At 65.5% G+C, this 224,391-nt stretch carries 217 protein-coding genes, 4 tRNA genes and 2 riboswitches (2 of these 223 running past the window's edge); of the genes, 106 read left to right on the top strand and 115 right to left on the bottom strand.

Annotation, left to right across the window (positions count from 1 at the left end; translation table 11 throughout):
* The 3 genes from IY145_RS19230 to IY145_RS19220 form a co-directional block, all read right to left on the bottom strand.
* Positions 1-1,056: the 5' portion of a glycosyltransferase family 1 protein gene (locus IY145_RS19230; RefSeq protein ID WP_196409678.1), read on the bottom strand. It extends 315 nt beyond the left edge of the window; only the first 1,056 of its 1,371 coding nucleotides appear in the window; it begins with the start codon at positions 1,054-1,056; its stop codon lies off the left edge, out of view.
* 411 nt (positions 1,057-1,467) lie between these two features.
* Positions 1,468-2,091: a copper chaperone PCu(A)C gene (locus IY145_RS19225; protein ID WP_196409677.1), complete on the bottom strand. Its 624-nt coding sequence runs from the start codon at positions 2,089-2,091 to the stop codon at positions 1,468-1,470.
* Positions 2,092-2,174: 83 nt separating this feature from the next.
* Positions 2,175-2,744, bottom strand: a complete 570-nt coding sequence (locus tag IY145_RS19220) for a hypothetical protein (RefSeq protein ID WP_196409676.1) — start codon at positions 2,742-2,744, stop codon at positions 2,175-2,177.
* A 236-nt stretch (positions 2,745-2,980) separates the two neighbouring features.
* On the opposite strand from IY145_RS19220, the gene IY145_RS19215 reads away from it, so the two are divergent.
* Positions 2,981-3,472 (top strand): MarR family winged helix-turn-helix transcriptional regulator, encoded by a 492-nt coding sequence (locus tag IY145_RS19215; RefSeq protein ID WP_196409675.1) that lies wholly within the window; start codon positions 2,981-2,983, stop codon positions 3,470-3,472.
* Positions 3,473-3,589: 117 nt separating this feature from the next.
* Here IY145_RS19215 and IY145_RS19210 read toward each other — a convergent pair whose 3' ends face one another.
* On the bottom strand, positions 3,590-4,294 hold the full coding sequence (locus IY145_RS19210) for a hypothetical protein (protein ID WP_196409674.1): 705 nt from the start codon (positions 4,292-4,294) through the stop codon (positions 3,590-3,592).
* Between the two features lie 218 nt (positions 4,295-4,512).
* Between IY145_RS19210 and IY145_RS19205 the strand changes: the two genes are divergently transcribed.
* Complete coding sequence (locus IY145_RS19205) at positions 4,513-4,959, top strand: hypothetical protein (protein ID WP_246722106.1); 447 nt, start codon at positions 4,513-4,515, stop codon at positions 4,957-4,959.
* Positions 4,960-5,020: 61 nt separating this feature from the next.
* Here the strand turns inward: IY145_RS19205 and IY145_RS19200 are convergent, their stop codons facing one another.
* Positions 5,021-6,040 (bottom strand): polysaccharide deacetylase family protein, encoded by a 1,020-nt coding sequence (locus tag IY145_RS19200; protein WP_196410621.1) that lies wholly within the window; start codon positions 6,038-6,040, stop codon positions 5,021-5,023.
* Between the two features lie 188 nt (positions 6,041-6,228).
* Here IY145_RS19200 and IY145_RS19195 point away from each other — a divergent pair, with 188 nt between their 5' ends.
* The gene (locus IY145_RS19195) at positions 6,229-7,353 is read left to right on the top strand and encodes a GNAT family N-acetyltransferase (RefSeq protein ID WP_196409672.1); all 1,125 of its coding nucleotides are present in this window, start codon (positions 6,229-6,231) and stop codon (positions 7,351-7,353) included.
* A 1-nt stretch (position 7,354) separates the two neighbouring features.
* Here the strand turns inward: IY145_RS19195 and IY145_RS19190 are convergent, their stop codons facing one another.
* Entirely contained in the window at positions 7,355-9,526 is a 2,172-nt protein-coding gene (locus IY145_RS19190) for a GumC family protein (RefSeq protein WP_196409671.1), read from the bottom strand.
* Between the two features lie 192 nt (positions 9,527-9,718).
* Here IY145_RS19190 and IY145_RS19185 point away from each other — a divergent pair, with 192 nt between their 5' ends.
* From IY145_RS19185 to IY145_RS19160, 6 genes are all read left to right on the top strand, one after another.
* Positions 9,719-10,285 carry a polysaccharide biosynthesis/export family protein gene (locus tag IY145_RS19185; protein WP_196409670.1) on the top strand — a complete coding sequence of 189 codons (567 nt, stop codon included), beginning with the start codon at positions 9,719-9,721 and terminating at the stop codon, positions 10,283-10,285.
* A gap of 6 nt (positions 10,286-10,291) precedes the next feature.
* A complete protein-coding gene (locus IY145_RS19180) occupies positions 10,292-11,521 on the top strand; it encodes a glycosyltransferase family 4 protein (RefSeq protein WP_196409669.1) in 1,230 nt (409 codons plus the stop codon).
* Positions 11,522-11,537: 16 nt separating this feature from the next.
* Entirely contained in the window at positions 11,538-13,055 is a 1,518-nt protein-coding gene (locus IY145_RS19175) for an undecaprenyl-phosphate glucose phosphotransferase (RefSeq protein WP_196409668.1), read from the top strand.
* 258 nt (positions 13,056-13,313) lie between these two features.
* On the top strand, positions 13,314-13,688 hold the full coding sequence (locus tag IY145_RS19170) for a DUF423 domain-containing protein (RefSeq protein WP_196409667.1): 375 nt from the start codon (positions 13,314-13,316) through the stop codon (positions 13,686-13,688).
* Between the two features lie 90 nt (positions 13,689-13,778).
* Entirely contained in the window at positions 13,779-14,180 is a 402-nt protein-coding gene (locus tag IY145_RS19165) for a response regulator (protein ID WP_246722104.1), read from the top strand.
* Positions 14,181-14,249: 69 nt separating this feature from the next.
* A complete protein-coding gene (locus IY145_RS19160) occupies positions 14,250-15,158 on the top strand; it encodes a DUF2865 domain-containing protein (RefSeq protein ID WP_196409666.1) in 909 nt (302 codons plus the stop codon).
* 10 nt (positions 15,159-15,168) lie between these two features.
* On the opposite strand, the gene IY145_RS19155 is transcribed toward IY145_RS19160, so the two are convergent.
* From IY145_RS19155 to IY145_RS19145, 3 genes are all read right to left on the bottom strand, one after another.
* Positions 15,169-17,412, bottom strand: a complete 2,244-nt coding sequence (locus IY145_RS19155; protein WP_196409665.1) for a ComEC/Rec2 family competence protein — start codon at positions 17,410-17,412, stop codon at positions 15,169-15,171.
* 79 nt (positions 17,413-17,491) lie between these two features.
* Positions 17,492-18,220: a cytochrome c biogenesis CcdA family protein gene (locus IY145_RS19150; protein WP_196409664.1), complete on the bottom strand. Its 729-nt coding sequence runs from the start codon at positions 18,218-18,220 to the stop codon at positions 17,492-17,494.
* Positions 18,220-18,603, bottom strand: coding sequence for a thioredoxin family protein (locus IY145_RS19145; RefSeq protein WP_196409663.1), 384 nt, complete (start codon positions 18,601-18,603; stop codon positions 18,220-18,222). The genes IY145_RS19150 and IY145_RS19145 overlap by 1 nt, the downstream gene beginning before the upstream one ends.
* An 839-nt stretch (positions 18,604-19,442) precedes the next feature.
* On the opposite strand from IY145_RS19145, the gene IY145_RS19140 reads away from it, so the two are divergent.
* The 5 genes from IY145_RS19140 to IY145_RS19120 all read left to right on the top strand — a co-directional run bounded on the left by IY145_RS19140 (position 19,443) and on the right by IY145_RS19120 (position 27,596).
* Positions 19,443-21,512 (top strand): toll/interleukin-1 receptor domain-containing protein, encoded by a 2,070-nt coding sequence (locus IY145_RS19140; protein WP_196409662.1) that lies wholly within the window; start codon positions 19,443-19,445, stop codon positions 21,510-21,512.
* Positions 21,513-21,783: 271 nt separating this feature from the next.
* The gene (gene gltX / locus IY145_RS19135; protein WP_196409661.1) at positions 21,784-23,211 is read left to right on the top strand and encodes a glutamate--tRNA ligase; all 1,428 of its coding nucleotides are present in this window, start codon (positions 21,784-21,786) and stop codon (positions 23,209-23,211) included.
* Positions 23,212-23,553: 342 nt separating this feature from the next.
* A complete protein-coding gene (gene gltA, locus IY145_RS19130) occupies positions 23,554-24,840 on the top strand; it encodes a citrate synthase (RefSeq protein WP_108917962.1) in 1,287 nt (428 codons plus the stop codon).
* A 130-nt stretch (positions 24,841-24,970) separates the two neighbouring features.
* Positions 24,971-25,618 carry a hypothetical protein gene (locus IY145_RS19125; RefSeq protein WP_196409660.1) on the top strand — a complete coding sequence of 216 codons (648 nt, stop codon included), beginning with the start codon at positions 24,971-24,973 and terminating at the stop codon, positions 25,616-25,618.
* A 451-nt stretch (positions 25,619-26,069) separates the two neighbouring features.
* On the top strand, positions 26,070-27,596 hold the full coding sequence (locus tag IY145_RS19120) for a PAN domain-containing protein (RefSeq protein ID WP_196409659.1): 1,527 nt from the start codon (positions 26,070-26,072) through the stop codon (positions 27,594-27,596).
* Positions 27,597-27,858: 262 nt separating this feature from the next.
* Here the strand turns inward: IY145_RS19120 and lpxB are convergent, their stop codons facing one another.
* From lpxB to fixJ, 17 genes are all read right to left on the bottom strand, one after another.
* Positions 27,859-29,022, bottom strand: coding sequence for a lipid-A-disaccharide synthase (lpxB, locus tag IY145_RS19115; protein ID WP_312030612.1), 1,164 nt, complete (start codon positions 29,020-29,022; stop codon positions 27,859-27,861).
* A 1-nt stretch (position 29,023) separates the two neighbouring features.
* Complete coding sequence (gene lpxA, locus IY145_RS19110; RefSeq protein WP_196409657.1) at positions 29,024-29,839, bottom strand: acyl-ACP--UDP-N-acetylglucosamine O-acyltransferase; 816 nt, start codon at positions 29,837-29,839, stop codon at positions 29,024-29,026.
* A gap of 27 nt (positions 29,840-29,866) precedes the next feature.
* Entirely contained in the window at positions 29,867-30,328 is a 462-nt protein-coding gene (gene fabZ, locus IY145_RS19105) for a 3-hydroxyacyl-ACP dehydratase FabZ (RefSeq protein ID WP_196409656.1), read from the bottom strand.
* A 77-nt stretch (positions 30,329-30,405) separates the two neighbouring features.
* Positions 30,406-31,452 carry a UDP-3-O-(3-hydroxymyristoyl)glucosamine N-acyltransferase gene (gene lpxD / locus IY145_RS19100; protein ID WP_196409655.1) on the bottom strand — a complete coding sequence of 349 codons (1,047 nt, stop codon included), beginning with the start codon at positions 31,450-31,452 and terminating at the stop codon, positions 30,406-30,408.
* 181 nt (positions 31,453-31,633) lie between these two features.
* Positions 31,634-34,120: an outer membrane protein assembly factor BamA gene (bamA, locus tag IY145_RS19095; RefSeq protein WP_196409654.1), complete on the bottom strand. Its 2,487-nt coding sequence runs from the start codon at positions 34,118-34,120 to the stop codon at positions 31,634-31,636.
* Between the two features lie 354 nt (positions 34,121-34,474).
* The gene (gene rseP, locus IY145_RS19090) at positions 34,475-35,638 is read right to left on the bottom strand and encodes an RIP metalloprotease RseP (protein ID WP_246722103.1); all 1,164 of its coding nucleotides are present in this window, start codon (positions 35,636-35,638) and stop codon (positions 34,475-34,477) included.
* A 54-nt stretch (positions 35,639-35,692) separates the two neighbouring features.
* Positions 35,693-36,937, bottom strand: coding sequence for a 1-deoxy-D-xylulose-5-phosphate reductoisomerase (gene dxr / locus IY145_RS19085; protein ID WP_196409653.1), 1,245 nt, complete (start codon positions 36,935-36,937; stop codon positions 35,693-35,695).
* A gap of 7 nt (positions 36,938-36,944) precedes the next feature.
* Positions 36,945-37,811 (bottom strand): CDP-archaeol synthase, encoded by an 867-nt coding sequence (locus tag IY145_RS19080; protein ID WP_196409652.1) that lies wholly within the window; start codon positions 37,809-37,811, stop codon positions 36,945-36,947.
* Entirely contained in the window at positions 37,808-38,587 is a 780-nt protein-coding gene (locus IY145_RS19075; protein WP_196409651.1) for an isoprenyl transferase, read from the bottom strand. Before IY145_RS19075 ends, IY145_RS19080 begins: the two co-directional genes overlap by 4 nt.
* 73 nt (positions 38,588-38,660) lie before the next feature.
* Positions 38,661-39,221 carry a ribosome recycling factor gene (gene frr, locus IY145_RS19070; RefSeq protein WP_196409650.1) on the bottom strand — a complete coding sequence of 187 codons (561 nt, stop codon included), beginning with the start codon at positions 39,219-39,221 and terminating at the stop codon, positions 38,661-38,663.
* A gap of 152 nt (positions 39,222-39,373) precedes the next feature.
* Positions 39,374-40,102, bottom strand: coding sequence for a UMP kinase (gene pyrH / locus IY145_RS19065; RefSeq protein WP_196409649.1), 729 nt, complete (start codon positions 40,100-40,102; stop codon positions 39,374-39,376).
* A 98-nt stretch (positions 40,103-40,200) separates the two neighbouring features.
* Positions 40,201-41,502 (bottom strand): glycosyltransferase family 1 protein, encoded by a 1,302-nt coding sequence (locus IY145_RS19060; protein WP_246722102.1) that lies wholly within the window; start codon positions 41,500-41,502, stop codon positions 40,201-40,203.
* On the bottom strand, positions 41,499-41,837 hold the full coding sequence (locus IY145_RS19055) for a hypothetical protein (protein ID WP_196409648.1): 339 nt from the start codon (positions 41,835-41,837) through the stop codon (positions 41,499-41,501). Before IY145_RS19055 ends, IY145_RS19060 begins: the two co-directional genes overlap by 4 nt.
* Positions 41,838-41,847: 10 nt before the next feature.
* Positions 41,848-42,957 carry a hopanoid-associated sugar epimerase gene (gene hpnA / locus IY145_RS19050; protein WP_196410617.1) on the bottom strand — a complete coding sequence of 370 codons (1,110 nt, stop codon included), beginning with the start codon at positions 42,955-42,957 and terminating at the stop codon, positions 41,848-41,850.
* A gap of 198 nt (positions 42,958-43,155) precedes the next feature.
* The gene (locus IY145_RS19045) at positions 43,156-43,920 is read right to left on the bottom strand and encodes a CDP-alcohol phosphatidyltransferase family protein (protein ID WP_246722101.1); all 765 of its coding nucleotides are present in this window, start codon (positions 43,918-43,920) and stop codon (positions 43,156-43,158) included.
* A gap of 208 nt (positions 43,921-44,128) precedes the next feature.
* The gene (locus tag IY145_RS19040; protein ID WP_246722100.1) at positions 44,129-45,202 is read right to left on the bottom strand and encodes a polysaccharide biosynthesis/export family protein; all 1,074 of its coding nucleotides are present in this window, start codon (positions 45,200-45,202) and stop codon (positions 44,129-44,131) included.
* A gap of 311 nt (positions 45,203-45,513) precedes the next feature.
* Positions 45,514-46,215, bottom strand: a complete 702-nt coding sequence (gene fixJ / locus IY145_RS19035; protein ID WP_210332692.1) for a response regulator FixJ — start codon at positions 46,213-46,215, stop codon at positions 45,514-45,516.
* A gap of 374 nt (positions 46,216-46,589) precedes the next feature.
* Here fixJ and IY145_RS19030 point away from each other — a divergent pair, with 374 nt between their 5' ends.
* The 4 genes from IY145_RS19030 to IY145_RS19015 all read left to right on the top strand — a co-directional run bounded on the left by IY145_RS19030 (position 46,590) and on the right by IY145_RS19015 (position 48,883).
* Positions 46,590-46,949, top strand: a complete 360-nt coding sequence (locus IY145_RS19030; protein WP_196409646.1) for a hypothetical protein — start codon at positions 46,590-46,592, stop codon at positions 46,947-46,949.
* 125 nt (positions 46,950-47,074) lie between these two features.
* Entirely contained in the window at positions 47,075-47,626 is a 552-nt protein-coding gene (locus IY145_RS19025; RefSeq protein WP_196409645.1) for a NifU family protein, read from the top strand.
* A 46-nt stretch (positions 47,627-47,672) separates the two neighbouring features.
* On the top strand, positions 47,673-48,380 hold the full coding sequence (tsaB, locus tag IY145_RS19020) for a tRNA (adenosine(37)-N6)-threonylcarbamoyltransferase complex dimerization subunit type 1 TsaB (protein WP_196409644.1): 708 nt from the start codon (positions 47,673-47,675) through the stop codon (positions 48,378-48,380).
* 11 nt (positions 48,381-48,391) lie between these two features.
* Complete coding sequence (locus IY145_RS19015; RefSeq protein WP_196409643.1) at positions 48,392-48,883, top strand: GNAT family N-acetyltransferase; 492 nt, start codon at positions 48,392-48,394, stop codon at positions 48,881-48,883.
* A 7-nt stretch (positions 48,884-48,890) separates the two neighbouring features.
* On the opposite strand, the gene IY145_RS19010 is transcribed toward IY145_RS19015, so the two are convergent.
* Positions 48,891-51,338 carry a TonB-dependent receptor gene (locus IY145_RS19010; RefSeq protein WP_196409642.1) on the bottom strand — a complete coding sequence of 816 codons (2,448 nt, stop codon included), beginning with the start codon at positions 51,336-51,338 and terminating at the stop codon, positions 48,891-48,893.
* Positions 51,339-51,491: 153 nt separating this feature from the next.
* Here IY145_RS19010 and IY145_RS19005 point away from each other — a divergent pair, with 153 nt between their 5' ends.
* From IY145_RS19005 to IY145_RS18985, 5 genes are all read left to right on the top strand, one after another.
* Positions 51,492-52,352, top strand: coding sequence for a lysophospholipid acyltransferase family protein (locus IY145_RS19005; RefSeq protein ID WP_196409641.1), 861 nt, complete (start codon positions 51,492-51,494; stop codon positions 52,350-52,352).
* Positions 52,353-52,457: 105 nt separating this feature from the next.
* Positions 52,458-53,798: a tRNA (N6-isopentenyl adenosine(37)-C2)-methylthiotransferase MiaB gene (gene miaB, locus IY145_RS19000; protein ID WP_210332852.1), complete on the top strand. Its 1,341-nt coding sequence runs from the start codon at positions 52,458-52,460 to the stop codon at positions 53,796-53,798.
* Entirely contained in the window at positions 53,795-54,841 is a 1,047-nt protein-coding gene (locus IY145_RS18995) for a PhoH family protein (protein ID WP_196409640.1), read from the top strand. The genes miaB and IY145_RS18995 overlap by 4 nt, the downstream gene beginning before the upstream one ends.
* Complete coding sequence (ybeY, locus tag IY145_RS18990; RefSeq protein ID WP_196409639.1) at positions 54,838-55,356, top strand: rRNA maturation RNase YbeY; 519 nt, start codon at positions 54,838-54,840, stop codon at positions 55,354-55,356. The genes IY145_RS18995 and ybeY overlap by 4 nt, the downstream gene beginning before the upstream one ends.
* The gene (locus IY145_RS18985) at positions 55,349-56,308 is read left to right on the top strand and encodes a hemolysin family protein (protein WP_196409638.1); all 960 of its coding nucleotides are present in this window, start codon (positions 55,349-55,351) and stop codon (positions 56,306-56,308) included. The genes ybeY and IY145_RS18985 overlap by 8 nt, the downstream gene beginning before the upstream one ends.
* Positions 56,309-56,398: 90 nt before the next feature.
* Here the strand turns inward: IY145_RS18985 and IY145_RS18980 are convergent, their stop codons facing one another.
* From IY145_RS18980 to IY145_RS18970, 3 genes are all read right to left on the bottom strand, one after another.
* Positions 56,399-56,947 (bottom strand): hypothetical protein, encoded by a 549-nt coding sequence (locus IY145_RS18980; RefSeq protein WP_196409637.1) that lies wholly within the window; start codon positions 56,945-56,947, stop codon positions 56,399-56,401.
* 168 nt (positions 56,948-57,115) lie between these two features.
* Entirely contained in the window at positions 57,116-57,679 is a 564-nt protein-coding gene (locus IY145_RS18975) for a hypothetical protein (RefSeq protein WP_196409636.1), read from the bottom strand.
* 25 nt (positions 57,680-57,704) lie between these two features.
* Positions 57,705-59,735, bottom strand: a complete 2,031-nt coding sequence (locus IY145_RS18970; RefSeq protein ID WP_196409635.1) for a TonB-dependent siderophore receptor — start codon at positions 59,733-59,735, stop codon at positions 57,705-57,707.
* A 116-nt stretch (positions 59,736-59,851) separates the two neighbouring features.
* A riboswitch (cobalamin riboswitch) is annotated at positions 59,852-60,055 on the bottom strand.
* Positions 60,056-60,186: 131 nt separating this feature from the next.
* On the opposite strand from IY145_RS18970, the gene IY145_RS18965 reads away from it, so the two are divergent.
* The gene (locus tag IY145_RS18965; protein ID WP_196409634.1) at positions 60,187-60,618 is read left to right on the top strand and encodes a cupin domain-containing protein; all 432 of its coding nucleotides are present in this window, start codon (positions 60,187-60,189) and stop codon (positions 60,616-60,618) included.
* A 5-nt stretch (positions 60,619-60,623) separates the two neighbouring features.
* Here IY145_RS18965 and IY145_RS18960 read toward each other — a convergent pair whose 3' ends face one another.
* Positions 60,624-62,075 (bottom strand): NAD-dependent succinate-semialdehyde dehydrogenase, encoded by a 1,452-nt coding sequence (locus tag IY145_RS18960; RefSeq protein ID WP_196409633.1) that lies wholly within the window; start codon positions 62,073-62,075, stop codon positions 60,624-60,626.
* 309 nt (positions 62,076-62,384) lie between these two features.
* On the opposite strand from IY145_RS18960, the gene IY145_RS18955 reads away from it, so the two are divergent.
* From IY145_RS18955 to IY145_RS18920, 8 genes are all read left to right on the top strand, one after another.
* The gene (locus IY145_RS18955; protein WP_210332691.1) at positions 62,385-64,274 is read left to right on the top strand and encodes an extracellular solute-binding protein; all 1,890 of its coding nucleotides are present in this window, start codon (positions 62,385-62,387) and stop codon (positions 64,272-64,274) included.
* Between the two features lie 6 nt (positions 64,275-64,280).
* Positions 64,281-65,390, top strand: coding sequence for a microcin C ABC transporter permease YejB (locus IY145_RS18950; RefSeq protein ID WP_196409632.1), 1,110 nt, complete (start codon positions 64,281-64,283; stop codon positions 65,388-65,390).
* A gap of 3 nt (positions 65,391-65,393) precedes the next feature.
* A complete protein-coding gene (locus IY145_RS18945) occupies positions 65,394-66,566 on the top strand; it encodes an ABC transporter permease (RefSeq protein ID WP_196409631.1) in 1,173 nt (390 codons plus the stop codon).
* Positions 66,567-66,690: 124 nt separating this feature from the next.
* Positions 66,691-66,939, top strand: a complete 249-nt coding sequence (locus tag IY145_RS18940; protein WP_196409630.1) for a hypothetical protein — start codon at positions 66,691-66,693, stop codon at positions 66,937-66,939.
* Positions 66,940-66,943: 4 nt separating this feature from the next.
* Entirely contained in the window at positions 66,944-67,408 is a 465-nt protein-coding gene (locus tag IY145_RS18935) for a type II toxin-antitoxin system VapC family toxin (protein ID WP_196409629.1), read from the top strand.
* Between the two features lie 22 nt (positions 67,409-67,430).
* Entirely contained in the window at positions 67,431-69,062 is a 1,632-nt protein-coding gene (locus tag IY145_RS18930) for an ABC transporter ATP-binding protein (protein WP_196409628.1), read from the top strand.
* A 180-nt stretch (positions 69,063-69,242) separates the two neighbouring features.
* The gene (locus IY145_RS18925) at positions 69,243-70,025 is read left to right on the top strand and encodes a purine-nucleoside phosphorylase (RefSeq protein WP_196409627.1); all 783 of its coding nucleotides are present in this window, start codon (positions 69,243-69,245) and stop codon (positions 70,023-70,025) included.
* A 23-nt stretch (positions 70,026-70,048) separates the two neighbouring features.
* Entirely contained in the window at positions 70,049-70,486 is a 438-nt protein-coding gene (locus IY145_RS18920) for an adenylyl-sulfate kinase (protein ID WP_312030610.1), read from the top strand.
* Positions 70,487-70,489: 3 nt separating this feature from the next.
* Here IY145_RS18920 and IY145_RS18915 read toward each other — a convergent pair whose 3' ends face one another.
* The 3 genes from IY145_RS18915 to IY145_RS18905 are packed head-to-tail and all read right to left on the bottom strand — an operon-like array spanning position 70,490 to position 73,187.
* On the bottom strand, positions 70,490-70,942 hold the full coding sequence (locus IY145_RS18915) for a MaoC family dehydratase (RefSeq protein WP_196410611.1): 453 nt from the start codon (positions 70,940-70,942) through the stop codon (positions 70,490-70,492).
* 5 nt (positions 70,943-70,947) lie between these two features.
* A complete protein-coding gene (locus IY145_RS18910; protein ID WP_196409626.1) occupies positions 70,948-71,796 on the bottom strand; it encodes an NlpC/P60 family protein in 849 nt (282 codons plus the stop codon).
* A complete protein-coding gene (locus tag IY145_RS18905; protein WP_196409625.1) occupies positions 71,793-73,187 on the bottom strand; it encodes a M17 family metallopeptidase in 1,395 nt (464 codons plus the stop codon). The genes IY145_RS18910 and IY145_RS18905 overlap by 4 nt, the downstream gene beginning before the upstream one ends.
* Before the next feature lie 85 nt (positions 73,188-73,272).
* Here IY145_RS18905 and IY145_RS18900 point away from each other — a divergent pair, with 85 nt between their 5' ends.
* Both IY145_RS18900 and IY145_RS18895 read left to right on the top strand, forming a co-directional pair.
* Entirely contained in the window at positions 73,273-74,340 is a 1,068-nt protein-coding gene (locus IY145_RS18900) for an FUSC family protein (RefSeq protein ID WP_196409624.1), read from the top strand.
* A 67-nt stretch (positions 74,341-74,407) separates the two neighbouring features.
* Positions 74,408-75,289 (top strand): tetratricopeptide repeat protein, encoded by an 882-nt coding sequence (locus IY145_RS18895; RefSeq protein ID WP_196409623.1) that lies wholly within the window; start codon positions 74,408-74,410, stop codon positions 75,287-75,289.
* On the opposite strand, the gene IY145_RS18890 is transcribed toward IY145_RS18895, so the two are convergent.
* The 10 genes from IY145_RS18890 to IY145_RS18845 form a co-directional block, all read right to left on the bottom strand.
* Complete coding sequence (locus tag IY145_RS18890) at positions 75,261-76,232, bottom strand: type II secretion system F family protein (protein WP_196409622.1); 972 nt, start codon at positions 76,230-76,232, stop codon at positions 75,261-75,263. The genes IY145_RS18895 and IY145_RS18890 overlap by 29 nt on opposite strands.
* 35 nt (positions 76,233-76,267) lie before the next feature.
* Entirely contained in the window at positions 76,268-77,239 is a 972-nt protein-coding gene (locus IY145_RS18885; protein WP_196409621.1) for a type II secretion system F family protein, read from the bottom strand.
* A 14-nt stretch (positions 77,240-77,253) separates the two neighbouring features.
* Complete coding sequence (locus tag IY145_RS18880; protein WP_196409620.1) at positions 77,254-78,696, bottom strand: CpaF family protein; 1,443 nt, start codon at positions 78,694-78,696, stop codon at positions 77,254-77,256.
* A gap of 32 nt (positions 78,697-78,728) precedes the next feature.
* Positions 78,729-79,982 (bottom strand): AAA family ATPase, encoded by a 1,254-nt coding sequence (locus IY145_RS18875; RefSeq protein ID WP_196409619.1) that lies wholly within the window; start codon positions 79,980-79,982, stop codon positions 78,729-78,731.
* Positions 79,982-80,707, bottom strand: coding sequence for a CpaD family pilus assembly protein (locus IY145_RS18870; RefSeq protein ID WP_246722099.1), 726 nt, complete (start codon positions 80,705-80,707; stop codon positions 79,982-79,984). The genes IY145_RS18875 and IY145_RS18870 overlap by 1 nt, the downstream gene beginning before the upstream one ends.
* A 23-nt stretch (positions 80,708-80,730) precedes the next feature.
* Positions 80,731-82,197 (bottom strand): type II and III secretion system protein family protein, encoded by a 1,467-nt coding sequence (locus IY145_RS18865; protein WP_196409618.1) that lies wholly within the window; start codon positions 82,195-82,197, stop codon positions 80,731-80,733.
* A 61-nt stretch (positions 82,198-82,258) separates the two neighbouring features.
* On the bottom strand, positions 82,259-83,044 hold the full coding sequence (gene cpaB / locus IY145_RS18860; protein ID WP_196409617.1) for a Flp pilus assembly protein CpaB: 786 nt from the start codon (positions 83,042-83,044) through the stop codon (positions 82,259-82,261).
* A gap of 137 nt (positions 83,045-83,181) precedes the next feature.
* Positions 83,182-83,688 (bottom strand): prepilin peptidase, encoded by a 507-nt coding sequence (locus tag IY145_RS18855; protein WP_246722098.1) that lies wholly within the window; start codon positions 83,686-83,688, stop codon positions 83,182-83,184.
* A 138-nt stretch (positions 83,689-83,826) separates the two neighbouring features.
* A complete protein-coding gene (locus tag IY145_RS18850; RefSeq protein WP_196409616.1) occupies positions 83,827-83,991 on the bottom strand; it encodes a Flp family type IVb pilin in 165 nt (54 codons plus the stop codon).
* Positions 83,992-84,128: 137 nt separating this feature from the next.
* A complete protein-coding gene (locus IY145_RS18845; RefSeq protein ID WP_196409615.1) occupies positions 84,129-84,293 on the bottom strand; it encodes a Flp family type IVb pilin in 165 nt (54 codons plus the stop codon).
* A gap of 234 nt (positions 84,294-84,527) precedes the next feature.
* Here IY145_RS18845 and IY145_RS18840 point away from each other — a divergent pair, with 234 nt between their 5' ends.
* From IY145_RS18840 to IY145_RS18830, 3 genes are all read left to right on the top strand, one after another.
* Positions 84,528-84,992, top strand: a complete 465-nt coding sequence (locus IY145_RS18840; RefSeq protein WP_196409614.1) for a pilus assembly protein N-terminal domain-containing protein — start codon at positions 84,528-84,530, stop codon at positions 84,990-84,992.
* A gap of 92 nt (positions 84,993-85,084) precedes the next feature.
* A complete protein-coding gene (locus IY145_RS18835; RefSeq protein ID WP_196409613.1) occupies positions 85,085-85,714 on the top strand; it encodes a TadE/TadG family type IV pilus assembly protein in 630 nt (209 codons plus the stop codon).
* Positions 85,711-86,466, top strand: coding sequence for a TadE/TadG family type IV pilus assembly protein (locus IY145_RS18830; RefSeq protein WP_196409612.1), 756 nt, complete (start codon positions 85,711-85,713; stop codon positions 86,464-86,466). The genes IY145_RS18835 and IY145_RS18830 overlap by 4 nt, the downstream gene beginning before the upstream one ends.
* A 4-nt stretch (positions 86,467-86,470) precedes the next feature.
* On the opposite strand, the gene IY145_RS18825 is transcribed toward IY145_RS18830, so the two are convergent.
* Complete coding sequence (locus tag IY145_RS18825; RefSeq protein ID WP_196409611.1) at positions 86,471-87,970, bottom strand: phosphomannomutase/phosphoglucomutase; 1,500 nt, start codon at positions 87,968-87,970, stop codon at positions 86,471-86,473.
* 358 nt (positions 87,971-88,328) lie between these two features.
* Here IY145_RS18825 and IY145_RS18820 point away from each other — a divergent pair, with 358 nt between their 5' ends.
* Positions 88,329-88,520, top strand: coding sequence for a hypothetical protein (locus tag IY145_RS18820; protein ID WP_196409610.1), 192 nt, complete (start codon positions 88,329-88,331; stop codon positions 88,518-88,520).
* A gap of 94 nt (positions 88,521-88,614) precedes the next feature.
* Here the strand turns inward: IY145_RS18820 and IY145_RS18815 are convergent, their stop codons facing one another.
* Positions 88,615-88,857 carry a hypothetical protein gene (locus tag IY145_RS18815; RefSeq protein WP_196409609.1) on the bottom strand — a complete coding sequence of 81 codons (243 nt, stop codon included), beginning with the start codon at positions 88,855-88,857 and terminating at the stop codon, positions 88,615-88,617.
* A gap of 186 nt (positions 88,858-89,043) precedes the next feature.
* Here IY145_RS18815 and IY145_RS18810 point away from each other — a divergent pair, with 186 nt between their 5' ends.
* Entirely contained in the window at positions 89,044-89,583 is a 540-nt protein-coding gene (locus IY145_RS18810) for a cytochrome b (protein WP_196409608.1), read from the top strand.
* 46 nt (positions 89,584-89,629) lie between these two features.
* On the opposite strand, the gene IY145_RS18805 is transcribed toward IY145_RS18810, so the two are convergent.
* From IY145_RS18805 to IY145_RS18785, 5 genes are all read right to left on the bottom strand, one after another.
* Entirely contained in the window at positions 89,630-90,403 is a 774-nt protein-coding gene (locus IY145_RS18805) for a DUF4261 domain-containing protein (protein ID WP_196409607.1), read from the bottom strand.
* A gap of 267 nt (positions 90,404-90,670) precedes the next feature.
* Positions 90,671-91,513: an SAM-dependent methyltransferase gene (locus IY145_RS18800; protein ID WP_196409606.1), complete on the bottom strand. Its 843-nt coding sequence runs from the start codon at positions 91,511-91,513 to the stop codon at positions 90,671-90,673.
* Complete coding sequence (locus tag IY145_RS18795; protein WP_196409605.1) at positions 91,510-92,556, bottom strand: glycosyltransferase family 4 protein; 1,047 nt, start codon at positions 92,554-92,556, stop codon at positions 91,510-91,512. The genes IY145_RS18800 and IY145_RS18795 overlap by 4 nt, the downstream gene beginning before the upstream one ends.
* Complete coding sequence (locus IY145_RS18790; protein ID WP_196409604.1) at positions 92,553-92,951, bottom strand: 6-pyruvoyl trahydropterin synthase family protein; 399 nt, start codon at positions 92,949-92,951, stop codon at positions 92,553-92,555. The genes IY145_RS18795 and IY145_RS18790 overlap by 4 nt, the downstream gene beginning before the upstream one ends.
* Positions 92,952-92,966: 15 nt before the next feature.
* Positions 92,967-93,938, bottom strand: a complete 972-nt coding sequence (locus tag IY145_RS18785) for a zinc-binding alcohol dehydrogenase (protein WP_196410608.1) — start codon at positions 93,936-93,938, stop codon at positions 92,967-92,969.
* Between the two features lie 125 nt (positions 93,939-94,063).
* On the opposite strand from IY145_RS18785, the gene mdoH reads away from it, so the two are divergent.
* Positions 94,064-95,878 carry a glucans biosynthesis glucosyltransferase MdoH gene (mdoH, locus tag IY145_RS18780; RefSeq protein WP_196409603.1) on the top strand — a complete coding sequence of 605 codons (1,815 nt, stop codon included), beginning with the start codon at positions 94,064-94,066 and terminating at the stop codon, positions 95,876-95,878.
* A gap of 26 nt (positions 95,879-95,904) precedes the next feature.
* A complete protein-coding gene (locus IY145_RS18775; RefSeq protein WP_196409602.1) occupies positions 95,905-96,237 on the top strand; it encodes a hypothetical protein in 333 nt (110 codons plus the stop codon).
* Here the strand turns inward: IY145_RS18775 and IY145_RS18770 are convergent.
* Positions 96,216-96,704: a cupin domain-containing protein gene (locus IY145_RS18770; RefSeq protein ID WP_196409601.1), complete on the bottom strand. Its 489-nt coding sequence runs from the start codon at positions 96,702-96,704 to the stop codon at positions 96,216-96,218. The genes IY145_RS18775 and IY145_RS18770 overlap by 22 nt on opposite strands.
* A gap of 350 nt (positions 96,705-97,054) precedes the next feature.
* On the opposite strand from IY145_RS18770, the gene IY145_RS18765 reads away from it, so the two are divergent.
* Both IY145_RS18765 and aat read left to right on the top strand, forming a co-directional pair.
* On the top strand, positions 97,055-99,004 hold the full coding sequence (locus tag IY145_RS18765; protein WP_196409600.1) for an acyl CoA:acetate/3-ketoacid CoA transferase: 1,950 nt from the start codon (positions 97,055-97,057) through the stop codon (positions 99,002-99,004).
* Positions 99,005-99,480: 476 nt separating this feature from the next.
* Positions 99,481-100,188: a leucyl/phenylalanyl-tRNA--protein transferase gene (gene aat / locus IY145_RS18760; protein ID WP_196409599.1), complete on the top strand. Its 708-nt coding sequence runs from the start codon at positions 99,481-99,483 to the stop codon at positions 100,186-100,188.
* Here aat and IY145_RS18755 read toward each other — a convergent pair.
* Positions 100,160-100,837, bottom strand: coding sequence for a DUF2155 domain-containing protein (locus IY145_RS18755; protein ID WP_196409598.1), 678 nt, complete (start codon positions 100,835-100,837; stop codon positions 100,160-100,162). The genes aat and IY145_RS18755 overlap by 29 nt on opposite strands.
* A 115-nt stretch (positions 100,838-100,952) precedes the next feature.
* Positions 100,953-101,360 carry an NADH:ubiquinone oxidoreductase subunit NDUFA12 gene (locus tag IY145_RS18750; RefSeq protein ID WP_196409597.1) on the bottom strand — a complete coding sequence of 136 codons (408 nt, stop codon included), beginning with the start codon at positions 101,358-101,360 and terminating at the stop codon, positions 100,953-100,955.
* 256 nt (positions 101,361-101,616) lie between these two features.
* Between IY145_RS18750 and pstS the strand changes: the two genes are divergently transcribed.
* Both pstS and IY145_RS18740 read left to right on the top strand, forming a co-directional pair.
* Entirely contained in the window at positions 101,617-102,663 is a 1,047-nt protein-coding gene (pstS, locus tag IY145_RS18745) for a phosphate ABC transporter substrate-binding protein PstS (protein ID WP_196409596.1), read from the top strand.
* Positions 102,664-102,714: 51 nt separating this feature from the next.
* Positions 102,715-103,932: an FAD-dependent oxidoreductase gene (locus IY145_RS18740; RefSeq protein WP_196409595.1), complete on the top strand. Its 1,218-nt coding sequence runs from the start codon at positions 102,715-102,717 to the stop codon at positions 103,930-103,932.
* Here IY145_RS18740 and IY145_RS18735 read toward each other — a convergent pair.
* Both IY145_RS18735 and IY145_RS18730 read right to left on the bottom strand, forming a co-directional pair.
* A complete protein-coding gene (locus tag IY145_RS18735; protein ID WP_312030609.1) occupies positions 103,913-104,869 on the bottom strand; it encodes a YncE family protein in 957 nt (318 codons plus the stop codon). The genes IY145_RS18740 and IY145_RS18735 overlap by 20 nt on opposite strands.
* The gene (locus IY145_RS18730) at positions 104,866-105,411 is read right to left on the bottom strand and encodes an SRPBCC family protein (RefSeq protein ID WP_196409594.1); all 546 of its coding nucleotides are present in this window, start codon (positions 105,409-105,411) and stop codon (positions 104,866-104,868) included. Before IY145_RS18730 ends, IY145_RS18735 begins: the two co-directional genes overlap by 4 nt.
* 527 nt (positions 105,412-105,938) lie before the next feature.
* On the opposite strand from IY145_RS18730, the gene IY145_RS18725 reads away from it, so the two are divergent.
* Positions 105,939-109,568 (top strand): vitamin B12-dependent ribonucleotide reductase, encoded by a 3,630-nt coding sequence (locus IY145_RS18725; protein WP_196409593.1) that lies wholly within the window; start codon positions 105,939-105,941, stop codon positions 109,566-109,568.
* 156 nt (positions 109,569-109,724) lie between these two features.
* On the opposite strand, the gene IY145_RS18720 is transcribed toward IY145_RS18725, so the two are convergent.
* Both IY145_RS18720 and IY145_RS18715 read right to left on the bottom strand, forming a co-directional pair.
* Complete coding sequence (locus tag IY145_RS18720; protein WP_196409592.1) at positions 109,725-110,294, bottom strand: hypothetical protein; 570 nt, start codon at positions 110,292-110,294, stop codon at positions 109,725-109,727.
* 31 nt (positions 110,295-110,325) lie between these two features.
* Entirely contained in the window at positions 110,326-111,531 is a 1,206-nt protein-coding gene (locus tag IY145_RS18715; RefSeq protein WP_196409591.1) for an SAM-dependent methyltransferase, read from the bottom strand.
* A 204-nt stretch (positions 111,532-111,735) separates the two neighbouring features.
* Between IY145_RS18715 and IY145_RS18710 the strand changes: the two genes are divergently transcribed.
* Positions 111,736-112,008: a hypothetical protein gene (locus IY145_RS18710; RefSeq protein ID WP_196409590.1), complete on the top strand. Its 273-nt coding sequence runs from the start codon at positions 111,736-111,738 to the stop codon at positions 112,006-112,008.
* Between the two features lie 191 nt (positions 112,009-112,199).
* Here the strand turns inward: IY145_RS18710 and IY145_RS18705 are convergent, their stop codons facing one another.
* Positions 112,200-113,588, bottom strand: coding sequence for an exopolysaccharide biosynthesis polyprenyl glycosylphosphotransferase (locus tag IY145_RS18705; RefSeq protein WP_246722096.1), 1,389 nt, complete (start codon positions 113,586-113,588; stop codon positions 112,200-112,202).
* A gap of 313 nt (positions 113,589-113,901) precedes the next feature.
* On the opposite strand from IY145_RS18705, the gene ilvD reads away from it, so the two are divergent.
* Positions 113,902-115,746, top strand: coding sequence for a dihydroxy-acid dehydratase (gene ilvD, locus IY145_RS18700; protein ID WP_196409588.1), 1,845 nt, complete (start codon positions 113,902-113,904; stop codon positions 115,744-115,746).
* A gap of 217 nt (positions 115,747-115,963) precedes the next feature.
* Here ilvD and IY145_RS18695 read toward each other — a convergent pair whose 3' ends face one another.
* A complete protein-coding gene (locus tag IY145_RS18695; RefSeq protein WP_196409587.1) occupies positions 115,964-116,815 on the bottom strand; it encodes a 23S rRNA (adenine(2030)-N(6))-methyltransferase RlmJ in 852 nt (283 codons plus the stop codon).
* Between the two features lie 3 nt (positions 116,816-116,818).
* Positions 116,819-117,490 (bottom strand): ribonuclease T2 family protein, encoded by a 672-nt coding sequence (locus IY145_RS18690; protein WP_196409586.1) that lies wholly within the window; start codon positions 117,488-117,490, stop codon positions 116,819-116,821.
* Positions 117,491-117,645: 155 nt separating this feature from the next.
* Between IY145_RS18690 and IY145_RS18685 the strand changes: the two genes are divergently transcribed.
* The 4 genes from IY145_RS18685 to IY145_RS18670 all read left to right on the top strand — a co-directional run bounded on the left by IY145_RS18685 (position 117,646) and on the right by IY145_RS18670 (position 120,827).
* The gene (locus IY145_RS18685; RefSeq protein WP_196409585.1) at positions 117,646-118,155 is read left to right on the top strand and encodes a hypothetical protein; all 510 of its coding nucleotides are present in this window, start codon (positions 117,646-117,648) and stop codon (positions 118,153-118,155) included.
* A 34-nt stretch (positions 118,156-118,189) separates the two neighbouring features.
* The gene (locus tag IY145_RS18680) at positions 118,190-118,615 is read left to right on the top strand and encodes a hypothetical protein (RefSeq protein ID WP_196409584.1); all 426 of its coding nucleotides are present in this window, start codon (positions 118,190-118,192) and stop codon (positions 118,613-118,615) included.
* A gap of 96 nt (positions 118,616-118,711) precedes the next feature.
* Entirely contained in the window at positions 118,712-120,052 is a 1,341-nt protein-coding gene (locus tag IY145_RS18675; RefSeq protein WP_196409583.1) for an SGNH family hydrolase, read from the top strand.
* Positions 120,053-120,215: 163 nt separating this feature from the next.
* Positions 120,216-120,827, top strand: coding sequence for a L,D-transpeptidase (locus tag IY145_RS18670; protein ID WP_196409582.1), 612 nt, complete (start codon positions 120,216-120,218; stop codon positions 120,825-120,827).
* Between the two features lie 56 nt (positions 120,828-120,883).
* Here the strand turns inward: IY145_RS18670 and IY145_RS18665 are convergent, their stop codons facing one another.
* The 3 genes from IY145_RS18665 to IY145_RS18655 form a co-directional block, all read right to left on the bottom strand.
* A complete protein-coding gene (locus IY145_RS18665; RefSeq protein WP_196409581.1) occupies positions 120,884-121,075 on the bottom strand; it encodes a hypothetical protein in 192 nt (63 codons plus the stop codon).
* Positions 121,076-121,083: 8 nt separating this feature from the next.
* Entirely contained in the window at positions 121,084-122,502 is a 1,419-nt protein-coding gene (locus tag IY145_RS18660; protein WP_196409580.1) for a glutamate synthase subunit beta, read from the bottom strand.
* Positions 122,503-122,675: 173 nt separating this feature from the next.
* Positions 122,676-123,563, bottom strand: coding sequence for a branched-chain amino acid aminotransferase (locus IY145_RS18655; RefSeq protein WP_196409579.1), 888 nt, complete (start codon positions 123,561-123,563; stop codon positions 122,676-122,678).
* A 480-nt stretch (positions 123,564-124,043) separates the two neighbouring features.
* Here IY145_RS18655 and IY145_RS18650 point away from each other — a divergent pair, with 480 nt between their 5' ends.
* From IY145_RS18650 to IY145_RS18640, 3 genes are read left to right on the top strand one after another with little or no spacing between them, the layout of a single operon-like run.
* A complete protein-coding gene (locus tag IY145_RS18650; protein ID WP_196409578.1) occupies positions 124,044-124,610 on the top strand; it encodes a MarR family transcriptional regulator in 567 nt (188 codons plus the stop codon).
* The gene (locus IY145_RS18645) at positions 124,607-125,386 is read left to right on the top strand and encodes a response regulator (protein ID WP_196409577.1); all 780 of its coding nucleotides are present in this window, start codon (positions 124,607-124,609) and stop codon (positions 125,384-125,386) included. The genes IY145_RS18650 and IY145_RS18645 overlap by 4 nt, the downstream gene beginning before the upstream one ends.
* The gene (locus tag IY145_RS18640; protein WP_196409576.1) at positions 125,383-126,750 is read left to right on the top strand and encodes an ATP-binding protein; all 1,368 of its coding nucleotides are present in this window, start codon (positions 125,383-125,385) and stop codon (positions 126,748-126,750) included. Before IY145_RS18645 ends, IY145_RS18640 begins: the two co-directional genes overlap by 4 nt.
* 4 nt (positions 126,751-126,754) lie before the next feature.
* On the opposite strand, the gene IY145_RS18635 is transcribed toward IY145_RS18640, so the two are convergent.
* Together IY145_RS18635 and IY145_RS18630 are read right to left on the bottom strand one after the other, a co-directional pair.
* Positions 126,755-126,967 (bottom strand): hypothetical protein, encoded by a 213-nt coding sequence (locus tag IY145_RS18635; RefSeq protein ID WP_196409575.1) that lies wholly within the window; start codon positions 126,965-126,967, stop codon positions 126,755-126,757.
* A 57-nt stretch (positions 126,968-127,024) separates the two neighbouring features.
* Positions 127,025-127,720 carry an alpha/beta hydrolase gene (locus IY145_RS18630; RefSeq protein ID WP_196409574.1) on the bottom strand — a complete coding sequence of 232 codons (696 nt, stop codon included), beginning with the start codon at positions 127,718-127,720 and terminating at the stop codon, positions 127,025-127,027.
* A 156-nt stretch (positions 127,721-127,876) separates the two neighbouring features.
* On the opposite strand from IY145_RS18630, the gene IY145_RS18625 reads away from it, so the two are divergent.
* The 3 genes from IY145_RS18625 (at position 127,877) to IY145_RS18615 (ending at position 131,145) form a co-directional block, all read left to right on the top strand.
* A complete protein-coding gene (locus IY145_RS18625) occupies positions 127,877-128,068 on the top strand; it encodes a hypothetical protein (protein WP_024879734.1) in 192 nt (63 codons plus the stop codon).
* A gap of 109 nt (positions 128,069-128,177) precedes the next feature.
* On the top strand, positions 128,178-128,492 hold the full coding sequence (locus IY145_RS18620; protein ID WP_196409573.1) for a hypothetical protein: 315 nt from the start codon (positions 128,178-128,180) through the stop codon (positions 128,490-128,492).
* 157 nt (positions 128,493-128,649) lie between these two features.
* The gene (locus IY145_RS18615; RefSeq protein ID WP_196409572.1) at positions 128,650-131,145 is read left to right on the top strand and encodes an esterase-like activity of phytase family protein; all 2,496 of its coding nucleotides are present in this window, start codon (positions 128,650-128,652) and stop codon (positions 131,143-131,145) included.
* A gap of 18 nt (positions 131,146-131,163) precedes the next feature.
* On the opposite strand, the gene IY145_RS18610 is transcribed toward IY145_RS18615, so the two are convergent.
* The 4 genes from IY145_RS18610 to IY145_RS18595 all read right to left on the bottom strand — a co-directional run bounded on the left by IY145_RS18610 (position 131,164) and on the right by IY145_RS18595 (position 134,289).
* Positions 131,164-131,952 (bottom strand): TetR/AcrR family transcriptional regulator, encoded by a 789-nt coding sequence (locus IY145_RS18610; protein ID WP_196409571.1) that lies wholly within the window; start codon positions 131,950-131,952, stop codon positions 131,164-131,166.
* Positions 131,953-132,036: 84 nt separating this feature from the next.
* Positions 132,037-132,861, bottom strand: coding sequence for a pyrroline-5-carboxylate reductase (proC, locus tag IY145_RS18605; RefSeq protein ID WP_196409570.1), 825 nt, complete (start codon positions 132,859-132,861; stop codon positions 132,037-132,039).
* A gap of 5 nt (positions 132,862-132,866) precedes the next feature.
* Positions 132,867-133,370 (bottom strand): YbjN domain-containing protein, encoded by a 504-nt coding sequence (locus tag IY145_RS18600; RefSeq protein WP_196409569.1) that lies wholly within the window; start codon positions 133,368-133,370, stop codon positions 132,867-132,869.
* A gap of 382 nt (positions 133,371-133,752) precedes the next feature.
* A complete protein-coding gene (locus IY145_RS18595) occupies positions 133,753-134,289 on the bottom strand; it encodes a L,D-transpeptidase (protein WP_196409568.1) in 537 nt (178 codons plus the stop codon).
* 213 nt (positions 134,290-134,502) lie between these two features.
* On the opposite strand from IY145_RS18595, the gene IY145_RS18590 reads away from it, so the two are divergent.
* The gene (locus IY145_RS18590) at positions 134,503-135,384 is read left to right on the top strand and encodes a methyltransferase domain-containing protein (protein ID WP_196409567.1); all 882 of its coding nucleotides are present in this window, start codon (positions 134,503-134,505) and stop codon (positions 135,382-135,384) included.
* 10 nt (positions 135,385-135,394) lie between these two features.
* On the opposite strand, the gene IY145_RS18585 is transcribed toward IY145_RS18590, so the two are convergent.
* Together IY145_RS18585 and IY145_RS18580 are read right to left on the bottom strand one after the other, a co-directional pair.
* Positions 135,395-135,766 carry a protease inhibitor I42 family protein gene (locus IY145_RS18585; protein ID WP_196409566.1) on the bottom strand — a complete coding sequence of 124 codons (372 nt, stop codon included), beginning with the start codon at positions 135,764-135,766 and terminating at the stop codon, positions 135,395-135,397.
* 3 nt (positions 135,767-135,769) lie between these two features.
* A complete protein-coding gene (locus IY145_RS18580; RefSeq protein WP_196409565.1) occupies positions 135,770-137,086 on the bottom strand; it encodes a glycosyltransferase in 1,317 nt (438 codons plus the stop codon).
* A 75-nt stretch (positions 137,087-137,161) separates the two neighbouring features.
* On the opposite strand from IY145_RS18580, the gene rlmN reads away from it, so the two are divergent.
* Positions 137,162-138,328 carry a 23S rRNA (adenine(2503)-C(2))-methyltransferase RlmN gene (gene rlmN, locus IY145_RS18575; protein WP_196409564.1) on the top strand — a complete coding sequence of 389 codons (1,167 nt, stop codon included), beginning with the start codon at positions 137,162-137,164 and terminating at the stop codon, positions 138,326-138,328.
* Between the two features lie 39 nt (positions 138,329-138,367).
* Positions 138,368-138,802 (top strand): hypothetical protein, encoded by a 435-nt coding sequence (locus tag IY145_RS18570; protein ID WP_196409563.1) that lies wholly within the window; start codon positions 138,368-138,370, stop codon positions 138,800-138,802.
* Between the two features lie 28 nt (positions 138,803-138,830).
* Here the strand turns inward: IY145_RS18570 and IY145_RS18565 are convergent, their stop codons facing one another.
* The 3 genes from IY145_RS18565 to IY145_RS18555 all read right to left on the bottom strand — a co-directional run bounded on the left by IY145_RS18565 (position 138,831) and on the right by IY145_RS18555 (position 140,288).
* The gene (locus IY145_RS18565; RefSeq protein ID WP_196409562.1) at positions 138,831-139,082 is read right to left on the bottom strand and encodes a hypothetical protein; all 252 of its coding nucleotides are present in this window, start codon (positions 139,080-139,082) and stop codon (positions 138,831-138,833) included.
* A 124-nt stretch (positions 139,083-139,206) separates the two neighbouring features.
* Positions 139,207-139,710: a disulfide bond formation protein B gene (locus IY145_RS18560; RefSeq protein ID WP_196409561.1), complete on the bottom strand. Its 504-nt coding sequence runs from the start codon at positions 139,708-139,710 to the stop codon at positions 139,207-139,209.
* On the bottom strand, positions 139,707-140,288 hold the full coding sequence (locus IY145_RS18555) for a YqaA family protein (RefSeq protein ID WP_196409560.1): 582 nt from the start codon (positions 140,286-140,288) through the stop codon (positions 139,707-139,709). Before IY145_RS18555 ends, IY145_RS18560 begins: the two co-directional genes overlap by 4 nt.
* A gap of 161 nt (positions 140,289-140,449) precedes the next feature.
* Here IY145_RS18555 and IY145_RS18550 point away from each other — a divergent pair.
* Positions 140,450-140,534, top strand: a tRNA-Leu gene (locus IY145_RS18550).
* A 48-nt stretch (positions 140,535-140,582) separates the two neighbouring features.
* On the opposite strand, the gene IY145_RS18545 is transcribed toward IY145_RS18550, so the two are convergent.
* From IY145_RS18545 to IY145_RS18530, 4 genes are all read right to left on the bottom strand, one after another.
* Positions 140,583-140,798 (bottom strand): SlyX family protein, encoded by a 216-nt coding sequence (locus IY145_RS18545; RefSeq protein ID WP_196409559.1) that lies wholly within the window; start codon positions 140,796-140,798, stop codon positions 140,583-140,585.
* 113 nt (positions 140,799-140,911) lie between these two features.
* Positions 140,912-141,829, bottom strand: a complete 918-nt coding sequence (locus IY145_RS18540; RefSeq protein WP_196409558.1) for a response regulator — start codon at positions 141,827-141,829, stop codon at positions 140,912-140,914.
* Complete coding sequence (locus tag IY145_RS18535; RefSeq protein ID WP_196409557.1) at positions 141,819-145,190, bottom strand: ATP-binding protein; 3,372 nt, start codon at positions 145,188-145,190, stop codon at positions 141,819-141,821. The genes IY145_RS18540 and IY145_RS18535 overlap by 11 nt, the downstream gene beginning before the upstream one ends.
* A gap of 29 nt (positions 145,191-145,219) precedes the next feature.
* Positions 145,220-145,558, bottom strand: coding sequence for a hypothetical protein (locus IY145_RS18530; RefSeq protein WP_196409556.1), 339 nt, complete (start codon positions 145,556-145,558; stop codon positions 145,220-145,222).
* Between the two features lie 176 nt (positions 145,559-145,734).
* Here IY145_RS18530 and IY145_RS18525 point away from each other — a divergent pair, with 176 nt between their 5' ends.
* From IY145_RS18525 to ureG, 13 genes are all read left to right on the top strand, one after another.
* Positions 145,735-146,928, top strand: coding sequence for a hypothetical protein (locus tag IY145_RS18525; protein ID WP_196409555.1), 1,194 nt, complete (start codon positions 145,735-145,737; stop codon positions 146,926-146,928).
* 36 nt (positions 146,929-146,964) lie between these two features.
* Positions 146,965-148,239 (top strand): urea ABC transporter substrate-binding protein, encoded by a 1,275-nt coding sequence (urtA, locus tag IY145_RS18520; RefSeq protein ID WP_196409554.1) that lies wholly within the window; start codon positions 146,965-146,967, stop codon positions 148,237-148,239.
* Between the two features lie 70 nt (positions 148,240-148,309).
* Positions 148,310-149,881, top strand: coding sequence for an urea ABC transporter permease subunit UrtB (gene urtB / locus IY145_RS18515; protein ID WP_196410606.1), 1,572 nt, complete (start codon positions 148,310-148,312; stop codon positions 149,879-149,881).
* A gap of 10 nt (positions 149,882-149,891) precedes the next feature.
* Positions 149,892-151,013: an urea ABC transporter permease subunit UrtC gene (gene urtC / locus IY145_RS18510; protein ID WP_196409553.1), complete on the top strand. Its 1,122-nt coding sequence runs from the start codon at positions 149,892-149,894 to the stop codon at positions 151,011-151,013.
* The gene (gene urtD / locus IY145_RS18505) at positions 151,010-151,771 is read left to right on the top strand and encodes an urea ABC transporter ATP-binding protein UrtD (protein WP_196409552.1); all 762 of its coding nucleotides are present in this window, start codon (positions 151,010-151,012) and stop codon (positions 151,769-151,771) included. Before urtC ends, urtD begins: the two co-directional genes overlap by 4 nt.
* 4 nt (positions 151,772-151,775) lie before the next feature.
* Positions 151,776-152,474 carry an urea ABC transporter ATP-binding subunit UrtE gene (urtE, locus tag IY145_RS18500; RefSeq protein WP_196409551.1) on the top strand — a complete coding sequence of 233 codons (699 nt, stop codon included), beginning with the start codon at positions 151,776-151,778 and terminating at the stop codon, positions 152,472-152,474.
* A gap of 65 nt (positions 152,475-152,539) precedes the next feature.
* A complete protein-coding gene (locus IY145_RS18495; RefSeq protein WP_196409550.1) occupies positions 152,540-153,283 on the top strand; it encodes an urease accessory protein UreD in 744 nt (247 codons plus the stop codon).
* A gap of 107 nt (positions 153,284-153,390) precedes the next feature.
* On the top strand, positions 153,391-153,693 hold the full coding sequence (locus IY145_RS18490; RefSeq protein WP_026598472.1) for an urease subunit gamma: 303 nt from the start codon (positions 153,391-153,393) through the stop codon (positions 153,691-153,693).
* On the top strand, positions 153,690-154,013 hold the full coding sequence (locus IY145_RS18485) for an urease subunit beta (RefSeq protein WP_196409549.1): 324 nt from the start codon (positions 153,690-153,692) through the stop codon (positions 154,011-154,013). Before IY145_RS18490 ends, IY145_RS18485 begins: the two co-directional genes overlap by 4 nt.
* Entirely contained in the window at positions 154,003-155,715 is a 1,713-nt protein-coding gene (gene ureC / locus IY145_RS18480; protein WP_196409548.1) for an urease subunit alpha, read from the top strand. Before IY145_RS18485 ends, ureC begins: the two co-directional genes overlap by 11 nt.
* Before the next feature lie 10 nt (positions 155,716-155,725).
* Complete coding sequence (locus tag IY145_RS18475) at positions 155,726-156,241, top strand: urease accessory protein UreE (RefSeq protein WP_196409547.1); 516 nt, start codon at positions 155,726-155,728, stop codon at positions 156,239-156,241.
* Positions 156,234-156,914, top strand: coding sequence for an urease accessory protein UreF (locus IY145_RS18470; protein ID WP_246722095.1), 681 nt, complete (start codon positions 156,234-156,236; stop codon positions 156,912-156,914). The genes IY145_RS18475 and IY145_RS18470 overlap by 8 nt, the downstream gene beginning before the upstream one ends.
* On the top strand, positions 156,911-157,534 hold the full coding sequence (ureG, locus tag IY145_RS18465; RefSeq protein WP_196409546.1) for an urease accessory protein UreG: 624 nt from the start codon (positions 156,911-156,913) through the stop codon (positions 157,532-157,534). The genes IY145_RS18470 and ureG overlap by 4 nt, the downstream gene beginning before the upstream one ends.
* Positions 157,535-157,553: 19 nt before the next feature.
* On the opposite strand, the gene IY145_RS18460 is transcribed toward ureG, so the two are convergent.
* The 10 genes from IY145_RS18460 to IY145_RS18415 form a co-directional block, all read right to left on the bottom strand.
* The gene (locus tag IY145_RS18460; RefSeq protein ID WP_196409545.1) at positions 157,554-158,681 is read right to left on the bottom strand and encodes a diguanylate cyclase; all 1,128 of its coding nucleotides are present in this window, start codon (positions 158,679-158,681) and stop codon (positions 157,554-157,556) included.
* Between the two features lie 109 nt (positions 158,682-158,790).
* Positions 158,791-158,865: transfer RNA gene (locus IY145_RS18455), tRNA-Gly, on the bottom strand.
* 23 nt (positions 158,866-158,888) lie between these two features.
* Positions 158,889-159,419: a hydrogenase maturation protease gene (locus IY145_RS18450; RefSeq protein ID WP_196409544.1), complete on the bottom strand. Its 531-nt coding sequence runs from the start codon at positions 159,417-159,419 to the stop codon at positions 158,889-158,891.
* A 1-nt stretch (position 159,420) separates the two neighbouring features.
* On the bottom strand, positions 159,421-160,713 hold the full coding sequence (locus IY145_RS18445; protein ID WP_196409543.1) for a Ni/Fe hydrogenase subunit alpha: 1,293 nt from the start codon (positions 160,711-160,713) through the stop codon (positions 159,421-159,423).
* Positions 160,703-161,485 carry an oxidoreductase gene (locus IY145_RS18440; protein WP_196409542.1) on the bottom strand — a complete coding sequence of 261 codons (783 nt, stop codon included), beginning with the start codon at positions 161,483-161,485 and terminating at the stop codon, positions 160,703-160,705. The genes IY145_RS18445 and IY145_RS18440 overlap by 11 nt, the downstream gene beginning before the upstream one ends.
* 1 nt (position 161,486) lies before the next feature.
* Positions 161,487-162,341 (bottom strand): FAD/NAD(P)-binding protein, encoded by an 855-nt coding sequence (locus tag IY145_RS18435; RefSeq protein ID WP_312030608.1) that lies wholly within the window; start codon positions 162,339-162,341, stop codon positions 161,487-161,489.
* Positions 162,334-162,798 carry a cyclic nucleotide-binding domain-containing protein gene (locus IY145_RS18430; RefSeq protein WP_196409540.1) on the bottom strand — a complete coding sequence of 155 codons (465 nt, stop codon included), beginning with the start codon at positions 162,796-162,798 and terminating at the stop codon, positions 162,334-162,336. Before IY145_RS18430 ends, IY145_RS18435 begins: the two co-directional genes overlap by 8 nt.
* Positions 162,795-163,931, bottom strand: a complete 1,137-nt coding sequence (locus IY145_RS18425; protein WP_196409539.1) for a 4Fe-4S dicluster domain-containing protein — start codon at positions 163,929-163,931, stop codon at positions 162,795-162,797. The genes IY145_RS18430 and IY145_RS18425 overlap by 4 nt, the downstream gene beginning before the upstream one ends.
* Positions 163,932-164,084: 153 nt before the next feature.
* Positions 164,085-164,441, bottom strand: coding sequence for a hypothetical protein (locus IY145_RS18420; protein ID WP_196409538.1), 357 nt, complete (start codon positions 164,439-164,441; stop codon positions 164,085-164,087).
* Positions 164,442-164,475: 34 nt separating this feature from the next.
* The gene (locus IY145_RS18415; protein WP_196409537.1) at positions 164,476-165,591 is read right to left on the bottom strand and encodes a 2'-deoxycytidine 5'-triphosphate deaminase; all 1,116 of its coding nucleotides are present in this window, start codon (positions 165,589-165,591) and stop codon (positions 164,476-164,478) included.
* Between the two features lie 161 nt (positions 165,592-165,752).
* A riboswitch (SAM riboswitch) is annotated at positions 165,753-165,832 on the top strand.
* A 56-nt stretch (positions 165,833-165,888) separates the two neighbouring features.
* Here IY145_RS18415 and IY145_RS18410 point away from each other — a divergent pair.
* On the top strand, positions 165,889-167,082 hold the full coding sequence (locus IY145_RS18410; protein ID WP_196409536.1) for an O-succinylhomoserine sulfhydrylase: 1,194 nt from the start codon (positions 165,889-165,891) through the stop codon (positions 167,080-167,082).
* A gap of 4 nt (positions 167,083-167,086) precedes the next feature.
* On the opposite strand, the gene IY145_RS18405 is transcribed toward IY145_RS18410, so the two are convergent.
* From IY145_RS18405 to IY145_RS18390, 4 genes are all read right to left on the bottom strand, one after another.
* Positions 167,087-167,329, bottom strand: a complete 243-nt coding sequence (locus IY145_RS18405; protein ID WP_196409535.1) for a hypothetical protein — start codon at positions 167,327-167,329, stop codon at positions 167,087-167,089.
* Positions 167,330-167,429: 100 nt separating this feature from the next.
* Positions 167,430-167,792: a hypothetical protein gene (locus IY145_RS18400; RefSeq protein ID WP_196409534.1), complete on the bottom strand. Its 363-nt coding sequence runs from the start codon at positions 167,790-167,792 to the stop codon at positions 167,430-167,432.
* A gap of 161 nt (positions 167,793-167,953) precedes the next feature.
* Positions 167,954-170,413 carry a TonB-dependent receptor gene (locus IY145_RS18395; protein ID WP_246722094.1) on the bottom strand — a complete coding sequence of 820 codons (2,460 nt, stop codon included), beginning with the start codon at positions 170,411-170,413 and terminating at the stop codon, positions 167,954-167,956.
* Positions 170,414-170,593: 180 nt separating this feature from the next.
* On the bottom strand, positions 170,594-170,962 hold the full coding sequence (locus IY145_RS18390) for a hypothetical protein (RefSeq protein ID WP_196409532.1): 369 nt from the start codon (positions 170,960-170,962) through the stop codon (positions 170,594-170,596).
* 220 nt (positions 170,963-171,182) lie between these two features.
* Here IY145_RS18390 and apaG point away from each other — a divergent pair, with 220 nt between their 5' ends.
* Positions 171,183-171,575, top strand: coding sequence for a Co2+/Mg2+ efflux protein ApaG (gene apaG / locus IY145_RS18385; protein ID WP_196409531.1), 393 nt, complete (start codon positions 171,183-171,185; stop codon positions 171,573-171,575).
* Between the two features lie 9 nt (positions 171,576-171,584).
* The gene (argE, locus tag IY145_RS18380) at positions 171,585-172,760 is read left to right on the top strand and encodes an acetylornithine deacetylase (protein ID WP_196409530.1); all 1,176 of its coding nucleotides are present in this window, start codon (positions 171,585-171,587) and stop codon (positions 172,758-172,760) included.
* Positions 172,761-172,785: 25 nt separating this feature from the next.
* On the opposite strand, the gene IY145_RS18375 is transcribed toward argE, so the two are convergent.
* Positions 172,786-173,184: a hypothetical protein gene (locus IY145_RS18375; RefSeq protein ID WP_196409529.1), complete on the bottom strand. Its 399-nt coding sequence runs from the start codon at positions 173,182-173,184 to the stop codon at positions 172,786-172,788.
* Positions 173,185-173,442: 258 nt separating this feature from the next.
* Here IY145_RS18375 and yajC point away from each other — a divergent pair, with 258 nt between their 5' ends.
* From yajC to IY145_RS18340, 7 genes are all read left to right on the top strand, one after another.
* Positions 173,443-173,913: a preprotein translocase subunit YajC gene (yajC, locus tag IY145_RS18370; protein ID WP_196409528.1), complete on the top strand. Its 471-nt coding sequence runs from the start codon at positions 173,443-173,445 to the stop codon at positions 173,911-173,913.
* Between the two features lie 85 nt (positions 173,914-173,998).
* Positions 173,999-175,591 (top strand): protein translocase subunit SecD, encoded by a 1,593-nt coding sequence (secD, locus tag IY145_RS18365; protein WP_196409527.1) that lies wholly within the window; start codon positions 173,999-174,001, stop codon positions 175,589-175,591.
* 13 nt (positions 175,592-175,604) lie between these two features.
* Positions 175,605-176,579 (top strand): protein translocase subunit SecF, encoded by a 975-nt coding sequence (gene secF, locus IY145_RS18360; protein ID WP_196409526.1) that lies wholly within the window; start codon positions 175,605-175,607, stop codon positions 176,577-176,579.
* A gap of 15 nt (positions 176,580-176,594) precedes the next feature.
* Complete coding sequence (locus tag IY145_RS18355; protein WP_196409525.1) at positions 176,595-176,975, top strand: Mth938-like domain-containing protein; 381 nt, start codon at positions 176,595-176,597, stop codon at positions 176,973-176,975.
* 21 nt (positions 176,976-176,996) lie between these two features.
* Complete coding sequence (locus IY145_RS18350; protein WP_196409524.1) at positions 176,997-177,872, top strand: squalene/phytoene synthase family protein; 876 nt, start codon at positions 176,997-176,999, stop codon at positions 177,870-177,872.
* Between the two features lie 97 nt (positions 177,873-177,969).
* A complete protein-coding gene (locus IY145_RS18345) occupies positions 177,970-179,349 on the top strand; it encodes an ActS/PrrB/RegB family redox-sensitive histidine kinase (RefSeq protein ID WP_196409523.1) in 1,380 nt (459 codons plus the stop codon).
* Positions 179,350-179,386: 37 nt separating this feature from the next.
* Positions 179,387-179,986 (top strand): ActR/PrrA/RegA family redox response regulator transcription factor, encoded by a 600-nt coding sequence (locus IY145_RS18340; protein WP_246722093.1) that lies wholly within the window; start codon positions 179,387-179,389, stop codon positions 179,984-179,986.
* A gap of 30 nt (positions 179,987-180,016) precedes the next feature.
* On the opposite strand, the gene IY145_RS18335 is transcribed toward IY145_RS18340, so the two are convergent.
* Positions 180,017-180,472, bottom strand: a complete 456-nt coding sequence (locus IY145_RS18335) for an MmcB family DNA repair protein (protein WP_196409522.1) — start codon at positions 180,470-180,472, stop codon at positions 180,017-180,019.
* Positions 180,473-180,584: 112 nt separating this feature from the next.
* On the opposite strand from IY145_RS18335, the gene IY145_RS18330 reads away from it, so the two are divergent.
* Positions 180,585-181,667 carry a polyamine ABC transporter substrate-binding protein gene (locus IY145_RS18330; RefSeq protein WP_196409521.1) on the top strand — a complete coding sequence of 361 codons (1,083 nt, stop codon included), beginning with the start codon at positions 180,585-180,587 and terminating at the stop codon, positions 181,665-181,667.
* A 79-nt stretch (positions 181,668-181,746) separates the two neighbouring features.
* The gene (locus IY145_RS18325; protein WP_196409520.1) at positions 181,747-182,877 is read left to right on the top strand and encodes a glycosyltransferase; all 1,131 of its coding nucleotides are present in this window, start codon (positions 181,747-181,749) and stop codon (positions 182,875-182,877) included.
* Positions 182,878-182,915: 38 nt separating this feature from the next.
* On the opposite strand, the gene IY145_RS18320 is transcribed toward IY145_RS18325, so the two are convergent.
* Entirely contained in the window at positions 182,916-185,075 is a 2,160-nt protein-coding gene (locus tag IY145_RS18320) for a GumC family protein (protein WP_196409519.1), read from the bottom strand.
* A gap of 401 nt (positions 185,076-185,476) precedes the next feature.
* On the opposite strand from IY145_RS18320, the gene IY145_RS18315 reads away from it, so the two are divergent.
* Genes IY145_RS18315 through IY145_RS18295 form a run of 5 tightly spaced genes read left to right on the top strand, consistent with a single transcriptional unit; the run spans position 185,477 to position 191,224 of the window.
* Positions 185,477-185,725, top strand: a complete 249-nt coding sequence (locus IY145_RS18315) for an acyl carrier protein (protein WP_196409518.1) — start codon at positions 185,477-185,479, stop codon at positions 185,723-185,725.
* Complete coding sequence (locus tag IY145_RS18310; RefSeq protein WP_196409517.1) at positions 185,725-186,882, top strand: acyl-CoA dehydrogenase family protein; 1,158 nt, start codon at positions 185,725-185,727, stop codon at positions 186,880-186,882. The genes IY145_RS18315 and IY145_RS18310 overlap by 1 nt, the downstream gene beginning before the upstream one ends.
* A gap of 2 nt (positions 186,883-186,884) precedes the next feature.
* A complete protein-coding gene (locus IY145_RS18305; protein ID WP_196409516.1) occupies positions 186,885-187,796 on the top strand; it encodes an amino acid--[acyl-carrier-protein] ligase in 912 nt (303 codons plus the stop codon).
* Positions 187,756-188,763 carry a DUF1839 family protein gene (locus IY145_RS18300; protein WP_196409515.1) on the top strand — a complete coding sequence of 336 codons (1,008 nt, stop codon included), beginning with the start codon at positions 187,756-187,758 and terminating at the stop codon, positions 188,761-188,763. The genes IY145_RS18305 and IY145_RS18300 overlap by 41 nt, the downstream gene beginning before the upstream one ends.
* A 10-nt stretch (positions 188,764-188,773) precedes the next feature.
* Positions 188,774-191,224, top strand: a complete 2,451-nt coding sequence (locus tag IY145_RS18295) for a glycoside hydrolase family 2 protein (protein WP_196409514.1) — start codon at positions 188,774-188,776, stop codon at positions 191,222-191,224.
* Between the two features lie 154 nt (positions 191,225-191,378).
* Here IY145_RS18295 and IY145_RS18290 read toward each other — a convergent pair whose 3' ends face one another.
* The 9 genes from IY145_RS18290 to IY145_RS18250 form a co-directional block, all read right to left on the bottom strand.
* A complete protein-coding gene (locus tag IY145_RS18290) occupies positions 191,379-192,059 on the bottom strand; it encodes a sensor histidine kinase (RefSeq protein WP_196409513.1) in 681 nt (226 codons plus the stop codon).
* An 88-nt stretch (positions 192,060-192,147) separates the two neighbouring features.
* Positions 192,148-193,575 (bottom strand): amino acid permease, encoded by a 1,428-nt coding sequence (locus IY145_RS18285; RefSeq protein ID WP_196409512.1) that lies wholly within the window; start codon positions 193,573-193,575, stop codon positions 192,148-192,150.
* Positions 193,576-193,642: 67 nt separating this feature from the next.
* On the bottom strand, positions 193,643-194,434 hold the full coding sequence (locus tag IY145_RS18280) for an energy transducer TonB (protein WP_196409511.1): 792 nt from the start codon (positions 194,432-194,434) through the stop codon (positions 193,643-193,645).
* A complete protein-coding gene (exbD, locus tag IY145_RS18275; RefSeq protein ID WP_196409510.1) occupies positions 194,431-194,877 on the bottom strand; it encodes a TonB system transport protein ExbD in 447 nt (148 codons plus the stop codon). The genes IY145_RS18280 and exbD overlap by 4 nt, the downstream gene beginning before the upstream one ends.
* A gap of 5 nt (positions 194,878-194,882) precedes the next feature.
* Positions 194,883-195,677: a tonB-system energizer ExbB gene (exbB, locus tag IY145_RS18270; protein WP_196409509.1), complete on the bottom strand. Its 795-nt coding sequence runs from the start codon at positions 195,675-195,677 to the stop codon at positions 194,883-194,885.
* Entirely contained in the window at positions 195,674-196,357 is a 684-nt protein-coding gene (locus IY145_RS18265; RefSeq protein WP_196409508.1) for a Fe2+-dependent dioxygenase, read from the bottom strand. The genes exbB and IY145_RS18265 overlap by 4 nt, the downstream gene beginning before the upstream one ends.
* 10 nt (positions 196,358-196,367) lie before the next feature.
* Complete coding sequence (locus tag IY145_RS18260; protein WP_196409507.1) at positions 196,368-197,051, bottom strand: Fe2+-dependent dioxygenase; 684 nt, start codon at positions 197,049-197,051, stop codon at positions 196,368-196,370.
* Positions 197,052-197,163: 112 nt separating this feature from the next.
* Positions 197,164-199,668, bottom strand: coding sequence for a TonB-dependent siderophore receptor (locus IY145_RS18255; protein ID WP_196409506.1), 2,505 nt, complete (start codon positions 199,666-199,668; stop codon positions 197,164-197,166).
* A gap of 323 nt (positions 199,669-199,991) precedes the next feature.
* Positions 199,992-201,491 (bottom strand): S10 family peptidase, encoded by a 1,500-nt coding sequence (locus tag IY145_RS18250; RefSeq protein ID WP_196409505.1) that lies wholly within the window; start codon positions 201,489-201,491, stop codon positions 199,992-199,994.
* A gap of 149 nt (positions 201,492-201,640) precedes the next feature.
* On the opposite strand from IY145_RS18250, the gene IY145_RS18245 reads away from it, so the two are divergent.
* Entirely contained in the window at positions 201,641-201,841 is a 201-nt protein-coding gene (locus IY145_RS18245; RefSeq protein ID WP_108918391.1) for a CsbD family protein, read from the top strand.
* Positions 201,842-201,913: 72 nt separating this feature from the next.
* On the opposite strand, the gene IY145_RS18240 is transcribed toward IY145_RS18245, so the two are convergent.
* The 3 genes from IY145_RS18240 to IY145_RS18230 are packed head-to-tail and all read right to left on the bottom strand — an operon-like array spanning position 201,914 to position 203,597.
* The gene (locus IY145_RS18240; RefSeq protein WP_196409504.1) at positions 201,914-202,966 is read right to left on the bottom strand and encodes a MaoC family dehydratase; all 1,053 of its coding nucleotides are present in this window, start codon (positions 202,964-202,966) and stop codon (positions 201,914-201,916) included.
* Between the two features lie 3 nt (positions 202,967-202,969).
* On the bottom strand, positions 202,970-203,305 hold the full coding sequence (locus IY145_RS18235; protein WP_196409503.1) for a DUF167 family protein: 336 nt from the start codon (positions 203,303-203,305) through the stop codon (positions 202,970-202,972).
* Position 203,306: 1 nt separating this feature from the next.
* Complete coding sequence (locus tag IY145_RS18230; RefSeq protein WP_196409502.1) at positions 203,307-203,597, bottom strand: YggT family protein; 291 nt, start codon at positions 203,595-203,597, stop codon at positions 203,307-203,309.
* A gap of 195 nt (positions 203,598-203,792) precedes the next feature.
* Here IY145_RS18230 and IY145_RS18225 point away from each other — a divergent pair.
* Positions 203,793-203,868: transfer RNA gene (locus IY145_RS18225), tRNA-Ala, on the top strand.
* A gap of 54 nt (positions 203,869-203,922) precedes the next feature.
* Here the strand turns inward: IY145_RS18225 and IY145_RS18220 are convergent.
* Positions 203,923-204,162, bottom strand: a complete 240-nt coding sequence (locus IY145_RS18220) for a hypothetical protein (RefSeq protein ID WP_196409501.1) — start codon at positions 204,160-204,162, stop codon at positions 203,923-203,925.
* 346 nt (positions 204,163-204,508) lie between these two features.
* Between IY145_RS18220 and IY145_RS18215 the strand changes: the two genes are divergently transcribed.
* Positions 204,509-205,141, top strand: coding sequence for a hypothetical protein (locus tag IY145_RS18215; protein ID WP_196409500.1), 633 nt, complete (start codon positions 204,509-204,511; stop codon positions 205,139-205,141).
* A gap of 117 nt (positions 205,142-205,258) precedes the next feature.
* On the top strand, positions 205,259-205,537 hold the full coding sequence (locus IY145_RS18210) for a hypothetical protein (RefSeq protein ID WP_196409499.1): 279 nt from the start codon (positions 205,259-205,261) through the stop codon (positions 205,535-205,537).
* A gap of 9 nt (positions 205,538-205,546) precedes the next feature.
* Here IY145_RS18210 and IY145_RS18205 read toward each other — a convergent pair whose 3' ends face one another.
* Both IY145_RS18205 and IY145_RS18200 read right to left on the bottom strand, forming a co-directional pair.
* The gene (locus IY145_RS18205) at positions 205,547-206,425 is read right to left on the bottom strand and encodes a polyphosphate kinase 2 family protein (protein WP_196409498.1); all 879 of its coding nucleotides are present in this window, start codon (positions 206,423-206,425) and stop codon (positions 205,547-205,549) included.
* Positions 206,426-206,451: 26 nt separating this feature from the next.
* Complete coding sequence (locus IY145_RS18200) at positions 206,452-209,067, bottom strand: plasma-membrane proton-efflux P-type ATPase (RefSeq protein WP_196409497.1); 2,616 nt, start codon at positions 209,065-209,067, stop codon at positions 206,452-206,454.
* Positions 209,068-209,273: 206 nt separating this feature from the next.
* On the opposite strand from IY145_RS18200, the gene IY145_RS18195 reads away from it, so the two are divergent.
* Positions 209,274-211,184, top strand: coding sequence for a glycosyltransferase (locus IY145_RS18195; protein WP_196409496.1), 1,911 nt, complete (start codon positions 209,274-209,276; stop codon positions 211,182-211,184).
* Between the two features lie 27 nt (positions 211,185-211,211).
* Entirely contained in the window at positions 211,212-212,474 is a 1,263-nt protein-coding gene (locus tag IY145_RS18190) for a glycosyltransferase family 1 protein (protein WP_196409495.1), read from the top strand.
* A gap of 256 nt (positions 212,475-212,730) precedes the next feature.
* Here the strand turns inward: IY145_RS18190 and IY145_RS18185 are convergent, their stop codons facing one another.
* Positions 212,731-213,576: an outer membrane protein gene (locus IY145_RS18185; RefSeq protein WP_196410603.1), complete on the bottom strand. Its 846-nt coding sequence runs from the start codon at positions 213,574-213,576 to the stop codon at positions 212,731-212,733.
* Positions 213,577-213,915: 339 nt separating this feature from the next.
* Here IY145_RS18185 and IY145_RS18180 point away from each other — a divergent pair.
* From IY145_RS18180 to IY145_RS18155, 6 genes are all read left to right on the top strand, one after another.
* Positions 213,916-214,009 (top strand) — tRNA-Ser (locus tag IY145_RS18180).
* Between the two features lie 152 nt (positions 214,010-214,161).
* Positions 214,162-214,884: a FecR domain-containing protein gene (locus IY145_RS18175; protein ID WP_196409494.1), complete on the top strand. Its 723-nt coding sequence runs from the start codon at positions 214,162-214,164 to the stop codon at positions 214,882-214,884.
* Positions 214,885-215,026: 142 nt separating this feature from the next.
* A complete protein-coding gene (gene hflK / locus IY145_RS18170; RefSeq protein WP_196409493.1) occupies positions 215,027-216,145 on the top strand; it encodes an FtsH protease activity modulator HflK in 1,119 nt (372 codons plus the stop codon).
* On the top strand, positions 216,142-217,053 hold the full coding sequence (gene hflC, locus IY145_RS18165) for a protease modulator HflC (RefSeq protein WP_196409492.1): 912 nt from the start codon (positions 216,142-216,144) through the stop codon (positions 217,051-217,053). The genes hflK and hflC overlap by 4 nt, the downstream gene beginning before the upstream one ends.
* 187 nt (positions 217,054-217,240) lie before the next feature.
* On the top strand, positions 217,241-218,743 hold the full coding sequence (locus IY145_RS18160) for a Do family serine endopeptidase (protein ID WP_196409491.1): 1,503 nt from the start codon (positions 217,241-217,243) through the stop codon (positions 218,741-218,743).
* Between the two features lie 138 nt (positions 218,744-218,881).
* A complete protein-coding gene (locus tag IY145_RS18155) occupies positions 218,882-220,042 on the top strand; it encodes a DUF3611 family protein (protein WP_196409490.1) in 1,161 nt (386 codons plus the stop codon).
* A 1-nt stretch (position 220,043) separates the two neighbouring features.
* Here the strand turns inward: IY145_RS18155 and serB are convergent, their stop codons facing one another.
* On the bottom strand, positions 220,044-220,946 hold the full coding sequence (gene serB, locus IY145_RS18150) for a phosphoserine phosphatase SerB (protein ID WP_196409489.1): 903 nt from the start codon (positions 220,944-220,946) through the stop codon (positions 220,044-220,046).
* A 28-nt stretch (positions 220,947-220,974) separates the two neighbouring features.
* Here serB and miaA point away from each other — a divergent pair, with 28 nt between their 5' ends.
* Positions 220,975-221,898, top strand: coding sequence for a tRNA (adenosine(37)-N6)-dimethylallyltransferase MiaA (gene miaA, locus IY145_RS18145; RefSeq protein ID WP_196409488.1), 924 nt, complete (start codon positions 220,975-220,977; stop codon positions 221,896-221,898).
* Positions 221,899-221,913: 15 nt separating this feature from the next.
* Here miaA and IY145_RS18140 read toward each other — a convergent pair whose 3' ends face one another.
* Positions 221,914-223,086 carry an MFS transporter gene (locus IY145_RS18140; protein WP_196409487.1) on the bottom strand — a complete coding sequence of 391 codons (1,173 nt, stop codon included), beginning with the start codon at positions 223,084-223,086 and terminating at the stop codon, positions 221,914-221,916.
* Between the two features lie 25 nt (positions 223,087-223,111).
* Positions 223,112-223,945 (bottom strand): RMD1 family protein, encoded by an 834-nt coding sequence (locus tag IY145_RS18135; protein ID WP_196409486.1) that lies wholly within the window; start codon positions 223,943-223,945, stop codon positions 223,112-223,114.
* Between the two features lie 113 nt (positions 223,946-224,058).
* Between IY145_RS18135 and fdxA the strand changes: the two genes are divergently transcribed.
* Positions 224,059-224,391 carry the 5' portion of a ferredoxin FdxA gene (gene fdxA / locus IY145_RS18130; RefSeq protein ID WP_196409485.1) on the top strand. The gene runs 6 nt beyond the window's last position, so the window shows 333 of its 339 coding nt (coding positions 1-333); it begins with the start codon at positions 224,059-224,061; its stop codon lies beyond the right edge, outside the window.

The following is a 224,391-nucleotide window of genomic DNA, read 5'->3' as shown; positions in this document are numbered from 1 at the left end:
GAGATAGCGCAGATCGGCGTCGCTCGCGCCCTGCAGCCAGAACAGGCGCCGCCCGAATTCCGCATGTCCGACGATGCGCCGCTCGAGCGAACGCACATTCCAGCCCTTGGAGCCGACAATGACATAGCGGACGTCGGCGCCTTCCTTCCACCAGCGATCGAAGGCGCGCAGCGCGACCGCATGGCCTTTTCTCGGCTCGAGCGTGCCGACGCTGAGGAAGAGCGGCTGAACGCCCGCGGCCGCCTCGACCGCGCGCGGCGACGGCGTCTCGCCGCGAAGCGCCGAGAAATCTGCGCCGAGCGGCCACCAGCCGAGCCGCAATCCAGGCTTGCACGGCAGCCGCCGCCCCCGCGCATAGGCCGCGAAATCGTCGACGACGGCCTTCGAGATGCCGATGATCGCATCGCTCTTTCGGACGAGCAGATCGAACCATTCCACAAAGGCGAGATGCGCCGATTGCGTCACGACAGAAGGGTAGAGGATCGGAATGAGATCATACAGGCAACCGATGGTCTCGCCGCCCGCCTGCGCCACCCGATCGATCATCCGCGAATATTCCGCGGTGAGATGCCAGCCCGCGTCGAGCAGCAGAAGCTTGTCGCCGGCCCCAGGCGTCACCTCATCGGGTAGATTTTCATGCGTGAAATGGGAAAAAAGACGCCCATCCTCCATGAAAACGGGAATTCCAGCGCCGCTCTCGACCATCGCGCGCGCGATCTCGCGCACGACGCGCTGAATGCCGGTGCGGCCGATGGTGCGATGCGTCGCCGTCATGTCGACGAGCAACCGGCCGCTGGTCGCTGGAGGGGGAATATCGCCCGCCAGAGCGGTGCGCCACGTCGTCGCCTTGTCGGCGCTCGGCTTGCGCCACACTCCGTCGTGTAGCCGGCCGAGACCGAGCAGGCGCGTCGCCGTCCAATAGAACTCCCGCGCGCGGGCGTAGACGAATTTCGTGTAGTCGTCGACCTCGCTATGGGCGAGCTCGTCGATCTCCGCCTTCATCTCGTCCAGAAGAAAGGCCTCGATCTGGCGTTCGCCGGTCTTTCTGTCGACCATAAGTTCGCGACCTCACTATCGTCGCGCGGACAATAACGTCATGGTCGAGCAACGCCAAACGCGCGTCTCGGCGAAGGCGACGCCGAATGCGAAAACGCCGGCCATGATCGCTGGATCGCGGCCGGCGTAGCGCGAGCGAGAGCGTCTCGCTCAGAACGCCCCGTGCGAAATGATGGGAGCGTAGTGGATCAAGGTCAGGATCAGCGCGATCGCGCCGATGAACCAAGCCAGAGACTTGACGATGTCCTTCCCGGAAGTCTGCAGAGCCATTTTCTTCTCCATTAGACGCCGCCGCTCGTTTTTTCGATTTGGCTGCGTGCAGAGGCGTCGAGACGTCGCAGCTTGATCTATCGAATGGCGACATATTTCGTCGCGCGCAAGTTAATTTTTCGAGCAGGTCCGGAAAATGGCTCACTGCGCCTGCTGCGGCTCGCCGACGTCCGGCCGAGCCTCGCCCTGCCCCTTCATCTCCTCGTGGCCCGAGCGATGATCCTCTCTATGCGCGTCGCCCTCTCGAGGCGCTTCTGCGGCTCCGCGCCCATGCGCCTTCTCCCAACGCTCCATCGCCTCCGCATCATGCGCATGCGTGGCGTCGGGCGCGTCGATCGCAGCGTCGATCTGCAATTCGCCGGCCTTTTCGAACAGGAGAGTGAGCTCGAAGCCCCAGCCGACCGGATTGATCTTCTCGACGCCCGAGAGATGAATGTAGGAGCCCCCGGGCGCGAGAGTCACTTTCGAGCCGACAGGAAGGAAGATCGCATCTGTCGCAACGGCGAAATGCGGAGCGACATGCAGATCGAAGCCGCCGATCTCGGAAGATTTTACCCCGATCAGACGATCGGGCGCGTCGCCGCGATTGTAAACCACCATGAAGAGATTGGCGTCGCTCTCGCCGTCGCGCGGCGCGCGCAGCCAGGGATGCTCGACCTTGAGCCTGCCCTTTTCATATTCATGCGCGTTCGCGAGGCCGAAACCGCCGGCCGCGAGCGCGGCGCCTCCGGTCAGGAACAGAACGCGCCGTCGATCGATGGACATGGCCGCCTCCTTTTCGGCGAGCCGCGGGGTCGCGGCGTCGCTCGTGACGACGAAAGCGCTACGACAAAAGCGCTCCTCCGCGATCAGGCTCGCGGCGGCTTCGCCTTGAAGGAATTCTTGTACCAGAGTCCGAATCCGACCAGTCCCAACGTCGCAAAAAATGTCGCGATAGTGAGGTCACGCGTCTCGGTCTCGCCGACCGAGAAGGGAAAGCGCGAGACATAGTCTTTCGATCCGTCCTCGTTCCGCGCCTTCACCAATCCGATGAACTTGCCTTTTTGCTTGAAGTCGTATTCGAAGTTGAGCGTGCCGGTGCGATATTTCTTCGGCGGCACATAGGTCTCCGTGTTCTGCTCGAGATTTTCGTCGTCGCTGGACTGACCGACGTCACGCAGGATGCGAATCTCCAGATTCATGTCGCGCAGCTCGTCCTGCACCGCGTCGAGGACGATGATTGTCGGACCGACATCGGGAATGTCGTCGCAGAATTGCTCGCGCGACTTCAGCGGCTGATAGCCGGTGAAGTTCATTTGATCGGGCCCGATCTTCATCTTGCATTGGCCTTCGTCGATGCTGACGCCGCCATGCGCTTGCGCCTGCGTCGCCCAGCCGATGCTCGCGAAAATCACGGCGGCAAAAAATCGGACGATCATCGTATTCCTCCCGGTCTCGCACGTCATTCGCGCGCGCGTTTCGTTCGAGCGACGCCGCCACTCGGACACACATCGTTATACGATGGATATATGTGTCGTGTCACGATATAAATGCAAGACGCGTTGCGCGCGCAAGGAGCGGGCGGCCAGGCGGACGCCTTGACCAGACGCAGGGCGAAGGTCATCATGCGCGCTTGGCCGAAGATCGCGGCAGCGAATCCGAGGGAGCGAGGAAAATGTCGACGGCGCTCGAGAGCCGCCCTCAGGAAGCCGACGAAGACAGCCGCCCCTCGGAGGAGGAGCTTCGCGCGCTCGCCAATTTCCGCTACGCGCTGCGGCAGTTCCTCGCCTTCAGCGAGCAGGCGGCTTCGGATGTCGGCCTCACCATGCAACGCTATCAGGCGTTGCTCGCTATAAAGACCTTTCGCGCCGGGGCCCATATCAGCGTCGGCGAGCTCGCCGAGCAATTGCTGATCCGCGATCATAGCGCCGCGGAGCTGGTCTCGCGCCTCGAGCAAGCAAAGCTCGTCAAGCGCAAGAACGACCCTCTCGACCGAAGGCGCTCACTCGTCGTATTGACCACGCTCGGCGACCGCCGACTGGCGCAGCTCGCTTTCGTGCATCTGCGCAAGCTGCATGCGGAAAAGAGCGCCTTTCTTCGTCTCTTCGAGACAGAGCACAAAAGCGACGACGCGCCGCGCGTCGATGCGTCCAGCGGTACAGCGTAGCGCCGACGCGGTCTCTCTCCCAGTCGAATGTCCCGCATCTGATGACCGTCACGATAGCGCGACGACCCCCGGAGCCGTCTGCGTCGACGGCTCCGAGAGACGAGCGGCAAAGTCGGATCAGGACTGCGACGACGACCAGGGGCGCATGAAGCTCAGCACCGTCGCGCTCAGCGTGCTGCCGGTGAGCACGACGGTCGCGCCGAGCGCCAGCAGAGCGACGAGATTGAGCACGAGATCATTGCTGCTTCCCGCCACCGCGAGAACGCCGAGCACGATAGCGCCCAATCCGGCCAGCGCCTGAATTCCCGCAGAGCCAGAGGCCATCTCGCTCGCCAGAAATTCGCCGCCGACATTCTGCGATTGCGAGGCGGAGGCGTCGTTCCTCGCCTGCGCATGACGTAACGTATAGAGGTGCCAGACCGCATTGCTGCTGAGCACGAGCGCGGTTCCGAACGCGATCGTCGCGATCGGCGTCAGCACGCCGGAATTAATGCCGAGCAGCGAGAGCACGCCGAGCACAATTCCCGCCGCTCCGACGAGGAAGACAGCCGAGAGGCTGCCGCCTCCGAAGTGTTCGAAATTCGCGGTTTTCGCGCCCGCGGGAAAGATGATCTGCGCATATTCGGACAGCATCGTGCCGCCTTGAATGAGCAGTGCGACGCCGAACACGATCGTCGCGATGCCGGCCATCAGCGGCGGATTGACGCCGGCGAGCCCACAGACGGCGAGGACTATTGTTGCGATGCCTCCCACCGCATCGACGAGGCCGCCATAAACTGCGGCGTTTTCTTGCGCTGTCGCCTCTCGGAAGGTCATGGACATGAGGACACTCCATTCCAGCAGCCCGTCCTGCAACCCCGCGCAGCATCTAGTTGCGCTGTCCGAGCCGGCAAGAGCGACGATCGCGCCGTCGACGAAAGCGTCGCCGTCCGCGCTCCGACATCGAAATGACCGCAGGAACCAATCCCAGCCGAACGTGTTCAGTGGAGTCGGGGATTTGTTTTGTCGGGCGGCCGGCCCCATTGGCGACGGAGGGCGTGATGAAATACAGAACTCTCGAAGAAATCACTAAACTTGCAGGAGTCGAACCCGTCGAAGCGCGGCGCGAAGAAGCCTCGCTGCGTCGCGCGCGGCTCGAGCGGCTCGCCTCGTTGATCGAAGCGCATGTCGGACGCATTCGCCTGTTCTCGATGATGGAATATGTCCCCGTCAAGGAGCGTGTGAAATTGCGCCAGGACGAGTCGCCCTTGTCGATCGCCTTTCGTGACGCCCTCTTCCGCGAGCAGGGTTTGAAGGGCGACAGGCTCGGCGACGCGATCGATTTCTTCCAGCTGTCCATGCGCGAGGCGCATCACATTTTCTGCGATTGCAATTATTCGGGCGCGATCACACCCGCCGCCGTCTCCGCCCGCGCGCGCGCGGTCGCCGAAAAGAAAACGCTCGGCGAACTATGGCGAGGCTTCACCCGGCGTCTCGGCTTGGCGTGATTTGGTCCGACACGGCGAGAAGGGCGGGATTTTCGAAAAATCCACTTTTTCGAAATCCTGCTCAAGCCGCCGTCACGCGGCGTCCCGCATTCATCAGCGCGAAGGGCGCGCCGGACAGAAGAATGTCCAAGGCGGCGAGCGATTGGTGCCGCCCATTCACCGAGAGTCGCGGCAGCGCCGAGAGATGATCTCGGTGCTCGGGGAAGATCATGCCGGGACGCGTCGTCACCGCGCTCGTGAAGCCGAGTCGCGCCGCGAGCTCGAATTCTCTTTTCCCCGCCGATGTCGGATCGCCGACCGGATAGCAGAAATGCGGAACCGGCTGCTCCAGCTCTGCTTCTAGGCGCAGCCGGCTCTCGGCCATTTCGAAGATCGCGCTCGCACAATCGACCTTGGCCAATCGCGCATGAGTCACCGAATGCGCGCCGATCGTCGCGAGCTCGTGTCGCGCCAGCGCGCGCAGCTCGCTCCATCCAAGGCACAGGCGCCGCGTCAACGCATGAGGCTCGAGCCGCGCCTCGGCGGACAGAGCGGTGACGACGCGCAAAAGCTCCGCCTCGTCGCCCGCCCGCAATTGCGCATAAATTTCGGCGAAGGCGCTGCGCTTCTCCGCCGCCGTCGCCGTATCGCAGCACACGCGCCGTCCGCCGGCGATCACGTCGAGCCGATCGAGACGTCGGACCGCCTCCTCGAGCTCGACCCACCACAGCCGCGCGGAAGCGTCGGCGTATCCGGCGGTCAGATAGAGGACGAAAGGCGTGCGATGGCGCTCCAGCACAGGCAGCGCATGCTCGACGAAATCGCGATAGCCGTCGTCGAAGGAGAGCACCACGAAAGGCGCTCCGGGCGCGCCCTCGCGCAGCCGCGCCAGCGCTGTCTCCAGCGAAACGATCTCGACGCCGCGCTGGCGCAGCCACGCAATCAGCGCATTCAGGAATTCCGGCGTGATCTCCAAAGGCTGATTGGGCTCGAAGGCCTGCTCGAGCCGCGGCCGCACGCGATGAAACATCAAAATCGCGCCGAGCCCGCGCGTAAAGGGCTCGGCCAAACGGTGGGCGCCGCTCGCACGGAAGAATTCCATGCCTGCTTCAATCGCCAATCGACGCCATTTCGTCACGGCAGCGCCTCCCGCGCAATTCGTCTCGTCGCGTCACCATCTCGAGGTCTCGTTGACCTTTCCTTGCTAGTGTCACGAAGAAGCGCAAACATCAGCAATGCGGCGAGGATATGGTTAACGCAAGAGCTGAAAATCTCAGAGTAGAAAATCTCATGGAGCTTTCGCGGTTCGAAACGGCCGTCGACGAAATCTCGCTCGATGTCTTCACCTCTTTCGAAGACGCGCGCGAAGATTGGGAGGCTCTGTTCGCCGACGCTCCGGTGAGCGCCTATCAGTCCTTCGGCTTTGCGCGCGACTGGTTCGAGACTTTCGGCCGCGCGCGGGGCCTCACGCCGATGATCGTCGTCGCACGGCCCGCCGCCGGCGCGCGCCCGCTCGTTCTCGTCGGTCTCGCGACCTCCCGTCTCGGGCCGCTGCGCATCGCGCAGTTTCTCGGCGGCAAGGAGAGCAATTTCAATCTCGGGCTTTTCGCCGCGGACGCGCGCTTCGACGCGGACGCCATTCGCGCGCTGTTGCGCCGCGCCGCCCGCGCGACCGGCGTCGATCTCTATCGGCTCGGCAATCAACCGCAAGCTTTCGAGGGCGTCGCCAATCCGCTCGCCCTTCCCGGCGCGGCACCCAGTCCGAGCTTCGCCTATGGGACGACTTTGCCCGCGACGGCGAGCGAGCTCGATATGCGCTTTTCGAGCGACGCGCGGAAAAAGCTGCGCAAGAAGCAGGCGCGGCTCGAGAAGATGGGCGCGCTCGTCTTCGAGCATTGCGCGACGGGCGCGCGCAGAGGCGAGATCCTCGAGGTTCTTCTCGCGCAGAAGGCCGAGCGGCTGCGGGATGCGTCTTTCGACAGCGGCGCGATGCGCGATTTCGTCCTCGGCCTCTGCGGCGGCGCGCTGGAGACTCACGCGCTGACGCTCGACGGTCGCATCATCGCGACCTACGCCGGCTTCACCCATAGCGGACGCTTCTCCGCAATGCTCAACTCCTTCACGGCGGAGGAAGAGATCGCGCGCTCCTCGCCGGGCGACCTCCTGCTGCATTCGCTGCTGCGCGGTCTCGTCGCGCGCGGCGTCGGGCGTTTCGATCTCGGCGTCGGCGAAGCGCGCTACAAAAACGCCGTCTGCGACGAGACGATCGCGCTCGTCGACGCCGTCGTTCCGGCGACGCCGCTCGGCGCGCTCGCCGCGCCCGTCCTCGCCGCGCTCACGCGCGCAAAGCGCGCCGTCAAGCAGAACCCGCGCCTCTTCGCGTCGCTCGCGCGGCTTCGGCGCCTCGCGCGGTAATTCATGCGGCGGAGGCGTCGGCGGGGCTCTCCTCCTCGAGCAGAAAGGCGTCGCTGACGCCGGCCTGCGCCAGCTCGTCGATCACCGCCTCGGCCGCGCGCTCGGACCCGCTCACCAGCACGATGTCGAAGGATGGCGCGAGGAACATGGCGCGGTCATAGTCGCGCGTGGCGAAGACGATGAAATCATAGGTCTGCGCCAGAGCCTCGAGCACAGGCTCGGCGTCCTGATCATATTCCGCCGCCGCGCAGCCCCCCGGCATGACATGCAGACGCGAATTCAGATCGCGATGAATAGCCTCGCCAAAGGTCGCGGCGCCGCTGGCGAGATCGGCGAGACCGAGCGGCCTGGCGCGATCGACATCTGGAACCAGCCGATCATAGAGCTCCCCTTCCGCCTCGGCGTCGGCCGCGACGATTATGGCGAGGCCGCGCCGCGCCAGCGCGCGCGACAGAGTCACCGCGCTGTCGAAGCTGTGCTCGGCGTCGGCGCAGCCGATCATGAGCACTTTTACCGAGAGCGTCGCCATGCGCGCCGCGTCGATCCTTCCGATGACGCTCGAACGATGCGTGCGCGTGGTTCGATCCTCGAGCTTGGGCGTTCGCGAATCCGGCGGCGCGGAAAAGCGCGCCGTCTGCGGCTTCTCCTCCGCCTCGGCGAAGGCGGGCTCGCGCCGTTCCGCCGCGATGCGGACGTTCGGCGGCGCTTCCAACGCCTCCTCGGGCGGCGCCGGCAGCGGCGTCGGACCGGCGACGCGGGCGCGGCCAGTGAGGAGCTCGATCGCGATGATCGAGCCGGCCGAGAGCACGAAGGCGGCGATCGTGGCGAAAGCCGTGATCGGCAGCTTCTTCGGGAAGGAGGGGATGGGCGGCGCCACGGCGCGCTGGATCACGCGCGCGTCGGCGGGCGACGCCTTCGGCCCTTCGCGCGCCAGCGCCTCCTGATATTTGGCCGAATCCGCCTCGAGCTGATCCTTGAGCACGCGGGCGGCGCGCTCGAGCTCGCGCAGCTGCACCTCGTCGGCGCCGGCCGCGCCGGCGACGCGCTTCTGCTCATCCATGGCGCGCGCCAGATTCTCGACGCGCGAGGACGCGATGCGGGCCTCGTTCTCCAACGTGCGCGCAGTGCGCTCGGCCGCCCTCCGCCAATCGGCGTCGAGATCGGCGAGTTGCGCCTGCAGCTCCTTTATACGCGGATGGCCGGGCAGCAGCGTGCGGGATTCGAGCGCGAGATGGGCGCGCAGCGTCACGCGCTGCTCGCCGATGCGGCGGATCATCTCATTATTGGCGACGTCCGGAATCTCGCCGACGCGATTTTGCCGCAACATGTCGCGCACGAGCTTCGCCTTGGCCTCGGCGTCCGCCTGCGCGGTGCGGGAAATAGAGAGTTGATTGGTGAGATCGCCGAGTTGCTGCGTGGCGATCGTCATATTATTCGTGCCGGCGAAGAGCCCCGAGCGCGAGCGGAACGCCTCCACCTTCGCCTCGGCTCTGGCGAGGCGCTCGCGTAGATCGGCGACCAACGGGCTCAGCGATTGCGCGGCGTCGCGCGCATTGTCGCGCTTCGCCTCGCGCTGCAGGTCGATATAATAGGAGGCGATGGCGTTCGCCGCTCGCGCCGCGAGATCGGGATCGCGGGCGGAGAATTCGATCTGCAGCACGCGCGTCTTCGTCGGCGATAGCACCTGCAGCTTATCGAAATAAGCGTCCAGCATGCGCTCCTCCGGCGCGAGCTTGGACGGATCGCGCGTCAGGCCGAGCATCACGCCGATCTTCGTCGTGAGCCCTATTCCATCGGCGATCGGATCGAACTCGGAATTTCCCTGAAGCTCGAGCGATTTCAGCACGCGGCGCGCGAGATCGCGCGAGGTGAGCATCTGAATCTGGCTCTGCACCGCCTCGGCGTCCGGCGCGGCGGCGGGATCGGCGCGCTCCTTGTCGGCGCGCGTCAGATAGCTCTCCTGATTCTCGAGCAGGACGCGCGCCTCGGCCGTGTAGCGCGGCTTGACGACATTGACGAAGATCAGCGCGCCGAAAAAGGCCGCGAGCGTCACGCCGATCACGATACGGCGGCGACGCGACAAGGCGCCGGCGATCTGCCCAAGATCGATCTCGCCCTGTGCGATCTCGCCCTGCAGGCTTTCCGCGACATCGTGAGAGTGGCCGAAACTCATCTGCGAACTCCATGTAGCGCGCAGACCATGTACCGAGATTATGGTTTCCGCAGGGTTAACCGCGGCGATATGGCGCCATTGGCGGGGCGATCGAGCCTCGCCGATCGCCGATCAGCCTTTGTTAACCATAAGTGCTTAAAAAATCCCTCCGGAACGCCGTTCGTTAGCTGTTCCTCGAGCCCGAGATTCTAAATGCCGAGATATGGCTTTCTCTTCTTCTGGCTGATGATGTGCGCGACATTGTCGAGCTGCGCCCTGCCCGGCGCCTATATTCCAGAGCTACTGGCGACCTCCACCGAGGAGCCTTACACGCTCGCGGCCGGCGATCGGCTGCGCATCATCGTGTTCGGCCAGGATGCGATCTCCAACAGCTATACGGTCGACGGCTCCGGCCATATCGCCATGCCGCTCATCGGCATCGTGCCGGCAGCCGGCCTCACGACCCAGGCGCTGCAACATGAAATCGCCGCACGTTTGCGCAACGGATTCATCCGAGACCCCCGCGTCTCGGTGGAAGTCGAGGCGTATCGACCGTTCTTCGTGCTCGGCGAAGTGCTCAGCGCCGGACAATATCCGTTCCTCGAGGGTCTCACCGTGCAGAAGGCGATCGCCATAGCCGGCGGGTTCAGCCCGCGCGGATATCAGGGAGAGGTCGATCTGACGCGCGACTATGGCGGCGTACCGGTCACCGGCCGGGTGCCACTGCTGCAGGCGGTCAGACCGGGGGATACGATCACGGTTCGCGAACGGATTTTCTGAAGCGAGATGCGAGTGGAGCGGCAAAGCCAGGCGATCGACGACAACGGCCCCGGACGGCTGCGCATCGTGCATGTCATGCGCGCGCCGATCGGCGGCCTCTTTCGTCATGTCGTCGATCTCGCCGGCGCGCAGGCCGAGCGCGGACATGCGGTCGGGCTCATCGCCGATTCCTCGACCGGCGGCGAGCGCGCGGAGGCGGTTCTGCGAATGCTCGAGCCTTCGCTCGAGCTCGGCGTCACGCGTCTTTGCATGCGCCGCCTGCCGAGCTGGAGCGACCCGATCGTCGCCTTTCGCATCGCCGCGGCGCTGAAGCGCCTTTCGCCCGACGTCGTCCACGGACATGGCGCGAAGGGCGGCCTCTATGCGCGCCTGCCGACGCTGCTGCCGCTGTTTCCGTCGCTGACCCGTCCGCATATTCGCGTCTACACGCCGCATGGCGGCAGCCTTCATTTCGACCCGGACGCGCTCGTCAATCGTCTCTATCTCTCGGTGGAAAAAGCGCTGGAGCGGGTGACCGACTTCATCCCCTTCGAGAGCGCCTATGCGCAAAAGCGCTTCGCCGAGGCGATCGGCTTCTCCCGCGCGGTGGCGCGCATCGTGCCCAATGGATTGCGTCCTGCGGAATTCGAGCCGATCGCGCCGATCGCGGGGGCGGCGGATTTTCTCTATGTCGGCGAATGGCGCCGCTTCAAAGGCGTCGACACGCTGATCGAGGCGCTGGCGCTCATTCGCGACGAGACCGGCGAGGCGCCGCGACTCGCGCTCGTCGGCTCCGGGCCGGACGAGGCGGCGCTGCGCGCGCTCGCGGAAACGCGCGGCGTTAACGAGCGGCTGTGCTTCGCGCCGCCCATGCCCGCGCGTGAGGCGCTGCGATTGGGGCGCATATTGGTCGTGCCGAGCCGCGCCGAGTCGCTTCCCTATATCGTGCTCGAGGCGATCGCCGCGCGCACGCCCCTCGTCGCCACCAATGTCGGCGGCATCCCCGAGATTTTCGGCGACTATGCGGATCGCCTCGTCGCGAGCGACGATCCCGCCGCGCTGGCCCGAGCGATGATCGCCGCCGGCGGCATGGGCGAGTCGGCGCGACGCCGTGCAAGCGACGAACTCGCTGAGAGAGTAGCAGAAAATTTCTCTTTGACGGCGATGGAGGAAGCGGTGCTGCGCGGATATCGCGACGCGCTGACGGCCGCCGGATGTCGCCGCGCCGCGGAGGCCGTCCTACCGCAGAGAGCCTGATGAGTGGAGTGACGTCATGTGTGCATTCGCCCTACGCGACATCAAAGCGGCCGCCCTCGCCAATGACGACGGCCGCGTCGCCTCGCGGCTCGCGGAGATCGCCGCCGATGCGCGGCCGACGCCCGCCTATTCGCCGATCGTGGTCGCGGGCATCGTCCGCATTCTCGAGCTTCTGCTGATCACGGCCGGCGGCTTCGCCGTGCATCGGCTCCATGTCGCGCCCGCCTATGGCTATGGCGTCGAATATTTCATCGTCATCCCCGGCATGGCGCTGCTCGCCGTCCTCGTCTGGCAGGCGCTCGATCTCTATACGCCCACGGCTTTTCGCTCGCCGATCGGCCATGGGCTGAAGCTCGCCGGCGGCTGGACGCTGGTCTTTCTCGCCGCGCTCGCGGCGATCTTCTTTCTCAAGCTCGACAACGCCCTGTCGCGCGTGTGGCTGCTCGGCTGGTATGCGGGCGGGCTCGGCGTGCTGGCGGCGGAGCGCTTCGCCGTCGCCGCCGTGGTGCGGTCGCTGACGCAGCAGGGCAAGCTCGACCGTCGCACCGTCGTCGTCGGCGGCGGCCCCGCGGCCGAGCCGGTGCTGCGCGATCTCGCCGCCGCGCAGCAAGACAGCGATCTGCGCATCCTCGGCATATTCGACGACCGCCGCGACGATCGCTCGCCGGATGTCGTCGCCGGCTATCCCAAGCTCGGCACGATCGACGATCTCGTCGAATTCGCGCGCCACACGCGGCTCGATCTCGTCATCTTCACTCTGCCCATCTCCGCCGAGGCGCGCCTGTTGCAGATGCTGCGCAAGCTCTGGGTGCTGCCGATCGACATTCGTCTCGCCGCCCACACCAATAAGCTGCGCTTCCGCCCCCGCTCGTACTCCTACATCGGCAATGTTCCGGTGCTGGACGTCTTCGACAAGCCGATCGCCGATTGGGACGTGCTGGCCAAATCCGCCTTCGACAAGATCGTCGGCGCGATCTGCCTCGTTGTTTTCACGCCGGTCATGGCGGCTGTGGCGCTCGCCATCAAGCTCGACTCGCGCGGCCCGGTGCTGTTCCGCCAGACGCGCTACGGCTTCAACAATGAGCGGATCGAGGTCTATAAATTCCGCTCCATGTATGCGGACAAGCTCGACCCGGCCGCCTCCCGGCTCGTCACCAAGGGCGATCCGCGCGTGACCCGCGTCGGCCGCTTCATTCGCAAGACCTCGCTCGACGAGCTGCCGCAGCTGTTCAATGTCGTGTTCCGGGGCAATCTGTCGCTGGTCGGCCCGCGCCCGCACGCCATGCACGCCATGGCGGCCGAGCATCTCTATGACGAGGTCGTCGACGGCTATTTCGCCCGCCATCGCGTGAAGCCCGGCCTCACCGGCTGGGCGCAGATCAATGGCTGGCGCGGCGAGACCGACACGCCGGAGAAGATCCAGAAGCGCGTCGAATGCGACCTCTATTACATAGAGAACTGGTCGATCCTGCTCGACATCTACATTCTCGCGCTCACGCCGATCGCGCTGTTGAAGACCGAGAACGCCTATTGAGGCGGCGAGCCTCGCTCGAGCGCGAGGGAAATGCGAGCCTGAAGGCTCGCGGTCCAGGGAGCGCTTTGGACCGCGAGCCTTCAGGCTCGCTTCGTCTGGGGATCATTGCTCGACGCCTCGCCAGAGCCTATCCTGGCCTTCGCCGCGGCGCTGAACGCTGAACGCTGAACGCTGAACGCTGACGGCCTACGACCTCATCTAGAACATCAACATGAGCAGAATTTACCTTATTCTGCTTTGACTTACCAAGAGAAATTGATGCAGCGCTCGAACCTTCTCATCGTCTTTCTCGCCGCGCTCGAAGGCGCGGCCGGCGTCACGCTTTCCGCCGCGGCGGCGCATATTTCGAGCGCCGCGAACCTCGACACGGCGAGCCGCTTCCTGTTGATCCACGCCGCGGCGGCGCTCGGGCTCGGCGCTCTGCTCGCGGCGCGGCCGCCGCTCTCGCGCTGGCTCACCGGCGTGAGCTTCGCTCTGCTCGCCGGCGTCGCGCTCTTTTCCGGCGACCTCGTCACCCGGACCTTCGCCGGCGATCGGCTGTTCCCCTATGCGGCGCCGATCGGCGGCTCGCTGACCATAGCGAGCTGGCTGGCTCTGGCGATCTGGGCGCTCGCCGCGCTACGCGCCAAATAGCAGCTTCGCCGCCGCGGCGGCAGATGAGACTATTCCGCTCTGGACAGGCGCCGGAATCGATCCCACGATCGCGAGCGTGGGGGCGCTTGCATGGGGGCGATGGAACAATGCCGCGCGGGGGCGCCGGCCGGGCGGCGCGTGCTCGTCGTCGAGGACGAGCCGCTGATCGCGCTCGCGCTCGAGGAGACGCTCGCCGAGCACGGCTTCCTCGTCGTGGCCTCGGCCCAGACCGTCGCCATCGCTTTGCGACATGTCGCCGTCGCGCAATTCGACGTCGCGCTGCTGGATTTGGCGATCGGCGCCGAGAGCGTGGAGCCGGTCGCCGATCGCCTCGCCGCGCTGGGGATACCTTTCGTCTTCGCGACCGGCTATGGCCGCTTCGCCCTGCCCGCGGCGCATGCCGCGCGTCCGATCGTCGAAAAGCCGTTCCGCACCGAGGCGCTGATCGCCGCCCTTGTCGCCGCCGCGCGCCGCGCCGCGCAAGAGGCCTGAGACAGCCGACTTGTCTCTCGCGATCACGCTCCATTTAAGGGGGAGTTGCGTCAAAACGGGTGCCGCGTCATGTCATCGCCTAAAAGCGGCGATCGGGGAATATCGCCCCGTCGTCGCCTCGCCGTCCTCAGCGGCCTGATCCTGGTCTTTCTCATCGCGGCGCTCGAGCCACATTCCGCATTCGCCCAGGACTTCTTCCAGCAATTGTTCGGCGGCGGGGGCGGCGGCTATTCGGACTATGGCGGCGCAGGCGGCTATTATCCGAGCCATCGCCGCCATGCTCGCGCCCACGCCCGGCGCCAATACGCCCCGCAGGAGCGGCGAGCCGAGCCGCAGCCGCATTCGCATCGGCGCGCCGCCCATGACGGCGAGCCCGAGCGCGCGGTCTATACCGAGACGGCGGGCGGCGGACGTTCTTATTGCGTGCGCGAGTGCGACGGCTATTTCTTCCCCGTCGGCCTCTATTCGAGCGCGAGCGACACGGCGAGCCATCAGCGCGCCTGCGGACGCCTGTGCCCCGGCGCGCGGACGACGCTCTATGTCATGCGCGGGGGCTCCGACAAGATCGAGGATGCGGTGGCGGCGCGCGGCGGCGGCAGCTATTCGCGGCTGATGGCGTCGCTCCAGCGCAAGGGCGAAGGAGAGAAAGACAAGGAGTGCTCCTGCCACGCCGGCCAATCCAACGGGGGCCAATCCAATGAGAGCTCCATCGAGGCGATCTATCTCGACCCGACGCTGCGGCGCGGCGACGCGGTGATGACGACGCGTGGCGTCGAGATCTTCCACGGCGCCAGCCGCTATCCCTATTCGAAGAACGACTTCCGCCCGCTCGCGCGTTCGCCCGATCTCGACGAGCCGATCCGCCGTCGGCTCGCCGCGCTGGAGCGCGCCAGCAGGCACGCGCGCGGCGCCGTGGAGCGTCGCGCCGCACGGCCGGTCGGCGAGCACCGCAGCCAGACCTCGCGCCCGCAGGACTGACGCGCCGGCGTCAGTCGAGCCTCTCCTCCTCCGCCTCTTTCTCGGGGGCGGCCGTCGGCGCCGTCCGCCGCTTCGGCGCGCGCGACCAGGGCCGGTCCTCGTTCGGGCTGCGCGCCACGCGCCATTCCACAGCGTCGCCGGTAAAGCGCAATGTCGCCGCGCCCGTTTCGGCGAGCTTGCGGCGATCGAGCAGGATCGGCGCGCCACAGCCGGTGGGCGCATAGAAGGGCGCGATGACGATGGCCGCGCGGGCGCAATCCTCGATCAGCGCCTTGCGATCCGTCACCAGCGCGACGGAGCGGCCGTCGACAGCTTTCGCCACGCAGCCGAGATCGTCGCACAAGACGCCGCCGCGGGCGTCCGCCGGCGCGCGCGAGTCGGCGTCGGCTCGCAGCCATTGCTCGCCGACGAAGGAGAGCTTCCCGCGACCGAGCAGAGCGAGCTCCCCGCTCGGCAGCCGCAGAGCGGCGGCGTCACCGCCGGGGGCGACGGCGAGATCGAAACCATCTCCGCTCGCCGCGCCGAAAAGACCGAGCGCAGCGAAGGGCGCGGCCATCGCCCGGAACATCCAAGTCCGCCACAGAACGAGCGACAGAACTGCGAGCGAGAGGAAGCAAATCGCAAAGGGCGCGAAGCTCTTGACCGGCAGGCTCGAGCCCGGCGCGGCGGCGATGAGTCGCGCGATCGCCGTCACCAGATCGATGCCGAAGCCGACATAGCGCCAGACCGGGCCGTCGAGCCCGAAAGGATAGAGAAAGGCGCCGAGCAGCGCGCCCGGCACGGCGAAGAATTCGATGATGGCCAATGTCAGCGGATTGCCGATCAGCACATAGGGGCTCAATTCGTGGAAGTCCCCCGCCATGAAGGAGGCCGTCGCCGATGTGGCGCAGAGCGTCGCGAAGATCGGCGCAGCCGGCCCGCGCAGCAGCAGCTCGCCTGCGCTCTCTCGCCATCTCGCGAAGCGTGACGGCGTTCGGCCGAAGGCCGGCGGCTCGCGGCGCCGCTCGATCAGCGCGCCGCGCGCCTCATAGACGGCGACGAGCGCCGCCACTGCGGCGAAGGAGAGCTGAAAGCTCGCGCCGAGCAGCGCCTCCGGCTGGAAGGCGACGATGAAGAAAACCGCGAAGGCGAGATTGCGCATCGACAGCGACGGCCTGTCGAAGAGGACTGCGACGAGCATGATCGTCGTCATGATGAGCGCGCGCTCCGTGCCGACGCGCGAGCCCGTGCCGATATCATAGAGGATCGCCCCGAGAATCGCGAGGCCCGCCGCCCATTTCTTTATCGGATAGTTCAGCGCCAGCGTTCGCGACAGCGCCAGCATACGACGAAAGCCGACGAAAAAAATGCCGGCGACCAGCGTCATCTGCACGCCGGATATGGTGATGATATGGAAAATGCCGGCGCGGCGGATCAGCTCCTTGGCCTCCTCGCTCAGAAAATCGCGCTTGCCCGTCACCATTGCGGCGGCGATCGCGCCCGTGTCGCCGCCGAGCGCGCGCGCGACGCGCGTCGCGAGAGCATTGCGGAGCCGATCGACGGCGGCGAAAAATCGCAGCGACCAAGGCGCAGGGTCGGGCGGCGGCAGGATGTCGATGCGGCCGAGCGCATTGCCGACCCCGCCGAGCCCTGCGAAATAGGCGTCGCGCGAAAAGTCGTAGCCGCCGGGCAGAGCCGCATGGGCCGGCGGCAGAACGCGCGCCTTGAGGGCGATGAAATCGCCGGCCGCGAATTTCGCCTCGCCTCGCGTCGTCAACCGCACGCGGAGCGGAGCGGCGTCATTCGGCAAGCCTTCGGCGCTGGCGAGGCGAAGGATGAAGCGCGCGCCATTGGGACGCAGATCGAGCTCCTCGACGAAGCCGGTCAGAAATCCGACGCCGGCGCGCGGGACGATCGGCGCATCGACGCGCGCGGCGCGCCAGACCGCGGCGAAGAAGCCGCCGCAGACGCAGGAGAGGACGAGAATAACCACGCCGGCGCGATGCGCCCGGAGGACGAAGGCGAGCGCCGCGAAGATGGCGAGGCCCGCGGCCGAAAAAGCGAAGGAGGGCTCGCGATCCGCCGCGAAATAGAGGACGACGCCGGAGCCCGCCGCGACCGGCAGCCAGAGGAAGGGCCGCCGCAGCGCGATCTCTTCCTCCAGCGCGGCGCGGGCGGCGGCGGAAAGAGACGCGACAGCGGCCGAAAAGGCGGGGCGAAAGACGCCCCTCGCCCGATCGGCCGCGCCGGCGACGGCTTTCGCGCTCCAAGTCAAAAGGGCCTCGCTCGAACAAAGTCGAGCCCATGCTATACCCTAAGCCGGCGAAGGCGCGAGCGTCCCGACGGCCGCAGCGTCAAAAGCGCGTCGTCAGATTGGTCAGCCATTCGGGCGAAGCGGCGACGAGCGCCGCCTCGAACGGCTTGTCGAGCCCGGTCGCGATCAGCAGGCCGACCGAGGCCAGCGCCGCGCCGAGCACGCCCTTGCCCCATTTGCCCCCGACCAGCAGCGAATGCCGCAGCCGCGTCGAAAGGCTCCGCGAGGCGGCGCCGAGCGCGACCAGCGGCAGGCCGGCGCCGAGCCCGAAAGCGCCCATCACCAGCCCGACCTGGCCGAGATTCTGGCCCTGCGCGGCGAGCAGCGAGGCGGCGCCGAGCGTCGGACCGGCGCAGGGACTCCACACCGCGCCGAGCAGCAGTCCGAGCCCCAATTGGCCGCGCAGCCCATGAGTCGGGAGGCCGGCGAAGCGGCGCTCGATCCAATCGGCCACCGGACCGCCGGCGGCGGCGAGCCGCACTTGCAGCGCCGGCGCCGCCAGCAGCACGCCGAGCGCGATCATCAGCAGCGCGGCGCCGAAGCGCAGCGCCGCGCCGTCTATCCCCGCCCCGAAACCGATCAACGCCAGGAACAGCCCGATGGCGACGAAGGAGGAGGCGACGCCGACAGCGAGCGCCGCCGGCCCCATTTTGTGCTCGGAGGCCGCGGCGCCGAGAATGATCGGCAGCAGCGGCAGCACACAGGGCGAGAGAATGGAGAAGAGGCCCGCCAAAAAGGCGAGCCCCGCTCCGGCGAAATCCGCCCCCATCAGAGCGCCTTGTCGAGCAGAGCCCCGATCGAAGCCGCATTGGTGTCGCCGGCCGAGCGGCCGGTCTCGCTCTTGCCCTTGAACACGATGAGCGTGCTCTGCGTCGTCGCATGGAAATTCCGCACGGCGTCCTTCTGACTGTCGAAATCGACATGGAACACTTGCAGCGTTCCGAATTTGCCGTCGCTCTCGAGCTTCTCGAGGATCGGCTGCTGCGCCTTGCAGGTGGGGCACCAGGGCGCATGAATCTCGACGAGGATCGGCTGACCCGCCGTCTGCGCCGCCTCGAAGGCCTGGGGCGTGAAAGCATGTTTCTCGGCGGCGAAAAGCGGCGTAGCGAACAGAGCGGCGGAAAAAAGCGCGGCGGTGAAACGTATCGACATGGGTGATCCTTTCGGGTTTCAGTCTCGAGGGCGCCGACGCATCGGAGCGGCTCCCGAGCTGATGTTCGCAGGCGAGGCGTCAAACGTTACGCGGCCCGAGCGAGCAATCCGAGCGCGCGCCTTCGAGGCCGCGCGCTTTCGCGCGTGAGCCCGCGCGCAAGCCGCGTGTCAGTGTCATGGAGCCGCGCGCATGCGCCCGCGCGCGCTGCGCGAGCGGGTTGGACAAGGTCGTCCGGGACGCCGGGGCCTCCCTCGGCCACGGCATTCGTAAAAGAAGCGCATTCGGAAAGCCCAGGATCCCGGACGCGGTCTGCCTCTGCTCTGCGCCGCCTCCGGGCCCAGGGTTGTTTTCCCCTCTCGGGTAGTCTATCCCCGCGCGAACCTCGGATATTCGGCCAGCTTTCGCGTTCGTCTCCGAACGCCTCCGCACGAAGGAGAAGCCGGACCGGCGGCGTGGCGTCGAGCGCGCGAACGAGGGTAGCCGCCCCGCCTCTCTCGAAACCGCCCCCTCGCCGGCCCCGCCCCTGCCCGGACGACGCCCTTGCCATTCGACGAGGGTGACGGATGATAGGAATATTTTCCGGCTTTTGTCAAGGGGGCGCTTCACCCTCCCCTTCAGGGGGAGGTGGGGCGCGCTTTCATTGCAGAGATGCCAAGCGCCACAGGCTTTACGCCGCCTCTCCGCGCTCGGCGGCGAGCCTCCATTGATCGCACGACGGCGATTCCGCGCTGCTATGCAATTCGAGAGAGAGCGCTCGGAGATGGGTTGCGGATAGGCTGATCGCGGCCTTGCGTTTTCATAGAAGCATCCGCATTCTCGCCGGAGGCGGAGACTTTTCATGGTGGAATTGCATGGCGGCCACGACCGGCCGAGGATTTATGATCGCGAGAGCCTGGAGCGATGGCTCGACACATTGCCGCCGGATCAACAAAAGCAGAAGGCCATCATAGTCGCCGCGCGCGCCGCGCTCCGCGTCGTGCCGATGATAGAGCAGGTCGCCCCACAGTCGCAGGCGCAACAATTCGGGCGTTTGGCAGCTGCGGTCTTTTGGGCTACCGCATTGGCGCGGAACGTCGGCATATGTCCGACCCGCGCCGATGCCTACCGCGCCGCCGCCACGGTCCTCGGCGTCACCGCCAACACCCCCACCGCCGTCAGGTCCATCAAAGCCGCCAGGGCCGCCACCCACGCGGCCACTGCCGCCAACGCCGACGCCGCCCCCGCCGCTGCCGCTTCCGCCGCTGCTTCCGCCGCCGCCGCCGCCATCGCCGACGCGGACGCCATTTGGCGTTCGATTTCCGCCGATGTCACAGCGCTTGAAGCAGGTCGCACGCCAGTGGATCTCGCAAGCGACCCGCTGTGGCCGCAGGGCGCGCCGGCATGGGCGCAGGAGCGCTGGAGGCTCCTGCGCGAACTCCTAGCGGAAGCACATTGGCGGCCGTGGCTCGACTGGTATCAGCGCCGCCTCGACGGCGTGGAGCTTTCCGAGGAGGTCGAGCTTCTCTTCGCGACGCTCCCCGTCGCCCCACAAGTGAAAGACCCCGCCGAGCAGAACGCGCTGCTCGCACAGGAAATCGCGCGGCTGATGGCGCCGCCCGATACGCGATCGACCTCTCGACAAGACGAGCAACAACCTCGATACGATTTCTTTCTCAGCTACAGCAATAAGAACGACGCCTTCGCCCTTTTCGTCGACGACGTGCTTCGCAAGGCCGGATTCCGCGTTTTCGCGCAATGGCGCGACATTCCTGTCGGCAGCAACTTCGTTCACGAGATGAACGAGGGCCTCTCGCGCTCCGAGCGCCTCGTCGCGCTGCTTTCGCCCGACTATGTCGAGTCGAAGCACGCCATATCCGAACTGGCCTCCGCGTACAATGACGACGCCGACGGCCGGAGCCGTAAGATCGTTCCTCTCATCATCGCGCCGGTCGAGCCGCCGCCGCTCTATCGGCAGGTCGTTTGGCTGCAAATCTTCGCGCTGTCGCGCGACGATGCGGTCAAAGCCATTCTCGCCGCTGTCGGCTTCGAAGGCCACGTCAAGCCGGAAGCGCCCTGGCCGAGCGCGCAGACGCTCGACGCCATCACGAGAGAAAGCGACGAGTGGTATCACGTCGCGCCGGACGCGCATGGCGTGATGCGACGTCGGCCCGCGGCGAGCGCGCGAGACCTGCGCAAGACGGAAGGATTCGACGCGAATGAACTCTATGCGCAGATGCGCCGCGAGATCGAGAAAATTCGCGAGCATGTGTGCGAGTTCCGGGGCGGAGGCAATTTCTCTTTCAGCGAGCGTCTGAAAAAGCGACTGCAAGTCCTCGCGTCGGCGACGCCCGAGGACTTCCGATCATGCGAGCCGCTGGCGCTCGACGATGCGCTCAAGGACTTGCTGCGCGTCCTTTCTCTGGAAGAAAGAGACGGCGCCCTTCCACCGGGCGACGAGATCGGCCCTTTCACAGTCGATTTGCACGGCCATTACCAGCTGCTCGCGGTCCTGTTTCCGAGCTTGCGGCAATATCGCAAGCAGGGGGCGCGTCGGCGCTTCAAGCCGCCGCCGCCCGAGGTTCTGGCGGCCTTTCCAGTCATCCCCGATGTCGCCGAGAAAGCCGACGACATCATCGACAAAGATTTCGCGCGCGACCTCGCCGCGACGGGCGAGGCGATCCGCTCCGCGAGCGAGGCGCCGCTCGGTTCGGCGGACGAGGCGCGCGAAGCGGCGGCCGACGCGCATTTGCGCGCGGCGGCGCAGGTCACGCCGCTGTGGAACTGGCTGTCGAATCCGCGCGAAAAATTCGAGAAGCTCGGCGCCGTGGTCAAAGACCTCCCGGAGGTCATCGAAAAATACGACAAGACGTATGAACGCCTCGCCAAGGCGAAGCCCTATATCCAATGGCTGCTGTCCTGGTGGTTCTAGAAGTCCCACGAGCGTCGGCCGAAGCTTTCCTCATCCTGAGGAGCGGCCGCAGGCCGCGTCTCGAAGGACGAGGGAAGCGTCACGCGCCGCGTTCTGGAACTCGCCCTCGTGCTTCGAGACGGCTCCTGCGGAGCCTCCTCAGCATGAGGACGAGGGTTTCGCTCTCGGCTGAACGGCTCCCTTCCGCCCCCCGCCCCCGCAGTTCCCCCCTGGCCCGCAGCGTGCTAGACGGGCCTCCACTCTAATTTCTCGGGAATCGTCAGCCGCGCTCATGTCTCAAGTCGTCACGCGCTTCGCCCCCTCGCCCACCGGCTTCCTCCATATCGGCAGCGCGCGCACGGCGCTGTTCAGCTGGCTCTACGCCAAGCGTCATGGCGGACGCTTTCTGCTGCGCATAGAAGACACCGATCGCGAGCGCTCCACCCAGGCGGCCGTCGACGCCATTTTCGACGGCATGCGCTGGCTCGGGCTCGATTGGGACGGCGACGCCGTGTTTCAATTCGCGCGCGCGCCGCGTCATCGCGAGATCGCCGAGGAGCTGCTCGCCAAAGGCAAGGCCTATCGCTGCTACGCCAGCGCGCAGGAGCTCGAGGAGATGCGCGAGAGCGCGCGTCGCGAGGGCCGCCCGCCTCGCTATGACGGGCGCTGGCGCGACCGCGATCCCAGCGAGGCGCCGGCGGGCGTCGCGCCGGTCATTCGGCTGAAGACGCCGCAAGAGGGCGAGACGGTGATCGAGGACGCGGTGCAGGGCCGCGTGGTGTTTCCGAACAAGGATATCGACGATTTCGTGCTGCTGCGCTCGGATGGCGCGCCGACCTATATGCTCGCCGTCGTCGTCGACGATCACGATATGGGCGTCACGCAGATCATCCGCGGCGACGATCACCTCACCAACGCCGCGCGGCAAAAGCACATCTATGAGGCGCTCGGCTGGGAGGCGCCCAAGCTCGCCCATATTCCGCTCATCCATGGGCCGGACGGCGCCAAGCTGTCGAAGCGCCATGGCGCGCTCGGCGTCGACGCCTATCGCGGCATGGGCTATCTGCCTTCGGCGCTGCGCAACTATCTGCTGCGTCTCGGCTGGAGCCAGGGCGACCGCGAGTTCTTCTCGACGCAGGAGATGATCGAGGCTTTCGATCTCGAGAGCATTCATCGCTCGCCGGCGCGCTTCGATTTCGTGAAGCTCGAGAATATGAACGGCCATTATCTGCGCAGCAGCGACGATGCCGAGCTGGTCGAGGCGCTGGTCGCGACACTGCCCTATCTCGAGGGCGGCGCGGCGCTCGCCGCCAAGCTCGACGACAAGCGCAAGGCGCAGCTCGCCGCGGCCATGCCCGGCCTCAAGGCCCGCGCCAAGACGCTGAACGAGCTGGTCGACGGCGCCGGCTTCCTCTTCGCCGAGCGGCCGCTGGCGCTCGACGCCAAGGCCGCGGCGCTGTTGTCGCCCGCCGCCCGCGCCAATCTCGTCGCGCTGATCGAGAAGCTCGCCGCGCTCGGCGAGTGGAGCGCGGCGGCGACCGAGACCGTCGTGCGCGAGACGGCGGTCGCGCAGGGCGTGAAGCTCGGCGATCTCGCGCAGCCTCTGCGCGCCGCCCTCACCGGGCGCACCACCTCGCCCGGCATTTTCGACGTGCTGGCGATTCTCGGCCGCGAGGAGAGTCTCGCCCGCCTGCGCGATCAAGCCGCGCAACTCGCTTGAACGGCGGGCGGGGGATGCTATAGTTTGTGCAACGCACAAACAGGTTCTCCGCTCGACCCTATGCGCCGCATCGCCGCGTCTCACCCGCCGCGCGCGAGCCACAGCGGCGCGGCGACCGACGCATATCCGCCGGCTAGCGCAGGAGGGTTTTGAATTTAAAGCGACTTTCGTTCGATTGGGCGGACCCGGCGGTCCGTCGGCGCGACAACGCCGAAGGTTCGGACGAATTCGCTTCCCGTCTCGAGCCGCAGGAGCGAAGCGCGGCTCGAGCGTGGCGCAAAATATGCTGCGGCGCCTCGCCGGGAGCCGCAATTTGCACGGATAACGCGAAAAGGTGGGGCCATGACGAAAAAAGAAGCGTCCTTTCACACCGGCGAGAAAACCGTGAGCCTTCCGATCATGGAAGGAACGATCGGCCCCAGCGTCGCCGATATTCGCAAGCTCTACGGCGACACGGGCATGTTCACTTACGACCCGGGTTTCACCTCCACGGCGAGCTGCGAGTCGAAGATCACCTATATCGACGGCGACGAGGGCGTGCTGCTCTATCGCGGCTATCCGATCGACCAGCTCGCCGAGCACGGCGATTTTCTCGAGACCTGCTATTTGCTGCTCTATGGCGAATTGCCGACGGCGACGCAGAAAGCCGATTTCGACTATCGCATCACGCGCCACACGATGGTGCATGAGCAGATGGCGCGCTTCTTCCAGGGCTTCCGCCGCGACGCGCATCCGATGGCGGTGATGGTGGCGTCGGTGGGCGCGCTCTCGGCCTTCTATCACGACTCGACCAATATCGCCGATCCGGTCGAGCGCATGGTCGCCTCGACGCGCATGATCGCGAAAATTCCGACGCTCGCGGCGATGGCCTATAAATATTCGATCGGCCAGCCCTTCGTCTATCCGAAGAACGACCTCGACTATACGTCGAACTTCCTGCGCATGTGCTTCGCCGTGCCTTGCGAGGAATATAAGGTCAATCCGGTGATGTCGCGGGCGCTCGACCGCTTCTTCATGCTGCACGCCGATCACGAGCAGAACGCCTCCACCTCCACCGTGCGTCTCGCGGGATCGTCGGGCGCCAATCCCTTCGCCTGCGTGGCGGCGGGCATCGCCTCGCTGTGGGGTCCGGCGCATGGCGGCGCCAATGAGGCGGTGCTGAAAATGCTCGCCGAGATCGGCACGCCGGATCGCATTCCGATCTATATCGCCAAGGCCAAGGACAAGAACGACCCGTTCCGCCTGATGGGCTTCGGCCATCGCGTCTACAAGAACTACGATCCGCGCGCGAAGATCATGCAGCGCACGACGCGCGAGGTGCTGGCCGAGCTGGGCGTGAAGGACGATCTCCTCGATGTGGCGATCGAGCTCGAGCGCATCGCGCTGCACGATGAATATTTCATCGAGAAGAAGCTCTATCCGAACATCGACTTCTATTCCGGCATCACGCTGAAGGCGATGGGCCTGCCGACGACCATGTTCACCGTGCTGTTCGCTGTGGCGCGCACGGTCGGCTGGATCGCGCAATGGAAAGAGATGATCGAGGATCCGGGCTCCAAGATCGGCCGTCCGCGCCAGCTCTATACGGGCGAGAAGCAGCGCGACTATCTGCCCATGTCCAAGCGCTGATCCGTTTTCCTTCGTGTCTTTGTGGTGAAAAACCACGAAGACACGAAGGCGACATAGCTCTGTGCGCGAACGCACAGCCATACGCCCCCGCTCCCGCCATTGTCTCCGCATGATTGCTGAGGAGGCGGAAATGATCGAGACGGGGTCTTATGAATTGCTCTCTTTCGAGGAGGCGCGCGACAGGCTGCGCTTCGATCGCGAGATCAGCCTCGGTCTCTTCGATCTCTCCTCCTTCCGCATCGCCTATTGCCCGCGCGATTTCGTCTATGTCGGCGACATAGAGCTCTATCAATGGATGTGGTGCGACAAGATCGCGGGACTCGTCGTCGACGGAGACATGACGATCGAGGGCGATCTCATGGACAATTCCTTCGACGGATCGGCGGCCTTTTTGCTGACGCGCGGCGATCTTCGGGCGCGCACGGTGACGCTCGGCGGCGCCGAGGTCGTCGTGCGCGGCGACATGCGCGCGGAAGGCCCCGTCTTCAACAATTCGAGCGCCGGCCGCTGCGAGATCGGCGGCTCGCTCTATGCGAGCCATCTGGTGACGGACGATCATGCGACCGTCGTCGCCGGGCGCACGCCGGCGCGCTCCTTCGCGCTCGGCTATGTCGATCCGACGATGAGCGAGAAGCTTCGCGTGGCCGACTCCTATCTCGACATTTTGACGCCGGAGGCGGCGACGGAATTCGACGCGCGCGGCCGCGGCGCCGGCCCGGAGATCGTCGTCCGCATCGTCACGGCCATACGCTCCGGCCGCCCCGTGTTGCGCGCCTGAACGCCCTGCCTGCGCGGCGTCTTTCGAGAAATCCGGATAATTGTCGAAAGACCCGCTCCCATTTTTTGAGAGTCCGCGCAGAGCGAGCCCGACTCGAAAAAGACACGTTCCTCGACGCCAATGACGTCGGTTCGCCTCTCGATTCGAATTTTCATTTTCAGCCTTGCGCGCGTTTTTCGTCGCCGCGTTTCATTCGTCGATTTCAGCCCCGGCGAATCGCCGAGTCTCGAGCGATTCGCAATCATCGGATCATTGTCATGAGCGAAACGCCGCCGTCTCGCGAACGGCCGAATCCTCCGCGCCCTCAGGCCCCGCCGGTAAACTCCGTCGTCGCCGCCGCTACGACCGCGCATGATTTGGACGAGCGCCACAAATCCGTATTAGAAGCCGAACGCGATCGGACCTTCGCGAAGCGGCCGACGAGACGAAACGGGAGACGACGATGGGGGCTATGAACGATTTGGCGCGGGACGAGGCGAGCGCCCCCGACGCGCGACGTTCATGGGACGAGCGACGTTCATGGGACGCGCAACGTTCATCGGACGAGCAACGTTCATCGGACGAGCGACATTCTTGGGACGAGCAACGTTCTTGGGACGAGCAGGAAGCGCAATATCGCGAGGAATGCGCGACGATGCTGCGCGACGCGCGCCATCACTTCGAGCAGCGCGCCGCGCGCGAGCAGACGACGATCGAAAATGTGCTCGCCGCTTTCGCGCGCGATTTCGACGCCTGGCTCGATCGTGAAAGGCGCGGAATCACGACGCCCAAGCCCAGCCTCGCGACCTTGTTCGAGATCTGGCTGGAGCGCGGCGCCCGGCGTTTCGATTCTCAAAGCCCGCCGGCCGAAGCGAGCTTACGGCAGGAAGCCGCCGCCGAAGCGCAATCGGTGGCGCTCCAGCAGCGCCTCGACGAAGAGAGCCGGCGCATAGAGGAATTGGAGCGGCGCCTCGTCGACGCCGAACGTCGCGCCGAACGCCAGACAGCGGAGACGGCGGCGCCGATCGTCGTCGCGACGCCGGCCTTCGCTCCGGCGCCACGGCCGCCGCGCCGGCGCGCGACCCTCCTCGCCATGGCGCTTCTTCTTTTGGCGGCCCTCTTCGGCGCGGCGCAAATGGCGCAGCGTTCGGACGCCACGCCGCCCGAGCTGCGCGCGGCGCTCGCGCGCCTCGACGATGTCGCGCTCGAGATGCATGCGCGCGGCCGCTCCGCGCTCGGCCGCCTCGCGGCGAGCCACGCCCGCGAGGACGCGCTCGCGGCGCTGCTCGCGCAGGACAAGGACTATGTGATCGCGCGCGCGATCGACTCCGATCCGCAGCTGACGCGCGCCAAAATCGATGCGCTCGCGCCGAGCCGTCCTTCGCCGGCGGCCGAGACGCCCTCGCAAGCGCCGACGAAAGAGACGATCGCCGCCCTGCCGGAGGCCATCGCGCCATCGCCGGACGCGCAGCCGGCGCCGACGCCGCAGGAGGAGGCCGAGATGCTTCCCCCCGCCGTCATCGGTCCACAAAAGCCCGCGGCCTTTCGCAGCTTCGAAAATCGCGATATCGCCGGGCCGACGCTCGCCACTCTGCGCAAGCTCGATCAACCGGCCTGCGCGGCGGCCTGCCGCGGCCGAGAAAATTGCAGAGCCTATTCCTTCGACCGCTGGAACCGAGTCTGCCGCCTGAAGGCGACGGCCGGCGCGTTCGCGCTCAATCCGCGCATGACGAGCGCGTTGCGCGACGATATCCGCGTCCCGCGCGCGCCCTCGGGCGCGCTCTCCGTGGAGCGCTATCCCTCCAAGGCCTTTCCCGGCTCCGGCTATAAAACGGAGACCGTGGAGGGACCAGATTCCTGCGAGAGCGCGTGCCGTGCGGAGGAGGCCTGCATCGCCTTCACCTACCGCCTCGACGAGGGCGCCTGTCATTTGTTCAAGACCACCGGAGAGTATTTTTCCAATGAGCTCGCGGACAGCGGCGGAAAGCGCCAGGAATAGCGCCGAAGCGAGCGTATTCGCCGATATGAACCTATTCTCTTTTTTCGTGAGGATGGCGCGACGACTGGGAATTGTCGTTCTATTCGCCGGTCCCAGTCGGCTCCTCGGGATTTTTTGGCGTCTCTCCCATATGGGTGATGCCGGCGCACGCAAGCTCGGCTATTGCTCCCGCATTGTTCGATGATTTTTCACTTTGGGGGAGGGCGGGAATCCGGAAGCTCGACCTCCCCTCATTAGTGCGACCCGCCGCGCAAATCCCCGTTCAGACTCGCTGTCTCGAGGTCGTCCACGCGAGCACGCGCTCCGCGGCGCGAGCGCTCGGGCTGCGGCCTTCCTCCGCCAGCATGCGGGCGCGCACACGGGCCAATCCGCTGGTTTGCGCCGCGCGTTCGTCGCCGCCGCGAATGAGCGGCTCCAGCGCGGCCGCGAGCGCCGCCGGCGTCGCCCGCCCCTGCAGAAACTCGGGAATCAGCCGCTCGCCGAGCACCAGATTGGGCAGCACGATACTGTCGACGCTCACCAGAATGCGCAGCGGCCATTCGACCGGCGCGACCTTATAGGCGACAGCCATGGGCGCGCCGGCGAGCGCCAGCTCCAGCGTCGCCGCGCCCGACGCCGCCAGAGCCGCGCGGGCGCGACGGAACGCCGCCGGCTTCTGCTCCTGCGTCAGCAGACGCGGTCGAACCGTCCAGGATGCGAGACGGCGATCGACCTCTTCCGCGACATGCGGCACGACGGGAAGAGCGACATCGAGCGGACCACATCGATCCGCGAGGATGGCGACGGCGGCGCCGAAAACCGGCATGAGCCGCGCGACCTCGGCGTGGCGCGAGCCCGGCAACACGAGGAGCAGCGGCGGCCCCGCCTCCCGCGCCGCCAGATCTTCGGCCGAGGGAGTCAGCGCGTCGAGACAGTCGAGCAGCGGATGGCCGACATAGGCGCAGGCGGGGCCGCCGAGCCGCTCATGCGCCGCGGGCTCGAAGGGCAGCAGCGCGAGCACCTCATCGACATAGGCGCGCATCGCCCGCGCCCGGCCGGGTCGCCACGCCCAGACGGTCGGGCTCACATAATCGAGGATCGGAAGCGCCGGCCGCGCGCGCCGCACCCGCCGCGCGACGCGATGGGTGAAGTCCGGCGCGTCGATCAGCACGAGGCAATCGGGCTCCGCCTCGAGCGCCGCGCGCGCGGTCCGCTCGATACGCTCCAGCAGCTGCGGCAATCGGCGCAACGGAGACAGCAATCCCATGACGGCGATATCGCCGAGCGGAAACAGGCTCGCGAGCCCTTCGCGCGCCATCGCCTCGCCGCCGACGCCGGAAAAACGAATGTCTGGCTGCGCGGCGCGCAAGGCGCGCATCAGCAGCGCGCCCAGGAGATCGCCCGAGGCTTCCCCGGCGATGAGAAAGACATGGCGCGGCCTCTCCACCCTAGCCTCGCGCCGGGCGCGGCGCGCAGAGCGGACGCGCCCGCTCGGCCCGCAGAAAGGCGAGAACGGCCTCGACATCGCCGACGCCGGCGAAATCCCGCGCCACAGCCTCGATCCGCTGCGCCAGGACTTGCGCGCCCGCCTCCTGCGGGAACAGCCGGCGGAACGCCTCCCGCAAAGTCGCGAGCCGCGCGTCGGAAAAGCCGCGCCGGCGCAGGCCGACGAGATTGAGCCCGAACAAATGCGCGCGATTGCCGCCCGCGAGGCCGAAGGGAACGAGATCGCCCTCAAGGCCCGAGAGCCCCGCGACGAAAGCCTGCGCGCCGATGTGGACGCATTGATGCACCACCGTGGCCCCGCCGATCGCGGCGCGATCGCCGATGCGGACATGGCCGCCGAGCAGCACATTATTGGACAGCACCACCCCATCGCCGATTCGGCTGTCGTGGCCGATATGGGAATAGGCGAGAAAGGCGCAATCATCGCCGATGCGCGTCTCGCCGCCGTCCGCCGGCGTCCCGGCGTTGATGGTCACGCCCTCCCGCACGAGGCAGCCGCGGCCGATGACGAGCGCGCCCGTCCGCCCGCGCGATTTCAAATCCTGCGCCGCCGCGCCGAGCGAGGCGAAAGGATGGATTTCCGCATCCGCGCCGATGCGCGTGCGCCCCGCCAGCACGACATGCGAGAGGAGACGCGCGCGATCGCCGAGCTCGACCTCCGCGCCAATGTGGCAGAAGGGGCCGACGACGACGCCCTCGCCGAGGCGCGCGCCCTCCTCGACGACGGCGGATGGATGGATGCGCGCGCTCGAGGTCATTGGCCCGTCCGGGCGATGCGGCGGCGCTCAGCCGCCGATCATCACGCTCAGCTCCGCCTCGCAGACCAGCGCGCCATCGACCAGCGCCCGGCCGGAATACCAATAGATAGCACGTTTGCTGGCCTTCTTCGTCATGTGGAATTCGACGCGGTCGCCGGGTATCACCGGGCGGCGGAATTTCGCTTTGTCGATCGTGGTGAAGAACACTTTGCGCGCAGCGTCGCGCGGCTGCGTGCGGGCGGCGATGACGCCGGCCGTCTGCGCCATGGCCTCGACCAGCAGCACGCCCGGAAACACCGGATTTTCGGGGAAATGGCCCTGAAACTGGGGCTCGTTGAACGTGACGTTCTTGATTCCGACGCCGCTCTCGTCGCCGCGAATGTCGATGACGCGATCGATGAGAAGAAGCGGATAACGATGCGGCAACAGCTCCAAAATCTGGTGGATGCCCAGGGATTCCGGCGCTTGGGCCGTCGTTTCTTCGTTCATCTTCTCTCCCTCCTCGCGGACCGGGTCGTCTCTCCGCCCAGCCCGTCTCTCATTCGTTCCGGCGTCCTGCGCCGGTTTCACCTCGCGTCGCGGCGGGCCTGGCGGTCGAGCAGCAGCTCGCCGCGCAAATGGCGACGCACGGGACGCGCCGGCGCGCCGCTCCAGCGCGCGCCGGCCGGCACATCGCGCGTCACGCCGGATTTGGCGGCGATCTGCGCGCCCTCGCCGATGGTGAGATGGCCGCCGATCGCAGACTGGCCGCCGAGGCCCACGAAATCGCCGAGCTCGCAGGAGCCGGCGAGACCCGATTGCGCGACGATGACACAGCCGCGCCCGATGACGACGTTGTGGCCGATCTGGACCAGATTGTCGATCTTGGTCCCCTCCCCGACGATCGTGTCGCGCGTCGCGCCGCGGTCGATCGTCGTATTGGCGCCGATCTCGACGTCGTCCTGCACGATGACGCGGCCGATCTGCGGCGCCTTCACATGGCCGCGAGGCGACAGAACGAAGCCGAAACCATCCTGGCCGAGGCGCGCGCCCGGATGGACGATGACCCGGTCGCCGATGAGCGCGCAGACGATGCTCGCATTGGCGCCGATCGAGCAGTCGCGCCCGATACGCACATCCGGCCCGATCGCCGCATGCGGGCCGATCACGCTCCCCGAGCCGATCTCGGCGCGCGGACCGATGACCGCGCCAGGGTCGACCGAGACGCCCGGCTCCAGCCGCGCCGTCGGATGAATGATCGCGCCGGGCGAAACGCCGGTCGCCGAGAACAAGGATTGCGGCCGGAGCGAATCGGGGAACAGACGCGCCGTCACTCTGGCCATCGCCTTGTGCGGCTCGGACGTCACCAGCGGGATGACGCCGCTCGGCAGAGCGTCGAGATCGCGGCTCCGCAAAAGGCAGGCGGTGGCGCGGCAGAGGCGCAGCGCCGCCGCATAGCGTCTCCGATCATAGAAGGCGAGCTCGCCCGGCCGCGCCAGATCGAGCGGCGCCACGCCGATGATGATCTCCGACTCGCCGGCGGATCGGATCTCGTGAAGGCGCGCGCCCGCGATCTCGGCGACCTCCGCCGGCGTCAGGGGCCGGTCGAGGCGGAAAAATCCAGCGGCGCTCATGCCGCGCTCCTCTCGAATCGTCACGTCCGGCCACCGCCGGGACAAAGCGCCGAAGAGAACGGCGCCGGCCCGCGCAGGGCCATTCGGGCGCTCTCTACGAAAACGATCCCCGAGCGGCGGGTCTCGCCGCTCGGGGATCGTAAATTCTAGTCGCTGCTTCGGCCTTACGCCAGCCGGGCGTTCAGAAATTGGTGCCGCCGGAGAAGCGGAAGCGCTGCGTCACGTCGCCATAGGCCTTGGACAGCACCACCGCATAGTCGAAGCGGATCGGCCCGAGCGGCGATTGCCACAGCGCCGAGGCGCCGACCGAGGAGCGGATCTGCGCCGCATCGCCAGAGACGACGATACAAGTGCCCTGGCCGAAGGTCGGAGCCGAATAGGGATAGACGCAGGGCAGAGTGACGCCATAGAGCTTGCTGCTGAAGTTCGTCGCGCCCTTGTAGCCCCATAGCGTGCCGGCGTCGGCGAAGAGCGCGCCGCGCAGGCCGATGTCCTTCGGCAGGCCCCAGATCGGGAACTGCACCTCGAGCGAGCCGCCGATGTAATTGGAGCCGCCGAGCGAGTTGCCGCGCGAGCTGGTCCAGTTGGAGATGTCGCGCGGACCGAGGCCGCCCGGAGCGAAGCCGCGCACCAGCGTCGGCCCGAGGTTGAAATTGTCCATCACCCGGAACTGATAGTCGCCGAGCGCGAACATATTGCCGCCCTGCACGCGCGCGATGCCGACCACATCGTCCACGAAGGGAAGCTCGTGGAAATAGCGGAGGTCGCCCGTGGTGCGGATATAGCGGCTGTTGCCGCCGAGGCCGGCGATATCCTGCGACAGCTGCGAATGGATGCCGTTCTTCGGATTGCGGAAATTGTCGAGCGAATTGTACGACAGCGTGTAGCCGATGAGCGAGGTGAGGCGCGAGCCCTGCGACTCCTTGATGGCCAGCGAGGCCTCGCCATTGGACTGGCAATTGTAGAGAACGCTGAGATCGGCCGCCGTGGGCGCGAAGATGTAGCCGAAACCCGGCGTATATCCCGGCAGAGGCGTCTGACAGTCGTTGTAGGGCCGGTTGCTGTCGTTGGGGATGGAGATCGTCGTATTGTAGATCGAATAGCGCGGCGAGAAGCTGATCTCCTCGGTGATCGGCACGCCGAAGCGCAGCGTGCCGCCGATCGAGGTCGTGCTGTAGTAGGAGTAATTATAGGCGTCCGACTTCTTCGCGAAGAGATCGAAGCCCGCCGAGAAGCGCTGATCGAGGAAGTAGGGCTCGGTGAAGCTGAAGGACACGCCGCGCGCGCGCTGGCCGGCCTGCACCGAGAGGCGCGTCGCCTGGCCGCGGCCGAGGAAGTTGCTCTCCGACACCGAGACTTCGCCGATGAAGCCTTCCGTCGTCGAATAGCCGCCCGACACGCCGAAATTGCCGGTCGCCTGATCTTCGACGTCCACATTCACGACGACGCGATCAGCCGCCGAGCCCGGCTCGTTGGTGACGCGGACCTTCTTGAAGAAGCCGAGGCCGTTGAGGCGGCGTTCGGCGCGATCGACCAGCACGCGATTGTACGCATCGCCCTCGCCGATCTCGAACTCGCGGCGAATCACATAGTCGCGCGTGCGCGTGTTGCCGCGAATATTGATGCGCTCGATATAGACGCGCGGCCCCTCGTCCACGACGAAGCGGATCGCCACCGTCTGCGCGGCGGGATTGCGCTCGCCGCGCGGACGCGCCTGCGAGAAGGCGTAGCCCTTCCTGGCGATTTCGCGCGTCAGCGATTCGACGGTCTTCTCCACCGCGTCGCCATTGTAGACGTCGCCGGGCGACAGCCGCAGATAGGGCTGCAGCGAGACGGGATCGATATCGGGCAGATGCGACTCGATGTCGACATTGGAGACGCGATATTGCGGCCCCTCCTCCACGACGACGGTGATGACATAGCCGCCCTGGGCCGGATCGAACACCGCGTCGGAGCTGACGACATGGAAGTCGGCGTAGCCGTTCTTCAGATAGAAGCGCCGCACCAATTCGAGATCGGAGGCGATGCGGTCGGGATCATAGACGTCGCTCGTCTTGATGAACGACAGGAAGTTCATCTCCGTCGTTTCCATGAGATCGACGAGACGGCCCGTCGAGTAGACGGTGTTGCCGACGAATTTGATATCCTTGACGCCGGTCTTGTCGCCCTCCTCGACGGCGAAGACGACGTCGATGCGCCCATTGGGCAGCTGCACCGTGCGATAGGTGATCTTGGCCGCGGCGCGGCCCGAGCGCTTATAAATTTCGAGCAGGCGCGCAATGTCCTGCTGGACGACCGTCTGATTGAAGGAGCCATGCGCGCGCGTGCGCACTTCCGAGGTCAGCGTCTCCGTCTTGACCTTGCTGTTGCCCTCGAAGACGACGCGATTGATGAGATTGGTCTCCGCCACGTGGATGACCACGCGTCCCTTCTCGTGGCTGGCGCTCACATTGGAGAAGCGGCCGCTGTTGCGCAGCGCCTCGAGGCCCTTTTCGATCTCCTCCGGGCTCGTCCCGGAGAAATAGGAGCGGATCACATCGGAATCGCCGCGGGCATTGCCGACGACGACGATGTCCTGAGCAAGAGAAGGAAGAGAGAAGCCGAGGACCGCCGATACGACGGTTGCCATGAGATAGGAACGATTCCGAAAAGCCTCGATGGACCGCATTGTCAATCCTAAGTCCTCGTCGCGCCGTCGCCCGCCGAAAGCGGCGCGGCTCACGAACTGGGACAACGCACGCACACTCCCGCACGCCGTCCGATCCGATGTTCACCTTCTACAAGGTTTACCGTTTACTGCAAATGCCGAACGCCGCGAGTTTCCCCGTTTTGCCCGGCCCGTTGCCGCGATGCCACGTTTTATGGTCAGCGTCGCGTTAACGTAAGGAGACCCGCAGCGGAACGCCGCGAGTCCCCGAATGACGATCCTCCCCAGAATGATGGCGAAAAGCGGTCACAAACGCCCGCCTCGTCGAAATCGCCTCCATTTTCCGTGGGAAGAAAGAAACCAGACACGAAACGATCAGTCGATTCCCGCGCCGGCGAGCCGGTGCAGCAACCGGGCGAGGTCATTATAGGTGGAGAACACCATCAACGTGCAGACCATGGCGAGTCCGACCCGGAATGCGTATTCCTGCGTACGTTCCGCGAGCGCGCGGCCACGCGCCGCCTCGATCGCATAGAACAACAAATGTCCGCCGTCGAGCAGCGGCACCGGCGCGAGATTGAGCAGGCCGATCGAGATCGACAATATGGCGATGAGATTGAAGAGCGGGCCGACGCCCACTTTGTCGATCGCCTTGGCCATCTGCCCCGAGACCTGCGCGATTCCGATCGGGCCGGACAATTGATCGGTCGCCTCGCGGCCGACGACGAGTCCGCCGAGATAGGAGCCGGTCCGCTCGATGATCGTCCAAGTCTCGGTGACGGCGAGGACGAAGGAACGACCGACGCTGTAGCGCTCCTCGCGCTGGTCGGCCGGATCGGAGCTCGCCTGCAGGCCGATCATGCCGATCTTGGTCTTGCCGAGCGCGGTCTCGATCTCCCGCAATTGCGGCGTCGCCTGCAGCGTCACATCCTGCCCCGCGCGCCGCACGACGATCGCGAGCGGCTTGCCGGTCGAGGAGGAGACGATCTCCTGCATCTTGCCGAAGCTGTCGATCGGCTCGCCGTCGATGGTGAGGACCAGATCGCCGGGCTCGAAGCCCGCTTGCGCGGCCGCGCCCCCCGCCTGCACGGAGGCCACCTTCGGCAATAGGATGTTGCGCCCGAAAGAGGCGTAGAGAAATGTGAAGATGACGATCGCCAGCACGAAATTGGCGAGCGGCCCCGCCACCACGATCGCCGCGCGCTTCCACACCGACTGAGCGAAGAAGGTGAGCTTGCGCTCGTCCTCCGGCATCGACTCGATGCGCTCGGGATCGGGCACGCTCGCGCCATTGGCGTCGCCGTGGAATTTCACATAGCCGCCGAGCGGAATGGCCGCCAGGCGCCAGCGCGTGCCGTAACGGTCGTAGAAGCCCCAGAGCTCCGGGCCGAAGCCGATCGAGAAGGCGTCGATCTTCACCCCGCACCAACGGCCGACGAGGAAATGGCCGAGCTCGTGGAAGAACACCACCATCGTCAGCACGAAGACGAAGGGAACGACATAGATGAGGATCGTCATGAGCAAGTCCAGCAAAGCCATACTCCCGGCAAACGCTACGTCCCAAGAGTCCGCCGCTTGGCCCTGCTCTCTTGGTTACTGAAGCGTTAACATGCCCGAAGCCCCGTTCATCGCCAAGGCGCCGCGCGACCTTTCTCTCACAATATGGTCAATATCCAGGGCGTCCTCAACCGTCCCCGGCTCGCGCGCCGTGCCGTCCTGGAGCGCGGCCTCCAGCGCCTCCGCCACATGGCGGGCGATTCCGGGAAAGCCGATACGGCCGGCCAGGAACGCCTCGACGGCGATCTCATTGGCGGCGTTGAGCACGGTCGCCAGGCCCCCGCCTGCCCGCATCGCCTCGAGCGCCAGCCCGAGCGCCGGAAAACGCTCGAGATCCGGCTTCTCGAAAGTGAGCGCGCCGATGGCGACGAGATCGAGCCGCGGCGCCGGCGTCTCGATTCTTTCGGGATAAGCGAGGCAATGGGCGATCGGCACGCGCATATCGGGACGGGCGAGGCCAGCCGTGACCGAGCCGTCGGCAAAGCTCACCAGCCCATGCACGATCGATTGCGGATGCACGACGACGTCGAGCTTCTCGGCCGGCACGCCGAAAATATGATGCGCCTCGATGAGCTCGAGCCCCTTGTTCATCAATGTGGCCGAATCGATCGTATTCTTCGGCCCCATCGCCCAATTGGGATGGTTGAGCGCCTGCTCCACCGTCGCGGCCTCGATCGCCTCCTTGGTCCAGGTGCGGAACGGGCCGCCCGAGGCGGTGATGGTCATTTTCTCGATTCGCGAGACATCCTCGCCGCCGAGCGCCTGGAAAATCGCATTATGCTCGCTGTCGATCGGCAGCAGGCGGGCGCTCGCCTCATGCGCCGTGCGCATGAAAGGCGCGCCGGCGCAGACGAGGCACTCTTTATTGGCGAGAGCGACGTTGCGCCCGAGCGCGAGAGCGGCATGGGTCGGCTCGACCCCGGCGGCGCCGACAATGGCCGAAACGACGAGATCGGCCTCGCGAGTCGCGGCCTCGATCACCGCCTCGCGCCCCGCCGCGACCTGAATATTGGTGCCGGACAGCGCCTCCTTCAGCGCCGCATAGCCGTCTTCGTCGCGGATCGCCACGAATTCGGCCTTCACCGCGATCGCCGTTCTGGCGAGAGCCGCATGGTCGCGCCCTCCGGCGATGGCGGCGACGGAAAACCCTTCCGGGTCGCGCATCAGCAGATCGACCGTCGACCGCCCGATCGACCCCGTCGCCCCGAGCAGCACGATGCGCTTCGGCCGCCCGCCGCGCGCCCGAGTGACCAACCGCTCCGATCCCGCCCCTGTCGCCATATGCCGCCTACCAGATGAAAATACCGGCGGCCAGGGACTCCTGACCGCGCAATCCGCCGAGCATGGCCGCGAAGGCGCTGGCGAAGATGAAGCCGTCGACGCGATCCATCACGCCGCCATGGCCGGGGATGAGCCGGCTCGAATCCTTGACGCCGAAACGCCGCTTGATCCAGGATTCGAAGAGATCGCCCGCCTGCGCCAGCGCCGCCGCGACGAGGCCGACGCCGAACAGCGGCAGAGTCGCCGAGCCGCTCCAGCGGCTGAGATAGACGACGCCGACGCCCGCGAGCGCGCCGCTGACGACGCCGACGAGCGTGCCCGACCAGGTCTTGCCCGGCGAGACGCGCGGCCAGAGCTTCGGCCCGCCGATCAGCCTGCCGCCGAAATAGGCCATCACATCGGTTCCCCAGACGACGGCGAACAGCCAGGCGATGGACAGCGCGCCATAATCGGGCGAATGGCGCAGCACATTGGTCGAGACGATCAGCGAGCCGGCGTAGAGCAGGCCGGCCGGCGCCCAGAGCCGTCGCCCCGGCCCCGCCAAAATGGAGAGAATGGCCGCGAAGAAGGCCAGCGAGGCCAAGGCGGCCGGGCCGCCGCCATGGGCGGCGAAAGCCGTCGCCCCGGCGAGCGAAGCGCCGCCGAGAGCGAATCGGGCGAGCGCCATCTCGCCGCCGACGATGCTCTGCCATTCCCAGGACACGGCGAAACCGGCGAGCAGCCAGAACAGGGCGAAAGCGTCGCCGCCGACATAGAGAGCGGCGAGCGCCGTCGCGATCAGCGCCGCCGCCGAGCCGATGCGCGGGCCGAGATCCGCGAATCGCGCGCTCTTGTCGCCGGCGATGGCGGCGCCAGGCCTGGAAGGCTCTCTCATGAAGCGGTCTTCGCTCTGCAACCGGCCGCCGCGAGGCCGCCGAATCGCCGATCGCGCTGCGCATATTCGTCGATCGCCGCCTCGAAATCGGCCCGGCTGAAATCCGGCCAATGAACCGGCAGGAACAGTAATTCCGCATAGGCGGCCTGCCACAGCATGAAATTGGACAGGCGCTGCTCCCCGCTGGTGCGGATGATGAGGTCGGGATCCGGGATGTCGGCCGTGTCGAGGCGCCGGGCGATCGCCTCGGCGTCTATGTCCTGCGGGCGCAGGCGGCCGGCCGCGACCTCCTCGGCGAGCGCGCGCGCCGCCGCCGCGATCTCCTGACGCGCGCCATAATTGAAGGCGACGACGAGGGTGAGGCCGGTGTTGGCCGCGGTCGTCTGCTCGGCCTCGAGCAGCAGAGCGGCGATCTCGGCGGCGAGATCCTCGCGCGCGCCGATGACCTTCACGCGGACATTGTTGGACTGCAGCTCCGCCAGATCATTGCGGATGAAACGATGCAGCAGAGCGAGGAGGCTCTGCACCTCCTCGGGCGGACGCGACCAGTTCTCCACAGAAAAGGAATAGACGGTCAGATAATCGATCCCGAACTCGATCGCCGCGCGCACCGTCTTGCGCAATGCGTCGACGCCGCGCCTATGGCCCTCGAACCGAGGCAGGCCTCGCGCCGCCGCCCAGCGCCCATTGCCGTCCATGATCAAAGCCACATGACGCGGCGCGGCTCTCGGCGCCAATGCCGGCGCTCCCAGCTCCAATATTCCACCGTCTCCCATTTTTTTGTTCCGCGCCATCCTCGAAAGCTCGAACCGGACCGGCCGGCTCTTCGCGACAATCGACAAAAACTAATCAAACCTGCATGATTTCTTTTTCTTTTTGCGCGAGCGCCGCATCGATGTCGCGCACCGCCTCGTCGGTCGCCTTCTGCGCCTCGATCTCGTGGCGCTTGGCGTCGTCCTCCGGCAGAGCGTGATCCTTGAGCAGCCTCTTCAATATGTCGAGGCCGTCGCGCCGCACATGACGCACGGAAACGCGCGCGTCCTCGGCATATTTGTGCGCGACCTTCACCAGCTCCTTGCGGCGCTGCTCATTGAGCTCCGGCGTGCGAATGCGCAGCACCTGGCCCTCGATCGTCGGCGAGAGCCCCAGATTCGAATCGCGAATCGCCTTGTCGACGGCGCCGACGAGCCCCTTGTCCCACACCTGCACGGCCAGCATGCGTGACTCCGGCACGCTGATCGTGGCGACCTGGTTGAGCGGCGTCGGCTGGCCATAGGCCTCGACGTGAATCGGCTCCAGCAGGCTCGCCGAGGCGCGCCCGGTGCGAAGCCCGCCGAGCTCGTGCTTTAGCGTCGCCAGCGTGCCCTGCATGCGGCGCTTCAGTTCGGGCAGATCGAAAGTCTGAGCCATAGGAAACTTTGCCTATTCGTGAAGTCTATCGGTTCGAATGAGCGGGCCGCGCCGGCTCAGGGTCAGAGCGTCTCATAGAACATAATCCGCCGAGGCGGAAATCGTCGGCCGCGTCCCGAGGGCGTCGTCCCTCTCGCGGGAACGGCATGTTCTCACGGAACGACATAAGTGGCCCGCCCTCGTCCTTCCAGCACCGCGCGGATCGCGCCCGCATCGGCGATGGAAAACACGATTATGGGAATCTTGTTCTCGCGAGCAAGAGCGAAGGCGGCGGTGTCCATCACGGCGAGGCTCTTGGCGATGGCCTCGTCATGGGTCAGCTGCTCGTAGCGGCGCGCGGAAGGGTCGCGCTTGGGGTCCGCCGTATAGACGCCGTCGACCTGGGTCGCCTTCAGCACGGCGTCGGCCGAAAGCTCGGCGGCGCGCACGACGGCGGGCGTGTCGGTGGTGAAAAAGGGCAGGCCCGTGCCGCCGGCGGAAATGACGATGCGGTCCTTGGCGAGATGATGCAGCGCCGCCCGCCGCGAGTAGGATTCGCAGAGCGAGGGCATGGGCACGGCCGAGAGCGCCCGCGCCTGCCGGCCCTGCGCCTCGATCGCCTGCTCGAGGGCGAGGCCGTTCATCACCGTCGCGAGCATTCCGATCGAATCGGCGCGCGCGCGCTCTATGCCTTTGTCCGCGCCTTGAATGCCGCGAAAGAAATTGCCGCCGCCGACGACGACGGCGATCTGTGCGCCGAGCTCGGCCGCCGAGGCGAGATCCTTGGCGATCCGCTCCAATGTCGGGGCGTGGAGGCCGTGCGGCGCGTCGCCCATCAGCGCCTCGCCCGAGAGCTTGACGACGACCCTCTTCCATTTCGGCGGGTTCGACGAGTCCGTCATCGACGCCTCTCTCTCGCTTGTCGACCTTTGTTCGACCTTAATAGGAAACCCCCGTCGCCCCGGCAAGGCGCGCCGCTCCGCCGCGGACGCCGCCCGGATCATAAACCGCCGACGAATGCGTCGATCGCGCGGAAGAATGACGGCGCGTCGCGACGCGGAAACTGCGCGAGGCGGCGCAGCCCCTCCAGCCGGCGCGGCGAATCGGCCTCGCGATAGGCGAGGATCGCGTCGCGCCAGCCCGGCCCGTCGAGCGGATCGACATAATCGAGCGCCTCGCCCGCGATCTCGCGAAAGGTCTCTATGTCGGAGGCGATGATCGGCGCGCCGCAGGCCGCGGCCTCGGCCACCGGCAGGCCGAATCCTTCCGCGAAGGACGGCGCGAGCGCGGCCCGCGCGCCGGCGAGCAGAGCGCGCAAGGCCGGCGTCGACAGGCCGGAGACCTCGACCACATGCGGCCGCAGCGCCGCGCAGCGCTCCAGCATGTCGAGCACATTCTCATTGTGCCAGCCGCGCTTGCCCACGATGACGAGCTTGGGCGTCGCGTGCCCCTCCCGCTCGGCCAGCTCGCGCCAGACATTGAGCAGCAGCAGGTGATTCTTGCGTGGCTCGATGGTCCCGCAAAGGACGAAATAGGTTTTGTCGGCAAGGCGCGGATCGACAGCGGCTTTCGTCTCGAAGACGGGGGCGGCCGGCAGGCCGGCGAGACAAACGGGCAGGTCGCCCCTGCCCTGCCGATGCGCGAAATCCGCGACGCGGCGCGCGACCGCCTGTGAGCCGACGACGACGCCGGCGGCGCGGCGCGCGATATTGCCCATTGCGGCGCGATGCTTGTCGCGCTCGGCCGGGCGAAAAAACTCCGGCGTCTCGAGCGGCAGCAGATCGTGGACGAAGAAGACGGGCTTCACATCCGGCCGCGCGTCGAGCCAGCGCAAATGCCAATCCTTGTCGACCGGAAATTGGCTGGCGTTGACATAGATCGCCCCCGGCGGCGCCTCGGACGCCGGACGGCCGATGCGAAAGGCCCAGCGGCGCATGGCGCGCCAATTCTCGGGGACGGCGCCCCATCCCCGCCGCTTCACCCGCGTCGCGCCGCCATGGGCGGGCTCTCGATCGAGCGCAGCGACGAGTTCCTCGAACACCGCATCCTCGCGCGGATCGAGAAATTCGTTCCAATAGGTCTCGATGTCGACGAGCGTGCGCAGCGCCTCTTCCGCCGAGGCGAGCCGCGGCCCCAGCGCCGCGCAGGCGAGCGCGACGCTCCCCTTCCCCGCCGCCGTGAGAAAATGCCGCGCCAGCGCGAAATCGACCCTGTCTATGCCATTGGGCGTCGGATTGAGCGCGCGCGTCACGAGACGCGTCACGTCATAGACGACGGGCCGCGACAGCGCGCCCGATGTCATTTGCGGCACCGCTCGCCCTTCTCGCGGCATCGCCAATGGTCGATGACGTCGTTCGATTCGCGAATCACGCGCTCGCTCTCCCGCGCGAGACATTCGCGATAATGGAACACCGAGGCGATATAGGCCTCGACCTCGCGCCCGCAGGCCTCCGCCGGCTGGCCCGGCATGAAGACGCAGGGCGGCGATCCCGGCTGCACGCAGAGATTGAAGCCCGAAGCCGCCTGCGGGAAAGCCGGCGCAGGAAAAGAGAGGACAGCCGCCGCCCCCGCGGCGAGGCCGCAAAGACGCGACGGCCAGCGCCGTCCCGCTCCGGGCGGACGCCGATCGATGCTCATCCGACGCTCGTCATGAAAAGTGCCACGCGCGGAGAATTGCCCCGTCGCGAGGCCGCGCGCAAGGGCGCAGACGCCTATTCGCCGAGCGCGCCGCCCGGCGCGCGTCTCGCCGCGCCTCGCGCTTGTCGATGGCGCGCGCGCCGAACCATTCGACCGCATCGGCGAGCGCATGGCGATAGGGCCGCGAACGGTAGCCGAGCTCGCGGCGCGCCTTGGCGTCGTCGAAGAACATGGTCGTCGCCGACAGGCGCAGGCTCTCGACATTGAGGAAAGGCTCGCGGCCTGTAACGCGCGCCAGCGCCTCATTGACATGGGCGAGGGGCAGCAGCGGCCAGCGCGGCAGCCGCACACGCGGCGGGCGGCGGCCGCTGAGATTCGCCACCTCGGCGAGCAGCTCGGAGAGCTCGACATTCTCGCCGCCGAGAATGTAGCGCTCGCCGACTCGCCCGAGGCGCAGAGCGGCGAGATGGCCGGCGGCGACATCGGCCACATGGACGACGGCGAGGCCCGTGTCGACATAGGCCGGTATATTGCCGCGCATCGCCTCGAGCACGATGCGCCCCGTTGGCGTCGGGCGGACGTCGCCGGGCCCGAGCGGCGCGGATGGATTGACGATGATGGCCGGCAGAGCCTCGCGCTCGACCATCTCCTCGACCAGGCGCTCGGAGAGGAGCTTGCTGCGCTTATAGGCACCGAGGCGGTCGCAGACCTCGAGCCGGCGCGTCTCGTCGCAGAGGCCGGAGGCGTCGGGCGCGAGCGTCGCGACGCTGCTCGTATGGACGATGCGCTCGACGCCGGCGCGCAGCGCCTCCTCCATCACTATGCGGGTTCCGTCCACATTGGTGCGCATCACCGCGCGCGGATCGGGCGCCCAGAGCCGGTAGTCGGCGGCGACATGGAAGAGATAACGCACGCCGCGAAGCGCAGCCCGCAGGCTCTCGCGATCGGTCACATCGCCTTCGAAAATCTCATATTGCGGGCGGAGGTTGGCGCGCGGGCTCGTCGGCCGCACAAAGGCGCGCACGCGAAAGCCCTGCTCGTGCAGCAGGGCCGCGACGGCCCCTCCGATGAAACCGCTCGCGCCTGTGACGAGGGCGATATCGCGCGTGTCGCTCGTCATGGCCAAAGCGTCGATAGGCTCCGCTGGGGCGACGCCGGAAGCGCCGTTCTCACGACGCATTTGGGGCGCGAGGCCCAAAAAGCAAGACCCGTCGCCTCTGGCTCGAGCTCTGGCCGAGCGCCGATCGGCGCACTCTCACCGCCGAAAATGTCGCGAGCCGTCACAACCACCGAGCCTGCTGTCCTGATTGCCGCCGCCTCAGCCGGCGGAAGCGCTGGGGAGCTCGCTGTCGAGCTCTTGCGCCGGCTCGGCCAGAGCCGGCTCGGCCGCGGGGCGGCGCGTCGGCAGACGGTGAACCGTCGCCGTCTCGTGATCGTCGTCGCGCTCCATCCGCGCCAGATCCTGCCGAACCATCCACACGAACAGCGTGAAAGCGATCGCCGAAGCGGCCCCGACCGTCACGTCCAGAACCGTGAAGCGCCAAAGACGCGCCTCCACCACCTGCGGCCCCAGCCAATAGGCGAAAAGGCTCCAGGACGCCACCAATATGCGAAACTCCGTCGCGCCCATGCCGCCATAGGACAGGCGATGCACCCCCGCCGTCGCCACGCGCAGATATGTGTAGGAGCTCATCAGAAGATAGAGCGACAGCACGAACAGCGCCGACGGCAGAGTGAAATAGGGCGAGACCCCGAGCCCCACCACGATCAGGCTCTGCGCGATCAGATCGCTCGAATGATCGAGAAGAAATCCGTAGCGCGGACGCTCGATCCCGCGATGGCGGGCCAGCGTCCCGTCCAGCGAATCGCCGAACCAGTTCAGGAACAAGCCGGCGACCACCGCCCATAGAAACCACGCCGACCAATGGGTCAGCGCGAAGCCGGCGGCCGTCGCCGCCGCCCCCGCCAACCCCACGGCGGTCAAATGATCCGGCGTCGTCCAGGCGGGAAGTCGAGGCGCCAACGCCTGCAGCACGCGCCGCTCGCCAGTCGCCAACAGGCTCGTATTCAATCGGTTCGCCAAGAAACCCCCTCGAAAACCAAGCCGGGTGTCGCAGCCCTGCGCGAATGAGACCAGCGCGCCCGGGCCGCGACATCTTTTGCATCGCAATATCGTCGACCGTCAGCTTGCCCGCGCGACGCCCTTGCGTCAACCGCTATCGCCGCCTCTAGGTCGGAATTCAGAGCTTTGCGCGCAGCCCCATCAGGTCAACCGCCGATCACGTCACGGCTCACTTCACCGCCATGCCGACCGCCGCGCCCTGGATCGCCGGCTGCGTCAGCATGGAGATCAGCTGGAACGCCTTGCCCACCTCGGTCAGCGGCGCGTTGGAGACGAACAATATGTCCTTGTCCCGCATCGCGAATCTCCGCGCCGTGAACAAAGCCGCAGGATTGCGCATGTCGAGATGATAGGCCACCGGAACCAGCCGCTGCGCCGCCAGCAGCGGCGACACAGTCGGATAATCCGCGATCACCGCCGATTGCTCGTAGCGCAGCACGAACAGCCCGCCCGGATCGGCCCGCTGATCGGTGAGGCCGCCGGCCTTGCCGATCGCCTCCTCCAAAGTGATTCCCCGCGCATCGAAGGGCACCACGGCGTTCGCCCCCGTCGCGCCCGCCACTGTGAAGGTCTGCGGCGTGCGCTCCACCGTCAGCACATCGCCGGGGCGCACGAAAATATTCTCGCGCGGATTGGCGAGCAGCGCCTGGATCGGCGCGCGCGCGGTGCGGTCGCCGCGCGTCAGGCTGATGAAGGTCTCGTGAACCGGCGAGCGAAAGCCGCCGGCCTGGGCGATGACGTCCATCACGCGGTCGCCGCGCAGCGTCAGCGGCACACGCGCGCCTTGCGTCACCTCGCCGGTCACCGTCGCCGTATTGCTGATGTTGCGCGACACATTGACCAGCGCCTGCGGCTCGATCGCCTTGCCGCGCAGGCGCTCGACGATGACCGCCTCCACATCCTGCTGCGTGCGGCCGGCCACCTGGATGCGCCCGGCGTAGGGCACGGTCACCGAGCCGTCGCGCCCGACCGTCTGATCCGGTATCGCCGCCGAGCGCGAGCCGGGACTGCCGCGGTCCATCGCCGGCGAGGAGAACAGGCCGCCGGAGGCCGCCTCCCATAGAGTGATCTGCAGCGTGTCGCCGACGCCGATCGGCTGCGTGGCCGGCGGACGATAGTCGCCGAAGGAGCCGCGCAGGCCCGGCGCCCCTCGCTTGGCCAGCGCCGCCGTCACTTGCGTGTCGATCTCGACGAGGGCGAAAGGCGTCTCCGGCTGCGATTCGGTCGGCGTGCCGGCGCTCATCACCGCATCGCCGGAAGGACCGCTGCCCGGAAGAAGGCTGCAGCCCGAAAGCAGGGCCGCGACCGCGCAAACACCGAAAATACGAAGTGTCTTCAAAACCACGCCGCCCCCGACCAATGCTCCGAGCCGCTCCCGGAGCTTCGCCGCGCGCCCAAATGACCCCGTCTCTTTGGCGAAGACAAGGCCTGCCGTGCGGCGACCGCTCTTTATCTCGCCCCTGTGACCCGTTCGCTACAGCCTATGGTTAACGAAAAAAGGACGCGCCGGGGTCCGGAGCGTCCTTTGAAAAACCGTGAGCGGCTTCGTCGCTCTCAGCCTTTGCCGCGCGCCTGCTCGGCGGCGAGAGACATGCGAACGAGCTCGGAGAGACTGCCGGCGTTCATCTTCAGCATCACATTGGCGCGGTGGACCTCCACCGTGCGGACGCTGATGCCGAGCTCGCGACCGATGACCTTGTTCGGCATTCCATGCAGCAGGCGCTCGAGCACCTCGCTCTCGCGCGCGGTGAGCGTCTGCAACCGCGCCTCGATCGTCTGCGTCTCCGCGGCGCGGAACTGCTCCTCCCGCTCATAGGCGAGCGCGAGACGCACGCAGGCGATCAGCGCCTCATTGTCGAAGGGCTTTTCCAGAAAATCGAAAGCGCCCTGCTTCATCGCCTGCACGGCGAGCGACACATCGGCATAGGCGGTGATGACGACCACCGGCAGCGACAGACGCCGCGCCTTCATCGCCTCCAGCAGCTCGATGCCGGTCATTTCCGGCATGCGCGCATCGGTCACCACGCAGCCCGTGTCGCCCGGATCGACCGATGCGAGGAATTGGCTGGCGCTCTCATGCGACCTGACCCGGAAGCCGTCCGTCGATAGCAGAAGGCTCAGCGAGTCGCGCACAGCGTCATCGTCGTCGACGATATGAATGGTGGCGTCTCTGATCGTCCTCTCTTGCGGAATGGAACAAATCCGACGAGACGACTCGTCGACGAGCGCACTCGTCAGCGGAGGCGGCTGGATCATGGGCGTCCTTCGTCTCGAGGAGAAAATGCGACGCGCCGAGCGGATTCGCGCGCCGACGCATGGAACGCGAAGCATTCGAGCGCATCGCGTAGCGACAGACAGATCATCATCAAAAGCCCCGGAATAACCAAGCGCGGAAAAGCCAGGCGATCGACGTCTGCGCCGACTTTCGATCGGCGTGACCCGCGCTATAATCATTATTCGGGCGCGACAGAGATTGACAAACTGGGGAATACACGTAGCCAGGAATCGAGCACGTGCGAATCACGAACGAATGTTCGATAGCTGATCGCGCGGCGCGGCGCGCTTCGTTCCTTTCTCACGCCATGGCGACGACGAGAATCTTTTTCTGCCTGGTGTTATCGGCCGCGGCGATGCGAAGCGCCGCCGCCGAAGAGATCGCGCGCGTCGACGATGACGCGCACATCGAATGGTTGCGGCGGATCGACGAAGCGCGCGAAAGATACGACGCATTCGCGTCGCGCGTCGTCGCCGATTTCGACCACGCCGTCGAAACCCACGCGCCACGCGAAGTTGCGCGTCTCGACGATCCCACCTTGCGCAGAGGCGACATCGTCGTCACGGCGACGGGCCCGATGATGTTCAAGGGCTCGAGCAAATCCGTCTATGATCTCTCCGACTTCGAGCCCGTCGGCGAAGCTCATGCGAGACGTTCGGAGCATCGTGCGGCGCTGCTCGACATATTGCGCGCCCCCGCCCTCGGCGGCCGCTGACTCCGCGCGCTCTCCCCGGGGATGGGGCGGCGCCGCATTTGCTGTCGCGCGGATGATTTCGTGCTAGAGAAGCCACGACAATATCGCCACGCCGGCCTTGAACCGGACGCCGCGGAGAAGACCCCATGTTCATCCAGACCGAGACCACGCCCAACCCCTCCACGCTGAAGTTCCTGCCCGGCCGCCCCGTCCTCGCCGAGGGCGCGCGCGAGTTCCGCACGCCGGAGGCCGCCGCCGCCTCGCCGCTCGCCGGCGCGCTGCTGTCGATCGACGGCGTCGAGGCGGTGATGTTCGGCCCCGATTTCGTCTCCGTGACCAAGACGGACGCCGAATGGGCGCATCTGAAGCCGGCCATCCTCGGCACGATCATGGAGCATTTCAGCTCCGGCCAGCCGATCGTGATCGACGCCGCCGAGGCCGCCCCGGCCGAATTTTTCGATCCTGCAGACGCAGAGACCGTGACGCAGATCAAGGAGCTGATCGTGACGCGGGTGCGCCCGGCGGTCGCCAATGACGGCGGCGACATTACTTTCCGCGGCTTTCGCGACGGAATCGTCTATGTGGCCATGAAGGGCTCCTGCTCGGGCTGCCCCTCCTCCACCGCCACGCTCAAGAACGGCATAGAGAATATGCTGCGCCATTTCGTGCCGGCGGTCGCCTCGGTGCAGCAGGTTTGAGAGGCCGCTTTGAAAGGCGCGCGAAACCCGTCATAATCCGCCGGCAATGAGAATCCTCGCCATAGACACGGCGCTGCCCGCCGTTTCCGCCTGCGTGCTCGATCTGGGCGCCGCTGACCCTATCGCCAGCGAGACGGCGCCGATGGAGCGCGGCCACGCCGAGGAATTGCTGCCGCTCGTCGAGCGCGTCGTCGCCGCGGCGGGCGGCGGCTTCGCCTCCATAGGGCGCGTCGCGGTCACGGTCGGGCCCGGCTCCTTCACCGGCATCCGAATCGGGCTCGCGGCGGGCCAGGCCATCGCCCTCGCCGTGAAGGCGCCCATCGTCGGCGTCTCGACTCTGGCGGCGCTGGCGGCGCCCTACATCCTCATTCCCTTCGACGGCGTGGTGGCGGCGGCGATCGACGCGCGCCACGGCCAGGTCTATGTGACGGCCTATGGGCCGGACGGCCGCACGCTGCTCTCGCCCCGCCGCGTCGGCGCCCATGAGGCGCTGAGGGCGCTGGGCTCCGGCCCGCTGCGCCTCATCGGCTCGGGCGCGCCGCTGCTGGCGGAGGAGGCCCGCCTCGCCGGCCTCGAGGCGGAGGTCGCGAGCCGGGCTGCGGCGCCCGACATCGCCTTTGTCGCTCGGCTCGGCCTCGCGGCCAATCCGGAGACAGCGCCGGCCCGTCCGCTCTATCTGAAGGCGCCGGACGCCAAGCCTCAGGAACGTCCGTCTCAGGAACGTCCGCTGCAAGACGCCCCGGCCGGCGTGTGAGCTGCAGCGTCATGAGTTTGTTCTCGACATTCTTCCCCAAGCCGCACTACGTGATCCGCCCGATCGGGGCCGATCACGCCTATGACTGCGCCAAGCTTCATGCGGCCTCCTTCGCCTTTCCCTGGTCCAAGATCGACTTCGAGAGTCTTTTGACCGACCGCATCGTTCTCGCCGACGGCGCGATGAACGAGCGTCTGCTCAAGGACGAAATGGGCGGCATGGCGCTGTCGCGCCTGCTGCCGCCGGATGCGGAGATATTGACCTTCGCCGTCGATCCGGCGCGCCGCGGAACCGGGCTCGGGCGGGCGCTGCTCGCGGCGCATCTCACCAATCTCGAGCGCGGCGGAGCGCGGCTCGTCTTCCTCGAGGTGGCCGCAGACAATGTGGCGGCGCTGAAGGTCTATGAGCGGCTCGGCTTCAAGACGATCGGCCGGCGCGAGAATTATTACCAGCGCCCCGATGGCGAGCGGCAGGCGGCGCTGACGATGCGATGTGAGCTGTGAAGGTCGCTCATTCGAGCCTGACCTGAATTGTGCCGCCGAAATAGCGCGGCGCATTCTGCATGCCGACAGTCGCCTGCGTGGTGGCGTTGCCTTGCGACCACGCCGTTATATATCGCTGATCGAAGACATTCTTGGCCCAGAGCGACACGGTATATCGTTGGTCGTCGGTGCGCAGGCCGAGTCCCGCATTCACGATCGAATAAGCGGGCTGCCAGTATTGGAACACGGAAAACGGATGGGTCAGCTGGGTCTTGTCCTGCCAGGCGAGATTGACGTAACCGAATCCCGTGATCGAACGGTCCCAATCCGGACCGAGGTCGCGAAGAATCGGCCCTAACGGACGGTCGTAGTTCACGCCGACGTTAATGGCCCATTTCGGCAGATTCTCCCAGCGCGTGTTCGAGCGAGACAGATTCAGAGGCGCTTTGACGAATCCCGCAGGCGCAGGATTGGGAGTCGGCCAAATCCAATCGGAAGGAGGAGCGGCGTTCGAATAGTCGATGTAACGCGCCTCTGTGTAGGCGCCGTTGAAGCTGAACCACAGCCGTTCGATCGGATTCCAACGGCCGGTGAATTCGAAGCCGCGCAGCCGGACATGCGGCACATTGCCCATATAGCTCAAGCGCAGAGGCTGCCCTGTGCTGTCGGTGTAGCTCGTGTCGACCTGCGTGGCCTGAAAGTTGTAAATATCGGTCCAATAGAGATTGAAATTGGCGATGAGCTTGCCGTCGAGCCAATTCGTCTTGACGCCGAGCTCATAGTCCCAATTGCTTTCGGCCTTGGTGATGACGGGCTGAAATCCCTTGAATGTCGTGCCGGATATGATCGGCAGGGCGGCGACATTCGCCGCCCCCGCCTTCTCGCCGCGTCCGACCAGGCCGAACAGGAGAATGTTTTCATTATATTTATAGGAGGGATTGAAAATTCCGGTGAGCATGTTGCGTGACACGCTCGTTCCGCCGGTGTCAAAAAAGCCCGAGCCGAGCGCGCCACGAATGGCGGCGTCCACTTGCGCCGGCGAGAATTTGACGCTCCAGGCCTCCTCCCAGCCGAAGTCGGAGGCCTTCTTGGTCTCGTAGCTGTCTCGCAAGCCGAAGGTCAGCGCCCATTGCTCGTCGAGATGATAGGTCGCCTGTCCAAATCCCGCGACCTGGAATGTCGTCGCTTTGCCGTCCTTATGGTAGACGAAACCATTGAGCAGCGCGGGATCAGTCGCCGGCGTGTTGTACCACTGCGCGGCGTCGCTTCCAAAGTCGTTATGGCTATATGACCAAAACTTTTCATAGAATAAATATGTGCCGAATTGCCACTCCAACGGCTGGTCCTTCGGCGAAGCGAAGCGGAATTCCTGAGAATATTGATCCACATATGTGTTGACAGGACTATTATTGATCTCGAGCGTCTGAAAGCCGGTCATCGGGCCGTGCGGATGTGTCAGAAAGGCCCCCCAGGCGGTAATCGAGGTGAGCGTGTTTTCTCCTATCTGCCAATTCAGCTCGTTCGACGTCCCTATCGTGCGCGTATGATGCGTGCCGCCACGCGTGTAATAGGGCTTGTAGGGGTCCGTGGTGAGAAGGACACGGCCGAGCCTCGACCGGAGCGTTTGCGAATAGGGCGCCGCCAGCGTCCCATTGGCGAAGAGTTGAAGCGAATCGCCGAAGGGCCCGTTCAGGAAGCTATTGTATTCTTCCGACATCAGACGAAAGAAAATCAGCCGGTCGGTGACAGTCTCGCCGACATAGAGCAATTGGCCGCGAACGCCCCAGCGATTATTGTTCAACACCTCGGCGCCGGTGTTCTGATCGCGAATCCAACCGTCGCCCTTATCGAGATAGAAGGTCGCCCGATAGGCGAGCTTGTCGTCTATGACCGGCCCGGTGACATTCAACTTCTCGATAAAATGGGTGTAGTTTGCGAAGGACGTCTCGAAAGTGGCCCGGCGCTCGAAGGAGGGAAGCTGCGTGCGGACGATGACATTGCCGACGGTCGTGTTCTTGCCGCCCGCTGTTCCTTGGGGACCGAGACCGAGCTCGAAAGATTCGAGCTCGACATAGTCGGCCCATTGGAAGCCGACATGCTTGTAGAACACATTGTCGACGACGAATCCCGTCTGAGATTCGACGCCCGCGGCAGTTCCGACGCCCACGCCGACGCCACGAATCGCCGGGGTCGTCGTCTGGGGATTAGCGATGTTCGGCCGGTAGTTGGGCACGAGCTGGGAAAAATCGGACAAACGCTCGAGGTGTTCCTCGGTCGCTCTTTGCCCCGCGACGACGCCGCCCGATCTCGGCGCTTTCAGCAGAACCCTCTCCTCCTGTCGCGTCAATCCGGTCTCGCCCCCGGCGCCGACCTGGACATCCTCGACCAGGGCCTCTTCCGCCATCGCCGGCGCCACGATCAGAGAACCGGCGGCGACACCGGAGAGAAGACGACGCCGAAACGCGACAACGACCATACCAAAGCCTCACAATAATATTACTTCTATCTACTTAGTGTGATTAAAGTCGGCCCGTCAAGCGCCGAGGCCTTTGCCGCGGCCCTGGGGAGGGAGGGAGGAACTCGATCCGCTCTGTCACGAAACTGTCGCTCGCGCGTTGGAAGGAGGGCCATGCCCTATCTGCGCGCGCTCGCTTTCGCCCTGGCGATGACCGGGGCCTTCGTCTTCTTCGTTCCGGTCCAATGGCTGGCGCGCAAGCGGCGCTGGGAGCTGCGTCACAGCATCCAGACCGGCTTCTGCCGCGTCATGTGCGCCATCATCGGCATAGATGTGCGCGAGGAAGGCCGGCTCGCCGGCGCGAGCCCGCGATTCGTCGTCGCCAATCACGTCTCCTGGACCGACATCATCGTTCTGGCGAGCCGCTATCCGCTGGTCTTTCTGGCGAAATCCGAGGTCGCTTCCTGGCCCGTGCTCGGCTTTCTCGCGAGGCTGCAGGGCACGGTCTTCGTCGAGCGCGGCAATCGGCGGGCGATCCCTATCGTCAACGCCGCGCTGGCCGAGCGACTGAAACAGGGCGAGGATATCGTCGTCTTCGCCGAGGGAACCTCCAGCGATGGCGCCGGCGTGCTGAAATTCAACGCGTCGCATTTCGCCATGCTCAGCGATCTCGCGGCCACGGCCGCCGCCGCGCCGACGCTCGCCCCGGCGGCGATTCTCTATACGGAGAGGAAAAGCGCCGCCGGCCGCCGGCTCGACGTCGGCTGGTACGGCGATATGACTTTTCTTCCACATTTATGGAGCCTGATGAAGCGCGGCGGCGCAAATTGCTATATATTGTGGGGCGAGGCGGTGGACCCAGGCTCAGGAGACCGCAAGGCTCTCGCCGCGGCGACCGAGGCCCAGGTCCGTGGTCTTCTGGTCCGTGAACCGTTGGTTCGTGATCTTCCGGCGAGCGGTCTTCTGGCGACGGGCGTTGCGGGCCGGGAAAGCACAGGTAATATCGCCTCGGCTGGAGACCACGCCGACGATTGAGGAGAAACCGAGATTTCCGACGCCGCATCGAAGCCCGCGCCCGCCCCGCTACCCGAGACAGCGCTCGGGACCGCGAAAGCCTATGTGAAATCATATGGCTGCCAGATGAACGTCTATGATGCGACACGCATGACGGATCTGCTCGCGGCGCGCGGCTATGCGGAGGCCGCCAATGAGGACGAGGCCGATCTCGTCGTGCTCAACACCTGCCATATTCGCGAGAAGGCGACAGAAAAGGTCTATTCGGAGCTCGGGCGGCTCGCCAAGCTCAAGGCCGAGCGCGGGGCCGAAGGGCGCGATTATCGAATCGTCGTCGCCGGCTGCGTCGCCCAGGCCGAGGGCGAGGAAGTGTTGCGCCGCCAACGCGCCGTCGATCTCGTCGTCGGGCCGCAGAGCTATCACCGCCTCTCCGATCTCCTGAGCCGCGCCGAGGCCGGCGAGCGAATTGCGGAGACGGATTTCGCCGTCGAGGACAAGTTTCGCGCGCTGCGCCGGGCGGCGGCCGAGGGCAAGCGCCTGCGCGGCGTGGCTGCCTTCGTCACCGCGCAGGAGGGATGCGACAAATTCTGCTCCTTCTGCGTCGTGCCCTACACGCGCGGCGCCGAGGTCTCGCGCAAGCCGCTCGAGATCGTCGAGGAGGCGGAGGCGCTGGCCGCGGCCGGCGTGCGCGAGCTCACCATCATCGGCCAGAACGTCAACGCTTATAGTGGAATGGGTGAGGATGGCGCGCCTTGGTCCCTGCCCCGCCTGCTCGAGCGGCTCGAGCGTATCGAAGGCGTCACGCGGCTGCGCTACACCACGAGCCATCCGATCGACATGAGTCAGGAGTTGATCGACGCCCACGCCGACCTGCCGACGCTGGCGCCCTTCGTGCATCTTCCTGTACAATCCGGGTCGAATCGCATACTGAAAGCGATGAACCGACGCCATGACGCGAGCTTCTATCTGGACATCGTCGCGCGCCTGCGCGCTGCGCGGCCGGATATTGCGCTCTCCTCGGACTTCATCGTCGGCTTTCCCGGCGAGAGCGACGCGGATTTCGAGGCGACGCTGGAACTCATCCGCGCGGTCGGCTTCGCCTCGACCTTCTCCTTCAAATATTCGCCGCGCCCCGGCACGCCGGGCGCCGAGCGCGAGGATCAGATCGACGAGAGCGTCAAATCCGAGCGGCTGGCCGTCCTCCAGGCGCTGGTCGAGGAGCAGCGGCAGGCCTTCAACGCCGCCACTGTCGGCCGCACCGTCGAGGTGCTGTTCGAGAAGCCCGGCCGCCACGAGGGTCAGATCGCCGGCAAGAGCCCCTATATGCAGCCCGTCCATGCGCTGGGCGGCGAGGAGCTTATCGGGAAGACTGTGCCGGTGACGATCGTCGCCGCCGGCTCCAATTCGCTCGCCGGACGCATCGCCGGCCGAACGACCCCGGAAGATGCGAGGGAGGCCGCGCTGTGACGCTCGACCGCGAGAAACGGGTCTTCGAACAACCGGATGCGCCGCGCACGGGCGAGCCGGAGGCGGAGGTCACGCTCGCCTTCGAGGACAATCGCTACGCCTCGCTCGTCTTCGGACTCTACGACCAGCATCTCGCCAAGATCGAGCGGCGCCTGGGCGTCGCCTGTTTCGCCAATGGCAATCATGTCACGCTCAAAGGCCGGCCCGACGCCTGCGATCAGGCCCGCCGCGTGCTGGAGATTCTCTATGGCCGCGTGCAGCTCGGCCAGAATGTGGGGCTAGGCGACGTGGATGGCGCGATTCAAGAATCGGCCCGCCAGGGCAGCCTCTTCCCGGATGCGGACTCGGGCCGCGCCGTCTTCGAGCAGGTTGCGACGCGCCGGCGCGGGCCGGTGCGCGCCAGAAATCTCGCCCAAGACCTCTATCTGCGGGCGCTGAAGCGTCATGAGCTGGTTTTCGCCGAGGGGCCGGCCGGCACGGGCAAGACCTGGCTCGCCGTCGGACATGCGGTCTCTCTGCTCGAGCAGGGCGTCGTCGAGCGCATCATTCTCTCACGGCCGGCGGTCGAGGCCGGCGAGCGCCTGGGCTTCCTGCCCGGCGACATGCGCGAGAAGGTCGACCCCTATATGCGGCCCATCTATGACGGCCTGCACGACTTCATGGACCCGCGCATGGTGGAGCGCGGCATTCAGACCGGCATGATCGAGGTCGCGCCGCTCGCCTTCATGCGCGGGCGCACGCTCACCAAGTCCTGCGTGCTGCTGGACGAGGCGCAGAACGCCACCTCCATGCAAATGAAAATGTTTCTCACCCGCCTCGGCGACGGATCGCGTATGATCGTCAATGGCGACCCCTCGCAGACCGACCTTCCGCCCGGCCAGAAGTCCGGATTGAGCGAGGCGATCGCCTTGCTCTCGGGAATAGAGGGCGTCGGAAGTGTGAAATTCGCCGAGGGTGATGTGGTTCGCCACGACCTCGTGCGGCAGATCGTCGGCGCCTATGAGGCGGCCGGGCGGGAGAAGGCGAAGCCTCGAGAGCCATGAGCGTCGCGATCGACATCATCGTCACTGCGCCTTGCTGGGAACAGCAGGCGGGGCTCGACGAGCTGACGGAGAGTACCGTGCGCGAGTGCGTCGCCCAGACGGCGGCGCCGCTCGCGCAGGACTGCGAATTGAGCGTCAATTTCACCGATGACGCGACGATCCGCGAATTGAACGCGCAATGGCGCGGGATCGACAAGCCCACCAACGTCCTCTCCTTCGAGACGCCCGGCCCGCTCGCGCGCCGTATGGCGCTCGGCGATATCGTCATCGCGCATGAGACGGTCGCGCGCGAGGCCGCGGAGCAGGACAAGAGCTTCGACGCGCATCTCACTCATTTGCTCATTCATGGATTTCTGCACCTGATCGGCTACGACCACCAGACGCCACGGGAGGCGGAAGCGATGGAGGCTCTGGAGCGACGCATAGCGGCGTCTCTCGGCCTCGCCGATCCTTACGAAGGCTCCGACCCCGTGGCGGAGCTCTCATCGACAGGAAAATCGAACAACAATGTCTAGGACGGAAAACGGCGAGCATTCGGCCTCGCGACGCGAGCAGCGGAGCGGCATCGTCGATCGGCTGCGCGCGCTCATCGGGCTGGGCTCGCCCTCGGTGCGCGAGGACATAGAGGAGGCGCTGGAAGGCGCCGCCGGAGACGTCACTCCGCATGAGCGCGTGCTGCTGAAAAATGTGCTGGCGCTGCATGATCTGCGCGTCGCCGACGCCATGATCCCGCGCGCCGACATCGTCGCCGCCGCCCAGGACGCGACGCTCGGCGAGACTCTGGCGCTGTTCCGCAACGCCGGCCACTCGCGCCTGCCCGTCTATGGCGACACGCTCGACGATCCGCGCGGCATGATCCACATTCGCGACTTCGTCGATTATCTGGCTTCGCTCGCCGAACGCGCCGAACCCGCGACGACAGCCGCGCCGGACGCGCCTCGAGCCGAGCATGCGCCGACCGTCTCGCTGGCCGCGATCGATTTTTCCGCGGAACTCTCCACCGTCACCGTGCTGAAGCCGGTGCTCTATGTGCCTCCGTCCATGCCGGCGCTCGATCTTCTCGTGAAGATGCAGGCGACGCGCACCCATCTGGCGCTCGTCATCGACGAATATGGCGGCACGCATGGTCTCGTGACGATGGAGGACATCGTCGAGATGATCGTCGGCGACATAGAGGACGAGCATGACGTCGATGAGGAGCCGCGCATAGAGACGGTCTCCGACGGCGTTTTCCTCATCGATGCGAAGGCCGATCTCGAGGAGGTCTCGCAGCGGCTCGGCGTCGACTTCACGCCCGATGACGACGGCGCCGAAGTGACGACGCTCGGCGGCCTCGTCGCCTCGCTCGCCGGCCATGTGCCGATGCGCGGCGAGATCGTGCCCGCGCCGATCGACGGCTGGGAGTTCGAGATCGTCGAAGCGGACCCGCGCCGCGTCGCGCGCCTGCTGGTGCATGCGCCGAAATAGGCGCGACGAGACCATCGACGACGCCGATCATCGCGCCTTGCTCGCTCGCCCTTCTCTCACACGGAGAAAAGGACGAGCGAATGAAACGCCTCACGCGCCGCGCGAGGAGAGCGCCGAGGACCGCGCTGCGCCCACCGCGGCGCAGGCGAGGCCAAAGGCCCAGAGGCCGAAGAAGGCGCAGGCGTCGACGGCGAAAATGCGCGTCACGCCGGCGAGAGCGTAATGCGAGACATCGCCGCCGACAGCGCGAGTGATGACGAAGAGAACGCCCTCATAAACGAGAAAGCTCGCGACGAGCGCCGCGATCGGCGCGCCGGCGCCGACAGCGACGCGCGCGACGAGGCGCGCCGTCTCGCAGCACAAAAGCGCGATGACGCCGAGCGCGCCGCCCCAGGCGAGCGTCTCGAAATCCGTCGGATAATGCAGGATCGCGAAGCCGACGAGCTGATTGGCGAGCCATATCGCCGCCGTCGACGCCAGCGCGCCGCGCCGCGAGCAGGTCAGCGCGGCAATGGCGGCGAAGCCTGCGAGCGGCGCCGCGCAAGCGAAAGCGAGCGAGAAGAACGCGCCGGCGAGAATGAGCGAGCCGCTCCAGAGCCGATTGCGTTCGCCAAAGACGGGAAGTGAAAGCGTAGTCATGCGATTCTCCTTTTTCGAGTGACGATGCTTCTGTGTCTCCTGGAGTCTTTCCGTGTTTCACTGAAACACAGAAAGACTCCAGGCTTTTGTTTTGACGCGTTTCCAACGCCGAACCGGTGTCCACTTCGGCTGGAAACGCCCTAGCGGGAGACGAATTCGGGCGTGGGATCAGGGCGCGGGACGATCGACAGGATCGGGCTCTGCGAGCCCCAGCCAGCGCGCCCGCAGCGCATCCCACAAAGAGAGCCGCGACCAGTCGGGCTCCCGCAGAACTTTTTCCGTTTCTGGATGAAGGAAGGGATTGGGCAACAGCACGGCGAGCTGCTGCTCATCCGCGCCATTGAACAATTGCAGGCTCCAGGACATTGGAACGCATGTTCCAGAGAAGCGACGATGCAGCTCCGCGCGCGCCGTGCGTCTGTGAATGGCGAGCTCCGGCGGCGTCGGCCGGCTGCGTGGGCCCTTCGTCTCGCCGATGCAGACGTGGAAATGCGTCTGTCCGAAAGCGACGGTGAGATAGCCGTCGAGCAAGCCGACGCGTGTCGGCGCGTGATCCGCATGGATCTCGAAAGCCGCGCCTTGAATGATCGGCCCGAACACGATCTCACTCCAATGGTTTTCGAAGAGATCGCGAAGCAGCGCTTCGAGACTCTGCGCGTCGGTCGGCAGCGAGAAGACATCGACCGGCGTTCCGTCCGGCTCCGTCCTTCGCTGCGGCGTTAAATTCGTCATGAGATTCTCCTCTCTCGAAAATCCGTCACCAGCTGAATTTCACGCCGCCATAGACGGAGCGTCCCGCGGTTCCGTAATTGTAGACTTCCTCATAGCGCGCATCATTGACGTTCTCGATCCGCGCGAACACCGACATGCGTTCGTCGATTTTATAATCGGCGTAGAGATCGAGCTTCGCAAAAGGCGCGAGCGTGACGCGTTGCGAGAAAATATAATCATAGTCGGGATTGGGCCCGATGATGGTGAGCCGCGCCTCGAGCTCGAGCCCCGGAACGCCTGCATAGACGACAGACGCGGTTCCCTTGTCGCGCGGCCGGCGGAACAGGCTGCGATGCGTCACGAGATTTTCCGCCGCAAGATGCGTGTAGCTCGCGCGCAGACGCCATTCGCCGGGAACGAGGATCGCCTCGCCCGCAAATTCGACGCCTTTCGTGCGTGCGCGGCCGACATTGTAATAGCAGCCGAAGGCCTGCGTCGCAGCGCAACTCGGCGCGCGGCCGAATTCGATGAGATCGCGAAAACGATTCTCGAACAGCGACACAGATGCGTAGAGGCGCTCGCCGAACAAGGATTGATCGACGCCGACGTCATATCCGACGCTCGTCTCCGGCGCGAGCGCAGGATCGCCATATTGGCTGAAGCGCTGATAGAGCGAGGCGACGCGCGCGCCTGTGCCGGCGCTGCCGCGCAATTTCGTTCCCGTCTCCTCGAAGCGATAGGCGCCGGTCGCGCGCCATGTCGCGAATGTGCGGTTCTGATCGACGGCATCGATGCGGCCGCCATAGGAGAGATCGACACGCTCGAATAAAGTGAGCTTATGTTGCGCAAAGCCCGAATGCGTCGTCTGCGCCGCGTCGATGGGCGTGAATGTCGTCGGCGGAACGGGATCCTGCGACGTGTGGACAGATTCCGTCTCATTGCGCGCGCCGAAGGTCAGAAGGCCGAAGGCGCCGAGCGTGAGATCGCCCTGATATTCGAAGCCGCGCCGCTCGCCACGATAGCCGCGCCGGCAATTGTAGGAATTGTAGCTGGCGTCATAGCAGGAGCGCGCCTGCCACACGTCTCGGTTCGTCACATTGCCGAACAGAGTGAAGCGATTGTGCAAGGCTTTATCGAACATGTCGGCGTCGATGCGCGCAAAGCCCTGCGCGAAAGTCGCATGCTGATGATTCTGCGGATCGAAGATATCGACCGCCGAGAAGGAATAGGGATTGTCGAAGCGGATGGCGCTGTCATAGCCGAAGAAGCCGGCTTCGACCGCGACATCCTCGCTCACGCGATAGCCCAGCCGCGCGCTGGCGCCGCCCTTGTTCGTCGGGTCATTGAGCGGAAGCGGCGGAAGCGGCGTCTTGCTGTCGCCGATCGTCAGTGGGCGCGTGATGCGATAGCCGTAGCGTGGATGGCCGTCGACCGTCAGCGCGTCTATGGCGAATGCATACCACAAGCGATCCTCGCTTCCCGAAACGCGCGCGCGCAAATGCGCGGTTCCGTAAGAGCCGCCTTCCAGCAGAATAGAGGCGCGCGGACGCCCCTCGCCCTTGCGCGTGAGGATATGAATGACGCCGCCCATGGCGTCGGAACCGTAGAGCGCCGATTGCGGGCCGCGCAGCACCTCTATGCGTTCGATATCCGAGGCGACGAGGCCGCCGAGATCGACCGAGCCGTCCGTCGAGGACGGATCGCCGATGCGCAAGCCATCGACCAGCACGAGCGTCTGGCCGGGCGTCGCGCCACGTAGAAAGACGGAGGTCTGCGCGCCCGGGCCGCCGGTCTCATAGAGATCGAGGCCCGGCGTTCCGCGCAAAACCTCGGTGAGGCCTGTCGCGGCGCGCTTCTCGATCTGCGCGGATGGAATCACGGTGACGGCGGAGGATGATTTATCGACGCGCTCCTCCACGCGATCGGCGGAGACGATGGTCGCCGCGCCGATCTCGACGGAGGGCAAAGCCTCCTGCCCCGCGACGCGAGCGGGAAGCAGGACGAGAAGAGAGGCGGAGAAAAGCGCGAGACAAGATGTGGCGCCCGAAAGGGCGCCCTGTGCGAAAAGGGGGGACATTGCCGGAAAACTCGCAGCAGACGTGGGCCGTCACTGCGAAAGGTCTCCACCCTCGAACGCGCGAAGACGCGTCGAAAGGTTTCGGCCGCCTCGGTGCACCCCGCCCGACGCTATCGCGCGTGACCACGACTGATGGCAGGTCTCCTGGCTCGCGGGTCGACACCTTCGGATCGCCTTCCCGGAAGCTTACGCTCCAGTGGCTATTTGATCCTCGGCTCACCGCTCACAGTTGCGGGGGCAGCCGCGGCTTCGCGCCGTCTCCGGCGCTCACCGCATTCCCTTTTGATCCCTAGATGGGAACCATCGCGGTCAATAGAACCGCGCCGAACCGCAGAGTCAAGCGCGCTCTCGGACGGCGAGCGCTTCTGGAACGAAGCCTCGCGCGGCGCGTTAGGCTTGCGGCGGCGGGCGCCGCCCGCGAAAAATTCGATTAGAATTTCGGAGAAGAACGATGAGCGCTATTTACGTCGTCGACACCGACCGGCTCCCGCGCGCGCAAGTCGGCGGCGTGGACGATCCCAGCGTTCGCTGGGCCGGCGCCTTCGCCTCCTGCGGCGAGCATGGCGCGACGCAATCCTCGACCATCGTCTATGAGATCGCGCCCGGCGGACGGCTCGGCTGGCACACGGACGCGACCGAGGAGACGCAATATATCCTCGGAGGCTCCGGCGAATTGCGCGCCGAGGGCGGCGAGACGCATCATGTGAAGCCCGGCGACGTCTTCGTCATTCCGACGCCGCTGCGGCACGATCTCGTCAATACGGGAAAGGAAACGCTGCGCGCCGTCGCCTTCTTCGCGGCGGCGATGTTCACGCAGCGTTTCGACAATGTGATGCTCGCGCCCGACGTGCATGTGCTCGGCACGCCGAACCGCGAGGGCTGAACGCCTCACATATTGCCGAGGCAGACATATTTGATCTCGAGATAGCTCTCTATGCCGTATTTGGAGCCCTCGCGTCCCATGCCCGACTGTTTCACGCCGCCGAAAGGCGCGGCCTCGCTCGACATCAGCGACTCGTTGACGCCGACCATGCCGAATTCGAGCGTCTCCGCGACGCGAAACACGCGCGCTATGTCGCGGCTATAGAAATAAGCGGCGAGGCCATAATGCGTCGAATTGGCGAGGCGGATCGCTTCCGCCTCATCTTCGAAGGGGATGATCGCGGCGACGGGGCCGAAAATCTCCTCCTCGAAAATCTGCATGTCCGGCCGTACGTCGAAGAGCACGGTCGGCGCGAAGAATGTGCCGCCGAGCGCGTGGCGCGCGCCGCCGGTCAGCACTCTCGCGCCATGCGCGCGCGCGTCGGCGACGAGGCGCTCCACTTTCGCGGCCGCCGCCTCCTCGATCAGCGGGCCGATGACGACGCCGGGATCGACGCCGCGTCCGACCTTCAGCTTCGACGCAGCCTCGGCGAGCTTGGCGGCGAAAGTCTCGGCGACGTCCTTCTGCACCAGGAAGCGATTGGCGCAGACGCAGGTCTGGCCGCTGTTGCGATATTTGGTCGCCAGCGCGCCCTTCACCGCGAGATCGAGATCGGCGTCCTCGAAGACGATGAAAGGCGCATTGCCACCGAGCTCCATGGAGCATTTCTGCACATTCTCCGCCGCCTGGCGCAGAAGAATCTTCCCCACCTCGGTCGAGCCGGTGAAGGTGATCTTGCGCACCGTCGGGTTGGAGGTGAGCTCCACGCCGACGTTGGCAGGGTCGTTGGTCGTCACCACATTGAGCACGCCGTCCGGCACGCCGGCGCGCTGCGCGATCTCGGCGAGCGCTATGGCCGAGAGAGGCGTCAGCTCGGCGGGCTTCACCACCATTGTGCAGCCGGCGGCGAGCGCCGCGCCGGCCTTGCGCGCGATCATGGCGGAAGGGAAGTTCCAGGGCGTGATCGCGGCGGTGACGCCGATCGCCTGCTTGAACACGAGAATGCGCTTCTCGCGCGCCTGCTGCGGGATCACATCGCCATAGACGCGGCGGCCCTCCTCCGCGAACCAGTCGAAATAGGCCGCGCCATAGGCGATCTCGCCACGCGCCTCGGCGAGCGGCTTGCCCTGCTCGGCGGTGATGATCTGCGCGAGGCGCTCCTGATCGGCGAGCAGGAGATCATGCAGCCGCCGCAGAATTTGCGCCCGCTCCTTGGCGAGCTTGCCGCGCCACGTCGGAAGCGCGCGCTCGGCCGCCTCGATCGCGCGCCGCGTCTCGGCCGCGCCCATGTCCGGAACCTCGGCCAATACCGCGCCCGTCGCCGGATCGCGAACGGCGAAGGTTGCGCCATTGTCGGCGCCGACGAAGGCGCCGTCGATGAAGGCCTGGTGGCGAAACGGGCGGGGCTCTCTGGTCATTTCGGTGCGCTCCCGACGCGATACGAAAGGGGCCATCGAATACGGCGCCTTTGCCAGTGGAGACAACATTTAGCTTCCGCAAACCGCGCTGGAGAGGCCCACCCGCGGTCCCGCTGCCTGAAAAGCGGCGCTTTCCGGGCCTATCCGGCGCGCTGCCGCGAAAGGCGGAACCGCGGCCCCGGCTCGCGCGTCATAGGGGAAGCGACTGCAATCTCATATGGCTTCATCCTGAAAATCCGACATAATCGCGGGATTCGCGGGCGCCGCTGCGCTCGCGTCCGAGAAGACGCCCCGAAAGCGAGATAGCCCTTGGCCGAAACCCGCAATTTTCTTCCTGTGACGCGCCGCCGGGCGCTCGCCGCCCTCTCGAGCCTCACGGGGCTCGCCCTGCCGGGATGGGCCGTGCGCCCCGCGCTAGCGGATGCCGCGCCGGGCGAGACCGAGAGCCACGGCCTCTCCATCTTCGGCGAGCTCGCCGAGCCGGCGGATTTTCCGCATTTCGCTTACGTGAACCCGAGCGCGCCCAAGGGCGGAACGCTGGTGATGGAGCCGCCGCCGCCGGAGAAAAACAGCTACGACTCGCTCAACCCTTATATTTTGCGCGGCAATCCGGCCGCGGGCGTCGGCCTCGTCTATGACTCGCTGATGACCGGGAGCCTCGACGAGCGGGACGCGCTCTACGGGCTCGTGGCCGAGACGCTGCGCATCTCGGCCGACAAGCTCACCTACACTTTCTTCCTACGCAAAGAGGCGCGCTTTCACGACGGCTCACGGCTCACGGCCCATGACGTCGCCTTCTCGCTCGACCTTCTCAAGACCGAAGGCCATCCGATGATCTCGCAATCGCTGCGAGATCTCGTCAGCGCCACGGCCGAAGCGGACCATGTGCTGGTCGTGAAGCTCGCGCCCGGCCGCGCCCGCGATCTGCCGATCATCGTCGCCAGCCAGCCGATTTTCTCCAAAGCCTATTACACCAAGCACAAATTCAACGAGACCACGCTCGAGCCGCCGCTCGGCTCCTCGGCCTATAAGGTCGGTCCACTCGATCCGGGCCGTTACATCTCGTTTCAGCGCGTGCCGGACTATTGGGCGAAGGATTTGCCGGTCAATGTCGGCCAGGCCAATTTCGACGTGATCCGCTTCGAATATTTCGCTGACCGCAACGTCGCCTTCGAGGGTTTCAAAGCCGGCGCCTTCACCACGCACGAAGAGTTTACCTCTTCCGTATGGGCGACCGGATATGATTTTCCAGCTATTCATGACGGCCGCGTGAAACGCGAGATCATCCCGGATGAGAACATATCGGGGACGCAAGGGTGGTATTTCAACACACGCCGCCCGGTATTCCAGGACAAGCGCGTGCGCGAGGCGATCGGCTATGCCTGGGATTTCGAGTGGACCAATAAAAATATCATGTACGATTCCTACAAGCGGACAACGTCCTTTTTCGAAAACTCCGAGCTCAAGGCGGTCGGTGCGCCGAGCGAAGCGGAGAGAGCGCTGCTAGAGCCTTTCCGCGACCGCCTGCCGGCAGAAGTTTTCGGCGAACCATTCCGGCCGCCGGTGTCCGACGGCTCCGGCCAGGATCGCGCGCTTCTGCGCAAAGCGAGTGATTTACTCGCAGCCGCCGGATGCACGCGCAAGAACGGCATTCTGTATCTGCCGGACGGAAAGCCATTGGAGTTCGAATTTCTCGATTTCTCGAGCATGTACGAACGCCATACCCAGCCATTCATCAAGAATCTCAAGCTGCTCGGCATCAATGCGCGGATTCGCATCGTCGACGCCGCGCAATATAAATCGCGGCTCGACAGCTACGACTTCGACGTGATGTCGATCCGCTATCGCATCGCTTACTCTCCGGGCGAGGAGCTGCGCGTGCTGTTCGGCTCGCAGGCGGCGCGCTCGAAGGGATCGCAGAACTATATCGGCGTCGACGACCCGGTCGTCGACGCACTGATCGAAAAGGCGCTCATCGCCACGACGCGCGAGGAGTTGGTCGCCGTCTGCCGCGCGCTCGACCGCGTGCTCATCGCCGGACGCTACTGGATTCCGCATTATTATCTGCCGGCGTTTCGGATCGCCTATTGGGACGTGTTCGGGCGTCCCGACAAGCATCCACGCTTCGACCTGGGCATCGCCTCGACATGGTGGTGGGACGAAGAAAAAGCGCGCAAGATCAATTTCAAAGGACGCTGAAGCGAAATGGGAGCTTATATAGCGAGACGGCTTCTGCTGATGATCCCCACGATTTTCGGCATCATGCTCATCTCATTCGTCATCGTGCAATTCGCGCCGGGGGGGCCCGTCGAGCGCGTCCTCGCGCAGATGCAGGGACTGGACGCCGGCGCGACCTCGCGCTTTTCCGGCGGCGGCGGCGACGTCGGCCGCGGCGGGGCGGCGACGCCCGGAGCCGGCGCGGAATCGGCCTCCAAATATCGCGGCGCGCAGGGGCTCGACCCCAAATTCATCGCCGAGCTGGAAAAACAGTTCGGCTTCGACAAGCCGGCCTGGGAACGCTTCCTGCTGATGGTGAAGAATTACGCCGTCTTCGACTTCGGCCGCAGCTATTTCCGTGACGAGAGCGTGCTGAAGCTCATCGGCGAGAAGCTGCCCGTCTCCATGTCGCTCGGCCTATGGATGACGCTCATCTCCTATTCCGTCTCCATACCGCTCGGCATCGCCAAAGCGGTGCGCGACGGCGAGCGTTTCGACTCCTGGACCTCCAATCTCGTCATCATCGGCTATGCGATTCCGAGCTTCCTCTTCGCCATGCTCCTCATCGTGCTCTTCGCCGGCGGCTCATTTTGGCAGATATTTCCGCTACGCGGACTGACATCGGAGAATTTCGCCGAGCTGTCGCTCATCGGCAAAATTGGCGATTATTTCTGGCACATCTGCCTGCCCGTGCTCGCCATGACGCTCGGCGCCTTCGCGACGCAGACATTTCTGACCAAAAACTCCTTCCTCGACGAGATCCGCAAGCAATATGTGCAGACGGCGCGGATGAAGGGCCTCACAGAGAATCGCGTGCTCTATGGCCATGTGTTCCGCAACGCCATGCTCATCGTCGTCTCCGGCTTTCCGGGCGCCTTCGTGCATGCGTTCCTGACCGGCTCCGTGCTCATAGAGACCATCTTCTCGCTCGACGGGCTCGGCTATCTCTCCTACGAATCCATCGTCAATCGCGATTATCCGGTGGTGTTCGCCAATCTCTACATTTTCGCGCTGCTGGGCCTCGTGGTGAATCTCCTCTCGGACCTCACCTACACATGGATCGATCCGCGCATCGATTTCGAGACGCGCGAGGTCTGAGCGATGCATGAGACGAGCGCCCCCGCCACGATGACGAAGCTCGCGCCGGAGATTCCCGACGGCGGGTTCTTGCGCCTGCGGCCGATCGATCGCCGCCGGCTGCAGAACTTCAAGGCCAATTCCAGAGGCTATTGGTCCTTCTTTCTGTTCATGACCTTGTTTCTGCTCTCGTTGGCGTCGAACTTCATCGCCAATGACAAGCCCGTGCTCGCCTATTACAAGGGCGAGCTGCTCTTCCCCATCTTCAAGGATTATGCGGAAGAGAAGTTCGGCGGCTTTCTCGCGCGCACAGACTATCGCGATCCGACGATCGAGAAAGAGATCGAGGCGAATGGCTGGATCATCTGGCCGCCGGTTCGCTATTCCTACGACACGCATAATCTCGATCTGCCGACGCCTGCGCCCTCGCCGCCGACATGGATGCTCTCCAAGGCGCAATGCGAGGCCGCTGCGGCCAAGAAGCTGGGGCCGGAGAAAGCGCATCTCGGCTGCTCGGCGATCGAATGGAACTGGCTCGGCACCGACGATCAAGGCCGCGACGTCGTCGCGCGTCTGCTCTATGGTTTCCGACTATCAGTGCTGTTCGGCCTCATTCTGGCGAGCATCTCCTCCATCGTCGGCGTCGCCGCGGGCGCCGTGCAGGGCTTTTTCGGCGGGTGGATCGATCTCGTCTTCCAGCGCTTCATCGAAGTATGGTCGTCGCTGCCGCAGCTCTATCTGCTCATCATCATCTCCTCCTTCCTCGCGCCCGGCTTCTTCGTGCTGCTCGGAATATTGCTGCTGTTCTCCTGGGTGTCGCTGGTGCATGTGGTGCGCGCGGAATTTCTGCGGGCGCGCAATTTCGAATATGTGAACGCCGCGCGCGCGCTCGGCCTCTCCAATTTCCGCATCATCACGCGCCATCTTCTGCCCAATGCGACAGTCGCGACCTTGACCTTCCTGCCCTTCGTGCTCAATTCCTCGATCACGACGCTGACATCGCTCGACTTCTTGGGCTTCGGCCTACCGCCGGGCTCGCCGTCGCTCGGCGAATTGCTGCTGCAAGGCAAATCCAACCTTCAGGCGCCCTGGCTCGGCCTCACCGGCTTCGTCATCATCGCGCTGATGCTCTCGCTTCTGGTGTTCATCGGCGAAGCGGTGCGCGACGCTTTCGACCCGAGAAAGACGTTCAGATGAAGCGCCGGCGACGAGGAAGACTTCGTGGCGCAGAGATGATAGGATTTGCGCGCATAAGCACAGGCGTCAGCGCGAGCGCGCTCGAACTCCCCCTGAACTGTCGGCTCAGAAAGTCTCGATCGAAATGAATAAGATCATTCGAGAAAACTTTCCCGCAGAAAAGCTCCCGCCGGAGCTGCGCGAGGGCCTCGACCCGAAGGCGAGCGTGACCGTCACGATCGAAACCGAGACCACCCCGTTCGAGCGCCCGATCGACAGCCCGATCGACAGAATGAGCCTCGCCGAATTATTTTCCCTGAGACGGGACGTTTTCTCGTCGGCGGAGGAAGCTGCGCGGCATATTCGCTCGCTTCGCGACGAGTGGGACGACTAGTCCAGTGCTGTCGCCGCTCCTCTATCTCGACGCGAATGTGTTCGTCGCCGCGTTCGAGACATCTGCCGATGACGCCGGCCCTGCGCAAGAGCTGCTGCTCGCGCTTTCGAGCCGCAATGGCGTCGCCGTTACCAGCGAGCTCACGCTCGCAGAGCTGATCGCCCCGATACAGCGGCCTCACTCGCTATCCGTGGGCGAGCGACGTCGGCTCTATTCGAATGTGCTGGAACGAAGCCTCGCTGTCGATTTGAGGCCTGTGACGCGGCAAGTCCTCGTCAAAACCGCCGAGCTACGAAGCATCATCGGCTGCAAACTGCCCGACGCCATTCACATCATCACGGCGACGGAAACCAGCTGCGCCTATTTCGTGTCGAACGACATCAGAATAAAGCGGCTGCCGGCCGGACTCCGCCAAGCTCGAACCGATCGAGCCGGCGTCGACGAATTGTTGCGAGCGATTTCCCAATGACACATGCGACGAGCCGCCGCTCATGACCGCCTCCCCCCTCCTCGAGGTCCGCGACCTCTCCATCGCCTTCTCGCAAGGCGGCGCGGAGACGCTCGCCGTCGATAAAGTCTCCTTCTCGGTCGAGCGCGGGCGCACGTTGGCGCTCGTCGGCGAGTCGGGCTCCGGTAAATCCATCACCGCGCTCTCCATCGTGCGCCTGCTGCCGCCCGCCGCCGTCCATCCTTGCGGGAGCATCGACTTCGCCGGCGAGGATATTCTGAAGCTTTCGGACGCCAAGCTGCGCGCCATTCGCGGCGCGAAGATCACAATGGTCTTTCAGGAGCCGATGACCTCGCTCAATCCGTTGCAGACAATCGAGCAGCAGATCGGCGAGATTCTCGAGCTGCATGGCGCGCGCGGGGCCGAAAAAATCCACTCGCGCGTCGTCGAATTGCTCGGCGAGGTCGGCATTCCCAACCCATCCGAGCGTCTCACCGCTTTTCCGCATCAATTGTCGGGCGGCCAGCGCCAGCGCGTGATGATCGCCATGGCGCTCGCCAATCGGCCGGACCTGCTCATCGCCGACGAGCCCACCACGGCGCTCGACGTCACCGTGCAGGCGCAGATTCTCGCTCTGCTGGAGCGCGTGCAGAAGACCTATGGCATGGCCATGCTCTTCATCACCCATGATCTCGGCCTGGTGCGGCGCTTCGCCGATGATGTCTGCGTGATGCAGCACGGCTGCATCGTCGAGAAGGGCGATGTCGAGAAGGTCTTTTCGGCGCCCGAGCATCCCTACACCAAGGCGCTGCTCGCCGCCGAGCCGAAGGGCGCGCCGCCGGTAGAGGACGAGAATGAGCCCGTTCTCGTCGCCGCTGATGATCTCAAGGTCTGGTTTCCGATCAAGCGCGGCTTCCTGCGCCGCACCGTCGGCCATATCAAGGCGGTGGACGGCGTCACGCTCGCGGTCCGCCGCGGCTCGACGGTCGGCGTCGTCGGCGAATCGGGCTCCGGCAAGACGACGCTCGGCCTCGCTCTGCTGCGGCTCATCCGCTCGGAGGGGCCGATCCTCTATCTCGGCGAGCGCATAGACGCGAAAAGCGTCAAAGAGATGCGCCCGCTGCGCCGCGACATGCAGATCGTCTTCCAGGACCCCTATGGCTCGCTGTCGCCGCGCATGTCGGTCGCCGAGATCGTCGCGGAAGGATTGGGCGTGCAGATGCGCGACCTCTCCTTCGAGGAGACGCGCGAGATCGTCGCCCAGGCGCTGGCCGAGACCGGACTCGACCCGGCCATGATGGACCGCTATCCGCATGAATTCTCGGGCGGCCAGCGCCAGCGCATCGCTATCGCCCGCGCCATTGTGCTGAAGCCGAAATTTATCGTGCTCGACGAGCCGACCTCGGCGCTCGACATGTCGGTGCAGGCGCAGATCGTCGATCTCTTGCGCGAATTGCAGGCGAAGCACCAGCTCGCCTATCTCTTCATCAGCCACGACCTCAAAGTGGTGAAATCGCTCGCGGCGCATCTCATCGTGATGCGCTACGGCAAGGTGGTGGAGGAAGGCCCGGCGGCGGACGTCTTCGCCGCGCCCAAGAGCGATTATACGCGCGCGCTCTTCGCCGCCGCCTTCCGCATCGAGGCCGAGCCGCATCAGGGCGACGAGATCGGCTGAGCATGGAAGCGGCAGAGCGATGGGATGGGAGCTTCCTCATCCTGCGAAGCCCGCGAAGCGGGCGAGGAAACCGTTCGCGCCGTCCCGATCGCCTCGTATGAAAGCGGCGCGCGCCCTTGCGGCGAAGCCGCCGCTTCGTCACAGTCTGCGGCGACGATTCGAATCTTTTCGAGGCGACTCATGACCACCCGCGCACGGGACGCGGCCGACATCATCGGCGCGCGCAATCCTTTGGGGCCGATCGAAACCGCGGTCGTTCTCGGACGCGAGTTTCTCACCGCAGCCGATATCGGCGAGCAGGCCGTCGCCATACCCTATTCCGATCTTCCCGGATTTCCGGCGATCGAGGGCGGCGAGCTGCTGATCGGCGTCGTCGACGGCGCCCCTATGCTGTTTCTGAAGGGCCGCTCCGAATTCTACGACAATGGCGACCCGAGCCTCATGTCGTCGCCGATCGAGACATTGACGCATTTGAACGTGCGGACGCTGCTCTCGACCGGCCTCGCCGTCTCGACCAACGCCGATTTCCAGCCCTCCTCCATCCTCGGCGTGACCGACCACATTAATTTCGGCGGCCTGAATCCGCTCATCGGCGCCCCGGGGCAGAATTTCGTGAATATGAGCGGCGCCTATGACAAACGGCTGCTGCGGCGCCTCAAGCAGGCGAGCGCCGGCGCCGGCGTCACGCTGCACGAAGGCGTTCTCATGTGGTTCTCCGGTCCGAGCTTCGAGACGCCGGCCGAGGTGAAGATGGCCCGCATGCTCGGCGCCGACGCGCTCGGCATGTCGATCGCGCCCGAGGCGATCCTCGCCAAGCGCTTCGCCCTGCCTTTCGCCGCCGTCGCCGTCATTTCCGATTATGCGACGGGTTTCTCCGGCGGCAATCCGAGCTATGATCCGAGCCGGACCTCCAGCCTCATCGCGTTGCGGCGCCTGCTGCGCGCCTTCCAAAAGTTCAAATAGAACGGGCAAAAGTCGAGTATCCAGTGACGTTCAACGCCGCACGAAAAATATTGATCATGGGTCTGCCCGGCGCCGGAAAGACGACGCTCGCGAAAACGCTCGCTCCCAGATTGAACGCCGTTCTGTTCAACGCCGATGACGTTCGCGCCAATCTCAATCGCGACCTCGGTTTCTCGCTCGAAGATCGGATCGAACATGCCCGGCGCATGGGCTGGTTGTGCGACTGCGTCGTCAGATCCGGCCATAGCGCGATCGCCGATTTCATCTGCCCGACGCCGGAAACGAGGGTCGCCTTCGGAAACGCTTTCACGATTTTCGTCGACAGGATCGTCAAAGGCCGTTTCGAGGACACGAACAAACTATTCGCGCCGCCCGAGACCTATGACCTCCGCGTGACGGCGGAAGGAACGCCGCTTCATTGGGCGGAGACGATCGTCGCGCGGCTCGAGCGCCAGAGCTGAGCGTCAATCGCTCGCCGGCCGCCGGAACGCCAGCACATTGGCGTCCAAGCGCTGCACGGGTTCGCCGCGCTGATTCGCGGTGACGACGCGCATTTTGATCATTCCGCGATCATCCCGCGATTTCGACGGGGAGATGCGCAGGATCGTCGCCTCGACGCTCAGAAGATCGCCCGGCCGCACCGGCCGCAGCCATTCGACCTTGCCGCCGACGCCGATCAGCCCGCCGGCGAAGGGCGCGCATTCCGTCAGCAGCCGCATGGTGAGCGAGGCCGTGTGCCAGCCGCTCGCCACCAATTCGCCGAACAGGCTGCTCGTCGCCGCAGTCTCGTCGAGATGAAAGGGCTGGGGGTCGAATTTCGTCGCGAAGGCTTTGATCTCTTCGGTCGTCACTTCCACAGGCCCGGCATGAAAGCGCCGGTCGACGAAAATATCCTCGAGATAGAGCGGCTCGGGCATGGCGCTCACCCCGCCATGCGCCGCACGCTCGTCACCGCCGAGCCCGAGGCCAGAATGCGCGCGCGCGCCGGCGCGAAGGGTTCGCTCGCGACCTGTAGATGAAAGGCGTTGGCGTGCAGCAGGCGCTCCGCATCCTGCATTATGCCGACATGCCCTTTCCAGAAGACGAGATCGCCGCGCCGCAGCGGCTCCGCCTCGTCCAGCGCGCGGCCGAGCGATTTTTCCTGGAGATCGGTGTCGCGCGGCGCCTCGACGCCAGCCATGGCGAGCGAGGTCTGCACGAGTCCCGAGCAATCGACGCCGAGCCAGCTCTTGCCGCCCCAAAGATAAGGAGCGCCGATCAGGCTCTCCGCCGCCACGACGAAATCGGCGACGCGCGCCTCGCGCGGCGTCAGATGCGGCCGATAGATGAAGCCGCCGCCGGCCTCGATCAGGAATTTGTCACGCTCGCCGACGATCTCCACTTCCGCGCCGAGCGGCAGTGCGAGCAAGGGCGGATCCTTGATCTCGGGCCGCGGAAAAATGAATGTGCGGGGGACGCAGACACGATGCGTCGGCGTCTCGATCCGGCTCCACAACAGATTGGCCGCGATCCAGCCGACATAGCCATCGCGTTCGAGCTGGACCCAGGACCAGCCCTCTTCATCGTCATAGATGGTCAGCGTCTCGCCATAGAGCGCCTGCGTGTCGAGCCGCGCATCCGGCCGCGGCTCGTGCTTCAAATCGGCGACGCCTTCCTTCACCTGCATGCGGCGGCCGTCGACGAAGCGCGCCGCCTCGACCTTGCCCTCGAGATGACGCGCGGCGAGATCGGGCCGCGCCGGAGTCAGGCGCTTGTCGAAACTGTCGCTCATGTCTTCACGCTCCAACGCGCGGCGCGCTCCTCGATCAGCTCGGCGAGGAGCCGCGCCGTTTGGATCTCGCCGCCCTCTGGCCGGCCGGGCTTGGCGGAAGGGCTCCAGGCGAAGAGATCGAAATGCGCCCATTTCTCGGGCTTGGCGACGAAACGCCGCAGGAACAGCGCCGCGGTTATCGAGCCGGCATGGGCGCTCGACGACACATTCACGAGGTTCGACGCTTTGCCGTCGAGCTGCGAATCATAGGGCTCCCACAGCGGCAGGCGCCAGACCGGATCGCCGAGCTTGCGGCCATAGGTCTCGATCTCCAGCGCCAGAGCGTCGTCTCCCGTAAAAAAGGCCGGCAGCTCGGGCCCGAGCGCGACGCGCGCGGCGCCGGTCAATGTGGCGAAGTCCAGGATGAGGTCCGGCTCCTCCTCGGCGGCGAGCGCCAGAGCGTCGGCGAGAATGAGGCGCCCTTCCGCATCCGTATTGCCGATCTCGACGGAGAGACCCTTGCGGCTCGGATAAATATCGCCGGGCCGCATGGCGTCCGCGGAAATGGCGTTTTCGACGATCGGGACCAGCACGCGCAGGCGCAGCCGCGCGGTCGAGCCCATCAGAATATCGGCGAGCGCCAGCGCCGTGGCGGCGCCGCCCATATCCTTTTTCATCAGCAGCATGGCGCTGCTCGGCTTGATGTCGAGACCGCCGCTGTCGAAACAAACGCCCTTGCCGACGAGCGTCACTTTCATCGCCTCCGCCGGCCCGAAGGTGATGTCGACGAGCCGGGGCGCCTGCGCCGCCGCGCGTCCGACGGCATGGACGAGCGGGAAATTTTCCGAAAGCAGCGCGTCGCCGACGATGACGCGCGCCTGCGCCCCGTGCCGCGCAGCGAGCGCCAGAGCCGCCTCGGCCAGCGCCTCCGGCCCGAGATCATTGGCGGGCGTGTTGACGAGATCGCGGCCGAAGGAGAGGGCCGCGGCGACGCGCTCTATGCGCGCGCGATCGGCGTCCTGCGGCGCGCAGAGACGCGGACGCTCTTTTTTCGGCGCGAGATAGCGCGAGAAGGAATAGCCGCCGAGCAGAAAGGCGAGAGCCGCCGCATAAGAGTCCGAGACGCCCTCGCGCAGCCGATAGAGGCCGGGCGGCAGCGCCGTCGCGAGCTTGCCGGGGAGGAAGGGATCGCGGTGGCGGGCTCCCGCCGGCTCGACGCCGAACAGAACGATCGCCGGCGCGCCCTCCGGCCCCGGCGCGAGCAAATGGACGCCGGCCCTGCCGTCGAAACCGCAGGCCCGCGCAAAAGCGGCGATCGCCGGCGGCAGCGTCTCGGCGAGAATCGGCCAGCTCTCCTTGTCGACGAAATCGATCGGCGTCGCCTCCGCCGTCCAGTCCTCGAGTCGGCTCATCGTCTTCCTCTTCCATGTTCCGTCGTGTCTTCGTGGTTTTTTAACACCAAGACACGAAGGACACGACGACGTTATAGGAGCCCCTATGGAAATCGGCCCCCTCTCCCGCCACCGTGCCAAGCTCGCGCTCGGCGCGCGGATCACGATCGCCGCCGTAGCGACGCTCGGGATCGGCCATCTTCTCGGCACGCCCATGATTCTCTGGGCGGTGCTGACCGCGGTCATTCTCACGCAGATGAGCGTCGGCCGCTCGGTCAAGGCGACGATCGACTATTCCTTCGGCACGCTCGGCGGCGCGATCTACGCCGGCCTCGTGTCCAATTTCGTTCCCGGCGCGAATGAGCTCGCGCTGCTCGGTCTTCTCGGCCTCGCCATAGCGCCGCTCGCGCTGCTCTCGGCGCTGAGCCCGCGCTTCTCGGTCGCGCCGGCGACCGGCGTCATCGTCGTGCTGGCGCCGACGATCACCCATGTCACGGCGTTTCATTCGGCCTATGACCGCGTGCTCGAGGTCGCGCTCGGCGGCGCGGTCGCGCTCGTCGTCTCTCATCTCGTCTTCCCCGCCCGCGCGCGCCTTCTCGCGCTGGTGGCGGCGGCGGACATGCTCGAGGTCATGGCCAAGGCCCTCCCACTGCTCTTTTCGGCCTTCGCGCGGCCGCGAGATCCCGAGACGATTCGTGATCTTCAGCGCGGCGTCGGAGACGCCTTCGCCCGTCTCGATAAAATGGAGCAGGAAGCGCGCCACGAGCGGATCGCTTTCCTCAACGCCGAAAATGATCTCGCGCCCCTGCTGCGCGCGCTGCTGCGCATGCGCCATGATCTCGTGATGATCGGCCGCGCCGCCGTCATTCCGCTGCCCGAGACGCTGCGGCCGCGCCTCGAAGCGCCGCTCGCGACGATCGCCGAAGCGGCCGCCGCTCATCTTCTCGATGGCGGCGCGGCGCTGACGGCGGCGCGCGCGCCCGCCGCGAGCGCGCCGCTGGAGGCCGCCTTCGACGCTTATGCGCAAGAGATCGGCGCGCTGCGCGCCGAGGGGGCGCTACGCAGCCTGCCGGTCGAGCGGGTCGAACATATCTTCGCTCTCGGCTTCGCGCTCGAGCAATGGCGGGGCGATCTCGACGAGCTCGACCGCAGGATCGCCGAGCGCGCTCGTTAAGGAAGCGGCAAGGTTAACGATTTATTGCTCGACCCAGACGGTTCAACCGTAAGAGAGGGGTCGCCCGATGTTCCCGCCACGTTTCGTCGAGACCCGCCGCCTCGGCGCGCCGAGCGCGCTCGCGATCTGCGCTTTGCTCGCGCTCGGCGGGTGCTCGCAACCGCTCTCCGACGTCACCGGCTCGATCGGCGCATCGAGACGCGCGGAACTGCCGACCGACGAGGCCCAGCTTCGCCGCTACGCCGAGGAGTGGGGCCGTCGCTATGACGCCGATCCCAAGAACAAATCCGTCGCGCTGACCTATGCGAAGGCGCTGCACGCGCTCGACCGCAATGCTCAGGCCGTCGCCGTGCTGCAGGGCCTCGCCATCCGCTATCCAGAGGATCTCTCCATCCTCGGCGCCTATGGCAAATCGCTCGCCGACGCCGGACGGTTGCGAGAAGCCGCCGATGTGCTGTCTCGATCGCACACGCCAGAGCGACCGGACTGGTCGGTGCTCTCCGCGCAGGGCTCGATCGCCGATCAGCTCGGCAATCACGAGGAGGCGCGCGAGTATTATCAGACGGCTTTGAAGATCAAGCCCGACGATCCGAAGGTTCTCTCCAATCTCGGGCTTTCCTATGCGCTCTCCAAGCAGCTGCCGCAGGCGGAGAACACATTGATGCTGGCCGCCTCGCAGCCTGCCGCCGACATGCGCGTGCGCCAAAATCTCGCGCTCGTGCTCGCTCTCCAAGGCAAGTTCGACGAGGCGGAGAAATGGTCGCGCTATGATCTTTCGCCGATCGACGCCGCGGCGAATGTCGCCTCGATCCGCCAGATGATCGCGCAATCGAACAGCTGGCGCGAGATCCAGAGCTTCGGCGCGCGCGACAAGCAGAAGATCTCGGAAAAGGCGACGCAGCGCGCCAAGCTCGGCGCGCTCACCAGCTCTGCGCCATCACCTGAATGATGGCGGGCGCCATCACGACGACCATCAGCACAGGCAGGAAGAAGACGATCATCGGCACGGTGAGCTTGGGCGGCAAAGCCGCCGCCTTGCGCTCGGCCTCCGCCATACGCATGTCGCGGCTCTCCTGCGCCGTCACGCGAAGCGCGCGGCCGAGCGGCGTGCCATATTTCTCGGCCTGAATGAGCACTGTGGAAATCTGCTTGACGCTTTCGAGGCCGGTGCGCGCCGTCAAATTCTGATAGGCTTGACGGCGATCCGGCAGATAGGAGAGCTCCGCCGTCGCGAGCGCGAACTCCTCCGCGAGCGGCGCCGAGCGCACGCCGATCTCCTGCCCCACCTTGCGAAAGGCGTGATCGACCGACATGCCGGACTCCACGCAGATCAGCATCAGATCGAGCGCATCCGGAAAGGCGATGCGCATGCTCTGCTGCCGCTTGGTGATCGTATTGCCGATGAAGAGCTCCGGCGCCTTGACGCCGAGATAGGTCGCGAAGATCACGATCCCCGCTCTGGTGAGCATCGGCCAATCGGAGTCGTCGAGCACGACGAGATAGAAAACAGCGAACAGAGCGAAGGCGATCGGCGTCACCAATCGGAAGAACAGGAAGGTCACCTCCGCCTGCGGCCCGCGATAGCCGGCGGAGGCGAGACGCAGCTTCGCATCGTCGGTGTTCAGCCATGTCGACAAGGAGAAACGGTCGACGACATTCTTCATATATTGCTTGGGCTGGTGCCGAAGGCCGCCACCCTCCGCCTTGGCGGCCGCGCGCTCGCGCGCTCTGATGCGCTCACGCTCATTGGCGACGTTCTTCATGCGCTTGGCCAATGTGTCGCTCTGAAGGAACGTCGCCCCCAGCGACCAGACGGTGGCGATGACCGACATTGCGACGAGGACGCTGAAGGCCAGCCGCCCATTGGTCGCAAATTTGACGATCTCCTCCATAGTTCTCGACCTCTCGCTCGCCTCGATCGTCCCGCTCAAATATCGAAGTCGATCATCTTCTGCATGATGAAGACTCCGATCGCCATCCAGAGCAGGCTCGCACCTATGATAAAATTACCGACCGTCGTATTAAAAAGCACGCCGATATAAGAAGGATTGGTGAACCAGACGACGAGACCGACGAGAAACGGCAGACTGCCGATGATTCCGGCAGACGCTTTGGCTTCCGCCGACATCGCTCTCACCTTGGCCTTCATCTTTTTTCGTTCGCGCAGCACGCCCGCGAGATTGCTGAGCGCCTCGGAGAGATTGCCGCCCGATTTCTGCTGAAGACTTATCACAATCGAAAAGAACGACGCCTCCGCGACCGGAACGCGTTCGGCGAAACGCTCCGTCGCTTCGCCGATCGAAAGACCGATCGTCTGCGATTCGACGATCTGTCGAAATTCACTGCGCACGGGCTCCGGCGCCTCGCCTGCGATCATGCGAAAGCAATCGGCGACCGGCAGGCCGGCCTTGACGCCGCGAATGATGATGTCGACGGCGCCGGGAAACTCGGCGATGAACTTCGCGATGCGCCGCCTCGCCAGAAAGCCCAGCAGCCAATGCGGCGCGCCGACGCCGGCGACGACGCCGGCGCCGAGCGCGACGAGCGGGTCCGAGTTGAACACGAAGACGATGAAGGCGACGACGAAGCCGAACGCCGCCGAGGCGCCCAGAAAGATCGGGCGCGTCGTCGAGAGCCCTGCCTGAGTGATGCGCTGCTCGAGCGTCACCTTGGCCTTTTTCTTCGTCTCGACGTCCTTGAGGCTGTCTTGAATCAGCTTGCGCCGTTTGGCGGGATCGCCGCTCCTAGCGTCGCGGCGGCGCTCGGTCGACGACATCAGCGCCGCGGTCCGCTTCTGCGCATGGATCTCGCCGGAGAGATACGGATATACGAATGCGTACATCACTCCGCCGACGGCGAGCATGACGAGAGCAGCGGAAACGAGTGACTGATGATCCATGTCTGGTCCCGCCCCTAGTTTCCGTCGTCGATGATCGTCGCCGCGTCCAACGCCGCCGCGAGCCGGTTCTCCTCGCCATAATAACGCGCGCGCTCCCAAAAGCGCGGCCGGCCGACGCCGGTCGAGCGATGGCGGCCGATGATCCTTCCATTGGCGTCCTCGCCGATGATCTCATAGACGAAGAGATCTTGCAGCGTGACGACATCCGCCTCCTGGCCGAGCACCTCGGTGATATGAGTGATGCGACGCGAGCCGTCGCGCAGGCGCGCGGCCTGCACGATGATGTCGATCGAAGACACGATCATGTCGCGGATCGTCTTCGCGGGCAGCGAGAATCCGCCCATGGTGATCATCGATTCGAGACGTCCGAGCGCCTCACGCGGCGAGTTGGCGTGCAGCGTTCCCATCGAACCATCATGGCCCGTGTTCATCGCCTGCAGAAGATCGAAAGCCTCCGGTCCGCGCACCTCGCCGACGATGATGCGCTCGGGACGCATGCGCAGGCAGTTCTTGACGAGGTCGCGCATGGTGACAGCGCCTTGCCCCTCGAGATTGGGCGGCCGTGTTTCCAGACGCACCACATGCGGCTGCTGCAGCTGCAATTCCGCCGCGTCCTCGCAGGTGATCACACGCTCGTCGACGTCGATGGAATTGGTGAGGCAGTTGAGCAGAGTCGTCTTGCCCGAGCCCGTGCCGCCCGAGATCAGGACATTGCAGCGCACGCGGCCGATGACCTTCAACACCTCGCCGCCTTCGGGAGAAATCGAGGCGTAGCGGATGAGCTGATCGAGAGTGAGCTTGTCCTTGCGGAATTTACGAATGGTGAGCGCCGGGCCGTCGATCGCCAAGGGCGGCGCGATGACGTTGACGCGGGAGCCGTCGAGGAGGCGCGCGTCGCAAATCGGCGAGGACTCGTCGACGCGGCGTCCGACCTGACTGACGATGCGCTGGCAGATGTTCATCAGCTGCGAATTGTCGCGGAACCTGATGTTGGTGAGCTGAATCTTGCCGGCCACTTCGATATAGGTCTTCGCCGCGCCATTGACCATGATGTCGGCGATGTCGTCACGCATGAGCAGCGGCTCGAGCGGGCCATAGCCGAGCACGTCGTTGCAAATATCCTCGAGCAGCTCCTCCTGCTCGGCAATCGACATGACGACATTCTTGATCGCGACGATCTCGTTGACGATGTCCCTGATCTCGTCGCGGGCGCTCTCCGGCTCCAGCTTGGAGAGCTGCGCGAGATCGATCGCCTCGATGAGCGCGCCGAAGATCATGCTCTTCGTGACGTAATATTGCTCCGAGCGCTTCTGCTCGGGGGGAGCCGCCGCCGCGACGACCGTCGACGCCTCTGGCGCGGCGACCGACGCCGGCGCTCTGCTCACCGGCGTCGACTGCTGCGGCGCCCGGGCGGCTCCTGCCTGCGCCGTTCCGACATTCGTCCGCTTTCCGAACATGCGATCTCCCCGTAACGCCTATCCGCCGCGCATCAACCGGCGAGCTTTCGAGACAAACGATCGAGCAATGGCGCGAGCAGCCCGCTCTTGACCTTGCGGCTCACGGCGCGCCCCGTCAGCTCGCGACCGAGCGCGTCGAATTGCTCGATGAGCTTCGCGCCAGGATCGACTTCGGCGATCATCTGTCCATTGTTGGACGCGGCGCCGAACAGCTTCGGCTCGAATGGAATGATCGCCGACGGCTCCATCTCGATCGCCTTGGCGAAATCCGCCACTGCGATTTCCGGTCGCCGCGGAACGCCGACGAAATTCAAGACGAGCTTGGGCGGTGAATCGTTTTGACGCGCGACGCGCAGCGAGTCGATGAGAGTCTTGGCGTTGCGCAAATTGGCGAGGTCCGGCGCGGCGACGATCGCCACCTCGTCGGCCCCGATCAGCACACGCTTCGTCCAGGCGGACCATTGATGCGGAACGTCGAGCACAGTGCAGGGCGCGGTCGCGCGCAGCGTGTCGACGATCGCGTCGAAAGCGGTCTCCGGTAGATCGTAGAGCCGATCGACGGTCGCGGGAGCGGCGAGCAAGCTCAACTGCTCGCTGCATTTCGACAGCAGTCGATCGATCAGATTGGCGTCGACGCGATCGGGAGCGAACACCGCTTCCGCGACGCCCTGCGGCGGATCCTGATTGAAATCGAGCCCTGCTGTGCCGAAGGGGAGATCGAGATCGGCGACGACTGTCTGCATCTGCAATGAGCGCGCAATCGACCAAGCGAGATTATGCGCGATGCAGGAGGCGCCGACGCCGCCTTTCGCGCCCGCGATCGCGATGATGCGTCCGAGCGACTCGGCGCTATTGTTGTAGAGGTCCGAGATGCGGGCGATGAAGCCCAGCACGTCGATCGGCGCCACGATGTAATCGCTGACCCCGCGCGCCATCAATGCGCGATAGAGCGAGATGTCGTTGACATGGCCGAGCACGACGACCTTGGTCCCGGAATCGCAGGACTCCGAAAGGGTCTCGAGCTGAGAGATGAGCATCTGGCGTTCGCCGATCGCTTCGAGCACGATCAAATTCGGCGTCGGCGCAGATCGGAACGCCTCGATCGCGGCGACGACGCCGCCCATGTGGACTTTGACATGCGCCTTGTCCATGCGGCGATCCACGGCGGCCGAATTGACCACCGCCACGGCGTCCGGCGTCTCGCAGAACGCCTGCACGGAAATGCGCGGCAGGGGAGCGATCTGCGCCGCAGCGTCGCTCTCCGCTGATGCCGTCTGCTCTTTCATCAACCGCCTCCAACCTTGCTGATATTCGATCCCTTGACGCTCCATTCGGTCGACGGGTCCGCGCCCTTGCGCACATTGCCGATCGCGCGCATGCGCGATTCGATGTCGGACGGCGACTCGCCGCGCTGCGCGACGAGATCACGCGGATCGTCGATCTGCGCCGCGAGTGTCGTTTGGCTCGCGCAGCCGAAATTCCAGTAGGTCGTGTTGTCCCAGCCCTCGAGCGAGCTCGCCGAAGCGAGGTCCGCCGGCCATTCACCGCAGCGTCCGGCCACTTTCGCGCGCACGCCCTGGAACGACAGGCGGACCGGAGCGGCGAGATTGGGATCGCTCACCGGATAGGAGGCGACATAGACCGCGCTGGAGACGCCGCTATCGGCCAGGACGCGCTTCACGGCGTCGACGCCGCCGCGCACCGCGAGTTGATCCTTCGCGCCAGTCGGCGCGAGAAGCGTGATCTGGCCATGGCCGAAGCGGCGATAGCGCGTCACGAAGTCACGAATGCGGCCGCTCGTCGCATTGTCGAGTCGATTCACCGGAAACACGTCGATGGACGTCGTCGCGTCGGCGAGCACGACCGGATGACGGTCGCGATAGTCCTGCGCGACGACGCGCGGCGGCAACGTCCTGTTCACGCCGCAGCCGGCGAGCGGCGCCATAGCGGCGAGGCAGGCGAGCCTCGCGCCGAGGACTTTGAATTTCGCGCTGTTCAGTCGGATAGACATCGTTGACCGCTCCTCGCCCACGCTCAGTCCTGAATGAAGCCGATGCGGCCCTTCAGGCGCGGAACCGCTTGCGGATGTTGTGGATTGGCGTAGAGCCGATTGACGCGCCCGAGCAGCCAGGCCTGCGGATCGCTGGCGTCCGCGAAGCCGTCGTCGGGCCGCGCCACATCGCGCGCTTGAACCGATCGCGCGATATAGGGCGTGACGATGATGAGCAGCTCGGTCTCGTTGCGCAGGTAGTCGCGTGAGCGAAACAACGCCCCGAGCACCGGCAGATTGATCAGACCGGGCAAGCCGTTGATGGCTTGATCCGACTTCTGCTGCAAGAGGCCGGCGGTCGCGATGGAGCCGCCGGAGGGAAGCTCGACGCTCGTCTCGTTCTTGCGCGTCTTGAAGCCTGGAACCGTCACGCTGTTGTAGGTTTGGGCGGCCTGATAGTCGACCTCCGTCACCTCGGTGGCGAGATGCAGCAGAATGCGCCCCTCGGCGAGCACCACCGGCGTGAAGTTCAGCGACACGCCATATTGCTTGAACACGATGCCGACGGTGCAGAGGATCGAGCCGCTGATACAATTGCCGTTGCCCGGCACCGCCACCTCGCCGCCGACGGTGAATTTCGCCGACTCGCCCGAGACCGCAGTGACGGTCGGCTCGGCGAGAATGCGCGAGACGCCGTAGCGCTCATAAGCCTGTAGAGTCGCAGAGGTGCTGTTCGGCCCATTGATGCTCAAAGAGCTGGCGGTGAGAGCCGAATTGATGGCGAAAGGATTTTGCTGAACCAGCTTGCCCCAGCCGCCGGTGAGGAGCGTCTCGCCGGCGCTCTGCGCCGAGACGCCGAGCTGCTTGATCACGCGCCGCTGCACTTCGGCGACGGTGACCTTCAGCATCACCTGATCCTGCGTGCTGATGGTGAGCGCATTGACGACGAGTCCGTCGCCGCCCGCGCCATTGCCCTGGGTCGAGGCGGAGCGCGCCGCGAAGCCTTTGGCGATATCGACGGCGCGCTGACCTTCGGCTGCGGATTCGACCGTGCCGGTCAAAATGATGGTGTCATTGACCGTCCGCGCCGTGATGTTCGATTTGGGGAGCGCCGCATGCAGCAGCGGACCGAGCTCGCCGACGTCGCGGCCGATGCTGATCTCGAGATTGGCGATCTGCCGCCCGGAGCGGTCGAGCGCGAAAATGGTCGTCTGCCCCGTCTCCGCGCCCATGATGTAGAGCTTGCGGGCCGAGCGGGCGACGGCATTGGCGACCTTGGGATTGCCGACGACGATCTCCGACGCCTCCGCCGGCAGATCGACGATGATCGACTTGCCGACGCCCATTGCGATGCGACGCGACAACTGCGCATCGGCGCCCGACTCGATTCCCCATTTCTCTTGGATCGATCGCTCCTGGGCCGAGGCCGGAACGGCACCGGCCGAAGCGCCCGCCAGCGCGAGGATCGCGAGCGCCGCGGCGCCGTATCGTCGACGCGCAGACCTGTTCATGCTCGTCGCTCCGCGTTCGATGTTCGCCATATGGCGCTGTCCTTCGATGAGCCGCATCGCCTCAGCGCGTGCGCATGGTTGTTGGGACGCCGAAGCGCACGACCGTCAGTGAGTCGTCAGCCGCCGACACATGCCTGTCGTCGTCATGCGCATCCGCCATGGAGCGCAGCATGAGCGCCAATTGGCCGGTGCGCTGCGCGAGAATGACGAGCTCGGCCTGCCGCGGCTCGAGATCGAGAGTGGCGGTCGCTCCAGTGACGACGGACTCGCCGTTCTTGGTCTCGACCATCGGCCCGATCGCCATCACGCGCACATTGGTCAGAATGACTTCCGACGAGAGATCGGATGCGCCTTCACGGCCGCGGTCGGCGTCGCGGAAGGTGCGCATCACATCGACATGGTCGTTGGGAAGGATGAAACCGCCCGCCGTCGTGTTGGGCGAAATGTCGATCGCGACCGCGCGATGGCCGGCGGGGAGCAATGTGGACATCAGCCCCGCGGTCGGCCCCTTGACGAGGCGCTCGCGCCGCACCGGCTCGCCGTTCGAGATCGGGTTGCGGACATAGGAGCCGCGAATATCCTCTTTGGCGCTCGGAGCCTCGCTCTTGCGCAGGACTCCCTGTGGCACGGCGCCGATCGGCCAATCGATCCAATTGGTGTCCGGCTCCGCGAGCGCGGTTCCGTAGGAGAGATCGCGCGTCGCCACGAGAACCTTGTCCGTCGTCGGCTGCGCGGGGATCATCTGAACGATCTTCGGCGCCTCGGGCGGCGATCCGTTCATCATCAGGAAGGCTCCGCCGCCCGCCACGACGGCGACGCCGAGAACCACGATCTGCGCCTTGTTCATTTGCTTCCCGTCCGATCGCTCCAGCTAGAACGGAGCAATCCGAATGAAAGCGGAAAAACGTCAAATTATGGTTAATCGCCGGTAAGGGGTCGGCGCTTTCGCGATGCGCAGCGGGCTTTTCTTCCGCTCCCGGCGGATCACGCCGCCGTAAGCAACGCCCAGAGCTGCGAATTGGGATAGACGGCGATCCCGGCGATCGCCAGCGCAACGCCATAAGGCACGCCCTCGGTCCCGTCGCAGAGATGCGCGAAACGAGTCGATTCGACGATGAAGCGCGGCTCATATCGGCGCAAAGCGAGAATCGCGACCGTCAGCACGCCGCCCGCGAGCGAGGCGACGAGAGCATAATCGGCGAGCTGCTCGAAGCCGAGCCACAATGCGGTAGCGGAGGCGAGCTTGGCGTCGCCGCCGCCCATCCATCCGCGATTGAACATCAGGAAAGTCGCCGCGAGCACAGCCGCCCCACAGGCGATATGCGACAACACGCTGTCGAGCGGCATGCCGAAACATGCGGCGAAAACGGCGAAAAAGCCGATGAGCGCCAAGGACACGCGGTTGGGAATCGTCATGGTGAGAAGATCGGCGAAGGCCGAGAACGCCATCAGAGCCGGGAAAAGAATTAGCGCGGCGGCCGCTGCGATCATGAGCGTCGTTCCTGTCGCCGCGCCTCTTTTGTGACCGACAAAGGCGCCTCTCGAATTCGCGTTGCGCGCTCGCGAAGGAGCGCGGGATTCGCGCGCCGCGCGGCGAGGAGCCGACGCGCGCGCACGATTCGGAATCGCTCAGCTGAGATTCTGAGCGATCTTGTTGAAGGTCTCGGACAGATTGCTGCCGACGAGCTTCACAGCGGTGATGATGATAACCGAAATCAGAGCGCCGATCAGGCCATATTCGATAGCGGTGGCGCCAGATTCATTGTCGAGAAATTTCAAAATCGACGATTTCATCGTCCTCTCCTGATATTGCGTCACGATTGGACGCGAGCGAACCGAGCCGGCCGGCCCTGTTTACGAGCCGGCCTTCGGCGGGAATTCGAGCGAGAGCCAGTCTCGACGCGGAGGCGACGAGTTCCCCGCCCGCGCCTTCAGCTCAGATTCTGAGCGATCTTGTTGAAGGTCTGGGACAGGTTGCTGCCGACGAGCTTCACTGCGGTGATAATGATGACCGAAATCAGCGCGCCGATCAGGCCGTATTCAATGGCGGTCGCGCCGGACTCGTCCTTTACGAACCGCGACATCAAGCTCTTCATACTCGTGCTCCTCGCTCTAATGACTGCGCCCCCGCGAGCTCGCTCACAAAGCTCGTTCGCGGGACCGGATGAGACCCTACGTAGAACTTCTTGCAAACGCGTTAATCGCATTATCGACTTACGAAATTCGGCCCGAGAAAGAGGAATCCGTCTCATTTTCAGTAATGATTCACTATTACGTGGTTTTCTTCGACCCGAAGCCTCGCAAAGGCGAGGATTGTTTAGAGGTGCGTGATGCGCTCGACGCGTTTCCTTGGATATTTGGCGCTGTTTGCGACCGTCACGGCCGGCGTCGCGACAGCGCGCGACAGTGAGAGGCGCGGCGTCTTCGTCGATGTCGACCGCGCTCGCGTCGTACGCATGCCCGAAGGAGCGCAGACGCTGATCGTCGGCAATCCGCTCATCGCGGATGTGACGATGCTGAAGACCAATCGTCTCATTGTCGTCACCGGAAAGAGCTTCGGATCGACCAATCTCATTCTGCTCGATCCGACCGGCAATCAGGTCGGCGAAGAGATCATCACCGTCACTCAGCCGATGGACAAGCTGGTGGTGATGCGCGGCGCGCGACGCGAGTCCTATGCTTGCAATCCAGATTGCGCGCCGGCCGTCGACCTCGCCGACGACAAGGACTACACCGCGCGCGTCATCGAGGCGGTCAAGCAACACGAAGGTTCGTCGGCGCCGACGAAGCGCTGACGAGCGCGGCGTCTCGCCGAGCGACGAACCTGCCGAGCGTGGGAGATCGCTGGGCGACGACAATACGCCCTTTCGGGCCACGAGTTCGAGACATGAGCGGAGAAGAGATTTCGTCGCGACAGCCGACGTGCCGTCTCGCAGCGAGCCTCATTCGCTTCGGACGCGATCGCGACGCCGCGCTCGCGGTCGAATTCGCGATGGTGCTCGTTCCGATGCTCGGATTGCTCGGAGCGATTTTCGAGACCGGCATCGTCTATTTCAAAAGCCAGCAGCTGCAGGTCGTCACACTGCGTGCGAGTCGCGCCGTTCTGACGCACAGCCTCGGCAGCATGACCTATCAGACCTTCATCGACAAATATGTCTGCACCTGGCAGGCCTCCGGCGTCGTCGCCTCGGGCACGCTGAGCAAATCCTTCGATTGCTCGAAGCTCCTCGTCGATATCGCCGACATCGGCGACGGGACCGGCTGGTCCAGCGCGTCGACCTCCAACGCCTTCTACACCAATCCCCCTGCGGCGAGCTCGACGATCGCCATGCCCGCCTCCGGCCATGTCGCCGTGGTGCGCATCGTCTACCCCATGCCGGCGGTGACGGCCATTCTCACCGGCGGAATTTTGACCGGCATAACGCTCGGCAAGTCGACAGGGGGAGAGGTCACCTACAATAATCGATGGACGCATCTGCTGTTCGGCGTCGCGGCCTTCCGCGTGGAGCCGACATGAGCCGTTCCTGCGCCCGGTGGCGCGGCGCGCGCGCGATGCTCGCGGAGGAGAGAGCCTTCGCAGCGGTCGAATTCGCGCTGATGCTGCCGCTGATCCTCGTCATGTATCTCGGCCTCGCGGAGCTGGCGCTCGGGCAGCGCGCGAGCCAGAAGCTCGATCTCGTCGCGCATACGCTCTCCGATCTCGCTGCACAGCAATTGACCGGCGGCTCCAATTCCGGCCAGGCCGGAATGGACGAAAAGACGATTCAGGCGATCTTTTCGGCCGCGACGACGCTGATGGCGCCGCTGCCGACGACCAATCTCAAAATGACGATCTCCGAAGTCGTGATCGCCGCCGACGCGACGCAGACCAGTGGCTACAAGGCGAGTGTGAGCTGGACCATCGCCCAGAATTCCGGCACGCTGCGGCCCTGCAAGATCGGCGGCGCCGCCAGGCTCAACGCCGCGGATGTCGCTCCGGTCGATCCCAATTCCATGCCGACGAGCTATACGAGCGCGAAATCGGTGACGCTGGCCAACGCCGGCGGCGGCTCGACGACGACGAGCGTGACGCCGACAATAGGAGCGATCATCGTCGCCGACGTCGTCTACACTTATCAACCGTCTTTCAGCCGCACGATCACCTGGCTGAAGAGATCGGCCCCGACGATGTCGCGCACCAGCTATTCGCCGGTGCGCAACACCTACAGCCCCAATCACGTTCAATATTACATGACCAGCGGAACCAATTGCACGCCTGGGACGCCGTGAGCGCTCAGATCGTCTGATTATAGGCGCCGACTTCCGGATTCTCGCGCAGCACCGCATCTACAGCGTGGAACATCTCGCGCATGCGCGCCTCCGAAACCGGGCTCTCGACGACGACGACGAGCTCCGGCTTGTTGGACGAGGCGCGCACCAGGCCCCATGTGCCGTCGGCGGTCGTCACGCGAACGCCATTGACCGTGACGAGATCGCGGATCTTCTGCCCGGTGAAGGCGACGCCATCGGCCTCCATCTTCTGGAAACGGGCGATGACCTTGTCGACGACGCCATATTTCGTCTCATCGGCGCAATGCGGCGACATGGTCGGCGAGCCCCAGGTCTTGGGCAGCGCCGCATAGAGATCGGACATGGACTTGCCCGGATTGCGATCGAGCATCTGCAGCACATGAATCGCCGTCAGCAGGCCGTCGTCATAGCCGCGGCCGACCGGCGTATTGAAGAAGAAATGCCCGGACTTCTCGAATCCCGCGAGCGCCTTCAGCTCGGTCACGCGGCGCTTGATATAGGAATGGCCGGTCTTCCAATAATCGGCCTTCACATTGCGCGAGAGCAGCTCCGGATCGGTGGCGAACAAGCCCGTCGATTTCACATCGACGACGAAAGTCGCGCCCGGATAGAGCTTGGAGAGATCGCGCGCCAGCATCACGCCGATCTTATCCGCGAAAATCTCCTCGCCCGTATTGTCGACGACGCCACAGCGATCGCCGTCGCCGTCGAAGCCGAGACCGACATCCGCCCCGCTCTCCCGCACCTTGTCGGCCATTGCGTGGAGCATATGGAGGTCTTCGGGATTCGGATTGTAATGCGGAAAATTATAATCGAGCTCCGTGTCGAGCGGCACGACCTCGCAGCCGATGCGCTCCAGGAGCTTGGGCGCGAAGGCGCCGGCGGTGCCATTGCCGCAGGCGGCGACGACCTTGAGCTTGCGGGAGAGTTTCACGCCCGAGGCGAGATCGTCGAGATAGCGCTGACCGAAATTCTCGACATAGCGATAGGAGCCGCCCTCGGCGAAACGGAAGGCGCCGGCGAGCACGATCTCCTTCAGCCGGCCCATCTCCACAGGGCCGAAGGTGACGGGACGCTGCGCGCCCATCTTCACGCCGGTCCAGCCATTGTCGTTGTGCGAGGCGGTGACCATTGCGACGGCCGGCACATCCAGCGCGAATTGCGCGAAATAAGCCATGGGCGAGAGCGCGAGGCCGATGTCGTGAACGCGCACGCCCGCCGCCATGAGGCCGGAGATGAGCGCGAGCTTGATGGAGGCCGAATAGGCGCGATAATCGTGGCCGGTGGCGAGCTCGAGCGGCACGCCCATCTCATGGAGCAGCGTGCCGAGACCGAGGCCCAGCGCCTGCACCCCCATGAGATTGAGCTCCTTCTCGAACAGCCAGCGCGCGTCATATTCGCGAAAGCCCGTCGGCTTCACGAGTGGCGTCGTCTCATAGGCGTAGGTGTTCGGGGCGAGATCGGAAACGGGCGTCGGAAACATTGCATCTCCTAATGGGCGAACCTCGGTTGGCAAGGACATAAGGGAAAAACGCCGCCGCGCCAAACCAGGGGACGGCCCCCTCCCCGCGATACTCCGCGCGCCGCCGCCGAGGCCGCCGAGCGCCGCGCCGCCGCTTTGTTTTTAAATATAGATATTCGACGCAATGAGGCGGAATATTTTACGCGAACAAGGCGCGGCGACAGGCGAGCGCGCGCTGATCGCCCTAAATAAATTGGATATCTGTCGACGGGCCACAGCACGGTGCGACTGCTAATAATACAAAATATATAGATTTTTCTTTAATCGAAAAAGCGGAAAGAACGCATGTGACAGTTTTACGTCAACGAGTTGAAAAACATTGAAAATATTTACTGTCCCGCGCGTCGCTCGCTCCTATGCGCTCGCGAGCTGTCTCGCCTGCAGCGCCACCTCCGCGGAGGGCGCCGAGCCCGAGCGCGCCGATCGCCGATGTCGAGCGGCGGTCTTCAACCGGTTCAGCGGATTCGTCGTCGGCTACGCCAATGCGCGCCTCGCGCTCCGAGACGCATAAAAAGGAAGCGCGGCGAACCGTCATGGTTCGCCGCGCCGGTCGCCGGAGCGCACATGGGGGGGCGCGCCCGGCAAGCTCGCAATGACACAGAAGGTCACAATGTCTTTTCGTGGCGATCGGCGATCTTCTCGGGATCGGTCGTCCCGGCGATCCCTCCGGCGCGTCCGTTGTTGGACACGATCGGCGCGCTTCGATTGGCGACGACGAAGGATTTGACGACATTTTTCAGCTTGTCGAAATCGATTTCCCGCACATTCAGCCCGTTGGATTTCGTCCACGCCGCCTCGGTCGAAGCGAGAAGAAAGACCGCCGCTGCGAGAGGCCGAAACGACCACATGATCTTTTGCCTCCCTGCCCCTCATGCGACTGCGGCTCGCAGCATTAAGTCAGGATCACATATTAGTCAATAAACTCTATCGACTTTAAATAGTATCATGAAGCAAGCGTCCTGCGCTGGGATCGTTTGCACATTGGGGACGAGTGGGCGATCATCTGCAGAGCGATGAAAGGCTGGAGGATTCGAATGTCCGAGCGACAACCCTATTCGCCTCTCGCCAAGGCGCTGCATTGGATCATCGCCGCTCTGGTGCTGATTTCCCTACCGATCGGCGTGGTGATGGCCGATCTTCACGAGGGGCCGTTGCAGGACAATCTTTTCGTTCTGCACGAATCCGCGGGCGTCATCGTGCTGGCGCTGATGTTTCCGCGCCTCGTCGCGCGGCTGCGCCGCCGGCCGGGGGCGAGCGAGGATCTGACGCCGGTCGAGCGTCTCGTCTCGAAAGCGACGCATCGGACGCTCTATCTGTTGCTGATCGCGACGCCGATCATCGGCTGGCTGGCGCTGTCTACCTATGGCCTCGGGCCGAGCTTCTTCTGGCTCGGCCATCTTCCCGCGCTCGCGCCCAAGGACGAAACGCTGTCGAAACAGCTCTTCGAGGTCCATGAGGTTCTGGGCTGGGCGGTGCTGGCGCTGATCGCGCTGCACATCGCCGGCGTCATCCGCCACCGCATCGCGGGCGACGAAGTGGTCTGGCGCATGCTTCCGGAGTCGTGGCGAAAATAGTGCCCAGCCGGCCCGGCGGGGGCGGCCGATGCCCCCGCCACGCGCGTCACGCGTGGCCGCGCTCCGGAAAATAGAGCCGATAGACATTCTGCCCCGGCGCCACGACCGAGGTTTCTCGCCGCACGATGATCTTCGTGTCGGCGTCCGGGCCGATCGTATCGCCATCGCTCAGCACATCGCCGGACTCCACCAAAAAAGCCGCGAGATCGAGCAGAAAGCCGTTCAGCTCGCGGGGATCGTCATGGTAGCCGCGCGTCTCGATCTCCATCAGGCCGAAAGCCGTGAGGCCCTTTGTGATCGCCGAAACGCCACCCTCGGGGTCGCGGCCGAGCGCGATGGCGACGCAGAATGGAACCGGAGGCTCGTCACCGCCTTTCGACACCACCTCGGCGACGAGCGCGGCGGGCCACAGCGCATCGGAGCCGGCGAAATGCACGGCGCAGGCGGCGGGCGTCGCCTCGACGACCGCTGCGACGGCGCGGCCCAGCAGGCTCGCGCGGCTCTTGGCGTCGGCGCCGCCGGTCGCGGCCACCACCACATGCGCCGCATGGCCTTCGATCGCCGGCCAGACCTCCGGCCAATGCCAGGCGTAGGCGACGCAGGGATCGTCCTTCGCGATCGGCGCCGGCTCGTTCACTTTGCCGATCGCCGCCATCCCTCCCTCGACGAGGAATACGGTCGCGCCGCCGACGACGCCATTCTCCGGCGTCGTCGCCTGCGGCAAATGCCGCCGGATCGCGCCGCTGAGCGCCTCCCCCTCGGGAAGCAGCCCGTCCTTCGAGAGAACGAGCGCGAGCATTGTTTCATTGGGGGCGGCCATTCTAGGCTCCGGGTGAAAGGTGAGAGGTGACGCGAGAGGCCGCAGCGGACCCTCCGCCCGATTGCGAGAGATCATCGTCCGGCGAGCCACGCTTCATGGCAAAATCCGTGAATACGCCAAGTCGATCCGTCCCTTGCTCGACGATCTCATCGGCGCGAAACGCCGTGACGTTCTTGCCCCCCGTGTCGGGAGCCACATTTTTCTAGCACAGATGGCGCCATGGGCGCGCCTGCCGCTCCAAAAGGCTCCGCCCCAGTCGCCAAGGGCTCATCGGCGCTCGGGCAGCGCGAACACATCCACATGCCCGATCTCGCATCCCGCCGCCCCCCGGCGGATGCGACGCCAATCCTCGACAATTTGCGCGGAAACCTCCCCCGTCTCGGCGACAGCCGCCGCCGAGCCCTCGGCGAGAGCCTCGATCAGCGCCCTATCCCCTGCCCCGAGCCGCCAGGGGCTCGGGGCCGTCTCGACGACATAACCCCGGCGCTCGAGGGCGTCTCGCAGCAGCGCCGCGGCGCGCGGCCCGGCGGCGGGTCCGAAACCCTTGTCGCGCGCCTGATGACGATGGAAGGCCGCGAGCATTTGCGCGTCGGCGGCGTGCGGCGGCGTCCAGCGCTCCTCGCCGGAATAGCTCAGTATCGCGTAGAGCGGCAGGCGGCGCGCCGCGATCAGCTCCGCAAATCCCTCCAGCCATTGCGCCGAAACGAGATCGAAAAAGGCCGCCGAGGTCACGAGGTCGATCTCGCCCGCGAGCGCAGCCGCCGCGCCGGCCGAGAGATCGGCCGCCCGAAACTCCGCCTCTATGCGCCGCGCGCCCTTGGCGAGGAGGAGCCGGTCCTCGCCCTCGGCCACATCCGCCCAACCGGCGAGGCGCGCGCTCGCGGCGGCGAGCAGCGCCGGATCGTGATCGACGAGGAGCCATTTCTGCCGCGCCGGCAGATATTCCGCGAGGCCGCGCAGATTGGAGCCGGCGCCGCAGGCGAGATCGGCGATGGTCAAAGACTCGTGATCAGCAAAGGCATGGGAAACCGCGTCGCGCAGAGCGGCGTTGCGTGCGGCGTGATCGGCGCCTTCGCGCAGATCGAGCCATTCGGCGGAAAAACCGCTCATGCGAGTCCTCTCGCGACATCGGCGATGATGCGGGCCGTCTCGTCCCAGCGCGGCAGCGCCCGCCCTGCGCGCCAGGAGGCCTCCGAGAGCCGCGCCCGCAAGGCCGAATCCGTTATGATCTCGCGCAAGGCGTTTGCTAGCGCTTCCACTTTACCCGGCGGAATTTTCAGCGCCGCGGCATCCGGGATCGTCTCCCCCGCCGCGCCGCCTGTCGCAGCGACGATCGGCAGGCCGCGGGCGAGAGCCTCGGCCAGCGCCATCCCATAGCCCTCATGGAGCGAGGAGGAGACGAAGACATCCGCGCTCCGATAGGCCGCCTCGAGCGCTTCGCCCGAAAGCTCGCCGAGCAGAGCGATCCGTCCGCCGAGCCCTTTCGCCTCGATGAGTCGGGCGAGATCGGCGGCCGTCTGCGGCGCATGGCCGGCCCCTCCCACTATGTCGAGGCGCCAGTCGAGATCGGCGAGCCTCGCGAGCGCCTCGACCAACAGATCGAAGGCCTTGCGCGGGATGATCGAGCCGACGGCGAGCAGCTTGGGCGCGCCGCCCGAACCCTCCGCCCGCTGCGCCGGATCGGTCCCCGGCGGGGCGATGGTCAGCTTGCGCCGCGGCAGGCCGAAGTCGCGGATGAGCGTCTCGCCCGTATGCGCGCTGGTGGCGATCACATGAGCGGCGAGCGACAGGGCTCGGCGCTCGCTCTCGCGCAACGCCCCCGCGCGGGCGGGAGAAAGCCCCGCCTCCAAACAGAGCGGATGGTGGCAGAGCGCGACGATGGGCGCGCCTATCGCCGCGATCGTCGTCTCGGAGAGCGCGCCATAGGCGAGGCCGTCGACGAGCGCGACGTCTTCGGCCGTCGATATACGGTCGAAAATATCGCCGACGACGGCCTCCTCCGCCACTGTGGGGTGTGGAAAAACGCCCGGCAGCGCGAGATGGACCGCCTCGACGCCCTGCCGGGCGAACTCCGCCAGAACGCGGCGGTCATAGCCATAGCCGCCGGTTCTCGCTTCAATGTCTCCCGGAATGGCGAAGACGATCCGCCTCACACCGGCCCCTCGAACCAGGCGCGGGCGACATGGGATTCGTGCAGCGTCACGCGAATGCGCGAAATCCCTTCCCCGCCCGGCCCGAGCGCCCCCGAGCGGGCGGCGCCGGCCATCGCATCGAATATGTGTCGCGAGAGGAATTCGGTCGTCGTCTGCCGGCCTTTGAATCCTTCGATCTCGTCGAGATTTTGATAGTTCAGCGGAGCGAGCGTCGCCTTCAACGCGTCATGGGCGCGGCCGATGTCGACGACGACTTCGTCGACGGTCAGCGTCTCCCGGAAAAAGGCGACGTCCACGACGAAAGTCGCGCCGTGGAGGCGCTGCGCCGGGCCGAACAGCTCGCCCTTGAAACTATGGGCGATCATGATGTGGTCGCGGACTTCTACGGCGTACATTTTCCATCTCTCCGTTCAATAGCGAAACAATGTCGCGAGGCCCTTCGCCCCAGGCGCGAGAACGCGCGCGATCTCGCGCGGCGCCTCGGCGAAGGGAATTTCTTCCGTGATGAGCGCGTCGAGGCGCGGATCGGCGAGCAGCTCCAGCGCCTTGTCGAGCCGGCGCGCATAGCTCCATCGCGGCCTCCGCGAGGGCGCGACCTGCCCGACCTGCGACGAGATCAGCCGCAGGCGATTGGCGTGAAACGCGCCGCCGAGCGGCGCCGCCACCTGCCCCTCGCCATACCAGCTCAATTCCACGATCGTCGCCTCCGGCCCTGCGGCGGCGAGCGACAGCGCCAGCCCCTCCGAGGTGGCGCTGGCGTGGAACACGACATCGGCCCCAAACCCCTCCAGCGCCTCGGCGCCGACGAAACGCGCGCCGAGCGTCTCCGCGATCTCCGCGCGGGAGGCCTCGCGATCATGGATCAGCACTTCGGCGCCCGGCAGGCGCGCGGCGAGCGCGGCGACGAGCAGGCCGACGACGCCGGCGCCGATGATCGCGATTCGGTCGCCCGGCCCCGCGGGCGAATCCCAAATCGCGTTGAGCGCCGTCTCCATATTGGCGGCGAGCGGCGCGCGGCGCGCAGGCGTCGCCTGCGGGACAGGCCGCAGCATGCCGATCGGCGCGACGAAACGATCTTGATGCGGATGCAGGCAGAACACGGCGCGGCCGATGAGATCGGCCGGCCCCTCCTCGACGCGGCCGACGGCGCAATAGCCATATTTCACCGGAAAGGCGAATGAGCCCTCCTGAAAGGGCGCGCGCATGCGCTCCCACTCCGAGCGCGGCGCGCGGCCCTCGAAGACGAGCCGCTCCGTGCCGCGGCTGACGGCGCTCCAGAGGGTTTGGACCAGCGCCTCCTCCGGCCCCGGCGGCGCGAGAGGCGAGACGCGCAGGGCCGCCGTCCGCGGCGCCTCGATCCACAGGGCGCGCGCCTCTTTCATACCATTAAGATAGGATTTTTGTGACTCGCCCAATTTACAAACCTCGTGCTGCGCGGCTATTGCTAGAACACGGCGGCGATGCGCGCCAGCCGATTTTCCTGCGCACTGCATAGGAAACGACGCGAATGTCCGCCGCCGCCCCCGCCGGTCTCCAGAGCCGCGCCGAACTCTTCCGGCGACGCCTGCTGGTCGCCGCGATCAACGCCGCCGTCTATATCGCTCTACTGATCTGGCTCGCCGATATTCTGGGGCAAGACGGCTGGAGCGTCATCGACGCCGCGATTCTCATAGCCTTCGCCATCGCCGCGCCCTGGAGCGTGCTCGGCGTCTGCAATGCGGCGCTCGGCTTCTGGCTGCTGCATTTTCATCCCCGCCCGCTCGACAGCGTCGCGCCTTTCGCCCGCGCCGGCGAGACGCGGAAACGGCTGCGCGCGCGCACGGCCGTGCTGCTGACGATCCGCAACGAGGACGCCGCGCGCGCGCTGACGCGCCTTTCCGTCGTGAAGGCCGATCTCGACGCGACCGGCGAAGGCGCCCTCTTCGACTGGTTCGTGCTGAGCGACACGACCGATGCGCGCATCGCCGCGCAGGAGGAGAGCGAATTCGCCCGCTGGCGCACGGAGGAAGCCGCCGACGCCACGCGGCTCCATTATCGCCGGCGCTCCGACAATGCGGGCTACAAGGCCGGCAACATCGGCGACTTCTGCGAGCGCTTCGGTCACTCTTTCGAATTCATGATTCCGCTCGACGCCGACAGCCTGATGGACGGCGAGACGATTTTGCGGCTCGTACGCATAGGCGAAGCCTATCCGCGCATCGGCGTCATTCAGAGCCTCGTCGTCGGCGCGCCGTCGCGCTCGGCCTTCGCGCGCGTCTTTCAATTCGGCATGCGCTCGGGGATGCGCAGCTATACGATGGGCGCGGCCTGGTGGGGCGCCGATTGCGGCCCCTTCTGGGGTCATAATGCGCTGGTGCGGATCCCGCCTTTCGTGAAACATTGCGATCTGCCGCGTCTTGCCGGCGGAGGGCATATCCTCTCGCACGACCAAATCGAGGCGGCGCTGATGCGGCGCGCCGGCTATGAGGTGCGCGTCCTGCCGGTCGAGAGCGGCAGCTATGAGGAAAATCCGCCGACGCTGCTCGAATTCATGCGCCGCGATCTGCGCTGGTGCCGCGGCAACATGCAATATGTCGAGCTGCTCTCCTTGCCGGGGCTGCTGCCGATGAGCCGCTTTCAGCTCGTCTGGGCGATCAGCATGTTCATCGGCGCGCCGGCCTGGACCGCGATCATCCTGCTCGGCGCGCTGCTGCCGTTGGCTCAGGATGTTTCGACATTTCCATCCGGCTCGGCGACGGCGCTCTATCTTCTCTTTCTCGGCTTCTATCTCGCGCCCAAGCTCGCCGGCTATGCCGATATCGTCCTTACGCCGGGCGGATTGCGGCGCTATGGCGGCGCGACGCGCGTCCTGCTCGGCGCGGGACTCGAGATCGCCGCTTCTTTCATCATCGGCGCGGTCACGACCTTCGGCGTCACTCTGCTGCTCGCGCGCCTGCCTTTCGAGCGCGAGGCCGGCTGGACGGCGCAGAGCCGCGACGCGCATCGGCTCGGCGCATGGGAGACGGCGCGGATGCTGTGGCCGCCCTTCGCCTTCGGCGTGCTGGTCATCGCGCTCGCCGGGCTCTCGGCGCCGGAGCTGGCGCTGTGGTCGGCGCCCTTGACCTTCGGCTATGTCGCGGCGTTTCCCTTTGCGCTCGCGAGCGCTTCGCCGCGTCTCGGCGCATGGTTTGCGCGCGCGGGACTCTGCGGCGTCCCGGAGGAATTCGCGCCGCCGGCGATCTTCGACCGGCTGCGCGGCCGCCCGAAGACGCGTGAGGCGGAGACGACTCCGGGAAGAGAACCATCGGCGATCACGCCGTCCGACGAACGCATTTCCGCATGAGGGATCAGATGGAGTCGGGCGCTCGAATGAGAAACGAATTGCGCAGAGACGAGCTGAGAGCCTCGCTGCGCGTGCTGCAATCGGACGCCGCCGAGACCGCCCCGAGCATCGCCGCCCCAAGCATCGTCACCCCACGCATCGTCGCGCCGCGCCGTCTCTACGTCGTGACGCCGAGACCGGCCGCAGACGAGCCTCTGCCGACGGCGCAGCGCATTCTGGTGTCCGCCTGGCTGGCCGCCGCTCTATTGGCGGCCGTCGCCGTCTTGTCGGACGCGGCGGCGCACGCCGTGGACGCGATGGAGCCGCGCGCCATTGCGTCGCTGGAGCCCAGCCGATCTCACTTCGGCTTCGGCCAATAGCCCTGCGGCGCGCCCGGCGCCCCAACTGGCGTCGTCTCCACCGGCCCTTCGCCTGTGATCTGGATGACGACCTCCTCCTCGCCCGCGCCGTCCCAATGAACGCCGCCGGCCGGATGCAGCACATAAGAGCCCGCCGTCACCGGCCGCGCCTTTTTGAAATCCAGCTCCTCGCCGACGCCGTTCCACCATACGCCCTTGACCACCACCGCATGGCGATCGCGCGAATGGAAATGCGGATTGGAATGATGGCCGGGCGGGAAACGCACGCGCACGACATAGACGCCGGGCTTGGACGGGTCGCCGGACAACACCGCCTGAGCGGGGCCGATCCCGAGCGGGCTCTTGAATGGAACCTCCTCCGCAGGCGTATAGACGAAACTCTTTTCCGGCTCGGCCCCGATGCGGGACGTCTGGCCGAGAACGATCGCCGCTGCGGCGCCCGCGAGAAGAAATCTGAGCTTGGTCATAGTTTGCTCTATCGACGCCGTCGGGGAAACATACAGCTCGGCCGCGCCACGCCGACCATGGCCTCAGCATAATCGCTAAAGTCTATAAGATAAATATGCGATTGCGCGCCTCATATGCGTCTTGCGGCGCCGCGGCGCGCTGGCGTCGCTGCGACGCCGAGACGCAGGCGGCGGACGGTTTTCACGCGCTCGGACGCGCGCTGCGATTTCCTGGCGCTATTGCGAAACCCTGTCGCAAACTCTAGTGTCGGCCCCGGTTCGAAACCCGGCGCCCATCTGTGCGGGACGCGGGAAAAACAAACGCCCGAGGCCTTCGCCCTGCCGGGCGGCGAGGAGGAAACCAGAGGGAAATGAACAACAAGAACAACAAGGTCATTACAGCCGACGAAGCGATTGCCCTCATCAGCGAAAATGACGTTCTGACCACCACCGGCTTCGTTCAGAGCTGCATCCCGGAGGCGCTGCACGCCGCGCTGGAGAAGCGCTTCGTCGAGACCGGCGCCCCGCGCGGCCTCACGCTGATCATGACCGCCGGCGCCGGCGACAGCAAAGGGCTCGGCACCGGCCGCCTGCATCACGAAGGCCTGCTGCGCCGGGTCACCGCCGGCAATTTCGGCCGCATGCCCAAGGTCGCCCAGGCCGCCCAAGAGAACAAGATTCTCGGCTATAATTTGCCGCAGGGCGTCATTTCCCAGCTCTATCGCGCCTGCGCCGCCGGCCAGCCCGGCCTCTTCTCCAAGGTCGGCCTCTATACTTATGTCGATCCGCGCTTCGGCGGCGGCCGCGTCAATGAGGTGACGACGGAAGAGATCGTCAAGCATGTCGTCATCGACGACGAGGAATGGCTGTTCTACACGGCGACGAAGATCGACGTGGCCTTCATTCGCGGCACCAGCGCCGACCCTTCCGGCAATATCAGCATGGAGAAGGAGGCGCTGACGCTCGACGTGCTCGCCCAGGCCATGGCCGCGCACAATAATGGCGGCATCGTCATCGCGCAGGTCGAGCGCATCGTCGAGGCCGGCTCGATCCGCCCGAAGGATGTGAAGGTGCCGGGCATTCTGGTCGATTGCGTCGTCGTCGCCGACCAGCCCGAGATGCACCGGATGAATTACGGCGTGATCTACAACCCCGCGCTCGCCGGCGAGGTTCGCGTGCCGGTGGAGAGCATGGCCAAAATGACGCTCGACGCGCGCAAGATCATCGCGCGGCGCGCCGCCTTCGAGCTGCCGCCCAATGGCGTCGTCAATCTCGGCGTCGGCGCGCCGGAGGGCATCGCCGCCGTCGCCAATGAAGAAAAGCTCACGCCCTTCATCACGCTGACGACGGAAGCCGGCGCGATCGGCGGCGTCCTGGCGTCTGGCTCCTCCTTCGGCTCGGCCACCAACGCCGATTCGATCATCGATCAGAACACGCAATTCGACTTCTACGACGGCGGCGGTCTCGATATGACCTGCCTCGGAATGGCCGAATGCGACGAGCAGGGCAATGTGAACACCAGCCGTTTCGGCGGGCGTCTCAATGGCTGCGGCGGCTTCATCAACATCAGCCAGAATGCGCGCAGCGTGGTGTTCGCCGGCACTTTCACGGCCGGCGGCCTCGACATCGCGATCGAGAATGGCGAAGTCAAAATCCTCAAGGAAGGCCGTGCGCGGAAGTTCCTGAAATTCGTCGAGCAGGTGACCTTCAGCGGCAAATATGCGCAAAAGCGCGAGCAGCCGGTGATCTATGTCACCGAGCGCTGCGTCTTCCAGCTGACGAAGGAAGGTCTCGAGCTGATCGAGATCGCGCCGGGCGTGGACATAGAGCGGGATATTCTCCCGCATATGGACTTCAAGCCGATCGTCAAGCACCCGATCCTGATGGACAAGCGCATCTTCGTCGACGAGCCGATGGGATTGATCTCCGATCTGCTCAATCTCGATCTGCAGGATCGCGTGAGCTATGACGCCGATCGCAATATTCAGTTCCTCAATCTAGAGGGCTGGAGCGCGCGCTCCAAGCGCGATATCGACGATCTGCGCAAAATGCTGATCGACGCGTGCCAGAAGATCGGCAAGCGCGTCAATCAGGTCGTCAATCTCGACAATTTCCGCATCAGCGAGCATCTTTACGATTACTATGCGGAGATGATCCAATACATGCTCGAGAATTATTATGTGACGACGACGCGCTACACGACCAGCGCCTTTCTGCGGCTGAAGCTGAAGGAAGCGCTGAGCAAGCGGGGCATCGCGCCACATGTTTTCGAGCGCAAGGAGGACGCCCACAGCTTCCTCGAGGTGATCGGCGAAGGCTGAACGAAAACGAAGCGCGAAGCCCCTCCCCGCCCTCCCGCTTCGCGGGAGAGGGAGCAGGCTCCGCACTTCCTCGGGGCTCACGTAACGTCGGCCGCTCCCTCTCCCGCGAAGCGGGCTATCGGATTCATACATAGCGAAACCCAGCGGCCGTCATGGCCGGGCTTGTCCCGGCCATCCACGCCAAGCAACTGAGAAATTTGAGGAAATCGACGGATTTCGGCTTGCGTCGGGCGGGTTCGTGGCAGGGCCCAGTAGAGGTCGCCGGAGCTTCGACATCACGCCAACCTTCCGAGAAGCCGCGGCGTGATGGCGTGGATGGCCGGGACGAGCCCGGCCATGACGTCGTGGAGGCGAGGATGTGTGCATTCGATAGCACGGGGGCCAGCCCGGCGCGCGCCGCTTCTGCTGCGCTTCGACATTCAGACTAGGTGCCGAACACTCTCGATTCCGGCGCGCATTGCGCTACAATCTGCGAAATGTCACGCCCTTCCTCCGCAGATTACGCCATCACGCCGCAGATCCTGCTGCGCGCCTATTCTATCGGCCTTTTCCCAATGGCGGAGAGCGCCGAAGAGGAGCAGCTTTTCTGGGTCGACCCCCAGGAGCGCGCGATTTTTCCGCTCGATGCGTTCAAGGTCTCGCGCTCGCTCGCCAAAACCATCCGCTCGGACCATTTCGAGGTCAGGGTCGATACGGATTTCGACGCGGTCATCGACGCTTGCGCCGCCTCGGCGCCAAAGCGCGAGAACACCTGGATCAACGCCGAAATCAAGCGCTTATACCGCGATTTGTTCGACATGGGCTGCGCCCATACCGTCGAGTGCTGGCGGGAGGGACGGCTCGTCGGCGGCCTCTATGGCGTCTCCATGCGCGCGGCCTTTTTCGGCGAGAGCATGTTCCATCGCGAGACCGACGCCTCGAAAGTGGCGCTGGCGCATCTCGTCGCGCGGCTCGTCAAAGGCGGCTTCCGCCTGCTCGACACGCAATTCATGACGACGCATCTCGCTTCGCTGGGCGCAGTGGAGATCAGCCGCGACGTCTATCATGGCCGGTTGGAAGAGGCGCTGACCATTCCGGCGCGTTTTGCGGCCTGGCCGGACGACGCTCCCGTTCCCGGCCGCGAGATCGTCGCGATCCTGCGCCCCGAGACCGAGTTCAGAACGAAAAAGGGGACGGCGCCGTAGCGGGAGCCGGCTGCGCCGGCTGCTTCTTTTTCTTCTTCTTCGCTTTTTCGGTCGGCGGCGCGGCCGCGGGGTCGACGGCGTCCGGCGCCTTCGCGCCCTCGGGCGGGACCGAATCGCGCGGGCCGATGGGCGCAGCCTCGACGGGAACGGGCGCGACCGGCTCCACTTTGCGAGAGCGGGAGCGCTTCTTCTCGGGCGGCGCGGCCGCAGCGGGAGCGCCCGCCGCCGAAGGATCGGCCGCCGGCGCCTGGACGATCTCCTTGCCGCCGCGGCAGTCGACCAGCCACACGTCATAGACGGGATGCTCGACGCCATGCAGGCCCGGACTCGCCGCGAACATCCAGCCGGAGAAAATCCGCTTGGCGTCGTTCTTCGCCGTGTCCTGCTCGTCGACCTCGACGAAGCTCGTCGTCTGCGGAGCCTCGGTCTGCGGTCTCGTGTTGCAGACGCGCGGCGTCACCTGCAGCGAGCCGAATTGCACGGTCTCGTCGATGGCGACGTCGAAATTGATGATTCGGCCAGTCGTCTTGTCGAGGCCGGCGAAGACGGCGGTCGGATTGCGAATAGGATCGGCCGAGGCCACGCCGAGACCGGCGAGGACGGCGGCTCCGGAAAGGGCGAAACGGAGGCGGAAGGAGCGGGAGATCATATCGGGTCGGTTTCCGATCTCTGGCTCGGGCCGGCCGCCCGCGCCTCATGCGCCGTCTTGAACAGGAAGAGCGTGGCGGATCGATGGTCGCGGGCGTGGCCGCGACCCGCGCTTCTCAGGACTCGGGGGTCCAGGCCTGATAGTCGCCGCCCGCCGGGGCGCGGCGGCCCTCGGCCAGGATCGAGCCCGGCGGATGATACGCGGCCGAGGTGCCGGTCAGATTGGGGCGATAGGGAAGCTCCCATTCCTTCGGCTCGTATTTTTCCTGCGTGGGCGGCGTGTCGACGATGTGATGCAGCCAGCCATACCAGCCGGGCGGCGTCGCCGAGCCCTCGGCATAGCCCTTGTAGATGACCCAGCGACGCTCGAAGCCGAGCGCTTTGTCCTTCTTGCCGCCGCGGCGGCGGTAATAGACGTTGCCGAACTCATCCGCCCCGACGCGCTCGCCATAGAGCAGCGTCCAGAGGCCCGTGCTGAGCGTCGCCCGATTCCACCAAGTGAAGAAGCGAATGATGTAGGACATGTCGGAAGCGTCCATCCCATGTTTGCGTGGCTCCTTATTGCGTCAAGACGGCGCAATGTCCAGTCGGGCGCGCCGGTAGGCTCCCCTGCGAGGATGCGCGAGCTTTGCTTTTGGCGACGAGTCGTGGAAAAGGAGACATGTGACAGAACGACGACAGCCGCCGCGCCCTCGAAGGCGCACCGCAGAGAACTGAAACCATTGGTTTTCGGCTCGCGCGAAAGAAGAGCGTCGCGTCGAATTCCAAAGGGACGACTGCATGATTTCCAAGGGAATGAGACTCATTCTTCACGCCGCGCTGGCGGCGATCCTTTCCGCGGGGAGCGCGCACGCCCTCGACATTTCCGGCGCCGGAGCGACTTTTCCCCTGCCCGTCTACGCCAAATGGGCGCAGAGCTATTCCAAGGAGACCGGCAACCGCGTCAATTATCAGTCGATCGGCTCGGGCGGCGGCATCCGCCAGATCAAGGCGCGGACAGTCACTTTCGGCGCCTCGGACCAGCCGCTGTCGGCCAAGGAGCTCGACGCCGCCGGGCTCATCCAATGGCCGCAGGTCGTCGGCGGCGTTACGCCCGTCGTCAATCTGGACGGGGTGAAATCCAATGAGCTCGTCCTCGACGGGCCGACGCTGGCCCGCATTTTTCTCGGCGAGATCACCGTCTGGGACGATCCGGCGATCCGCGCGCTGAACCCGAAAGCGTCTCTGCCGTCGACGCCGATCGTCGTCGTGCATCGCTCCGACGGATCGGGGACCACCTTCTGCTTCACCGATTATCTGTCGCGCGTCTCGGCGGATTGGAAGGCCAAGGTCGGCGAGAACGTCGCCGTGGAATGGCCGCTCGGCCTCGGCGCCAAGGGCAATGATGGCGTCGCCAATAATGTCGCCAACTCCAAAGGCGCGATCGGCTATGTCGAATACGCCTACGCCAAGCCGAACAAGCTCGCCACAGTCAGCCTGGTGAACCGCGACGGCAAGGTCGTCGCGCCGGGCAAGGAGAGCTTCGAGGCGGCGGCCGCCAGCGCCGATTGGGAGAGCGCGCCGGGCTTCTTCCGCCTGCTCACCGAGCAGCCGGGCGCGCGCTCCTGGCCGATCGCCGCGGCGACGTTCATTTTGCTGCCGAAGCAGCCGCAGGATGCGGCGGCGGCGCTCGAAGCGCTGAAATTCTTCGACTGGGCCTTCTCCAAAGGCGCCGCGGCGGCCGAGGAGCTCGATTTCGAGCCCATGCCGCCCTCGGTCGTGACGCTCATCCGCAAGAGCTGGGCGGCCAATGTGAAGGATGCGAATGGAAAACCGCTGCTAAATTGACCATAAAGACAGGAGCGGCCGCGCGCGGCCTTTTCATCGAAGGAGAGGCCGATGCCGCAGACGATCGCCGCCGGATGCTGCGTCGTCGGCGGCGGGCCGGCGGGACTCATGGCGGGCTTTCTGCTCGCGCGGGCCGGCGTCGACATCGTCGTCATTGAAAAACATGCGGATTTCCTGCGCGATTTCCGTGGCGACACGATCCATCCGTCGACTCTGCAGCTGATGTTCGAACTCGGCCTGCTCGACGCCTTTTTGCAGCTGCCGCATCGCAAGGCGTTTCAGCTCTCCGCCTGGGTGGGAGCCCGCAAATTCGTCGTCGCCGATTTCCGCCGTCTGCCGACGCTCTGCAAATTCGTCGCCTTCATGCCGCAGTGGGATTTTCTGGACTTCATCGCCGGCGAGGCGAAGAAGCTCCCGAATTTCCGCCTGCTGATGAAGACTGCGGCCGAATCCCTCCTCGAGGAGGATGGTCGCGTCACCGGCGTACGCGCTCGCGGGCCGGAGGGGGCGATCGAGATTCACGCCGATCTCACCGTCGCCGCGGATGGGCGGACGTCGCTGCTGCGCGAAGCGGCTGGCCTCGAGGTGGAGGACTTCGGCGCGCCGATGGATGTGCTGTGGTTCAAGCTGAGGCGAGAAGCGGATGATCCGGACGAGAGCTTCGGCCGCGCCGCGCCGGGCCGCATGGTCGCGATGATCGAGCGCGGCGCCTATTGGCAGATCGGCTATGTCATCCCCAAAGGCGGCGCGGAGGCGCTGAGGCGGCGCCCGCTCGACGAATTTCGCGACGCCATCGCCGATTGTGTTCCCTTTCTCATGGATCGCGTGGAGGATCTGCAAGATTGGGAGGACGTCAATCTGCTCACCGTGCAAGTGAATCGGCTGAAGAATTGGAGCCGGCCCGGCCTGCTCTGCATCGGCGACGCGGCCCATGCGATGTCGCCGGTCGGCGGCGTCGGAATCAATCTCGCGATCCAGGATGCGGTGGCCACGGCCAATCTTCTCGCCGAAAAGCTGCAGAGCCGGACGCTGCGCGACGAGGATGTCGGCGCCGTCCAGAGGCGCCGGGAATTTCCGGCGCGGGTCACGCAGCGATTGCAGCTCTTCATCCAGAATCGGGTGATTCGCAGCGTGCTCGCCGCAGACAAGCCTTTCGAGGCGCCGCTGGCTCTGCGCCTGCTGGACGCCTTCCCGTTTCTAAGGCAGCTGCCGGCGCGGCTGATCGGCCTTGGCGTGCGGCCGGAGCATGTCAATTCACCGCGCGAATGAAAGCGCCGAAGGCGCGCGGGCCGTCGCCTGTCTTGACCTTGGCCACGACTTTCAGACTGTCGGCGGCGATCGACCAGAATTCATTGGTGAACCAATTGGCGACATAGATCGTCTTGCCGTCGCGGCTCGCCCCTATGCCTTCCGGATATTCGCCGACCTTCACCTGCGCCACCGGCGCGAATGTCTCGAGATCGAAGACGCTCACCGCCTCGGCGTATTGATCGGTGACGAAGCCCCTGCCCTGCGCCAGCGCCACGCAATAGGGCCGCCTGCCGACCTTCACCGTGGCGATCACGCGCCGAGTCGAAAGGTCGATGACGCTGACATCATCCGATTCGACATTGGCGGTGTAGGCGCGCTCGCCCTTGGCGTCGATGGTGACGCCGAAAGGATGGCGGCCGACGTCGAGCTCGCCGCGCTTCTCGAAGGACGAAGCGTCGACGAAGGCGATTTTATTGACGTCGCGAATCGCGACGAGGATCGTCTTGCCGTCCGGCGTCACCGCCACTCCCGAAGGGGTGGGGCCGACCTTGGCCGTCGCGACGACGCCCGAATCGGGATCGACCGCGAAAAGCCGCTGCTCATACATGTCGGCGACATAGACACGCCCGCCATCCGGCGCGACGGCGAGGCCGAGCGGACCGCCCTCGAGCGGGATCTTGCGCAATACGCGGCGCTCGCGCGTGTCGACGACAGAGAGATATTTGCCTTCCGGGCTCGTCACATAGGCGCGGGCGCCGTCAGTGGAGACGGCGACGCCGGCCGGCTTGCCGCCGATCGGCAAAGTCGCGGCGGGCGCCATTGTCGAAAGATCGACGATGGTGAGATCGCCGCTGCCCTGATTGGTGACGAAAGCCTCATCCGCCCGCGCCTGAGAGGCGAGCGCCAGCCCGAGAAGGACGGCTGACGCCGTCCTTCTCCAGAACTCGAGGGTCACTTGCCCTCGACCTTGGCCTTCAGCGAGGCGAGGCCGGCCTTGTAGAGATCGGTCACCGCCTTCAGCGCCGCCTCGTCGGAGAGTTCCGGCGGCGGGTCGTTGTTCGGGAAACCGCGGTAGAAGGCGCCTTTCCATTCCACGACGCTCTTGTCGCCCTGCGGCTTCACCGTCAGCGTCGACGAATAATTGTTCACCGGCAGGATCTTCACATCCACCTTCTCGATGCGATAGGCGAGCGAGAAGTCCTTCGCGTCATATTTGGTGAGCAGCTCGTCGATCTCGCCGCCATTCTTCAGCGTGAGATGACGGGTCGCCTTGTCGGGCGTGTTGCCGCCCGTTCCTTCCGTCTTGGCGACGGGGGGCAGCCAGCTCAAATCCTGGAAATTGCCGACGATTTCCCAGACCTTCTCGGCCGGAGCGGCGATCTCGATCGTCTCCGTCACCTTCTGGCGGGAGGGGCCGTGAGCGAGCGCGGCCGACGAGGCCAGAGCCGCTAGCGACAAGGCGGCCAGGAACCCCCGGCGCGCGACGACGAATGACATGACTAACCTCCTGAAGGCCTTTTTGGCGCCTATTGCCCCGGCGCCGCCGGCGCGCAACTAACTCCTCCGCGCCCCGCCACGTCAAGACGAGGAAAATCGAATGGGAGAATCATCCCGATCGCCCCCCTTGCCGAAAATGGCGCGCGCGTCGAGCCTCACAGCGGAGCCCGAGTCGGCTTCTCCCCATAATCCACGACTTTTGGCAACATATTGTCGGGAAATTAATTTCCCACACCATATGTTGATAGCGACTTGACGACGTTCTCGGAGTGACGCACTCTCGGAGTGTCACCAATGACGCAGCGACGGAAGATCGAAGAGGCCCGGCAGCGCGCCCCGAACGGGCGGCGTTCGCCTCATCGCTCATCCGCGTTGCGCGCCTTGTCGCGGCGGCGGCCCTCTTATCGCGACAAGGTTGGTATCTGCGTTTCCCACGTAGAGTCCCGGATAACAGAACGCCTTCCACTCGGCCGACGCCGTCGGCCGCGCGCGATTTCGTGCCCCCATTTTTCGAGGAATAGGACGAGATGAAGATCGACCGACGCCACACAAGAGCCGGACAGTCCCCCTATGCGGACATAGAGTTTCGCGCGGCGCGCAGCGAAATCCGCAATCCTGACGGCTCGGTGGTGTTCTCGCTCGAGAATATCGACGCGCCCGCCGACTGGAGCCAGGTCGCGATCGACGTGCTGGCGCAGAAATATTTCCGCAAGGCCGGCGTGCCGACGCGGCTGAAGCGTGTCGAAGAGCATGACACGCCGAGCTTCCTGTGGCGCTCGGTCCCCGATTCGGAGGCGCTCGCGCAATTGCCGAAGGCGGAGCGCTCCTCCTCCGAGACCTCGGCGCGCGAAGTGTTCGACCGCTTGGCCGGCGCCTGGGCCTATTGGGGCTGGAAGGGCGGCTATTTCGACTCGGAAGAGGACGCCTCCGCCTTTCAGGACGAGCTGCGCTTCATGCTCGCCCGGCAAATGGCCGCGCCCAATTCGCCGCAATGGTTCAACACCGGCCTGCACTGGGCCTATGGCGTCGACGGCCCCAGCCAGGGTCATTTCTATGTCGACCACCAGACCGGCAAGCTGACCAAATCCAAGACCGCCTATGAGCATCCGCAGCCGCATGCCTGCTTCATCCAGTCAGTGGAGGACGATCTCGTCAATGACGGCGGCATAATGGACCTCTGGGTGCGCGAGGCGCGCCTGTTCAAATATGGCTCCGGCACCGGCTCCAATTTCTCCAAGCTGCGCGGCGAGAAGGAGAAGCTCTCGGGCGGCGGCTCCTCCTCCGGCCTCATGTCCTTCCTGAAGATCGGCGACCGCGCGGCGGGCGCGATCAAATCCGGCGGCACCACGCGCCGCGCCGCGAAAATGGTGGTGGTCGACGTCGACCATCCCGATATCGAGGCCTTCATCGATTGGAAGGTGAAGGAGGAGGAGAAGGTCGCCGCGCTCGTCACCGGCTCCAAGACCGTCAAGAAGCATCTGAAAGCCGTGATGCGCGCCTGCGTCAATTGCGAGGGGCCGGGCTTCGACTGTTTCGACCCGGAGAAGAATCCGGCGCTGAAGCGCGAGATCCGCGCCGCGCGCCGTGCCGAAGTGCCGGACAATTACATCAAGCGCGTCATTCAATTCGCGCGTCAGGGCTATAAGGATATTTCCTTCGACACCTATGACACCGATTGGGACAGCGAGGCCTATCTCACCGTCTCAGGCCAGAACTCCAACAACACCGTGCGCGTCACCGACGAATTCCTGAAATCGGTGGAGACGGACGGCGATTGGACGCTGACGCGCCGGCTCGACGGCAAGCCGTCGAAAGTGCTGAAGGCCCGCGAATTGTGGGAGAAGATCGGCTATGCCGCCTGGGCCTCGGCCGATCCCGGCATTCAGTTCCACACGACGATCAATGATTGGCACACCTGCCCGGCCGGCGGCGCCATACGCGCCTCCAATCCGTGCTCGGAATATATGTTCCTCGACGACACGGCCTGCAATCTCGCCTCGCTGAACCTGCTGCAGTTCCGCGATCCGCAAACCAAGCGCATCGACGTCGATTCCTACGAGCATGCCGTGCGGCTGTGGACCATCGTGCTGGAAATCTCCGTGCTGATGGCGCAATTCCCCTCGCGGGAGATCGCGCAGCTCTCTTACGAATATCGCACGCTCGGCCTCGGCTACGCCAATGTCGGCGGTCTGCTGATGTCCTCCGGCATCGCCTATGACAGCGACGCCGGCCGCGCTCTATGCGGCGCGCTCTCGGCGATCATGACCGGCGTCGCCTATCGCGCCTCGGCGGAAATGGCCAAGGAGCGCGGGCCCTTCGCCGGCTTCGACGCCAATCGCGAAGCGATGCTGCGCGTCATTCGCAATCATCGCCGCGCCGCCCATGGCCAGCGCGCCGGCTACGAGGCCCTCGCCACCGCGCCCGTGCCGCTCGACCACGCCGCCTGCCCCGATGCGGCGCTCATCGCCCGCGCGACGCGAGCCTGGGACGAGGCACTCGCGCTCGGCGAGGAGCATGGCTATCGCAATGCGCAAGTCTCCGTCGTCGCGCCGACCGGCACGATCGGCCTCGTCATGGATTGCGACACCACCGGCATAGAGCCGGATTTCGCTCTGGTGAAATTCAAGAAGCTCGCCGGCGGCGGCTATTTGAAAATCGTCAATCGCGCCGCGCCGGAAGCGCTGCGCACGCTCGGCTATCGGGAAGCGGAGATCGCCGAGATCGAGGCCTATGCCGTCGGCCACGCCTCGCTCTCCAACGCCCCGGCGATCAACACCACCTCGCTGCGCGCGCGCGGCTTCACCGACGAGAAGATCGAGACGGTCGAGAAGGCGCTCGCTTCCGCCTTCGACATCAAATTCGTCTTCAACAAATGGACGCTCGGCGCGGATTTCCTCACCGGCGCGCTGAAGATTCCGACGGCGGCGCTGGAAGATTCGAGCTTCGACCTGCTGACCCATCTCGGCTTCACCCGGCAGGAGATCGAGGCGGCCAATATCCATATCTGTGGCGCCATGACTCTCGAAGGCGCGCCGCATTTGAAGGTCGAGCACTATCCCGTGTTCGATTGCGCCAATCCGTGCGGGCGCACGGGCAAGCGCTATCTCTCCGTCGAGAGCCACATTCGCATGATGGCGGCGGCGCAGCCCTTCATCTCGGGCGCGATCTCCAAGACGATCAACATGCCCAATGACGCGACGATCGAGGATTGCGAGGCGGCCTATCTCCTCTCCTGGAAGCTGGCGCTCAAAGCCAACGCGCTCTATCGCGACGGCTCCAAGCTCTCGCAGCCGCTCTCCTCGCAGCTCGTCTCCGACGCCGACGACGAGGCGGAGGAAGTCGCCGAAGAGATCCTCTCCGCCAATGCGCCTGCGCGCGCGGCGGCGATCGCCGAGCGCATCGTCGAGCGCGTGGTGCATCAAGTGGTGCGCGAGCGCGAGAAACTGCCGAACCGGCGCAAGAGCTACATCCAGAAGGCGACCGTGGGCGGCCACAAGGTCTATCTGCACACGGGCGAATATGCCGACGGGCGCCTCGGCGAGATCTTCATCGACATGCACAAGGAGGGCGCGGCCTTCCGCAGCCTGATGAATAATTTCGCCATCGCCATCTCGCTCGGGCTGCAATATGGCGTGCCGCTCGAGGAATATGTCGACGCTTTCACCTTCACGCGCTTCGAGCCGGCGGGCCCGGTGCAGGGCAATGACGCGATCAAATATGCGACATCGATCATCGACTATGTGTTCCGCGAATTGGCGGTCTCCTATCTCGGCCGCACCGATCTCGCCCATGTATCGCCGGACGATATCGGCCATGACGCGCTCGGCAAGGGCGAGCACGAGGGCAAGGTCTCGGAGAGCGCTTCTTCCGTCGTGTCGAAAGGCCTGCTGCGCTCCAAGACGGATCGGCTGATGCTGGTGCGCGGCGGCGCGACCGCGCTGCGCGAGGACGTCGCCGCCGAGACGGAGCAGCCCTTGTCGGAGCTCGGCTGGACGGCGCCGACACGTCCGATGGACAGCGTCGCCGAAAAGCGCGCCGAGGCGCGGATGAAAGGCTATGTGGGCGAGGCCTGCCCGGAGTGCGCGAATTTCACGCTGGTGCGCAATGGGACATGTCTGAAATGCGAGACGTGCGGAAGTACGACTGGGTGTAGCTGAGTCACGCCGAGTCGTCGTCTCCTCCTCTCGACCGAGAGGCCAAAGCTCGGCGAGGCCCCATGTTCTATCGGCGAATGACACTCTGATTTTCAAAATATGCGGCTCGGCGGCGGGCGTTCTCTTTTCGCCGCCGAGTTCGCCAAGACCGACGCGGCGTCACATCGGCGCGTCGGGGACGCCATGCACATGCACGTCGCGGCCGGAATGTTTCGTGAGAATTTCGACGGCGCTCTTTTCATGCGCTTCGTCGCGCGTGCGCACCCAAAGTAAAATCCCGCCCCGATCCAACTGCTCCTGCAAATATTGGGCGTGGCTCTCGCCGATCAGCTTGGCGAAAAGAGCGCCGACGAGCCCGCCGCCGCCCCCGGCGATCGCCGCCGCGGCGAGCGCGGCCGCCATCGTCCCACCGCTCGCGAAGATGAGCCCGGCGGCGCCGATGGCGCCGATATAGCCGAGGCCGCCGACCAGCGCGCCTTGCGCCTCGCCGATCGATTCGGGCGAGATGTAGGCGCCTCGGGGAACCTCCGGGTCGTCCTCCACATCGGCGGCCTTCTGATAGGCATGGCCGAGCTTTTCGTCGACCGCTCGCTCGCCGGCCATGAGGCTGATATCGGCGCGGTCGAAGCCGGACGTCTGCAATTCGTCGATCGCCTCCTGGAGCGTCTCGGCGGTGTCGAACACGCCGACAGCTTCGCGCACTTCGCTGGTCTCGTCGCCGAACGCCATGAGATCGTCTCCTTTTGTTCTCGTCGCGCGCTCAGTTGCACGAGCGATAGAGATAGTCGCGGGTGATCGGCACGGCGTCGATGCGCTTGCTCAGCTGAATGTGGAAGTCGACGAGGCCGGAATGTCGAAATCCAGCTTCGCAACTCGCGAGATAAAACTCCCACATCCGGCAGAATCTCTCGTCATATATCTCCGCCACACGGGACCGATTGGCCTTGAATCTGTTTCGCCACATCCTCAATGTCTCGGCATAATGAAGCCGAAGAATTTCAATGTCGGTCGCGAAGAGCCCAGCACGCTCGATCGCCTGCATGATCTCTGAAAGCGCAGGCACCTGCCCACCCGGAAAAATATATTTCTCGATCCATGGGCTGCCGGCGAGCGGGCCCGACGCGCTGCCGGTCGTGTCCATGACCGCGACGCCGTCGTCGACGAGAAGGTCGTGGAGCTTGTCGAAATATTCGCAATAGCGGCCGTAGCCCACATGCTCGAACATGCCGACCGAAGCGATCCGATCATAGCGATCGGTCTCCTTGCGATAGTCCTGCACACGGAATCGAACGCGATTGTCGAGACTCGTCTCTGTCGCGCGCTGCTGCGCATAGGCGCATTGCGCCTGTGACAGCGTCAGGCCGGTCACCTCGACGTCGGCGACGCGCGCGAGATAGAGGGCGAGCTCACCCCAGCCGCATCCGATGTCGAGGACGCGCTGCCCACGCCTCAACAGCAGCTTGGCTGCGAGATGCGCGAGCTTTTGCTCCTGAGCCTGCTCGAGCGTGTCGTCCTGCGTCAGATAATAGGCGCAGGAATATTGGCGCGCCGGGTCCAGAAACAAGCGATAGAGCTCGTCGGAAAGATCGTAGTGAGAGCGGATTTCGTCCGGAGCGGCAGTCAGGGAATTGCGACGTGCGAGGCGCTTCTGCACGCGTCGCGCCATAGCATAGGCGCGCCACAGCCAATGGCCATAGCTTCGGCCGAAATTGGCGAAGCACAAGTCGAAGAAATCGTAGATTTCGCCGCTTTCGACGATGAACGACCCGTCCATATAGGCTTCGCCGAGAGCGATGTCCGGCAGCAGCACCAGCTTCTGCGCGAGATTGCGATCCTTTATTTCGACCGTCACCTCGGGCGCGCCTCGCCCGAAGCGGCGCACGCGGGCGTCCGGCCCGACCAGCGTCAGCGACCCCGCGGCGATGGTTCTCGTCAAGAGTCGATCGAGCGAAAACAGTGCTGTCATTCACGACGCCTGGCTAGACTTCGGCGGGGACGCCCAACTCTCAGATATCGTCGCGGGCCAATGCTTCAATATGCGGCGTCCTGGCGCATTGTGCGCCGGTCGTTCACGGGCGCGAGGCGCGTCGGAGCGAAATGCACTCCGTTTCTTGCATGAGCCGCCCGGGGCCGCAGGCTGCGGCCGATGACGCGCGAGAGGAGATCGATCTTGACCGAGGAAAAGACATTCACCCGGGAACGCCCCAAAACGGTCGGCGAATTGATCGAAGCGTTGCAGAAGCTTCCCGCGGCGGCGCGCGTCATGGTCCATGGCGAGGAGGACAGTCTCTATGATTGCGGTTCGCCCATGATCGAGCTCGCGATGCTGAACCGCTATCCCGACAGCAAGGACCATCTCGGCCCCCATCGGCTGTCGAGCGGCATGGACGCCGACAAAGCGGTCGGCGTCGTGATCATCAAGGATGCGATCAGGGAGTTCTGATCGAGCCCTGCGACGGCGCACGGTCGATGGCGCCGGTCGACCGGGAGGCGGCCGTCGGCCAATCGGCGCGTTTCGCGGAAACGAACCGGCGCAATTCGGCGGTCGGCTCTCTTATCGCAGGGAATCGATCGCCATTTCGCGCCTCTCCGATCAGAAAGTCCCGCGTCGGCGATGGGCCGAACGCGCCGTCGTCAATAGGCGCGAGAGTCGTGAAGCACGATCATCATCGTCCGAAATATGATGCCGATATCCAGCAATAAAGTCCAATTGTCGATATAGTAGAGGTCGCAGTCCACCCGGTTCCGCAGCTTGTCCAGAGTATCGAGCTCGCCGCGAAATCCCTGAACTTGCGCCCATCCGGTCATGCCCGGCTTCACCCGGTGACGCACGGCGTAATAGTCGACGAGCTCCTCGAGGTTTCGCCCATCGGTCTTGGTCGACAGCGCATGCGGGCGCGGGCCGACGATCGACATATCCCCCTGGATCACATTGAACAATTGGGGCAATTCATCGATGCTCGAGCGGCGGATCAGCCGCCCGACGCGCGTGACCCGCGGATCGGCGCGGCTGGTTTGAACAGAGGCGTGGGGGTCGGTCTTCTCGACGAACATCGAGCGGAATTTCCACAATTCGAATATGCGTCCGTTGAAACCGACACGTCGCTGACGAAAGAAGATCGGGCCGGGCGAGTCGATCTTGATCGCGATAGCGGTCAAGGCCATCAAGGGCGCGAGAAGGACGAGAACGCAACTCGCGAGAGCGATGTCTTCGAGACGTTTGAACCAGAGGCTCCAACCGTGGATCGGCTCCTCTATGCCGCAAAAGGAAATGCGGTCGCCGAATTTCGCGACGTCGACCACATCGGCGAGAACGCGCCGATCCGCGGGCAGGACGAATACTCGGGTCGACAAATGCCGCAGCAGATCGAGATTGCGGAGAACGGTCGGAATCTCGTCCCATGGCGCCGCGAGATAGACGTGATCGATCTCGTCCTGCACGATGCGATCCGACAAATCCGCGAGCTCGGTGAGATCATCGAATTTGGCGTATCCGACGACGAACTCCTCATTATGGGTCTGGCTCTCGATCTCACGCGGGTGCAGCGGATCGCAGAACACGCCGATCGACAAGGCCCGATGGACGAACGCGCTCTCGGCGAGCGACTGCCGGACGCGCTTCAAGACCAATGCCCGCGCGGCGATGGCGAGGAGCGTGCTCGTCCCGACCCAGGAAAAGAACCAGAGGCGGGAATAGCTCTCTGCCGACTTCGTCGCAGCGTCTATGCAGATCATCAGCGCGAAAGCGCAGAGAAAGGACAGACACGCGCGCTCAAGCACATGTCGGCGATCCAATATCGAGGAGGTTCGATAGACCTCGAAAATATGCGCCAATCCGAACTGTAGGGAGGCGGCGAAGAAAATCGCCCAGATTTGCCATTCCTGCGGCGACCAAGCAGCGCCTCCGCTCGTCGAGCCGAAAAGACCGACGCAAATGAAGCCGGCTAGGACGAGAGCGATCGTATCGAACACGGCAAAGCCGGCGGCGAAATTATACAGCGAAATACGTTTCGACTTCCGCATCGATCTGCGGGACCAGGCGACCTCCCGCGAGTCGCAAAAATCAAACCACATACTCGTCAACCCCGAAAATATTGACAAGTAATCTATCTTAATTTTTCCTTAAAACAACCCTCGAGGCGACGCATTCTTTCAAAAGCCGCAAGTCGAACCGGCGGAGGCATTCGATGGTCGAAGCTCCGGTTCCGGCGCCGTCCGTGGCGCAGTTCTGGTCGAAACGCCCTTTGCGTCGAGCCGGCCCGGGCGCCGGTTGCGGGGCCCTGCTCCTTGGGATAGTTCATCTGCGACACGCCCCAAAAATAGAAGAGAGCCGCCCATGCCGCCGTTCCGCTCCCGCACCACCACCCATGGACGCAATATGGCGGGCGCGCGCGGCCTGTGGCGCGCCACCGGCATGAAGGACGGCGACTTCGGCAAGCCGATCATCGCCATCGCCAATTCCTTCACGCAATTCGTGCCCGGCCATGTGCATCTGAAAGATCTGGGCCAGCTCGTCGCCCGCGAGATCGAGAAGGCCGGCGGCGTCGCCAAGGAGTTCGACACGATCGCCGTCGATGACGGCATCGCCATGGGCCATGACGGCATGCTCTATTCCCTGCCCTCGCGCGAGATCATCGCCGACAGCGTCGAATATATGTGCAACGCCCATTGCGCCGACGCTCTCGTCTGCATCTCCAATTGCGACAAGATCACGCCCGGCATGCTGATGGCCGCGCTGCGGCTGAACATCCCCACCGTCTTCGTCTCCGGCGGGCCGATGGAGGCCGGCAAGGCCACGCTGCATGGTGAGAGCCATGCGCTCGACCTCGTCGACGCCATGGTCGCGGCCGGCGACGACAAGGTCAGCGACGCCGACGTCGCCGTCATCGAGCGCTCGGCCTGTCCGACCTGCGGCTCCTGCTCCGGCATGTTCACCGCCAATTCCATGAACTGCCTCGCCGAGGCGCTGGGCCTCGCCCTGCCCGGCAACGGCACTGTGCTGGCGACGCACGCCGATCGCGAACGCCTCTTCGTCGAGGCCGGCCATCTCATCGTCGATATCGCCCGCCGCTGGTACGAGCAGGACGATTCCAGCGTGCTGCCGCGCTCCATCGCGAAGTTCGAGGCTTTCGAGAATGCGATGACGCTCGACATCGCCATGGGCGGCTCCACCAACACCGTGCTGCATATTCTCGCCGCGGCCTATGAGGCGGACGTCCCCTTCACCATGGAAGACATCGACCGACTGTCGCGGCGCGTGCCCGTGCTCTGCAAAGTGGCGCCGAGCGTGCCCGACATTCATCTCGAGGATGTGCATCGCGCCGGCGGCATCTACGCCATTTTGGGAGAGCTCGCGCGCGCGGGCCTGCTGCATACCGACTTGCCGACCGTCCATTCGGCGACGCTCGGCGAAGCGCTCGCGCGCTGGGACGTGCGCGTCTCCAACAGCGAGAGCGTCGCGACCTTCTTCCGCGCAGCGCCCGGAGGCGTGCCGACGCAAGTGGCCTTCAGCCAGAGCCGTCGCTTCGACGCGCTCGATCTCGATCGCGAGAAGGGCGCCGTGCGCGACGCCGCCCACGCCTTTTCCAAGGACGGCGGCCTCGCCGTGCTGACCGGCAATCTGGCGCAGGACGGCTGCATCGTGAAGACGGCGGGTGTCGACGACTCCATTCTGAAATTCGCTGGCCCGGCGCGCGTGTTCGAGAGCCAGGACGCCGCGGTGGACGCGATCCTCGGCGGCAGAATCGTCGCCGGCGATGTGGTGGTGATCCGCTATGAGGGGCCGCGCGGCGGGCCGGGCATGCAGGAGATGCTCTATCCGACGAGCTATCTGAAATCGAAAGGCCTCGGCAAGGCCTGCGCGCTCATCACCGATGGACGTTTTTCCGGCGGCACTTCGGGCCTCTCCATCGGCCATGTCTCGCCGGAGGCGGCCGAGGGCGGCCTCATCGGCCTGGTGAAGGAAGGCGACCGCATAGAGATCGACATTCCGGCGCGCTCCATCCGCCTCGCCGTTTCCGAGGACGAGCTGGGGAAGCGCCGCGCCGCGGAAGAGGCCCGCGGCAAGGACGCCTGGAAGCCGGCCGCGCGCGCCCGCAAAGTGTCGAAGGCGCTTCGCGCCTATGCGGCCATGACCACCAGCGCCGCGCGCGGCGCCGTGCGCGAGGTTCCAGAAGAATAAGCCGCACCGTCATTGCGAGCGGAGCGAAGCAATCCAGAGCCGCGAGGCGATTCCTGAATTGTTCGGCGCTGCGCAAAACGCCTTCGCGTCAACTATCCATCGTCCGCCGTCATCACGAGGAGCGAAGCGACGAAGCGATCCAGGGGCCGCTCGACGGCCCTAGATTGCTTCGCTTCGCTCGCAATGACGCCTCACATTGGAAGAAGGACAAGAGGCGTCATTCGCTGCTCACCCATTCGATCTCGCATCCGGCGCCCGGCCCCTGCGCCAGGCGCTCCGCGAGAAAGGCCGAGATCGCCCGCGCCTCCTCCTCGAAGGTGAAAGGCGGATTGACGACGATGAGGCCGGTGCTGCGTAGCTTCGTATCCTCTGCCGCGCCGCCGACGCAAAGATCGAGGCGCAAAATCTTCTTCACGCCGCTGGAGCGCAAAGCGCCGATCAACCAGCGCTGCTCCGCCGCATCCTTGATCGGCCGCCACAGCGCATAAATCCCAGTCGGCCATTTGCGATGCGCCTCGAGAAAAGTCTTCAGCATGCGCTCGGTCTCGTCGCGCTGCTCGAAAGGCGGATCGATCAGCACGAGCCCGCGTCGCTCCTTCGGCGGCACGAAGGCGAAGAGGCCGACATAGCCGTCGAGATGGATGGTTTTCACGCGCTTGTCGCGCGCGAAGCGCGTCTGAAGCGCTTCGAAAGCGTCGGGCCGCAATTCGCAGAAGACGGCGCGATCCTGCGCGCGCAAGAAGCGCGTCGCGATCAGCGGCGAGCCGGGATAGAGCGCCGGCCGTCCCTCGGCGCCGAGCGGTCCCACGACATCGAGATATGGCGCGAGCAAATCGCGCGATCGCGCATCGGCGCCAGAGAGATCGGCGAGCCGGCCTATGCCGCCGCGCCATTCGCCCGTGCGCTCGGCCTCGTCGGCGGAGAGGTCGTAAGCGCCCTCCCCCGCATGCGTGTCGATGACGCGGAACGGCGTGTCCTTGCGCGTGAGATAGAGGAGAAGCCGCGCCAGCAGCGCATGCTTGAACACATCGGCGAAATTGCCGGCGTGGAACCCATGGCGATAATTCATCGTCTACAAAGGCGCCGGCACGGAGATTTCGCCGGCGCGACACGCGCCGCGCACGATCTCGGGACAGGGGCGGAACTCGCGCAGATCGCGCGAGAAGCAAACGCGCACATCCTGCAGCGCGCCCTTGCGGCAGGTGACGGCGAGCATGCCCGGCCGCAGCCGCGGATTGGCGGCGATAAAGGCGCGCTGAATATCGAGGGGCGCGAAGCTCTGCGCCTCCCTCGGCCGTTCGAAAAGCCGTGGGATTGTCACGCTCTCGGTGGCGCGGCGCACATCGGCGAAATAATCGGTCGGGCTCTTGCCCGAGCAGCGGCCATGCTTGCGCCATTCGTATCGCGCCAGCCCCTCGTCGGGATAGACGCCGGCGACATGCTCGAGCGCCATGCGCGAGGGTGTCGCGGCGCCGTCGCAATCGCTCGGAAAGCCATGCTCATATTGCGGCCACAGGCCATGGGTGACGAAGCCTTTGCCGAGGCCGGGCTCGCATTGCGCGCGATATTCGCGGCCGCCGCCGCTCTCGCAAAAGGCCGGCGACCAGGAGAGCGTCAGCACGTAGAAATCGAAGCCGCCCGCGCCTCCGCGCGTCTCCAGCTCCGATTGCGCCATGACGCCCGCCGGCGTGAAAAGCGAGACCAGCGCCGCTACGGCGCAGACCAGGGACCATTGCACGAACATCCGCCGCTCCGAAAAACCGTTGCGCGAGTGATGCCGGAGCGCGAGGCTTCGCGTCAAGCCGCAGCGAAAGGGGCCGGCGGCGTTGACACACCCTACTTATTCACTAGGATATTGCCGAAATCACGGGGAAGGACCGCATGAGGAGCGTAACTCGCATGATCTGCGCAGCCGCGGCGCTGCTCGGGCTCGCCGGATCGGCGGCGGCGAGGCCGGCCTGCGTCTTTCAGGACGCCGCGCTGCGCGGCGACGCCGGAAGCGGCGAGCATCTCATCGGCGTCATACCGGCTTTGTCGCCCATCGTGCTCGTGCGCCAGGGGCCGAAGTGGAGCATCGTCTCCTTCGACGGCGAGACGGGCTATGTCCAGACGCGGCATCTGACGCCCTTCGGCGGCCCGGCCGATCCACCGAGCTGGCGGCAATCGCCGTCACCCAATCAGACGCTGCTGCGCGAGATCGACCCGCTGTTCGGCGATTCGGCCTTGCGCCTCGCGCGTGGCTCGGCTCTCGGCTTCTATAATTACTTCAGCGGATTCCGGCGCTCGGCCTGGACCGACCGCACCGGCGCCCGCGTCGCCGAGGCGCGAGCTTCGGAAAATCCCTGCCTCGCCGCCCTGCGGCAGGCCGAGCGCTATGTCGCGACAAAACCGTCGCGCCGCGCCAATTGAGCCCGATGCGGCGGGCCTTCCGAGGAGCATGACGATGAGCCAAGAGTGGGAATATCAAATCCGGCTGAACATCAGCGATGACTTTGCCGAAATCGCCCGCACCGATCCGCAGAATGCGGCGATCGCCCCGATCGCCGCGATTTTGGCGAAGCATCATGCGGCGCTGAGCAATCAGTTCGACGCTTTCGTCAATTACGTCACCGAGGCGGAGAAGCAGGGCGTCGAGCATTTCCCGCTCTACAAATGGACCAAGGCGACGATCGAGGATCCGGTCAAAAAAGCCAAGCACGTAAAATCCTTCTCCATCTATGTCGAAGGCGAGGAGGTCTATCCCAAGGCTGCCGCGGACGCGCTCGAGGCCGAACTTGCGCCTTTGGTGGGCAGCGGCGTGGTGGAGAAGCTCTCCAAGCACGACACCAACCCAGAGAATAATCCGCAAGCGCCCGCGCATTTGCGCTGAGGCGAAAGCGAGACTGTGGAGCCGTCGCGAGCGATTGCGCGCCCCTCAGCGGGGCGCCGGATCGCTTTGCCGCCGGGGCCGCGCTATATTGGCGGCATGCGCAGCCTGCCCCGCTTCTTCGGCCTATTCGCGATCCTTCTCTTCGCGCTGCTCATCGGCGGCGCGGAAAGCGCCCATGCGCAAGACCCTGTCGCGGATTTCTTTCAAGGCCTGTTCGGCGGCCGCCCGCATGCGCGCCCGCAGGCTCACCCGCCCGCGCGCGAGACCGGCCGCATGCGGCGGCTCGTGCCGCATCGCGAATATGGCGCGCCGGCCTATTGGCACGGCCAGAGCAAGGCCGCCAAAAAGGACAAGACGCAAAAGCCCGAGGATCCCAACGCCCCGCCGCCCTTCCAGGTGGCGGTGATCGGCGACAGCCTGGGCCAGATGCTGGCCGATGGTCTCGAGGAGGCCTATTCGGATCGATCCGACATCCGCATCCTGCACAAGGCCAAGGACAGCACGGGCCTCGTGCGCGAGGACTATTTCGACTGGCCGAAGGCGGCGCGCGAGCTGCTCGCCGGCGGCGACAAGATCGACATGGCCGTCATCATGATCGGCTCCAATGATCGACAGGCCATTCACGAGGGATCAGAGACGATCGAGACGCTGTCGCCGCGTTGGCGCGAACGCTACGCTCAGCGCGTGGAAAGCGTGCGGGCCGCCTTCCGCGAGAAGAAGATTCCGCTCGTCTGGGTCGGCCTGCCGGTCACCAAGAGCGAGCATTTCGCCGCCGATATGGCGAAGTTCAACGACATCTACCGGCAGGCGGCGGTGCAGGACAGCGCGCCTTTCATCGATATTTGGGAGGCTTTCGCCGACGAGCGCAACCAATATCAGGCCTTCGGCCCGGATATAAACGGGCGCATCGTCAAGCTGAGATCGGCGGACGGCGTCCATTTCACCGATGTCGGCGCGCGCAAGCTCGCCCATTTCGTCGAGGGCGATATCAAGCGCCTCTTCGACACGCGCCATCCCGCGCCCGACAGCGCCCCGGCCGAAGCCTCCCAGCCGCCCGCCGAGGAGCCCGCGGCAGGCGCGGCCGCTGTGGCGCCGCCGGTCCAGATCATCGCCCCGAGCGGCCCAACTCCGGCGACCGCGCCGACGCTGCCGGACCGTCCCGCCATCGGCCCCCTGCAGTCGCTGACGACGACCGTCGCCGCCGATGGAGAGCTGGCGCGGCGTGGAAAATCGCCCTCCTCCGCCGGAGAGGAGGCCCGCGCCGCCGCCGCGCGGGCGCTCGTCGATCATATTTTCGTCGAGGGCGGCGAGCAGCCGAGCCAGCCGGGCCGCGCCGACGACTTCTCCTGGCCGAAGGGCCGGGCCAAACCGGCGGAGACTCCGGCGCCGGCGCCCGCGGCCGCGGCCGCCGCATCCTCGGCCGCCGAGGCGCGCTGAGGCGCCTCACGGTTTCGCTCGAAATGCGCGAAAACCGTCAATTCCGCATTCAATTCATGTCGAATGAAGCGCGGCGGCGCGGCGCTCGCGAGGGAACAGGCGCCCCTGTGAAGCATTTTTCTCCCGCTCGAAGGGCCCGAGGGCCTCGAAGGGAGTATCTGTCATGTCGTTTCGTCGTTCTTCTCTTTCCGTCACGCTCGCGCTGGCGTTCGGCTGCGCCGCGCCCGCCGCGCAGGCTTTCGAAAATCCGTTCGCTTTCCTGTTCAGCGGACGCTCGGTCGCGAGCGCTCCGTCCTCCTCCGACGGTCAACTCTCCGGCGAATATTCGTCGACGCGCTCCGTCGTCTCCGACCCGACCCGTCAGCGGCCGGGAACGATCACCGTCGACACGCAAAATCGCTTTCTCTATCTCTCCATGAACGATGGGCAGGCGATCCGCTATGGCGTCGGCGTCGGCCGTCCCGGCTTCACCTGGCGCGGCCAAACGCATATCGGCCGCAAGGAGTCCTGGCCGGCCTGGACGCCGCCCTCCGCCATGCTCCACCGCCGTCCGGATCTGCCGCGGCATATGACCGGCGGCGCCAATAATCCGCTCGGCGCGCGCGCCATGTATCTCTATTCGGGAGGCCGCGACACGATGTTTCGCATCCATGGCTCCAACGAGCCCTGGACGATCGGCCATGGCGTCTCTTCCGGCTGCATCCGCATGCTGAACGGCGACGTCAGCGATCTCTACAATCGCGTGAAGGTCGGCACGCAGGTTCACGTGCTCTGACGAAAAACGCCGGCGCTCGTCTCGCGACGGTCGCCGGCGTCACTTTTCTCGTCGCGTCAGCCGACGCAATTGGCGTTGGTCAGACCGGAGATGATGATCTGAGCGACGACCCAGACGCCGATCAAAATCCAGGCGATGCGCGTTTTCTTCTGCCCATAGAGATAGGCGCCGCCGATCGGCATGGCGAGCAGCACATAGGGCAGAGCCGAATTTCCGATATTGTCGCAGAACCACAAAGCCGTGGGCATGTTACTCCTCACCTCGGTAGATTTGTTTCGCCCATCAGGAAGGCGTCCACCGAGGCGGCGCATTGCCTGCCCTCGCGGATCGCCCATACGACGAGCGATTGCCCGCGCCGCATGTCTCCGCACGCGAAAACTTTCTCGCGTGACGAAAGATAGGATTTGACGTCGGCGGCCACATTGCCGCGCGGGTCCAGCGTGACCGCGAGTTTCTCGAGCAGCCCCTCGCGCAACGGCGAGATGAAGCCCATGGCCAATAGCACGAGATCGGCCTTCAGCGTGAACTCGCTGCCGGGAATGGCCTGCAGCTTGCCGTCGACACGCTCGCAGCGCAGGCCCGTGACGGCCCCGTCGGCCCCCAGAAACTCCCGCGTCAACACCGCGAAGTCGCGCGTCGAGCCCTCGTCGTGCGAGGAGGAGGTGCGCAGCTTCAGCGGCCAGTCCGGCCAGGTGACGAGCTTGGCCTCTTTCTCCGGCGGACGCGGCATGATCTCGAGCTGCGTCACCGAAAGCGCGCCCTGACGCACCGAGGTGCCGATGCAATCGGACCCCGTGTCGCCGCCGCCGATGACGACGACATGCTTGCCGGAGGCGAGGATCGGCTCATTGGTGACGAGCGGCTCGCCAGAGACGCGGCGGTTCTGCTGCGGCAGGAAATCCATGGCGAAATGCACGCCGCGCAATTCGCGCCCCGCAATGCCGAGATCGCGCGGCTGCTCGGCTCCGCCGGACAGAATGACCGCGTCATGCTCGCCGACGAGCCTGTCCGCGTCGAGATCGACGCCGACATTGACGTTGTAATGGAAAGCGACTCCCTCGGCCTCGAGCTGCGCGACGCGGCGATCGATGAGATGCTTCTCCATTTTGAAGTCGGGAATGCCATAGCGCAGCAGACCGCCGGCCTTGGCGAATTTCTCATAGACATGCACGTCATGGCCGACGCGCGCGAGCTGCTGCGCGGCGGCGAGCCCGGCCGGGCCGGCGCCGACGACGGCGATGCGCTTGCCGGTCTTGGACTTGGGCGGCTCGGGCAGAACCCAGCCCGCCTCGAATCCGCGGTCGACGATCGCGCATTCGATCGTCTTGATCGTGACCGGCTGGTCGACGAGGTTGAGCGTGCAGGAGGCCTCGCAGGGCGCAGGGCAGACGCGGCCGGTGAACTCAGGGAAGTTATTGGTGGAGTGGAGATTGGCGAGCGCGCGGCGCCAGTCGCCGTGATAGACGAGATCGTTCCAGTCCGGGATCTGATTATTGACCGGGCAGCCATTGTGGCAGAACGGAATGCCGCAATCCATGCAGCGCGCCGCCTGATTGCGCGTCGCCTCCTCAGAGAGGGCGATGACGAATTCGTCATAATGGCGGATACGGTCGGCGGCCGGCTTATATTTGCGGTCCTGCCGGTCGATTTCCAGAAAACCCGTGACCTTTCCCATACCTCGCCAACCCCTCGGCCCTTCGCCTCATTCGCGCCTTCGAGGGATTTTTTACCACGAAGACACGAAGGACACGAAGCAAATCGTCTCGGAAGCCGCTCTTTCGGCGCATCCGCTCGTCACGTTTCGCCGCGCGAGAGGCTTTGCCTCCGGCGCTACGGAGTCGGCGGATGTCAGGCGGCGACCGCCTTCGGATTCACTTCGCGCGTATAATCTTCGATCAGCGTGCGCGAGATCGCGCCGGGCGTGAAGCGATAGGGGCCCGCCTCGGCGACCGGCGTGACCTCCGCGCCCGTGCCGCAGATGAAGCATTCGCTGAAGCTCGGCAGCTCGTCCGGCATGATGCGGCGCTCGACCACCTCCATCCCGCGGCGGCGGGCGAGATCGATGACCGTGCGGCGCGTGATGCCGTCCAGAAAACAATCGGCGAGAGGCGTGTGCAGCACGCCGTCCTTCACGAAGAAGATATTGGCGCCGGTGCATTCGGCGACGCGGCCCAGCCAATCCAGCATCAGAGCGTCGGCGTAGCCGCGGCGCTCGGCGCGGTGCTTGGAGATCGTGCAGATCATGTAGAGCCCGGCGGCCTTGGCCAGCGAGGGCGCTGTCTGCGGATCGGGACGGCGATAATCGGCGATGTCCAGGCGAATGCCCTTCATCTTGGCGCCGACGTCGAACATGCTCGGCCAGTCCCAGACCGCGATGGCCACATGGATCGTCGAATTCTGGGCGGCCACCGCCATCATCTCGCTGCCGCGCCAGGCCACCGGCCGCACATAGCAGCTGTCGAAGCCATTGGCCTTCACCACCGCGGCCTTGGCCGCGTCGAGCTCGGCGACGCTATAGGGAATCTCGAAGTCGAGGATTTGCGCGGAGCGCCTGAAGCGCTCCGAATGCTCCGTCGATTTGAAGATGACGCCGCCATAGGCGCGCTCACCCTCGAACACGCTGGAGCCATAGTGCAGCCCATGCGAGAGCACATGGAGCTTGGCGTCCCGCCACGGTATGAGCGCGCCATTGTACCAGATGTAGCCGTCGCGCTGGTCGAAGGGCAAAACCGACATCCGACACTCCGATGAGATCAAGGCGAAAAGAGCCATCCCGGCGGCCGGTCTCGAGCCGGCCTTCTCCAAACCACTAGCCATCGGTCAGAAATATGTCAATATAGCTGACGTATAAGTTCAGGGCTCCGAATTCGTGTCGACGAGCAGACATGTTTGCAGCGTCATGGCCGCGCTCGTCGCGGCCATCCACGCCGCGACGTCTCGGAAGGCTGAGAAAATGAGCGGAACCGCGCAGCCTCTTCTCCCCGCGTATCGCGATGTCCTGGCGTGGACGCCCACGACGAGCGCGGGCATGACGCGGCTGCAGAGGAGTTGTCAACCTGGATTCGGAGCCCTGCGTGTAAGCTCAGGACGATCAACCGACGCCGGAAGAGGCGCTTCGCCCTCCCCCTCAGGCGGAGGTGGAAACGCCTGATATTGCTCGCCCTGTCCGAGGGTTCACGGCTCTTTCGCTTCCACCGACATTTAGCGGTCCCCGACGTGAAGACATCCATCGAACGCAAGCTGCCGCGCCCCGCCTCGACGCAGGCGCTCGTCGGACGCGAGCCCACGCCCGAGAGCGAACCCATGTTCGATCTCATCGAGCTGTTCTTCTTCGCCTATCGCGATTTCGTCGGCGACGCCGACCGGCTGCTCGAGAATTATGAATTCGGCCGCGCTCATCACCGCGTGCTGCATTTCGTCTATCGCCGTCCTGGCCTCGCCATAGCCGCGCTGCTCGATATTCTGAAGATCACCAAGCAGAGCCTCAACCGCGTGCTCAAGCAATTGCTCGACGCCGGCTTCGTGGAGGCGCGCGAGGGGGCGACCGATCGCCGTCAGCGCCTCTTGTTCCCGACGCCCAAAGGCGCGCGTCTCGCCCAGGAGCTCGCGGCGCTGCAATCCGAGCGCTTCCGCCGCGTCTTCGGCGAGCTGCCGCCGGAGGCGCGCGACGCGACGGCCGATTTTCTGCTCGCCATGGTCAACGCCCCCGATCGCGAGAAAGTGCGCGCGCATCTGCCGCCGCGCCGCCGCCGGCGGCAGCTCACCGAAGACGACGCCGCATGAGCGCGCCAGCGCCGCAGCCTGCGGCCGAGCCCGGCCCGCATATTCTCGTCGTCGACGACGACCGGCGCATACGCTCGCTGCTGTCGCGCTATCTCGCCGCGCAGGGCTATCTGGTCAGCGCCGCCGCCGACGCCGTCCAGGCGCGCGCGCGGCTCGCCGACATGACCTTCGACCTCATCGTCCTCGATGTGATGATGCCCGGCGAGAGCGGACCGGAATTCGCGCGCAAATTACGTAGCGCGGCGGAGCCTTTGCGCTCCTCCCCCATCCTCATGCTGACGGCGCGCGGCGAGACCGCCGATCGCGTGGCGGGGCTCGAGGCCGGCGTCGACGATTATCTCGCCAAGCCCTTCGAGCCGCGCGAGCTCTCGCTGCGCATCGCCAGCATTTTGCGCCGCGCCGGCCGCGCCGCCCGCCCTGCCCCAGAGGTCGCGAGCGTGCGTTTCGGCGCCTTCGGCTTCGATCTCGAAAAGGGCCGATTGCGCGAGCATGGTCGAATCATCCATCTGACGACTCGCGAAGAAGAGATTCTTCGCGCGCTGGCGATGAATGCGGGCGAGATCGTGTCACGGCAAAGGTTGGCGCAGCGCCAGGTCAATGGCAAAGTCGAGACCGCGGGCGAGCGCAGCGTCGACGTCGAGGTGGCGCGGCTGCGCCGCAAGATCGAGGGTGACGCGGGCGGCCCGCGCCATCTGCAGACGATCCGCGGCCGCGGATACAGGCTGTGGGTGGACGCCGTCGTCGGCCCGGACGAGGAATACGGAAAAGCGCAATGACCCACGCCCTCCCCGCCGCGCTCGACGCCCCGCGCCAGCTCTGGCGGCGCTTCGCCGGCTGGCTGCATGCGCGCATGCCCAAGGGGCTCTACGCCCGCTCGCTGCTGATCGTCATCCTGCCGATCGTGCTGCTGCAATCGGCGGTCGCCTATTTCTTCATGGAGCGGCATTGGCAGGCGGTGACCTCGCGCCTCTCCGCCGCAGTGGCGCGCGACGTGGCGGCGCTCATCGATTTCTACGACGCCTTCCCGAAGGGCGAGCATCGTGAAATCCTCCAGCGCATCGCCGGCGAAGATTTGAGCATAGACGTCCATTTCCTGCCCAAGGAGCCGCTCCCGCCGCCCGCAGCCAAGCCTTTCTTCTCGCTGCTCGACCATACGCTTTCGCGGGAATTGTCGCTGCGCCTGCAACGGCCCTTCTGGATCGACACGGTCGGACGCTCCAACATCGTCGAAATCCGCGTCGCGCTCGACGATTCGGTGATGCGCCTGCTCGCCCATCGCACCCAGGCCTATGCGTCCAACTCGGAAATCTTCTTCATCTGGACGGTGATCGCCTCGCTGGTCATCATCGCCATTGCGACGTCATTCCTGCGCAATCAGATCCGCCCGATCCTTCGCCTCGCCCGCGCGGCGGAAGAGTTCGGCAAGGGGCGCGAGATCGCCTTCAGCCCGCGCGGCGCGCGCGAGGTGCGGCAGGCGGGCGCGGCATTTTTGGAGATGAAACGCCGCGTCGAGCGCGCCATGGAGCAGCGCACGACCATGCTCAACGGCGTCTCGCATGACCTGCGCACCATCATCACGCGCTTCAAACTGTCGCTCGCGCTGATCGGCGAAACGACGGAGACGAGCGAGCTGAAGAAAGACGTCGACGAAATGGAGCGCATGGTCGAGGCCTATCTCGCCTTTGCGCGCGGCGACGGCGGCGAGGCGACGGCCGACACCGACATCACCGCGATTCTCGACGAGTTGAAGACCGACACCGAGCGGCGCGGCCTCGGCGCGCGGACGAGCTTCGCCGGCCGCAAGCTCGTCGCCGTGCGGCCCGCGGCCTTCCGTCGCGGCCTCGCCAATCTCGTCGGCAACGCCCAGCGCTATGCGAAAAATATCGTGCTCACCGGCGTCAATGACGGCAAGACGCTCACCATCCACATAGACGATGACGGCCCCGGCATTCCGGTCGAACGTCGGGAGGACGCTTTCCGTCCCTTCTACCGTCTCGACGAGTCGCGCAATCAGGATGAGAGCCATTCCGGGCTCGGCCTCGCCATCGCCCGCGACATCATGCGCTCGCATGGCGGCGAGGTGACGCTCGAGGGCGCGCCGCTCGGCGGCTTGCGCGCGACCGTCACTTTGCCGGTGTGACCGCTCAGCTTTCCGCCGGACAGGGGATTTCTTTCGTCACGCCTTCGAGAAAAGCCTTCATGCCGCAATTGGCGCGCAAGGGGCCGAGCTTTTTATTGCCCTCCCAGGTCAAGAAGGTGACGATCCCGCGTGGATTTATGGCGATCACCTTGTATCGCTCGGGGCTGCGCGTCGCATAGCATTTGCCTTCCTTTATGTCCTCGGCGGTCAGGGCCATGATCTGATCTCCTTTCGCAATGAGCGTGCCCTCGTTCCGCAAGAGCCATGCCACGCGTCAATGGGCCTCGTGATCATGATCATGATCGTCGTGGTCGTGATCGTGGTCGTCCGCAGCCCCGCCCTTCTTGTGAACGACATGCTCGGTGAGGAAGTCCCCGGCGGCGATCACTCCGTCGTCGTCCATCGCATGGGCGAGACCCTTGCGCGTCATCGACCAGACGCGGGCGCCCTGCGCCGTGAGAGCGGCCTTGGTCTCGCGCGCCGAGGCGAGCGGCGCGGCCTCGTCGGCGTCGCCATGGATCAGCAGCACGGGCGGCGCGCCATCCGCGCCGACGGTCGGCGACGCGCCATAGGGGCCGCCCGAAAAGGCGACGATCGCCGCCGCGGGGCCGGGCCGCGCGAGGCCGGCGAGCAGCGCCAGCGTCGCGCCCTGCGAGAAGCCGACCAGCGCCAGATGCGAGGGCGGCAGGCGACGCTTGGCGAGCGCCTCGTCGAGGAACCGGACGAGCGCCGCGAGGCCCTTGGCGAGCCCATCGGGATCGGCCGCATCGAACCAGCTCCGAACGCCATCGGCGCCGGCGGGCGCCTCGGCGGCGAGAAATTCGGCCTTGGGCATTGTCGGCGCCCAATTGAGCGCATGATCGACCATCGACTGGCCGTCGGCGCCCTCCCCATGCAGCAGCACGACGAGAAACGCGGGTTTTCCGCAGGATAGAGCGGCCAGCGCCGGCCCTTCGACAATATCGGTCATGGGGTTGCTCCGCGTCAGCGCCGGCGTCCCGCCGGCCGCAGGAGAGGTTCAATAAGCGTGCCGAGGCTCTGGCGCCCAATCTGCTTCGCGTAAAGCGCGCCGGGGACGGACCGGCGCACCGTGAGAACCAACGCAAAGCAACAGGAGGAGGACCGCGTGGCGGACTACAAAGTGACGGTCGAGGAGCAGGCCGACGGAAAATGGGCCTGTTTCCTGCACGTGCCGGGTGAGGAGCCGTATAATCTCGGCAAGTCGTTCAAGAGCGAGGATCGCGCGGACGCCTGGCTGACCGTCGGCGAAGCGACGACGGCGATCGATATGGCGGTGGCCAAGCTCACCAAGAAGTGAGCGAGCGGTAAGGGCCGCGACGCGCGCCTGTCGGATATCCGACAGGCGTTCCCGGCCCTTCGTCCATTTTATCCCGCGCCGGAGCCGCGCGCAGCAAGGAGCGAAAACAATGGCGGTTGATTTGAAGGGCGAGTGGACCGACGCCGATATAGCGAAGCTCATCGGCTCGGTCGTCGACGATCGCGACTGGCGCCTCGAGGTCGCCGCGGACGGAATCGCCTCGCTCGTCGACAAGACGGCTCATCCGACCGACGACGCCTATGACAATCAGCTCCACTGCTTCCTCGAGACCTGGATGCAGGGAACGGATTTCGTGGGCCCTTCGGCGGCAGGCGACAAGGAGCTCGTCGGCAAGGTCGCCAAGGCGCTGCGCGAGAATTATCCGACGCTCAAGGGACCGAAATTCGTCTACGTGTCCTTGTGACCGTTCACCTGTCCTCGTGACCGCTTCGTGGCCTTTGTGGTACGAAGGCCACGACGCCACTATGTTTCCGCTCCGTTAGCGATCGTGACCCGACTGTCACCGAATCGTTAAGGGGCGGCCATACACCTCCGGCCAAGCTATAAAGCCGGAGAGTGAAATGCCTTTTCGTAACTGGTTGCTCGCGTCCATCTCGACGCTGGCGCTACATGGCGCCGCACTGGCGCAGACCTATCGCACGCCCAATGTCGTCGCCAACGACGGTCCCACCTCGATCAGCCTGGGCGGCGTGACCTTCACCAATCAAGGCCTCACTGGAACTGGACGTCTTCCGGCGACGACGATCGACTTCCTCGGCGACACGCTCGGCTCCTTCTCGAGCCTCGCCATCGATCCGTATTCCTGGCGGCGCAGCGGCTCGACTTTCGTCGCGACCATGTTCGCTCTACCCGACCGCGGATTGAACGATCCGGCCAATGGCGTCTTCTCCGACTATGCGGGTCGGCTGCTGCGTTTCAATATCGCCTTCTCGCCCTATTCGGGAGCGAATCTCCCCGCCTCGACCAGCTCGCAGAATCAGGTGCAGATGACGCCCGACGGCGGTGTCCTGCTGCGCGACAATCAGGGCAAGACATTCACCGGCGCCGATTCTGGGACGGGAGCCGTCAATCTCTTCGGTCGCCTCACGCCGAGCCCTTCCGCTGGCTCGATCGGCGCCGGCAAGCTATCGCTCGACGCCGAGGGGCTGGCCTTCAAGACCGACCGCAGCTTCTACGTCAGCGACGAATACGGCCCGTCGATCTTTTATTTCGACGCCAACGGCAATCTCGTCGGCTCGATCGGAACTCCCTCGGCGCTGCTGCCGCGGACCAATGGCGCGATCGACTTCAACTCGCTCAATGCGCCGCAGACGGGACGCCGCAACAATCAGGGGCTCGAGGCGGTCTCGGTCAGCCCGGACGGCAACCGGCTTTTCGCGATCCTGCAGAGCGCGACGATGCAGGATCAGGCCTCCGGACAGCAGACGCGCAACAACACGCGCATCCTCGTCTACGACATCTCGCTCAATCCGACGCCGGCGGCGCCGATCGAATCCTATGTCCTGCAGCTGCCGACCTACAGGCTGAACGGCGATGGCGGCGCCGCCAATCGCACCGCGGCGCAGAGCGAGATGGTGGCGCTCAACGACAAGCAGTTTCTCGTGCTGGCGCGCGACGGAATCGGCCAGGGTCCGGCGGGCGGCAATCCGATCATGGTCAAATCCATCTATCTCGTCGATATCGGCAATGCGACAAATATCGCCGGCACGGCCGCCGATACGACGGCGGGCGGTCAGGTCGCGCCCAATGGCGTGCTGAATCCGTCGATCACGCCGGCGCAATCTGTCGAGCTCGTGAACATGCTCAATTCCACGCAGCTCGCCCGCTTCGGCCTCAATCTCAACAATGGCGCGCCCGGCCAGCCGGCCCAGTCGCAGCTCACTCTGGCGGAGAAATGGGAGGGCATGGCGCTCGTCCCGACGCTCGTGGAGGGGCGGCCGAACGACTTCTATCTGTTCGTCTCCAACGACAATGATTTCACCACGACCAATGGCGTGATGCAGGGCCAGAGCTACAACTCCGGCCAGAACAACGACAATATGGTCCTCGTCTATCAGCTCACTTTGCCGACCGCCGTCGATCCGCTGTTCCTCAAATCCATGCGCGATACGACCCCGCAGGTGCTCGGCCGCATCGACGCCGGCGCTCTCGGCCTCGCCTCGAGCGCCGGCGCGCCGGTCATCGCGCAGCTGCAATCGATCCGCCGCGCGCAGAGCGGCGTCTTCGCGGCGCAGGGTCTCTCGGCCTGGCTCGGCGGCAATGTCGATTTCGGGCCTACCGCCACGCGGCCCGGACTCGACGGCGACCGCACGCTCTATGGCGGCTCCTTCGGCGTCGACTATGGCTGGAAGGAAATTCGCGCGGGCGTCGCGGCGACGGTGCGCGCCGGCCAATATGGCGGCGGCGCGCTCGGCTATTTCGACATTTCGCCGACCGTTTCGCCGAGCGTCTACGCCGGCTATTTCGGCGATCTCTTCTATCTCCATGGAACGGCGACCTTCTCGCCGGACGTCGGCTTCTCCGACATTCGCCGCCTCGGAGCCTATGGGCTCACCGGCGTCGGCCGCACCAGCGTCGACTCATACGCTTTCGGCGGCGAGATCGGCGCCAAGCTGAAGCTCGACACCTTCCAATTCACGCCCTTCTTCGGCGTGACGCAGTCGACCGCGACGATCCGCGGCTATACGGAAAGCGGCGCCGCCGGCGGCAATGTCGTCTATCCGGAGCACGCCATTCATGCGACGACCCTGCGCTATGGCGGCGAGGTCTCGGCCTCTTTCCTCGGCGTCGATCCCTGGGTGCGGGTCGCCTATAATCAAATGCTCGACCGCGATCCCAAGCGCGTGAACGTCAGCCTCGCCGGCGTGCTGAGCCCAATGGCGACACAGACGATCCTCATCCCGACCTATGATCGCAATTCGGTCACGGTCGGCGTCGGCGCGCAGGGCGATCTCGCGCCGAACATCGGCTGGCGCGTCGGCTATGACGCCGACATTGCGACGCGGAACGGCGCCGTCGCCCATTCGGTGACGACGGCCGTGCGTATCGGCTTCTGACGAGAGGCGACGCCGCCGTCAGGCGGTGGCGTCGTCCTGATGGCGGCGATGCTCCTCGGCGTGATGATGACGCCGGCGGGCCTCCTCGTAATCCTCTTCGAAACCCTCGTCACGGTCGCGCGCATGATGGCGGTGGCGATGGTGGCCGGTCACGCCACGAAACACCGCCCGCGCCAGACTGCGCAATGGCGAGGTCAAGCGGTTGACATCCTCGATACGCTCGATCACCGCCTCGCTGCGCGAGAGCTCGCGGTCGAGCGCCGCCTTGGTGCGGCACAGGTCGGCGTCGCGATCGTCGAACCAGACGCCGAGCACGCGCCACCACGCGATGGCGAGACCCTGCAGCTTCAAGGCGCCGAGCGCGCCTTCGCTGTCTATGTCGGCGGCCTCCAGCATGAAGCGCATGGAATTGACCGTCTCGCGATTGAGCGCGGCGGCCGCCAGCGGATCGGTCGACGCCCATTGCGACACCGATTCCAGCGCGTTGCGATAGGGCTCCAAAGCCTCGAGCCGGCGCAGCAGCACCTCATAGAGCCGCTCCTTGGCGGGCTCGGAGGCGTAGCGGCCGGAAAAATCCTCCAGCACCTGCCGGTCGATCTTGCGCGAGAAGGCCGCGAGCACCGCGCCCTTGGACGGAAAATTGTCGCGGAAATCCGCGAGCGAGACATCGGCGTCATGGGCGATGTCGGAAATGGCGATGTCCTCGAAGGCGCGGCGCGCCGCCAGCCGCATCAAGGATTCGACGATCCGGTCGCGGACCGAGCCGTTCCCATTGCCAGTCTCATTGGTTTTGCCGCTCGTCGCCATCGCCGCCTCCTCAGATCGCTCGAAGCCAGCCGCTTCCACGCTAATTTAGGGCGTTTTGGCCAGATCGGAAGGAGTTTCCGGCTCTCAGCCAGACAATTCGCCGGCCCGGCGCGCGGCCGCCGCGACAGCGCGTTCCAGAAGCGGCTCGAGCCCATCGCTCGCCATCAGAACCTCGAGCGCCGCGGCCGTCGTGCCGCCGGGCGAGGTCACGTTCTGCCTGAGCGTCGCGGGCGTCGTATCGGCGCTCTGGCGCAATAATTCGCCGGCGCCGGCGACGGTCGCGCGAGCCAGCCGCGCCGCAGTCTCCTCCGGCAACCCTGCCTCGACGCCGGCCTTGGTCAGGCATTCCACGAAATAGAAGACATAGGCCGGCCCGGAGCCGGACACGGCCGTCACCGCATCGACCAGCGCCTCGCTCGCGACCCAGACCACCTCGCCCACAGCGGCCAGAAGCCCCTCGGCGAGCGCGCGCCCCTCGGGGTCGACGGCGGGCGCGGCGAAGGCGCCGGTGATCCCTCGGCCGATGGCGGCCGGCGTATTGGGCATCGCCCGCACGAAAAAACGCGCCTGCTGCAGCCGCGCCGAGAGATCGGCGATGCGCTTGCCGGCGAGAATGGAGACGATGAGCGTATCGGCGCCGGCTTCCGCCGCGATCAGCGGGGCGACCTGGTCCAGCGCCTGCGGCTTCACCGCGAGAACGAGCGCCTGCGGAGCGGCGCGATTTTCGGGGTTGAGGCGAAAGCCGCGCTCTTTTGCGAGCGCTGCGAGCGCCGGCGAGGGGTGCGGCTCGACGATGGTCACGCCCTCGCCCGCAAGACCCTGCGCCGCCCAGCCCTCGAGCAGGGCGAAGCCCATTTTTCCGGCCCCGACCAGAGTGATCGAGCGGGGCAGCGCGGCCGCGGCGGCCATTTGGATCACGCTTCTCCCTTGGTCTCGAAGGTCGCGGTCTCGAGCGCCTCCTTGGCGCCTTTGCCGGCCCAGAGCACGAATTGGAAAGCCTGATAATAGCGCTCGCAGGTCTCCAGCGCATGGTCCAGCAGCGCGGCGCATTGCGGGCCGGAGGGCTGCGCGCCGCCGGTCAGCAGCAGGCCTTGGCGATGCATGACGACGCCCTCGCTCGGCCACAGATCGAAATGCCCGACCCAGAGTTGCTCGTTGATCGTGCGGATCAGCGCCTGCGCCTCCGTGCGGCGGCGTTCCGGCACGCGCAGATCGAAGGCGCAGCTCACATGAAGCGTCTCGAGCTCCCCGAGCCAAGTGAAGGCGACATGATAGTCGGTCCAACTGCCGGCGACCGAAATGGAGATCTCGTCTTCGTCGTCGCGATCGAAGCTCCAGTCGTTGGTGGCCGCCAATTGCTCCACGATGTCGACGGGATGTCGGGGACGGTCGAAGTCTTTGTCAGGTGCGATCAGCATGAGCGAAACCTAATGTGAGGGTCGGCCAGACAAGGGCGACGGACGCTTCTCTCTTCAGAGACGCATACGCTGACTGCGAGCCTCGCGCTCCCCTTGTTCGGAAACCGCCCGACGAAACGAATCGTCCTGCTCGTTCACTATACTCGAAACGATTGAAATGCCGCCGGCTCAACTCTTCGTGGACGCGAACCTCATGTGCGTTCGAGGACTTGCCCGCACAGTGGTGGATTCGTTTCGGCCGGTCTACAGGCGGGAAGACGACGTCCACAAGCTGGAGCATTCGCGCGATGAAAAACCATGGGACAAGTCTCCGCCGCGCGGCTTGCGCGAAGCTGCGCGACGGCGGGAGGCGTTTTCGCTTCGTCTCGGTTTCGTTTTCAACTCAAGGAGTCATGACGACCGGCGTGCCGACGCCGACGCGCTCATAGAGGTCGACGACATCCTCGTTCAGCATGCGGATGCAGCCATAGGAGGCCGCCGTGCCGACCGAAGCGCGCATTTTATTGGTGGTGCCGTGGATCGCGACCTGATTGCGATCGAGCGTCAGAGCGCGGACGCCCATCGGATTATGCGGCGAGCCGCCATGGATGAAATTGGGCAGCTCGGGATGGTCTTGCTTGACCACCGCCGGCGGCACCCAATCGGGATTCACATATTTCCCGTCGATATGGGCGTAGCCGGACCATTCCTTGCCGGCTTTGGGCACGGCGACCGGATAGCGAATGGCCGTGCCATCGCCATTGACCAGGAACAGGCTGCGCTGGCGGGCGCTGATGACCACTGTGCCCGCCTGAACCGGGGCGCTGTAGGAGACGACATTATGCGCTGCATCGGCCGCCCCCGGCAGGACGGCCAGGCCGCAGGCGAGAGCCGCCGCAGCCGTGAAGCTCGAAATACGCTGACGAAACGAAATACTCATGGCTCACACCTTCTCCGAATGGCCGGCGTCGCACTCGAACATGTCGCGCATTCTAGCTTCGGCCACATTCCGCGCCAGCCATCCCATAGTTGCGGTTACGGTTTAACACTAAGATTTCCTTACCTGTCTCGCTAAAGCGCGACAGAAGCGGAGAAATCCCCGCCTTATTTCCGCGCCGGTTGCGCGCGTCGGGCGTTCGGGGCATGACGAGCCATGGAGAGAAACTCATCCGCGCCCGCGATCTTCGACCGCGGCCTGTTGCGCCGCCGGTTGGCGCGGGCGACGACCCGCGGCGCGCCGGATTTTCTGATGGCGCGGGCCGCCGACGATCTCGCGGACCGGCTGGCGGGCATCAAGCGCCCCTTCCCCCGCTCTCTCGATCTCTGCACGCCCTCGGCCCATTTCGCCGAGATCGTCGCGGCGAGCGGACGCCCGCCGCCGCTGCGCGCCGGGCGTTTCTATGAGCCGGGCGTCGATCTCGTGGTCGAGGAGGAGGCGCTGCCCTTCGCGGCGGAAGCATTCGATCTCATCGTCTCGGGCTTTGCGCTGCAATGGGTCGACGATCTGCCCGGCGCGCTCGCCCAGGCGCGGCGCATGCTGGCGCCGGACGGGCTTTTTCTCGCCTGCTTCCCGGGCGGCGCGAGCCTCATCGAGCTGCGCGCCGCCTTCGCCCAGGCCGAAGACGAGATCTGCGGCGGCGCGAGCCCCCGCGTGTCGCCTTTCGTCGATCTGCGCGATCTCGGCGGGCTGCTGCAGCGGGCGGGCTTCGCCCTGCCTGTCACCGACGTCGACTCCTTCACGCTGCGCTATGATTCCATGTTCGCGCTCTGCGCCGAGCTGCGCGCAATGGGCGCCGCCAATGTGCTGACGCAGCGCTCGCGCAAGCCGCTGCGGCGCGCGGTTCTACTGCGGGCGGCGGAAATCTACGCGAATCGCTTTTCCGACGCCGACGGGCGCGTGCGCGCGACGATGGAACTGGTCTGGCTCTCCGGCTGGGCGCCGCATGAGAGCCAGCAGAAGCCGCTCGAGCCCGGCTCGGCGCAAATGCGGCTCGCCGATGCGCTGAAGCCGCGGGAGAGCGGCGGCGCCTCGTAGCGCCCCCTCTCTACCGCACCCGAACCTCGACGACCCGACGCTGGACCGGCCGCTTCTCCCAGGGACGTTCTTCGACGAAGACGAGGCGCGCTCGACCGACCGCCACGGCCTCGACGCGGAAACGGCGCCGGCCCGGCGCGCCGACGAACGGCCGATCGGATTCGCCGCCAGATGGCGAGAAGCCGTCCTCCCCGACCCGGACGATCGCCGGATTTCCGCTCGCCGCGCGATCGAAGCGCCAGACATAGCCGGTCGACGGATTCTCGACGAACTCGATCGTGCGCGTCTCGCCCGCGGCGAGGGACAGGCTCCGCTCCTTTGCCCGAACCGCGGATAATTCGAGCAAAATCACAGCGATCGCGATAAGAATCGACTTCGTCATCCTTTACGCCTCGACCGAAATTGCCGCGCATCCGACGAACGCCGCGATCTTCGCCGCCGCCGCCGCCGCGCCATCCTCGCTGCCGATGCGCCCGGCCGCCTCGCGGGCGCTCCGCGCATAGCCGTCGTCGGAAAAGAGCGCGCCGAGCTCCTCGACGAGCCGCTCCGTGGAACAGCGATCATAGGGCAGCAGCCGGCCGACGCCGAGACGCTCGACGCGCGCGGCGTTGTCGCCCTGATCGCCGAAGACGGGGACCACGAGCTGCGGCCGGCCGGCGCGCAACGCCTGCCCACAGGCGCCCGAGCCGCCATGATGCACGACCGCCGCTGCGCGCGGGAGGATCAGCGAATGGCGGACATGGCCGGCGACGAAAAGCTGCGGCGGCAACCCTTCGGCGAGCGCCTCCCGCTCCTCGTCGGCGACCAGCAGCACGGCGCGGTGACGCAGGCGAAGCGCCGCGAGGCCGACGGCGCGGTAGAATTCCGAGCGGCCGCGCACGACAAAACTGCCGAGCGTCACGACGATCGGCGGCCCGCCGGCCTCGAGAAACGCCTCCAGCGCGGCAGGCAGCCCCTCGGCCGTGTCGGTGAAGCGATCGTGGAAAGTGTGGCCGACGATGAAGAGATCGGCCGGATGATCCGGCTGCGGCGGCGCCAGAAGCGGGCTCACCAGGCCGAATGTCGCCGCGGCATGAGGGCCGCCGGTCAAAAGAGCGCGCCCGCGACGGCGCGGCAGGCCGAGCTCCCGCCGCAGCCTTGCGATCGGCCTCCCCTGCCAGGCCAGGACATGCGTCAGCGCAAAGGCCATCGCTTTATTATAGGCGAGCGCCGGGCCGGAGCGCGGCGCGGCCACGAAACGCGAGCGCGGGCCGAGCGGCGGATCATAGGCCGAGAGCAGGAAGAGCGGCGAGACGACGCCGTCGAAGAGCGGCAGACCGAGCCGCTCCGCCGCGAGCTTGGCGGAAAAGCAGAGGCTGTGCGCGACGACCGCCGCCGCGCCCTCGCTCGCGGCCGCGACATCCTCGAAGCTCTGGCGGAGGTAGGGGAAAATCAGCTCCCGGAACATGAAGCCGTCGTCGCGCGCGACCCGCTCGGCGAGCACGCCTATGTCCATGCCGAATCGCTCGGCGAGCTCGCCGACGTCCGGCCGCACAGCGGCGAAGCCGAGCCCCTCGCTCTCGATCCAGTCGCGGTAGAAGGCGCTGGCGGCGAGGACCGGGCGGAAGCCGATGCGCTTCAGCGCGTGAGCGAGTGCCACATAAGGATTGAGGTCGCCGAGCGAGCCGAAGGTCGCGATGACGATTTTCCGCCCGTCTCCCATTGTCCCCCTCTCGGCCCCCATGGAGTCGACCGGCGCGCATGTTATACTGATTTCTTCGTGAGAAAGAGGACTTGGATGACCGCCGCTTCCGCCCCCGCCCCGAGGCCGTCGCTCGCCGGCGCCACGCGCGCCGAGCTCGCCGACGCGTTGCGCGCCATAGACACGCCGGAGCGCGACATCAAAATGCGGGTCTCGCAGCTCTGGCATTGGATCTATTTCCGCGGCGCGCGCGAGTTTTCGGAGATGCTCAACATCTCGAAAATCCTGCGCGGCAAGCTCGACGAGCGCTTCACGCTCTCGCTTGCGGAGATCGCGGCCGAGCAGGTCTCCACCGATGGCACGCGCAAATGGCTGCTGCGGCTGGACCCCGTCGATGCGCAGGACAAGGGCGCGGAGATCGAATGCGTCTATATTCCCGAGAGCGACCGCGGAACCTTATGCGTCTCCAGCCAAGTGGGCTGCACGCTCAATTGCAGCTTCTGCCATACGGGCACGCAAAAGCTGGTGCGCAATTTGACGACGCGCGAGATCGTCGCGCAGCTCCTCGTCGCGCGCACGCGGCTCGGCGATTTTCCCGGCCTCGAGCCGCCCACAGACGGGCTCGTGCCCTCGGGGCCGGATGTGCGCGCTGTGTCGAATATCGTCTTCATGGGCATGGGCGAGCCGCTCTATAATCTCGAGCAGGTCGAGAACGCGATCGAGATCATCTCCGACGGCGACGGGCTGTCGCTGTCGAAGCGGCGCATCACCGTCTCGACATCGGGCGTCGTGCCGCAGATCGAGAAGCTCGGCGCCGAATGCGGACCCATGCTCGCGATCTCGCTGCATGCCGTGCGCGACGCATTGCGCGACGAGCTGGTGCCGATCAACAAGAAATATCCGATCCGCGCGCTGCTCGACGCTTGCCGTGACTATCCCGGCGCCTCTAATGCGCGGCGCATCACTTTCGAATATGTGATGCTGAAGGGCGTCAACGACAGCCCGTCGGAAGCGCGCGAATTGGTGCGGCTACTGAAGGGCATACCGGCCAAGATCAATCTGATCCCCTTCAACCCCTGGCCGGGCGCGCCTTACGAATGCTCCGACTGGGAGACGATCGAGCGTTTCTCCGACATCGTCTTCAACGCCGGCTATGCGAGCCCGGTACGCACGCCGCGCGGCCGCGACATTCTCGCGGCCTGCGGGCAGCTGAAGAGCGAGACCGAGAAATTGCGCGCGCGGGCGCGGCTCGCGGTGGAATAGCGCGCGCTCCCGGAGAGCGAGGCCGCCTGAGAGACAGCCATGCGAGACATCGTCCCGATCGTCGAAGGACTGGCGAAGGCTCTCGACCGCGATGATTTCGATGCGGCGAGTTGTTTTCTGAGCGAGGATTGCGTCTACGACGCCGGCGGACACGTCGTGACGGGACGCATCGCGATCATCGACTCCTATCGCGCCGCCTCGGCTTGGGCGCATGCGACATTCGACGAAGTCGTCTACGAATCGGAGATCGATCGAGCCGGCGTCTCAGACACGTCCGTCGCGGTGATCTATACGGATCGCATACGCAAAGGCGAGCGCTGGCACACGCACAAATGCCGGCAGACGGTCGACGTGGACCGCCGATCCGGCGAAGTCGTCGCCATCGTCCATGGCGATTTCGAAGGCGAAGCGGAGCGTCTGAACGCTTTCTTCGCCGCCTGCGGCGTCGTCAGGCTCGCTCGCGCCGAAAGCTAGCTGCGTGGCCCGCAGTTATGCGGCGCCGTCAGCCGAGCAGCCGGCGCAGCGTCGCCTCGCGCGCGCTCTTTTCGGCCGCGCCGCCCTTATCGGCGAGCTTGTCGAGCGCGGCGAGAATCTTCGTCAGTCTGTCCTGCATGAGGTTGACGTCGGTCGCCAGTTCGTTGAAGCGATTCTCCAATATGATGAGATGCCGGCCGAGCGCCCGCGTGTTCGGCGAACCGTCGGCGCCGGTCTGAACGCCCTGCGTCTGCATGTCGTATTGCTGGAAGCTTTTCATCGAACTCTCCGAATTGTCGCGAGCGGGCCGCGCCGCGAGAGGAATAGTCACGTTCCTATCGGGCAGAGGATGGCGCGACGCGCCTCTTCGACAAGTCCGTCGAAAGGTCGGCAGTCCGATGAATTTATGCGGCGCGATCGCCGCGCCAGGCGCGAAAGGCGATGGCGGCGAGAGCGGCGGAGATCAGCACATTCCAATTGCTGAGCGTGAGCGTGAAGATGCGCAGCGCCGGACGATCGCAGCTCACCACTTTCATCTTGTCGAGCGAGGAGCGGAAATCGTCGAAAGAGCCGGCCTTTCGCAGCGCGCCCGTGCATTCCGAGGGGCCGGGAAAGAGCTTCAGCTCGACGCCCGAATGATAGAGCGCCAGCGCCGTTCCCGCCGCGAAGAGAAGCCCGAGCAGCGCCAGCGCGATGCGCGCGGCGCCCTCCCCGCCCCGCTGCAGGGCTATGCCCGCGAAGGCGGCGAGCGGAATGCCGGCGTAATAGGGAATGCGTTGCTTCAGGCACAATTCGCAGGGCGCGAAGCCCATCGCCTCGATGATCCAGGCGCCGCCTATGGTGGCGATGGCGACGCCGAGGATGACCAGCGCCATGCGCAGCCGCGTGGAGAGGAGAGCGGCGATCACAGGAATTTCGCCGCCACGACGAAGCCGACGACGACGATCGCCGCCATCACGCCCATGAACAGGCCGAAATGCGCCTCGAGCTTGTCGCGCAGGAAATCGCCGAAATGATTGATCGCCGCCGCGAGGATGAAGAAGCGCGCGCCGCGGGTGACGAGCGAGAGCGCCAGAAACAGCCCGAAATTATAATCCATCAGCCCGGAGACGATGGTGACGAGCTTGAAGGGAATGGGCGTCAGCCCCTTCACCAATATGAAGAGCGCGCCCCATTGGGCGTAGAAGGCCCGCAGCGCCTCCATTTTGGCGGCGTAGCCGTAGAGCTCGATGAGCCAGAGCCCGAGCGTGTCGTAGAAGAGCGCGCCTATGGCGTAGCCGAGCGCGCCGCCGGCGACCGAGGCCACGGTGCAGATGCCGGCGTAGAGCCAGGAGCGCTTGGGCTCGGCCAGCGACATAGGCAGGAGAATCACATCCGGCGGAACGGGGAAGAAGGAGCTTTCCGCGAAAGCTATGGCGCCGAGCGCGAGCGGCGCGTGCCGGCTGGCGGCGAGCGACATGGTCCAGTCGTAGAGCTTTTTGATCATTTTCCAACCGGTTCGGAGGAGGAAGCGCCCTCCGCTTATCACCTCGGCGGGCCGGAGGCGAGGCTGGCGGCGCTTCGGCCGTGCGAAACCCGGAAGCTCGCCTTGACGGAGGCTTCGGCCCGGCTAATATCCGCGCCGCGCGCCGGCCCCGTCCGGCCCGCGCCCCTGTGGCGGAATTGGTAGACGCGCTCGACTCAAAATCGAGTTCCGCAAGGAGTGCTGGTTCGACTCCGGCCAGGGGCACCAATCGCAAAATATTGCTGCTATTTCAATTAGATAGGCAAATCCCCGGCGTCAATAATGTGGCGGAGGGGGCTCCGGCGAATCGCGCTGGTCTCCCAGCTTCTGAAACTCCTCGAGCAAACGGGCGATCTGCCGCTCCAGCGTGTCGATCCTGCGCCATTGCAAAGCAATGACGTCGTTCAGCTCGGCGACGATTCTGTCCTGATGCGCGACCGCCGTCTCCAGGGCGACGAGACGAGACGACTGATCCGAAAACTCATCGCTCATCAGGAAGCTCCCTTGCGCCGCGCCATTCAGATACGCCGGCCCGCCCGCGCATCCAATCTTCGATAGCGCGGAAAGACAAGATTTTCTCCTATGCTTCCGTCCAGATGGCTCGCTCAATCGACGGCCCGCGCCTTCAGCGTCTGCAGGGCGACGGAGGTCGCGGAGGAGCGGCTGTCGACGCCGAGCTTCACGAAGATGCGCTCGAGATGCTTATGCACCGTGCGCGGCGAGATGCAGAGAATCTCGGCGATGTCGTGATTAGACTTGCCGCGCGCCAGCCAGCTCAGCACCTCCGCCTCGCGCAGCGTCAGCGCGAATTTCTGCGCGAGAAACGCCTCGTCGCTGACGCTCTGGGCCTCGGTCAGGCGAAACAACAGCTCTTCGCCGCCGATCTCGCACAGAAAGGAGACGGAGACGGGCCCCTCGGCCGCAGGCGCGTCTCGGTCGCGGCGCTCCGCCGCCGCGCGCAGCAGCGCCGAAAAGGACTCGGGCGGCTGCGATCGCAAAATCTCGAAGGGCCCGAAGCGCGTCGCGAGAAGATCGGCCGCCTGCGGCGTACACCAGAGCAGCCGGCCGCCGCGGTCGATCGCCAGAAGATGGCGCCCCGTCGCGTCCAGCGCCACACGCGCGCCAAAGGCCGCCTTGGCGTTGGAGACGTGAATGCGGATGCGCGCGACCAGCTCCTCGATGATGACCGGCTTCACCACATAATCGACGCCGCCTGCCTCGAGCCCCATGAGCACATGGCCCGTGTCCTTGAGGCCGGTGAGAAAGATGACCGGCAGATGCGCGAAGCGCGGATTCTGCTTTATGCGCCGGCAGGTCGCAAAACCGTCGAGGCCGGACATCACCGCGTCCAGCACGACGACATTGGGCGTCACGCGCTCCAGCAGAGCCAGCGCCGCCTCGCCATTGGTGGCGGCGAGAGCCGTGAAATCGGCGCGCTCCAGCGCCTCGACGAGCAGGCTCAGCTCGTCGCGATTGTCGTCGACGACGAGCGCCGTGTCGCGCTGGCGCAGGTCAGCCGACATGCTCGGCCTCCAGCGTCAGAGCGGCCTCGAGCGTCTGCGCGAGCTCCTCGAATTCGAAATTCTGCGCCATCGCCCGCAATTGCGCGATCGCCGCGGAGCGCTCCGGCGCCGCCGCCTCGATCTCGCGCAGAGTGGTTTCTATGCCGCGGCTATGGCCGACGCGGCAGAGCCGCAGCAGCTTCTCGACGCTTTCGCGCGGCAAGGCGAGCGCGGCGGGCGCGAAAGGCTCCACGCGCGGCGTGGCGCGCGCCGCGACATAGAGCCAGTCGAGCCCCAGAAGATTGCCGATGCGATCGAGCATTTCGGAGAATTCGATCGGCTTCACCAGAAAATCGTCATGCGGCGAATCCGGCCCGCGACGCTCCATCAGCTCATGGGCGTTGGCGGAGACCATCATGATCGGCGTCTCGGGGCCGAGCGCTTCGCGCAGCCGGCGCGCGGCCTCCCAGCCGTCCATGCCGGGCATCGCGATGTCGAGCATGACGAGATCGGGATTGCGCTCGATGGCGAGCGCGACGCAATCGGCGCCATTGGCGGCCGTCAGCAGGTCGAAGCCGAGCCCGCCGAGCGATTGGCGCATCACATCGATGTGCGTCGCCGTGTCGTCGGCGACGAGAATGGTCTTGCGCGCCCCGGCGTAGCCGCGGATTTGCGGCGGCTTCTGCCCCTCCTCCGGCGAGGTCGCGGCAGTGAGATAGAGGCGCACGACAAAGCGGCTGCCGCGTCCGACCTCGCTCTCGACGCGCATCTCACCGCCGATGATCTGCGTCAGCAGCTTGGTGATGGTGAGGCCGAGGCCGGTGCCGGGAATGGCGGAGACCGCCGCCATGCGGCCGCGCTCGAAGGGCGCGAAAATGCGCTCCCTATCTTCCGGCATGATGCCGATCCCGGTGTCCTCGACGACAAATTCGGCGATGTCGTTGCGATAGGACACCTTCAGCCCCGCATGGCCGCGCTCGGTGAATTTCACCGCGTTGGAGACGAGATTGATGAGGATTTGCCGCAGGCGCTTCCTGTCGGTGCGCACATAGCGCGGCAGCTCGGCGCTGCGCTCATAGCGGAAGGCGACGCCCTTGGCCGCCGCCTGCAGGCGGAACATGTCGACGAGCTGGTCCAGCGTCTCGTCGATGCGGAAAATGTCGCGCGCGACGTCGAGCGACCCGGTCTCGATCTTGGCGACGTCGAGCAGGCCGTCGATGAGATTGGTGATATGCTCCGTGCTGCGGCGAATGACGCGAATGGCGTCCTGCGGGCGCGCCGCGGCGTCACGCTCGAGCAATTGCGCATAGCCGTTGATGGCGTTGAGCGGCGTCCGAATTTCGTGATTGAGCCCCGCTATGAAGCGCGTCTTAGCGATATTGGCGGCCTCCGCCGCCTCCTTGGCGCGCTGCAGCTCGGCGTCTGTGCGCTCGTGAGCGGCGATCTCCTCGCGCAAAATCTCGGTCTGGCGGCGCGTCTCCTCCTCCGCCACGCGGCGGCTCTCCTGCGCGAGCACCAATGTCCAGGCGGCGACGCCCATGACGAGCAGCAGGCCGACGAAGACGATCTCCAGCGTCGTGCGGATGATCGGCCTCTGCACCGGGCCGACGACGGCGGCATATTGGAAATAGATCGCGCCGAGGATCGCCGCGCTCGTCACCGCGAGCAGACCGAGCACGACGAGAAATCGGCCCGCGCGCGTCGAGAAGAAGGGCAGTGAGAATCTCGGCAGAAGAGCGGAGAAGAGCGCGCGCGCCTGCGAGGCGAGCCGCGCCTTAGGCTTGCAGGCGTCCTTGCAGCGCATGTCCAGCGAGCAGCACAGCGAGCAGATCGCCGCTCCATAGGCCGGGCAGGACGCCAGGTCGCTGGGCTCGAACTCGTTCTCGCAGATCATGCAGCGCATGGCCTCGCGGAAGACAGCCTGCGGGCGCGCGATGTAATAGCGTCCGCCGGTGGCGTAGGCGATGAGCGGCGCGAGCGAGAAGGCGACAATAAAGCCGACGATCGCCGAAAGCGACTGCAGCGTGTCGCCCAGCAGGCCGTAGAGCGCCGCCGTCGAGACGAGGAGCGAGCCGAGCATCGCCCCACAGCCGACCGGATTGACGTCATAGAGATAGGCGCGGCGAAACTCGATCTGCGGCGGGCTCAATCCGAGCGGCTTGTCGACGACGAGATCGGCGGTCAGCGCGCCGATCCAGGCGACGGCGAAATTGGAATAGAAGGCGAGAATGCTGTCGATGACATGACTGACGCCGAACTCCATCAGCAACAGCGACAAAGTGACGTTGAACACCAGCCAGACGACGCGGCCGGGATGATTGTGCGTGATGCGCGAGAAGAAGTTGGACCAGGCGATGGAGCCGGCATAGGCGTTGGTGACATTTATCTTCGTTTGGCAGACGACGACGAAAATCCCGGTGAGCGCCAATGCGAGGCCTGGCGAATGAACGAGGCTCGAGAAGGCGAGATAATAGATTTCGCTCGGCTGCGCCGCGCGCTCGGCCGGAACGCCGAGCGACAATGCCTGATAGGCGAGAAACGAGCCCGCGGCGAGCTTGGCGACGCCGATCAATATCCAGCCCGGCCCGGCGGCGAAGAGCGCGAAGCGCCAGCTGCGCTCGCCGATGCGCGCCGTCGTCGGCAGAAAGCGCAGATAATCGACCTGCTCGCCGATCTGCGGCAGCAGCGACAACAGGATAGAGGCCGAAAGGCCGAACAGCCTCAGATCGAAGGAGCCGTCCAGCGCGCCCGCGGCGCCGGGAAAAGCCATCCACGACGAGACCGCCGGCGCGCCGACGGCGATGAGATAGATGAACGGCGCCGTCTGCAGCACGAGCCAGATCGGCTGCGTCCATAGCTGATAGCGGCTGATGAAGCGAATGCCGAGCGCTGCGATGGGCAATATGGCGAGCGAAGAAATAGCGTATGCGAGCCCTAGAGGCACGCCGAGGCACATTTGCAGCGCATCGGCCATGATCGTCGCCTCTATGGCGAAGAGTATGAAAGTGAAGCAGGCGTAGATCAGCGAGGTGACGGTGGAGCCGATATAGCCGAAGCCGGCGCCGCGCGTCAGCAGATCCATGTCGACGCCGTATTTTGTCGCGTAATGGCCGATCGGCAGGCTGGCGAGAAAGATCAGCGCGCCGACGGCGAGGATCGCCGCCATGGCGTTGGTGAAGCCGAACATCAGCGTCACGCCGCCGCCCAGCGCCTCGCAGGCGAGAAAGGAGATCGCCCCGAGCGCTGTGTTGGCGACGCGCCAAGGCGTGAAGCGGCGCGCCGCTTCCGCCGTGTAGCGCAGCGAATAGTCCTCGAGCGTCTGGTCGGCGACGAACTTGTTGTAGGTCCGACGGACCGGGAAAATTCGCTGCTGCTCGCGCATGCTCTCTTTACGTTGGGGCGTCGCCCGCGTCAGACAGGCCGAGGCTCGCCTGCCGGCCGCCAGCCCTGCGCCTCGAGACAGTCTAGCATGGGCTTGGTCAGGATCGTCGTCGAGGGCGGCGGCGACACCAACGTCGGCCGCTCGGCCTCGCCGAGCTTCTTCACGCAGGCGTCTGTGGCTTTCTTCAGGCCGCCCATATCGCCGCCGATGTTCCACCACATGTCCACGGCGTAGCGCGGCGCGGCGACCGACGCGGCCGACGGCGCCTTATGGCTCTTCGACGAAGCGTTCGCCTGTCCGACCGCGACGACGAGCGCAAGCGCTCCCGCGGTCAATCCGAAAATATCCAATGCCGTCGTCTTGCGCATTCGCCTCACTCCCCCGCGCCGGCGAATCCCCTGCCGGCTCTCATGCCCTATTCGACGAAAAGGCGCGAACGGAGCAATACGCATTTCAGCGTATTCCTACCTAGGTGCTCGCACGACTAGTCCTTGACGTGACGAAACCGGCGCGAATCGCCGGGAGGACGACACGAGGGGGACAGATGAACCAAACCCACGAAGCACTTGCGGCGCGAAGGACAGCGCGCCGTCGGTCCAAGCTCGCGGCAAAGGCCGCGCCGGCGCTCGCCTTGGCGGTCTGCTGCCTGATTGGGGATCAGGCGGCGCAGGCCCGTGTGGTGGTTCCGTTCGGCGACGATCAATGGGTCAGCGTGGGCTTTGGTCTTCGCCCCTTCTTCAGCGATGTGACTCGCAATCACACGCCCGGGACCAATCCAGATCGCGTCGACCTCGAAAGCTTCCGCATCTTCTCCTCGGCCTCCTTCAATCAATATCTGAAGGCCACCTTCAACACGGAGGTCACGAGCAACAGCACGATCCAAGTGCTCGACGGCTATGGCCAGTTCGAGCCGATGGACGAGATCAATGTCTGGGGCGGCCGCATGCTGCCGCCGAGCGACCGCGCCAATCTCGACGGTCCCTATTATCTGCTCGGCTGGTCTTATCCCGGCGTCGTCTCGCGTTATCCCGGCAAGGTCTCCGGCCGCATGGACGGCGGCACGGTGTGGGGCAAGCTGTTCGAGAAGCGCCTCACCTATTCATTCGGCGTCTATGACGGCCATAATCAAATCATCGGCGCGTCGAACCAATCCGGCCATCCGCTGTTCGCCGGCCGCCTCAATCTCAATCTGCTCGATCCCGATCCCGATCCCGCCTATTACACCAGCAGCACCTATTTCGGCGGCGCAGATGTGCTGGCGATCGGCGTCGCGGCGCAATATCAGCAGGACGGCGTCGGCAATCAGCTGCAGCACGCCGACTTCACCGCCTGGAACGTCGACGTTCTCTTCGAGAAGAAGCTCGGCGAATTCGGCGCCGCGACCTTCGAGGGCGCCTATTACCGCTACTACACCCATGGCGTGAACGACGTCGCCACCAATTTCAACAAGGCTCGCTCGACCGATCTCGTCGGCGGCATTCGCCCCGGCGAAGCCTATATGCTCGGCGCCGGCTATCTCATCCCTTACGTGATCGGATGGGGCCGCTTCCAGCCTTACTTCCGCTATCAGTCCTTCCGCGACACGCTCGCCGCGACATGGGAGCGCCAATACGACATGGGCGTCTCCTATGTGATCGACGGACACAATCTGCGCATCACGGCCAATTACGCGATCAACCAATTCACCGCGCGCAAGGACATCGACAAGTTCATCCTCGGCGTTCAGATCCAATTCTGAGCGCGGCGCGACCGATCCGACCTGGGAGAGAGACGAATGAAACGTAGAGTTCTGGTGAAGAGCCTCGGCATGCTCGCCGCAGGCGCGTTGCTCGCGTCGACCGCGCTCGTTCCGGCGCGCGCAGAGGACAAGGGGCCGATCAAGGTCGGCATTCTGCACTCGCTCTCCGGCACCATGGCCATCAGCGAGACCGTGCTGAAGGACACGGCGCTGATGGCGATCGAGGAGATCAACGTCAAGGGCGGCGTGCTCGGCCGCAAGCTCGAGCCCGTCGTCGTCGATCCGGCCTCCAACTGGCCGCTCTTCGCCGAAAAGGCGCGCCAGCTGCTCGCCACCGACAAGGTCGCCGTCGTCTTCGGCTGCTGGACATCGGTGTCGCGCAAATCCGTGCTGCCGGTGTTCAAGGAGCTGAACGGCCTTTTGTTCTATCCGGTGCAGTATGAGGGCGAGGAGCTCGAGAAGAACGTCTTCTACACGGGGGCGGCGCCGAACCAGCAGGCCATTCCCGCGGTCGAATATCTGATGAGCAAGGCCGGCGGCGGCGCCAAGCGCTTCGTGCTGCTCGGCACCGATTACGTCTATCCGCGCACGACCAATAAGATCCTGCGCGCCTTCCTTCATTCCAAGGGCGTCGCCGACGCCGACATAATGGAGGAATACACGCCCTTCGGTCACAGCGATTATCAGACGATCGTCGCCAACATCAAGAAATTCGCCTCCGGCGGCAAGACGGCGGTGGTCTCGACGATCAATGGCGACTCCAACGTGCCTTTCTACAAGGAGCTGGGCAACGCCGGGCTGAAGGCGACGGAAGTTCCGGTCGTCGCCTTCTCGGTCGGCGAGGAGGAGCTGCGCGGCGTCGACGCCAAGCCGCTCGTCGGCCATCTGGCGGCGTGGAACTACTTCATGTCGCTGAAGAACCCCGCCAATACGGAGTTCAAGAAGAAATGGGCCGCCTACGCCAAGGCGCATGGCGTCGCCAACGCCGACAAGCCGCTGACCAATGATCCGATGGAGGCCACTTACATCGGCGTCAATCTGTGGAAGCAGGCGGTCGAGAAGGCCAAGACCACAGACGTCGACAAGGTGATCGCCGCCGTCGGCGGTCAGAAGCTCGAGGCGCCGTCGGGCTTCACCGCCGAGATGGATGCGAAGAACCACCATCTCCACAAGCCGGTGTTCATCGGCGAAGTGAAGGCGGACGGGCAGTTCAATGTCGTGTGGAAGACGCCCGGCCCGGTGCGCGCGCAGCCCTGGAGCCCCTTCATTCCCGGCAATGACAAGAAAAAGGACGAGCCGGATACGCATTGACGAGACTGGCGGGCGGCCCGGCGATCGGGCCGCCCGATGCGGCTTTGAAATGGAGCGTTGAAACTTGCGTATGCTCAGACTGATCGTCGGCCTGCTGCTGGCGATGTCCGTCGTGCCGGCCATGGCGCTCGACCGCGAGACCATCGCCCAGCTGACCGGCGGCGATCCCGACGAGCAGCATAGAGCGCTGGGCGCCGCCGCTGCGCGCGGCGATCTCTCGGCCATCCCCTTTCTGCGCGATCTCCTCGCCGACCGCGTGAAGCTCTCAGGCGACATGGCGTTCATCGTCGATGGCGACAAGGCCTTGGACGCGCTGGAGCGCACGCCCGCCGAGCTTCCCGCCGACGCCGAGGACGCCTCGACCAGCAATAGCCTGCGCCTCGCGATCGAGGAGACGATCGCTCTCGTCGAGCTCGCGTCGCCCGATCGCGCGCTCCGCCAGGAGGCGGTAAAACGGCTCCAGAACGCCGAATTCGACGAGGCTCGCCTCTCACTGCTGGCCAAGGCCGAACAAAAGGAGCGCGACGCCAGCGTCCGCGACGCGCTGCGCCAGATGCGCGCGCTCGGCGAATTGCAGAGCGCCGATCGCGTGCAGCGCCTTTCCGCCGCGCAGGCGCTGCGCACCACAATTTCCGGCCGCGTGCGCGAGGCGCTGAAGACGCGCCTCGCCACCGAGGAAGACGGCGAAGTGCGCGTCGCGTTGACGCGCTCGCTGCGCAATGTCGAATCGAGCCTCGCCATCGGCGAGAATCTCGGCGTCGTCTTTTCCGGCCTCAGCCTCGGCAGCATATTGCTGCTCGCCGCGCTCGGCCTCGCCATCACTTACGGGCTGATGGGCGTCATCAATATGGCGCATGGCGAGATGATGATGATCGGCGCCTATGCGACCTATGTCGTGCAAAATCTCTTCCGCGCGCATCTGCCCGATTATTTCCAATGGTATCTCGCCGCCGCCGCGCCCGTCGCCTTCATCGTCGCGGCGCTGGTCGGCGTCGCCATAGAGCGCACCGTGATCCGCTTTCTCTATGGCCGCGCGCTGGAGACGCTGCTCGCCACCTGGGGCGTCAGCCTCATACTGATGCAAGCGGTGCGCAGCCTGTTCGGCGCGCAGAATGTGCAGGTGGAAAACCCCGCCTGGATGTCCGGCCGCGTCTTCGTCACCGATAATCTCGAGCTTCCCTATAATCGCATCGTCATACTGATCTTCTCGGTCGGCGTGCTGCTGCTGGTCTCCTTCCTGCTGGCGCGCACACGGCTCGGCCTCTTCGTGCGCGCCGTCACGCAGAATCGCGGCATGGCGCGCTGCGTCGGCGTCGATTCCTCGCGCATCGACACAATGGCATTCGCGCTCGGCTCCGGCCTCGCCGGCCTCGCGGGCGTCGCGCTATCGCAAGTCGGCAATGTGGGGCCGGATCTCGGCCAACACTATATCGTCGACAGCTTCATGGTGGTGGTGCTCGGCGGCGTCGGCCAGCTCGCGGGCGCCGTCTATGCCGCGCTCGGATTGGGCGTCGCCGGCAAGATCCTCGAGAATATGGCGGGCGCCGTGCTCGCGGAGATCGCACTGCTGATCTTCATCGTCGTCTTCATACAAAAGCGTCCGCAGGGCCTGTTCGCGCTCGGCGGCCGGCAGGCCGATTGAGTCACGCAACATGCTCTACATCCCCCCTGCCCCATCACTCGCCACGCGGCTGTTCGGCTTGCGCGGCTGGCTCGCCTTCCTTGCCGCGGCGCTGACGATATTCATCGCCGCGCCGCTCGCCAATCTCGTCGCGCCGGAGGGCTCCTTCCTCCACCTCTCCGACGCCTCGGTCGCGCTCATCGGCAAGCTCTTCTGCTACGCCATGCTGGCGCTCGCCATGGATCTCGTCTGGGGCTATGCCGGAATTCTCAGCCTCGGCCATGGCATATTCTTCGCGCTGGGCGGCTACGCCTTCGGCATGTATCTGATGCGCCAGATCGGCCAGGACGGCAGCTATCATTCCGACCTGCCGGACTTCATGGTCTTCCTCGATTGGAAGGCCTATCCCTGGTTCTGGAGCTTTACCGATCATTTCGCCTATGCCGCCGCGCTCGCCATTCTCGCGCCGGCGACGCTCGCCTTCGTCTTCGGCTATTTCGCCTTTCGCTCGCGCATCAAGGGCGTCTATTTCTCCATCATCACCCAGGCGCTCACCTATGCGATGATGCTGCTGTTCTTCCGCAACGAGACGGGCTTCGGCGGCAATAATGGCTTCACCGATTTCAAGCGCATATTGGACTATCCGCTGGCGACGCCGACGACGCGCATGATCCTCTTCACGCTGACCGGCGCCTCCCTGCTCGCGCTCATTCTCGTCTCGCGCTTTCTCGTCTCCAGCAAATTCGGCCGCGTGCTCACGGCGATCCGCGAGGCCGAGAGCCGGGTGATGTTCTGCGGCTATGACACGCTCTCCTACAAGCTCGCGATCTGGACCTTCTCGGCGGCGATCTGCGGACTGGCCGGCGCGTTCTATGTGCCGCAGGTCGGCATCATCAATCCCAGCGAAATGTCGCCGGCCGCCTCGATCGAGATCGCCATATGGGCGGCGGTCGGCGGCCGCGGCACGCTGATCGGCCCGCTGATCGGCGCATTTCTCGTCAATGGCGCGAAGAGCTTTTTCACCGCCGCCATTCCCGAATATTGGCTGTTCTTCTTAGGGCTCCTTTTCGTGCTCGTCACTCTGCTGCTGCCCAAGGGCGTCATCGGCCTCTTCGACACGCTGGCCTCCTTCCGCAAGGAGCGCGCGCGATGATCGGCGAGCCGGATATCTCCAGCGGAGTCGCGCTCTATCTCGACGATGTGCAGGTCACTTTCGACGGCTTCCGCGCGCTGCGCGGCCTTTCTCTGTCGATCGACACGGGCGAGCTGCGCTGCATCATCGGCCCCAATGGCGCCGGCAAGACGACGATGATGGACGTCATCACCGGCAAGACGCGGCCGGATGTCGGAACCGTCTATTTCGGCCGCTCGCTCGATCTCACCAAGATGAACGAGCCGCAGATCGCCGCCGCTGGCATAGGGCGTAAATTCCAAAAGCCCACCGTGTTCGAGCATCTCACCGTATTCGAGAATCTCGAACTCGCGATAAAGGCCGATAAGAGCGTGCGCGCCTCGCTGTTTCGTCGCCTCACCGGGGAGCAGATCGACCGCATTAGTGAGTTGCTGGAGACGGTGGAGCTGGCCGACAAGGCCAAGGAGCGCGCCGGCCTGCTCTCGCATGGGCAAAAGCAATGGCTGGAGATCGGCATGCTGCTCGCGCAGCGCCCGCTGCTGCTGCTGCTCGACGAGCCGGTCGCCGGCATGACCGATCACGAGACGAAGCGCACGGCCGAGCTGCTGCTGTCGCTCGCGGGAAAACATTCGATCATGGTGGTGGAGCACGATATGGAGTTCGTCGGCGCCATAGCGCGCAAGGTGACGGTGCTGCACGAAGGCGCCGTGCTCGCCGAAGGTCCGCTCAGCGAGGTGCAGAGCGACGAGCGCGTCATCGAAGTCTATCTGGGGCGCTAGGACCATGCTCGAAATCAGCAGCCTCCATCAATATTACGGCAGCAGCCATATATTGCGCGATGTCTCCTTCACCGCGCCCAAAGGCGCCTGCACCGTGCTGCTCGGGCGCAATGGCGTCGGCAAGACGACGCTGCTGCGCAGCATAATGGGCGTCACGCCGATCCGCAGCGGCGCCATAAGCTTCGATGGCGAGGATATCTCCAAACTCTCGCCCAATCAGCGCGCCGCGCGCGGCGTCGCCTATGTGCCGCAGGGCCGCGAGATTTTCTCCCGTCTCACAGTGGAGGAAAATCTGCTGATGGGCATGGCGGTGAAGCCGGCCCGCAAAGCCTCCACCGTGCCGAGCGAAATCTATGAGATGTTCCCGGTGCTGAAGGAGATGCTGCGGCGCCGCGGCGGCGATCTTTCGGGCGGCCAGCAGCAGCAGCTCGCCATCGCCCGTGCGCTCGTCTCCGATCCCAAGCTCATCATTCTGGACGAGCCGACGGAAGGCATCCAGCCCTCCATCATCAAGCTCATCGGCGAGGTGATAAAGGGCTTGAGCAAGCGCGGCGATCTCGCCATTCTGCTCGTCGAGCAATATTATGACTTCGGCCGCGAGCTGGCGGATCATTACATGGTGATGTCGCGCGGGCAGATCGTCAAGCAAGGTCTCGGAGCCGATATGGACAAGGACAACATCAGGGATTTCGTGGCGTTGTGAACGGTCCTCAACGCGCGAGGGGCCGAATAGAATTGCGCTATGCGCAAGTTCAGGGAGCGAGCCGGTTGCGACATCTGGCGCAGGAGGCGCCGCTGAGGGCGCTGTTTCCCGCCGTCGAGCCTCATGAGGCGCCCGAGGCGGCGATCGTCAACACTGGCGGCGGAGTCGTCGGCGGCGATCACTATGCGCTGAACATAGAAGTCGAGGCCGGCGCCGCGCTGACGATCACCACGCCAGCGGCCGAGAAAATCTATCGCTCCGCCGGCGAGGACGCCGAGATCGTCACGCATCTTCGTTGCGGCGAGGACGCGCGGCTGGAATGGCTGCCGCAGGAGACGATCCTCTTCGACGGCGCGCGGTTGCGCCGATGCATCGACGTAGACCTCGCGCCGAGCGCGCGATTTCTCGGCGTCGAAACCATTCTCTTCGGCCGCCGCGCGAGCGGCGAATGGCTGAGCCATGGCGCCTTGCGCGACGCCTGGATGCTGCGCATCGACGGCAAGCTGGTCTGGGCCGACGCCATCGGCCTCGAGGGTGATATCGCCGCGCATCGTGACGCGCCTTTCGGAATTGGAGACGCCGCGGGCTATGCGACGATCGTCGTCGCCGGGCCGATGGTCGCAGATTTGCTGCCGCTGGCGCGCGATTGCGCGGCCGGGGCCGCGAGCCTCGTCAATGGAGTCCTGCTGCTGCGCTTCCTCGAGGATGATGCGTCGCGGCTGCGCCTCATGCTCGTCGAGGCGCTGGCGGCTCTACGGCCGCTCGCGACGGGCGGGCGAGGCGGCGCGCCGCGTCTGTGGATGAATTGAATAGCTGCGCCGGGGGTGCGAGCCTGAAGGCTCGCGGTCCGGGCGCGGGTCCTTGGACCGCGAGCCTTCAGACTCGCTCTTTAGATAAGCAAGTGGGAGGACGCGGAATGCATCTGACGCCGCGCGAAAAAGACAAGCTGCTCGTCGCCGTGGCGGCGATGGTGGCGCGCCGGCGCCTCGAGCGGGGCGCCAAGCTCAACTATCCGGAGGCGGTCGCGCTCATCACCGATTTCGTCGTCGAAGGCGCGCGCGACGGACGTTCGGTGGCGGAGCTGCGCACTCGAGGCGCGAGCGTGCTGACGCGCGAGCAGGTGATGGAGGGAGTGGCCGAGATGATCGAGGCGGTGCAGGTCGAGGCGACCTTCCCGGATGGCGTGAAGCTCGTCACCGTTCACGAGCCGATCCGATGATACCGGGCGAGATCATTCCCGCAGAGGGCGAGATCATCCTCAACGAAGGCCGCGCGACCATCTCGCTCGCCGTCGCCAACACGGGCGACCGGCCGATCCAGGTCGGCTCGCATTATCATTTCGGCGAGACCAATAGCGCACTGCAATTCGATCGCGCCAAGGCGCGCGGCATGCGGCTCGACATTCCGGCCGGCTCGGCGGTGCGATTCGAGCCGGGTCAGACGCGCATCGTCACGCTCGTTCCTTATGCCGGCGAGCGCGCGGTCTATGGATTCAATGGCGCGGTGATGGGACCGCTGGAGGGGCGCGATGGCGAATAAAATATCCCGGCGCGCCTATGCCGGAATGTTCGGCCCGACGGTGGGCGATCGCATTCGCCTCGCCGATACGGAGCTTTTGATCGAGATCGAGCGCGACTGCACCATCTATGGCGAGGAGGTGAAATTCGGGGGCGGCAAGGTCATCCGCGATGGCATGGGCCAGAGCCAACGCTCCAATGCAGAAGGCGCTGTCGACACCGTCATCACCAATGCCGTGATCCTCGATCATTGGGGCATCATCAAAGCCGATATCGGCATCGTCAATGGGCGCATCGCGCGCATCGGCAAGGCGGGAAATCCCGATGTTCAGCCCGGCGTCGATATCATCATCGGGCCGGGCACGGAGATCATCGCCGGCGAAGGCCGCATCGTCACCGCCGGCGGCATAGACACGCACATCCATTTCATCTGCCCGCAGCAGTGCGAGGAAGCGCTGGCGAGCGGCGTCACCACAATGCTCGGCGGCGGCACTGGCCCCGCCGAGGGGACAAAGGCGACGACATGCACGCCCGGCCCCTGGCATTTGAGGCGCATGCTGCAGGCTGCCGAGGGGCTGCCGGTCAATCTCGGCTTTTTCGGCAAGGGCAACGCCAGCCAGCCGCGCGCGCTCGTCGAGATGATCGAGGCCGGCGCGATCGGCCTCAAGCTGCATGAGGATTGGGGCTCCAGCCCGGCGGCGATCGATTGCGCGCTGACCGTCGCCGACGAATATGACGTGCAGGTCACGCTGCACAGCGACACGCTGAATGAGAGCGGCTTCGTCGAGGCGACGATCGCCGCCTTCAAGGGCCGCACCATTCACGCCTTTCATACGGAGGGCGCCGGCGGCGGCCATGCGCCGGATATCATCAAAGTGGCGGGCGAGCCCAATGTGCTCCCCTCCTCCACCAATCCGACGCGCCCGTACACCATCAACACGCTCGACGAGCATCTCGACATGCTGCTCGTCTGCCATCATCTCGACCCGAAGATTCCCGAGGACATCGCCTTCGCCGAGAGCCGCATTCGCAAGGAGACGATCGCGGCGGAGGATATTCTCCACGATCTCGGCGCGCTCTCCATGTATTCCTCCGACAGCCAGGCGATGGGCCGCGTCGGCGAGGTCATCATCCGCTGCTGGCAGACGGCCGACAAGATGCGCCGACAGCGCGGCAAGCTCGCCGGCGACGGCGCCGGCAATGATAATTTTCGCGCCCGCCGCTATGTGGCGAAATATACGATCAACCCCGCCATAGCGCATGGAATCGCCGATCTCGTCGGCTCGATCGAGCCGGGCAAGCTCGCCGATCTCGTGCTGTGGTCGCCGGCCTTCTTCGGCGTGAAGCCGGATCTCATATTGAAGGGCGGCAGCATTGCGATGGCGGCGATGGGCGATCCCAACGCCTCCATACCGACGCCGCAGCCCGTGCATTATCGGCCGATGTTCGCGGGCTTCGGCCGCAGCCTCACGCAGAGCTGCGTCACCTTCGTCAGCCGCGCCGCGCGGGAGGCGTCTGTCGCGCAGAAATATGGGCTCGAACGGCCGCTGCATGTCGTGACCAACACGCGCGGCGGGATTTCCAAGCGCAGCATGATCCTCAATGACGCGACGCCGAAGATCGAGGTCGATGCGCAAACTTACGAAGTGCGCGCCGACGGCGAGCTCTTGACCTGCGAGCCGGCGGCGGTTCTGCCGATGGCGCAACGCTATTTCCTGTTCTGAGGAGGCGAAGATGCGAGCGGCTCATGTTCTTCTCGCCGGAAGCTGGGACAAGAAGCGCGAGCGCGGAACCGCGACTCTCGACTGGGACGAGCGGCATCGCAGGCGGCGCAGCCTGACCAGCGATCAGGGCGAGCCCTTTCTGCTCGATCTCGCCGAAGCGGCGCGGCTCGCCGACGGCGACGGGCTCGCGCTCGAGGACGGCTCGGTGATCCGCGTGGTGGCGAAGCAGGAGTCGGTTCTCGAAATTCGGGCGGGGACGGCCGGACTCGCGCGCCTCGCCTATCATCTCGGCAACCGCCATCTCGCCATTCAGATTTTCGCCGATCGACTCGTCATTCGCGAGGATGCGGTGATCGCCGCCATGGTCGATGGGCTGGGCGGCGTCGCGACACGCCGCGAGCTGCCCTTCGATCCGGAAGGCGGCGCCTATGACGGTCATGCGACGCATGGTCATAACCATCATCATAATCACGATCGTCACCACGAACATGGCCACGCTCATGGTCATGGACATGGACATGGTTGAGCCCTGCGACTGGCTCCTAAAGCTGTTGACATGGATGTCGCCGGCCTATCCGGTCGGCGGCTTCGCTTTCAGTCACGGGCTGGAATGGGCCGTGGAGACCAGCGACGTCGGCAACCGCGGCGACCTCGAATCCTACATTGGCGCGGCGCTCGAAAAGGGCGGAGGCTGGAGCGATCTCGTCTTCCTCGCAGCGAGCTGGCGCGCCGCGCGCACGGATGACGCCGACGCCCTCGACGACGTCGCCGATCTCGCCGCCGCTTGGCGCGGCAGCGCTGAAACGGCGCTCGAATCGCGCCATCAGGGCGCGGCCTTTGCGCGCGCCACATGCGCCGCTTTTCCCGGGACGCCACTCGACGCGCTGGCGCAGCGCCGCGGCGACGAGATCGCCTTTCCCGTCGCCGTCGGCGCGGCGATGGCGGGTGCGCCGCTCGAGGCCGCGCTCATCGCTTTTGCGCAGGCCTTCGCCGCCAATCTCGTCTCCGCCGGCGTGCGGCTCATCCCGCTCGGCCAGACCGACGGACTGCTGGCGCTCGCCGCCCTCGCGCCCATCGTCACCCGCGCCGCGCACGTCGCGCAAGAAGCGCCGCTCGACATGCTCTCCACTTCCGCCCTGCGCATAGACATCGCGTCCATGCGTCACGAAACGCAATATACGAGGCTGTTCCGCTCATGACCGCGCCCCGCTCTCCCCATGGCCCCTTGCGCGTCGGCGTCGGCGGCCCCGTCGGCTCCGGCAAGACGGCGCTGATGGACCGGCTCTGCAAAGCGCTGCGCGACAAATATCGCCTCGCCGCGATCACCAATGACATCTACACGAAAGAGGACGCCGAGTTTCTCACCCGCTCCGGGGCGCTCGCGCCCGATCGCATCATCGGCGTCGAGACCGGCGGCTGTCCGCATACGGCGATCCGCGAGGACGCCTCCGCCAATCTCGCGGCTGTCGCCGAGATGAACCGCAAATTTCCGGACCTCGATCTGATCCTCATCGAGAGCGGCGGCGACAATCTCGCCGCCACCTTCAGCCCGGAGCTGGCCGACATCACGCTCTATGTCATAGACGTCTCGGCCGGTGACAAGATTCCGCGCAAGGGCGGCCCCGGCATCACGCGCTCCGACCTTCTCATCATCAACAAGATCGACCTCGCGCCGCTGGTCGGCGCCTCGCTCGAGGTGATGGACCGCGACGCCCGCCGCATGCGCGGCGAGCGGCCCTTCGTCTTCGCCAATCTGAAGGAGAATGTCGGGCTCGACACGATCGCCGCCTTCATCGAGCGCATGGGCGGGCTGATCTGATTTTTCGAGCGGGCAGCGATTATCGCTGCGCGACGAAGACTTGATTGCGGCCGCCCGATTTGGCGACATAGAGCGCCTTGTCGGCGGCCTCTTTCAGCGCGGAGAGATCGGGCGTCTCACGCCCGGAGAGCGCGATGCCGACGCTGACGGAGGCGAGGCCGTCGCCGAGCGCCGCCGCGGCGGAGCCATAGGCCGAACGAATGCGCTCGGCCACCGCGACGGCCCGCGCGCTGTCGACGCGCGTCAGCAGAAGCGCGAATTCGTCGCCGCCGATGCGCGCCAGAAAATCCTCGTTGCGAATGCTCTTGGCCGCCACCTCGCCGAAGGTGGTCAAGGCGCGGTCGCCCATCGAATGGCCGAAACTGTCATTGATCGCCTTCAGCCGATCGAGATCGAAGATGAGCAGAGCGGAATCGCCTTCGTCGCGCGAATTGCGGATCACCACATCGGCGTTGTGATCGAAGCTGCGCCGGTTGGAGAGCCCGGTCAGCGGGTCGGTCGCCGCCATGGACCGCTGGCGCGCAACGGCCCGCTCCTTCGTCACCGCCAGCAGCGCGAAGCCCAGCAGGAGTCCGTAGCTCAGCCCCTCCACGGAGATGGCGACGACGAAGGGCCTCGGATCGAAAAAGTTGCCGCGAGCCATCAACACCACCACCACGACAGCGACGATAGCCCCGAAACAGGCATGCGCGGCGGCGAGCACGGTCGTCGCCTGCAGCGTCAAAGTGCGTTGTCGGCGAAACGAGCCGAATTCGTCGGCGAGCAGGAAGGCGTAGACGGCGGAGATCGCGCAGCGGTCGACGATGCGAACGGCGTCGACGCTCAAGGAGAAGAAGAGAAGCCAGATCGCGCCGCCGACGAGCACCAGCCGCATATCCACGGGTCGGCCGCTGAAAACGCGCGCCCCGCCCCAGACCAGCCCGACTCCCCAAAGAGTGATCGCATTGCCGAGCCCGATCGCGAGAAGAGGATAGGATTCGCGAAACGACAGCAGAGCGAGGCCCACGCTGATCGCGAACTGAGCCGCACACCACCAGCGATATTCTGTGGCCTCCAGATCTTCGCGCCAGATGAGAAAGAGAAAGGCGCCCAGAACGGCGAAGACACAGGAATGCATCAGCAGCAACGTCGGGAGACAATCCGCCATGGTCACACGATCCGGATGAAACTTTCCGACCGTCTCCGCTACGAAAACAAGCGACGTATTCGAGAGAGGCGGTCGAAAAGGAAGCGCTGTCGAAACGAACTGCGCAAAATGGAGCGGGCGATGGGAATCGAACCCACGACATACAGCTTGGGAAGCTGTCGTTCTGCCACTGAACTACGCCCGCGAACCGCCTGAAGATAGCTTATCCTATAGGGTTTTTCCGTCGCGTGGGCAAGGTCGGTCGATTTTTCCGTCGAAGGACGACGCCTGCCCGGAAAGTTGCCGATCGGGCGCGCACTCCGCCAGGATCAGGCGCGCGGCCTCCGCTGCGCCCGCCGCCGCCCCTGCCGACAAAGCCGCGCCCGGCGCGAAGCTCACCCCCTCGATCGCGAACAGAACGCAAACGGGAGGAAGTCCGCCGAGCGCGCGCGCGAGGCCGATCGCCTCGGCGAGGCCGAAGCCATGGCTCGACCAGCCGATATCGCCCGAAAGCGCCGGTCGCTCGCCATGGAGGTCAAAGCGCCGCACTGTCCCGGGCGCCGCCCCGGAAAGAGAGGCGTCGACGATGATCGCCACGAGCGCCCCCTCGAGCGCATCGAGGACGAGCGTCGCCTCGCCGATGCATTCGACCACCTCGAGCTCCGCCATGGCGCTCCGGAGAAGGGCCGCGACGCGGCGGCCGATCGAGTCGTCGCCCCGATCCGGATTGCCGATGCACAGGACGATTCGACGCTCCATCTCACCCCCGATGGATGTCGAGCCGCAGAAAATGCGTCGAGCAGGAGATGCAGGGATCATGATTGCGCACCGTCTGCTCGCAGCGATGGCGCAGCTCCTCCTCCGGCAGATCGAGAAAGCCGCCGACGAGGCTCTTCAAATCCTCCTCGATCGTCCCCTGATTCTGCGAGGTCGGCGGCGTGATGACCGCCTCGGCGATCGTTCCATCCGCCTCGAGGCGATAGCGGTGATAGAGCATGCCGCGCGGCGCTTCCGTTGCCGCATGGCCGACGCCGGCGCGCGGCTCGATCGCGACGCAGGGCGCATCGGGCTCCTCATAGCGCGCGATGATGCGCAGCGCCTCGTCGAGCGCATAGACGGTCTCGACCGCGCGCACGATGATGCTGCGATACGGATTGGAACACACAGATCCGAGGCCCGCCTCCTGCGCCGCCTGTCGCGCGAGCACAGACAGAGCCTCGAAATTCAGCGCATAGCGGGCGAGCGGGCCGGTGAGATAGGCCTCATCGCCGTGGCGCATGCGCGCATGCAGCGCCGTCGAGCGCTCGACGTGGAACTCCTCGAAATGCGCGTCGAACTCGCGCGCGGCGATGTTTAGCCCGCGGCTCGACACGATGCGACCCTCGTTGAACGGATATTCGCCTTCGTGACGTAGCGCCACGAAGACATAATCGCGCGCGCAATCTGGAAAATCGAATCCGGCGACGAAGCGCACGACCTCCAGCGCCTGGCTCAGCGCCTGCTCGAGCCGCTCGCAGAGCGCGCGCAGCTCGCGCTTGCGCGGCGCGCGATAGAAGCCGCCGACGCGCACATTGATCGGATGAATCTCGCGCCCGCCGACGAGCGTCATGATCTCGTTGCCGGCCTTTTTGATCGCGAGTCCCCTCCGCACGACATCGCCATGATCGCGCGCCATCTCGACGCCGCCGGCATAGCCGAGAAAATCGGGCATATGCAGCATATGCACATGCAGCATGTGGCTCTCGATCCATTCACCACAATAGAGCAGGCGCCGCAGATCGCGCAGCGGCCCGGTCACGCGGACGCCGAGCGCATCCTCCATGGCATGGACCGCGCTCATCTGATAGGCGACGGGACAAATGCCGCAGATGCGCGCCGCTATGTCCGGCGCCTCGGTGAAGGCGCGCCCGCGGATCAGCGCCTCGAAAAAGCGTGGCGGCTCGAAAATGTTCAGCGCCGCGCTCTTCACCACGCCATCGCGCAGGACGATCTCGAGCCCGCCCTCGCCCTCCACCCGCGCCAGCGCGCCGACCGAAATCGTTCTAGTCGTCATGGCGTTCGCTCTCTTTGCGGAAGGCCTCGGCATCGGCGTTGAACGTGCGATAGACGCGGCGCAACGCCTCCTCATCCATGCCGAGCGCCGAGAGCTGCGCGCTCAGCGAGGGCGCATTGGGGGCCTCCATTGGACCAAAGCAGCCGTAGCAGCCGCGATCGTAAGACGGACACAGCGCGCCGCAGCCCGCATGAGTGACGGGCCCGAGGCAGGGCGTCCCATGCGCCACCATCACGCAGACATTGCCCTTCAGCTTGCATTGCAGGCAGACGCTATGCGCCGGCGTCGCGGGCTTGCGGCCGGCGAGAAAGCTCGAGATCACCTCGATCAGCTGACCCTTGTCGATCGGACAGCCGCGCAGCTCGAAATCGACCTTCACATGATCGGCGATCGGCGTCGACGTCGCGAGCGTATGGATATAATCCGGCCGCGCATAGACGATGGATGCATAGTCGCGGACATCGGCGAAATTGCGCAGGCCCTGTATGCCGCCGGCGGTCGCGCAGGCGCCGATGGTGACGAGCGCGCGCGAGCGTCGTCGCACATCCTGTATGCGCTCCGCGTCATGCGGCGTGGTGATCGAGCCTTCGACGAGCGAGAGATCATAATTGCCGCGGATCGGCGCGCGCGTCGCCTCGGGAAAATAGGCAATGTCCAGCGCCTGCGCCACGGCGAGCAGCTCGTCCTCGCAATCGAGCAGGCTGAGCTGGCAGCCATCGCAAGAGGCGAATTTCCACACGGCGAGCCGCGGCGCGTGATGTTGCGCGCTCATATCAGATTTCCTTTTTCGCAATGAGGCCACGCAATTGCGAATAGGGAAACACCGGCCCGTCGCGACAGATGAAGACCGGTCCGAATTGGCAATGGCCGCACCAGCCGATCGCGCATTTCATATTGCGCTCCATGGAGAGATAGATGCGCTCTTGCGGGACGCTCATCTCGATGAAGGCATTGGCGACGAAGCGCATCATGATCTCCGGCCCGCAGAGCATTGCGAGCGTGCGCGAGGGATCGAAGCTCGTGCGCGAGATCAGCGACGTCACCACGCCGACATTGCCGCGCCAGTCGCCGCGCGCATGATCGACCGTCGCCTCCACCTCGACATCGAGGCGGCCGCGCCAGTCCTCGAGCTCGTCGCGAAAGAGAATATCCTGCGGGCTGCGCGCGCCGAAAAGCAGCACGATGCGGCCATATTTCTCGCGCTCGGCGAATAAGCGATAGAGCGCCGGACGCAGCGGCGCGAGGCCGAGCCCGCCGGCGACGACGATCACATCGCGCCCTTGCGCCTCCTGCATCGGCCAGCCGCGCCCGAAAGGTCCACGCAGGCCGATCGGCTCGCCCGGATGCAGCTCGGTGAGCGCGCGTGAGACGGCGCCGACGGCGCGGATCGTATGAATGAGACGCGCGCCATCCGCAGGATCGCCGCTGACGCTGATCGCCGCCTCGCCGACGCCGAAGGCGGTGAGCATGTTGAACTGCCCGGGCGCGAAATCGAATGCGCCGCCTTCGATTTCCAAGGTCACGACATCGGCGATCTCGCGCCGGCGCTTGGCGATACGCGCGACGCGCGGAACCATGGGCGGAACGATGGAGTCGGCGGCGCGCGCCGTCGGATATGGGTCAGCCATGGGCGCCATAAATGTCGATCATCTGCAATCGCGCCGCCTGCAGCCGCTCGAGCAGCGGCGGCATGAAGCGCTTCATCATCTCATAGCCGAGCCGCGGATCGGCCTCGCTCTTGCGACGCAGGCAGGCGGCGTCGACGGCGATGGCGCGCACGAGATCGATCGCGCGCGCGTCATAGGTCCAGCGATAGGGCGGCACGAGCCAGGAGAGGCCGCAGAGCTCGCCCTCACGCAGTGTCTGCAAGGTCACGGCGCCGCGCGCGGGATCGCGCAGCTCGATGGCGACGCGGCCATTGCGCAGCAGATAGAACCAATCGGCGCCATCGCCTTCGTGGAAGAGATATTGTCCGGGGTCGAAGCGCGCATTCTTGGCGCAGCCGGAGACGAGCTGGACGATTCCCGCATCCATTCCGGCGAAAAATCGGTGCTCTTTGACGATATGCTCGATGCTCTCGATCATGTCGCGTCTTTCTGCGCGTCGCTTTCGCGAATGGCGCGCGCTTCCTCGGTGAGGTCTATGCCGACCGGGCACCAGACGATGCAGCGTCCGCAGCCGACGCAGCCCGAGGTTCCGAACTGGTCATGCCAGGTGGAGAGCTTATGCGTCATCCATTGCCGATAGCGCGATTTCACGCTCTGCCGAACGCTGCCGCCGTGAATATAGGAAAAATCCAGCGTGAAGCAGGAATCCCAACGCCGCGAGCGCGCGCTCTCGACGCCGACGAGATCGCTCGTGTCCTCGACGCTCGTGCAAAAGCAGGTCGGACAGACCATTGTGCAATTGGTGCAGGCGAGGCAGCGCGACGCGACATCGTCCCAGCGCGGATGATCGAGATTGCGCGCGAGCAGCTCGCGCACATCGCCGGCCTCGAGGCTGCGGCCCATATTGGCCGCCGTCCCCGCGAGAATCGCCTCGGACTCCTCGATCTCGCCGGTGGTCGCGGCGCGATGCGGCAATGTCTCCAGCAGCGCCCTGCCCGCCTCCGTCCCCGCCTCGACGAGAAAGGAGCGTCCGGCGACGATCTCGGTCAGCGCGAGATCGAAACCCATCGTCGCCTTCGGCCCCGTATCCATCGAGACGCAGAAGCACGCGCCGCCGGCGACGCCGCAATTCACCGCGACGAGGAAGACATCCTCGCGCCGCGCGCGATAATGCGGGTCGATGTAATCTCCGCCGAGGAAGACGCGGTCCTGAATGGCGATGGCGTGCAGCTCGCAGGAGCGCGCGCCGATGAAGGCGAATTTCTCATGTGTCTGAGGCTCGGCCTCGACGCGCAGCTCGTCGCCCTCGCGCCGCGCGCTCCACAGGCGCAGCACGGGCGGATGCAGGAATTTCTTCCAGGATTGCGGGCCGACGACATAGCCGAACAGCGCCTCGTCATTGCGACGCGTCAGGCGATAATGGCCGCCGTCCTGCTCGTCGCCGACGCCGCGCGGCAGATCATTCAGCGTCGCGATCTCGTCATAGACGATCGCCTCGTCGCGCACGGTGGGGCCGATGAGCGAATAGCCGCGCTGACGCAGAGCCTCGAGCAGAGCCTCGAGCCCTGCGGCGTCGACGATGGAGCGGGCCTCGGCCATGCCTTTGTCCATGTCACCACATCTAGCGTTCGAAATGCGGGCGTCGTCATCGCGACGAACGGCGTGAGAGCGTCGCGGATCATAATGAAGGCTCCGCCACTTTTGATCTCACCGAACTATTGCAGTTTCTCGACAAAAATCGAGGCGGCGCGCTGTCGCGCCGCTTCAGACGAGAATCATGACGATTGCAATGGCGATTTTGAAGATATTGTCGGCCGGCGCATACGCCATGCATCGGCCTGGATTCAGCGGATCATAGCTCAATTCGATCTCGTCGTTCGTTTCGGCGGCATTACGCACGCCGCCGAAGGTTTGCTGGACCTCAGAAACATATCGGCGACCGTGTATGACATAGGCGATCTCGATCAGATCGTCGATGACCTCGCCAGGAAGCGTCTCGCGTTTCACTATCGTTCCCGTCGCCCGGCCCCAACTTCTGTAGCGGAGCAGATTGAAAGACGCCAGAACCAGCAGCAGACAGCCCGGAATCACAAAAATGTGATGAGCGCTCGGGAGCAACATCTCAGGTCTCCGACCAGCCGCGAGAAGGACGCGCTCACGGCACCTTGAAATGTTTGGAGAGCTTCAGCTCCTGCCCCTGATAATTGGAGACCCCGCCCTGACCATAGAGAATCTTCGGCTCCGCGGCCATGGGCTCATACACGAGCCGACCGATGACCTGCCCGTCCTCCAAAATGAAAGGCACGTCATGGCTGCGCACCTCCAGCACCGCGCGGCTGCCTGGCCGCCCGGACTCGCCATAGCCGAAGCCCGGATCGAAGAAGCCGGCGTAATGGACGCGGAACTCGCCCATGGCCGGGTCGATCGCCATCATCTCGGCCGAGAGATGCGAGGGGATGCGGATGCGCTCGCGCGAGGCGAGAATATAGAATTCATTCGGATCGAGGATGAGCTTGCGTCCGCGCCGCGGCGTCAGCCGCTCCCAATAATCCTCGACCGCGTAATGATCGACGCGATCGACGTCGATCACATCCGTATGTTTCTGCGCGCGATAGCCGACGACATCGCCGAGCCCGTCGAGCGCGACGCGCAGGATGAGGCCGTCGCGCAGGGTCAGCTCGCCATCGGCGAGCGGCGCGCGCGCATGCTCGGCCGCGAGCGCCGCGTCGGAGAGCGTCAGCTCCGTCCCCGGATCGCGCCGACGAAGGCGCAGCTGGTCGAGCCGCGAGCCCTGGCGCACGCGCACGCTGAAGCTGCGCGGCGAGACTTCCGCATAGAGGCGCCCGCGATAGCCCGCCGCGACATGATCGAAGATTTCCGTGTCGTCGGTGATGAGGCGGGTGAAGATATCGAGCCGCCCGGTCGAGCTCTTGGGGTTGGCGACGCCGGAAACATCCGGCGGCAAGGCGAGGCTCTCCAGAAGCGGGATCACATAGACGCAGCCGCGCTCGAGCACGGCGCCCTCGCCTTCCAGGCCGATCTCGTCATAGGTGAGCTCGGCGAGCAGCGCCTCGACGCTGCGGCGCTTTCCGGGAAGAAAGCTCGCGCGCACGCGATAGGCCGTGGGGCCGAGCCGCAGATCGAGGCTCGCCGGCTGGTGCTGGCCATCCTCGATCGGCCGTGTCGCGAGAACGACGCCCGCGGCCGCCAATTCGCGGATCTGCTCGCAAGAGAGCACGCCGTAAACGGCGGCGTTCGGCGCGGACGCCATCGAGACTCCTCTATCACATGCGTTCACTCGTCGCGGAACCTTACACGCCCCGCGCCTTCGTGTCCTTTGCGTCTTAGAGGTGAAAAAACCACGAAGACGCCAAGACCACATAGGAAACGCCGCCGAAGTTGACTTGGCCGCGTCCTTCGGGGCATTCTGTTAAACGAACGCGTGGTTCTTTGAGCCGGCCGGCTTGCCGCCACGTTAAAAAAAGGCGCTAAAAGGCCGGGTTTCCTCGTGAAATCCGCTTTTTTTGCCGCCGTGGCGCGTCTCGCGCGCCGCACGGGGAGACGAAGATTGAGCGACGACAAGAAGAAGCTGCGTCCGGCCACCCGGCTCGTGCATGGCGGGACGCTGCGCTCCCAATTCGGCGAATTGTCCGAGGCGATGTTCCTCACGCAGAGCTTCGCCTATCCGACCATGGAGGCCGCCGAGGCCCGCTTCAATGGCGAGGATCCGGGCTTCATCTATTCGCGCTTCTCCAATCCGACCGTCGCAATGTTCGAGCAGCGCATGTGCCTGCTCGAGGGCGCCGAGGCCGCGCGCGCCACGGCGAGCGGCATGGCCGCCGTCACCGCCGCCCTGCTCGCGCAGCTGCGGGCGGGCGATCATATCGTCGCGGCGCGGGCGCTGTTCGGCTCCTGTCTCTATGTGGTCGAGGATCTGCTGCCGCGCTTCGGCGTCGCCTCGACTTTGGTCGACGGCGCGAATCTCGAGGAGTGGAAGGCCGCCGTCCGTAAGGAGACGAAGCTGTTCTTCCTCGAGAGCCCGACCAATCCCGGCCTCGAGGTCTATGATATTCGCGCCATCGCAGATATCACCCATGAGGCCGGGGCGCGGCTGGTCGTCGACAATGTCTTCGCGACGCCTCTGCTGCAAAAGCCCTTCGAGCTCGGCGCGGACGTCGTCGTCTATTCGGCGACGAAGCACATAGACGGCCAGGGCCGCTGCCTCGGCGGCGTCATTCTCGCGTCGCAGGCGCTGATCGAGGAGAATATCCACAATTTCCTGCGCCAGACCGGGCCGGCGCTGTCGCCCTTCAACGCCTGGACCATGCTGAAAGCGCTGGAGACTCTGCCGCTGCGCGTCGCGCAGCAGACGGCGAGCGCGGCGAAAATCGCCGATTTCCTCGCCGAGCAGAAGGAGATTTCCCGCGTTCTCTATCCCTTCCGCGCCGATCACCCGCAGGCGGAGCTGGCGCGGCGGCAGATGACGGGCGGCGGCACGCTGGTGACCTTCGATGTCGCGGGCGGCAAGGCGGCGGCCTTCCGCCTCGCCAACGCGCTGGAAATCGTCAAAATTTCCAACAATCTCGGCGACGCCAAGAGCCTCGTCACCCATCCGGCGACGACGACGCATCAGCGACTGACGCCGGAAGCGCGGGCGCGCATCGGCGTCGGCGACGGGCTGCTGCGTCTCTCGGTCGGGCTCGAGGACGCCGATGATCTCATCGACGATCTGGCGCGCGGCCTCGCCGCCGCGCGCGGCTGAGGCGTCAGGAGCCGAACTGGCCGAATTTGGCGCGGCGCTCGAGGTCGATCAGGCGGCCACTGCGCCGCGCGGCGATCACGGGCGCCGGTTGCGGCTCCGGCGCCGCCTCTCGCTGCGGCAGCGGGATGATGATCGCGCTGCGCGTCTCGAAAACGCCGAAGGCGCGCCGCTCGCCGGCGAGCGTCCGCAGAAAATCGCGAATGAACGCGCCGAGCCCGGCGCGACTGTTCATCGAAAATCGAAACACTTAATCCCCTCCCCGCGCCGCCTATTGCGACGCATCATCTTTTTTCGAAACGATGGCCGACGCCCGCGAGCGATACGGGCGGTCGGCGTCGGTTGGAAAATCAGATGGAGAGAGGCGGCGCCCGCGCCCGCCGCGCATGATCCGGCTGGAAAGCCGCCGCACGGCGGACCGGCGCCGCCCATTCGGCCGAGACCCAGTCCGGCGAAGCGACAGCCGTGATATCGGGACGCGCCGCTAGCGGAGCCGCGCCGCCGCAGCACATAGCGCAGAGATCGCAGAGCCGAGGCCCCGCCTCGGCGTGGCCCGCGGGAGTGACCGACGCAACGGCCGAGACATCGGCGAAAGTCGCGCAAATCTGCCCCGGAGCGAGCGAGGACTGGACGAGCCCTGCCGTCGCCGGCGCAATGGCCTGAATGGCCAACGCCAACGAAAACAAGATAATGCTCGCCAAATTTCGGCGCATGAACGCTCCTGCCTGCGACGGGGCGAAAGTCTGTAGCAATTCACCCCGCGGGGCAAGAGACCGAGCGGCGGGGAATGTGATGCGCCGCAGCATCCGCTCCCCGCCGTCGTTTCGATCACGGCTCGACCCGTTTCCGATATCCGTTCGAGCGGATAAGCGCTCTATTTCGCGCCGAGCTTGACGTCGGAGAACATCCCGCTCGCCGGGCCGCCGAAGTCATATTTCAGACCGAGGAAATAGGTGCGCTGTGGATAGGGGTTCGGATTGACGTAATATTTCCAGCGGCCGATGTTGTCGACGCCGGCGTTGAGCGTCCATTCCTTGGTGAGCTTGTAGGTCGCCTTGGCGTCGAAGACGAGATATTCGCTGTCCACGCTGCCGTAATTATCGTGATTGAAGTCGTTGTTGTTGAGGCTGACGAAGGCGCCCGTCGCATAGCGCACGCCCGCCGCGACGGAAAACTCCTCGGTCGGCGCATAGGAGGCGACGGCGCGGATGCGGATGCGCGGAATGCGCGGATATTGCATCCCCTGCACCCAGGGCTGCTGATAGTCGGAGACGACCTTGGCGTCGGTGAAAGTCACGCTGCCGTTGAAGTCGAGCCCCTGCCAGACGACATCCTTCAGCACGACGGCGGCTTCGACGCCGCGGAAGATCGCCTTGCCGACATTGGAGTTCTGCGAGACGCCTATGCCGGTGGTGAAGTCGGTCTGCGAGACGATCGCGCTCCAGCGATGGTCCATGAACATCGAGATGCGTGGCCGCGCTTGGCCGATGAGGCCGTCGAACACATCATTCGTCACATATTCGCCGGTCAGATCATAGGAGGTTCCGCTCTCCGGCTGCAGAGTCGGATTGCTGATCGAGATCGAGCTGGGTCCGGAAATGTTCTGGAACAGCTCGAGCACGGTGGGGAAGCGATAGTAGCGTCCGATCGAGCCGCGCAGCGTGAAATCGGGGAAGACCTGATATTCGATCGCCGCCTTGGGCGAGAAGGCCGATTTCGCGACGGCGGGCAGCGTCGGCGGCGTGACGAGCATGGGCGGATAGCCGGCGAAGCCCGGCGCATAGCTCTGGCCGAGCGTGTTGTTGACGCCGCCGAAGGCGCTCCAGAACTCCTCGCGTCCGCCGAAAGTGAGCTTCCATTTGGGCGCGAACCACCAGACGTCTTGGAAATAGAGCGCCTTGGTCTCCGTCTTGCCGAGGTTTATCGCCTGGATGGAGTTGTAATAATTGTCGGTGAAGACATTGGTGTTCGTCTGCGTCTGCGCCAGCGAATAAATATCCCAATGCGCGCCGATCGAGACCTCGTGCTTGCCGAAATCGGTCCATTCGGGGCGCCAGATCCCGCGCGCGTCGAATGTGCGCCAGAAGGTGCCGGTCTGATTGGTGTTGGAGCCCCTCGGATTGATCGAATAGGAGGTTCCCGCGGCGTTGGGCAGCAAGCCGTAGGCGCGCGCCGTATTATTGTAGTCGCGCAAGAAATTATAGGACGTGCCCGAGAAATCGAAGTCGAAGACGCCCTTGGTGTCGGACTTCAGCGACAGCGCCTGCATCAGATGCGCGGCGTTGCCATGGCTCGGATTGACGGTGAAGGGGAAGACGGCGTTGCCGACCTGCACATTGCCGTTCTGCGTATTGTAGATCGGCACGCCATTGGCGTCGCGAATGTAGGTCGTCGGATAAGTGTTGTCGATCAGCGACCAGAAGCCGAGCTGATAGGTGGCGTGAATCTTGGGCGCGAGCTCGTAGTCGAGCTTGATCTTGCCCATATGCTGCTCGGAATGGTCGGCCTGATTGGCGCCGCCGACGAAGCGCGGATTGCCCGCCTGGTCGATGTCGGCGTAGCCGCCCGATATGCGCGCGCCCGAGCCGGTGCGGACGTTGCCGCCCGGGAAGGTCTGCGACTGCCCCTGCGCATCGAGCCGATCATAGCTGGCCCAGAAGGAGAAGTCGTTGATCTTGTCGCCGACGAGAATATTCATGTCGCCGGCGAGATTCAGCTCCTTCGATCCATAGAGCGAATAGGGCTGCAGGCCGGCGTTGCCGGAAAAATGCACCTCGAACTGCTCCGGCATGCGCGTCGTGATCGTCATCACGCCGCCCATGGAGTTGCCGGGATAGAGGGCGGAGAACGGGCCATAGATCAGATCGATGCGGTCGATCTCGCCGGGAGACACCATGCCCCAGCGCGGCGCCGTGTTGAAGCTGTTGCCGAGCAGGTTCGAGATCAGCACATTGTCGGCGTAGACGAGATTCTGCGCGCCGGCGATCGGCGAGTTCACGCGCGTCTGCAAAATGCCGTTGCGGTCGCCGATGAAGCGCTCGCGCACCAGCACGCTCGGCAGATATTTCATCGTCTCGGCGGTCGTCATCACATTGATCGAGCGCTCGATGTCGGCGCGCGTGACGCTCTCCACGACGGCGGGGATATTATCGGGAATCGCGCGGCGCACGGGCGCCTCGGCTCCGCGCGCGGAGCCCTGCCCCTGTCCGGCCTTCTGATCGCCGGCGATGTCGATCGACGGAAGGGCCTCTTGCGCGCGCGCCGAGCCGGCGGCGAGCGAAAAGGCCAGCGCGCAAGCGGAGACCCCGCGCAGCAAATGGAAATGATCGTTCATTCTCGACCTCCTGCGCCTTCGGGCGGGCGCTTTCGACATGTCGCGGCCGACGGCCCTCGAGGACCGGCGCGACTCTCTTCGACGGTGTTGGATGTTCGACAGGCCAGCGTTCCGCCGACGCCTCCGGCGCGGGGACGGGCCGTCTCTGTTCGCGCCGTCGGCTCCGGCCGCGGCGTCGCCTCAGTCGCGGGCGGGGGGCGCGCGGGCCCACTGCGCTCCGGTGAGCTCGAATCCGAATCCGAACGTCGCGCCGGGCGTCCAATCCGCCGCGACGACGCTGCGTCGATTCGGGGAGTGGCCGGCCGTAGAATAGGGAAGGAAGGGTGAAAATCCGCCGAGGCAGCCCTGGCACGCGAGGCAGGCGCCGGCGTCCTTATGGCTCCCGGCCGGCGCGCGCCGGTCGCTCGATCCGCCGATCGCCGCGCAATAGGCAGAATCGCCGCGGCCATGCGCCACAGCGGGCGGAGCGCCGAACGCATAGACGGCCGTCAGCGCCTGAAGCGCCAAGGCGACAGCCGCCACTATGCCCCGGAGAGAAAATCGACGCATCGCCACCCGTCGCCGCTCGGGAAGTTTTTCTCAGACCGAGGCTACGCGCCGGCCGCAATGCGGGCAATCGAACTCATGCGGGACGGAAAAGCTTTTCCTTGATCCGTGTCAATTATGTCACAGATTTTGCTATGCGGATGTCGGTCGGCGCCCGCTTTTACAGCAGGCGCCGACGCAATCCACATTCACCTTCGACGCGCCGCGTCCTAGAGTAGGCCCCATGTATATATCCGTCACACGCGACATTCAGGTCACTGCGCTGCCCGACTTCCTGCCGGAGCAGTCGGATCCCGCCAACGATCGATTCGTCTGGTCCTATACGATCGAGATCGCCAATCTCGGCAAAGAGCGTGTCCAATTGCTGTCACGCCATTGGATCATCATCGACGCCTATGGGCGTCGGGAGGAAGTGAAAGGCCCCGGAGTCGTCGGCGAGCAGCCGATCCTCCAGCCCGGCGAGACGTTCCGCTACGCCTCGGGCTGTCCGCTCTCGACGCCCTCGGGACTGATGAAGGGAAGCTATACGATGATCACTCCGGACGGCGAGACCTTCGACATAGAAGTGCCGGCCTTCTCGCTGGACAGCCCGCTCTCCAAGCCGACCCTCAACTAGGCCGGACGAATGTCGCAGCGGGACATATCGACGATCGAGCGCGCGATCGAGCTGACCGGTCGGCTCGTCGCTTTCGACACCGAGAGCTCCAAGTCCAATCTGGCGCTCATCGACTTCGTCGAGTCCTATCTGCGCGAGCAGGACGTGCCTTTCATCCGCGCCCCCAATGAGAAGGGCGACAAAGCGGCGCTGTTCGCGACGATCGGCCCGCCGATCGAGGGAGGCGTCGTGCTCTCGGGCCATACCGATGTGGTGCCGGTCACGGGGCAGAATTGGACCGCCGACCCCTTTACCCTGCGACGCGAGGGCGACCGGCTGCTCGGCCGCGGCGCCGTCGATATGAAGGGCTTCGGGGCCGTCTGCCTCGCCATGATCCCAGAGTTCAAGGCGGCGGGGCTCACGCGGCCGATCCACATCTTCTTCAGCTATGACGAGGAGACGACCTGCCTCGGGCCGCTCGATCTGCTGGGGCGCCTCGGCCATGAGCTGCCGCGGCCGGCGGCCGCCGTCATCGGCGAGCCGACCTCGATGCAAGTGGCCGACGCGCATAAGAGCGTGACGACTTTCGTCACCAGGGTCCGCGGCTATGAGATTCATTCCGCCAATCTGCATCGCGGCGTCAGCGCAGTGCATGTGGCGCTGCTGCTCGGCGCGGAGCTGCTGCGACTCGGCGAGGAGCTGGTCGCGGCCGGCGATCCCACCGGGCGCTTCGACCCGCCCTACTCCACTCTGCATATCGGCGCGATAGAAGGCGGCACGGCGCGCAATATCGTCGCCAAGGACTGCGCCTTCCATTGGGAGGTGCGCGGCGTGCCGGGAACCGACGCGCCCCGAATCGTCGAGGAGCGGCTCGCCGCCTATTCGGCGGAGCTGACGCAGCGATTCTTCGGCCCCTTCCCTGGAACGGGCATCGAGACTCGAATGGAGGTGGAGGTTCCGGGCCTCGCGCCGCAGCCCGGCTCGCCGGCGGAAACTCTGGCGCTACGGCTCGCCCGCGCCAATCGCACCATAGCCGTGCCCTACGCCTCCGAGGCCGGGCACTTCCAGCAGACCGGCATTCCGAGCGTGATCTGCGGCCCGGGCCGCATAGACGAGGCGCATCAGCCGGACGAATATATAGAAGTGGGCGAGCTCGCGGCCTGCGTCGACTTCATGCGCGGCCTCGCCCGCGAGCTCGGCGCCTGAAAGCGCCGAGCGGGGCGCGAGCCCTTCAGTAGCAGGCCCAGACCCAATAGCCGGCCCAACGCCAGCATGGTCCGACGCCATAATTATACCAGCGCCCATGCCAATAGCGGCCGCGTCCGTAACCGTGGCCGCCGCCATAGCCGCCGCCGTGCCAACCGCCGTGGCCGCCACCGTGCCAACCGCCATGGCCGCCACCGTGCCAGCCGCCCCCGCCGTGGCCGCCGCCATGCCAGCCGCCGCCATGGCCGCCCCCGTGCCAACCGCCGCCGCCACCGCCGTGCCAACCACCGCCGCCGCCGTGACCGCCGCCGTGCCAACCACCACCGCCGTCGCCGTGGCCGCCGCCGTGATGCTGAGCAAAAGCCTCGGACGGCAGCGCGAGAGCAGCGCCCAAAGCGACGACGAGCGATAATTTGTGCAACATCGGAAAATCTCCTCACCTTCGCTGTGAAGCGTGCAGAGCCTCTCCGCCCCGATGCTTCCAAGAAGCGACATAATCCCCCGCCGAGGCCGCCGACTGTGAGTTGTCGCACAGACCTCGCCGAATTCCTATCGCCGAAGGCGCTGCGGCGCGGCGCCGGCCGCCATTGATTTCGGGATAGGGCCGGCTATAGTCCGCGCCCGTTGCAAGGCGGCTTCCTGCCGGCACGAAGGCGCGCGCGCCGCTTCCAAGAGATCGAACATGAAATTGGTCCAGACCGCCCAAGCCCAGACCGACGCCCCCACGGCGACGCCTCCCGCGGCGCCCGCCCCCGCCGTTCCTCCGGTTCCCGCGGCCCCCTCGGCGCCGCCGGTCCCGCCGAGCGCGACGGTGCAGGCGACGCCGGATGCGGGCGCTCCCCCGGCGGCTCAGGCTCCCGATATGATCACGCAGCTCATCCCGCTGCTGTTCGTCACCTTGATCGTCTATTTCATCGTGCTGCGGCCGCAGGCGCGCCGCACGAAGGAGCAGAAGGACGCGCTCAAGAATGTGCGGCGCGGCGACACTGTCGTCACCAGCGGAGGGCTGATCGGCAAAGTGACCAAGACGGTCGACGACTCCGAGGTCGAGGTCGAGCTCGCCCAGAACATCCGCGTGCGCGTGCTGCGCCAGGCCATTACCGAGGTGCGCGCCAAGGGCGAGCCGGTGAAGGACCAGGCGGCCACGCGCTAGCTCGTAACGCGCCGTCGCCGCCCATTCCCGGCCGCCGATCCCCGGCGCCGGGCCCCTCTGGCCCGCCTCACAGGACCGACGATCCATGCTGCGCTTCGCCACCTGGAAGATCATCGCGATTCTGGCGCTGACGCTCGCCGCCATTCTCGTCGTCGTCCCGAGCATGCTCGCGCCGGCGAGCCAGAAATCGCTGGCCGCCGCCCTGCCCTCCTGGGCGCAGCCGCGCACCATCGTGCTCGGCCTCGACCTTCAGGGCGGCTCCTATGTGATGCTGGAGGTGGACAAGGCCTCGGTGCTGCACACGCAGGTCACCAATCTGCGCGACGACGTCCGCCGCATCCTGCGCGAGGAGAAGGTGGCCATCACCGGCGGCATAGGCGCGCAGGCGCGCGGCGTGCAGCTGCGCATCCCGGACGCCGGCGACCGCGCCAAAGTGCTGCCGAAATTCCGCAATCTCGCGCATAGCTTCGCCGGCGCCCGCGTCGGCGGCGCGGCGCCGCTGGAGGTGCGCGATTCGGGCGACGGCTTGGTCCAGATCGTCGTCACCGACGCCGGCGTAACCGACAAGGTCCGCCACGCCGTCGACCAGTCGATCGAGGTCATCCGCCGCCGCGTCGACGCGCTCGGCACGCGCGAGCCCAGCATTCAGCGCGAGGGCGACGACCGAATCATCGTCCAAGTGCCCGGCCTGCAGGATCCCGAGCAGCTCAAGACCATTCTCGGCCAAACCGCCAAGCTGGAGTTCCGCCTCGTCGCCGAGCCGGGCCAGAGCCCGTCCGAGCTCGAGGAGCTCGACCAGGTCGACCAGCCGGGCAAGATCGCCATCGAGAAGCAGATCATGGTGCAGGGCGAGGATCTGACCGACGCCCAGCCCGGCTTCGACTCGCAGCGCGGCGGCGAGCCGGTGGTCAACTTCCGCTTCAACATTCGCGGCGCGCAGAAATTCGGCGAGGTCACCTCCAAGAATGTCGGCCGGCTCTTCGCCATCGTGCTCGACAACAAAGTGATTTCGGCGCCGCGCATCCTGCAGCCGATCACCGGCGGCTCCGGCCAAATCTCCGGCCATTTCACTGTCGAGCAGGCCAACAACCTCTCGATCCTGCTGCGCGCCGGCGCCCTGCCCGCCAAGCTCGACATCATCGAGGAGCGCACCGTCGGCCCCGGCCTCGGCCAGGATTCGATCGACGCCGGCAAGCGCGCAGCTTACGTCGGCGCGGGCCTCGTCGTCGTCTATATGCTCATCACCTATGGCGTGTTCGGAATCTTCGCCAATCTGGCGCTGTTCGTCCATATCGCCTTCATCTTCGCCGGCCTCGTGCTGCTCGGCTCGACGCTGACGCTGCCCGGCATCGCCGGAATCGTGCTGACGATCGGCATGGCGGTCGACTCCAACGTGCTCATCTACGAGCGCATCCGTGAGGAGCAGCACGGCGGACGCTCGATCATCGCCTCGCTGGACGCGGGCTTCAACCGCGCCTTTGCGACGATCGTCGACTCCAATGTCACTATGTTCGTCGCCGCAGCGATCCTCTATTTCCTCGGATCGGGCCCTGTGCGCGGCTTCGCCGTGTCGCTCGCGCTCGGCATTCTGACGACCATCGTCACCGCCGTCACCATGACGCGCATGATGATCGCGATCTGGTATCATTACGCGCGCCCGACGCGCCTGCCGATCTGAGGGTGAAACAGATATGAAGCTGCTGCGTCTCGCCCCGGAGAACACCAAATTCCCGTTCATGCGGTTCCGCCGCGTGAGCTATCCTTTCTCGGCGGTTCTTTCGATCTGCTCTGTGGTGCTGTTCGTCTTCATCGGCATGAATTTCGGCATCGACTTCGCTGGCGGCACGGTCATCGAGCTGCGCGCCAAATCCGGCCACGCCGAGATCGCGACGCTGCGCACGGGCCTCGAGAAGCTCGATCTCGGCGACATAGAGGTGCAGTCCTTCGGCAATGACTCCGATGCGACTTTGCGCTTCGGCCCGCAGACGGGCGGCGACGCCGCCCAGCAGGCCGCGGTGGAGAAAGTCCGCAATTCCGTCGGCGGCGACTACGAGCTGCGCCGCGTCGAGGTGGTGGGTCCACGCGTCTCCGGCGAGCTGGTGCAGTCGGGCACGCTCGGCGTCGTTCTGTCGATCGTCGCCGTGCTGACCTATCTGTGGTTCCGCTTCGAATGGCAATTCGCCATAGGCGCGGTCATCGCGACGATGCACGATCTTCTGCTCACCGTCGGCTTCTTCTCGCTCACCCAGCTCGAGTTCAACACGACCTCCATCGCGGCCATTTTGACCATCGTCGGCTATTCGCTGAACGAGACCGTGGTGGTGCTCGACCGAATTCGCGAGATGATGCGCAAATATAAGAAAATGCCGACCGATCAGATGATCGATCTCTCGATCAACGCCGTGCTGCCGCGCACGATCATGACCGCGACGACGGTGTTTCTTGCGCTCTTGTCGCTGGCGATCTTCGGCGGCCATGTGATCCGCTCCTTCTCGCTCGCGATGATCTGGGGCATTTTCGTCGCCACCTATTCCTCGGTCTTCATCTGCTCGCCCATGCTGATCTATCTCGGCCTGCGCAACGAGGACACCGACAAGGCGCCGGAAGCCGCGCCGAGCAAGGCCGCCGCGAAAGCGACGACCCGCGCCAAGCCCAAAGCCGCCTGAGGCCGGCCGCCCGATATGGCCGAGCTGGGTCGAGGCTTCGTTCCGGGCCGCCACAGGATCGAGAGCTATGGCGGCGGCGGCTTTCGCTTCGCGGAGATGTCGCATCGCGGCTCGCTGCTCGCTCTGCCCTCCGGAATTCACGCTCTGGAGGCGGTCGCGGCGGCGCAGATCGATGAAGCGGTCCTCGCGCCGCTCTTCGCCGAGCCGGCCGACGCCGTCGAATTGCTGATCTTCGGCGCCGGCGAAAATCTGCGGCCGCCGTCGGCGGCGTTGCGCGCCCGGTTGAGGCAAGCGGGAATCATGGTCGAGGCCATGGCCACTGGGCCGGCGGTGCGAACCTATAATATGCTGCTCGACGAAGATCGGCGCGTCGCCGCCGTGCTGATCGTGGTGTGAGCCGACGAGGTTTTTCCACCCATGGACGACGCCGCCGCCAAGCGCGAGACGGAGCTCGCGGATCACTATCGCCATTGCGAGGCGGCGCTGCGCGAGCAGGAGCTGGACCTCTGGCTCGCAGGCCTCTTCGCGCCGGCGAGCGCGCGTCCGCATCTCCATGCGATCGGCGCTTTCGCCGCCGAGCTGGCCAGCGTGCGCGCGCGCGTCTCACAGCCGATTCTCGGCGAGATGCGCCTGCGCTGGTGGTACGATTCGCTGGAAGCCGCCGCCGACAGCGAGGGCGCGCGCGCCCATCCGGTCGCCGACGCGCTATTCGACACGCTCGACCGCCATGCGATCCCGCGTGAGGAAATCGTCGAGCTGCTGGAGGCCCATAGCTTCGACCTCTATGACGAGCCGATGGAGAGCCTAGCGGCGCTCGAGACCTATTGCGACCGCGTCTTCGGCGCGCCCATGCGCTGGCGCGCCATCGCCATCGACGCGCAGGACGCGAGCCGGCAAGAAGAAGCGCTGCGTTGCGCCGGCCGCGCCTTGGGGCTCACGTCGATTCTTCGCGCCCTGCCCCGCCATCTGGCGCAGGGGCAGCGATTCCTCCCCGTCGATCTCCTCGCGCGCCATAGCGCCGAGGCCGATTTCGCCGAAGCGAAAGCGACGCCCGCGGTCGCGGGGGCTCTGGCGGAGCTGCGCGGCGAAGCGCGCGACAATCTCGAAAAGGCGCGGAGCGCGGTGCACGGCGACGGGCCCGCGCGCGCCGCTTTGCTGCCCGCGGCCTTGATCCCGCTCTATCTCGGCGAAATGGAGCGCAAGGGCTTCGAGCCCTTCCACACCATCGCCGAGCCCGCGCAATGGCGGCGGCAATGGCGGCTGTGGCGCGCGTCGCGGGGGCGCGGCATATAGTCCTACGGAAAATCGCTGCGAACGGCGGCCGAAACGCGCTATCAATCGAAATGCCGCGCGTCTCGCGCTGCTGCAATTTTCGAGACCACGTCGCCTCATGACCAATCCCGCCGACGCCGATTTCGGCCATCAGGCCCGCCAGCTCCGCGTCGACACGCTCATCATCCTGCGCTGGCTGGCGATCGCCGGCCAGACCATAGCGACGCTCGCCACCTTCTTCTATTTCCAGTTCGATTTCCCGATCGGGCTGAGCTTCATCGCGATCGCGACCTCGGCCTGCCTCAACGCGGCGCTGCGGCTCGCCACGACGCGCACCTTTCGCCTCGATGACGGCGAGGCGGCGCTGCTCTTGTCCTATGACATATTGCAGCTCTCGGCCCTGCTCTATCTCACCGGCGGCGTGGCCAATCCCTTCGCCATGCTGTTTCTGGCGCCGGTGATGATCTCGGCCGTGTCGCTGCCGCGCAAGCTGACCATTCTGCTCGGCGTGCTGATGATCGCTGCAGCGACGATACTGACCGTCGAATATCAGCCACTGCCCTGGTACGAGGGCGTCGAGCTGCATTTCCCGCTGCTCTATCGCACGGGCGTGTGGACGGCGCTGTTGCTGAGCGCGGCCTTCGTCGGCCTCTACGCCGCCCGCGTCTCCGACGAGGCGCGGCAATTGTCCACAGCGCTGGCGGCCACGGAGCTGGTGCTGGAGCGCGAGCAGCATCTCTCACAGCTGGACGGACTCGCCGCGGCCGCCGCGCATGAGCTCGGCACGCCGCTCGCAACCATCGCCGTGGTGACGAAGGAGCTGCAGAAATCCGCGCCCGCGACGGCGCCGGCGCTCGCCGACGATCTCGCGCTGCTCGCGCAGGAGGCGCGGCGTTGTCGCGAAATTTTACGCAAGCTCGTCTCGCTCGGCCAGGCGGACACGGGCGGCCTGCTCGACATGCAGACGCTCGAGACGCTGCTCGAGGAGGTCGTCGAACCGCATCGCGCCTTTGGCGTCGACATCGAATTGACGCGGCGCGGCCCGCCGGACGAGCCGAGCTTCTCGCGCAATCCGGGAATCGTCTATGGTCTCGGCAATCTCGTCGAGAACGCCGTCGATTTCGCCCATTCGCGCGTGCGTATAGAGGCGCTGTGGTCGAAGGATCTCGTCGTCATCGTCATAGAGGATGACGGGCCGGGATTCTCGCAGGCGATTTTGAACCGCCTCGGCGACCCCTATGTCAGCGGACGCCCGACCGATCGGCGCACGAAGAACGAGCCCGGCTCGGGCCTCGGCCTCGGCCTCTTCATCGCCAAGACGCTGCTCGAGCGCTCCGGTGCCACGGTGACGACAGCCAATGTCCAAGCCCCGCAGACGGGCGCCAAGGTGACGATAACCTGGCCGCGCAGCGCCTTCGAGCGGTCCGCGGCCAATAGCGAGGCTGCCGGGCGTGAGCGTGGCTTAGACCAACAAACGCCTTCGTCCGACGCGGCGTGATGTTATATTGAGCGACCCCAAACCAGGACGACGACGCATGATCGACGACGCTGGCGCAGCCGAACACACCGATTTCGACGCGGCCGTGGAGGCCGCGCTCGGGGAGCTCCCGCAGGAGCGCTCGCTGCTGATCGTGGAGGACGACAAGCCCTTCCTCGGCCGGCTCACGCGCGCGATGGAGGCGCGCGGCTTTCTCGTCACCGCGGTGGAGAGCGTCGCGGAAGGGCTCGCGGCCGTCGACGCCGCCCCGCCCGCCTTCGCCATCATCGACATGCGGCTCGGCGACGGCAATGGCATAGACGTCATCTCCTCGCTCAAGGTCAAGCGTCCGGACGCGCGCGGCATCATCCTCACCGGCTATGGCAATATCGCCACGGCGGTGACGGCGGTGAAGCTCGGCGCCTTCGACTATCTGGCCAAGCCCGCCGACGCCGACGAAATCTATCATGCGCTGATGGCGACGAAGATCGACAAGCCGGATGCGGTCGACAATCCGATGTCGGCGGATCGCGTGCGCTGGGAGCATATTCAGCGTGTCTATGAGAGCTGCGACCGCAATGTGTCGGAGACCGCGCGGCGCCTCAACATGCATCGCCGCACTTTGCAGCGCATATTGGCCAAGCGCGCGCCGAGATGAGCGCGCCGAGATGACGCGCGGCGGCGCGGTTCAGAACTCGTCGCGATGCAGAGCGTAATGAAGCCGCTCCGCCGCCGCATTGGCGAAGCGCAGCAGCATGGCCTTGCGGCTCGCCGGCGCGAGCTTGTGGACCGGGGCCTCGCGCGCCAGCATGGCGCCATGCGCGTCGGCGACGATGAGACCGGAGTCCGAGGGAAAGGCCTCCTCGGAAAGATCGCAGGGAATGGCGAAATAAAAGCGGTCGCAATGGAGCCGATAGTCCATCCATTTGCGATCGGCGCGGAAATCGGCGAGCGAGCTCTTCACCTCGACGATGCGCAGCGCGCCATCCGCGCCGAGCGCCACGAGATCGGCGCGCCGGCCGCCGGGCAGCGGCAGCTCCGCGAGCACGGAAAAACCGGCGGCGCGAAGATAACGGCGCGCGCCGCGCGTCACGAGACGGGCGTTTTGTTCACGCAGACTTTCGATTGGACGCGCCAGATCCATCGGGAGCATCTCGAAACGGCGGGAGTGCGGCCAGAACATATTTTGCCCATGAGGCGGCGCGCCGCGCAAGCGGCGAAACCAATCGCCGGGCGATGAGGGAGAGCCTAAGGAGATGAGAATCCTCGCCGCATGTCTGTTTCTGCTCGGCGGCGCCGTCGGCGCGCAAAGCGCGGAACGGATCGTCAATATCTTCAATTGGAGCGACTATATCGATCCGGGCGTGCTCGAGGACTTCACCCGCGAGACGGGCGTCAAGGTCGTCTATGACACCTATGATTCCAATGAAATATTGGAGACGCGCCTGCTCGCCGGCAACGCCGGCTATGACGTCGTCGCTCCCTCGGCGACCTTTCTGCAGCGGCAGATCAAGGCCGGCGTCTACCGGCCGCTCGACAGGAGCCGGCTGAAAAATCTCGACAATCTCTGGCCGGAGATCGCGCAGCGCCTCGCCCGCTACGATCCGGGCAACGCCCATGCGGTGAGCTATATGTGGTTCACGACCGGCGTCGCCTATAATGTCGCCAAGGTCAAAGAGCGCATCGGCGACAAGCCGATCACCTCCTGGGATCAGGTGCTGAAGCCCGAGAATCTGCGCAAATTCGCCGATTGCGGCGTCTATGTGCTCGACAGCCCCGAAGATTTGTTCTCGATCACGCTCAACTATCTGAAGCTCGATCCCAATTCCAAGGAGCCGGGCGACATTCGCCGCGCCGCCGAGCTGCTCTCGGGGCTACGGCGCCACATCAAGAAATTCCACTCCTCCGAATATATCAATGCGCTGGCCAATGGCGACATATGCCTCGCGATCGGCTGGGCCGGCGACAGTTTCCAGGCGCGCAACCGCGCGCGCGAGGCGGCCAATGGCGTCGAGATCAATTATGTGATCCCGCAGGAGGGAACGCTGATGTCGCTCGACAGCCTCGCCATCCCCAAGGATGCGCCGCATCCCGAGGAGGCGCATCTCTTCATCGATTATCTGCTGCGGCCGGAGGTCGCCGCCCGCAACACCAAAATCACCAATTTCGCCAATGGCGTCGCCGCCTCGCGCCCGCTGGTCGGCAAGGAGATCGCCGAAAATCTGGCCATCTATCCGGATGCGGCGACGATGAAGCGCCTGTTCACGGTCACGGCTCCGGACCAGCCGATCCAGAAGATCGTCACGCGCGAATGGACGCGGGTGAAGACCGGCCGCTGAGCGAAACGGTTCGCCTCTTGCTCCAGAGAGGACGGCGGCGTCGCTGCTGTCTCATTTTGACGCATGACGGGAATCTTTCATGATCCGCGCGACCGAACGCAAGAAGACGCTGTTCCTGGTCTCGACGACGACGCAGCCCTGCGGAGTCGAATCCTTCGCGCGCCATGTGGCGGCGCGATGGGGCGAGTTCGGCCTCGAGGCTCGGCGGCTTCCTGTCTCCGGCGCGGCGGGCGACTGGGCCGCGATCTGGCGCGCCCTCGGCGAGGTCGACGCGCTGGCGATCAACCTGCCGGTGGTGGCCTGGAAAAAGGTCGTGCTGACGCCTCTCGTCGCGCTCGTCTTCGCGCTGCTGCGCGGGCGCGGGCGCATCCTCATCCTGCATGAATGGGCCGATCTCGACTGGCGCCGCAGGCTCGTCATCGGCGCCTACGCCCTCTTCGCGCAGCGGCTCGTCTTCTCCTCGCCCTTCGTGCGCGACGGTTTCACGAAAAGCGGCGTGACGCGGCTTCTGGCGACGCGCAGCGCCATCGCGCCTATCCCCTCCAATATTCCGCCGACGGAGCCCGAGGGGCCCTCCCCGGTCGCCGAACGCATCCGCGACGCGCGCGCGGAGGGGCGCATCGTCATCGGCCATTTCGGCTCGATCTACCCCAAGAAGCAATCGGACTTCGTGCTGGATGTCGCGGCGCGTCTGCGCGACGCCGGCCACCCAGTCCTCTGCCTCTTCATCGGCGGCTTCGTCAAAGGCGTCGATCGCGTCGAGGAGGAGTTTCGCGCCAAGGCGGAAGCATTGGGCCTCTCCGGGGCTTGTCTCGTGACCGGCTATGTGGACGGGTCTCGCGCGCTTCACGCGCTGTTCGCAGAGGTGGACTGCTTCCTCTATCGCTTTCCGGAAGGTCTCACCTCGCGTCGCGGCAGCGTGCTCGCCTGCTTGCAGTCCGGCAAGCCGGTCATCGTCAACGCGCCCTGCGACGCCGGCGAGTTCGACCATCACCGCGCCTATCGCCGCGCCATCGCCGACGGCTCGCTGATGCTGCTCCCGCATGATGCGGATGCGCGCGACTACGCCGAATATCTCGCGCGCGCCGAGCGCCGCTCGACGCGCCCGCTCTCGCCGCTCTACGATCAGTGCTGGCGCGACGCCGCCGCTGCGGTCGCCGCCTGCCTCGACGCCGAGCCCATGAGAGCCGCGCCTCTTCCCGCCGAGTGATGATCGCGAGCCGGAGGGCTCGCCGTCCCGCCGCCGCCTCAGGCGGTCTTGCGCGCCTCCGAGCGTCGCCGAAAGTCGCGCCGCGGCAGCCAGGGATCGCTGTGATCGACCCTGAGAATAAGGGCGATCTTGGCGCGCAGCGGCTCGGGAAGCTCGGCGATCGCAGCCTCTTCGTCCTGATCGCGGCCGAGCACCGGCGCCACCCAGTCGAGCCGCTCGAACATCGTCTCGTCCAATCCGACGCCGTCGCAAAGCACGATGTCGACCGCGGCAGGACGGCCGTTGCGGAACCCGTCCACGATGCGCTCGACCGCGCCCGCGCGCGAGCGCCGATCGATCGCGGGCAACGCCAGCAGCACGCTGTCGTCTGTCCGCACGAAAGGATCGTCGGCGTCGCCGAAGGCCTCGAGACCATCCTCGATGAGCACGGTGAGCGCCGCATTGTCGCGATCGGCGTCGACCAGCGCGACCTCGAGATTCTGAAGCCGCAGCGCCAGAGCGATATTGACAGCCATGACGGTGCGGATCGAGCCCGGCGCATCTCCGACTAGCCCGACGACGAGCGGCCGCCCCGCGCTCTCCTCGACGAGAGCGCACAAACGAGACACCACCGCCTCGAGCTCTCGGCGATCGGCGAAGGGCCGCACGAAGGGGATGCCGAGTCGCGTCAGCTCGAGCTTGTCCTGCGCCGCCGATGGCCCGCGCACGGTGAACTTCGTCGCATCGGTCACCGCGACGCGCAAAGGCGCGGCCTCCATGTCGCGCCGCCGCCCCTCCTCCGGGTCGAAGCCGCCGAATCCACGCTCGCGCAGAAAGGCGAGACCGAGACCCAAAGTGAGGCCGCCGACGAAGCCCGCGCTCGTCATCAGCCCGGCGCCGGGCGGGAAGCTGCGCGCGATCGGCGGCGTCGCCATTGTGATGATATGGGTGCTGGCGGCGTCGAGCTGACGCGCCTCGCCGGTCTGGCGGGAACGCGTGAGGAAGGACTCGTAGATGGTGCGGCTGACCTCGACCTCGCGCTCGAGATCGCGAAGCTTTACAGAAGCTTGCGCCGAGACGACGGCCTTGCCCTCGAGCTTTTGCATTTCCCGGTTCAGCGCTTCTTCGGTGCCGCGCGCCCGCTCGTAATCCTTGCGCAAAGATGCGGCGACGCGCGCGAGCTCCGTGCTGACGAGCCGCCTGGTCTCCGCGAGCCGCGCCGTCGCATTTTTGACGACCGGATGCTGCGGCCCGAGCTCCGCCGAGAGATCGGCGAGCTTTTGCGCCGCCTCCGCCTGCTGTCCGCGCAGAGCGTTCAAGGTCATGAGGTTCATATTGGCCGCGATGGCGGCGAGCTCGGTGTCCGAATGCGCCGCGCGCTGCGCCTGCTCGAAACGCGAGCGCGTGTCCTCGAGCCGCGTGCGGGCGAAGGTGAGCTGCTGATTGAGCTCCTTGAGCCGCTGCTCGCCGATATAGGAATCGCGCGTGCCGACGAAACCATTTTCCGCCTTATAGGCCTCGACCGCCTTTTCGGCGACGAGCAGGCGCTCGCGCAATCCGTCGAGCCGCCCGGTGAAGGAGGTCGCCGCCTGATGCGCCGCGTCCGAATGCATGGCCGCGCGCACGTCGATATAGGCCTGCGCCACAGCATTGGCGATGCGCGCCGACTTCTGCGGATTGTCGCTCGTCGCGGCGATATCGATGATGAAGGTGCGCTCCGGGCGCCGCACGATGATCTTGGTGCCCAGCGCGCGCACCGCGCCCGCGACATTCTCCTCCGGCGTCGGCGTGCGGCCGAACCGACCGAAAAGCTTGCCGAAAAAGGAGCTCGACGCGCCGAACTCCGGATCTTCGGTGAGCTTCTCCGCCTCGACGACGCGCTCCAGCACGACCTGCGAGGTCAAGATGCGCGTCTGCGTCTCGACGAAATTGATGAAGCCGGTCGAATCCTGGCCCTGATTGTCGCCCTCGAGGCCGGGAAGCCCGCGCGGATCGAGATAGATCTGCGCGGCCGCGACATAGCGCGGCGTCAACAGCTTGGTCAGCGCATAGCCGCCCGCCGCGCAGGCGAGCGCGACGGCGAGGATGAACAGCTTGTTGCGGAGAGCGAGCGCGATCACTCTTCCCGGCGTCACCGAGGAGCGCGGGCGCGGCGCGTCCGAGACCGCAGGACGTTCACGCTCTGCGAGGCTTTTCGACCCCGATTCATAATCCAACATCACGCGAGTTCCGTTCCGACGTCGAACAAGCGAGTAGAGCCCCGCATTCGCGTTGAACGCGACTGTTCCATTTCATGGTTAACGTTTCTTAAACCCCTCTCTCTCATTCATCCTCTTCATGTCGAAAATAGGGTCCGCGGCGCCGATTCGCTCGGCTGCGTGGGGCGTGACAGAAAACGGGACGCCTCGAGTGTCTCGTCAGTGTCCCGTCCATCATAGCGGCGTATCATTTTCACGCAAATCGCCGCGGAATTCTTTCCGAAACGGGTCAAATTTTACGGAACGAATTTGGCAACGATCAAATCCGCAAACTGTTCACCAACGAGCGGCAATTAAGCTGAAAATGCTCCGCAAGAGCGTATGGTGACGATGAAACTAGAGCTTGGTCGATGGAGATAACGATGCTCGATACGATTAGACGACTCGTCGACGAACAAGGACGTTTGTCCGTCGCCGCCGCGACGATCGGCGACGACGCCGATCTATATGCGACGGGCCTCACCTCCTTCGCGGCCGTGCAGCTCATGCTCGCGCTCGAAGAGACCTTCGACATCGAATTCCCCGATCGCATGCTCAATCGTCGCAGCTTCTCCTCGATCTCCGCGATCGCCGGCTGCCTGCACGAGCTCAAGGGTGAGGAAGCCGCCTGATGAATGCGCCGCTCGATCACGGAGCGAATGTCGTTGCGACAGCCGCCCGCCACGCCGACGATGTCGACCGCAATGGCCGCTTCCCGATCGAAGCGGTTCAGGCGCTGAAAGACGCGCGCCTGCTTTCGCTGCTGATCCCGATCGAATTCGGCGGCGGCGGAGCCTCGCTCGCCGATGTCGCGGAGATCTGCACCTCGCTCGGCCAGCATTGCGCTTCGACGGCGATGATCTTCGCCATGCATCAGATCAAGGCGTCGAGCCTCATTGCGCATGGCCGCGGCAGCGCCTGGCACGAAGCCTTCATGCGTCGCGTCGCCGATGAGCAGCTGCTGCTCGGCTCCGCGACGACGGAAGGCGGCGTCGGCGGCAATATGCGCAACAGCATCTGCGCATTCGAGCGCGACGGCGCGATCTTCCGCATCGCCAAGGAGGGCGCGCTCATCTCCTATGGCGCCTATTCGGACGCGATACTCGTCACGGCGCGCCGCGCCTCGGACGCGCCGCCATCCGATCAGCAAATGGCCGTGCTCGAGAAGAGCCAATATCGGCTCGAGCGAACCGGCTCCTGGGACGCGCTGGGAATGCGCGGCACCTGCAGCGAGGGCTTCACCTTCAGCGGCGAGGCTCCCGTCGAGCAGATCTTCACCCATGACTTCGCCGAGATCGCCTCGGAATCCATGCTCGCGACCGCGCATCTGCTGTGGAGCGCAGTGTGGTTCGGCGTCGCCTCGGACGCGCTCTCGCGCGCGCAATCCTTCGTGCGCAAGGATGCGCGTCGCCATCCCAACGGCCCGGCTCCCGGCGCGCTGCGCCTCGCCGAGGCCGCGAACAAGCTGCAGCTCATGCGCGTCAATATCGTCGAAGGGCTGAAGCGCTTCGCCAAGGCGCAGCAGAACGAGGACGATCTCAACTCGATGAGCTTCGCCGTGGCGATGAACAACATCAAGATCGGCTCGTCGCAGCTCTCGATCGAGATCATCAATCACGCGCTGCTGATCGCCGGCATCGCCGGCTACAAGAACGACACGCCGTTCAGCGTCGGCCGTCATATGCGCGACGCGCTCTCGGCGCAGGTGATGATCTCCAATGACCGCATCTTCACCAATCTGTCCACTCTGCTGCTCGCGCAGCGCATCGACCAGCGACTGGGAGACTGATCATGTGCCAGGCCTGCGACAGCTTCATGGATCGCCTCTTCGCCAAAGGCGTGCTGCATGAGACCGGCGTCGATGGACTCTACGGCCGCGGACAATCCTTCGAGGCGGTCATAGACGGAATTGACCGACTGATCACGCGCTTCGGCGCAGATGATCACGCCGAGATCATTCGCTTTCCGCCCGGCATGAATCGCGCGCTCTTCGAGAAGAGCGGCTATATGAAAAACTTCCCGCAGCTCGCCGGCACGGTGCATAGCTTCGCGGGAAGCGAGAAGGACCATCTCGCCCTTCTCGACAATATTCACAATGGCGGCGACTGGACCGGCGGACAAGCTGCGACCGACATCGTTCTCACTCCGGCCGCCTGCTATCCGCTCTATCCGATCGTCGCGCGGCGCGGTTCGCTCGCGGCCGAGGGCGGCCTCTTCGACATCCAGTCCTATTGCTTCCGCCACGAGCCGTCGAAGGATCCGGCGCGCATGCAGATGTTCCGCATGCGCGAATTCGTCCGCATCGGCTTGCCGGAGCAAGCCGCGACCTTCCGCGAATCCTGGCTGGAGCGCGCCCGCGACTTCGCCGAGAGGCTCGAGCTGCCGCATCATATCGATGTGGCGAACGATCCCTTCTTCGGCCGCGCCGGGCGCATGATGGCGTCGAGCCAGCGCGAGCAGGCGCTCAAATTCGAGCTGCTCGTGCCGATCGAGAGCGCGGAAAATCCGACCGCCTGCCAGAGCTTCAACTATCATCAGGATCATTTCGGCGAGCTCTGGGGCATCAAGACCGCCTCGGGCGAGACGGCGCACACCGCTTGCGTCGGCTTCGGCATGGAGCGCCTCGCGCTCGCCTTGTTCAAACATCACGGGATCGACACCAATGGCTGGCCGACCTCAGTCCGCGCTGCTCTCTCTCTCTGACGCTGCGCTTTCGTCGCCAGAGCCGACGAAGCCGCATTTCCGCCATGCGCTGCATCATCCAGAGCGCGACTGGCCGCAGACCAATTGCTATGTCGATCTCATGATCGAGCTCGTCGCCACGCGCGGCTTCGAGCCCGAGGCCATGCTCGGATTCACGCTGGCGCAGGACTGCGAAGAAGATCAGTTCACCTTCTTCAAGCCGCGCCTCGCCGATCTCGAGCGTCTCTACGGCCTGCGCGTCGAGGAGCTCGCGCTCTATGATCGGCTCGACGATCATATCGCGCGCCAGACCGCGCGCGGCCGCGTGGTGATGGTGGAAGTGGACGGCTATCATCTGCCGGACACGCGCGGCGTCACCTATCGCATCGATCACTCCAAGACGACGATCGGCGTCGCCGAGATCGATCTCGTCGCACGGCGGATCGACTATTTCCACAATGACGGATATTTCGCGCTGGACGGCGAAGACTTCGACGCGATCTTCGGCCGCGCCGGCGAGAAGCGCGATCCATCGGCGCTGTTTCCTTACGCCGAATTCGTGCGCTTCGACCGCGAGCGCGCGCATGCGGATATTCGCGGCGCCGCCGAAGCGCTCGCGAGCGAGCATTTCGCGCGCCGTCCGCTCGACAATCCGATCCGCGCCTTCACCGCGCGCTTCCCGGCGCTGTGGAGCGTGCTGGAGGCCCGCCCGCCCTGCTTCTTCCACAGCCTCGCCTTCAACACCTTCCGCCAGCTCGGCGCCAATTTCGAACTGCTCGGCAGCCATCTCGACTGGCTGCGCGCAAACGGCGATCTCGCCGCGGAGGCGGAAGCCTGCCGACGCATTTCCGCCGGCGCGAAAGCGCTGCAGTTCCAAGCGGCGCGCGCCTCTTCGCGCAAGCGCAGCTTCGATCCGCGCGAGACGCTCGACCAATTGGCCGACGTCTATGACGGATTGTTCGGAGGTCTCTCGGCGAAGCTTCGCTAAAGGCTCGCTTATGCGCGTGAGCGTCCAAGGAGAAGAGCGGCGGCGTCTCGACGCCGCCTGGTCTTTCACGATCGACGAAGCCGGCGAATGGATGGAGCCGGCCGCCATTCCCGCGCAAGCGCGCTGGCGCGCCGCGCGCGTTCCCGGCACGCTCGCGCAAGCGCTGATCGAAGAGGGCGCGAGCTTCGACGATCTGCCGCCGCTGGACGCGCTCGACGTCTGGTACAAGACCTCCTTCACCAATTCGGCGCCCGCCGAATTACGGCTGCACGGCCTCGCCACTCTCGCAGACGTCTATCTCGACGGACGGCTCACGCTGCGCTCGGACAATATGTTCCATTCGCATCGCATAGAGGTCGAGACGCCCGGCGCGCATGATCTTCACATCCGCTTCCGTTCCGTGGAGCGCGAGATCGCGACGAAAAGCGGACGCGCGCGCTGGCGGCCGCGCATGATCACGCCGGCCGGCCTGCGCCACATACGCACGACTGCGCTCGGCCGCCTGCCCGGCTTCGCGCCGCCGACACCGCCCGTCGGGCCCTGGCGCGCGGTCGAATTGATCGAGCATGGCGCTTTGCGTGTGCTCGACGTCGACATGCGTCCCGCTGTGCGCGAACATGGTGCGAGCCTGCGCGTCGCGCTCGAGCTCTCGAGCGTCGTGGATGCGGAGGCGCGCCTGCGCTGTGGCGATGTGGAAGCGCGCTTCGAGCGCCTGTCGGACAATCGCATCGCGGCCGATCTGCCTCTGCCCGACGCGACGCTCTGGACGCCGCATACGTATGGCGAGCCGCATCTCTACGCGGTCACGGCGCATATAGGCGACCGCCGCATCGATCTCGGCCGCACGGGCTTTCGCGACATCCGAGTCGATCGCGGCGCGGATGGCGCGGGCTTCGCGCTGAGCGTGAACGATATTCCCGTGTTTTGCCGCGGCGCCTGCTGGACCACGGCCGACGTCGTATCGCTGGCGAGCGAAAAAGCGGATTGCGCGCCGCTGCTGCGCGCCATGCGCGACGCCGGCATGAATATGGTTCGCGTTCCGGGCGTCACGCTCTATGAGAGCGATGATTTCTACGCTCTCTGCGACGAGCTCGGCATTATGGTCTGGCAGGATTTCGCCTTCGCCAATTTCGATTATCCGATTCAGGATGCGGCCTTCCGCGCCAGCGTCGAGAGAGAAGCGACGGAGTTTCTGGCGCGCACGCGATCTTCGCCGTCGCTCGCTGTGCTCTGCGGCGGCAGCGAAGTCTATCAGCAGGCCTCCATGCTCGGCCTCGCGGAATCCAAATGGCGGTCGCCGCTCTTCGACGAAATTTTGCCGAAGCTCGTCAGAGAAAGCCGGCCCGACACGATCTATGTAGAGAATTCGCCCTCCGGCGGGCCGCTGCCCTTCCATGTCGACAAGGGCGTGTCGCATTACTATGGCGTCGGCGCCTATCGACGCGGGCTCGATGACGCGCGTCGCGCCAATGTGCGTTTCGCCTCGGAGTGTCTCGGCTTCGCGAATATAGCGGACGACGCCGCGCTTCGCCGCGACTTCGGAGACGAGCCACTCGCCTCGCCGCTCTTCGCCGCGCGCGTCGCACGCGACATGGGCGCGACACAAACATTCGGCGACGTCACCGAGCATTACATGCGCCTGCTCTATGGCTGTGATCCAGCGACGCTGCGCGAGAGCGATCCGCAGCTCTATCTCGACATAGCGCGCGCGGCGGTCGCCGAGACGATGGAAGCCGCGATCGGCGAATGGCGGCGCGGCGGCTCCACGACGCATGGCGCTATCGTCTGGTTCTTCAAGGATATGTGGCCCGGCGCCGGCTGGGGCGTCGTGGACGTGCATGGCGAGCCGAAATCCGCCTGTCACGCATTGAAGCGCGCCTTTCGCCCACTGTCTCTCATTTTGACCGACGAAGGCGTCAACGGCCTCTTCGTCCATTTGCGCAATGACAATCCACAGCGCGTCGAGGGTGAGATATCGCTCGCCTGCTTCCGCGACGGCCATGTGCCGGTGATGAGAGCGAGCCGCAGTGTCGCGGTCGAGCCGCATAGCGTCGCGACATTGCGCGATGCGGAATTTTGGGGCGGCTTTTTCGACACGGCGCTCGCCTATAATTTCGGTCCTCCGTCGCATGACTTGACTGTCGCGCGCTTCATCGGCGCGGGAGACGGCGTCGAGCTCGACGCCTTCCATTTTCCGCTCGGACGGAGCGCGGTGAAATCGCAACTCGGACTGCGAGCCGAGATCGAAGAAGACGACGATGGATTCATCCTCGCCCTGACGACGGACGTCGCCGCGCAGTCAGTGGCGGTCGACGACGAATTCTATCTCCCTCGCGAAAATTGGCTGCATCTTTCTCCGGGCTCGACACGGCGCATTCGCCTCGTCGCGCGAACATCGGATGCGCCGCGCCCGAAAGGAGTGGCGAGAGCGCTGAACGGAGAGGCGATCCGCTACGGCTAGCTTCCGATCCGATCGGAAGACTCTAGACTTTTGACGCGTTTCCAACGCCGAACCGGCATCCACTTCGGCTGGAAACGCTCTCGCTTTTTCGTTCGGAGAGAATTCTCATCGCTCGAACGATTCCGTTCGAGCGGAAAGCGCCGAGTGACGCGCTTCATCCCACATGTTCCGGGAAATCGAGCCGCACCAATGCGCCCTGCGGAAGACGCTCGAAAAAAGCTTCTCCCTTCAGTTGCCGCGCGAGACCTCGCATCAGCTGAAGCCCATCGCCCTTCACCACATTCGCGGGGTCGAAACCGCAGCCATTGTCGGCGATCGTCAGCTCGAGCCGGTCGCCGATACGGCGCAGGCGCGCCTTCACTTCGCCATGCGCTTCGCCTGGAAATGCGTGCTTCATCGCATTGGTGACCGCTTCGACATAGACGAGGCCGACGCATTGCGCGCGGCGATAGTCGAGAAAAATATCCTCGTCTGCGATCGTCTCTCCGACGATACGATCGTCGAAGGCTTTGCGTCGCGCTTCGGAGAGCGCCCAGAGATAGGAGGACATGCAGATTTCTGCTTCGTCGTCCTCGTCGAGCGCATTGTGAAGCTCCACGGCGCTGCGCAGGCGCATGGCGCAATTGCTGCATCCTTCCGGCTTCTCGAGACGCCGTGATTGCGCGGAGATCAATGTCGCCAGAGCCTGAAGATCGTTGCGCACGCGATGGCGCAGCTCGCGATAGCGGTCTTTTTCGGCGCGCAGCTCGGCTTTTACGCCCGCGAGCTCCGCCTCGAGCTCGGCGATCTTGTCGTTGCCCTCGACAGTCGAGGTTACGCCCGCGACTTCGCTCATGCAATCCGATCCTTCCGAGCGACGAGACAACAGCCGTTCGCACGGACCAATTTTCAATTATCTGAAGCGGGCGTCGTGAATTTTCAAGCTACACGTCGGCAGATCTCGCGCGCGCCAATTTGCTGCGCCGCCGCCCATAGGAAAAATAAACGATCAGCCCCAGAACCATCCAGATCGCGAAGCGCTCCCAGGCCGCCGCGGGCAGTTTGGAGAGAAGCCAGAGCGAGAAGCCGACGCCGACCAGCGGTGTCCAGGGCGAGAGCGGCGTTCGAAAGCTACGCGGCGCATCCGGCCGCGTGCGCCGCATCACGATCACGCAAATGCAGATGACGACGAAAGCCGAAAGCGTGCCGATATTCACGAGCTCCGCCACTTCACGGATCGGGTAGAGCCCGGCGACGACGGCCGTCGACGCGCCGATGACGAGCGTGGGACGATGCGGCGTGTGGAAGCGCGGATGTGCATGTGAGAGCCAGGTCGGCAGCAATCCGTCTCGGCTCATGGCGAAGCAGATGCGCGCGCAGCCGAGCAGAAAGGCCAGCATGACGCTGATGATGCCCGCGACCGCCGCGACCGAGATGACGAAGGTCGCCCAGGGCAGGCCGACGGCGGTCAAGGCCGTGGCGACAGGCGCCGGATTGTTCAGCGTGTCGTAGCGCACCATGCCGGTGAGCACGAGCGACATCACCACATAGAGCGTGAGTGCGACGCCGAGGGAGAGCAGCACTGCGCGCGGCAATTGGCGCTGCGGGTCTTTCGCCTCCTCGGCCGCTGTCGTCAGCGTGTCATAGCCGAAGACGGCGAAAAACACGACCGCAGCGCCCTCGACGACGCCGCCGAAGCCGAAAGGCATGAAGGGCGTCCAATTCTCGACGCGCACATGCGGCAACCCCACCGCGACGACGAGAAGAACCGCGGCCGTTTTCACCACCACCATGACGGCGTTGAAGCGCGCGCCCCATTCGATGCGCAGCACGAGCACGCCGGCGACGAAGAGCGCGCCCAATATGGCCGCGAGATCGACGATCCTGCCCTCCCCCGTTCCGGCCGCGCCCGAGGCCCAGACCGGCAGAGCGAGGCCGAGCTGGCCGAGCAGCGCCTGCAGATAGCCGGACCAGCCGATGGAGACGACCGCGACGACGAGCGCATATTCGAGCAGCAGATCCCAGCCGATGATCCAGGCCGCAAGCTCGCCGAGCACCGCATAAGCGTAAGTATAGGCGCTGCCGGCGGCCGGGATCATGCCGGCGAATTCCGCGTAGCAGAGCGCGGCCGCGGCGCTGGCGACGCCGGCGATGAGGAAGGACAGCGAGACCGCCGGACCGGCCTGCGTCGCCGCCACCACGCCGGTCAAAACGAAAATGCCGACGCCGATCAGCCCGCCGAGGCCGATGCTGGTCAATTGCCAAAGGCCGAGCACGCGGCGCAGCTCGCTCGGCCTGCCGGACTCGGCCCGCAGCGTCTCGAGCGGTTTGACGCGCGCGAGATCGCGCAGGAAAGAGCCTCTCTCGGTCATGCGGTCCCTTCGGTGACGGAGTCGCGTCCCCGAAGCTTAGCATGTTCCGCGGCGACGGCTCGCCGGCTCAGCGCTTGTCGGCGCGAAACTGCACCGGCATCTCGAAGCCGAGCCCCTCGTCCGCCACGGCGGGCGGCGGCGGCGGCATGGGATCGGCGCGCTTCATCATGGCGAGGGCCGCCTCGTCGAAAGCGCGGTCGCCCGAGGACCGCTTGATGCTGGCGCTCACCAAATGGCCCAGTCGGTCGAGCTTGAAAGCGATCGCGACATCGCCGGCGCGCCGTCCGACCCCACTCGGATAGCGCTTCGCGCGCTCGATATGGGCCATCAGCGATTTCTGCCAGGTGAGCTTGGCGGCGCGGGCGGCCTTGTCGGCGCCTTGCGCGGGCGCGACGGCGCGCGGCGCCTCGGCGAGCGCCTCGCTCTTGGGCGGCGCGGCCGCCTCGGACGCCGCCGATTCCGCGGAGATCACCGGCGTCGCCTCGCGCTTCGTCGGCTCCTCGACAGGCTTCTCGTGCTTTTCGGCGATCGCATAATCGGCGTCGTCGGCCTCGACGCGGGCGATTTTGGGATCGTCATTGTCCTTGGTCTGCGAGGCGGCGACCGCCGGCGCGGCGGCCGCGGCCTCGTCGGCCAGAGGGCCCGGCGGCGCGTCGGGCGCATCCTCGACATGCGGCGCGGCGGGAGCGAGGCTGATCTCGATCGCCGGGGCGCCTGTGGCGTCATCGTCCGGCTCGATCTCGAAGACGACGAAAATGGCGGCCAGCGCAAGAAGATGCGCAGCCAGCGCAGCCAGCGCCGCGCCGCTCCAGACACGGCTGTTCGGTCCCGAATTGCCGAGATCGGCGGCGACGCTCATTTCGTCGCCCCGCCTGTCGCGGCGCCGCCGGCGTCGAGCGCGACGAGCGAGACCTTCGCATAGCCGCCTGCGCGCAGTCGCTCGAGAATGGCCATCATCTCGCCATAGGGCACGGCCGTGTCGGCGCGCAGGAAGACGCGCTTGTCCTTGTCGCCGCCGGCGAGCGCGTCCAGCGAAGCCACGAGATCATTGCGCTTCACCGGCGTCTCGCCCAAAGCCAATGCGAGATCGGCCTGAATGGTGAGATAGACCGGCTTGTCGGGCTTGGCGTGCGTCGCGGCGCTCGCGGCCGGCAGATCGACGGGAAGATCGACGGTGGCGAGCGGCGCCGCCACCATGAAGATGATCAGCAGCACGAGCATCACGTCGATGAAGGGCGTGACATTGATCTCGTGCGTCTCTTCGAGCGCGCCGCGCGGCGAACCTCCGATATTGCCGGCCATTGGCGTTACTCCGCGGCGCGCAGAGCGGCGGGCGCCTGCTGGACGCCGCGATCGAGATCGCGCGAGACGATGCGCAGCAGTTCGCCGGAGAGATTGGAGACGAGCTCGAGATAGGAGCTCGTGGAGCGCGCCAGATGATTATAGATCAGCACCGCGGGGATGGCCGCGAAGAGGCCGACGGCGGTGGCGAGCAGCGCCTCGGCGATGCCCGGCGCGACGACGGCGAGATTGGTCGTCTGCGCTTTCGAAATGCCGATGAAGGCGTTCATAATGCCCCACACCGTGCCGAACAGGCCGATGAAGGGGCCCGTGGAGCCGACCGAAGCGAGCAGGCCCGTGCCGCGACGGATGGAGAGGCTTTCGGCGCGCTCGATCTCCGCGAAGCTCGACGCGACGCGCTCCTTCAAACCGCCGGCGGAAGAAAGATCGGAAGAGAGACGGAATTCGCGCAGCGCCTCGGCGATCAGCGCGCTCGCCAGAGGATCGGCGGCGCCGAGCGCGAGACGCGCCTCCGCGAGGCCGCGCGCATCCTGCAAACGTTCGATCGAGTCGCGAATGCGCGTGCGTGCGCGCTTCAATTCGATCGTCTTGGCGATGAGCACGGTCCATGTGCCGATGGACGCCGCGAGCAGGCCGAGCATGACGATCTTCACGACGATGTCGGCGTTGAGAAACATGCTCGACACGGACAGATCATGCGGACGATTGACGATGTCCGCGCGCCCTTCCGCGAAAGCGAGAGAGGTCGATAGGAGGAGCGACGAGGCCGCGATCTCTAACGTCTGGAATGACCGTTTCATGCTTCCGCCCATATGCGAATGAGATTGTGGTAGACGCCTGTCAGCTTGACGCAGGCCGGATCGCCCGCTCCGAGCCTCCCCGTGAGATCTTGAATCGTCTGGTCCAAATCGAATAGCAACGAACGTACCACGTTGTCGCGAATCATGCTTTGAAGCCAGAAGAAGGAGGCGACGCGCTCACCACGCGTCACTTCTCGCACGAGATGCAGGCTGGTCGAAGGATAGAGCACCAGATGACCGGCAGGCAGCTTCACTTCCTGCGCGCCATAATGGTCCTCGATGACGAGCTCGCCGCCGTCGTATTCGTCGGGGTCGGCGAGAAACAGAGTGACGGAGAGATCGGTGCGAATGCGCACCGATGTGCGCGGCACGCCGCGAATGGCGTTGTCGACATGCAGGCCGAAGTCGTGTCCTGCGCCATAACGATTGAACAGCGGCGGGAAAATCCGCAGCGGCAGAGCGGCGGAGACGAAAGTCGGACAGGCTGCGAGCGCATCGAGCACGAGATCGCCCAATTCGCGGGCGGCGGCGCCGTCTTGCGGCAGCTGCAGATTATTCTTCACCAGGCTCGATTGCGAGCCTGCGGTCGTGCGGCCGTCTTCCCACACGGTCTGCGACATCACGTCGCGAAAATAGGCGACCTGCCGCGCATCGAGCACATCGGGTATGCAGATCAGCATGGCGCGACCCTCATACCTCGCTCCAATGGCGTATGAGATTGTGATAGACGCCGCCGAGCTTCATCACATCCTCGTCATCGCCGCCGAGGCGCGGCGCGAGCTGCTGGATCGCCGTGTCGAGATCATAGATCACATCGCGCACGCTCTCCTGGCGGATCATGCTCTGCACCCAGAAGAAGGAGGCGACGCGCGCGCCGCGCGTGACCGGCGAAACCATGTGCAGATCGCTCGCCGGATAGATGGCGAGCGCGCCCGCCGGAAGCTTGACCTGATGCGAATCATAGGCGTCGTCGACGACCAATTCGCCGCCGTCATATTCCTCCGGCTCGGAAAGGAAGACGGTGACCGCGAGATCGGCGCGAATGCGCGTTCCGGTCAGCGGATCGCCGCGCACGGCATTGTCGACATGGACGCCGAAACGATGGCCGACGCGATAGCGACTGAACATAGGCGGATAGATGCGCAGCGGAATGGCCGCCGAAACGAAGCCCGGATTGCCGACGAGCGCTTGCAACAAGCGCTCGCCGAGGCGCCGCGACATTTCGCCATTGGGCGGCAGCTGCTCATTGCTCTTCACCGAGGGCGGCTGCGCGCCGGCGGTGGAGGCTCCGTCCTCCCATTCCGCGGCGTCCATGACGCTGCGGAACTGGGCGACCGCCTCCTTGCTCAGAACGTCCGGGACGCAGATCAGCATGGGGAACCCCTCTGTGGCCGCACATTCCATGTTTCGCTGCGCCGAGGAAAGGCGCCGGCTCCTTGTTTGAAACTTTTCCAAGGGAGCCGGCGCCCGCCTCGACAGGCGTGTCTCAGAATTTTGCGCGCGCCTCGAACAGCACAGTGCGGCCGGGCGCCACTTGGGTGAAGGGCGTCGCGGTCTGATAGAAGGCGTCATAATAGGTGCGGTCGAACATGTTCACGACCGAGACCTTCAGCGTGATGTTCTCCGTGACCTTGCCTTCGAGGAAAGCGTCGAAGCGCCAGTAGGAGGGCAGCGCCGTCGGCACATTCACGAAGGGATTGGCGGCGGTCGGCGCGGGCCATCCGGTTACGCCGTTCACGCTCGTCGCGCCATTGGCGATGATATTGTTGCCGCCGTAGATCTTCGAGCGATAGACCGCCTGGCCGCCGAATTCGATCGTGTCCGGATCGAGGCCGAAGAGATCGCCGAGCTTGTATTTGCTCAGCAGGCTGAACGATTCATGCGCGATATTGGCGAGCTGCAGGCCGACGTTGCTCGATATTTGCGAGCGCGTGACCTTCGACTCCATGATGACGACGCCGCCGGTCACGCTCCATTTGTCGGTGATGTTGCCCGCGATTTCTAAATCCGCGCCTTGCACGTAATAGGCCGCGTCGCCACTCGTCACCGAGCCGTTCACCTCGCGCGCGCCGGTCACATCGGTGCGGAACAGCGCCGCCGTGGCCAAGAGATGCCGGTCGAACAGCTCCCATTTGGCGCCGATCTCCTTGGCGTAATTGCGCTGCGGCGCGAAGATCTGCGCCGCCGTGGTGAGACCGCCGTAATTGGCGGCGCCGCCGTCGAGCTCCGCGCCGACCGGATTGGCGGAAGTCGCATAGGCCGCATAGAGGCTCACTTCGGGAAGAGGCTTCAGCACGAGACCGAAATTATAGTTCACCAAAGACGAGTGATTGGCGGCGAAGGTCGTGTAGGCCTCGTTGCGGTTGGTGATCGTATAATCGTCGAAGCGCACGCCGGCGTTGGCAATGACGATGTCCTCGTAATTCGCCGTCTCGATCAGATAGCCGGCCTTGGTGTCGACCGCGACGCGCGTGACATTCTGATTGCGATAAGGCGTGTTCGGAAACGGCAGCGCGTTGCAGGGCAGATAGAGATTGCAGACCAGCGCGCCGCCGACCGAGGCGAGCCCGTTGAACTCCGACACGAGCCCCTGATAATTGGTTCTCGTCAGTCCTTCGCGGCTGAATTCGGCGCCGAGCACCACTTCGTGCTTCACCGGGCCGGTGGCGAATTTGTAATTGATGTCGGTCTGGCTCGCGAGAACATTGGTCACCTGATAGCGGCTCTGCGCGCCGATATTGACCGAGGACGCGGCTTGGTTCGCGCTCTGCGTCAACGTGCCGATGTAATCGACGATCGAGCGACTCTGCCGCAGGCGGCTCGTGATCTTCAGATCGTCGTTGACGCGATACTCGCCGGTGAAAGTGCCGAAGTCCTGCCTATATTTCTGGAAGTCGCGATTGAGCAGCCCATACCAGGTGTTGCGCGACGTGACGCCTTCCGAGAAAGGCCGATTGGCGATGCGGTTGTAGGGGATGCCGAAGTCCGGCAGGCCGTTCTGATAGGAATGCGTGTAATTCGCCGTGAGCGTGAAATTCTCGATCGGCTTGAAGACGACGGAGCCCGAGACGCCATTGCGATCGTCAGTGATATAATTGCGTCCCGCGACATTGGCGTCCTGGAAGAGCCCGTTGACGCGCACCGCGAGAATGGGGCTGATCGCCTTGTTCACATCGATGGCGATGCGCTTGGAATTGTCCGAAGGGCCGCCGGAGAACTTCATATCGGTGAAGTCCTGGTCCTTGGCCTGTTTGGTGACGATGTTCAGCGCGCCGCCGGCGGTGCCGCGTCCAGCGAAGCTCGAGCCCGGACCGCGCAGGATTTCCACCTGCTCCGTGTAGAAATTCTCGCGCAGGCTGACGCCCGGATCGCGGACGCCGTCGACGAATATGTCGTTGCGGGCGTCGAAGCCGCGAATGAAGAAGCGGTCGCCAAAGGCGTTGCCGCCCTCGCCCGAGCCGAGCGTGACGCCGGCCGTGCTGCGGGCGATCTCTTTCAGCGTGGTGGCGTTCTTGTCCTCGAGAATTTCCTTGGTGAGGACGGTGACCGTGCGCGGCGTGTTCAGCAGCGGCTGGGTGAATTTGTTCGACGACAGGCGATCGGCCTTATAGGGCGCCTTCGGATCGGCGTAAGGATTGGCGTCGGCCGGCGCGGCGCCTCCCCCGGCCCCCGTCTGCGCGGTCTGAGCGCCCTGCGCGCCCTGTTGCGGGCCAGCCGGCTGCGCCGGAGCGCGCGTCGTGCGGCGCGGCGTTGCGGCGTGATGCGTGGCCGGCGCGGCGCGAACGACAGGCTTCGGCTTTTCTTTCGGCGCGTCGACGCGCACGGCCGGCAGCGGCTGAGTCGATTCCTGCGCCGTCGCGACGCCGACGCCCGCGACGAGCAGGGCCGCCGCTCCCAATACTTTCGCGGACGGGCCGTCGATGCGCGGCGCCGGCGCGGACACGCCGCGCCGAAGGCTGCGCAGAGAAAACGGCGCTTTGATCTTGTTCATTCTGTCCTGCCCCCGTGGAATCCGATCCGGCATAGCCGGTAAGGTGTTCCACTATGAGTATTTTCAGCTAGGGGCAGGGTCAATCGACGTATGCGTAGACTGGAAATCTTGCAAGAACGCTATTCTTGAAATGCCGACGACAAAAGCTTCTGTCGCCTTTCGAACATTGTTCGAAAGGCGCTTATTGGAATATTTCCATTTTACGATTGCACGAAACTATCTTGCTCGTCTCACCGCGCAGGCTCGCGCGCAACGCGCATCCTTCCGCTCGAGGGGCGGCGCGCAGGACGCCGCCCCCGCCTCGCTCGCGCGTCGTAAAACGCTCACTTGCCTTCGATCGTCTTGCGCGCTTCGTCGCGCAACAGACGGCGAGCGTCGTCGCGGATATAGGACATGTGCCCGCCGGGCACGGTCACGAGCCGCAGCCGCGACGCCTCGCCGAAGGCCGGCAGCTGATCGAGCAGCAGCTTGCTGGCGAAATAGGGCGTCACCAGATCGGCGAGCCCATGGGCGACGAGCACTTTCAAGCGCCCGTCGAGGGCGAGCTCGTCGCGCAGCGTCGAGACGGCCTCGGCGTTGGCGCGGCCGCCGCGGCCGAAATCCCAGTCACGCGCCACCTTGTGATTGAGAATCTCATAGCGGGCGTCGCCGATCGGCCATTGCAGCTTCTCTATGGTGACTCGCGTCATGGCCGCTCCGAGCGGCGCGGCGAGCGCGTCGAGCACCGGATCGGCCCAATCGCTCTCGCGCGAAAAGGGCCGCGGATCGAAGCCCGTCACCTCGCCGTCATAGGCGCTGGAGACGAGACGCGAGGCGCGCAGGCGATCACGCAAAAAGGTCTTGAGCGCGACGCGGCCGCCCTCATCCTGCACGATGCGCGGCTCGAGCCCGGTGAAGCGCGCGACATTCGTATCGAGCCGCTCGAGCGCCTCCTTGTCGCGCGGACCCTTGAGCAGATCGACGAGGAACTCGCCCGAGGCGTAGGCCTCGACATCGACGAGCTCGGAACGCTGCTTGGCGTCGCGCGCCACAGCCGCATAGGACGGCAGGCGTCCGGCCAGAGACAAAAGATTGCGCGGGCTGTCGAGCCAGGCGAAATCGAGCGCCGGCGAGATCAGCACCAGCCCCTCGACGCCGACGCTCTCACGCTCGCGCAGCGCATGGGCGAGCTCGACCGCGCGAAAGCCGCCATAGCTCTCGCCGACGAGAAATTTCGGCGAGGCGATGCGCCGATGCGTCGCCAACCATTTGCGCACGACGACGGCGAGCGCCTCGGCGTCGCCCTGCGTCGAGAAGAAATGCTTCCTCACCTCCTCATTGTCGGTGAGGAATTTGCTGTAGCCCGTGCCCGGCGGATCGATGAAGACCAGATCGACGAAGGGCAACCAGCTCTCGGCGTTGTCGACGACGATCGGCGGCGCGGACGGCGACAGAGAGCCGGAGCCGAGCGACAGGCGCCAGGGCGAGAGTCCGCCGAGGCCGAGCCAGGCGGAGGCCGCGCCCGGCCCGCCATTGAAAACGAAAGCGATCGGCCGCGCCAGCGCGTCGACGTCGGACCGCTCATAGGAGACATAGGCGACGTCGACCCGCGGCGCGCCGCTCTGCGCGTCGCGCAGCCGCACCGCGCCGGCGCGCGAGAGAAACGACAGCTTTTCGCCGCGAATCGACATCGAATGCGTGGTCGTGACTTCCGTCGGCAGGCCCTGCGATTGGTCTGCGGATTCCTCGCTCTCTTTTTTCTGCGCGGCGGGAGGCGCGGCGAGGCTCGACGACGCGGCGAGACCAAAGGCGAGCGCGAGCGCAATCCAAGCTTTCGAAATCATATCCAGACCTCTCATTTCACGATTGCAGAAACACATAGCGCCGCGCTCGAGCGTGGCGAAGACCGATGGAACCATCTGCCGCCGCAAGAATTGTCATCCGATCCTGTGCGGCGCTCGAAATAGACGCGCCCCAGCAGAGGAGAAAAAACATGGAATGGAACCAGATCGAAGGCAATTGGAAACAGGCCAAAGGCAAGATCAAAGAAAAATGGGGCGACTTGACCGATGACGATCTGACCAGAATCCAGGGAAAGCGTGACCAATTCGAAGGCGAATTGCAGAAACGCTACGGAAAAAGCAAGGAAGCCGTTCAAAAAGACGTGGATGAATGGCTGAAAACGCTCCACTGAGCGACACCTCTCCACTGCGCTCCCAGGGGAGAGACAAAGCGGCGGCCGGTTCTCCGGCCGCCGCGGTTTTCGTCAGCGCGGCATCACCGCCCAATAGTCGAGGTCGAGCAGCACGTCCGGATGCGGCTTGCCCTCGGCCGTCGTCAGCGGGAAATCCGCCGGTGGGTGGTCCTTGGTGGCGACGAGGCGCAGGCGCAGCGCGCCAATGTCCGAGCGGCCGGGAATCTCGACCTTGTCCAGCACCTCCGACCAGGCGAAGACGGTGCCGCCCGCGAACAGCGGATTGACATGGCGCCCGCCATTCACCGCGGCGATGTGGAAGGCGTTCTCGAGACCGTTGAAGGAGAGCGCGCGGGCGAGCGAGATCACATGCCCGCCGTAGATGATGCGCTTTCCGAAGCGGCCCTGCGCCTCGTAATATTGGTTGAAATGCACCTTGGAGTTGTTCTGATAGAGGCGCGTCGCGATCTGATGCTCGGCCTCCTCCACGGTCATTCCGTCGATGTGGTCGATCTTCTCGCCCACTTCATAATCGCCCCAGAAATAGGGCGACCCAGCCAAATCCTTGTCATAGGCGGCGACGTCTATCGCCGGCACGGCCTTGCCGAGATCGGCCGGCGCGACGGATTTGGGCAGCGTCGGCACGACTTCCGGCCCGACGGGGGCGTCCTTGTCGCGCTTCTTCACCATCACCCAGCGGGCGTAGTCGAGCACGATCTCGCCGCGCTGATTCTTGCCGGTGGAGCGAACATAGACGACGCCCGTCTCCTTATTGGAGTTCTCCTTGAGGCCGATGACCTCGGAGGTCGCCGTCAGCGTGTCGCCCGGATAGACGGGCGCCAGAAATTTGAAATCGGCATAGCCGAGATTGGCGATGGCGTTCAGCGACACGTCCGGCACGGTCTTGCCGAGCACGAAATGGAAGACCAGAATGTCGTCGATCGGCGCCTCGCGGTAGCCGATCGCCTGAGCGAAGGCCGCCGAGGACTGCACGGCGAAGCGCGGCAGGTAGAGCGCGGTATAGAGCGCGACATCGCCCACCGTCACCGTTCGCGGGGCGGCGTGGCGGATCACCTGGCCCAGAGAAAAATCCTCGAAGAAGTTTCCGACCTTCGACTTGCTCATACCTCAACCATTTTTTGTCGCGCCGGTCTTCTCCAGCGCTGCGAGGAGCCGTGCGGGATCGCCCGCGATGAAGAGTTTTTTCAGCCGCGCCGTGTGACCGGAGGCGATCGACACGCTGCGCCGCGGCGCGCCGAGCTTTTCAGCGACGAGCTCGACGAGCGCGTCATTGGCGCGCCCGTCCTCCGGCGCCGCCCGCACCCTCGCCTTGAGCACGGCCCTGCCGTCGGCGAGCCGTTCGACGCCTTCGACGGCGTCGCGCCCGCCCTTGGGCGTCAGCCGGACCCAGAGGGCGACTCCATCCCCCTCCGCGCTCCAGGCCTCGGCCGTCGGCTCGGCCATATCAGCCTATGCCGCCGAGCTGCCCGGCCACGACATTGCGTAGGAATTGCAGCGCCAGCAGCAGGATGATCGGCGAAATGTCCATCCCGCCCAGGCTGGGCAGCACGCTGCGAATCGGCCGCAGAACAGGCTCGGTCAGCGCATTGAGCGCGTTCCACAGCGAATAGACCACCCGCGATCTGGTGTTCACCACATCGAAAGCGATGAGCCAGGACATCACGGCCATTGCGATAACGACCCACCAATAGAGGTCGATGATCGTGAAGAGAAGATTGACCAAGGCATATTGCATGTTGCGCTTTCCACCGGTCGAATTCGCAGACGTCTCTATCCTTCCTGCCCGGCCGCCGCAATCCCCGCGCTCGAGGCGAGCCTCGGCTCGGCCGTCGCGAGGCCACGGTCGGGCTCGGCCGCCGTCGGAGGGAACGATTTCGACGCGGAGCGGATTGACAGCCGAATAGGCGCCGAGTATCCAGCGCCTCGGAGCGGGGCTGTAGCTCAGATGGGAGAGCGCTGCAATCGCACTGCAGAGGTCCGGGGTTCGATTCCCCGCAGCTCCACCAGGCCGAATCCGGCCGCCCGCTCGCGTCTTCCCGCTCAGAGGAACCGAATGATCCTCAGGCCCTGGGGGTCGGAGCGTGCTCGTCGAATCGGCGTCGCGGAAACGCCGCTCTGAACAGCATGATGACGAGATTGATGAGAATGAGCGCGACGAGGAGCGTCAGCCCCCAATCGCCAATGCTCGCCGAAGCGGGCGTCTGCAACACCGAATTGAGGGCGGTTTCGCCCTTGGCCCATACGCAGCTCACCGCCTCGCAGAATGGCATCGACGCGAGCGGCTGTTCGCAGGACTCCATGGTCGGCTCCCGAGTTCTCCAATATCGCCATGAAACTAGAGGCGCTCGGCGCGACTTCAATCCCGCCTCCGCTGCGCCGCAACGTAAACGTCGGCGCAATGTGGTCGTTTCGACACGATTCGCACGATAAAGTAGAGATGCGCCGCAAGACGTCTATCGTCGCGTGCGGCAGAGTAACAAATCTGTTACCGTGGCCGCATTTCCTCTCGACATCGGCTAAGTATTCGCCCACTCTACCAGCGTTCGGAATTTCCGTTCATCCTGGAAAAGCTCGCAGCTGACATTACCGATTCGGACGATGATCGTCCGACGGAGGTCGTTTCGCCCTCATCGACGCCGGAGACCCATGCGCCGCATCGTCCGCCCCTTCGTGAAGGAATTCAAATCTCGCTCCGCCAAGGCGGCGGCGGGCCGTCTCCCTCTGATCGAAGAAGCGGCGGCGGAGCCGAAACCGGCGTTTCTCGACATCGCCGCCTTCGCGCCGCGCGTCGTGGAGCGCGAGACGCACCATGACGACAGCTATGAAGCCGCGATGAAGGCGGCCGATCTCGTCTTTGGGAAAAAGGCCGAGCCGGTGACGGCGGAGGCCGGGGCCGCGCCGGCGACGACCGGCCGTGTGCTTCCGAGCCTCATCGAGACCGTCGCGCCGCCGCCCGAGCCAGTGGAGCCCGTTCGCCGTGGGCCCGGCCGTCCGCGCGGCGTGAAGAAGGCCGCCGCTCCCGAGGTCGAGACGCCGATTCGCCAGACCCGGCGCCGCGCGCCGACCGAGCCGGCGCAGACGCCGGCGCCGAGGCGTTCGCCCGCGCCGCCGCCGGTCGCCATCGTCGCGCAGCAGCCGCTCGCTCCTATCGCCATTGTCGCGCAAAGCGAGGCGACGAGCCGTCGCGTCCGTCGCCCGATCCAGTTGCGCTGGGTTCTGGGGACCGAGCTGCGCGCCGGCGAGAGATGGAAACGCCGCCTGCCGGAAGCCGCCCGCTGAACGGACGAGGCCCCGTCCGCGCGAGCGCCGCCGCCGCAAGACGGCGCTAACCTTCGCCTTCGCTGTTCGTTCAAAATCCTTGCTCATCGACCCGATCGGCGTCATATACGGAGAGCGATGACGGACTCTCAAGAAACCACGCTGATCGAGGCCTTGAAGAAGGTCGATGCGCATGGCGACATCGCGCCGCCGCATGTGCAGGATCCTATGACGATGGCGCTGCGCCAGCGTGCCATAGCGGCCGATCTCATGCGTTGGGACGACAGCCGCGGCCGTTATGTGCTCACCGGCACAGGCCGCAGCCGCATCAGCGCCCGCAACCGCGCCCCCGGCGCGGTGCTGCGCTTCCGCCGCCGCGACGAGCGCGAAGGCGATTCTCAGCGCAAGGCCGACTGACGCGCCGGTCTATTTGCCCTTCCCCAAGTCGCCCTTCCCCAAGGCTCCGTTTTTCGCCTCCGCCACAGCCGCGTGATATTTTTTCGCGATCTGCGTGAGATCGACGCGCGTCGGCGGCAGCTTCAGCCCCATCTCATCCAGCGTATCGACGACGATTCGTGAAATGACGAGGTCTCGGAACCATTTGTGGTTCGAGGGCACGACGAACCAGGGCGCATGCTTGGTGCTGGTGCGCGCCAGCGCCTCCTCATAAGCCTCCAAATATTGCGGCCAATATTCCCGCTCCGTGTAGTCGCTCTCGCTGATCTTCCAATTGCGCGAGGGATCGTCGAGCCGCTGCTTGAACCGCGCGAGCTGCTCCTGCGGGCTGATATGGAGATAGAATTTCAGAATTCGCACATTGCCGTCGCGCGCCAGCAAATGCTCGAATTCATTGATCTCGTCATAGCGCTTCGACCATATGTCGCGCGGGACGAGCTTATGCACGCGCACGACGAGCACATCCTCGTAATGCGAGCGATTGAAAATGACGACATGGCCCTTGGGCGGCGCATGGGCGTGGATGCGCCAGAGAAAATCATGGTCGTGCTCGATCGGCGTCGGCTGCTTGAAGCAGGCGACGGAGACGCCTTGCGGGTTCATGCCGGAGAACAAATGCCTGATCGTGCCGTCCTTGCCGCCGGCGTCGAGCGCCTGCAGCACGATGAGCAGCCCCTGCGAGCCGTCGGCGTACAGCAGATATTGCAGCTTCGCCATTCGCTCGACATGTTCCTTGATCTTCGGCAACGCCTCCTCATGCGACTTGTTCTTGCCCGTGTCGGAGGGGTCATAATCGGCAAGGCGCAGCTTCGCGCCCGGCTCGACGATATATTTGTCACGCCAGTCCATTCACGTTTCCTCTCGATGCGCTTGCGTCACGGCGCCTTTTCCTGCGCCAGCACGAGACCGCCGGAGAGCGGTCGCTCGACGGTCGCGACGCTCTTTTCCTGCCGCCTCGTCCTATGGTCCACGACGCGCGCGACGATCTTGCGCGCGAAGCCGAGGATGAACATGAAGGCGAGGCAATAGGCCCAGACGATGCCGATGAGCCGCAGCGAGATCGGCGGAACGAGCCAACCGAAATAGCACATGGCCGCGGCGAAGATCTGCGTCGCCACGATCGCAAAGAACAGCTTGGCGGCCGGGAAAGGCGGCAGGAAGAACCAGCGCTGCGTGCGGGCGACGAGCAGCAGCAGATGGCCGCCGACGACGAGCTGCAGGAACATCATCGTCTGCAATTGCTGCGGCGTGAACAGCTGCATGGCCTCGCGCAGCGGCTCATGCGCCAGCGCGCGCACGCCGATGAGCAGCAAACCGAAGGATTCGATCACGCAGACGAAGCCGAGCATGGTCGCGATGGAGAGCAGACGCGGCATTCGCCAGCGGATCGGCTGCGGGGCGACGGGCGTGTTGTCATAGGCGATCGTCATGATCGGCGCGTCGTCGAGCAGCGACATCACCACGATCATCGCCGCCGTCAGCGGCGTGAAGCCCAAGAACACGCTCGACAGCACGACGACGAACATGATGTCGATCGTCAGCGCCACGCGATAGGTGGTGTAGCTCTCGATGCGTCCGAAGATGCGCCGCGCCTCGTCGATCGCGCTGTCGATGACGGAGAGGCCCGGCGCGGTGAGGATCAGCGCCGCGGCGCCGCGCGCGGCGTCGGTCGCGCCGGAGACGGCGACGCCGCAATCGGCCTGTTTCAGCGCCGGCGCGTCATTGACGCCGTCGCCGGTCATGGCGACGAGATGGCCGCGCTGCTGCAACGCCTTGACGATCGCATATTTGTGCTCCGGGAACACGCGCGCGAAACCATCCGCCCGCTCGATCGCGTCGACGACGTCGGCAGAGAGATTATTGGGATCGAGAGTCTTCGGAAATATATCGGCCGCGGCGACGATATGATCGCCGAGGCCGAGCTGGCGCGCGGTCTCTATGGCGATCGCCGTGTCGTCGCCGGTCACCATCTTCACCTCGACGCCCTTGGCGCGCGCGGCGGCGATCGTCGCCTTGGAATCGGCGCGCGGCGGATCGAACATGGGCAGAACGCCGAGCAATTGGAACGTCTTGCCCTCGTCCTCCGAGCGCGCCACGGCGAGCGAGCGCGAGCCCTTTTCGGCGAGCTCGTCGACGATTTTTTTCACGCGCTGCGCGACGCCGGGGTCCGCATGGACGAGATCGACGATCGCCTGCGGCGCGCCTTTGGAGACGATGATCGATTTGCCCTGCGAATCCGTCACAGTCGCCTGCGTGCGCTTGCTCACCGGATCGAAAGGGATGAATTTCGTCAGCGAATAGTCCTTCAGCTCGTCCTTGTTCTTCAGCGCATCGATGCAGGCCGTGTCGATGGCGTCGCGGTCCTCGAGCTTGGAGGCGAGCGCGGCGGCGAGGATGCAATCCTGCCCATCCTTGGAGTCGAACAATATCGGCTCGCTCAGGGTCAGCTGATTCTTGGTGAGCGTGCCGGTCTTGTCGGAGCACAGAATGTCGACGCCCGCCATCTCCTCTATCGCCGAGAGCTTGGAGACGATCGCTTTCTCCTTCGAAAGCGCGAGCGCGCCGAGCGCCATTGTGACGGAGAACACGGCCGGCATGGCCACGGGAATGGAGGCGACCATCAGCACGAGCACGAATTGCAGGATGGAGAGCGCGTCCGACATGCTCCAATCATCGGCGACGACGAGATCGCGATAGACCTTGACCGCGACCAGCACGACCGCGAGCGCGACCGCGACGACGATGAGAAAATCGCCGATCTCGAACATGGCCTTTTGCGCATGGCTCACCGCGCCGGCGCCGGCGACGAGGCTCGCGGTGCGGCCGAAGAAAGTGTTGGAGCCGGTCGCCGTGACGACGCCGATCATCTCGCCCTGCTTGACGATGCTGCCGGAATAGGCGGCGTCGCCGATCTTCTTGGCGACGGGAAGCGACTCGCCCGTCAGGGCCGCCTGGTCGATAGAGGCGTAATCGCCGGAAACGAGCCGCAAATCGGCCGGCACGACGACGCCCAGCCTTATTTTCACAATGTCGCCGGGTGCGAGCTCGGCTGCGGGCTTGGCGCTCCACTCGCCGTCACGCAACACGGTGGCCTCCGGCGCGAGGCCCTTCTTCAGCGCCGCGAGCGCGTTGGAGGCCTTGCGATCCTGCCAGAATTCGAGCCCGGCGTTGAACAGCAAAAGAGCGGAAATGATCGCGAAATCATTCCAATGGCCGATCAGCGCGGAGACGAGCGCCGCGGCTTCGATCATATAGGCCATGGGCCCGGCGAAATAGCCGAGGATCTTCCGCCAGACGCCGACGCGCTTTTCGGCGAGCTCATTGGGGCCGTAGGCTTTCAACCGGCGGCGCGCCTCGTCCTGCGACAGTCCGCGCTTTGGATCGACGCCGAGCCGCGAGAGCGCTTCGTCGATCGGCATTTTGCTGTAATCGGCGGCCGCCGGCGGAGTGTCGGCGCTATGTGTCGGGCGCGTCCGGGTCGTCAGGGACATGGCGTATCTCTCGCTCAGCGCGCCCGCAACCGAGCGCCCAGCGAGACATAGCGCCGTTCGCGCGTGGAAATAGTCTCCCCTTAACGATGAATCCCGCGCGCGCCACATTAACCATGGCGTTGACAAGGCGGCGCCCGTCGCCCAAGAGGACAGCCTATTCGGTCCGCGCCATTGCGGCGCGCCGCAGCTCGAGCAGTGGATCGCATTTGACGCGGCAGACCTATGCGCTGACCCCCGAAAAGGACGTCGTCGTCCGGGACGGCCGCTTCTTTTCACTTTCCAACGAACCCTGGCTGCGCGTCGAGGCCGATTTCGGCGCGAGCCGTTTCGTCGAGATCGTGTTTCGCGCGAGCCTGCTGGACGATCCTGTCCGCCCCATTCTGCGCTTCGTGACGCCGACCCAGGTCATCGACCGCATTCTCCCCGGCCCGGTGGCCGGCGCAGGCGTATGGATCGGCGCCCTGCCCCGCGGCGCATGCGAGATTCTGCTCAGCCCGACCGACCGACCCGGCCCCTTCGGCTTTGCGATCGAGAGCGTGCGGCCCGTCGGTCTCGTCGAGACGCTGGCGCGCGTCCGGCGTCGCAAGCCGGGCAAGCTCTGGTCCTTTTTCGTCCCCACGCTGTTCGGCTTTCGAGCGGAGGCCGAGAATGCGCTCGACTGGGCGAATAATTCGGAGCCGCTCGAGGATTTCGAACGCTGGTTCGCGCGGCGCAAGCGTCCCTTCGAGCGAGATGGACTCGATGCGCCACGCAGCGAGATCGGGCGCCTGCCGCGCTTCGCCATTCTCGTTTCGGACTCGGAGGCGGCCCCCGACAGATTGGCGCGCACCCTCGCCTCGATCGAGCGGCAGTCCTTTGCGCGCCCCGCGAGCGTCACGCGGAGCGAGGCGGAGCTTCGCCCTCTCCTCGCCGAGACGGATTTCGTCGCGCGCCTGCGACCGGGCGACGAATTGGCCGATCATGCGCTCGCCTGCCTCGCCGAGACGATCGCCCGCGCGCCGCAGACGAAGCTGATCTACGCCGACGAGCTGCTGCGCGCCGCGCACGGAATTCGCCCGACGTTCAAACCCGATTGGAGCCCTTCGCTCGCGGCGACGCGTCCATATCTGGGCCACTGCGCCTTTTACGCCGTCTCGACGCTCGCATCGGCCGAGATCGACGAAGCGATGCGCTCGGCGCCTTTCACGCTCGAGCGAAGCGAGATCGCGCATCTGCGCCGCTGGCTTCTCACCCGCGACGAAGACGAAGATGGAGAGGCGCGCGCCGCTCCGCCCTCTCCCACGCCCATGGGCCCTGCGCCGAGCGTCTCCATCATCCTGCTGACGCGCGACCGGCCGGATATTCTCGGCCCCTGCCTCGAGAGCATTCTGCGCCTGTCGACGCATCCTTCCTTCGAGCTCCTGATCGTCGACAATGGCAGCCGGAAGGCGGAGACCTTCGCCATTCTCGAAAAGGCGAAGACGGACCCACGGGTTCGCGTGCTCGCGCGCCCCGAGCCGTTCAATTTCGCGCGGCTCAACAATGACGCCGTCCGCGCCTCGACCGGCGAGGTCGTTCTCTTCCTCAACAATGACACCGTCGTTGTAAGCCCCGATTGGCTGGAGACGCTTTCGCGTCGCGCCATGGCGCCGCAGACGGGAGCCGTCGGCGCGCTGCTGCTGTTTCCGGACGGCCGCATCCAGCATGCGGGCGTGACCGTCGGCCTCGGTCAGGACGCTGGACATTTCGGCGCGCTCGTCACGCCGGAGGCGCCGTCCTGGCTCGGCCGCGCCGGCCTTGCGCATGAGACCTCCGCCGTCACCGCCGCCTGCATGGCGGTGGAGCGGCGCAAATTCGACTCGGTCGGCGGTTTCGACGAAATCAATCTGCCGATCGAATTCAACGACACCGATCTCTGCCTACGTCTCGCCGAGCGCGGCTGGGCCTCGCTCTATGTCCCGCAGGCGCGGCTGCTGCATTACGAATCGGCGTCGCGCGGCTCGGCCATGTTCCGTCCGATGAGCGTCTATGCGAAGGAGCGCGATTATTTCCGCGACCGCTGGCGCGGCGTCATTCGCGACGATCCCTATTACCATCCCGCTTTGTCGCTCTATGCGCGCCAGCCGGCGCTCTGGTAGTCGCGACGCGATCGAAGAAGAGCCAGAATGACGCGCCCGATCGTCTATGACGCGACCCATCTCGTCTCGGTCGGAACGGCGGCGGGCGCGGCCGGCATCGGACGCCTGGACCTCGCATTCGCTCGTCATTTCGCCGCGCATCCGCGACTCGCCTGCGGCGCGCATTACGGCATGCGCGGCCCGCATGTGCTCGCTCCGGCGCGTCTTTCCGCAATCGTGGCCGATGTCGCGCCCGCCGCGCGCGACGATTCGGCCGATTGGGCCGAGCTTCGCGGCTGGCTGCTGGGCGCGCAGCCGGATCGTTCCGCGACGCCGATACGATCAAAGTCGCGCGGCGCTCTCGATAAATTGCTGTGGCGCACGCCTCTGCGCCTCGCCAATGACGAGCCCCGCGCGCTTCCACCATCGGCGCTCTATCTTAATATCGCGCAGCATGCCTGCGAATTCCCGGCGCTGTTTCGATGGCTCGCGCGACGGCCGGACATGCGCGCCGTCTTCTTCGTGCATGATTTGCTGCCGCTCGACCGGCCCGAATTTTTCCGCCGCGGCTATGGGCCGCTGTTTCAGAGGCGAATCGACACGATCCTGCGCCACGCTCATGGTCTGCTGACGACGAGCCATGCTGTCGCCGAGCGACTGGAGCGCGAGATCGGAGCGCGTGGCGCCACGCGCATTCCCATCCATGTGGAGCCGCCCCCCTCGACGCTGGAGGCGACGTCGGGCGATGTCGCGCAGGACGACGAGCTCGCGCGTCGCGATTATTTCGTCCTCCTCTCCACGCTGGAGCCGCGCAAGAATCATCTGATGCTGCTCAATGTCTGGCGCGCTCTCGCCGAGGGCGGGCGGCCGGCGCCCAAGCTCGTCCTCGTCGGCGGACGCGGCTGGGAGAATGAGCAGATCGTCGACATGCTGAATCGCTGCGAGACGATTCGCCCCTTGGTGCGCTGGACGAGCGGCCTCGCCGCGCCGCATCTGCGCCGCCTGCTCGCCAACGCCAATGCGCTGCTGATGCCGAGCTTCGCGGAGGGCTATGGCCTGCCGGTGGTCGAGGCGCTCTCGCTCGGAACGCCGGCGATCGTCTCCGACATTCCGGTGTTTCGCGAGATTGCGCAGGAGCGCGCGGTTTTTCTGTCGCCGATAGACGGGCTCGGCTGGAAGCGCGCGATAACGGACTTCGGCGCGGCCAATTCGCCGCGACGCCTCGCCGCCATGCGCGAGGCGCAGAGCTTCCAGGCGCCCGATTGGACGAACTATTTCGAGCGAATCGAAGGTTTTCTCGACACGCTCTGAGCCGCGCGGAAATCGCGCCGCGACACTGGCCGAGCAGAAAGATCACAGCGGAACGCAGCGCAAGCGCTTTCCGATCGAACGGAATCGGTCGATCGATCAGAATTCGCTCCAACGAAAGAAAGCTTTTGTTTTGACGCGCTTCCATCGCCGAACCAGCATCCACTTCGGCTGGAAACGCTCCAAAAAGCAAAAAGCCCGGCGCGATCGCGCCGGGCTCTTCTGTCTATTTACTCGACTATGTCGGGCGATCGCCAAATCAATATTTGGCGACGACCGGGGCCGGAGCATTGAACAGGTTGAAGTGATAGTTCACGCCGGCGCGAACGACATGGCCGTTGAAGCGCGACGCGGAGGCCGTGGTGGCGACCGGAGCGGCGATGCCCGTGAAGGAGATCACGCTCGAGGTCGAGACCGTGCCGAGATCGTAATACAGATATTCGACCTTGGCGCTCCACTGCGGCAGGAACAGCCACTCGACGCCGCCGCCGGCCGTCCAACCCACGCGGGTGTCGGAGAAGGCGCTGGACGAGGTGCCGACCAGCCCGCCGACCGTCTGAACGACGCCCGAGCTCAGATTGGTCTGGCCGTAGGCGAGACCGCCCGTGCCGTAGACGAGCAGCGAGGGGGTGATCAGATAGCCGAGGCGGCCGCGGACGGTGCCCAGATAGTCGATCGACTTCGAAGCGCTGATCGTCGAGGTCAGCGGGCCGAAAGCGGCGACCGAGGAGGTCGCGCCATTGCTGCCGGCGACGCCCTGGATGTCGGCCTCGATGCCGGCGACGAAGGCGTTGGCGAACTGATAGTTATAGCCGATCTGGCCGCCGCCGATGAAACCATCGATGCTGGAGCCGAGGATGCCCGAGCCGGCGATGCCGACGATCGGGTTGAACGGAGCGAGCGAGCCCGAGGCGACCGTGACGGAGCTGCTCTCGTCCCAGGTGTAGCCCGCGTTCAAGCCGACGTAGAAGCCGGTCCACAGCGCCGGCGGCGGCGGGGGCGGCAACAGGGGAGCCGCCTTCTTGGAAGGCAGGTCGGCAGCCAACGCCGAGCCCGCGGAGACGGCCAACGCGAGCGCGGAGGCGGCGAGCAAAGACTTTTTCATCATACGGCCCTCAGTTAGATTTATGGGTCTTCGATCCGCCGCCGCCGGAGCCGCGACGGCCCCGCACGATCGATCGCCGACCGCGACAACCGGGCACCAAAGTGCGCCGTCTGTGGTGAATAGCTACGGATCATTACGATGATCGTCAACAAAGGCGGGGCCGTTGCGCGCGCAATTCGCGGTTTTTGTCGAAGCCTGTGTCAATTACGCAACAGTGCTGGAGCGCCTGCAAAAATAATCCGCTCGCATCACCGCGCTTGCCAAGAATTTGCCGCTTTGGCATATCTCAACTCGCATTGGCCGCAGCGTCGAGATTCGGAGCTGCGGAGAACGCCCTGCGGAGACGTGGCCGAGAGGCTGAAGGCGGCGGTTTGCTAAACCGTTATAGGGTTGTAAAGCCCTATCGAGGGTTCGAATCCCTCCGTCTCCGCCAGCCCCCTTCGCCAGACCTCCCGTCGCCGGCCCCCTCCCTGTCGAGGCGCGCGAACGGTTGCGCTCTGGCCCGCCATCGGGCTAAATGAGCCGCATTGCGGCTTGGCGCGCATTGCGACTTGGGCGCGCCATTGCTTTCAGGTTGGACCGCTCATGCGTAGACTTTCCGCGACGCTCGCGGTTTCGGCCGCGCTCGCGTCCCCCGCCTTGGCGGAGCCGGCGATCGGCGCCGCCGCGACCATCGAAAAAGACGTGCGCGGCGAAATGGCCGCCCGCGCCGCGAAAATCGCCGTCGGCGATGAGATTTTCGCGCAGGAGGTGCTCCTGACCGGGACCGACAGCCGCGGGAAATTCGTCTTCCAAGACCGCACCGATCTGCAGCTCGGCCCCTCCTCGCGGGTCAAGCTCGACAATTTCGTCTACTCGGGCGAAAACGGCGTCGCCTTCAACGCCGCCAAGGGCGTGTTCCGTTTCGTCAGCGCGCCGGCCGGGCACAAGGACTATGTGGTCCGCACCCCCGATGCGACGATCGGCGTGCGCGGCACCACTTTCGGCGTCCGCGTCATTTTCGGCCGCACGGATGTGGTGCTCTACGACGGCGCGGTCGAGGTCTGCTCGATCGTCGGCGGCCGGTGCCAGACGCTCGGCTCGGCCTGCACTTTCGTGACCGTCTCCGGCGGCTCCGTGACCTCGCCGCAGGCGGTCGGCCGCGGCGATTGGAGCTTCGACGACAGCTGCGGCGGCGGCGGCAGGCGCGCCGGACGGAGCAATAATCAGATCGACCAGGGAAGCAGCCCTGTATTCTATCCTGGAACCGGCGGCTTCTCCTCGGGCGGAGGCGGGGTCGCGGCGCGCCCCGTGGTCAGCCCGAACTGACCGATTCGGCCCGCAATTCTCGGGACGGCGGCGTTTTTTCGTGGAGGCGGCCTCGGCCGCTCATTGCCGACGCGCCCGGCAAAGCCTATAAAATAGCAGCGTTCCGCTCTTCGGCGCGCGATCCTTTTCAAAAAGAGATGATATGCCCTGGAGCAGTCAAGGCGGCGGCCCGCGCAAGCCGAACGACAACGGCCCTTGGGGCCAAGGGCCCTGGGGCGGCGGCGGTTCGCCCGGCGGCGGCGCCCCGCCCGATCTCGAAGAGCTGTTGCGCCGCGGCCAGGATGGGCTGCGCCAGCTCCTGCCGTCGGGCCTCGGCGGGCGCGGCGTCGCCATTCTCGCGCTGCTGACGCTGCTCGCCTGGCTCGCCAGCGGCTTCTACACGGTCGGGCCCAATGAGGTCGGGCTCAATCTGATCTTCGGCAAATATCGCGGCAAGACCCAGGCCGGCCTCAATTACAATCTTCCGTCGCCGATCGGGACGGTGGTCAAGCTCGCGGTCACCGACCGCAACGCCGTCGACATCGGCTTTCGCGAGCAGCCGGCCACGCGCCGCGGCCCGCTGACGCCCGAGGCGCCGGAAGAAAGCCTCATGCTCACCGGCGACGAGAACATCGCCGACGTCAAATTCCGCGTCTTCTGGCAGATCGACCCCGCCCATCCGGAGGATTACGCCTTCAACGTCGCCAATCCGGCGTCCACGGTGAAGGCGATCGCCGAAAGCGCCATGCGCGAGATCGTCGGCCAGTCGCAGATCCAGAAGATTCTCACCGCCGACCGCAAGCTCATCGAGCCGGCGAGCCAGCAGCTGATGCAGAAGGTGCTGGACGACTATCACAGCGGCGTGCTGGTGCTGCAGGTGCTGCTGCTTTCGGTCGATCCGCCCGCCTCGGTCATCGCCGCCTTCCGCGACGTGACCTCCGCGCAGCAGGATCTGCAGAGGCTCGGCAATGAGGCGGAAGCCTATGCGAATCGAGTCGTGCCGGAGGCGCGCGGCGCCTCCGCGCGCATCCTGCAGGAGGCCGAGGCCTATCGCGAGCAGATCGTCGCCGAGGCGCAAGGACAGGCGTCCCGCTTCGACCAGATCTACGATCAATACAAAAAGGCGCCGTCGGTCACCCGCCAGCGCCTCTATCTCGAGACGATGGAGCGCGTGCTCGGCGGCGCGGAGAAGGTCATCGTCGACGAGGCGCCGGGAGGCGGCTCTGTCGTTCCCTATCTCCCCCTGCCCGGCTTTTCCTCCACGCAAGGAGGCCGCAAGTGAGGAGTTCTCTGGCTCTATCCGGCGTTCTCATCGCCATTTTGGCGCTGGTCGCGGCCGGCGGCGCATTGTTCACCGTCACCCAGACCGAGCAGGCGCTGGTGCTGCGATTCGGCGAGCCGGTCGCCGGCCGCGGGCTCATCACAGAGCCCGGCCTGCATTACAAATTTCCCTTCATCGAGAATGTGATCTTCCTCGACAATCGCATTCTCGACGTCGAGAGCCCCAATCTGGAAGTGCTCGCCTCCGACAATCAGCGGCTCGAGGTCGACAGCTTCATCCGCTACCGCATCGTCGATCCGCTGCGCTTCTACCAATCGGTCGGCGGCATAGCGGGGGCCAATAATCAGCTCGCCTCCGTGCTGAACTCGGCTGTGCGGCGCGTGCTGAGCGAGGCCAATCAGCAGCAGATCGTGCGCGACGAGCGCGCCGCGCTCATGGTGAAAATCCGTCAGCAGGCCAATCTCGAAGCGCGCAAATTCGGCGTCGACGTCGTCGACGCGCGCATTCGCCGGGTCGATCTCCCGCAGCAGATTTCGGAGAAAGTCTACGGCCGCATGCAGACCGAGCGCGCCCGAGAGGCGGCCGAATATCGCGCGCAGGGCTCCGAGCAGGCGCAGAAGATCACCGCCAAGGCGGATCGCGATGTGATCGTGCTGAAAGCCGAAGCGCAACGCCGGGCCGATCAGCTCAAGGGCGAAGGCGACGCCGAGCGCAACCGCATTTTCGCCGAAGCCTTCGGCAGAGATCCGGATTTCTTCGCCTTTTATCGCTCGATGCAGGCCTATGAGGCGGCCTTCAAACCGGGCGACACCCGCTTCCTGGTTAGCCCGCGGTCGGATTTCTTCAAGTTTTTCGGGACGCCCTCGACCGGCAAACCCGCCGAGGAGCAGGCGCCGCAAAAGAAATAGAGTCGCGATCGCCATCAAAATAAGGTACAGAAGGTAGGATTTAAGCGAACGCCCAACTCTCGCCGCTTTGCTGGCAGAGTGCGAGCGGAGTCGTCCGACAGTCTTCGCAGCATCGTCGATCGCCCGGAACGCAATTCGCGCTTTCGCCGCGGCTCGAGGCGCCGCCCGGTCTCAGGAGAGCAATAGTATGACATCTGCCGCGTCCGTTTCGCTTTTCACGGCGCTGAGGCGCGCCCTCGCCGCAGGGCTCGTCGGCGCGCTCGTCGTGGGTCCGTTGGCGGTGACGCCGGCGCGCGCCAAAGGGCCCGATTCGCTCGCCGACCTCGCCGCGACGGTGCAGGACGCGGTCGTCAACATCTCCGCGACGCAGACCGTCGAGCAGAAGCGCGGCAAGGAGGCGACCCCGAACGGCCAGCCCTCGACGCCCTTCGACGAATTGTTCGAGGAGTTCCTCAAGCGCCGCCAGCAGCAGGGCCAGGGCGCTCCGGAGCTGCCGCGCCAGCGCAAATCGGCGTCGCTCGGCTCCGGCTTCGTCATCGACGCCTCCGGCATCGTCATCACCAACAACCACGTCATCGCCGACGCCAATGAGGTGACGGTCATCTTCACCGATGGCCAGAAGCTCAAGGCCGAGGTGATCGGCAAGGACCAGAAGGTCGATGTGGCGGTGCTGAAGGTGAAGCCCGAGAAGCCGCTGAAAGCGGTGAAATTCGCCGACAGCGACAAGGCTCGCGTCGGCGATTGGGTGCTCGCGGTCGGCAATCCCTTCGGCCTCGGCGGCTCGGTGACGGCCGGCATCGTCTCGGCCCGCAACCGCAATATCGACAGCGGTCCCTATGATAATTACATCCAGACCGACGCCTCGATAAACAAGGGCAATTCCGGCGGCCCGCTGTTCAATCTCGACGGCGAGGTGATCGGCATCAACACGGCGATCCTGTCTCCCTCGGGCGGCTCGGTCGGAATCGGCTTCGCGACGCCGGCCAATACCGTGCAGCCGGTCATCGAGCAGCTGCAGAAGTTCGGCGAGACGCGGCGCGGCTGGCTCGGCGTGCGGATTCAGAATGTCGATGACGGCATCGCCGAGAATCTCGGCCTCGGCCAGACGCGCGGCGCCCTGGTCGCCGGCGTGGACGACAAGGGCCCCTCCAAGACAGCGGGTCTGAAGGCCGGCGACGTCATCGTCAAATTCGACGGCAAGGCCATCAAGGAATCGCGCGATCTGCCCAAGCTCGTCGCCGCGACGCCGGTGGGCAAGGATGTCGAAGTCCTCATCGTCCGCAATGGCAAGGAGCAGACGAAAACGATCAAGCTCGGCCGCCTCGAGGATGGCGAGAAGCTCGCCTCGACAGAGACGCCCAAGAGCGAGAATATCGAGAAGACCGCCGCGCAGAAGGCGCTCGGCCTCGAGCTCTCCTCGATTTCGGACGAGCTGCGCAACCGCTTCCAGATCAAAGAGAATGTGAAGAACGGCGTCATCATCACCGGCGTCGATCCGCGCTCCGACGCGGCGGACAAGCGCCTGCAGCCGGGCGAGATTCTGCTCGAGATCAATCAGGAGCCGGTCGCCGACCCCTCCGATGCGGTGAAGAAGGTGAAGGCGCTGAAGGACGGCGGCAAGAAATCGGCGCTGCTGATCGTCGCCAACGCCCAGGGCGACACGCATTTCGTCGCTTTGACCCTCGACTGACGGGCCGCCGCCCGGCGTCTCTCGCGGCGCCGGGTCAGCCCTAGGCTTTCGCCTCGGCGAGAGCGCCCTATCTGGCGAAAAAGATCGCCTGCGTCGCCGATCGACGCGGGCGTTTTCGTTTGCCGGATAGCGATTCCCATGCGCTCGACTATCGCCCGCGCCAATTTCGTCTCGCTTCTCGTCCTCGGCGTCCTGATCCTGGCGCTCGGATGGCTCGCCGCTTTCGCCGAGCGGCCGCTCTCGAGCCTCCCTTTCGCGCTGCATGTCTCGCTCGGCGTCCTCGCCGGCGCCTTGCTGCTCGCGCAAATCGTGCTGCGGCTCGCCGTTCCGCCGCCGGCCCTGCCGGCGCGCTGGTCGAAGGGGCGGCGATGCTGCGCCGCCTTCTGCGAATTCGCGATCTATCTCTCGCTCGTCCTGCTGGTCGCGACCGGCGCGCTCTGGGGCTATTTCGGCGGCGCGCCGCTCCAAGTCTTCGGCTTTCCTCTGCCCGTTTCGACCGCGGCAGACCCGCGGCTCGCCGACCTATCGGGTCCGGCCGCGGCTCAGGCGCTCGGCCTCGCCGGCGTTACGGCCTCCGAGGCGCTGCTCATGGTGCATCGTCTGCTCGCCGTGATCTTCGCCGTTTCTGTCGCGCTCTATCTCGCGCTCGGCGGCTTCACCCGCTTCCGGCAGGAGGCTCCCCCGCCCGAGGCCCCGCGGCTCGCGCCGGCTCTGATCGAGCCCTCGCCGACGCAAGGCCTGTCCTCGCGGCTACGCCTGTTCGGCTGGCTGCAATTCTGGCCGCAGCTCGCCATCGCGCTCGCGAGCGGCGTGCTGCTGCAATTCTCGACCTCGGGACGCGCCTTCAGCCCGAGCCAATCGGGCTATGGCGACGCGATCTATTGGAGCTTCTGCGCCTTTCTGCTGCTCTGCGCGGCAACGGCGCTCGCTTTTTTCTATACGCGCGCGGCGCGCTCAGTGGCGCGGCCCGATTATCTCGGCGTCCGCAAGGTCACGGCCTTCTGGTTTCTCTCGCTCGGCCTGCTCATCGGCCTCGCCGGCGTGGTCCTATCCTTTGTCGGCCTGTCGCTCAGCGTCTCGCTGCTCGTCGCCAAGACGGTGTCGCAGCCGCCCGGCATCGCCATCACCGACCCCAATAAGATCATCCGTGCGCTGGACGTCTTCATCCTGCTGGTGAATTTCGCGCTGCTTCTCGGCCATTTCATCGGCGTCGCGATCGCCGCCTGGCTCACTTCCGAGGCCACCCGCACGCGCTATCGCTTCGCGGTCGCGACGCCGCCGCAGGAGAGCCGCGCCTGAATTACGCCTCGACGAAATCCGCGCGGCGATAGCCCTGCGCGAACAACAGAGCCGTAAGATCACCGTGATCGACGCGCGCGGCCGCCGCAGCGGCCACCTTCGGCTTGGCGTGATAGGCGACGCCGAGCCCGGCCGCGGCGAGCATGTCGAGATCATTGGCGCCATCGCCGACCGCGAGCGTCGCCTCGACCGGCAGCCCCAATCTCGCGCGCAGCTCCTCGAGCGCCTCGCGCTTGGCCGCCGCGCCGGCGATCGGCGGCAGCACGACGCCGGTGAGCCGCCCATCGCGCGTCTCCAGCCGATTGGCGCGCGCCTCGTCGAAGCCGAGGCCGGCCGCGATCTTCTCGGCGAAGAGGGTGAAGCCGCCGGAGACGAGCGCCGCATAGGCGCCATTGACGCGCATGGTCGCGACCAGAGTCCGCGCGCCGGGCGTGAAGGTCAGGCGCTCGGTCAATATCGTTTCGATGATCGCGACGGGCAAATCGGCGAGCAGAGCGACGCGCTCGCGCAGCGCCGGCTCGAAATCGAGCTCGCCGCGCATCGCCCTTTCGGTGATCTCGGCGATTCGCTCGCGAATGCCGGCGAATTCGGCGAGCTCGTCGACGCATTCCTGGCCGATCATCGTCGAATCCATATCGGCGACGAGGAGACGCTTTCGCCGCTCAGCCTTCGGCTGAACGATCACATCGGCCCCGGCTTCGCTGGCCGCGGCCCGCAATGCGAGACGCATATCCGGCAAGCTCTCGGGCGCAATTCGGAAAAAAATATCGGCTGCGACGCCCGGCTCCAGCCAGTCGGTCGAGTCGACGGGCGCGCTCCACGCGCTGACGGCCTCGGCCGTCAGCGGCAGGCCACCCGCGCCGGCGACGAAAGTCGCGACATGTTCGACAGGCGCTTTTGACATTTCCCTCGTTTTGTCGTTGCGAAGGCCGATGACGAGACGCGCCATTCTCATCGCAGGACCGACGGCGAGCGGCAAGTCCGCTCTCGCGCTGGCCATAGCCGGGCGCATCGGCGGCGCCGTCGTCAACGCCGATTCGATGCAGGTCTATCGCGACCTGCGCATTCTCACCGCCCGCCCCACGGCCGATGAGGAGCGGAGCCTGCGCCACGAGCTGTTCGGCCATGTCGACGCTTCCGTGAATTATTCCGTCGGTCGCTGGCTCGAGGATTTTCGCCTCCTGCTCGACAAGCTCGCGCGGGAGGGCCTGACGCCGGTCGTCGCCGGCGGCACGGGCATGTATTACAAGGCCGCGCTCTACGGCCTCTCCGACATTCCGCAAGTCCCTGCCGCGGTGCGCGAGAAAATCCGCGCCGAAGCGGAGGGGCGGGCGCCGGAATATCTGCACGCGCGTCTCGCCGAGCGCGACCCGGAGACGGCCGCGAGGCTGAGGCCCACCGACCCGCAGCGAATCCTGCGCGCGCTGGAAGTCTTCGACGCGACGGGAAAGCCTCTCGCCTCCTTCCAGGGCGCGCGCATGGCGTCGCTGCTCGACCAATCCGAATGCCGCGCCTTCTTCCTCGCCCCGCCGCGCGAAGACCTTTATGCGCGCATAGACGCGCGCTTCGACGATATGCTCCGCAAAGGCGCGCTCGACGAGGTGGAGGCGATGGGGGCGCGCGGGCTCGACCCTGCTCTGCCGGCCATGCGCGCGCATGGCGCTCCGCATCTGCTGCGCTTTTTGCGCGGCGAGCTGTCGCTCAAGGAGGCGGCCGCGCGGGGAAAGCTCGACACGCGACATTATTCGAAACGACAATTCACCTTCGCGCGCCACCAGCTGCCGTCGTTTCGCTGGATCGCGCCCGGGGAGACGGAGGCGGTCGTCGAAGAGGCGGCGCGCTTCGTTTGCGAATAGGCCGGCGAGAGGGCGTCAGGCGCCCTGCCCTTTCGTCGCGACGCGCCGCTCGGCGAAATTGGCGATGGCGAGCAGCGACGCGCCGATGAGGGAGATCCCGCCGACGAGCGCATAGAAGAGGTCGATCGCGGTCGGCGCGAGCGCGCCGAACAGGAAGGAGGTCGAGAAAATGCCGAGATTGAGCAGGCTCGCGTGATAGGAATTGATCGTGCCGCGAAATTGCGCGGACATTCCGCTCAGCCGCGCGTGATGGAGCGGGCCGCCGCAGCCGTAGCCGAAGGCCCAGGGCAATCCGACGAGCGCGAGCTGCGAGACCGAAGTGGCCGGAATGGCGAAAGCGAAAACCCCGGCAGAGGCGGCGAAGCAGGCGATCGGCAAGGCTCTATGGGAGAGAAGGGCGCGCACCATCGGCCCCGCCAGATTGCCGGCGATGGTGACGAGGCCGAAGAAGCCGGCCAATAGTCCGGCGTCGGTCGGCGAGAGCGAGAGCTTGCGGGCCGCGACATCGGCGACGACCACCCCGAAGCCGGCGACCGAGCCGAGCCAGAAATAGCTCGCCGCCAGCCGCCGCACGACGCCTCGGGTCGCCAGCGCGCCTTTATGGGTCGCGACGAAGGAGACGACGACGCCGCCATGCGAGCGACCGGGTCGAAACGCCGCCGAGACCGCCAGAAAGGCGAGCGCCGCGAGCAGCGCCAGAAGATAATAGGCGTAGCGCCAGCCGAACCGATCGGCGATCCATCCCGCGATGGACGGCGTGATCACGAAAGCCGACATCAGACCGACGAAGACGCGAGCGGTGCGAATGTCGACATCCTCGGGCGAAGAGGAATCGGCGACGAAGGACAGCGAATTGGGCTGGACGAAGGCCCCGCAGAGCCCCGCCAGGGCGCTGAGCGCGATCGCCACGGAGAGATTCGTCGAATGGGCGAGCGCGGTGCTGAGCGCAGCGAAGCCGAGCAGCCCCGCCTGAAGCGGGCGCTTGCGTCCGAAGCGATCGGACAAGGGGCCGGCGATTATGGCGAAACCGGCATAGGCGAGGCCGTAGGCGGCCGGCAGATAGGCGATCGCCGCCGGCGGCACGCCGAAATCCGGGGCCATGGCGGTCATCAACGGCCCGGCGACGACCTCCGCCGAGCCGACGAGAAAGAGCGCCGCGGCCAGGATCGAGAGCTGACCGAGGGTCACGCGCGCGCTTTCGACATCAACGGTCTCAATGCGCCCGCTGAACGAAGATCTGGAACAGCGTCAGCAGAATTTCCGCGAGGATCAGCACGACGACGGTCGCCTCGAGCCGCACGGAGCGATCGACGTCGATGATCTCTGTCAGCGCCCGCGCGGTCTCGCCGATGACGTCGACCTTGGCCTTCAAGGTCTGGCCGCGCGCCTCGAGCTCATATTCGTCCTCGAGCCTCGAATAGAGGCGCTCCAAATCCGGCCGGTCCCAGAGCACATCCGGCTTGTCCTCGACGGCGACGCGGCCGGAGACGCGATGCTGCACGAGCAGCGTCTGGCCGATGAGCTCCAGCATGGCGCGGCGGCGGAAAGGCGGGCGGCCCTTGCTGGCGAGCTCGGCGGCGAAAGGCTCGATCGTGTCGAAAACCGCATTGACGCGCCGCTCGTCGCGGGCGAGCGCCACGCTCTTGGCCAGAGCGTCGGCGACCACCAGCAGCCGCTCGCCCGAGGCGTCCTTGATCGCCAGGCGGCCATTGGCGATCGTCTTGTCGTCGCTGTCGGGCGTGATCTCCAGCACCAGCGTCTCGTCGTCGCGCCGCGTGGCGGCGCCGGCGACGCGGGCGCCGACCTTGGCGAGGATCTCGTCCTCCTCGAGCGGCGACAGGCCGAACAGCACGGCGACGCCGAATCGGTAGAGGACGACGAAACCCGCCTGCCCCGCCGGAAAGGCGAGCGGCGAGGTCGAGACGAGATCGGCGCGCTCGAGGCCGCCAGTGTCGATTCGCTCACCCAGCAGCAAAGCCCGCGCCGTCACGCAGCGCACCGCCGGCAGGACAGCGACGCCCTCGGAGGCCGATTCGATTTCCGCCATAGACTGATTCCCTTCCAACGCCTCGCAGGATATCATGCGCGCCGCGCGGGCCGGGAGGCCGCTTGCACCCGAGTATCAAAAACGCTAGCAAGCCCGCGGATCGAGGACGCCCCATGCCTTACGTCGTCACGGAAAACTGTATCAAGTGCAAATATATGGATTGCGTCGAAGTCTGTCCCGTGGATTGCTTCTACGAGGGCGCAAATATGCTGGTGATCCATCCGGACGAATGCATAGATTGCGGCGTATGCGAGCCGGAATGTCCGGCCGAGGCGATCAAGCCCGACACCGAGCCGGACCTCGAGAAGTGGATGGCGCTGAACGCCGAATACGCACAGACTTGGCCCAATGTCACGATCAAGCGGGATCCGCCCGCCGACGCCAAGGAATGGGACGGCAAGCCCGGCAAGCTCGAGGCGCATTTCTCGGCCGAGCCGGGACAGGGC

The organism is Methylosinus sp. H3A, from assembly GCF_015709455.1.
Lineage (GTDB): Bacteria > Pseudomonadota > Alphaproteobacteria > Rhizobiales > Beijerinckiaceae > Methylosinus.
The sequence above is the reverse complement of the archived record's forward strand: the minus strand, read 5'-3'. Positions and strand labels throughout refer to the sequence as shown.

Bases quoted from the DNA above. Each gene is read 5' to 3' on its own strand.
- IY145_RS18655 (WP_196409579.1), bottom strand. From the start codon at position 123,563: ATGTCGGTTTTGCCCTTCGACCAGCGCGACGGCTACATCTGGTACAAT.
- miaA (WP_196409488.1), top strand. From the start codon at position 220,975: ATGACGAGACGCGCCATTCTCATCGCAGGACCGACGGCGAGCGGCAAG.
- IY145_RS19205 (WP_246722106.1), top strand. From the start codon at position 4,513: ATGAAATACAGAACTCTCGAAGAAATCACTAAACTTGCAGGAGTCGAA.
- IY145_RS18420 (WP_196409538.1), bottom strand. From the start codon at position 164,441: ATGTTGCTCCCGAGCGCTCATCACATTTTTGTGATTCCGGGCTGTCTG.
- IY145_RS19010 (WP_196409642.1), bottom strand. From the start codon at position 51,338: ATGGTCGTTGTCGCGTTTCGGCGTCGTCTTCTCTCCGGTGTCGCCGCC.
- IY145_RS18245 (WP_108918391.1), top strand. From the start codon at position 201,641: ATGGAATGGAACCAGATCGAAGGCAATTGGAAACAGGCCAAAGGCAAG.
- IY145_RS18315 (WP_196409518.1), top strand. From the start codon at position 185,477: ATGCTCGATACGATTAGACGACTCGTCGACGAACAAGGACGTTTGTCC.
- IY145_RS18545 (WP_196409559.1), bottom strand. From the start codon at position 140,798: ATGAGCGATGAGTTTTCGGATCAGTCGTCTCGTCTCGTCGCCCTGGAG.
- IY145_RS18635 (WP_196409575.1), bottom strand. From the start codon at position 126,967: ATGGCCCTGACCGCCGAGGACATAAAGGAAGGCAAATGCTATGCGACG.
- IY145_RS18325 (WP_196409520.1), top strand. From the start codon at position 181,747: ATGATCCGCGCGACCGAACGCAAGAAGACGCTGTTCCTGGTCTCGACG.
- IY145_RS18630 (WP_196409574.1), bottom strand. From the start codon at position 127,720: ATGACCGATATTGTCGAAGGGCCGGCGCTGGCCGCTCTATCCTGCGGA.
- IY145_RS19145 (WP_196409663.1), bottom strand. From the start codon at position 18,603: ATGTCGATACGTTTCACCGCCGCGCTTTTTTCCGCCGCTCTGTTCGCT.
- argE (WP_196409530.1), top strand. From the start codon at position 171,585: ATGTCGCAGCGGGACATATCGACGATCGAGCGCGCGATCGAGCTGACC.
- IY145_RS18585 (WP_196409566.1), bottom strand. From the start codon at position 135,766: ATGACGAAGTCGATTCTTATCGCGATCGCTGTGATTTTGCTCGAATTA.
- hflK (WP_196409493.1), top strand. From the start codon at position 215,027: ATGCCCTGGAGCAGTCAAGGCGGCGGCCCGCGCAAGCCGAACGACAAC.
- IY145_RS18200 (WP_196409497.1), bottom strand. From the start codon at position 209,067: ATGTCCCTGACGACCCGGACGCGCCCGACACATAGCGCCGACACTCCG.
- IY145_RS19175 (WP_196409668.1), top strand. From the start codon at position 11,538: ATGTGTGCATTCGCCCTACGCGACATCAAAGCGGCCGCCCTCGCCAAT.
- IY145_RS18720 (WP_196409592.1), bottom strand. From the start codon at position 110,294: ATGGCGTTCGGCGACGAGACCAGCGAAGTGCGCGAAGCTGTCGGCGTG.
- IY145_RS18485 (WP_196409549.1), top strand. From the start codon at position 153,690: ATGATACCGGGCGAGATCATTCCCGCAGAGGGCGAGATCATCCTCAAC.
- IY145_RS18845 (WP_196409615.1), bottom strand. From the start codon at position 84,293: ATGAAGAGCTTGATGTCGCGGTTCGTAAAGGACGAGTCCGGCGCGACC.
- IY145_RS18415 (WP_196409537.1), bottom strand. From the start codon at position 165,591: ATGGCGTCCGCGCCGAACGCCGCCGTTTACGGCGTGCTCTCTTGCGAG.
- IY145_RS18210 (WP_196409499.1), top strand. From the start codon at position 205,259: ATGACGGACTCTCAAGAAACCACGCTGATCGAGGCCTTGAAGAAGGTC.
- IY145_RS18865 (WP_196409618.1), bottom strand. From the start codon at position 82,197: ATGAACAGGTCTGCGCGTCGACGATACGGCGCCGCGGCGCTCGCGATC.
- IY145_RS18775 (WP_196409602.1), top strand. From the start codon at position 95,905: ATGAGAAACGAATTGCGCAGAGACGAGCTGAGAGCCTCGCTGCGCGTG.
- IY145_RS19040 (WP_246722100.1), bottom strand. From the start codon at position 45,202: ATGAGCGCCGGCACGCCGACCGAATCGCAGCCGGAGACGCCTTTCGCC.
- IY145_RS18340 (WP_246722093.1), top strand. From the start codon at position 179,387: ATGATCGACGACGCTGGCGCAGCCGAACACACCGATTTCGACGCGGCC.
- IY145_RS18880 (WP_196409620.1), bottom strand. From the start codon at position 78,696: ATGTTCGGAAAGCGGACGAATGTCGGAACGGCGCAGGCAGGAGCCGCC.
- IY145_RS18290 (WP_196409513.1), bottom strand. From the start codon at position 192,059: ATGAGCGAAGTCGCGGGCGTAACCTCGACTGTCGAGGGCAACGACAAG.
- IY145_RS18235 (WP_196409503.1), bottom strand. From the start codon at position 203,305: ATGGCCGAGCCGACGGCCGAGGCCTGGAGCGCGGAGGGGGATGGAGTC.
- IY145_RS18725 (WP_196409593.1), top strand. From the start codon at position 105,939: ATGAAGATCGACCGACGCCACACAAGAGCCGGACAGTCCCCCTATGCG.
- urtA (WP_196409554.1), top strand. From the start codon at position 146,965: ATGAAACGTAGAGTTCTGGTGAAGAGCCTCGGCATGCTCGCCGCAGGC.
- IY145_RS19150 (WP_196409664.1), bottom strand. From the start codon at position 18,220: ATGGGGGCGGATTTCGCCGGAGCGGGGCTCGCCTTTTTGGCGGGCCTC.
- IY145_RS18930 (WP_196409628.1), top strand. From the start codon at position 67,431: ATGACCGCCTCCCCCCTCCTCGAGGTCCGCGACCTCTCCATCGCCTTC.
- pstS (WP_196409596.1), top strand. From the start codon at position 101,617: ATGATTTCCAAGGGAATGAGACTCATTCTTCACGCCGCGCTGGCGGCG.
- IY145_RS18350 (WP_196409524.1), top strand. From the start codon at position 176,997: ATGGACGACGCCGCCGCCAAGCGCGAGACGGAGCTCGCGGATCACTAT.
- IY145_RS19225 (WP_196409677.1), bottom strand. From the start codon at position 2,091: ATGTCCATCGATCGACGGCGCGTTCTGTTCCTGACCGGAGGCGCCGCG.
- IY145_RS18885 (WP_196409621.1), bottom strand. From the start codon at position 77,239: ATGGATCATCAGTCACTCGTTTCCGCTGCTCTCGTCATGCTCGCCGTC.
- IY145_RS18525 (WP_196409555.1), top strand. From the start codon at position 145,735: ATGAACCAAACCCACGAAGCACTTGCGGCGCGAAGGACAGCGCGCCGT.
- IY145_RS18205 (WP_196409498.1), bottom strand. From the start codon at position 206,425: ATGGACTGGCGTGACAAATATATCGTCGAGCCGGGCGCGAAGCTGCGC.
- IY145_RS18320 (WP_196409519.1), bottom strand. From the start codon at position 185,075: ATGTTGGATTATGAATCGGGGTCGAAAAGCCTCGCAGAGCGTGAACGT.
- IY145_RS18390 (WP_196409532.1), bottom strand. From the start codon at position 170,962: ATGCGTCGATTTTCTCTCCGGGGCATAGTGGCGGCTGTCGCCTTGGCG.
- IY145_RS18470 (WP_246722095.1), top strand. From the start codon at position 156,234: ATGGTTGAGCCCTGCGACTGGCTCCTAAAGCTGTTGACATGGATGTCG.
- IY145_RS19215 (WP_196409675.1), top strand. From the start codon at position 2,981: ATGTCGACGGCGCTCGAGAGCCGCCCTCAGGAAGCCGACGAAGACAGC.
- IY145_RS18910 (WP_196409626.1), bottom strand. From the start codon at position 71,796: ATGAGCGACAGTTTCGACAAGCGCCTGACTCCGGCGCGGCCCGATCTC.
- IY145_RS18815 (WP_196409609.1), bottom strand. From the start codon at position 88,857: ATGTGGTCGTTTCGGCCTCTCGCAGCGGCGGTCTTTCTTCTCGCTTCG.
- IY145_RS18830 (WP_196409612.1), top strand. From the start codon at position 85,711: ATGAGCCGTTCCTGCGCCCGGTGGCGCGGCGCGCGCGCGATGCTCGCG.
- IY145_RS19080 (WP_196409652.1), bottom strand. From the start codon at position 37,811: ATGAGAGAGCCTTCCAGGCCTGGCGCCGCCATCGCCGGCGACAAGAGC.
- IY145_RS18285 (WP_196409512.1), bottom strand. From the start codon at position 193,575: ATGACCGAGAGAGGCTCTTTCCTGCGCGATCTCGCGCGCGTCAAACCG.
- fabZ (WP_196409656.1), bottom strand. From the start codon at position 30,328: ATGAACGAAGAAACGACGGCCCAAGCGCCGGAATCCCTGGGCATCCAC.
- IY145_RS18260 (WP_196409507.1), bottom strand. From the start codon at position 197,051: ATGCTGATCTGCGTCCCGGACGTTCTGAGCAAGGAGGCGGTCGCCCAG.
- IY145_RS18400 (WP_196409534.1), bottom strand. From the start codon at position 167,792: ATGCGCCGAAATTTGGCGAGCATTATCTTGTTTTCGTTGGCGTTGGCC.
- urtE (WP_196409551.1), top strand. From the start codon at position 151,776: ATGCTCGAAATCAGCAGCCTCCATCAATATTACGGCAGCAGCCATATA.
- IY145_RS18975 (WP_196409636.1), bottom strand. From the start codon at position 57,679: ATGACGAATTTAACGCCGCAGCGAAGGACGGAGCCGGACGGAACGCCG.
- IY145_RS18280 (WP_196409511.1), bottom strand. From the start codon at position 194,434: ATGAGCGTCGCCGCCGATCTCGGCAATTCGGGACCGAACAGCCGTGTC.
- IY145_RS19220 (WP_196409676.1), bottom strand. From the start codon at position 2,744: ATGATCGTCCGATTTTTTGCCGCCGTGATTTTCGCGAGCATCGGCTGG.
- yajC (WP_196409528.1), top strand. From the start codon at position 173,443: ATGAAATTGGTCCAGACCGCCCAAGCCCAGACCGACGCCCCCACGGCG.
- lpxD (WP_196409655.1), bottom strand. From the start codon at position 31,452: ATGAGCGCCGCTGGATTTTTCCGCCTCGACCGGCCCCTGACGCCGGCG.
- urtD (WP_196409552.1), top strand. From the start codon at position 151,010: ATGATCGGCGAGCCGGATATCTCCAGCGGAGTCGCGCTCTATCTCGAC.
- IY145_RS18565 (WP_196409562.1), bottom strand. From the start codon at position 139,082: ATGAAAAGCTTCCAGCAATACGACATGCAGACGCAGGGCGTTCAGACC.
- gltA (WP_108917962.1), top strand. From the start codon at position 23,554: ATGACGAAAAAAGAAGCGTCCTTTCACACCGGCGAGAAAACCGTGAGC.
- apaG (WP_196409531.1), top strand. From the start codon at position 171,183: ATGTATATATCCGTCACACGCGACATTCAGGTCACTGCGCTGCCCGAC.
- IY145_RS18925 (WP_196409627.1), top strand. From the start codon at position 69,243: ATGACCACCCGCGCACGGGACGCGGCCGACATCATCGGCGCGCGCAAT.
- IY145_RS19180 (WP_196409669.1), top strand. From the start codon at position 10,292: ATGCGAGTGGAGCGGCAAAGCCAGGCGATCGACGACAACGGCCCCGGA.
- IY145_RS19125 (WP_196409660.1), top strand. From the start codon at position 24,971: ATGATCGAGACGGGGTCTTATGAATTGCTCTCTTTCGAGGAGGCGCGC.
- miaB (WP_210332852.1), top strand. From the start codon at position 52,458: ATGAACGTCTATGATGCGACACGCATGACGGATCTGCTCGCGGCGCGC.
- rlmN (WP_196409564.1), top strand. From the start codon at position 137,162: ATGACCGCCGCTTCCGCCCCCGCCCCGAGGCCGTCGCTCGCCGGCGCC.
- IY145_RS18230 (WP_196409502.1), bottom strand. From the start codon at position 203,597: ATGCAATATGCCTTGGTCAATCTTCTCTTCACGATCATCGACCTCTAT.
- IY145_RS19195 (WP_196409672.1), top strand. From the start codon at position 6,229: ATGGAGCTTTCGCGGTTCGAAACGGCCGTCGACGAAATCTCGCTCGAT.
- IY145_RS18570 (WP_196409563.1), top strand. From the start codon at position 138,368: ATGCGAGACATCGTCCCGATCGTCGAAGGACTGGCGAAGGCTCTCGAC.
- IY145_RS18535 (WP_196409557.1), bottom strand. From the start codon at position 145,190: ATGCGCGAGCAGCAGCGAATTTTCCCGGTCCGTCGGACCTACAACAAG.
- tsaB (WP_196409644.1), top strand. From the start codon at position 47,673: ATGAGAATCCTCGCCATAGACACGGCGCTGCCCGCCGTTTCCGCCTGC.
- IY145_RS18970 (WP_196409635.1), bottom strand. From the start codon at position 59,735: ATGTCCCCCCTTTTCGCACAGGGCGCCCTTTCGGGCGCCACATCTTGT.
- gltX (WP_196409661.1), top strand. From the start codon at position 21,784: ATGTCTCAAGTCGTCACGCGCTTCGCCCCCTCGCCCACCGGCTTCCTC.
- hpnA (WP_196410617.1), bottom strand. From the start codon at position 42,957: ATGACGAGCGACACGCGCGATATCGCCCTCGTCACAGGCGCGAGCGGT.
- pyrH (WP_196409649.1), bottom strand. From the start codon at position 40,102: ATGACGGACTCGTCGAACCCGCCGAAATGGAAGAGGGTCGTCGTCAAG.
- IY145_RS18850 (WP_196409616.1), bottom strand. From the start codon at position 83,991: ATGAAATCGTCGATTTTGAAATTTCTCGACAATGAATCTGGCGCCACC.
- IY145_RS18905 (WP_196409625.1), bottom strand. From the start codon at position 73,187: ATGAGCCGACTCGAGGACTGGACGGCGGAGGCGACGCCGATCGATTTC.
- IY145_RS18730 (WP_196409594.1), bottom strand. From the start codon at position 105,411: ATGTCATTCGTCGTCGCGCGCCGGGGGTTCCTGGCCGCCTTGTCGCTA.
- IY145_RS18900 (WP_196409624.1), top strand. From the start codon at position 73,273: ATGGAAATCGGCCCCCTCTCCCGCCACCGTGCCAAGCTCGCGCTCGGC.
- IY145_RS18840 (WP_196409614.1), top strand. From the start codon at position 84,528: ATGCGCTCGACGCGTTTCCTTGGATATTTGGCGCTGTTTGCGACCGTC.
- IY145_RS18680 (WP_196409584.1), top strand. From the start codon at position 118,190: ATGAGCCAAGAGTGGGAATATCAAATCCGGCTGAACATCAGCGATGAC.
- IY145_RS19060 (WP_246722102.1), bottom strand. From the start codon at position 41,502: ATGACATCGGGCGCGCTGTCGCGGCCCGTCGTCTATGACGTGACGCGT.
- IY145_RS18475 (WP_196409547.1), top strand. From the start codon at position 155,726: ATGCGAGCGGCTCATGTTCTTCTCGCCGGAAGCTGGGACAAGAAGCGC.
- IY145_RS19170 (WP_196409667.1), top strand. From the start codon at position 13,314: ATGCAGCGCTCGAACCTTCTCATCGTCTTTCTCGCCGCGCTCGAAGGC.
- IY145_RS18805 (WP_196409607.1), bottom strand. From the start codon at position 90,403: ATGGCCGCCCCCAATGAAACAATGCTCGCGCTCGTTCTCTCGAAGGAC.
- IY145_RS19030 (WP_196409646.1), top strand. From the start codon at position 46,590: ATGCGAAGCGCCGCCGCCGAAGAGATCGCGCGCGTCGACGATGACGCG.
- lpxA (WP_196409657.1), bottom strand. From the start codon at position 29,839: ATGACCTCGAGCGCGCGCATCCATCCATCCGCCGTCGTCGAGGAGGGC.
- IY145_RS18950 (WP_196409632.1), top strand. From the start codon at position 64,281: ATGGGAGCTTATATAGCGAGACGGCTTCTGCTGATGATCCCCACGATT.
- IY145_RS18740 (WP_196409595.1), top strand. From the start codon at position 102,715: ATGCCGCAGACGATCGCCGCCGGATGCTGCGTCGTCGGCGGCGGGCCG.
- IY145_RS18530 (WP_196409556.1), bottom strand. From the start codon at position 145,558: ATGCGCAAGACGACGGCATTGGATATTTTCGGATTGACCGCGGGAGCG.
- IY145_RS18255 (WP_196409506.1), bottom strand. From the start codon at position 199,668: ATGAACAAGATCAAAGCGCCGTTTTCTCTGCGCAGCCTTCGGCGCGGC.
- IY145_RS18580 (WP_196409565.1), bottom strand. From the start codon at position 137,086: ATGGGAGACGGGCGGAAAATCGTCATCGCGACCTTCGGCTCGCTCGGC.
- IY145_RS19190 (WP_196409671.1), bottom strand. From the start codon at position 9,526: ATGAGTTTCGGCCACTCTCACGATGTCGCGGAAAGCCTGCAGGGCGAG.
- IY145_RS18750 (WP_196409597.1), bottom strand. From the start codon at position 101,360: ATGTCCTACATCATTCGCTTCTTCACTTGGTGGAATCGGGCGACGCTC.
- IY145_RS18355 (WP_196409525.1), top strand. From the start codon at position 176,595: ATGGCCGAGCTGGGTCGAGGCTTCGTTCCGGGCCGCCACAGGATCGAG.
- IY145_RS18555 (WP_196409560.1), bottom strand. From the start codon at position 140,288: ATGATCAAAAAGCTCTACGACTGGACCATGTCGCTCGCCGCCAGCCGG.
- IY145_RS18430 (WP_196409540.1), bottom strand. From the start codon at position 162,798: ATGATCGAGAGCATCGAGCATATCGTCAAAGAGCACCGATTTTTCGCC.
- IY145_RS18250 (WP_196409505.1), bottom strand. From the start codon at position 201,491: ATGATTTCGAAAGCTTGGATTGCGCTCGCGCTCGCCTTTGGTCTCGCC.
- IY145_RS18705 (WP_246722096.1), bottom strand. From the start codon at position 113,588: ATGCGGAAGTCGAAACGTATTTCGCTGTATAATTTCGCCGCCGGCTTT.
- IY145_RS18615 (WP_196409572.1), top strand. From the start codon at position 128,650: ATGCCTTTTCGTAACTGGTTGCTCGCGTCCATCTCGACGCTGGCGCTA.
- IY145_RS18215 (WP_196409500.1), top strand. From the start codon at position 204,509: ATGCGCCGCATCGTCCGCCCCTTCGTGAAGGAATTCAAATCTCGCTCC.
- IY145_RS18800 (WP_196409606.1), bottom strand. From the start codon at position 91,513: ATGAGCGGTTTTTCCGCCGAATGGCTCGATCTGCGCGAAGGCGCCGAT.
- dxr (WP_196409653.1), bottom strand. From the start codon at position 36,937: ATGGCGACAGGGGCGGGATCGGAGCGGTTGGTCACTCGGGCGCGCGGC.
- ilvD (WP_196409588.1), top strand. From the start codon at position 113,902: ATGCCGCCGTTCCGCTCCCGCACCACCACCCATGGACGCAATATGGCG.
- IY145_RS18375 (WP_196409529.1), bottom strand. From the start codon at position 173,184: ATGTTGCACAAATTATCGCTCGTCGTCGCTTTGGGCGCTGCTCTCGCG.
- secD (WP_196409527.1), top strand. From the start codon at position 173,999: ATGCTGCGCTTCGCCACCTGGAAGATCATCGCGATTCTGGCGCTGACG.
- IY145_RS19015 (WP_196409643.1), top strand. From the start codon at position 48,392: ATGAGTTTGTTCTCGACATTCTTCCCCAAGCCGCACTACGTGATCCGC.
- ureC (WP_196409548.1), top strand. From the start codon at position 154,003: ATGGCGAATAAAATATCCCGGCGCGCCTATGCCGGAATGTTCGGCCCG.
- IY145_RS18185 (WP_196410603.1), bottom strand. From the start codon at position 213,576: ATGAAAAAGTCTTTGCTCGCCGCCTCCGCGCTCGCGTTGGCCGTCTCC.
- IY145_RS18265 (WP_196409508.1), bottom strand. From the start codon at position 196,357: ATGCTGATCTGCATACCCGATGTGCTCGATGCGCGGCAGGTCGCCTAT.
- rseP (WP_246722103.1), bottom strand. From the start codon at position 35,638: ATGGCTTTGCTGGACTTGCTCATGACGATCCTCATCTATGTCGTTCCC.
- mdoH (WP_196409603.1), top strand. From the start codon at position 94,064: ATGTCCGCCGCCGCCCCCGCCGGTCTCCAGAGCCGCGCCGAACTCTTC.
- IY145_RS18490 (WP_026598472.1), top strand. From the start codon at position 153,391: ATGCATCTGACGCCGCGCGAAAAAGACAAGCTGCTCGTCGCCGTGGCG.
- IY145_RS19055 (WP_196409648.1), bottom strand. From the start codon at position 41,837: ATGAGCATCGATCGGCGTCCGCCCGGAGCGGGACGGCGCTGGCCGTCG.
- IY145_RS18295 (WP_196409514.1), top strand. From the start codon at position 188,774: ATGCGCGTGAGCGTCCAAGGAGAAGAGCGGCGGCGTCTCGACGCCGCC.
- exbB (WP_196409509.1), bottom strand. From the start codon at position 195,677: ATGAAACGGTCATTCCAGACGTTAGAGATCGCGGCCTCGTCGCTCCTC.
- IY145_RS19185 (WP_196409670.1), top strand. From the start codon at position 9,719: ATGCCGAGATATGGCTTTCTCTTCTTCTGGCTGATGATGTGCGCGACA.
- IY145_RS18855 (WP_246722098.1), bottom strand. From the start codon at position 83,688: ATGATCGCAGCGGCCGCCGCGCTAATTCTTTTCCCGGCTCTGATGGCG.
- IY145_RS18190 (WP_196409495.1), top strand. From the start codon at position 211,212: ATGACGCGCCCGATCGTCTATGACGCGACCCATCTCGTCTCGGTCGGA.
- urtB (WP_196410606.1), top strand. From the start codon at position 148,310: ATGCTCAGACTGATCGTCGGCCTGCTGCTGGCGATGTCCGTCGTGCCG.
- IY145_RS18160 (WP_196409491.1), top strand. From the start codon at position 217,241: ATGACATCTGCCGCGTCCGTTTCGCTTTTCACGGCGCTGAGGCGCGCC.
- IY145_RS18345 (WP_196409523.1), top strand. From the start codon at position 177,970: ATGACCAATCCCGCCGACGCCGATTTCGGCCATCAGGCCCGCCAGCTC.
- IY145_RS18980 (WP_196409637.1), bottom strand. From the start codon at position 56,947: ATGACTACGCTTTCACTTCCCGTCTTTGGCGAACGCAATCGGCTCTGG.
- IY145_RS19210 (WP_196409674.1), bottom strand. From the start codon at position 4,294: ATGTCCATGACCTTCCGAGAGGCGACAGCGCAAGAAAACGCCGCAGTT.
- aat (WP_196409599.1), top strand. From the start codon at position 99,481: ATGTCACGCCCTTCCTCCGCAGATTACGCCATCACGCCGCAGATCCTG.
- IY145_RS18220 (WP_196409501.1), bottom strand. From the start codon at position 204,162: ATGGAGTCCTGCGAACAGCCGCTCGCGTCGATGCCATTCTGCGAGGCG.
- IY145_RS18425 (WP_196409539.1), bottom strand. From the start codon at position 163,931: ATGGACAAAGGCATGGCCGAGGCCCGCTCCATCGTCGACGCCGCAGGG.
- IY145_RS18940 (WP_196409630.1), top strand. From the start codon at position 66,691: ATGAATAAGATCATTCGAGAAAACTTTCCCGCAGAAAAGCTCCCGCCG.
- ureG (WP_196409546.1), top strand. From the start codon at position 156,911: ATGACCGCGCCCCGCTCTCCCCATGGCCCCTTGCGCGTCGGCGTCGGC.
- IY145_RS18435 (WP_312030608.1), bottom strand. From the start codon at position 162,341: ATGGCTGACCCATATCCGACGGCGCGCGCCGCCGACTCCATCGTTCCG.
- IY145_RS18660 (WP_196409580.1), bottom strand. From the start codon at position 122,502: ATGGGAAAGGTCACGGGTTTTCTGGAAATCGACCGGCAGGACCGCAAA.
- IY145_RS18330 (WP_196409521.1), top strand. From the start codon at position 180,585: ATGAGAATCCTCGCCGCATGTCTGTTTCTGCTCGGCGGCGCCGTCGGC.
- urtC (WP_196409553.1), top strand. From the start codon at position 149,892: ATGCTCTACATCCCCCCTGCCCCATCACTCGCCACGCGGCTGTTCGGC.
- IY145_RS19200 (WP_196410621.1), bottom strand. From the start codon at position 6,040: ATGGAATTCTTCCGTGCGAGCGGCGCCCACCGTTTGGCCGAGCCCTTT.
- IY145_RS19005 (WP_196409641.1), top strand. From the start codon at position 51,492: ATGCCCTATCTGCGCGCGCTCGCTTTCGCCCTGGCGATGACCGGGGCC.
- IY145_RS18695 (WP_196409587.1), bottom strand. From the start codon at position 116,815: ATGAATTATCGCCATGGGTTCCACGCCGGCAATTTCGCCGATGTGTTC.
- IY145_RS18895 (WP_196409623.1), top strand. From the start codon at position 74,408: ATGTTCCCGCCACGTTTCGTCGAGACCCGCCGCCTCGGCGCGCCGAGC.
- IY145_RS18685 (WP_196409585.1), top strand. From the start codon at position 117,646: ATGATCTGCGCAGCCGCGGCGCTGCTCGGGCTCGCCGGATCGGCGGCG.
- IY145_RS18640 (WP_196409576.1), top strand. From the start codon at position 125,383: ATGACCCACGCCCTCCCCGCCGCGCTCGACGCCCCGCGCCAGCTCTGG.
- IY145_RS18915 (WP_196410611.1), bottom strand. From the start codon at position 70,942: ATGCCCGAGCCGCTCTATCTCGAGGATATTTTCGTCGACCGGCGCTTT.
- IY145_RS18960 (WP_196409633.1), bottom strand. From the start codon at position 62,075: ATGACCAGAGAGCCCCGCCCGTTTCGCCACCAGGCCTTCATCGACGGC.
- IY145_RS18765 (WP_196409600.1), top strand. From the start codon at position 97,055: ATGAACAACAAGAACAACAAGGTCATTACAGCCGACGAAGCGATTGCC.
- IY145_RS18450 (WP_196409544.1), bottom strand. From the start codon at position 159,419: ATGGAGCGTCGAATCGTCCTGTGCATCGGCAATCCGGATCGGGGCGAC.
- IY145_RS18665 (WP_196409581.1), bottom strand. From the start codon at position 121,075: ATGCCCACGGCTTTGTGGTTCTGCGACAATATCGGAAATTCGGCTCTG.
- IY145_RS18155 (WP_196409490.1), top strand. From the start codon at position 218,882: ATGCGCTCGACTATCGCCCGCGCCAATTTCGTCTCGCTTCTCGTCCTC.
- IY145_RS18445 (WP_196409543.1), bottom strand. From the start codon at position 160,713: ATGACGACTAGAACGATTTCGGTCGGCGCGCTGGCGCGGGTGGAGGGC.
- IY145_RS18135 (WP_196409486.1), bottom strand. From the start codon at position 223,945: ATGGCGGAAATCGAATCGGCCTCCGAGGGCGTCGCTGTCCTGCCGGCG.
- cpaB (WP_196409617.1), bottom strand. From the start codon at position 83,044: ATGAACAAGGCGCAGATCGTGGTTCTCGGCGTCGCCGTCGTGGCGGGC.
- IY145_RS18690 (WP_196409586.1), bottom strand. From the start codon at position 117,490: ATGTTCGTGCAATGGTCCCTGGTCTGCGCCGTAGCGGCGCTGGTCTCG.
- IY145_RS18890 (WP_196409622.1), bottom strand. From the start codon at position 76,232: ATGGAGGAGATCGTCAAATTTGCGACCAATGGGCGGCTGGCCTTCAGC.
- IY145_RS19140 (WP_196409662.1), top strand. From the start codon at position 19,443: ATGGTGGAATTGCATGGCGGCCACGACCGGCCGAGGATTTATGATCGC.
- IY145_RS19160 (WP_196409666.1), top strand. From the start codon at position 14,250: ATGTCATCGCCTAAAAGCGGCGATCGGGGAATATCGCCCCGTCGTCGC.
- IY145_RS18175 (WP_196409494.1), top strand. From the start codon at position 214,162: ATGCGTAGACTTTCCGCGACGCTCGCGGTTTCGGCCGCGCTCGCGTCC.
- IY145_RS18785 (WP_196410608.1), bottom strand. From the start codon at position 93,938: ATGAAAGAGGCGCGCGCCCTGTGGATCGAGGCGCCGCGGACGGCGGCC.
- IY145_RS18540 (WP_196409558.1), bottom strand. From the start codon at position 141,829: ATGTCGGCTGACCTGCGCCAGCGCGACACGGCGCTCGTCGTCGACGAC.
- IY145_RS18790 (WP_196409604.1), bottom strand. From the start codon at position 92,951: ATGTACGCCGTAGAAGTCCGCGACCACATCATGATCGCCCATAGTTTC.
- IY145_RS18985 (WP_196409638.1), top strand. From the start codon at position 55,349: ATGTCTAGGACGGAAAACGGCGAGCATTCGGCCTCGCGACGCGAGCAG.
- IY145_RS18945 (WP_196409631.1), top strand. From the start codon at position 65,394: ATGCATGAGACGAGCGCCCCCGCCACGATGACGAAGCTCGCGCCGGAG.
- IY145_RS18755 (WP_196409598.1), bottom strand. From the start codon at position 100,837: ATGATCTCCCGCTCCTTCCGCCTCCGTTTCGCCCTTTCCGGAGCCGCC.
- IY145_RS18335 (WP_196409522.1), bottom strand. From the start codon at position 180,472: ATGGATCTGGCGCGTCCAATCGAAAGTCTGCGTGAACAAAACGCCCGT.
- proC (WP_196409570.1), bottom strand. From the start codon at position 132,861: ATGGCCGCCGCGGCCGCGCTGCCCCGCTCGATCACTCTGGTCGGGGCC.
- exbD (WP_196409510.1), bottom strand. From the start codon at position 194,877: ATGGCCGGCAATATCGGAGGTTCGCCGCGCGGCGCGCTCGAAGAGACG.
- IY145_RS18310 (WP_196409517.1), top strand. From the start codon at position 185,725: ATGAATGCGCCGCTCGATCACGGAGCGAATGTCGTTGCGACAGCCGCC.
- fixJ (WP_210332692.1), bottom strand. From the start codon at position 46,215: ATGATCCAGCCGCCTCCGCTGACGAGTGCGCTCGTCGACGAGTCGTCT.
- IY145_RS18440 (WP_196409542.1), bottom strand. From the start codon at position 161,485: ATGAGCGCGCAACATCACGCGCCGCGGCTCGCCGTGTGGAAATTCGCC.
- IY145_RS18240 (WP_196409504.1), bottom strand. From the start codon at position 202,966: ATGAGCAAGTCGAAGGTCGGAAACTTCTTCGAGGATTTTTCTCTGGGC.
- IY145_RS19075 (WP_196409651.1), bottom strand. From the start codon at position 38,587: ATGGGAGACGGTGGAATATTGGAGCTGGGAGCGCCGGCATTGGCGCCG.
- IY145_RS18300 (WP_196409515.1), top strand. From the start codon at position 187,756: ATGGCTGGCCGACCTCAGTCCGCGCTGCTCTCTCTCTCTGACGCTGCG.
- serB (WP_196409489.1), bottom strand. From the start codon at position 220,946: ATGTCAAAAGCGCCTGTCGAACATGTCGCGACTTTCGTCGCCGGCGCG.
- IY145_RS18835 (WP_196409613.1), top strand. From the start codon at position 85,085: ATGAGCGGAGAAGAGATTTCGTCGCGACAGCCGACGTGCCGTCTCGCA.
- IY145_RS19120 (WP_196409659.1), top strand. From the start codon at position 26,070: ATGAACGATTTGGCGCGGGACGAGGCGAGCGCCCCCGACGCGCGACGT.
- IY145_RS18645 (WP_196409577.1), top strand. From the start codon at position 124,607: ATGAGCGCGCCAGCGCCGCAGCCTGCGGCCGAGCCCGGCCCGCATATT.
- IY145_RS18595 (WP_196409568.1), bottom strand. From the start codon at position 134,289: ATGAGTATTTCGTTTCGTCAGCGTATTTCGAGCTTCACGGCTGCGGCG.
- IY145_RS18770 (WP_196409601.1), bottom strand. From the start codon at position 96,704: ATGACCAAGCTCAGATTTCTTCTCGCGGGCGCCGCAGCGGCGATCGTT.
- IY145_RS18810 (WP_196409608.1), top strand. From the start codon at position 89,044: ATGTCCGAGCGACAACCCTATTCGCCTCTCGCCAAGGCGCTGCATTGG.
- IY145_RS18965 (WP_196409634.1), top strand. From the start codon at position 60,187: ATGAGCGCTATTTACGTCGTCGACACCGACCGGCTCCCGCGCGCGCAA.
- IY145_RS18610 (WP_196409571.1), bottom strand. From the start codon at position 131,952: ATGGCGACGAGCGGCAAAACCAATGAGACTGGCAATGGGAACGGCTCG.
- IY145_RS18715 (WP_196409591.1), bottom strand. From the start codon at position 111,531: ATGACAGCACTGTTTTCGCTCGATCGACTCTTGACGAGAACCATCGCC.
- IY145_RS18675 (WP_196409583.1), top strand. From the start codon at position 118,712: ATGCGCAGCCTGCCCCGCTTCTTCGGCCTATTCGCGATCCTTCTCTTC.
- IY145_RS18590 (WP_196409567.1), top strand. From the start codon at position 134,503: ATGGAGAGAAACTCATCCGCGCCCGCGATCTTCGACCGCGGCCTGTTG.
- IY145_RS18870 (WP_246722099.1), bottom strand. From the start codon at position 80,707: ATGTCTATCCGACTGAACAGCGCGAAATTCAAAGTCCTCGGCGCGAGG.
- ybeY (WP_196409639.1), top strand. From the start codon at position 54,838: ATGAGCGTCGCGATCGACATCATCGTCACTGCGCCTTGCTGGGAACAG.
- IY145_RS18600 (WP_196409569.1), bottom strand. From the start codon at position 133,370: ATGCTGATCGCACCTGACAAAGACTTCGACCGTCCCCGACATCCCGTC.
- IY145_RS18305 (WP_196409516.1), top strand. From the start codon at position 186,885: ATGTGCCAGGCCTGCGACAGCTTCATGGATCGCCTCTTCGCCAAAGGC.
- bamA (WP_196409654.1), bottom strand. From the start codon at position 34,120: ATGCGGTCCATCGAGGCTTTTCGGAATCGTTCCTATCTCATGGCAACC.
- IY145_RS19025 (WP_196409645.1), top strand. From the start codon at position 47,075: ATGTTCATCCAGACCGAGACCACGCCCAACCCCTCCACGCTGAAGTTC.
- IY145_RS18670 (WP_196409582.1), top strand. From the start codon at position 120,216: ATGTCGTTTCGTCGTTCTTCTCTTTCCGTCACGCTCGCGCTGGCGTTC.
- IY145_RS18875 (WP_196409619.1), bottom strand. From the start codon at position 79,982: ATGAAAGAGCAGACGGCATCAGCGGAGAGCGACGCTGCGGCGCAGATC.
- IY145_RS18460 (WP_196409545.1), bottom strand. From the start codon at position 158,681: ATGGCGGATTGTCTCCCGACGTTGCTGCTGATGCATTCCTGTGTCTTC.
- IY145_RS18395 (WP_246722094.1), bottom strand. From the start codon at position 170,413: ATGAACGATCATTTCCATTTGCTGCGCGGGGTCTCCGCTTGCGCGCTG.
- IY145_RS18825 (WP_196409611.1), bottom strand. From the start codon at position 87,970: ATGTTTCCGACGCCCGTTTCCGATCTCGCCCCGAACACCTACGCCTAT.
- secF (WP_196409526.1), top strand. From the start codon at position 175,605: ATGAAGCTGCTGCGTCTCGCCCCGGAGAACACCAAATTCCCGTTCATG.
- frr (WP_196409650.1), bottom strand. From the start codon at position 39,221: ATGGCTCAGACTTTCGATCTGCCCGAACTGAAGCGCCGCATGCAGGGC.
- IY145_RS19165 (WP_246722104.1), top strand. From the start codon at position 13,779: ATGGGGGCGATGGAACAATGCCGCGCGGGGGCGCCGGCCGGGCGGCGC.
- IY145_RS18620 (WP_196409573.1), top strand. From the start codon at position 128,178: ATGGCGGTTGATTTGAAGGGCGAGTGGACCGACGCCGATATAGCGAAG.